The sequence below is a fragment of the Paenirhizobium selenitireducens ATCC BAA-1503 genome (genome assembly GCF_000518785.1).
In the GTDB taxonomy this organism is placed as follows: Bacteria; Pseudomonadota; Alphaproteobacteria; order Rhizobiales; family Rhizobiaceae; genus Allorhizobium; species Allorhizobium selenitireducens.
Window position 1 is genome coordinate 112,072 of sequence record NZ_JAEG01000001.1, and the last position, 227,227, is coordinate 339,298.

Here is a 227,227-nt window from a genome sequence, read left to right on the forward strand (position 1 = left end):
TCGAAGGGCCACGGCGGATTTCCGCCGTGGCCCTCATGTCATCCGGGAGGATGTGTGCGATCTGGCCTCAGGCGGCCGAATTCTTGTAGGCCTCGAGCGTTTCCTTGAGGCTCGCCTGGGCCAGGTGCTTCTGGCTTGCGGTCAGGAAGTAGAGGGCAAGCGCCGGCGGCTGGACGATGTTGACGAGCGCCCTCAGTTGGAAGTCCTCGCTGGTGGCGGCCTTCTCGGCAAGCAGGCGAGTGCTCTCCTCGACGAAGGCGTTACGCGAGGTCCGCTGTGGCGGCTTGGAGCTCTCCATTGCATAGGCGGCTGTCGTGGCCGAGACTGTGACGACCTGTGTCATTGGCTTCACCAACTGGTTTATCAATTGGGCGACACTACACCACCGGCATCTCCGCTTCTTTAAATCGAAAAGTGCAATTTAAGTAAAATCTTAATAGCGGAAATCCGTATTGTTCAAGGATGAATTATTTGCGTGCAGGGGCCCTCGGAAGGCCCTGATCCGCTTGCAATTGCGGTGCGATCTGTCATTTTCCAGCTGAATTTGCGTTCTTCGCAATTGTTCTGGCAGACAACATTTAGGCCCCCGGCGCCGGTCAGGCGAAGGGTGGGAGGAGGGGAGGAAAGCATGATTATTCTCGTGGGTTATGTGAGCATCGAGGGCCAATCCAAGAAGATCGCCGAGACGGTCGCCGCCCAGATCGAAAAGGGCGGGGACCGCGCCGTGCTGGTCAACGTCCTGACCGGTGCGGAATACGGCGTCGATCACCCGCAGGCCGTGATCCTTTGCGCGCCGATCCATGCCGGACGCTACCCGGCCCCCTTCGTCGACTTCGTCGAGCGCGAGCGCGACTGGCTGAAGTCCGTGCCGAGCGCCTTCGTTTCGGTGTCGCTGTTCATTCGCAGCGAATTCGCCGAAGAGCGCGAGGAGGCGATGCATTTCCCCGACGCCCTGATGGCGCAGACGGGCTGGACGCCGGGCATGGTTCACCACGCGGCCGGCGCGCTTCGCTACACGGAATACGACTTCTTCAAGCGTTGGATGGCCAAGCGCCTCGCCGCGCGCGAGGGTGCCCCGACCGACGTCAACCAGGTCTACGAATTCACCGACTGGGCGGCGCTCGACAGCTTCACCAAGGAATTCATCGCGGCCGCCAAGGCCTGAGCGAAACCGCCCGCCGGTCCTGATCGGCGGGTTTCTCTCTTGCCGGCTCTAGAGCCTCGGCTGCACGTGAGGTCGCATGCTCCAGATACTGCTCGTGGCCCTTGGGGGCGCCGTCGGTTCGGTTTGCCGCTATCTGGTCGGTGTCGGCGCGCTCCGGTTGATGGGGCCGTCCTTCCCCTGGGGCACGCTCGCCGTCAATGTCGCCGGCTCGTTCGCCATCGGCATTCTGGGCGAACTGATCGTCGTCCGTTTCGGCGCCTCGGCCGAGTTGCGGCTTCTGCTGATCACCGGTTTTCTCGGCGGCTTCACCACCTTCTCCGCCTTTGCGCTTGACGCCGTCACCCTGTTCGAGCGGGGCGCCTCCTTTGCCGCGGCGACCTACCTCGCGCTCAGCATCGGTGCGTCGATTGCCGCCGCGATCGCCGGCATCGGTCTGATGCGTTCGCTGCTCTGACTGGTTTTCCTGTTTCCATCTTCGGTCGAAATGCTCTAAAGCCCTGCTTAAGACGAGATCTGCGGGCTTTTCCGCAGCAGTGACCGAAAGATTGGCTATGGCAGGCATCGAACATATCACCGTGGAAGCCGACGAGGCAGGCATGCGTCTGGACCGTTGGTTCAAGGTGCATTTCCCCGGCCTCGGCTTCGGCCAGTTGCAGAAACTGCTGCGCTCCGGCCAGGTGCGTGTCGATGGCGGCCGCGTGAAGACCGACGCCCGCGTGCAGCCGGGGCAGGTGGTGCGCATCCCGCCGCTGGACGTGGACCTGAAGATCAAGGCCGGGCCGATCGGCTCGCACGACCTGAAGCATTCCGAGGATGGCGAGCTTCTGTCGCGCATGCTTTTGCATGAGGACGAGAAGGTGTTCGTGCTCAACAAGCCGGCCGGGCTTGCCGTGCAGGGTGGTTCGGGCCTGACACGCCATATCGACAAGATGCTCGAGGCCTGGACCAGCAAGAAGGGCGAGAAGCCGCGTCTCGTGCACCGGCTCGACCGCGACACCTCCGGCGTGCTGGTGGTTGCCCGCACGCGCGGTGCGGCCCAGAAGCTCACGGCCGCCTTCCGCGAACGCGATACCCACAAGACCTACTGGGCGCTGGTCAAGGGCGTGCCGCGCAAGCACGAGGACAAGATCTCCACCTGGCTGGTCAAGGACCAGACCGACGAAGGCGACCGGATGCGCGTCGCCCGGCACGGCGAGGACGGTGCCGATCACGCAGTTTCCTACTACCGCGTCATCGATACCGCCGCGCAGAACCTCGCCTGGCTGGAAATGGAACCCTATACCGGCCGTACCCACCAGTTGCGCATCCACGCGCTGCATATCGGCCATCCGATCATCGGCGATCCGAAATATTTCATCGACGACCACAACTGGGATTTCCCCGGCGGCGTCCAGAAGCGCCTGCATCTGCATGCACGTCGCATCGACATCCCGCATCCGAACGGCGGGCGCCTGAAGGTCACCGCGCCGCTGTCCCCCCATATGGTGCAGACGTGGAACCTGCTGGGCTTCGACCAGGCGGACGGCGACGGCGAGGCAGAATGAAACTCGTCCTGTTCGATTGCGACGGCACGCTCGTCGACAGCGTCGCCCTGATCCACGAGGTGATGGTGCGGACCTTCCGCCACTTCGGCAAGGCCGAGCCGACGGTCGCGGCCACCAAGGCGATCATCGGGCTCACCCTCGACATCGCGATCGCCCGCATCGACGGAAAGCCGCATGCCGACCCGGAAGCCGTGGCGATGATGGCCCACTACAAGGACATCTTCCTCGGCGTCCGCGGCGAACTCGGTTTCCATGAACCGCTTTTCCCCGGCATCGCCGAACTGATCGCCGCCCTTTCTGCCCGCGACGACGTGTTGATCGGCGCCGTCACCGGCAAGTCGCGCCGCGGTCTCGACATGGTGCTTGAAACCCACGGCTTCGCCTCCCATTTCTTCGTTTCCCGCACGGCCGACGATTGCCCGTCCAAGCCGCACCCGGCCATGGTCACGGAGTGTTGCGACCAGGCGGGCTTCGTGCCGGCCGAAACCGTCGTCATCGGCGATGCGGTCTACGACATGCAGATGGCCAAGGCCGCCGGTGCGACCGCCATCGGCGTATCCTGGGGTTATGCCAGCGTCGAGCAATTGTGGGCCGCCGGTGCCGACGCGGTGGTCGATCGCCCGGCCGACATTCTGAACTACATTCACTGAGGTTTTTCCGATGCGCGACGAGTTGAGCGTTTTCGTCCCCGAGCAGAGCGATGCCGATCCGGTGCGCCGGGCGCAGATCCAGATGAAGAAGCCGCAGGCCAAGCGGTTCTATACCGAGGTGACGGTCGTGCCGGAGGGTGAGGCCTTTGCCGTGAAGCTCGACGGGCGCCCCGTCAAGACGCCGGGCAAAAAGCTCCTGGCGCTTCCGACCCGTGCGGCTGCGGAACTGGTTGCCGCCGAATGGCGCGCCCAGGTGGAGATCATCAATCCCGAGACCATGCCGGCGACGCGGCTTGCCAATACCGCGGTCGATGCCGTGGCCGACCAAGCCGAGGCGGTGTTCGAGGACATCGTGCGCTACAGCGGCAGCGACCTCTTGTGCTACCGCGCCGACGGTCCGCAGGAACTGGTAGAGCGCCAGCGCGAGCGCTGGGACCCGGTGCTGTCCTGGCTGGCCGCAACCCATTCCGCCCGTTTCATCCTGGCCGAAGGCGTCATCCACCAGGAGCAGCCGGCCGAGGCCGTCGCCGCCTTCGCCACGGCACTTCAGGCCGAGCGCTCGCCGCTCGCCTTGTCGTGCCTGCATGTGGTCACGACCATCACCGGCTCGGCCATGCTGATGCTGGCCCTTCGCGACCGCCATCTCACGCTTGAAGAGGTCTGGGCGCTCGCGCATCTCGACGAGGACTGGACCGACGAGCACTGGGGCGTGGATGTGGAGGCGGAGGCGCGGCGCGCCAAGCGCTTTGCCGAAATTGCCGCGGCCTCGGCCATGCTCGAGGCACTGCGCGCTAAGGATTAACGGTCCGCTAACCATAAAGGTGGGACTCTCTGGCGGAATAGAATCATCCGTCCGGGGTTGCTCATGTTTGCGCGCTTCTTCAAGCTTGGCTTCGCGCTGTTGTTGTTCGGCGCACTGGCCTCCTGCAGTCTCACCAACGGCCGGCCCATTACCCGGCCGCTCAGCTATCATGTGCGCGACGTCACCGTGATCGCCGATGCGACCGTTCCGACCCGGATCATCGCCGGCGTCGATCGGCGTGTGTCCGCCGCGATCACCGCAACCCGGCCGCCGGCCGGGGCCGAACGGGTGGTCGTTCTCGTGCGGATCGAAAAGCTCGGCTACGGCTTCAACGCGCGGCGCCATTTGCAGACGGCGCGCTTTACCGTGACCGCCGCCTCGGTGGAAACGGGCGACCCGGTCGCAACGGGCAGCTTCCTGGTCAACAATCCAACCGACGATCCGATGATGGCAGAAGAGAGCCTGGCCGAAGAAATCGCCAGCCGCGTGCGCTTCGCCTTCTCGTTGGCCTCGCCGTCGCTGCGCAAGGTCGTCCGGCCGCCGCGCGCACAGTCCACCAGACTGAAGACCGCGCCGGAGTCAGGGGCGCCGGCCATTGCGGAGCCTGCGGCCGCAACGGCTGCCGAGCCCGCGGCTGAAACGCCTCCGGCCCCGGCCGCACCGCCCGCCGAGGCGATCAAGACGAATGTCGAGGAAGGCGCAAGCGGTGCGGTCAAGCTCGGCGGCACGGCACCGAACATCCCCTGCGATCCCGCCAAGGACAAGGATTGCGCCGCGCCGAAGCCCTGAGTCGTTCCTGGACCTCGATTGACTCGGATACGGCTTCCACCTATTCCAGAGACTACGGATGGTTTCCGGGCCGGCCATTTTCGGCCCGGGAAGCAAAAGGGAATGCGACGGCGGGGATCCAGACCGGGACCGCCAATCGCAGCCGACCCCGCGACTGTAGAGCGGCGAGGGTCTTCCGTCCGGCAAGGGCCTCGGTGACGGATGGCGGTTCGCAGGGTGCGGACGGTCCGAAGCAGGGTTCAGCCGGAAAAGCCACTGGAGGGCTGCGCGATCAGCCGGGGCCGGACGCCTCTATCATCTACGAATCGTCCTCCCTTTCGCGCCGCATCCACCTCCGGGAAGGCAAGGAAGATCCGCCGGTGCATCTTTGGCACCACGACCCGCGAGCCAGGAGACCTGCCAACCGTGCCGGGCATCAAGCCCACACCTTGCAAAGGGGAGGCTCCCCTTGTTGCCAGCACGGAGGTTGTCGTGGCGACACTATCGACGAACGGGATCTCCGGATTCCGTGAATGCGCACATCGTGCGATCCTGTCCCGCGAAGGCCGCTCCGCCGTGAGCGGTCGACCAGCGCCTGCGTTCCGCGGTGCGCGCTTTCGCCTGCACGGGTGCTGCGGCTTTGCCCCCGTTCTCGCCGGCGGGCGTTGAGCCATGGCCGGCCCATCCTCTTCCATTCTCGTTCTCGGCGGCGCCCGCTCGGGCAAGTCGCGCTTTGCCGAGGGTCTTGCCGTCGACTGCGCGGCTGACCGCCATTATGTCGCGACCGGTCGCGCCTTCGACGAGGAAATGCGCGACAGGATAGCCAGGCACCGCACCGATCGCGGCGATGGCTGGACGACCCATGAGGAGCCGGTCGATCTGCTCGGCCAGCTCCGGCGGATCGATGATCCGTCGCGTGTCGTGCTGGTCGACTGCCTGACGCTCTGGGTCACCAATCTGATGCTGGAAAACCATGACGTTGCGGCCCGCTCGGCTGAACTCGCCGCGTTTCTCCCGCAGCTCAAGGCGAGGGTGATCCTGGTGTCGAACGAGGTCGGGCTGGGCATCGTGCCGGAAAACCGCATGGCGCGCGAATTCCGCGACCATGCCGGCCGGCTCCATCAACTGATCGCGGCGCGTGCCGCGGAAGTCTATTTTGTCGCGGCCGGCTTGCCGCTGAAAATGAAGGGTTGACCATGCTGCAACAGAAGATCCCCGCGACCGTCATCACCGGCTTCCTCGGCGCCGGCAAGACCACCATCATCCGCAACATGCTGATGAATGCCGGCGGCAAGAAGATCGCGCTGATCATCAACGAGTTCGGTGATCTCGGCGTCGACGGCGACGTGCTGAAGGGCTGCGGCGCCGACAACTGCACCGAGGACGACATCATCGAGCTGACCAATGGCTGCATCTGCTGCACCGTCGCCGACGATTTCATCCCGACCATGCAGCGCCTGCTGGAGCGCGACGTGAAGCCCGACCACATCGTCATCGAGACCTCGGGCCTGGCGCTTCCCCAGCCGCTGGTCGCCGCCTTCAACTGGCCGGACATCCGCACCCGCGTCACCGTCGACGGTGTCATCACCGTGGTCGACAGCGCAGCGGTGGCCGCCGGCCGCTTTGCCGACGATCACGACAAGGTGGATGCGGCGCGCGTGGCTGACGAAGGCCTCGACCACGACAGCCCGCTGGAGGAACTGTTCGAGGACCAGCTGACCTGCGCCGACCTCATCATCCTCAACAAGACCGACCTGCTCGACGCCGAGAGCATCGCCCGGGTGCGGGCCGAAGTGGCCGAGCGCATCCACCGCAAGCCGACGCTGATCGAGGCGAAGAACGGCGACGTGCCGGCGCTGGTGCTGCTCGGCATCGGGGCTCGCACCGAAGACGACATCGAGAACCGCAAGTCGCACCATGAGATGGAGCACGAGGCGCTGCACGAGAGCGGCGAGGATCACGACCATCACCACGATCACGACGAATTCGAAAGCTTCGTCATGAAGCTCGGTCCGATCGCCGATCCGTCCGGCTTTGTCGATCGGCTGAAGGGCGTAATCGAAGCCCATGACGTGCTGCGTCTCAAGGGTTTCATCGACGTGCCGGGCAAGCCGATGCGCCTCGTCATCCAGGCCGTCGGTTCCCGCATCGACACCTATTTCGACCGCCCCTGGGCCTCCGGCGAAAAGCGCGAAACCCGCTTCGTCGTCATCGGCCTGCACGACTGGGATTTCGGCGCGGTAGTCGAAGCGGTCGAGAAGGCGGCTTGAGGTTTGAATGAGAGTATGAGCGCGCGGTTCACCCCCCTCTGGCCTGCCGGCCATCTCCCCCTCAAGGGGGGAGATCGGCATGCGGTATCCGCAACGACGGTGGCTGGACTTCCCGCGTTTGTCGGTTATTGGAACGCTCACTCGATGATGGAACGTTCGGCGAGGGTTGCCATCTTCCAATCTCCCCCCTTGAGGGGGAGATGCCCGGCAGGGCAGAGGGGGGTACCCGCGACGCTCCAGGGCAGCAATGAGGGGCATGTTACCCATGCCGTGCGCGCATGCATCTTCTCCTAGCCCAGAAAGGCTCGATCGCCGACGGAGACGAGGCCGTTGATCTCGGCCAGACGCCGGGCGACATCCTGTTCCTCTCGGCGGCCGATACCGAGCTGGCGGCGATTGCCGCCGCGGTCGCGGCCCGTGCCGAGGGCCCGAGCTTCCGGCTCGCCAGCCTGATGAGCCTCAAGCACCCGATGTCCGTCGACACCTATGTCGAGCGCACGGCGCGGCATGCGAAGCTGATCGTCGTCCGGGCGCTCGGCGGCGCCAGCTATTTCCACTATGTGCTCGAGGCGCTGCATGCCATGGCCCGCCGCACGGGAGCAGCGATCGCCGTGCTGCCCGGCGACGACAAGCGGGACGAGGGGCTTGCCGAATTCTCGACCCTTCCTCCGGAGGACCTGTCCGCGCTCTGGGCCTATCTGATCGAGGGCGGCGACGCCAATGCACGGGCTTTCGTCGACTATGCCTGCGCCCTGATCGGTCACGGCGAGAAGCCGGCGCCCGCCGCGCCCCTCCTGAAAGCCGGCATCTGGTGGCAGGGCAGGGGCGCGATCGGTGTCGGTGAATGGAAGCAAGCGTCGAGGATCGCCCCTCATCCGCCTGCCGGCACCTTCTCCCCGTCGAACGGGGAGAAGGGGTATTCTGGCTCTGCGTCGCCGAGTTCGGTGATACCCCCCTCTGGCCTGCCGGCCATCTCCCCCTCAAGGGGGGAGATCGGACGCGGTGACCACGCCGCGTCACCTCCAGCTTTGGTGTTTGCGGAAAGGGATTCTGAAGGCCCGACGCCGGATGAAGCTGAGGACGCTTGCCGCGAGTCGATCTCCCCCCTTGAGGGGGAGATGGCCGGCAGGCCAGAGGGGGGGGAACGCGTGCCGCCGCCGCCCGTCGCCGCCCTCTGCTTCTACCGCGCCCTCGTGCAAACCGGCGAGACCAGGCCGGTCGAGGCTATGATCGACGCCTTGAAGACGCAAGGGTTGACCGCGCTGCCGGTCTTCGTCTCCAGCCTGAAGGACGCCGTCTCGGTCGAGACGCTCCGGTCGATCTTCGCCGAGGCGCCGCCCGCCGTCGTCATCAACGCCACCGGCTTTGCCGTCTCGGCGCCGGGCGCCGAGCGGGTCTCGACCGTGCTGGACGAGGGCGGCGCGGTCGTGCTGCAGGCGCTGTTCTCATCCTCCACCCGCGAGGCCTGGGAGGCCTCGTCGCAGGGCCTCACCGCCCGCGATCTCGCGATGAGCGTGGCGCTGCCGGAGGTCGACGGCCGGGTGATGACGCGTGCCGTTTCCTTCAAGGCCGCCGCGCGTTTCGATGCCCGCGTCGAGACCAATATCGTCTCCCACGAACCCGATGCCGGTCGCGCCGCCTTCGTCGCAAGACTGGCCGCCAATTGGGCGCGGCTCAGGTTGACCCCGGCCTCCGAGCGGCGGGTGGCGCTGGTCATGGCCAACTATCCGAACCGCGACGGCCGCCTCGGCAATGGCGTCGGCCTCGACACACCGGCGGGCACCGTCGAAGTCCTGCGCGCCATGGCCGCCGAGGGCTACACGCTCGACGCGCTGCCCGCCGACGGCGATGCGCTGATGACCCATCTGATGGCCGGCCCGACCAATGCGGCGACCGACGGCCGCGAGATCCGCGAAACGCTATCGGCAAGCGATTACATTAGCTTCTTCGAAAGTCTTCCGGAAAAGGTTCAGGAAGACGTTACCGCGCGTTGGGGCGCGCCGGAGAAAGATCCGTTCTTCCTCGACGGCCGGTTTGCCCTGCCGCTGTCGCGCCTCGGCAATGTCGTCGTCGGCATCCAGCCGGCGCGGGGCTACAATATCGATCCGAAGGAAACCTACCATTCGCCCGATCTCGTGCCACCGCACGGCTATCTCGCCTTCTACGCCTATCTGCGCCGGCAGTTCGACACCCATGCGGTGATCCATATGGGCAAGCACGGCAATCTGGAATGGTTGCCGGGCAAGGCGCTGGCGCTGTCGGAAACCTGCTACCCGGAAGCCGTCTTCGGCCCGCTGCCGCATCTCTACCCCTTCATCGTCAACGACCCAGGCGAGGGCACCCAGGCCAAGCGCCGCACCTCCGCCGTCATCATCGACCACCTGACCCCGCCGCTCACCCGTGCCGAAAGCTACGGGCCGCTGAAGGACCTGGAGGCGCTGGTCGACGAATATTACGAGGCCGCGGGCGGTGATCCGCGCCGGCTGAAACTGCTCAAGAAACAGATCCTCGACCTCGTCGCCGACATCGGCCTCGACCAGGACGCCGGCATTGTCCGCGACGAGGCGGAGGAAAGCGCGCTCGAAAAGCTCGACGCCTATCTCTGCGACCTCAAGGAAATGCAGATCCGCGACGGCCTGCACATTTTTGGCCTTGCACCGGAGGGCCGGCTGCTGACCGACCTCACCGTGGCGCTGGCCCGCGTGCCCCGGGCTCTCGGCGAGGGCGGCGACCAGAGCCTGCAGCGGGCGATTGCGGGGGATGTTCTTGTGAAAGAAGACCCCTCCCCAACCCCTCCCCACAAGGGGGAGGGGCTTCCGCTCGAGCGTGACGCTGCCGTTGAACGCCAAAGCGAGCCACGGGTGTTCTCCCCCCTTGTGGGGGAGATGGCCGGCAGGCCAGAGGGGGAGTTTTCGTTCAAGGTCGACATATTCGACCCCCTCGACTGCGTCATGTCCGACCCCTGGACCGGTCCGAAACCCACCATCCTCTCCGACCTGACCGACGCCCCCTGGCGCACCAGGGGCGACACCGTCGAGCGCATCGAACTCCTCGCCGCCAAGCTCGTGGACGGGACCGCGTCCTGCCCCGAAGACTGGCTCGCCACGCGCGCCGTGCTTGAGGAAATCAAAACCCGCCTCAAGCCGTCGATCATGCGCTCCGGTCCGGCCGAGATCGAGGGTCTGCTGACCGGCCTTGCCGGCCGCTTCGTGCCGCCCGGACCCTCCGGCGCGCCGACGCGCGGCCGTCCCGATGTTCTGCCGACCGGCCGCAACTTCTATTCGGTCGACAGCCGCTCGGTTCCGACGCCGGCGGCCTATGAACTCGGCAAGAAGTCGGCAGAACTCCTGATCGCACGCTATGTCCAGGACCATGGCGAGTGGCCGACTTCTTTCGGTCTCACCGCCTGGGGCACCTCGAACATGCGCACCGGCGGCGACGACATCGCCCAGGCGCTGGCGCTGATCGGGGTGAAGCCGCTCTGGGACATGGCCTCGCGCCGCGTCACCGGCTTCGAGATCTTGGCCCAGGCGATCCTCGGCCGCCCGCGCGTCGACGTGACGCTGCGCATCTCCGGCTTCTTCCGCGATGCCTTCCCGGAACAGATCGCGCTCTACGACAAGGCGGTGCGGGCGGTGTCCGCACTTGATGAGGACGAGGGCGACAATCCGATCGCCGCCCGCGTCCGGGCCGAGACCGCGCGGCTCGTCGCCGACGGGCTGGACGAGAAGACGGCCTCACGGCGTGCCGGCTACCGCGTCTTCGGTTCCAAGCCCGGCGCCTATGGCGCAGGCCTGCAGGCGCTGATCGACGAAAAAGGTTGGGAACGCCGCGGCGATCTCGCCGAGGCCTATCTCGTCTGGGGCGGCTATGCCTATGGCGCCGGCGAAGACGGCAAGGCTGAGCGCGGCCTGTTCGAGGAACGCCTGCGGACCGTGCAGGCGGTCGTGCAGAACCAGGACAATCGCGAACACGATCTGCTCGACAGCGACGACTACTACCAGTTCGAAGGCGGAATGACCGCCGCGATCGAGCATGTCGCGGGCGCCCGTCCGACCGTCTACCACAACGACCATTCGAGGCCGGAAAAGCCGGTGATCCGCACGCTCGATGAGGAGATCGGCCGCGTCGTGCGCGCCCGCGTCGTCAACCCGAAGTGGATCGACGGCGTGATGCGCCACGGCTACAAGGGCGCCTTCGAGATCGCCGCGACGGTCGACTACATGTTCGCCTTTTCCGCCACCACCGGCGCCGTGCGCGACCACCATTTCGAGGCGGTCTACCAGGCCTTCGTTCTCGATGAACGCGTGCGCGATTTCATGGCGGAGAAGAACCCGGCGGCGCTGCGCGAAATGTCCGAACGGCTGATCGAGGCTATCGACCGCGGGTTGTGGACGCCACGCAGCAATTCGGCGATGTTCGACCTTTCGCGGCTCGTGCAAGGTCGTACCTGAAACGACAATTGGAGGATGACACGATGACAGACGAGCTTCCCGGCGCTTCACCCGAAGCCGATCTCGCCCGCCACGCGGAAAAAATGGCGAAGAAGAAGGCCGCGCGTGAGAAGATCATGGCGACCAAGACCGGCGAGAAGGGGCTGATCATCGTCCACACCGGCAAGGGCAAGGGCAAGTCCTCGGCCGCCTTCGGCATGATCTTCCGCCATATCGCCCATGGCCGGAAATGCGCGGTGGTGCAGTTCATCAAGGGCGCCATGTCGACCGGCGAGCGTGACCTGATCCTCAAGCACTTTTCCGACCTGTGCGAATTCCACACCATGGGCGAGGGCTTCACCTGGGAAACCCAGGACAAGGCGCGCGACATCGCCATGGCCAAGGCCGCCTGGGAAAAGGCCAAGGAACTGATCCGCGATCCCTCCAATTCCATGGTCCTGCTCGACGAGATCAACATCGCCATCCGCTACGACTACATCGACATCGCCGATGTGGTCGAGTTCCTGGAGAGCGAGAAGCCGGAAATGACGCATGTCGTTCTGACCGGCCGCAACGCCAAGGATGAGCTGATCGAGATCGCCGACCTGGTGACCGAGATGGAGCTGGTGAAGCACCCGTTCCGCTCCGGCATCAAGGCGCAGATCGGGGTGGAGTTCTAGGCGGCAGTATGGTCACAGACGGTGCTGAGGCAACATGCGATTGTGTAGCACCGCCATGACCTGAATGCCTTCGGCAATGTGAACATAGAAGATGACATGCTCCCCTTCGGGAAAGCAGAAGAGGCCGTCTCTGATGTCCGGTCGCGCCTTGCCGAGGCGCGGATTGTCCGCCAGCCACTCGATCCTCGATTTGAGTTGAGCGATATAGGCGCGACGCTGCTCATTGCCCCAAGTCAACGCGGTGTAGCGGTTGATTGACCGCATATCGTTTGCCGCTCTCTTGCTGAGGCGCGCACGGCGCTTCACCGCGTAGCGTCCGCGATATCTTCGTCAAGGAGCTTTTCGAGGAAATCATCCTCGGCAAATTCGCCGCGCCGCGCCTGTTCCAGGCCGATGTCGATCTCACGACGGAGTTCCGCCAGCTTGCGTTCGCGTTCTTTGAGCCCTTCGAGTGCGTCGCGTACGACGTCGTTCGCTGTCGCATAGCGACCGCTATTCACCTGGGCCTCGATGAAATCGTCCCAGTGCTTGCCAAGATTGAGGCTGGTATTGGCCATGGCCAGTCTCCTCCAAGGAGTTGTGCGCCGCCATCCAAATATAGGTTGAAACGGCGCAAAAGCAAAGTGAAGCTCAGAACCCCATCCACACCCGCACCGGATTGGTCGGGTCCATCAGCAGCTTCACGGCGAGCGCCACGCAGGTGACGATCAGCAGCGGCTTGATCAGTTTGGCGCCGTTCTTCATGGCGAGCTTCGAGCCAAGCTGGGCGCCGAGGAACTGGCCGAGCCCCATCAGGAGCCCGACCTTCCACAGGACCACGCCGCTCGCCAGGAAGACGAGGAAGGCGCCGAGATTGGAGGAGAGGTTCAGGAGCTTGGTATGCGCAGTCGCCTTCAGCATGCCGAAGCCGGCGAGCGAAACAAAGGCCAGCATGAAGAAGGATCCGGTGCCTGGTCCGAACACGCCGTCGTAGAAGCCGATCAGCGGCACGAAGCTCAGGCCGAACAGGAAGGGCGTCATGCGCTGATGGCGGTCGACGTCCGAGAGATTGGGCTTGAGCGCAAAATAGAGCGCAATCGCCACCAGCAGGAAGGGCATCAGCGCGCGCAGCACGTCGCCGGGTACGACGGTTGCCAGCAGTGCGCCGACAGCACCGCCGAATCCAGCCAGCGCCGCCATCGGCAGCTGGCTCTTAAGGTCCACATGCCCCTTGCGGGCGTAGGCGATCGTCGCCGAGGCCGCGCCGAACATCGACTGCAGCTTGTTGGTGCCCAGCGTCTGGAGCGGCGGTATGCCGGCGATCAGCATGGCCGGGATGGTGATCAGCCCGCCGCCGCCGGCGATCGAATCGATGAAGCCGGCCAGGAAGGCAGCGACGAACAGCAAAAGCAGCGTGGAGAACAGGATTTCGGGCAAGGCAAGGGTCCGCACGGAGAAAAACGGCAGGCGGATCACTTCGCCCGTCTGCCCCTATCGCACAAACCGGACGGCACAAAAAGCCCGATCGCACGTGCTTCCGTGTCCAAGGACCGAAGGGCGGGAACTCGCCCCGTTCCGGCTTTCAGGCCGACGAAAGGGGCGGACTCCTGTCAGGCTGCGATCACATGCCTCTGACGAGATTACCCAGCAGCAGGAGAACGAAGGCGGCGGTCATGATCCAGAACGACGGAATGGCCGCAAACGGCAGGATATTGAGGAAAATCAACACTGCCGCGATGGCAAGCAGAACCGCGATGACGAAAACGGCCTGGGTGGGGCGGCTCAGATACATAAGATGGTGCTCCAAATTGGACGATCCTGGGGTCAGGACGACATCGTGTAACGCCGTGGACGGGCGAAAGTTCCATGGCGCAGAAAATTCGGTCTCCTTCCTGTCCCGTGTCCATGGCGTCTGTCCGCGCGCGGATGGCCCACAGAATGGCGCAAACAGGTTTGACCTGATGGGGCCGACTGGCTAAAGCTCTTGTCATGTGCGACGGCGCCTGTTCGACAGGCTGGAAATAGTCCGGTGCGGCCGACCCAAGCAGGGGGCCAATTCCGGAGCTGTCCGTAAAGGCCATGGAGTCCTCCGTTATGTGACGGGCTCCGGCGCTTCGTACATGAGGAAAACGAAGCAGGAGGCCTATTCATGTCGGAAAAACTCGGAATCATGGTCTGCGGCCACGGCAGCCGTAACCAGAATGCGGCGCGCGAATTCGCCATCATCGCCGAGGCGCTGCGGGCCAGAAACCCCGACATGCCGGTGGAATACGGCTATCTCGAATTCTGCAATCCGGTGATCTCGGCCGGTCTCGACAAGTTGCGCGCCGAAGGCGTCACCCGCGTGCTGGCCGTGCCGGGCATGCTCTTTGCCGCCGGTCACGCCAAGAACGACATTCCTTCGGTGCTCAATACCTACCAGGCGCAGAACCCGGGCATGGTTATCAACTATGGCCGCGAACTCGGCATCGACCTGAAGATGATCCGCGCCGCCGGCGACCGCATCCAGCAGGCGGTCGACGAAGCCAACCGGACGCTCGGCGTAGTCGACAAACACGACACGCTGCTCATGGTCGTCGGCCGCGGCTCGTCCGACCCGGACGCCAATTCCAACGCCTCCAAGGTCATGCGCATGCTCTGGGAAGGCATGGGCTTCGGCTGGGGCGAGACCTGCTATTCGGGCGTCACCTTCCCGCTGGTCGAGCCGGGGCTCTCCCATGCCGCCAAGCTCGGCTACAAGCGCATCATCGTCTTTCCGTATTTCCTCTTCACCGGGGTGCTGGTGAAGCGCATCTATTCCTACACCGACGAAGTGGCGGCGCGTCACCCGGAGATCCAGTTCGTCAAGGCGAGCTATCTCAACGATCACCCGCTGGTGCTCGACGCCTTCCAGGACCGGGTGAAGGAAATCCTCGAGGGCGCGGCGGTGATGAACTGCCAGATGTGCAAGTACCGCGAACAGGTGCTGGGATTCGAGGCCGATATCGGCCAGCCGCAAGAGAGCCATCACCACCATGTCGAGGGCATCGGCGGCGGGCTGGAGAACTGTCCGTGCAAGGGCGATTGCGATGCCTCCTGTCGCGATCCCGATTTCTGCAAGGAGCACGGCTTGCCCTGGACGCCGGTTCATTCCCATGCCGAGCCGAACGACCTTGGGCCGGCCTTCGACTACGCCCCCTCGACCACCCTCGGCGGCAAGTACGGCCACCTGATGAACGCCGCCCCCGACGCCGAACTGGAGGCCGTGATGAGCGCGCCCTCGAGCGGCAAGCCGCATGTCCACGAGCACGGCCCGAACTGCGGCTGCGGCCATCACCACGGGCATGATCACGGCCACGACCACGGGCGTGACCACGATGACCACCATCATGACCATGGCCATAAGCACGACGATCACGCCCATGCGCACGGGCATAGCCACGGTGACGATCACGGTCATGACCACGGTCACAGTCACGGCCATGAGCACGGACACGATCATGCCGGCGGCCATTCCCACGATCACGGTCACCACGACCACCATCACGCCCCTTACCCCCACGCCGACCATCCGCTCGGCCCGAAGTCGATGCAGAAGAAGAAGTGATGGGGCAGGTGGCACAATCGCTGGCGGGCCTCTGCCCCTCATCCCCCTGCCGGGACCTTCTCCCCGTTCTGACGGGGAGAAGGAGGACGGGGCCCGGGCGGTGCCACACGTCCCTTCTCCCCGCGAGCGGGGAGAAGGTGGCGGCAGCCGGATGAGGGGCGGTTCATGACGATCCTCGACTACATCCGCGATCCCGCCGAGATCTACCGCCAGTCCTTCGAGACGATCCGCGCGGAAGCGGATCTGTCACGGTTTTCCGGCGGCATGGAAAAGCTGGCGATCCGCCTGGTCCACGCCTGCGGCATGACCGATCTGACCGATGACATCGCCTTTTCCGCCGGCGCCTTCGAGGCCGGAGCGGCGGCGCTGGCCCGCGGCGCGCCGGTGCTTTGCGATGTGGAAATGGTTCGCCACGGCATCATTCGCCGCCTGCTGCCGGCGGAGAACGAGGTGATCTGCCTGCTGAACGACGCACGCGTGCGCCCGAAGGCCGAGGCGATCGGTAATACCCGTTCGGCCGCCCACGTCGATCTGTGGGACGAACATCTGGCCGGCGCTGTGGTTGCCATCGGCAATGCGCCGACCGCGCTCTTCCGCCTGCTGGAGCGGCTCGACGCCGGTGCGCCGAAGCCGGCGCTGATCCTCGGCCTGCCGGTGGGTTTCGTCGGCGCCGCCGAAAGCAAGGAGGCACTGATCGCCGACAGTCGTGGCATTCCCTTCATTGCCGTTCGCGGCCGGCGAGGGGGCTCGGCCATGGCGTCCGCCGCCATCAACGCACTGGCCGGGGGGCTCGGCGCCAATGACTGACAGAACGGCCGAAATGACACCCTGGCTTACCATCATCGGCATTGGCGACAACGGGCTTGCGAGCCTGACGCCGCAGGCGCAGGCGCTGCTCTGGCAGACGGAGACGATCGTGCTCGGCGAGCGGCTGGACAGTGTGCTGGAAGGCGCGCATCTGCCGGGCCTGAAACGCATTCTCAGCTGGAGCGCCGGTTTCCGCGAGACGCTTGGCGAGGTGATGCGGCTGCGCGGCACCCCGGTCACCATCCTCGCCACCGGCGATCCCATGCATTTCGGTATCGGCGCGACGCTCAGGCGCTATGTGTCGGTCGAGGAAATGCTGATCCTGCCGTCGCCCTCGGCCTTCTCGCTCGCGGCCGCGCGTCTCGGCTGGCCGCTGCAATCGGTGGCGCAGATTTCCCTGCACGGCCGCCCGCTCACGCACCTGAACCGCCATCTGCTCCCGCGCGCCCGCATCCTGGCGCTGACCTCCGATGCCTCGACCGTCATCGCCGCCGCCGCCCTTCTGGTAAAGCGCGGCTTCGGCGCCTCGATGCTGTCCGTGCTCGAGCACATGGGCGGCGATGCCGAGCGGATCACCGTGATGACGGCGCAGCAGATGCTGGAAAACACGCCGCCGCTGTCCGACTTCAACACGCTGGCGATCGACTGTGCCTCCGAATCGCCGCTGCTCTCGCCCGTGCCGGGCCTGCCGGACGAAGCCTTTCGCCATGACGGGCAGTTGACCAAGCGCGAGATCCGCGCCGTCACCCTGTCGCAGCTCCAGCCCTTTCCCAATGCGCTGCTCTGGGACGTCGGAGCCGGCTGCGGCTCGATCGGCATCGAATGGATGCGCACAGCCATGGGCACGCGCGCCATCGCCATCGAAGGCAAGGCCGAGCGCATCGCGATGATCCGCGCCAATGCGGATGCGCTGGGCGTCCCGGATATGGAGATCGTCGAGGGTACAGCGCCGGAGGCGCTCGACGGCCTGGACGAACCGGACGTGATCTTCATCGGCGGCGGCATCAATCACGAGGGGCTGTTCGAGGCGTGCTGGGACGCCCTGGCGCCCGGCGGCCAACTGGTCGCCAATGCCGTCACGATCGAGGGTGAGGCGCGCCTCGCCGACCTGCGCGGTGCCTTCGGCGGCGAATTGATCCGCCTCTCCGTCGCCCGCGCCGCCCCGGTCGGCCGCTATTGCGGCTGGAAGTCGCTGATGCCGGTGACGATCTGGTCGGTGACGAAGGGGGAGAACGCGTGACCGTTTTCGCCTTTCAAGACCCCCTCCGGCCTGCCGGCCATCTCCCTCACAAGGGGGGAGAGACCCGTGCCGCCAACGTGCAAGGCGTCGGCCGGTCTCTCCGCGCTGACATTTCTTTCCGGGCATTGACCCATGATCTTCTGAAGGCGCGAGCGGGGCCGCGTGCCTGTCTCCCCCCTTGTGGGGGAGATGCCCGGCAGGGCAGAGGGGGTATTTTTCAGAAGAGCGAGGGGCGATCCTCATGACCGGCAAACTCTACGGCCTCGGCCTTGGCCCCGGCGACCCGGAACTGATCACGCTGAAGGCGCACCGCATTCTGAGTGCTGCCCCGGTCGTCGCCTATCCCGCTCCGGACACCGGCCCGAGCTTCGCCCGCCAGATCGCCGCGGCTTATCTCAGTTTCCACCAGGTGGAGGTGCCGATCGTCGTGCCCATGCGGGTCGAGCGGTTTCCGGCGCAGGAGATCTACGACGAAGCGGCCGAGACCCTGTCGCGCCATCTCGATGCGGGCCTCGACGTCGCCGTGCTCTGCGAGGGCGATCCCTTCTTCTACGGCTCCTTCATGTACCTGTTCGAGCGTCTGTCCGATCGCTACGAGACGGAGATCGTGCCCGGCGTGTCGTCGATGATGGCCGCCGCCGCCGCCCTCGGGCGACCGCTCGCCGCGCGCAACGACGTATTGTCCGTCGTGCCGGGGCCGCTCGACGACGAGACGCTGAGGAGCCGGATCGACCCCGCCGCGGCCGTCGCCATCATCAAGGTCGGCCGTCATTTTCACCGCATCCGCGCGCTGATCGATGACATGGGGCTGACCGCTTGCGCCGGCTATGTCGAGCGCGTCAGCCTGCCCGAACAGCGCGTCCTGCCGCTGTCCGCCGTGGCGGAAGACGTCGCGCCCTATTTCTCGATGATCCTGATCTACAAGGGCGGGGAGGGCTGGAATGCATCGCTCGCCGCCGAAAATGCCCGCCACAACGGAATGACCCCATGACTCTCGCACCAGAACCCGCCGTCGTCATCCTGTCCGAGGCGAGCCACGCGCTCGGCCGCAGGATTGCCGATGCGATCGGCGCAAAACTCCACGGCGCCCGCGCCCGCACCGCGCATGTCGATATCGCTTTCGACGAGACAAAGGCGCATCTGGCGGCGCTCTTCTCCGCCGGCCGGCCGATCATCGCGGTGATGGCATCCGGCGCGCTGATCCGCATTCTGGCGCCGCTGCTCGCCGACAAGCATACGGAACCGGCCGTGGTCGCCGTCTCGGAGGATGGCGCCTCGGTCGTTCCGCTGCTCGGCGGCCACCATGGCGCCAACGATCTTGCCCGCACCATCGCCGCAGCCCTCGATGCCCATGCCGCGGTGACCACCGCCGGCGACGTGAAATTCGGCGTCGCCCTCGACCAGCCGCCGCAGGACTATGTGCTTGCCAATCCGGCCGACGCCAAGGCGGTGATGGCGGAGCTGGTGGCAGGGGCCAAGGCGCAGCTCGTTATTTCCTCTCCCCAGCGGGGAGAGGGTGGCGCGATAGCGCCGGGTGAGGGGGCGGCACCCGGCGAGGCCGGCCCTTCGGCCCCCTCATCCGGTCCTTCGGACCACCTTCTCCCCGCCGGGGAGAAGGGAAACCCGCCGCTCGCCGCCTGGCTCGTCGCCTCCCGCATCCCCTTCGCCGCGGACAGCACGGTGACGTTGACGGTCACAGACCGCCCCAAACACGCCGGTCCGCTCGAGCTGGTCTATCATCCGAAGACGCTGGTGCTCGGCATGGGCTGCGAACGCCATGCGTCGAGCGAAGAGGCGATCGCGCTCGCCGAACAGGCTTTGGCGGATAGTGACCTCGCCTGGCAGAGCCTCGCCGCCGTCGCTTCGATCGACGTGAAAGCGGACGAAACCGCGATGCACGACGTCGCCGCCCATTTCGGTGTGCCGGCCCGCTTCTTCCCCGCCGCGCGGCTCGAAGAGGAAGCGCCCAGGCTGCAGAACCCGTCCGAGGTCGTCTTTGCCGAGGTCGGCTGCCATGGCGTCGCCGAAGGTGCGGCGCTTGCCGGCGTCGGCCCGTCCGGCGACCTCGTCTTCCCCAAGATCAAGTCGAAGGGCGTCACCGCCGCGATCGCCCATAGCGCCGCGACCGTCGATCCGGCCATGATCGGCCGGGCCCGCGGCACCCTCTATGTCGTCGGCATCGGGCCCGGCGCCGACCAGTGGCGCTCGCCGGAAGTCTCGGCCATGGTCATGGCCTCCACCGACCTCGTCGGCTATTCGCTCTATCTCGACCTGCTCGGCCCGCTCGCCGCCGGCAAGACGCGCCACGACTTCGACCTCGGCAAGGAAGAGGCGCGCGTCGTCCATGCCATGGAACTGGCGGGCGAGGGCAAGACCGTGGCGCTCGTCTGCTCGGGCGATGCCGGCATTTATGCCATGGCGACGCTGGTGTTCGAACTGTTCGACAAGGGTGGCATCTCGGACGCGGCATCCCGCATCGAGGTCCAGGTCTCGCCCGGCATTTCAGCGCTCCAGGCGGCCGCTGCCCGCATCGGCGCGCCGCTCGGCCACGACTTCTGCACCATCTCGCTCTCCGACCTCCTGACCCCCTGGGAGCATATCCAGCGCCGGGTGAAGGCCGCGGGCGAGGGCGATTTCGTCATTGCCTTCTACAATCCGGTATCGATGAAGCGCCGCACCCAGCTGGCTTACGCCCGCGACACGCTGCTCGAATACCGCCCGGCCTCCACGCCGGTCATCCTCGCCACCAATCTCGGCCGTCCGGGCGAGCATGTCCGTACCGTGCCGCTCGGCGCGCTCAATGTCGACGACGTCGACATGCTGACGGTGGTGGTCGTCGGCTCGTCGGAGAGCCGCACCGTCACGACCGGCGACGGCAAGACCTGGGTCTACACCCCGCGCGGCTATTCGGGGAAGGCGGAGAGCGGGATGAAGGCATGAGCCGTATCGCCGCGACCGTCGGGTCCTTGGTACCCCCCTCTGCCCTGCCGGGCATCTCCCCCTCAAGGGGGGAGATCACAACCCGGAGGCCGCTCGGCCCTTTCTCAGGCCGCAGACCGAGAAGGCAGTCGGGAGCAATTTCGGGGGTGGCCCGGGACATTTCGGCTGACCGCGGGTCGATCTCCCCCCTTGAGGGGGAGATGCCCGGCAGGGCAGAGGGGGGTAACCCGCGACACAACTTGAGGACAACAGCATGACCGTCTATTTCATCGGTGCCGGCCCCGGCGCCCCGGATCTCATCACCGTGCGGGGCCTGAGGCTCATCGAGCGTTGCCCGGTCTGTCTCTATGCCGGCTCGCTGGTGCCCGAAGAGATCGTGCAGGCGGCGCCGGAAGGTGCGATCGTCATGGACACCGCGCCGATGCATCTCGACGCGATCGTCGCCGAGATGGAGGCCGCCCATGCCCGCGGCGAGGATGTCGCGCGAGTGCATTCCGGCGACCCGTCGATCTATGGCGCGATCGCCGAGCAGATGCGAAGGCTCGACGCGCTGAAGATCCCTTACGATGTCGTGCCGGGCGTGCCGGCCTTCGCCGCCACTGCCGCGCGCCTGAAAACCGAGTTGACGCTGCCCGAGATCGCCCAGACGGTGATCGTCACGCGCACCGAGATGAAGGCATCGTCAATGCCGGAATTCGAGACGCTGGAGATCCTCGGCAAGTCGCGGGCGACGCTCGCCATCCATCTGTCGATCCGCAACCTCACCCATATCCGCGACACGCTGACGCCCTATTACGGCGAGGACTGCCCGGTGATCATCGCCTACCGCTCGACCTGGCCGGACGAACTCCTGATCCGCACGACGCTGAAGGACATGGCAGAGGAGGTGCGCAAGGCGAAGATCACCCGCACCGCCCTCATCATGGTCGGCAAGGTCTTCGGCCATGTCGAATTCCGCGACAGCGACCTGTATAATTCCGAGTTCTCCCACGTGCTGCGCAATGTGGGAAAGAAGAAAAAGAAGGCCGACGTGTAATCCGGGGGCAGGCGATGGAGGCTTGGGAATTCGAGGCCGATCTCTTCGAGTACAGCGGCAAGGGCTCCTGGCATTTCGTCACCGTGCCGGCGGATGTCGGCTTCGCCATCCGCTGCGCCACCGGGAGCAGCCGGTCGGGATGGGGCATGGTGGCGGTAACGGCGGAAATCGCCGACGTCGGATTCCGGACCTCGCTTTTTCCCGAAAAGGCATCGTCTAGCTATCTTCTGCCGGTCAAGGCGGCGGTCCGTAAGGCGGCACGACTGAAGGCCGGTGACCGCCTCAAGGTCAGGATCGCACTCCTGCCATGAGTTGCGACCCGATCTGGCCGTGGCGTGCCATTGTTCTTTCACGCCCGGGCGCTATCCTGCCGGCATGAAAGAGGGAGATTCCAATGACGTTCGACGGTAATGTGACGGGCGGCGGCTGCCGTTGCGGAAAGGTGCAGCTGAAGGTGAGGGGCCGGCCGGTGATGACCATGGTCTGCCATTGCACCGGCTGCCAAAAGATGACCGCGAGCGCCTTTTCGCTGAGTTCGCTCTATCCGGAAGACAATGTCGAGGTGAGCGGCCTTGAGCCCGTCATCGGCGGCCTGCATGGGGATCTGCGCCATTTCTTCTGCCCGCATTGCCTGAGCTGGATGTTCACCCGCTTCGACGCCATGGGACCTTTCGTCAATGTGCGTTCGACCATGCTGGACGATGCGGCCGGCTTCACCCCCTTCATGGAAACCTGCGCCAGCGAGAAACTGCCCTGGGTGCAGACGCCGGCGCGGCACAGCTATCCGCAGTTTCCGCCGATGGAGGACTTCCCGCGCCTGATGGGCGAATTCGCCGAAACCGGCGGCTGACAGCTTGGCCATCCGACGCCACATGCGCTAAGACAGGCGCTTCGTTTTTTCAATCCCAACAGCATTCCGGCGGTTACATGCACAAGGTCATTTTCGATACGGATCCGGGCGTCGACGACGCCATGGCGCTGCTCTTCCTCCACCATCATCACGAGATCGATCTTGTCGGGATCACCACCGTCTTCGGCAATGCGTCGATCGAGACGACGACGCGCAATGCGCTGTTCCTCAAGCGCGAGTGGAAGATCGGCGCCCCGGTGGCCCGCGGCGCCGGCGAGACCTTCATCCCGCACCGGGTCAGCCACGAGCCGCCGAAATTCATCCACGGCGACGACGGGCTGGGCAATATCGGCGTGCCGGATGTCATCGACCTGCCGCTCGATCCGCGCCCGGCCCATCGTTTCATCGTCGAGACGATCCGCGCCAATCCAGGTGAGGTGACCCTGGTTGCCGTTGGCCGGATGACCAATCTCGCCAATGCGCTGAAGGAAGATCCGGGCATCGTCGAACTGGTCAAGGAAGTCGTCATCATGGGCGGCGCTTTTGACGTCAACGGCAATGTGACGCCGGCGGCCGAGGCCAATATCCACGGCGATCCCGAAGCCGCGGACATGGTCTTCACCGCCAACTGGCCCGTGGTGATCGTCGGTCTCGATGTCACGACGCAGACGGTGATGACCCGCCAGCAGCTCGCCGACATCCGCGATGCGGCCGGCACCAGCCGCGCCCGCCTGCTGTTCGATCTGTCACAGTTCTACATCAAGTTCTACGAGAGCCGCGTGCCGGACGGCATGGTCGTGCATGACAGCTGCGCCTGCGCCTATGTCGTGGCACCGCACCTGTTCAAGACGCGCTCCGGTTCGGTCCGCGTGGTCTGCGGCGGCATTGCCGACGGCCAGACGATCCAGAAGCCGGACTATATGGGTTTTGGCCCGAGCGTCTGGGATCATCTGCCGAGCCAGAAGATCTGCACCGGCATCGATCCCGACGGCGTGTTGACGCTGATCCACGACACGATCGTTTCGGTCAAGGAAGATTGATCAGCGGCCGATGATGATGACCGGCAACCCCATCTCCCGCGCCGCGACGATCTTGCCGTAGCCCGCGGCACCTCCCGAGTTGCGGCAGACGAGATGGGTGATGCCGTGGGCGGCAAAGAGCTCGGCCTCACGCACCGGATCGGCCGACGGTTTGCCGAGGATCAGCACATGGTCGACGAACGGCAGCGGTTCGGCCGGCGCGTCGACCATGCGGATGACGAAGCGGCAGTCGCTCCGGGCGACGAACGCATCCAGATATTGCCGGCCGAGCGCCAGGAACACGGTCGCCCCCGGCGGCAGAATGCGGGCCGCCTCTTCGAGCGAGGAAACCTCCTGCCAACGGTCGCCGCGCTGGCATTCCCAGCCGGGGCGAACCATATGCTCGAGCGTGATCCCCGTCTCGGCCGCCGCCTGGATGGCGTTTTCCGAGATCCGCCGGGCAAACGGGTGGGTCGCATCGATGAGCCGGGTGATGCCCTTCTCCCGGATATAGGCGGCCAGACCCGCCGCACCGCCGAACCCGCCAATGCGCACCTCGCCGGCCGGAAGCACCGGATGGGCGGTGCGTCCGGCGAGCGATGTGACGACCACGATGTCGCCGCGGGCGACGAGTTGTTCCGCAAGGGCCGCCGCTTCGGCGGTGCCGCCGAGGATCAGCACCTTCGGCCTTGTCTCAGGCGGCACGGGCAATGATCTTCCCCTGACGATCCGTGACGATCACGTCGACCTCGACCGGCGCACCGCGCAAGGTTCCGATCGCTGTCGCGCGGGCGGCGCGGGCAACAGCAGACGCGACGTTGATTTCATTTTCATTTGCTAATTCAAGTATTTCTAAAGCAGTGTTCGCGTGAAGCATTCGCTCCCGAACGGGCCCGGTGAGCACAGCCCCGTCGATCAGCGACAGGAGTGCTTCATTGTCCACCTGGCTGCGGGAGGAATGCAGGTCGAGCGCCCCTTGCGCCAGCTTCGCCATCTTGGCGAACCCGCCGGCAATGGTCAGCCGCGGCACCGGATGCACCCGGAGATATTTGAGCAGGCCGCCGGCGAAATCGCCCATGTCGAGCAGCGCGCCGTCCGGCAGGTCGTGGAAGACCTGCGCGGCCTTCTCCGAGGTGGAGCCGGTGGCGCCCAGCACATGCTGCATGCCCTCGGCGCGGGCGACGTCGATGCCGCGATGGATCGAATGGATCCAGGCGGCGCAGGAGAAGGGGTGGACGACGCCCGTCGTGCCGAGCACGGAGAGCCCGCCGACGATGCCGAGGCGCGGGTTCCAGGTCTTTTCTGCGATCTTGTCCCCGCCCGGGATCGACACGGTGATCTCGACATCGGCGGGCAGGCCGTGCTGCGCGCAGAGTACCTCGACCTCGGCCGTCATCATCGCGCGCGGCACGGGATTGATCGCCGGCTCGCCGACGCCGATCGGCAGGCCCGGTCGCGTCACGGTGCCAACGCCGTCGCCGGCGGCAAAGCGGATACCGCTTCCGGGCGCAAGCGGACGCACCGAGGCGACTACGGTTGCCCCATGCGTCACATCCGGATCATCGCCGGCATCTTTGACGATGCCGGCCATCGCATAGCCATCGCCAAGGGCCTCGAGCGAAAGCGCGAAGGCCGGCTCCTCGCCGCGTGGCAGCCGGATCGTCACGGGATCCGGGAACTCGCCGGTGATCAATGCCGTCAGCGCCGCCTTGGTTGCCGCCGTCGCACAGGCGCCCGTCGTCCAGCCGGTCCGGAGCGGGCCTTCGGGCTTGGCGATGCGGCCTTCGTCGGCCGCGGGCGCGGCGGTTTTGTCGGGTTGGCTCATGGTCCCGTTATAGGCGAGCGCGGGGCCATTCGGAAGCGCCGTCAGCGCCCTTCGCGATTGCAATTTCGCCATGCGGAGCCTAGAGCATGTCCATGAGTTTCGATCCGTTTTCCAAGCTTGCGACGATCATGCCCGGCCATGTCTGGCTGGCGGGCGCCGGCCCGGGTGATCCCGGCCTGCTGACCCTGCTTGCCGCCAAGGCGCTGGGCGAGGCGGACGTGATCGTGCACGATGCGCTGGTCAATGACGAATGCCTGAAGCTCGCGCGGCCGGGCGCCCTTCTCGAATATGCGGGCAAGCGCGGCGGCAAGCCATCCGCCAGGCAGCGCGACATTTCGCTGCGCCTGGTCGAGCTCGCCAAGGCCGGCCACAGGGTTTTGCGTCTCAAGGGCGGCGACCCCTTCGTCTTCGGACGTGGTGGCGAGGAAGCCCTGACCCTGATCGATCACGGCGTACCCTTCCGCATCGTGCCCGGCATCACCGCCGGGATCGGCGGACTTGCCTATGCCGGCATCCCAGTCACCCACCGCGAGATCAACCACGCCGTCACCTTCCTGACCGGCCATGACAGCTCCGGCGTCGTGCCCGACCGGATCGACTGGGATGCCATCGGCCGGGGGTCGCCGGTCATCGTCATGTATATGGCGATGAAGCACATCGCCACGATCAGCGCCCATCTGATGGCCGCCGGGCGCTCGCCCGACGAGCCGGTCGCCTTCATCTGCGATGCCGCGACCGCCTCGCAGCAGGTGCTCGAAACCACGCTTGGCCGGGCGGAAGCCGACGTGCTCGCCTCCGGGCTCGAACCGCCGGCCATCGTCGTCGTCGGCGAGGTGGTAAGGCTTCGGCCCTCGCTCGATTGGCTGGGCGCGCTGTCCGGCCGCAAGCTGCTCCCCGATCCCTTCGCCTCCGGCGCCAAGAAGGACAGCGCATGAACGGCCTGCTGATCGCAGCGCCGTCCTCCGGCTCCGGCAAGACGACTGTGACCCTCGGCCTATTGCGGGCGCTGAAGAAGCGTGGCGTGGCGATCGCGCCGGCCAAGGCCGGTCCTGACTACATCGACCCCGCCTTTCATGCCGCCGCAAGCGGCGAGACCTGCCTCAATTTCGATCCCTGGGCGATGCGCGACGACCTCCTGCGCGCCAATGCCGCCGGCCACGCGGCGCAGGGCAGGGTGCTGGTGGTCGAAGCGATGATGGGCCTGTTCGATGGCGCGGCAGACGGCACAGGTTCGGCGGCCGATCTTGCAGCACTCCTCGGTCTGCCGGTCGTGCTGGTGGTCGATTGCGCCAAGGCGTCCCATTCGATTGCGGCCCTGGTCAGCGGCTTTGCCAAATTCCGCACCGATACCCGCGTGGTCGGCGTCATTCTCAATCGCGTCGGCAGCGACCGCCACGAAACCATGCTGCGAGAGGCGCTGGCCGGCATCGCCATGCCGGTCCTCGGCGTGGTGCGCACCGAGCCGACACTACATCTGCCCGAACGCCATCTCGGCCTCGTTCAGGCGGGGGAGCATGGTCAACTCGAAGCCTTCATCGAGCGCGCCGCCGCCGTCATCGAGCATGGCTGCGATCTCGACGCACTGCTGCACGCAGCGGAAGCTTCGCCCCGCGGGGCCGTCCTGCCCGCCGTTGTTCCCTTGCCGCCGCTCGGCCAGAAGATCGCCGTCGCCCGCGACATCGCCTTTGCCTTCTCTTATGCCCACATCCTGCGCTGCTGGCAGGCGGCGGGGGCGGAGATCGCCTTCTTCTCGCCGCTCGCCGACGAGGTGCCGTCTTCCGACGCCGACGCTGTCTACCTGCCGGGCGGATACCCCGAACTGCATGCCGGAACGCTGGCCGCAGCCGCGACCTTCCGCACAGGCATGCTGGAAGCCCACATGCGCGGCGCAAAGATCTTCGGCGAGTGCGGCGGCTACATGGTGCTGGGCGATGCCTTGATCGATGCCGAGGGCGTCGTTCACCCGATGTTGGGCCTGCTGCCGCTGGTCACCAGCTATGCGACGCGAAAACGCCATCTCGGCTATCGCCGTATCGCGCCGGTTGACGCAGCCTTCTTCTCCACGCCGATGACAGCGCACGAGTTCCACTATGCCTCGATCGTTTCTGAAGGCGCCGCTGACCGGCTGTTTTCCGCCGAAGACGCGCTCGGCACGTCGCTCGGAGACGTGGGCCTGCGGCGCGACAATGTCGCCGGCTCCTTCATGCACCTGATCGACATCCGGCAAGGTGCGGCATGAACGGTCGGATCGTCCATGGCGGCGGCATCGGTGCGGCCGCAGCGCTCTACGGCGGACAGCCTGACGACTGGCTCGACCTGTCCACCGGCCTCAATCCATGCCCGCCCAGGCTCCCGGGCATCCCGGATCGCGTCTGGCATCGCCTGCCGGACCAGGACCTGCTGAACGAAACGCGCAGTGCAGCCCGGGCCTTCTACGGCTCCGGTGACATCCTGCCGCTTCCCGTTCCCGGTACGCAATCGGTGATCCAGTTGCTGCCCAGGCTCGCCGACCGCGAAAAGCCCGCCGCCGTCCTTTCGCCGACCTATGGCGAATACGGTCGCGTCCTCTCGGCCAATGGCTTTGCGGTCGATGCCGTTGCGACGCTCGACGATGTCGATCCGTCGTCGGGGCTGGTCGTCGTCGTTAACCCCAACAACCCGACCGGCGGGCTGCATGCGCCTGCGGACCTTCTGTCTCTGGCCGATCGGCTGGCCGGGCAGGGCGGTTTCCTCGTCGTCGATGAAGCCTTCGGCGACTGCGCGCCGGAGACGAGCATCGCCGGCGCGGTTGCGACGCGGCCGAACCTTATCGTCTTCCGTTCCTTCGGCAAGTTCTTCGGCCTCGCCGGCCTGCGCCTCGGCTTCGTCATCGCAGCCGACGGCATTCTCGAACGCTTCGCCGATTGGCTGGGGCCTTGGGCGGTGTCAGGACCGGCGCTTTCGGTGGCCGCCGATCTCCTGTCTGCCGATCCGCAGCCGCTTCGCCGCATCATCGCCGAACGCCGGGCAGGGCTCAGCCGGGTGCTCGGGCATGCCGGCTTGAAGGTCGAAGGCGGAACGTCGCTCTTCGCCCTCGTGACCGATCCCTGCGCGGCCGACTTGCACGCGCATTTGTGCCGGGCGCATATCCTCACCCGCAAGTTCGACTACGCGCCGACCTGGCTGCGCTTCGGTCTGGCGCCTGACACGGCCTCGGATGAGCGGCTGGCGGCGGCTCTTGCCACGTGGAGCGAGCGATGACGGTCTGGATCCTCGCTGCTCTTTTTGGCGCACTCGTTCTCGACCGCATCGTCGGCGATCCGCCCGCCCTTTGGGCGCGCCTGCCGCATCCGGTCGTTCTGTTCGGCCACGGCATTGCCTTCTTCGACCGCCGGCTGAACCGCGACACGCTCGCCCCCGTGACGCGCCGCCGCAATGGTCTGGTGGCGATCGTCCTGTTGCTGGCCCTGTCCGTCGCCGTCGGCCTTTTTCTGTCCGGCCTGTTCCGGGCGTTCGGTGTCGTCGGCTTTGCGCTCGAACTGCTGGTCGTTGCCGTTTTCCTCGCCCAGAAGAGCCTGGGCGACCATGTCGCGGCCGTGGCTCTGGGGCTGCGGACAGACGGGCTCGAAGGCGGACGGCGCGCGGTCTCGCTGATCGTCGGGCGCGACCCGCAGGCGCTCGACGAGCCGGGGGTCTGCCGGGCGGCGATCGAGAGCCTGGCGGAGAATTTTGCCGATGGCGTCGTGGCACCGGCCTTCTGGTATGCGCTCGCCGGTCTGCCCGGCATCCTTGCCTACAAGATGCTGAACACCGCCGATTCGATGATCGGCCACAGAAGCGACAAGTATCGCGATTTCGGCTGGGCCTCGGCCCGCCTCGATGATCTCGCCAACTGGCCGGCCGCGCGGCTGTCCAGCCTGCTGATCGCCGCCGCGACCTGGGCTTTGCAGGGCGCCGCGGCGGCGCGCCGGTCCCTGTCGGTCACCCTGCGCGATTCCGGCCTGCACCGCTCGCCCAATTCCGGCTGGCCCGAAGCGGCGATGGCCGGCGCGCTCGACATCCAGCTGACCGGCCCACGCATCTACGGCGGCGAGCGCGTCAGCGAGCCGATGATCAACGGATCCGGCCGGCCCGTCGCATCCGCTCGCGACATCGAGACGGGGGTCGCTCTGTTCTACGCAAGCTGCTCGGCGCTGGCCGTTCTGACGCTCATCTTTCTTGCCGCACGTATCGTCGTCTAGGATCGCCGCTGCGACCTGTGGGGCGCTTTTCGTTAAAGCAATCTTATCCTTGCGGCTTAATCGCATTTATTCGAATTTATACTATAGTGCCCCTGTAAACAGCCGCCCGGGGGGCGGAAACAAAGACTGGGGGAAGATCATGCGTAAACTGCTTCTGGCCGTTTCGGCCTCCTTGTGCCTGCTGGTTCAGCCGATGGCGGCCTCGGCCAGCAATCTCGTCGCCAGCATCAGCATTTCCAACCAGACCATGACGGTCACGCAGAACGGCATCGTCAAGCATCGCTGGAAGGTCTCGACCGCCCGCAAGGGTTATGTCACGCCGCTTGGCAACTACAGCGCCAAATGGGCCTCGAAGAACCATCGTTCGCGCAAGTACGACAATGCGCCCATGCCCTATGCCATCTTCTTCCACGGCGGCTATGCCGTGCACGCCACCTTCGATCTGAAGCGCCTCGGCCGGCCGGCCTCGCACGGCTGCGTTCGGCTGCATCCCGACAATGCGGCGCAGTTCTTCTCCATGGCGACCCATAACGGGTTGAAGAACACCAAGATCATCGTCACGCGCTGACGCGGAATTTCGGGGAAGTGGGGTCGATACAGCGCGCCGGGCAGTCGGCGCGTCAGTCGTTGCCGGCTGCGTAGCGCAGGCGGCGTGGGTCGGGAACGATCACATGGCGATTGTTCTCGATGACGATGATGTTGTCCTTGCGCAGCTTCGTCATCTGCCGGCTCACCGTTTCGATCGTCAGTCCGAGGAAGTCGGCGATGTCGGCGCGCGACAGAGGCAGGTCGAAGGTCGTGGCACTGCCCTTGTCCGGATCGATATGGGTGGCGATCAGGTAGAGGAAGCTTGCAACCTTTTCCTGCGCCGTCTTGCGGCCGAGCGTCAGCATCCAGTCGCGCGCCTCGTCGAGTTCCTTCAGCGACTGCGAATGCAGCTTGCGCTCCAGGTCGGGTGCCTCGCCGACCATGCGGTCGATGATCGGGCGCGGGAAGGAACAGATTTCCGTTTCAGTCGCGGCTTCGGCGGTAATCGAACTCTCGCTGTAGAAGGGGCGACCGAGGAAATCGGGCGCGAACTGCAGCCCAACGATCTGCTGGCGACCGTCCGCCATCATCTTCGACAGTTTGACCACGCCGTTCAGGATATTGCTGTAGCTGCCTACGTGCTCGCCCTGGCCGATGACCTCATTGCCGGGATCGACCTTGCGACGGGTGGAGTGCTTGTTGAGTTCGACGAGCTGGGAAGAGCTCAAAGTCGCGCAAATGCCGCCATGTCGAGCCTCGCAGGCTTTGCAGACTGCCGGGGCTTCGCATTCGCCGGTATGTTTCTTGTGCGCGTCCATGATTTCGATCCCGTCTGACGCCAAACTGTCGCTAGGTCAAGCTCGGATTTCACTCGTCCCGAACCTTATGGGCGACGCTCGCAACGCCTGAGTGCGAGCAGTCCGACAAATCTATCAGTAAATTGATCGAAGTCAAAGGCGCGTGACGTTTGCGGCGCTACCAAGAAGTCTAAGATGGCTTTAGATTGAACGGCGCAAGACATGCAAAACTCCCTGCTGGCCAAGTATTCCGGCTCTGTTCCACGTTACACCAGCTATCCGACGGCGCCGCATTTTCATGAGGGCGTGAACTGCGGCAAATATGCGCAGTGGCTGGGCGAGCTGGGCGCCGCGCACGACCTGTCGCTCTACGTGCACATTCCCTATTGCGACCGGCTCTGCTGGTTCTGCGCCTGCCACACCAAGCACACGCTGAAATACGAGCCGATCGACAGCTATCTCGCCTCGCTCAAGAAGGAGATCGCCAAGGTCGGCAGCCTGGTCAGCCGCGATGCGAAGGTGAGCGCGCTGCATTTCGGCGGCGGTTCGCCGACCATGCTCAAGCCGGAAGACCTGATCGACCTGATGAAGGCCTTCCGCGAAGCCTTCGATTTTCGCGACGATGCCGAGATCAGCGTCGAGATGGACCCGAACGATCTGGACGAGCCGCGCTATGATGCGCTTGCGGCGATCGGCATGACGCGGGCGAGCCTCGGCGTCCAGGACTTCGATCCCAAGGTGCAAAAGACCATCAACCGCATCCAGACCTTCGAGCAGACCAAATCCGTGGTCGACGCGGTGCGGGCGCGGGGCGTCCATTCCGTCAACTGCGACATTCTCTATGGTCTGCCCTACCAGACGCTGGAAACGCTTGAGGCGACGGTCGACGACATCGTCTCGCTGTCGCCCGACCGCATCGCGCTTTTCGGCTATGCGCACGTGCCGTGGATGAAGAAGCATCAGACGATGATCCCGGAAGAGGCGCTGCCCGACGTCGAGATGCGCTTCGCCCAGATGACCCGCGCTGCCGACATGCTGGTCGCCGCAGGCTACGAGCCGATCGGCATCGACCACTTTGCAAGGCCCGACGATCGTCTGGCGGTCGCCGCGCGCGGCGGAAAGCTGCGTCGCAATTTCCAGGGTTACACGGATGACGCCGCGGAAGCCCTGATCGGCTTCGGTGCCTCCTCGATCGGCCAGTTGCCGCAAGGCTATGTGCAGAACATGCCGGCGACCGGCGAATACCAGCGCATGGCGGACACGGACGGGCTGACTGTCGTGCGTGGCATCGAACTGTCCGACGACGACCGGCTGCGCGCCCATGTGATCGAGGAGATCATGTGCCGTTTCGCCTTTTCGTTTGCCGGCGTGCGGGCCGCGTTCCCGCGCCTCGGCGAGACGGTGATTGCGGAAGCGCGGCAATATGTGGCTTCGAATCCGGATGCGATCTGTGCGATCATCGGCGACGAGTTCCGCCTGACCGAGGCGGGCAAGCCCTTTGCCCGCAGCGTCGCGGCTGTGTTCGACAGCTATCTCTCGACCGGGAAGGGCCGCCACTCGATTGCTGTTTGAGCAACACTTCGGCAGCAAATTTCGCCGGCGGCCAAACTTCCCATTGGCATTTAGAATCGTTTTCCCTATGTGGAGCAAAGATTTTCGACATATGAGGTAATTGGCGTGACCGCTACATTCGACAAAGTTGCCGACATCATTGCTGAAACCAGCGAAATCGACCGCGAGACGATTACGCCGGAAAGCCATACGATCGACGACCTCGGCATCGACAGCCTCGACTTCCTCGATATCGTTTTTGCGATCGATAAGGAATTCGGCATCAAGATCCCGCTCGAGCAGTGGACCCAGGAAGTCAACGAAGGCAAGGTTTCGACCGAGGAATACTTCGTCCTGAAGAACCTCTGCGCCAAGATCGACGAACTGCGGGCGGCCAAGGGCTGAACCGCCGATAGGGCGGAGGTCTTGTCATGCTGCTCGAATATTTTCAGATGATCGACAAGGTCGAGGCGTTAGACCTCGGCCTTGGCACGCTGAAGGCCCGCTCTGTCGTGCCTGAGAAGAGCCCGGTCTTCGAGGGGCATTTTCCTGGCATGCCGCTCGTTCCGGGCGTTTTGCTCATCGAGACCATGGCGCAAGCCTCCGGCATGCTGGTGCTTGCCGTCAAGGATTTCACGGCCATGCCGTTCCTGATGTCGGTCGACGGCGCCAAGATGCGCGCCTTCGTCGAGCCCGGCGCAGTCCTCGAGATCGAGGCCCATCTCGAACACGACGGCTCCGGTTTCGCCGTGACCAAGGCGAAGATTTCAAGCGACGGCAAGAAGATCTGCGACGCGCAGCTGAAGCTCCGCACCATGCCTTTCAGCGAAGTGCCGCTGGCCGACATCGTGCGCAAGCGCGCCGAGGAAATCGGCCTGATGGACGCCATCGCCGCCGCCCGCTAATAGTGCGGCATCGGAGCGCCCCGCTCTGATACCTTTATTCTGATGGATGCGAGCCCGGAAAGCCGAGGGCTCGATGCGCCGGCCTCGTCGCCGGCGAGAGGACAGCAAATGATCAAGAAGCCGAACGATGTGGTGATCACCGGAGTTGGCATCGTCACCTGCCATGGCACCGGCAAGGAGGCGCATGTGGCGCTCCTGTCTTCCGCCGTGGCGCCGCCGCCGGTGCTGGAGACGGAAAAATTCAAGCCCTATCCGGTCCATCGCCTGCCGGAGATCGACTGGTCGCAGCAGATCGCCAAGCGCGGCGACCAGCGCCAGATGGAGAACTGGCAGCGCCTCGGCGTCTATGCCGCCGGGCTGGCGCTCGACGACGCAGGCATGAAGGACGACCTGGAAGCCTGCGGATCGATGGATCTGATCGTCGCGGCCGGTGGCGGCGAGCGTGACATCGCGGTCGACAGCCTGATCGTCGACGAGGCTTTGAAGCGCAATGACCGCGAGCGCCTGCTGATCGAGAAGCTGACCACGGAACTGCGCCCGACACTGTTCCTTGCCCAGCTCTCCAATCTCATGGCCGGCAATATCTCCATCGTCCACAAGGTCACCGGCTCGTCGCGCACCTTCATGGGCGAGGAATCAGCGGGCATTTCGGCGATCGAGACAGCCTTTTCCCGCATCCGGGCCGGCCAGTCGACCCATACCCTGGTCGGCGGCGCCTTCATCGCGGAACGCGCCGACATCCTGCTTCTGGTCGAAGGCATTCAGGCCCATTCGACCGGCGAATGGCAGCCCTTGTGGTCACGGCAGGCGGGCGAGGGCGGCGGCATGGTCCTCGGCACGGTCGGCGCCTTCCTCATGCTGGAAAGCCGGGCCCATGCCGAAGCGCGCGACGCTCATATCTATGCGGTTCTCGAAGCCGTCGAGGGTGATCGCGGCAAGCGGGACGATGGAGGCCTTGAAAAGCGCCTCGGCCGCCTGGCCACGCTCGCCGGCGACGTAAGTGCCGCAGACACGGTGGTGTTTTCCGGTTCGAGCGGTCTGCATGATCTGGCCAAGAGAGAACAGGCCGTGCTGGCGGAAAAATTCCCCGGCATGCGGGTCCGCGGCTATGGCGGCTCGACCGGCCACGGGCTGGAAGCCCAGTTCCCGCTCGGCCTCGCGCTTGCGGCGCTCGCCATCGATTCCGGCGCCAAGGTGCCGCCCTTCGATCCGGCGCATGAAGCCGTGATGACCGCACCCGCCCGCCACGCCGTCGTGACCACGGTCGGTTATACGCGCGGCGAGGGCATCGCCCTCGTCTCGGCCGATGCGTGAGGAGTTGAGAGCATGACAGACAACCGTTTCAAGGATCATCTCGGCCGCCCGATCGTCGCCGTCACCGGCATGGGCGTCATTACCTCGCTCGGCCAGGGGCTTTCCGACAACTGGGATGCGCTGACGTCGGGCAAGTCCGGCATCCACTATATCAACCGCTTCGACACCGAGGGCATGTCGACCCGCATCGGCGGCACCGTCGACTTCATCGACATACCCGCACCGAATTCGGTCGAGCGATCCTATGCCATGGCGCGCGAAACCACGATCGAGGCGATGGCCCAGGCCGGCCTCTCCGGCGACTTCAACGGACCGCTCTTCCTCGCCGCGCCGCCGGTCGAACCGGAATGGGCCGACCGCTTCGCGCTCGCCGAGCGCTCGCCGCCGCCGAGCCATCCCGGCGACGCCTATGAGCGCTTCCTCACCGCCATGCGGCAGAAGGCCGACCCGGTCTTCCTCGAGGCCGTGCAGTTCGGCTCGATCTCGGAACGGCTCGCCGACCGCTTCGGCACGCGCGGCCTGCCGGTGACGCTGTCGACCGCCTGTGCGTCCGGCGCCACCGCCATACAGCTCGGCGTGGAAGCCATCCGCCAGGGCCGGACCGACCGGGCGCTCACCATCGCCACCGACGGTTCCGTCAGCGCCGAATCGGTCATCCGCTTCTCGCTGCTGTCGGCGCTTTCGACCCAGAACGATCCGCCGGAAAAAGCCTCCAAGCCGTTCAGCAAGGACCGCGACGGTTTCGTCATAGCCGAAGGTGCGGCCACCCTGGTGCTGGAATCGCTGGAATCGGCCATTGCCCGTGGCGCGCGCGTGCTCGGCATCGTGCAGGGCTGCGGTGAAAAGGCAGACCATTTCCACCGCACGCGCTCCTCGCCGGACGGCGGCCCGGCGATCGCCACCATACATGCTGCTCTCGACGATGCCGGACTGGCGGAAAGCGCGATCGGCTATATCAACGCCCACGGCACCTCGACCCCGGAAAACGACAAGATGGAATACGGCGCCATGCTTGCCGTCTTCGGCGACAGGCTGAAGTCGATCCCGGTCTCGTCCAACAAGTCGATGATCGGCCACACACTGACGGCAGCCGGCGCGGTCGAGGCCGTGTTCTCGATCCAGACCATGCTGACCGGCACGCTGCCGCCGACCATCAACTACACAAATCCGGATCCGGCGATGGAACTCGACGTCGTGCCGAACGTGAAGCGCTCGGCGGATGTTTCGGCCGTGCTGTCCAACTCGTTCGGCTTCGGCGGGCAGAACGCCAGCCTTGTCATGACGCGAGAACCGGCTTAAGCGACGGATCGAATTCCAGTCACCGTGAAATGAACGCCTTGAGGGCGAGGATAGACCAATGCGCGCACTGCAACTCGTCGAAGACCGCAAGCTCGAAATCGTCGACCTGCCCGAGCCGGAAGCGCCCGGTCCGGGAGAGGTGACGCTCAGGGTCAAGGCCGTGGCGCTCAACCACATCGACGTCTGGGGCTGGCGCGGCATGGCGTTTGCCAAGCGCAAGATGCCGCTCGTCATCGGTGCCGAGGCATCGGGCGTCGTCGAGGCGATCGGCCCCGGCGTCGGCAACATCCTTCCCGGCCAGCTCGCCGCCATCTACGGCGCGCGCACCTGCGGCCTGTGCAAGCCCTGCCGCGATGGCCGCGACAACCTTTGCGAAAACGTCTCTGGCGTGCACGGGTTCCACCTCGACGGTTTTGCCCAGGAAAAGATCAACCTGCCGGCCCGCCTGCTGGTGCCGGCCCCTCCGGGTGTCGATGCGGTCGCGGCCGCCTTGGCTCCGGTTACCTTCGGCACGGTCGAGCACATGCTGTTCGACAATGCCAAGCTCGAACCCGGCGAAACCATCCTCGTCCATGCCGGCGGTTCCGGCATCGGCACGGCGGCGATCCAGCTCGCCAAGAAGATCGGCTGCACCGTCATCACGACAGTGGGCTCCGACGACAAGATCGAGCCGGCCAAGGCGCTCGGCGCCGATCACGTTATCAACTACCGCACCGACCGTTTCGAGGGCGTGGTGCGCAAGCTGACCAAGAAGAAGGGCGTCGACGTAGTCTTCGAGCATGTCGGCAAGGATACCTTTGCCGCCTCGATGTTCTGCCTCAAGCGCGGCGGACGGCTCGTGACCTGCGGATCGACCTCGGGCGTCTCGACCGAAGTCAACCTGATGATGCTGTTCCAGCAGCAGTTGAAGCTGCTGGGCTCGTTCGGCTGCCGCATGGAGAACATGGCCAATGCCATGCAGAAGATGGCGCGCGGCATCGTCCATCCGGTGATCGACACCGAGGTCAGGTTCGAGGATATCGACCGGGCGCTGTCGCGGATGGAAGGACGACAGGTATTCGGCAAGATCATCCTCAGGATGGATTGAGCGTGAAGCTCTTCATCACCCGGCTTGTCCTGGCATCTCGCCGCTTCTCGCAGTGGGCCGTGGCACAGTTCGCCTTCGGCTTCCTCACGCTGCTGAAGATCTTCCCGGCCGATCCGGCGATCAATTTCGCCGACCGGCTGATGCGCTACCTCGGGCCGAAGACCAGCCGCCACCGGCTGATGCTGACCAATCTGCGCAACGCCTTTCCGGAGAAGGGTGAGGCTGAGATCGAGGCGATCGCGCTCGGCAGCTGGGGCCATATGGGGCGGCTTGCTGCGGAATATGTATTCCTCGACCGCCTGTTCGATTTCGATCCGGAAAAGCCCGGCCAGGGGCGCATCGAGGTCTCCGGCATTCCGCTCTTCCTCGACCTGCGCGACAATCCGCGCCCGTTCATCGTATTTTCCGCCCATACCGGCAATTTCGAGCTGCTGCCCGTCGCCGGTGCCGCCTTCGGGCTCTATGTGACGGTGCTGTTCCGGCCGCCGAACAATCCCTATATCGGCGAGAAGGTTTTCGAGTTCCGCGCCAAGCGCATGGGCAAGCTCGTGCCTTCCCATGCCGGCTCGTCCTTCGCGCTGGCGCGGCAGCTGGAAAACGGCGGCGGCGTCGGTGTGCTGGTCGACCAGAAGTTCAAGAAGGGCGTATCGACGAAATTCTTCGGCCGCGACGTCAAGACCAATCCGCTGCTGGCAAAGCTGGCGCGCCAGTTCGATTGCGACGTCTATCCGGCCCGTTGCATCCGCCTGCCGGGCAACCGATTCCGTCTGGAAATCGAGCCGCGGGTCGAACTGCCGCGCAATGCGGCCGGCCAGCTCGATGTGACCGCCACCGCCCAGCTCCTCAACAATAAAGTTGAAACCTGGGTCCGCGAATTTCCGGAACAATGGCTCTGGTACCACGACCGCTGGAGCATCAAGCGCGAGCTTTAGGCGGGGCAGCGTTGACTTTTATTGGTGCTTCGTCGCTGCCGGCCGCACGCGGTCACGGCAATCTGCCACCAGAGGCTTGATTGATGCCAATTTCCTCTGTTTTTCAGGGTGTTCGCACCGGTAGCGGCTATACCACCTGAAAGTTAGGCGATTGAATGTGAGAATCATTCATGTTAACAGCCGCCTCATGCATCAAACGTCGGTGCGTGTTGCGATTGCATATCTGCCGACGACGATATCTCCTCGTTCGCGTTCATCAGGGCAGTTGTCAAAGTGGCATTCGAAGTCTCTTCCCATCCCAGTTTGCTGCCGCTCTTCGAAGCGGTCTCGCTGAAGAATTCGCAGCTTCAGCAGGCGATTCGGGTTGGAGACGATCATCTGGTCAGACTGCTCGATCGGGAGCTCGATCCGCTCATCGCGGCCGTGGTCGACTATCACGCCAGCGACATTGCCGAGATCCACATGCAGCTGTGCTTCGTCGGCAGCCTCATCCGCGAGGACGCCGACGACCGCTCCTGTGTCCAGCGCCACGCAGCGGTCCTGTCGATCCTTCTGGACCGGTATTTCGGTGACGGCCGCGAGCGGGCTCGCTCTGCGTCATCGATTGCGCTCGCTGGCCTGGAAGCAAGGATGGACGGCGAGGACAATTATCTCAACGAATCGATCCTCAACAGCATGCCCGACAGGGTCGCCGTCGTGACCCTCGATTACCGGTTCCTCTACTGCAATCCGGCGCATGCCGGATGGCTCGGAGCCACCCAGCTCGATTTGGTCGGCCGCAATCTGTTCGAATTTGTCGATGATGCGCAGGTTGCCCAGGACATCCGCGGCCAGCTCGACCGGTGTTTCGCCGGCGAGCAATCGGAGGTCTGCTACTGGTGGCGCATCACCGGCAAGGGCACGGCCTTGCGAAGCCGCGCGGCTCCCTTGCGCACACCGCGGGGCGACGTGATCGGCGCCATCCTGACATTGCTGGAAGACCAGCGTCTGGCCGGGGAAATCGCTGCCTGAGAGGCGAGGGCAGGGGCTCGCGGTCCCTGTATGAAGCAAGGTCCGGCGCCTGGCGGTTGATGGCGGAGATCAGTTGCAGCCGCTGATCTTGGCATCTTCCGGCACGTACTGCAGCAGATACTCCCGCTCGAAGGCGAGGTGGCGCCGCATGCCTTCGAAGAAGCCGCGCAGCATGTAGCCGACCGCTTCCATGTTCACGGCACTGCCGGATCCCAGCTTCAATAGCGCGTCGGTCAGTTCTTCTGCGAAGCACTCGTCTTCGCAGTGCTCGAACTTCAGCCGGTCGAGGGTCTCGCGCACATGCTCGGCATCGCGGCTGCCGGTTTCAAGCCAGGGAAAGAGGATGCTCTCCTCGTAGTGGTGTACGCCTTTGATCAGGGGACCCAGCGCCTTGGCCGCGTAGATGCACTTCTGCCGGTTGATGTTGGAGGGTAGCGAGTCGGCGATCTCCTCAAGCTCGCTGCAGAGTGACAACTGCTCCTCCTGGGCTTTGCGCAGCCAGGCGAGGGAACGCTGGCATGGTTCCATGACGCCGTTGGGGGGGAGCTGATTCGCCGTTTCTTTCGGATCGTTGCTCATCGATTTCGCCTGCATTGCCGCTCCTCCCGAGCATCCGCCGCCGTCGAGACCGAAATCCGTCGGACGGGTTCGTGCCCAAAATCAGCTTCCCTCTCGGTTGCGCTGCGATGACGCATGGCGCCGAGGCTGCAAATCGCAGAATGGGAAGCTTGAATATAAGTTTCCGTAATTCAGTCACAGCTTGCATTGATTTGGATCAAGGTGGATTGTCAGTCAGAATGCGAATTCTTCAGTTGAGGCGGAAGGAATCCCCGGCGGGGTTTCCATTCGTGAATGATCAGCAAGCGTTGGGGGATACCAACAATGAATTACACGTTAGAAACAATGGTGATGGCGGTCCTCGCCTTCGCCGCGCTGCTTGGGGTTGCTTTTGCCCAAGACAGCCTGTTCGCCGTCCACATGTGGGTGGCGTTCTTCGTGCTGACCGCTGGTACGATCGTCATGCTTCGTCGCATGAAGTTCGCACCGGCAAACGTCAAGTCTGCCGAGCAGATCAAGTCCGAATACTTTGACGAAGTCGTCAAGTACGGCGTGATCGCCACGGTGTTCTGGGGCGTCGTCGGCTTCCTCGTCGGTGTCGTCGTGGCACTGCAACTGGCCTTTCCGGACCTCAACATCGAGCCGTGGTTCAACTTCGGCCGTATGCGTCCGCTGCACACGTCCGCCGTTATCTTCGCCTTTGGCGGTAACGCGCTGATCGCCACCTCCTTCTATGTCGTGCAGCGCACCTCGCGCCAGCGACTGTTCGGCGGTTCGCTCGGCTGGTTCGTGTTCTGGGGCTACCAGTTCTTCATCATCATGGCCGCCACCGGCTACCTGCTCGGCATCACCGCAGGGCGCGAATATGCCGAACCGGAATGGTATGTCGACCTTTGGCTGACCGTCGTCTGGGTTGCCTATCTGATCACCTTCCTCGGTACGCTGATGACCCGGCGCGAGTCCCACATCTATGTGGCGAACTGGTTCTACCTGTCGTTCATCGTTACCATCGCCATGCTGCACATCGTCAACAACTTGGCGGTCCCGGTCTCGTTCCTCGGCGTGAAGAGCTATTCGGCCTTCTCCGGTGTTCAGGATGCGCTGACGCAGTGGTGGTATGGCCACAACGCCGTCGGCTTCTTCCTGACCGCAGGCTTCCTCGGCATGATGTACTACTTCGTTCCGAAGCAGTCCGGCCGTCCTGTCTACTCCTATCGTCTGTCGATCATCCACTTCTGGGCTCTGATCTTCATGTACATCTGGGCCGGCCCGCACCACCTGCACTATACGGCTCTGCCGGACTGGGCTCAGACGCTCGGCATGGTCTTCTCCATCATGCTGTGGATGCCCTCCTGGGGTGGCATGATCAACGGTCTGATGACGCTTTCGGGCGCCTGGGACAAGATCCGTACCGACCCGATCATCCGCATGATGGTCATCGCGATCGCCTTCTACGGCATGTCGACCTTCGAAGGTCCGATGATGTCCATCAAGTCGGTCAACTCGCTCAGCCACTACACCGACTGGACCATCGGTCACGTTCACTCCGGCGCACTCGGCTGGGTTGGCATGATCACCTTCGGCGCCGTCTACTACCTGACGCCCAAGCTGTGGAACCGCAATCGTCTGTATTCGCTGCGCCTGGTCAACTGGCACTTCTGGCTCGCCACCCTCGGCATCGTCGTCTACGCCGCCGTTCTGTGGGTTGCCGGCATTCAGCAGGGTCTGATGTGGCGTGAATACGATGAGCAGGGCTTCCTGGTCTATTCGTTCGCCGAATCGGTCGCCGCCATGTTCCCGTACTACGTGCTGCGTGCTGTCGGTGGTGCCATGTACCTCGTCGGTGGTCTCATCATGGCCTACAACGTCCTGATGACGATCCTCGGTTACGAACGCCAGGAAGCACCGATCCCCGGCTCCGTCGTACCCGCTGCCGCCCAGCCGGCCGAATAAGAAGGAAGGCTAACAATGTCCATTCTTGATAAACACCAAATCCTCGAGAAGAACTCCAGCCTTCTGCTCCTCGGTTCCCTGCTGGTCGTGACCATCGGCGGCATCGTGGAAATCGCACCGCTCTTCTATCTCGAAAACACCATCGAGAAGGTGGAGGGGATGCGTCCCTACTCGCCGCTCGAACTGGCCGGTCGCAACATCTACCAGCGTGAAGGCTGCTATGTCTGTCACAGCCAGATGATCCGCCCGTTCAAGGACGAGGTCGAGCGCTACGGTCACTACTCGCTGGCTGCGGAGTCGATGTACGACCACCCGTTCCAGTGGGGTTCCAAGCGTACCGGTCCGGATCTGGCCCGCGTGGGCGACCGCTATTCGAACGAATGGCACGTCCAGCACCTGACCGAACCGCGCGACGTCGTTCCGGAATCGATCATGCCGAGCTACGCGTTCCTCAAGACGACGCCGCTCAAGGTTGCCAATGTCACGGCAAATCTGGAGACCAACAAGATCGTTGGCGTTCCTTACTCGGATGACATGATCGCAAACGCCGAAGCCGATCTGTCGGCCCAGGCGGATCCGAACGCGGATACGACAGCTCTGCTGGCCCGCTATCCGAAGGCCAAGGTTGGCGATTTCGACGGCAATCCTGCCGAACTGACGGAAATGGACGCACTCGTCGCCTATCTCCAGATGCTCGGCACTCTCGTCGACTTCACCACCTACGATGACGCCACTGGCTATCGCTGAGGAGAGGCACATGGAAACCTATACGGCCATGCGCCACTTCGCGGACAGCTGGGGCTTGCTCGCCATGACCCTGTTCTTTGTCGGCGTTGTCGTCTTCACCTTCCGGCCCGGCGGCAAGAAAGTTGCTGACGAAGCGGCAAGCATCCCTCTCAAGGAGGACTAAGAGATGTCTGAGAAAGAAATCGATAAAATCAGCGGCGTCGAAACCACTGGCCACGTTTGGGATGGTATCCGCGAGCTCAACAATCCGATGCCGCGTTGGTGGGTCTGGACCTTCTACCTGACCATCATCTGGGCCATCGGCTACACAGTGTTCTACCCGGCCTGGCCGCTCCTGACGACCAATACCAAGGGCCTGCTGAACACGACCAACCGCTCGGCTCTGGCCGAGGAAATGGTTGCGGCAAAGTCGGCACAGGCGGTTTATCTGGACAAGATCGCCGCGATGCCGCTCGCCGACATCGTCGCTGACAAGGACCTGGCCCAGTTCGCCGTCGCCGGTGGCGCGGCAGCCTTCAAGGTCAACTGCTCGCCGTGCCACGGCTCGGGCGCAGCCGGTGGCATGGGCTATCCGAACCTGAACGATGACGACTGGCTCTGGGGTGGCGATCTCGAATCGATCAACACCACGCTCGCCCACGGCATCCGCTACGAGAGCGATGCTGACACCCGCGTCTCCGAAATGCCGGCCTTCGCCGACGTTCTGGATGCCGAGCAGATCAAGCAGGTTGCCGCCTATGTCGTCAGCCTGACCGGAACGCCGGCCGATGCCGCCATGGTCGAGCCGGGCAAGACCGTGTTCGCCGAAAACTGCGCAGCCTGCCATGGCGAAGATGCCAAGGGCGGACGCGACTTCGGTGCCCCGAACCTGACGGACGCCATCTGGCTGAAGGTCAGCGACGAGGCCGGTATCGTCGAGCAGGTCTCGCGTCCCAAGCACGGCGTGATGCCGGCCTGGAATGCTCGCCTTGGCGAAACGACCGTCAAGCAGCTCGCCATCTACGTCCACTCGCTGGGTGGCGGCGAGTAATACGGTTGACGGATTGGGCGGGGGCGTCCGGTGACGCCGCCGCCTGCCAATTGATCAGAAACGAAACCACGCCTTCGGGCGTGGTTTTTTCTTGCGTCGGCACGGTTTTGCTTCAAAGCTTCCGTGGTGGACGGCTGACCATGCTGCTCGTGTGTGTAAGAACGGCGCATCCTGCCAAATATGGCTCTTTTTCTATCCATTGCGACGCTTCGCCGCTGCTTGATATAAGTCAAGGCAGGGTATGGTGCCAAATGGGAGAAGAAGCGCTAAACGAAGAGGTCCTGTGATGAATCTGCATGCTGACAAAGGAGCGGCGGCCGAACCCGTCGAAGTCGAACGCCATGAGGCCGAGCCGGTCATGTCGGCGAAGATCCGGCGGCCCCTCTATGAAGCACGCAAGAAGATCTTCCCGAAGAGGGCAGAGGGCCGATTCCGCCAGTTCAAGTGGCTGGTCATGCTCGTCACCCTCGGCATCTATTACCTGACGCCTTGGCTGCGCTGGGACCGTGGTGAATTCGCTCCCGACCAGGCCGTGCTGATCGACCTCGCGCACCGCCGGTTCTACTTCTTCTTCATCGAGATCTGGCCGCAGGAATTCTTCTTCGTCGCAGGCCTGCTCGTCATGGCCGGCTTCGGCCTCTTCCTCATCACCTCGGCCGTCGGGCGTGCCTGGTGCGGCTATACCTGTCCCCAGACCGTCTGGGTCGATCTCTTCCTGGTCGTCGAGCGGGCGATCGAAGGGGATCGCAACGCCCGCATGAAGCTGGAAACCGCCCCCTGGACCTTCGACAAGATCTGGAAGCGCGTGGTCAAGCATGCCATCTGGCTGGCGATCGCGGTTGCGACCGGCGGCGCCTGGATCTTCTACTTCGCCGATGCGCCGACTTTGGCGGTGGACTTCGCCACCGGCTATGCGGCGCCGGTCGCCTACATGACGGTTGCCGTTCTGACCGCGACCACCTACGTCTTCGGCGGCATCATGCGCGAACAGGTCTGCATCTACATGTGCCCCTGGCCGCGCATCCAGGCTGCGATGCTGGACGAGAATTCGCTGGTCGTCACCTACAACGACTGGCGCGGCGAGCCTCGCACGCGCGGCTCGAAGAAGGCCGCGGCGGCTGGGCTGTCCGTTGGCGATTGCGTCGACTGTAATGCCTGCGTCGCCGTCTGTCCGATGGGCATCGACATTCGTGACGGTCAACAGCTCGAATGCATCACCTGCGCGCTGTGCATCGACGCCTGCGACAGCGTCATGGACAAGGTCGGCAAGCCGCGCGGCCTGATCGCCTATGCGACGCTCGACGAGTACCAGGGCAACATGGCGCTCGCCACCGGCGACGGCGCGACGCCGATCGATCCGCGCAAGGTTCGCGATGCCGATGGCAAGTTCATCGACTCGATCCGCCATTTCGACTGGAAGATCATCTTCCGCCCGCGCACGCTGCTCTATATGGGCGTCTGGGCGGCGGTCGGTGTCGGCCTGCTCGTCGCGCTGCTCAGCCGCGACCGTCTCGAGGTCAACGTTCTGCACGACCGCAATCCGCAATTCGTGATGGAGTCCGACGGCTCGATCCGCAACGGTTACACCGTGCGCATCTTGAACATGATCCCGCAACCGCGCAATATCAGCGTGTCGCTCGATGGTCTGCCGGATGCGACGATGAAGGTGAACGGTCAGAACGAAACGGCAGTGCGCACGTTCTCCGTCGCGGCCGGTCCCGACGAGGCGACGACCCTCAAGGTCTTCGTCACCCTGCCTGCCGGTCGTCTGGAGCATCAGTCCGAAGACTTCGAATTCGTCATCAAGGATGAAGGCGGCGACGAACACGACACTTATGACGCCGTCTTCTTCGGCCCTGGAGCGAAAAAATGACCACACAGAGCGAGAAGTCGTCCTTCGTCTTTACCGGTTGGCATATGCTGGTGGCGATGCTGCTGTTCTTCGGCACCATCATCACCGTCAACTTCACCATGGCCTATTACGCGACCTCGACGTGGAGCGGGCTGGTGGTGAAGAACACCTACGTCGCCAGCCAGGAGTTCAACGGCAAGGCCGCGGGGATCCGTTCCATGCTGGCGACCGGCATCAAGGGCAAGCTGGAGGTCAAGGGCGACAATATCCGCTATGCTCTCACCTTGCCGGGCGACGAGCCGGTGATTGCCGACACCGTGACCGTCCATTTCAAGCGGCCGGTCGGCGAGAATCAGGACTTCATCACCGAACTCCAGCCTGCTGGCGCCGGGATCTACGAGGCCTCGCACGAGGTTCTCCACGGTCACTGGATCGTCGAGGTCGTGGCCGTCAAGGACGGCCAGACCATCATGCACGAGGCAAACCGCATCGCGGTGATCGGAGAGGCAAAATGAGCTGCTGCGCGGCGGGAACCGAAGGCGCGCTCGACATCGAGCGTGCGGGCCATGCTCTTCCGACGGCGGAAGAGTTGAGGCTCGCGAGCCGGGATCTGGGGGAGGGTCTGTTGCAGACCGACCTCAGCGTTCCCGCCGTGCATTGCGGCACCTGCATCAGCACGATCGAGCGGGCGCTGCGTGCCCGGCCGGAAGTGGAACGCGCCCGAGTCAACCTGTCGACCAAGCGCGTATCGGTCGTCTGGAAGGACAAGGTCGGCGATGTTGACACCGACCCGGTGGAATTCGCCCGCGCGATCGCCGCGACCGGCTATGAATCGCATCTGTTCACCGCGGCCGAGGAAGCCTCCGATTCGCTGCGCAACCAGCTGATCCGCGCCGTCGCCGTGTCCGGCTTCGCGGCGACCAACATCATGCTGCTCTCGGTTTCCATCTGGTCCGGGGCGGATGCTTCGACGCGGGACATGTTCCACTGGATTTCGGCGATGATTGCCGCCCCGGCACTGATCTATGCCGGGCGGTTCTTCTACCAGTCCGCCTGGAACGCCCTGAAACACGGCCGCAGCAACATGGACGTGCCGATCGCCATCGGCATCTCGCTCTCCTATTTCATCTCGCTGTGGGAGACGATCCACCACGGTGAGCACGCCTATTTCGACGCGACCGCGTCGCTGCTGTTCTTCCTGCTGATCGGCCGCACCCTCGACCACATCATGCGTGATCGCGCCCGCTCGGCGATCAGCGGTCTGGCGCGTCTCTCGCCGCGCGGCGCCATGGTCGTCGGCGCGGACGGTTCGCGCGAATATCGTCCGCTGGACGACGTGCGTGTCGGCGATCGCGTGGCGGTGGCCGCCGGCGACCGCATTCCGGTCGACGGCCTGATCGTCACCGGCGCCAGCGACATGGACGTATCGATCATCAACGGCGAAAGCGCCCCCCAGCAGGTCGCCGTCGGCGACGCCGTGCAGGCGGGTACGCTCAGCCTCACCGGTTCGCTGGTGATCGAGGCGACCGCGACGGCCAGGAACTCCTTCCTCGCCGAGGTCATCAACCTGATGGAAGCCGCCGAAGGCGGTCGCGCGCGTTATCGCCGCATCGCCGACCGCGCGGCGCAGTTCTACGCGCCGGCCGTGCATCTGACCGCTTTCCTCACCTTCTTCGGCTGGGGCTTCTACGACGGCGACTGGAAGCATGCGCTGCTGGTGGCGGTGGCCGTGCTGATCATCACCTGCCCCTGCGCGCTCGGCCTCGCCGTGCCGGTGGTGCAGGTCGTGGCGGCCGGCCGTCTGTTCAAGGCCGGCATCATGGTCAAGGACGGCTCCGCCATGGAACGGCTGGCCGAGATCGACTCCGTCGCCTTCGACAAGACCGGCACGCTGACGCTGGGCCGACCGCGCCTGATCGATGCCGCGGCGATCGATGCCGGGGCCTTCGCCATTGCCGCAGGCCTGGCCCGGCACTCGCGCCATCCGCTGTCGCAGGCCCTGTGGCGTGCGGCTAGCGTTGCGCCGCGCATGATCGACGCCGTGCGGGAAATCCCCGGCGCCGGCATCGAAGCCGAGAGCGCCGACGGCACCTATCGCCTCGGCAGCCGCAAGTTCGCCTGTTCTGCGGAAGCTGGAGAAACCGGCGATCATGCCTATTCCGAAGTCGTCCTGTCGCTCGACGGTCGTGAACTGCAGTCCTTCCGCTTCGAGGACACGCTGCGGCCGGGCGCCGAAAAGGCGATCGCGCTGCTCAAGGGGGAGGGCTTCTCGGTCGGCATTCTCTCGGGCGACCGCGCCGGCGTCGTTGCCGCGCTTGCCCAGCGCCTCGGCATCGCCAACTGGAAGGCCGAGCTCGCGCCCCGCGACAAGGCCGAATTCTGCGCTGCGGTCGAGGCCGAGGGCCACAAGCTTTTGATGGTCGGCGACGGCATCAACGATGCCCCCGCACTTGCCGCAGCCCATGTCTCGATCGCGCCCGCAACGGCTGCCGATGTCGGCCGCCAGGCGGCGGATTTCGTCTTCATGCGGCAGAACCTCGATTCGGTCGCCTTCGCCATTGAGGCGTCGCGCCGCGCCGGCCGGCTGATCCGTGAAAACTTCGCGCTGGCCATCGGCTACAACGTCATCGCCGTGCCGATTGCCATCCTCGGATATGCGACGCCGCTGATCGCCGCCGTCGCCATGTCGACCTCGTCGATCATCGTCGTCGTCAATGCGCTGCGCCTCAATCGGCTTTCCCTCAAGGAAGATGCCGGCTCCGGCCAGCCTGTGGCGCCCGCCCGTTTCGTCGCACCGGACGCCAGGCTCGCCTCATGAACATGCTGATCTACCTGATCCCGATCGCCCTCTTTCTCGGCGGTCTCGGGCTCTTCGCTTTCCTCTGGTCGCTAAAAAGCGGTCAGTATGACGACCTCGACGGGGCGGCATGGCGGGTGCTCTCCGACGACGACGACAAGCCGGGCGACTGAAATCCACTCAGCGAATTTTGATGGTGGTCAAGTTTTCGCGGCTTGTCGGCATCGTTTCAGAATGCCACAAAGTGCTCCTTATCCATTCGATGCGAAGAGGCACACATGGCGGAACTTGCGGAAATCGGACTGATCGGTCTCGGGGTCATGGGATCGAACCTGGCCCTCAACATCGCCGAAAAAGGCAGCCGCATCGCGGTGTTCAACCGCACGCCCTCGCGGTCCGCGGAATTCGTCGCCGAGGCCGGGGCGCTCGCCCCCGCCATCATCGGCTGCGACACCATCGAGGCCTTCGTCGCCGCCATCCGCCCGCCGCGGCCGATCATCATCATGATCAAGGCGGGAGAGGCGGTCGACCAGCAGATCGACGCCCTGAAGCCGCTGCTTTCCGGCGGTGACATCATCATCGATGCCGGCAATGCCAATTTCCGCGACACCATCGCCCGCTTCGACCGGCTGAAGGACACAGGCCTGACCTTCATCGGCATGGGCGTGTCCGGTGGGGAGGAGGGCGCCCGCCACGGCCCCTCGATCATGGTCGGCGGCACGCAGCAGTCCTACGCCCGTGTCGAGAAGGTGCTGAATTCGATCGCCGCCCGCTACGAGGGCGATCCGTGCTGCGCCTGGCTGGGCGAGGGCGGGGCAGGGCACTTCGTCAAGACCATCCATAACGGCATCGAATATGCCGACATGCAGATGATCGCCGAGATCTACGGCGTGCTGCGCGACGGCCTCGGCAAGTCATCCCGCGACATCGGCGCGATCTTCGGCCGGTGGAACCGGGGCCGGCTCAATTCCTACCTGATCGAGATCACCGAAAAGGTGCTCGCCACCGCAGACCCGGAAACGGGCAAGCCCATGGTCGACATGATTGTCGACCGCGCCGGCCAGAAGGGCACCGGCAAGTGGTCGGCGATCGAGGCGCAGCAGATGGGCGTGCCGGCAACCGCCATCGAGGCGGCGGTCGCCGCCCGCAGCCTGTCGTCGATGAAGGCCGAGCGCGAGGCGGCCGAGGCGCTGTTCGGCACGCCGGCCTACGCCTTCCCGCTCAAGGACGGCGCGCCCCTCATGAACGACCTCGAACTCGCGCTGTTTGCCGCCAAGATCGGCGCCTATGCCCAGGGTTTTGCCGTCATGGCGGAGGCTTCGCGCGAATTCGGCTGGTCGCTCCCCATGCCGACCATTGCCCGCATCTGGCGCGCCGGCTGCATCATCCGTTCGCAATTCCTCGACGAGATCACCAAGGCGTTCACAGATAAGCCGGACGTCGCCAACCTGATCGTCACGCCGGCCTTCTCCGCCATGGTGGCCGAGAGCCTGCCGTCGCTGCGCCGCATCGTTTCGGCCGCCGTCACTGCCGGCATTCCGGTTCCGGCCCTGTCCTCGGCGCTGTCCTATTTCGACGCCTACCGCCAGGCCCGCGGCACCGCCAACCTCATCCAGGCCCAGCGCGATTTCTTCGGCGCCCACGGCTTCGACCGCACCGACGGGCTTCCCCTCCACCACGGCCCGTGGGGCGCGGGCGGCTGAGCTTCGCCAATCACGGCAATGAGGCCGGGCTGGGATGCTAGCTCCAGACTGGGACTACCACCGGCAGTCCTTCGTCAGCCACGGCTGGAAGACGAGGCGCGGAGCCGAGAGGCCCTCTTCTCCCCAGCGGGGAGAAGGTGGCGCGTAGCGCCGGATGAGGGGGAGCGAAGCCACCTGATGTTGGCGCACTCGGCCCCCTCATCGCCTCACTGCGTTCGGCACTTCTCCCCGCTGGGGAGAAGCGGGAGAACGCCACGCCCGTTGTGCATGCTCTCCACGCATCGAATTTCACGCCGACGCGTCGATATTTCACGCAAGAGCCCTGCCAAGACCAGCCGCGCGCTCAATCGTCCCAGACCGGCTGGCTGATGCTTTGCAGCATGTCGGGCGCCACGCCGTCGATGCTGGCGATCACCGCCTTGGCGAGTTCGCGGCCGGCGAGGCGCACGTCTTCGGAAGCCGTGATGATCTCCGGGCGGATCCAGTTGAGGATCGGCGCCGACTGTTTCGACACCATGTCGATATCGCGCCCGACGCGTTTTCCCGCCGCCTCGATCCCGGCATTGACTGAAATGGCCGCACTTCCCGATGAGCAGATGATGCCGTCCGGGGCGTCCGGGGAGCGCATCAGCGCCTCGATCCCGTCGCGGATCTCCGCCAGCGGCGTGTCGATATTGACGGCGAGCGGCACTTCCTCGGCGCCGAACTCGCGAAGCCCCGCCAGGAAACCGGCGCGCGTATGCGTGTAATAGGTCAGCTTGCTCGGTGGCTGCAGAAGGGCGATGCGCTTGCGGCCCCGCGCCACCAGCCGCTGCACTGCCTGGCGCGCATAGGCCTCGTTGTCGAAGTCGTGATAGGGATGGACGAGCCCGGCATCGGTGCGGCCATGGGTGGCGAAGGGCATGTTCTGCTCGGTCAGCAGCCTGACCCGCGCGTCGTCCGGCTCGATGCGCGAAATGATCACGCCGTCGGCCGATCCCGTGTCGAGGATATAGCGCACCGGCTGCATCGGATCCTTGCTGTGCGAATGCGGCGTGACGACGATATGGTAGGGCGTGCCCGAAAGCACTTCCGAAATGCCGAAGACCATCTGGCTGGAAAAGCCCATGATCTCCTCGTCGATGCTGAGCACCAGGGCGATCACGTTCGTCTTGCCGGTCCTCAGGCGCACGCCGGCGCGATTCGGCTGGTAACCGAGCTGGCGCGCCACCATGCGCACCCGCTCCTTGGTTTCCGCGCCGATGTCGGGCGCGTCTTTCAGCGCGCGCGACACGGTGGTGATGCCCAGTCCCGTCATGAAGGCGATCGTCTTGAGCGTCGGTCGCTCCTTGCCTTCCTTCGCGGGACCTGATCCGTCCCGCGGCTTGTCATGTTTCATGCTGTCCCCGCCGCTTCCCTTGAGCCGCCATTATAGTTGCCCGCGCGCCGGCTGCAAACGCGGCGGGACGATCAATGCGCAACGAACAACAATTCAAATCTGTAACGATACAGTAGCTTTGTCGAGCAGGAATTTGTCATGGGCTGTATTCGTCATGCACGCATAGGGGGAATTGGCGGAAAAGGCCAGGACCGTGGGCCCTGTCTGATCGGAAAATGCCGCAATGCACGGCGAAACGTGCCGCAGCACGGCAAAATACGGAAAACATGACGATAAGACACGGTTGAGTAGTGTTTCTCACTACCCGCTTTCGGGGTGCGTCATGCTGCGCCTGCGTGCTGCCTAGGGTGGAAAGCGACGGTGTAACAAAAAATTAACATCGCGGAGGTTGCGCCCTTAAATCGATTGTAATAGGTTTTTCCGGCAACGTTTCAGTGAGGGAGGACACTCATGAATTTTCGTAGCGTCGCGGCAGCTTTGGCCGCAAGCGCAATACTACCGTTTTCTGTAAGCCAGGCTGCCGATCTCGAGGTCACCCATTGGTGGACCTCGGGCGGCGAAGCGGCCGCAGTCGCCGAACTCGCCAAGGCATTCGATGCCACCGGCAATAAATGGGTCGACGGCGCGATCGCCGGCTCCGGCGGAACGGCCCGTCCGATCATGGTCAGCCGCATCACCGGCGGCGACCCGATGGCGGCCACCCAGTTCAACCACGGCCGCCAGGCCGAGGAACTGGCGCAGTCCGGCCTGATGCGCGACCTGACAGCGGTGGCGGAAAAGGAAAAGTGGAAGGACTTCATCCGGCCGCTCAGCCTGCTGGATTCCTGCACCATCGACGGCAAGATCTATTGCGCCCCCGTCAACATCCACTCCTGGCAGTGGCTGTGGCTTTCCAACGCCGCCTTCGAGAAGGCCGGCGTGCCCGTGCCGAAGAACTGGGACGAGTTCGTCGCGGCTGCCCCGGCACTTGAAAAGGCCGGTATTCAGCCGCTCGCGGTCGGCGGTCAGCCGTGGCAGGCCAATGGCGCCTTCGGTGTTCTGATGATCGCCATCGGCGGCAAGGACACCTATCTCAAGGTGTTCCAGGACAAGGACGCGGAAGTGGCGGCCGGGCCTGAGATCGCCAAGGTGTTCAAGGCTGCCGACGATGCGCGCCGCATGTCCGCGGGCAGCAATGTCCAGGACTGGAACCAGGCGACCAATCTCGTCATCACCGGCAAGGCCGGCGGCCAGATCATGGGTGACTGGGCGCAGGGCGAATTCCAGCTGGCCGGCCAGGTCGCTGGCAAGGACTACACCTGCCTGCCGGGTCTCGGCGTCAACGAGATCATCACGACGGGCGGCGACGCCTTCTACTTCCCCGTGCTGAAGGACGAGGAAAAGTCCAAGGCCCAGGAAGTTCTGGCCTCGACGCTGGTCAATCCGGCCACCCAGGTCGCCTTCAACCTGAAGAAGGGCTCGCTGCCGATCCGCGGCGACGTCGATCTGGCGGCTGCCAATGACTGCATGAAGAAGGGCCTCGACATTCTCGCCAAGGGCAATGTCCTGATCAGCACCGACCAGATGCTTTCCGCCGACAGCCAGAAGCAGATGGAAGACCTGTTCTCCGAGTTCTTCGCCACGCCGTCGATGACGCCGGAAGACGCGCAGAAGCGCTTCACCGACATCATCGCCAGCGCCGACTGATCCCATTCCTCCCGGCCGCAGTGTGCCGGTCCTGCCTTGGGGCGGGGCCGGTCACTGCGGGGAGGGGTGTCGGGCCCGGCTGTCGAAGGCCGGGTCACGCCACCAATGCGGATCGCGAAGAAAGGGAGTGACCCATGACGGGCCAAGTGCGCGCCGGTCGGCCGAACCAATTGCTGCGCAATCTCAATGCGAAGATTGCCTCCATCCCGATGATCCTGACCGCCGTCGTGGTGTTCCTCGGCGGAACGCTCTGGACCGTCTTCTATTCCTTCACCAATTCGAAGCTGCTGCCGCGGCTTTCCTTCGTCGGTCTCGACCAGTACGAGCGCCTGTGGGCGGCTCCGCGCTGGCTGATGGCCATCGAGAACCTCGCCGTCTACGGCATCCTGTCGCTGATCTTCAGCCTGGTGATCGGTTTCCTGCTGGCCGCCCTGATGGACCAGAAGATCCGCTTCGAGAATGCCTTCCGGACGATCTTCCTCTATCCCTTCGCACTGTCCTTCATCGTCACCGGCCTAGTGTGGCAGTGGATCCTCAATCCGGAATTCGGCGTGCAGTCGATCGTGCGTTCGCTCGGCTGGGAGAGCTTCGCCTTCGACCCGCTCTACAATCCCGACATCGTCATCTACGGCATCCTGATCGCCGCGCTGTGGCAGGGCACGGGCCTGGTCATGTGCCTGATGCTGGCCGGCCTGCGGGGCATCGACGAGGACATCTGGAAGGCATCGCGGGTCGACGGCATTCCGATGTGGCGGACCTATCTCTTCATCATCATCCCGATGATGCGGCCCGTCTTCATCACCACGCTGGTCATCATCGCCAGCGGCATCGTCCGCGTCTACGACCTCGTCGTCGCCCAGACCAGCGGCGGCCCGGGCATCGCTTCCGAAGTGCCGGCGAAATACGTCTACGACTACATGTTCCAGGCGCAGAATCTCGGCCAGGGCTTTGCCGCCTCGACCATGATGCTGCTGACCGTCGCCATCATCGTCGTTCCCTGGGCCTATCTGGAATTCGGAGGAAAGAAGCGTGGCTAATCCCGCAACACTCAACGCGACGGCCGCCGGCTTCGAAGCGGTCTCCGACAGGCTCGGCTCCGGCCCGCGCGGCCGCAAGCCCCGGCGCACGCTCTCGTCGCGCAACATCATGCTCTATGGCACGCTGTTCTTCGCCGCCGTCTACTACCTGATACCGCTCTATGTGATGGTCGTGACCTCGCTCAAGGGCATGCCCGAGATCCGTCTCGGCAACATCTTCTCGCCGCCGATGGAGATCACCTTCGAACCCTGGGTCAAGGCCTGGGCGGAAGCCTGCACCGGGCTCAACTGCGACGGCCTGTCGCGCGGCTTCTGGAATTCGGTGCGCATCACCATTCCTTCCACCATCGTGTCGATCATCATCGCCTCGGTGAACGGCTATGCGCTCGCCAACTGGAAGTTCAAGGGCTCGGAGATCTTCTTCACCATCCTGATCGTCGGTGCCTTCATCCCCTATCAGGTGATGATCTATCCGATCGTCATCGTGCTGCGCGAAATGGGCATCTACGGCACGCTGACCGGTCTCGTCATCGTCCACACCATCTTCGGCATGCCGATCCTGACGCTGCTGTTCCGCAACTATTTCGTCTCGCTGCCGGAGGAATTGTTCAAGGCGGCCCGCATCGACGGGGCCGGTTTCTGGCAGATCTACGGGCGGATCATGCTGCCCATGTCGCTGCCGATCTTCGTCGTGGCGATGATCCTGCAGATCACCGGCATCTGGAACGACTTCCTGTTCGGCGTCGTGTTCACGCGGCCGGAATATTATCCGATGACCGTTCAGCTCAACAACATCGTCAACTCCGTCCAGGGCGTGAAGGAATACAACGTCAACATGGCAGCGACCCTGTTGACCGGTCTCGTCCCGCTCATCGTCTATTTCGTATCCGGCCGGCTCTTCGTCCGGGGTATCGCCGCCGGCGCAGTGAAGGGTTAAGTGCTCATGTCCAACAGTGTATCGATCAGGGATCTGTCGCTCTCGTTCGGAGCGGTCACCGTTCTCGAGGACCTGAACCTCGACATTCGCGACGGCGAATTCCTCGTCCTGCTCGGCTCGTCCGGCTGCGGAAAGTCGACGCTTCTCAACTGCATCGCCGGTCTTCTGGAGCCGACCGACGGGCAGATCTTCATCAAGGACAAAAACGTCACCTGGGAGGAGCCGAAGGACCGCGGCATCGGCATGGTCTTCCAGTCCTACGCCCTCTATCCGCAGATGACGGTGGAGAAGAACCTGTCCTTCGGCCTCCGGGTCGCCAAGGTGCCGGAGGACAAGATCCGCGAGAAGGTGGCGCGCGCCGCCGAGATCCTGCAGATCGAGCCGCTTCTGAAACGCAAACCGGCCGAACTCTCCGGCGGCCAGCGCCAGCGCGTGGCGATCGGCCGGGCGCTTGTCCGCGACGTCGACGTCTTCCTGTTCGACGAGCCGCTCTCCAACCTCGACGCCAAGCTGCGCTCGGAACTGCGCGTCGAGATCAAGCGGCTGCATCATTCGCTGAAGAACACGATGATCTACGTCACCCACGACCAGATCGAGGCGCTGACGCTCGCCGACCGCATCGCCATCATGAAGAGCGGCGTGATCCAGCAGCTCGACGATCCGATGGTCATCTACAACCGGCCGAAGAACCTGTTCGTTGCCGGCTTCATCGGCTCGCCCTCGATGAATTTTCTGCGCGGCGAACTGGTCGAGCGCGCCAACGGCCTGGTCTTCACCACCGCCGGCGTCGACTTCTTCCTCGACGGCTACGACGCGGCCGGTCCGCTCGCCGCCGGCAGCAAGGTCGTGCTCGGCATCCGCCCGGAACACGTGCTGATCGACGACGAGGTGCCGGCCGGCGCCGAGACCCACGAGGCCGTGGTCGACATCGAGGAGCCGATGGGCGCCGACAACCTGCTGTGGCTGAAACATGCCGGCCACGTCATGTCGGTCCGCACCTCCGGCACCCGCCGCTACCGCCCTGGCGCAAAGCTGCGCCTCGGCTTCGACATGTCGGTCGCCTCGCTGTTTGATGCGGTGACCGAGGAGCGGCTTTGATGGACACAGGCAGTCCGGTGTCGCCCCCCTCTGGCCTGCCGGCCATCTCCCCCACAAGGGGGGAGATCGGCAGGACGGACGCGCCTTGCCTCCCGTCTCCTGTCGGGAACGCTCCGGCCGCCGCCCGCGTTTGCCGCTCGCTTTACTGACGATCGTGAGAAGAGCGGCTCAAGCAACAACGGCGCTTCGGGAAACGAGGCGCCTACCGTATTCCGATCTCCCCCCATGTGGGGGAGATGGCCGGCAGGCCAGAGGGGGGCGCTCTTGCTCCGACATGAATGATCTGGATTGACCCATGACGAATGCTTCCGACACACCCATGACCATCGACCTCTCCGGCGAATGGCGGCTGTCCACCGCCGAGGGCGAACACGGCGCGGCGATCACGCTGCCGGGCGACGTGCATTCGGCGCTGCAGGCCGCCGGCATCATCCCCGACCCCTATTTCGGTCGCAACGAGGAAGCGGTGCAGTGGGTCGCCGAGCATGACTGGACGCTGGAACGGTCGTTCTTTCTCGATCACGCCGACGGCCAATGGTATCTCGACATCGACTATCTCGACACGGTCGCCGTCGTCTTCGTCAACGACGTGCCGGTGCTCTCCGCCGACAACTGCTTCCGCCGCTACCGGCCGGACGTCTCGGCCGCGCTGCAGCCGGGCGAGAACACCATTCGCATCCTGCTGCATTCCTCGATCTCAGCCGGGGCCGAACGCCAGGCGCGCCAGCCCTTCTACATTCCCTATTCGACCAACAATTCGCCGATCGCCAACGGCAACATGCTGCGCAAGCCGCAGTGCCATTTCGGCTGGGACTGGAACATCGCCGTTGCTCCGCTCGGCCTCTATGGCGCCATCGCGCTGAAGAAGCTCGACCCGGCCCGCATAGAGCATCTGGAGACCGAGCAGGTCCATCACGAGGACGGCAGCGTCGACCTGCATGTCAAGCTCACCCTCCATGCCTTCGAGCCGAGCGTCGTGCCGGTGCATTTCGAATTCGACGGCCTGCGCGAGCGCTTGGATTGCGGCATTCCCGCCGGCGAGACCGTGATCGCCCACGTCTTCCACATCGACAGGCCGCGCCTCTGGTGGCCGGCCGGCAGCGGCGAGCAGGCGCTCTATACGCTGTCCGCCGACATTCCGGGCGAGACGCTGACCCGCCGGATCGGCCTGCGCACCATTGCCCTGATCACCGACCCGGACGAGGCCGGCTCGCGCTTCGCCTTCAAGGTCAACGGTCGCGAAATCTTCTGCCGCGGCGCCAACTGGATCCCGGCCGACGCGCTCTTTTCCCGCACCAGCCAGGAAAAGACCGAGGACCTGCTGCAGTCGGCGGTCGCCGCCCATATGAACATGATCCGCGTCTGGGGCGGCGGCTTCTACGAGCAGGACTATTTCTACGACCTCTGCGACCGGCTTGGCCTGATGGTCTGGCAGGACTTCATGTTCGCCTGCAACCTCTATCCCTGCACCGATGACTTCCTGTCGAACGTCTCCCAGGAAGTCGACTATCAGGTCCGCCGCCTGTCTTCCCATCCGTCGATCGCGCTGTGGTGCGGCGACAACGAGCTGGTCGGCGCGCTCACCTGGTTCAAGGAGAGCCGCGACAACCGCGACCGTTACCTCGTCGCCTATGACCGGCTGAACCGGGTGATCGAGCAGGGGGTCAAGAAGGCCTATCCTCAGGGCATCTGGTGGCCGTCGAGCCCGGCCTCGGGCTATCTCGACTATGGCGACGCCTGGCATGCCGACGGCTCCGGCGACATGCACTACTGGTCGGTCTGGCACGAGAACAAGTCCTTCGACAACTACCGCTCGGTGAAGCCGCGCTTCTGCTCGGAATTCGGCTTCCAGTCCTACACCTCGATGCCGGTCATCGAGACCTTCGCCGACAGCGGCGACATGAACATCGCCTCGCCGGTGATCGAGCTGCACCAGAAGAATGCCGGCGGCAACGAGCGGATCGCCGGCACCATGTTCCGCTATTTCCGCTTCCCCAAGGATTTTGCCAATTTCGTCTATCTCAGCCAGATCCAGCAGGGCCTGGCGATCGGCACGGCGGTCGACTACTGGCGGTCGCTGAAGCCCCATTGCATGGGCACGCTCTACTGGCAGCTCAACGACACATGGCCGGTCGCCTCCTGGTCGAGCCTCGACTATGGCGGCAGCTGGAAGGCGCTGCACTACATGGCGCGGCGCTTCTTCCAGCCGGTCAATGTCGTGGCCATCCCGAGCGAGGACGGAACGAGCATCGCCTTTTCCATGGTCAACGACACCCTGGAAGAGCTGACCGTTGACATGAACCTCTTTGCCGTCACCCTCGACGGCGAGCGCCTGCCGATCCGCACCGCGACCGGCACATGCCCGCCCGACCGCGCCGCTCCGCTCCTGACCCTCGACGAGACGGAAATCCCGGTCGACGCGCTGCTCGCCTGGAGCTTCATCGCCTCAAACGGCATGAGCGGCGAGGGGCATCTGGCGCTTCAGCCCTACAAGGCCCTGGAACTCCAGCCCTCCGGCCTGGAGACGAGCGTCGCTCCGTTCGCCGACGGGCGGTTCGAGATCAGGGTCAGCGCCACCGGCCTCGCGCTCTTCGTCATGCTCGAGGCGGACTGCCCGGGCCGCTATTCCGATAACGCCTTCGATCTTCATGCCGGCATGAGCCGCCGCGTCACCTTTACCCCGACCACGCCCCTCGTGGACGGCCGGATCCCGCAGTTTCGAACCTACGATCTCCAGAGCTGCCAGCAACTCGGCTGAGGCGATCGCCAGACAAGGACAGGACGTCACGGCGGACCCGCGCCGAGCGTCCGAAAAACAGGAGGAATGACCCATGACCCAATTCGGTTTCCAGCTTTACAGCGCCCGCAATTTCCAGCCCTTCACCAATATCTATCCGCTCCTCACCGAAGCCGGATACACCCATGTCGAAGGCTATGGCGCCATGTATGCCGCCCTCGATGATGCCGGCCTCAATGCGCTGCGCGCCGATCTCGACCGCAACGGGCTGACCATGCCGACCGGCCATTTTGGTCTCGACCTTCTGGAAAGCGACCCGACCCGCGCGCTGAAGATCGCCAAGCTGCTCGGCATCGAGGCGGTCTACTGCCCCTATCTGCTGCCCGACATGCGGCCGAAGGATGCCAGCAGCTGGTTCTCCTTCGGCCAGCGCCTGCAGGAAATCGGCAAGCCGATCCGCGATGCGGGGCTGACCTTCGGCTGGCACAACCACGACTTCGAGTTCGTCACGCTTGCGGACGGCTCCACGCCGCAGGAGCAGATATTTGCCGGCGGCCCGGAACTCGCCTGGGAGGCCGATATCGCGTGGATCATCCGCGGCGCCGCCGATCCCTTCGCCTGGATCGAGAGCTACGGCAAGCGCATCACCGCGGTCCACGTCAAGGACATCGCGCCGGCCGGCACCAATACCGAGGAAGACGGCTGGGCGGATGTCGGCCAGGGCACGGTACCGTGGAAGGATCTGATGGCCGCACTCAAGGCCTATGGCGTGCGCCACTACATCCTCGAACACGACAATCCGAAGGATGTGGGCCGCCTCATCAAGCGCTCCATCGCCGCCTTCAACACTTACTGATCTCCCACGGCCTTTCACCCAATCAGGACATATTCCATGGCACGCGAACTCGGCGTCGGCATCATCGGATGCGGCAATATCTCTACCACCTACTTCTCGCTCGCACCGCTCTTCAAGGGCCTGAAGGTGCTGGCCTGCTCCGACCTCAACATGAACGCCGCCGAGCTTCGCGCCGAGGAATACGGCGTGAAGGCGCAGACGATCGATGACCTGCTCGCCAATGACGAACTGGACATCATCGTCAACCTGACCATCCCGGATGCGCATTACGCAGTGTCGAAGCGCATCCTCGAGGCCGGCAAGCACGTCTATTCGGAAAAGCCGCTGGTGCTCTCGCTCGAACAGGGCGAAGACCTGCGGCGGATCGCCAGCGGCAAGGGGCTCTCCGTCGGCTGCGCGCCGGACACCTTCCTCGGCGGCGCCCACCAGCTGGCACGCGCCTTCATCGACAAGGGCGGCATCGGCCGGATCACCTCCGGCACCTGCCACGTCATGAGCCCCGGCATGGAGATGTGGCATCCGAACCCGGACTTTTTCTTCCTGCCCGGCGGCGGCCCGATCCTCGATCTCGGCCCCTACTACATCGCCAATCTGATCAATCTCATCGGCCCGGTAAAGCGGGTTGCCGCCTTGACCTCGATGGCGAGCGAGACCCGCACCATCACCAGCCAGCCGCGCGCCGGCGAGGTGATCCCGGTGAAGACGCCGACCAACGTCCATGCGCTTCTCGAGTTCCATAATGGCGCGACCATCACGCTCTCGGCCAGCTGGGATGTCTGGTCGCACCGCCACGCCAATATGGAACTCTACGGCACCGAAGGCTCGCTCTACGTGCCCGACCCGAACTTCTTCGGCGGTCTCGTCGAGGCCTCGGGCCGGAATAAGGACATCGCGCCGCTGGAGAACTGGGACCACCCGTTCGGGGTCAACAACCAGGACCATGCCAACGGCCCGCGCGCCAACTACCGCACGGCCGGCCTTGCCGACATGGCGGTCGCCATCCTCGAAGGCCGCGACGCCCGCTGCTCGCTGGAGAGCGCCCTGCACGGCGTCGACGTTATGACGGCAATTCTCCAGTCCGGCGAAACAGGCCAGTTCGTCACCCTCTCCACCACCTGCACCCAGCCCGCCGCGCTCGGCATCGAGGAGGCACAGGCGCTGCTGAGGTAAGTGTATGCTTCGGACAACAGCCGGCACTGGATCGGGCATAAATGGTCTGGAAAAAGACTGCGGCCGTGCCCCGAACCGGCCCCTCTGCCTGCGGCCCCCTCATCCGGTCCTTCGGACCACCTTCTCCCCGATGGGGAGAAGAGGGGCCAAGACGCCAGCGGTTCTCCTCTCCCCATCGGGGAGAGGGTGGCGCGTAGCGCCGGGTGAGGGGGCGGCAGCCACGACGGTCGACAGGTGCGCCGGATGGCTGCCACGCAAGGAGACTGTCGACGAGGGCAGGGCGATGGCTGAGACAGAGCCCCGCCGCCTTGTGGGGAAGGGTTGGGGAGGGGGAGTCCTTCCTCGACAACAGCATGGGAGAGACGCATGACCTACACCCCCGCCGAAGACCGCTACGAGCGGATGACCTACAACCGCTGCGGCAGAAGCGGACTGAAGCTGCCGGCGATCTCGCTGGGTCTCTGGCACAATTTCGGCGACGACACGCCGGATGCGCTGAAGCAGTCGATCGTCCGCCGGGCCTTCGACCTCGGCATCACCCATTTCGACCTCGCCAACAATTACGGCCCGCCGGGCGGCGCATCCGAGACCGCCTTCGGCGCGATCCTCAAGACCGATCTTGCCGGCTATCGCGACGAACTGATCATCTCGTCCAAGGCCGGCTACGGCATGTGGCCCGGTCCCTACGGCGAATGGGGCAGCCGCAAATACCTGATCGCGTCGTGCGACCAGAGCCTCAAGCGTTTGGGGCTCGACTATGTCGACATCTTCTATTCCCACCGCTTCGACCCGGACACGCCGCTCGAAGAGACCTGCGGCGCGCTCGACCATATCGTCCGGTCGGGCAGGGCGCTCTATGTCGGCCTCTCCTCCTACAATTCGAAGCGCATCCGCGAGGCGGTGGAGATCCTGAAGGGCCTCGGCACGCCCTGCCTGATCCACCAGCCGAGCTATTCGATGATCAACCGCTGGATCGAGGAGGATGGGCTGATCGACACGCTGGAGGAACTGGGCATCGGCTCGATCGTCTTCTCGCCGCTTGCCCAGGGCATGCTGACCTCCAAATATCTCGGCGGCATTCCGGACGAGAGCCGGGCGGCGCAGGACAAGTCGCTGAACCGCGATTTCCTCAACGAGCGCAATGTCGAAAACATCCGCAAGCTGAACGCCATCGCCGAACGGCGCGGCCAGACGCTCGCCCAGATGGCGCTTGCCTGGGTCCTGCGCGGAGACCGCATCACCACCGCGCTGATCGGCGCGTCGAAGCCGTCCCAGGTCGAGGATTGCGTGAAGGCGCTGGAGAAACGCGACTTCACCGCGGATGAACTCGCCGAGATCGACGTGCACGCCCGCGATGCCGACATCAACCTCTGGGCCGCCTCGGCGGAACGCAAGGGGCCGGCCCGGAAGAAGAAGTAGCGCTGGAATGAGGCACCCCCCTCTGTCGGCTACGCCGACATCTCCCCCTCAAGGGGGGAGATCATCCGCTGGCATGGTGCCCCAACCGAGCCGGCGACGATGGTCAGGCAGGGGGCAGCCGTGAAGTCGATCTCCCCCCTTGAGGGGGAGATGGCCGGCAGGCCAGAGGGGGGTGCCCCCATACACCGAGGAGAGACGCAGCATGATCCACAACCCAATCCTGCCGGGCTTCAACCCGGATCCGTCGATCGTCCGGGTCGGCGAGGACTACTACATCGCCACCTCCACCTTCGAGTGGTATCCCGGCGTGCAGATCCATCACTCGCGCGACCTCGTCAACTGGACGCTGGTGCGCCGGCCGCTGGAGCGGAAGTCGCAGCTCGACATGCGCGGCAATCCCGACAGCTGCGGCGTCTGGGCGCCGTGCCTCTCCCATGCCGACGGCCAGTTCTGGCTGGTCTATACCGACGTCAAGCGCTTCGACGGCAACTTCAAGGATGCGCACAACTACATCGTCACCGCGCAGTCGATCGATGCCGAATGGTCCGATCCGGTCTATGTGAACTCCTCCGGCTTCGACCCCTCGCTGTTCCACGATGACGACGGCCGCAAATGGTTCCTCAACATGCAGTGGAACCACCGCACCGAGAGCTATGGCGGCTCGCCCAAGCATCCGGCCTTCGACGGCATCCTGCTGCAGGAATGGGACCCGGCGACCCGCAAGCTGATCGGTTCGGTGAAGAACATCTTTCCCGGCAGCCCGCTCGGCCTGGTCGAGGGACCGCATGTCTTCAAGAAGAACGGCTGGTACTATCTGACCACCGCCGAAGGCGGCACCGGCTACGGCCATGCGGTGACGCTCGCGCGCTCGCGGGCGATCGAGGGCCCTTACGAGATGCATCCGGACACGCATCTGATCACCTCCAAGGATCATCCGGAGGCAGCGCTCCAGCGTGCCGGCCATGGGCAATATGTCGAGACGCCCGAGGGCGAGGCCTATCACACCCATCTCTGCGGCCGGCCGCTGGAGCCCAAACGGCGCTGCACGCTCGGGCGCGAGACGGCACTGCAGAAGTGCATGTGGAAGGACGACGGCTGGCTCTATCTCGAAAGCGGCGCCCCGGTGCCTGCTGTCGAAGTCACGCCGCCGAAGCCGGTGGAGCGCATCGAGCGGCCCGAAACCATCCGGCGCGATTTCCACGACGCGGCCCTTCCGCCCGAGTTCCAGTGGCTGCGCACGCCGGAACCCGACCGCCTGTTCTCCCTTGCCGCCCGGCCCGGTCACCTGCGGCTCTTCGGTCGCGAAAGCCTCGGCTCCTGGTTCGAGCAGTCCCTGGTGGCGCGAAGGCAGGAGGATCATCGCTTCCGGGCCGAGACCCGTGTGGACTTCACGCCGGACACCTACCAGCAGGTCGCAGGCCTCAGCCACTACTACAATCGCCACAAGCTGCATGCGCTGGGCGTCACCCTGCACGAGAAGCTCGGCCGTGTTGTGACCATCCTCTCCTGCGCCGGCGACTATCCCGATAGCCGGCTAAGTTTCCCGGCTAGTCACGGTGTGAGTGTGCCGGATGGCCCGCTGGATCTGGCCATGGAGGTATTCGATAACGATCTCCAGTTCTTCTGGCGGCCGGCCGCCGATGGCAAGGGCGAGGGGAGCGGAGAGGGCGCCTGGCAGGCGATCGGGCCTGTCCTCGACGCCGGCGTGATCTCCGACGAAGGCGGCCGCGGCGAGCACGGCTCGTTCACCGGCGCCTTCACCGGCATGTTCGCCTTCGACACCAGCGGACGCGGCCAGCCGGCGGATTTCGACCATTTCACCTATCGGCGGCGCTGAGCCTGGCCGACGTCCTTCTTCTCCCCGGCGAGGGAGAAGAAGCGAAATCGAGGGCTTAGCGCAGCTAAACCTCAGATTTCGCAGATGAGGGGGCCGGACGCGTGTACCCTCTTCTCCCCCGGCGGGGAGAAGATGCCCGCAGGGCAGATGAGGGGGCCCCCATGCCGAGGTCTATTACACCTGAGGGTGTTGCGCGCCCCATCCGGCGCTTCGCGCCACCTTCTCCCCGGTGGGGAGAAGACGGGTTCGCGAACCTCACCCCAGCCGCTCGGCATGCCACTTCAGGTGGTCGTCCATGAAGGTCGAGATGAAGTAGTAGGAATGGTCGTAGCGCTCGTGCATCCGCAGCGTCAGCCCGATGTCGGTGCCGTGGATCGCCTCGTCGAACAGCCAAGGCTTCAGGCCGGTTTCGAGAAAGCTGTCGGCCTTGCCCTGGTCGATCAGGAATTCCGGGAAGCGGGCGCCGTCCTCGACCAGTGCGCAGGCATCGTATTGACGCCACTTGGCCCGGTCGGCGCCGAGATATTTCTCGAATGCGTCCTGCGTCCAGTCGGCGGTCATCGGATTGACGATCGGGGCGAAGGCCGAGCAGCTCTTGAAGCGCTCCGGGTTCTTCAACGCGATGGTCATCGCGCCGTGGCCGCCCATCGAATGGCCGAAAATGCCCTGCCGGTCCATGTCGACGCGGAAATGCTCGGCGACCAGCGCCGGCAGCTCTTCCGTCACGTAGGAATACATCTGGAAATGCTCTGCCCAAGGGCTTTCGGTAGCGTCGAGATACATGCCCGCACCCTTGCCCATCTTCCAGTTGGTCAGTTCGTCCGGCACGTCCGTGCCGCGCGGGCTGGTGTCGGGGCAGACGATGATCAGGCCGAGCTCGGTGGCCATGCGGCGATATTCGCCCTTCTCCATGACATTGGCGTGGGTACAGGTCAGCCCCGACAGATACCACAGCACCGGCCGGCGCTCGGCGATCGCCTGCGGCGGCACGAAGACGGCGAAGGTCATGTCGCACTTGGTCGTCTGCGATTCGTGGGAGAACACGCCCTGCATGCCGCCAAACGCGGTATTCTGGGAGAGGATCTTCATGGGGATAGTCCTTGTTGCCTAGCCGGCCAGCGACACCGCCCCGTTGACGGCGGCGGCGACGAGCACGGTATTGAAGAAATACGATACGATCGAATGGAGAAGGTTGATTTTCCGCATCGCCGTCGCGGTGATGGCGGTGTCGGAGGTCTGCGCCGTCATGCCGATGACGAATGCGAAATAGAGGAAATCGTAGCCACAGGGATCGGGCGATCCGGGAAACTCCAGTCCGCCGCGATTGTCCGGCGCCTCGGTGGTGGTGTCAGGCCGCCAGTAGAGATGGCCGTAATGGATCGCCGCCATGGTGTGGATGGTCAGCCAGCCGCCGAGCACCGAGGCGAAGGCCAGCACCAGTTCGAGCGCATTGCCGCCCGGCTCGCGGTTGAGCGCAAGGAAGAGCGAGACGATCGCCACCACCACTGCCGCCAACGTGACCAACAGGATCACCAGCGCCGGAGCGTCGGCTTCCTCGGCCCGCTCCTTCAGATAGTCGGCGGTCATCTGCGGCAGGCGAAGCCCGATCAGCACCAGATAAGTGAGGAAGAACACGACGGCGCCAGCCTCAAGCACCAGCCGCGGATTGAGCGCGGTAACGACGAGGACGGCAAACACAGACGCCATGAGCGCGGCGTAGAACGGCCCGTGCCGATGGTCGATCAGGCGGTCAAAACGGCTGGCCATGTCCGATCCTCCGGTGTGCGTCTGGCGTCGAAGGTGCTTCGACTAGCACGCCTTCGCCCGCCGGCAAAGCCGGTCGAGCGTTTCGAGGAAGGCCGAACGGTCGCGCGGCGAAAAGGCGGCGTTGTAGCCCTTGCTTTCACCGGTCTCGCGCAAATGCGCGCCGAGATCGCGCATGGCCGTTGCCATGCCGATATTGGCCTTGTCGAACACCCGGCCGGTCGGCCCGGTGACGAAGGCGCCGGCCGCGACGCAGCGTCCGGCCAGCGGCACGTCGGCCGTCACCACGATGTCGCCGGCTCCGGCGCGCTCGGCGATCCAGTCGTCGGCGGCGTCGAAGCCGTTGGAGACAATGACGTTCTTGACCATCGGATCGCGCGACGGCCTCAGGCCCGAATTGGCGACGAAGGTCACCTCGAGGCCGTGGCGTTCCGCGACTTTGAGGATTTCCGGTTTGACCGGGCAGGCATCGGCATCGACGTAGATCACTGAGGTCTTCAATCCTTCATTCCGCCGAGGCCGAATAGCCTCGCGTCAGTCTCGCGTCCAGACCTCTCCGGTCACCTTTTCCGAGCCGCCATAGGTCCAGACACCTTGCCAGGTACCGTCCGGTTGCTCGAAATACATGGCGATGCCGAAATTGTCTTTAGCCACATAACCGACCGAGATCGCTGTGTCGTCTTCGCTTGCCGGTCCCATTTCGAAGCGGCCTTCGCCGACAAACTTGGCGCCAAGCCCGGTGCCGATCGATTCCTTGCCGCCGATATTCCACACGACGATGTAGGTTTCGCCATGACGGGTAACTTCCACCGTCCCGGTATATTCCTTGCCGCTGTCCGGGTTCATCCCGACGAGCGTGTAGCTGCCGGTCGGATCGGCCGCGGCAATGGCCGGCAAAGCGAGCATGGCAATGGCAGTCAATGCGTATTTGATCGACATGTGTTCCCCCCATGGAATGATGACCGGACGATCGGTACGGCCGCAATCTAGCATATTTCGGAGCTTATGCAGGGGGAGGGAGCGTGCGGCCGCCTTGACTATTTCAGGACGGCCGCGCGCCGTGGAATCAATAGATCACCACGCCACGGATGCTTTCGCCCTTGTGCATCATGTCGAAACCCTTGTTGATGTCGTCGAGCGGCATGGTGTGGGTGATCATCGGGTCGATGAGGATCTTGCCCTGCATGTACCAGTCGACGATCTTCGGCACGTCGGTGCGGCCGCGCGCCGCCGAACGCCGTGCCCATCCAGTTGCGGCCGGTGACCAGCTGGAACGGGCGCGTCGAGATTTCCTGGCCGGCGCCGGCCACCCCGATGATGATCGACTTGCCCCAGCCGCGGTGCGAGGCCTCCAGCGCCTGACGCATGACCTTGGTATTGCCGGTGCAGTCGAAGGTGTAGTCGGCGCCGCCGATCAGGTCGCCATTGCGCTTGGTCAGGTTGACCAGATACGGCACGATGTCGTCGCCGACTTCCTTCGGATTGACGAAATGCGTCATGCCGAACTTTTCGCCCCAGGCCTTGCGGTCATTGTTGATGTCGACGCCGATGATCATGTCGGCGCCGGCGAGCCTAAGCCCCTGCAGCACGTTCAGCCCGATGCCGCCGAGCCCGAAGACGATTGCCGTTGCGCCGATCTCCACCTTGGCGGTGTTGATGACCGCACCGATGCCGGTCGTCACGCCGCAGCCGATATAGCAGATCTTGTCGAAGGGCGCGTCCGGATTGACCTTGGCAACCGCGATCTCGGGAAGGACGGTGAAGTTGGAAAAGGTCGAGCAGCCCATATAGTGGTGGATCTTGTCCTTGCCGATCGAGAACCGCGACGTGCCGTCCGGCATCAGCCCCTGGCCCTGGGTGGAGCGGATGGCGGTGCACAGATTCGTCTTGCGCCACAGGCAGGAATAGCACTCGCGGCATTCCGGCGTGTAGAGCGGAATGACATGGTCGCCCTTCTTCACCGAGGTGACGCCCGGCCCGACATCGACGACGATGCCGGCACCTTCATGGCCGAGAATGGCCGGAAACAGCCCTTCCGGATCGGCGCCCGAGAGCGTGAAATCGTCGGTATGGCAGATGCCCGTCGCCTTGACCTCGATCAGCACCTCGCCGGCCCGCGGGCCTTCGAGCTGTACCGTCATGATTTCCAGCGGTTTGCCGGCCTGCACGGCAACGGCGGCGCGAACGTCCATGGTCTCTTCTCCGATATTGGCAATTGAGCGTTACAAGTCTGGCACGGTGGACGGCATGCCCTCAAGCGGCAGGGATAGCCCCGGTTGCGTCCACCGTCAGCAAAATAGGATGGTCGCGCCGTCAGCGCGGCTCGATCAGCGGCACATGGCGGGCCGCATCGCGCCGCATCTGTCCGGTCAGCCTCGGATCGTCGGTCACCTCAACCATGAAGGCATAGGGCCGGAAGCCCGAGCGCTGGTAGAAGGAAAGCGCACCCGGATGATCGAAATGGCAGGTGTGGACCCAGAACCGCTTGATCGGCTTATCCCAGGCCGTGTCGATCGCGGCATTCATCAGCGTCCGCCCGGCACCCTGGCCGATCGCATCGGAGACGAGGCCGAAGAAGGCCAGTTCGCATTCGCCCTCGGTGCGGAAATCGAGTTCCAGCAGGCCGACGCGGCGTGCGCCGTCGGTGAGCGCATGGACCTGGACGTCCGGATGGTGGAGAATGGCGCGAAGCTCTTCGTCGGGCATGACCAGCCGCGAAAACCACATCCACTCCTCGCCGATGGCGCTAAACAGCGCGCGGTATTCACCAAGGTCGGGCTTCTCCCATCGCACCAGGGTGAGGCCGGAATCCGCCGGGCGCGCGGGCTTGGCCGGCGGCTTTTCCAGCATTTCCAGGCAGGTGACGACGTTGGCGATCTTGCCGGCGGGTACGGCCGAATAGCCGTCGGGGAGAGGAGGGTTCACGGTATCCATGGCTGTCTTTGGAACCGTTCGGGCCATCCAAGTCAAGGGGGCGGATGTCACATCGGCGCGGTGACGAACAGCCGGTCGCAGGCGTAGATGATCCCCCCGGCATGGATCGACAGGGCCGCGCAAAGACCGAACCCGGTCATCAGCCGCTGCTGCTGGTTCATCGCCTCAAGCTGGAGGCGTGGCTTGACCTTGCGCGTACGGATCAGGCTCAGGAGCGCGAAGACCGAGAGCCCGGCGATCAGCGCCTGGGACGACAGGCCGATGCGCCATCCGGTCCAGACGATCGCCGAGGCCACGGTGAAGGTCGCGAGCGTCTGCATCGTGCGCCCGGCAAACAGCTGGCGCAGCACCTGGCCGCCGTCGAAACGGTGCATCGGCAAGAGGTTGAGCAGGTTGAAGGCGGAAAGGATCAATAGCAGCACCAGCACAGGGGCCGCCATGCTCGGCGCGAACAAGCTGTCGGCGGCCGCCTCGTGGGCGCCGATCAGGATCGGCACGGCGAAGGCCGAGACCCCGGCGCCCATCAACGCGCAGGTGGCGACCTCGAACCGGCTGGCATAGGGCCGCCCGCCGATCGCGATGCCGCCCAGAAGCGGCACGAAGATCATTCGCGTGTTGAGATGACCGAAGGTGCGGAAGGCCACCATGTGGCCGAGCTCGTGAAAGACGATCACCAGCGTCAGGAAGACGGAAATCATCAGTCCGTTGCCGTTGAAGCCGAAGAACGGCCAGAGCATCAGGGTGGAGAGCGCCGCCAGCGCGGCCTGGCTCAGCGGGTGTTCGAGCCGCCCGCGACCCGCCGCCTTGGTGCCGCCGAGATGCCGCTCCAGGGCGGCCATCTCCCGGTGCAGCATCAGGTAGCGATAGAGCAGGAAGCCGAGGCCGCGATAGCTGTCGGTCTGTTCGATTGCGACCGTCGAGCCCTCCGTCGCCGGGCCGATACGGCGGACCTCGCGGTAGCCCGACCAGAAATCCATGTCGAGCGCGCTGTCGGCGACGATTCTGAGTTCGCAGGAAAACTCGCCGTCGGCGGTCACCCCGGTCCGGTCGATCGCCAGCACACGGATGATCGGCCGGCCGCTACGGTCGGGGTCGCGATAGCAAAGCTCCAGGCGGTCCGGCCTGCCTTCGATCGGCCGGACGGAGGCGACGGCCGGGTGCCAGTCGGCAAGCCCGCCGGCGGGCCGCGTCATGTCCCAGAGTTCCTCCGGTCGCCTGTCCAGCCGCCGCCGCACCGAGATCGTGCGCGTGCCAAGCGGCGCCGCCATCAAAAGCCAGATCAGGCCGAGATTGACGCCGAGCAGGAGAAAGGCGGATTGGAAGATCGTCATCGCGGCATTCCCTTCAGGAAGGCGTCGGGCGGGGACCGGTGATCATGCCACCATCTCCGCGTCGAGGAAGAACGAGTCCGGCACATGCAGCCAGCGCCGCGGCGTTTCGGTCCGCGCCTGTGTCCTGCCGCGGAGCGACAGGATGGTATCGATCAACGGTTGCCAGTCGGGATGGCGGGCATGGGTGGCGGTCTCACGGTCGATCGTCTCGAGGATCGCGATCTTGGCCGGGGAGAGAAGGGGCGCTCCCGAGCCCAGCCGGTCGCGGAGGATCCGATGCACATAGGCGATGTCGTCCGCGCCGATCCCCGCCTGCAAGGCACGCCTTCTGGCATAGGCGCCGCGTTCCTCGTCAAGCGCTATCCTGAGCTGGTCGAGCATCAGCATCCCCAGCGACGGCGGGACGTGGCGAGCGATTTCCATCATGTGAAGAATGGCCGCAAATTCGAGTTCACCCTCTATCACGCCGTCATTTGACAGCACGCACTTCACCCACTCGACGTTGATCTCATCGAGCGAGCCTATGGGATAACAGCGGTCGACGAGAAAGCCCGCCAACTGTTCAATGAAATAGTCGGCCCATTCCGGGCATTTCTCCGGACAGCAGGTGTTGAGCGCCAGGAGCGTCACGACATCGTCAGGCGTCCTGACGCCCTCCGGAAACGTATATCTCCGCAGCAGCAACAGGTCCTCGACGGACAATCTGGTCTTCCCGGCGACGACACATGCCGGAAAAGAGAGCCGAAATTCGCTCATCTTTCTATCCCTGTTTCATCATGAAACTGGGCGGATCATAGCCCGACAAACCTTGCGTTTCCGCCAAGGGAAGGGGTTAGCGATTGTTTGACCGGAAAGGTAAAATCAGCGCCTTTCGGCGGCGCGGCGCTGTTCCCGCCAGAGAATGAACAGGCCCGAGCCGACGATGATCAGGATGCCGACCCATTTCGATACAGTCGGGAAATCGTTGAACAGGGCGTACCCTAAAATGGTCGCTGCGATGATTTCGAAATACTGGAACGGCGCCAGCACCGAGAGCGGCGCCATGCGGAAGGCACGCACGACGATCAGGTGGGCATAGCCGGAAATCGAGCCGAGAATGACCAGCAGGGCCAGCGCGAGCCAGGACGCGGGCAGAGAGATCGCGAAGTCCACTTGCCCCGCCGCGTTGCCGCCGATCAGCACCGCCCCCATGAAAAGCGTGCCGCCGATTCCGGCCAGGGTCTGCATGGTGACCGGCGCGTCGGCCTCGCCGATGGCGCGGTTGAGAAACATGTAGAGCGCGTAGAGGAAGGCGCAGGCGACCGGCAGCAGCGAGGTGAGGCCGAAGACGGCATAGCTCGGCTGGATGACGATCATCGCCCCGCCGAAGCCGACCACGATCGCCAGCCAGCGCCGCCAGCCGACCTTTTCGCCAAGGAAGATGGCCGACAGCGCCGTCAGGATGAAAGGCTCGACGAAATAGATGGCGAAGACGTCGGCGAGCGGCATGTACTTGACCGCGGTGAAGAACATCAGGCTGGCCGCCCCGTGCAGCACGCCGCGCAGAAGGTTGAGGCCCGGCCGCTTGGCCGAAAGCGCGCTCCAGCCGTTCATGGCAAGCAGGAACGGCACGATGCAGACGACCTGGAAGAAGAAGCGGTAAAAATTCACCTGCCCGGGCGACATGCCCTCGACATTCGCCATGTATTTGGCGATCGCGTCCATGAACGGCAGCACCATCATGCAGCCGGCCATCAGGGCCATGCCCTTGATCGTCGTGTCGGTGCCCGAGGGGCGGTTTTCGGGCATGGCAGTCGGCCTCGTTAAAGCGCTCACCAAGCACTTGTGCGAGAGTCGTTCAAGCCCGATTGCGGCAGGCGCGGTACGCGGGAGGCCGCTAGGCTCCCGCCGGCGAGGCTTTCGTCTCGACCGGTGGCGCCTCGCGCACCGTCGGCCCGAACACCTCCTCGAAGGCCTCGCGAAGCCGGATGTCGACATCGGCCATCATCACCAGCTGGCCGAGATCGACGAGGCTGGTCACGCCATAGGCGCTGATGCCGCAGGGCACGATGCCGGAAAAATGCGACAGGTCGGGATCGACATTGATCGAAAGGCCGTGAAAGCTCACCCAGCGGCGCAGCCGGATGCCGAGCGCCGCGATCTTGTCCTCGGCCATCGAACCGTCGGCAAGCGCCGGCTTTTCCGGACGGCGCACCCACACCCCGACCCGATCCTCGCGCCGCTCGCCCTTGACGTTCATCTTCTCGAGCGTGCGGATCACCACCTCTTCGAGTGAGGCCACATAGGCCCGCACGTCCTGGCGGCGGCGCTTGAGGTCGAGCATCACATAGGCGACCCGCTGGCCGGGGCCGTGATAGGTGTATTCGCCGCCCCGGCCGGTGGAAAAGACCGGGAACCGTTCCGGTTCGATCAGGTCCTTCGAATCGGCACTCGTGCCGGCGGTATAGAGCGGCGGATGTTCGAGCAGCCAGACCAGTTCGTCCGCTTCGCCATTGGCGATCGCGGCGACCTGCCGCTCCATTTCAGCGACCGCTTCCTCATAGGGGACAAGACCGTCCGAGATGCGCCAGCGCACCGGGGGCGAGCCGGGAAGGGCGAACATTTCGGTGGAAAGGTCAGTGCGCTGCATCGGGAAAAGCCCTCTTTTTCCCTCTACTTGGCAAGAAAGCCCCGGGACTTCAAGGGCTGCGCCGCCTTGCCCGGCAAACACCCGCAACGGCCCATCCGGGAAATCTCAAAAAACTGTCATCTTGGCCTTGTGCACCCGGAGTGCTTTTGCTACATGCAGCCCCGCCGGAGCAATTCGGCGCTACCAAGATGCGGTCGTGGCGGAATTGGTAGACGCGCAGCGTTGAGGTCGCTGTGTCGCAAGACGTGGAAGTTCGAGTCTTCTCGACCGCACCATTCTTCCTCCGGGAAGAATACGAAAGCCGGCTCGCCGAAAGGCAGCCGGCTTTGTCGTTTCCGGAATTCCCTTGTTAGCTGATCAGTCCGAATCGCTCGGGATATGCGTATCGACACCCATGGTGGTGACGAAATTGCGCACGGTCGAGACGCCCTTCACGGCCACCACCCGCATCTCGATCATCCGCCGCTCCTGCGTGGTATCGACGGCGCCCCGCAGGGTGACGACATGGCCGTCGGCATGGATGTCGAGCGCGTTCAACAGCAGATCGGGCAGATCCTCCAGGGCCGCCGCGACATCGGCCTCAAGCTGGTCGCTGTTCTCGCGGTGGTCGGTCTCCGGCAGGACGGGAGAGGCGAGCGGTGCCTGTCCGCCGTCGGCGGAGACATTGGTGATGCGGTAGCCGCCATTGCGCTCGCGGTCGAAATTGGCCTCCGTCTCGCCATAGGCGCCATTGCCGACCGGTCGCGACACGGCGCCCGCGCCGTCGTCATAGGGCCAGCCGTTCTCGATGTCGCGCTGTTCGAAGTCGCGGTAGTCCTCTTCGCGGCTGAGGTCCTTCTTGATGTCCGTCCCGTCGGCGATGGCCATGATGTCTGCTCCTTCATGTCTGTGTCCGGTGGAAACGCATGAAGGGCGTCTTGGTTCGGTCCGGCCGCGCGCCGATGTCACCGGCCGCTCTTTTCCCATTTGCGGATCAGCCGGTCGCGCTTCAGCTTCGACAGGCGCTGCAGCCAGAACTCACCGTCGAGCTGATCGATCTCATGCTGCATGCAGATCGCCGGAAAGCCCTCCAGCCGCTCCTCGTGCACGACCCCGTCGAGATCGCGGTAGCGGATGTCGACGGCGCGCGGCCGCGTCACGGTCTCGGTGGCGCCCGGCATGGAGACGCTGCCCTCGGTGTGCTCCATCGTCTCCGCCGAGAACCACAGGATTTCCGGATTGGCATAGCTCCGCCGGCCGCCGATCTCGGCCAGATCGAGCACCACGAGCCGCAGCGCGACCCCTATATGGGCGGCGGTGATTCCGACGCCGGGCGCGGCCCGCATCGTGTCATAGAGATCATCGGCAAGAGCGCGTAGTTCGGTGTCGAAGGCTTCGACGGGCAGGCAGGCGCGCCTGAGGGCGGGGTCGGGAAAACGGATGATCGGACGAACGCTCACGGGGACCTCTTCGGCGGCGGACGGGTCAGGCAAAGCGGTGGCGCAATCGAGGCTGGACCCCGCTTCGCCAATAGGTTAGCAGGAAGCTTCGGCAATTGCATATCGCCCCGTTCGCTGTGCTGGGCAGTTGTTGACAATGCGTTTTCCCAAGCCATTCTCCATGGCGGCAGGAAGCTGGGCAGTGATTTGATTTGGCGAGGGCGCGAGCATGACCGAGACCGGCGAAGACATCCGCGTTCGCGTCGTCCAGGACGAAGCCCCCGAAGACATCTATGCCGAAAACGGCTCGATCCGCACCGACTTCCTGACCATGGTCGGGGCGGCAATCGCCGACCGTGACCTGCTCTTCCTGCGCCAGCGCGTCGCGCGCTTGCACGAATCGGAACTCGGCGACCTGATCGAGGCCATCCAGCCGGACCAGCGCATCGCGCTCGTGCGCCTGCTGGGCGACGACTTCGACATGACGGCGCTGACCGAGGTGGACGAGGCGATCCGCCTTCAGATCGTCCAGCACCTGCCCAACGCCCAGATCGCCGCGGCGATCGGCGAGCTGGATTCCGACGACGCGGTCTACATTCTCGAGGACCTCGACCACGAGGACCGCGAAGAGATCCTGTCGCAGCTGCCCTTCACCGAGCGGGTGCGGCTGCGGCGCGCGCTTGACTATCCGGAAAGCTCGGCCGGCCGCCGCATGCAGACCGAGTTCGTCGCGGTGCCGCCGTTCTGGACGGTCGGCCAGACGATCGACTACATGCGCGACGAGGAAGACCTGCCGGAGAGCTTTACCCAGATCTTCGTCATCGACCCGACGTTCAAGCTGCTCGGCACGATCGATCTCGACCGCATCCTGCGCACCAAGCGCCAGGAGAAGATCGAATCGATCATGCGCGAGACGAGCCACCCGATTCCCGCCGAGATGGACCAGGAAGAAGCGGCCCAGCTGTTCGAGCAGTACGACCTTCTGTCGGCGGCCGTCGTCGACGAGAACGACCGCCTGGTCGGCGTCCTGACCATCGACGACGTGGTCGACGTGATCCAGGAAGAGGCCGAGGAAGACCTGATGCGCCTCGGCGGCGTCGGCGACGAAGAACTGTCGGACAGCGTCATGGAAACCTCGCGCTCGCGCGTTCCCTGGCTTGCCGTCAATCTTTTTACCGCCTTCTGGTCGGCCTCGGTGATTTCGCTGTTCGAGGCGACCATCGAGCAGGTCGTGGCGCTCGCCATCCTGATGCCGATCGTCGCCGGCATGGGCGGCAATGCCGGCTCGCAGACCATGACCGTGACCGTGCGCGCCTTGGCAACGCGCAACCTCGACATCCACAATGCCTGGCGGGTTGCCCGCCGCGAGGCCGGCGTCGGGCTGATCAATGGCGTGCTGTTCGGCTGCCTGGTCGGCCTGGTGGCAGGCTTGTGGTTCCAGGATGTGTCGATCGGCGGGCTGATTACCACCGCCATGCTGATCAACATGTTCGCCGCCGCCATGGCCGGCATCTTGATCCCGCTTCTGCTCAACAAGGCAGGCGCCGACCCGGCCGTTTCCTCGGCAGTCTTTGTCACTGCGATCACCGATACGACAGGGTTTTTCAGCTTCCTCGGGCTCGCCACCTGGTGGTTCATGTCCGGCTGAAACGCGAAAAATTGACTTATACGTAAAAGTCAATATTATACCGTTTCCCTAATGAATCGGAACGGTTGTGAAGAAGTATTACAGTATAACTGAACTGACGCGCGAATTTGGAGTGTCGACCCGCACGCTTCGCTTCTACGAAGACGAGGGTCTGCTCCATCCGGAGCGTCGTGGCCGCACGCGCCTCTATCGTGCCGCCGACCGCCATCTGCTGCAGGAAATCCTGCGCGGCCGGCGGATCGGGTTTACCGTAGCCGAAATCCGCGAAATTATCCACGTCTACAAGGAGCCGCCGGGCGAGATCGGCCAGCTCAAGCTGATGATGAAGAAGATCGACGAGAAGCGCGACGAGCTTCGCCAGAAGCGCCGCGACATCGACGAGACGCTCGCCGAACTCGACAATGCCGAGGAAACCTGCCTGACGCGCATGGTGGAAATCGGCGTCGGAACCTGATCCGACGCCGCGTCGTCAGAGCCAGCGCCGGGTGCGCTGGCAATATTGCTCGAAATCGATCCCGAACCGCGCCAGAAGATGCATCTCCTCCTTGCGGATGGCGATGAAGGTGGTGACGATCGCCGCGCCAAGCGCCGCGACGAAGAACCAGGCGCTGCCGGTAAGGAAGCCGATCGCCAGAGTGATCAGCGTATAGCCGAGATAGATCGGGTTGCGGCTGTAGCGGAACGGGCCGCTGGTCACCAGCCTCAGCGCGCCGCGATGCGGCAGGACGGTCGTGTGGTATTCGACCAGCGTCTTGATCGCCCACAGGTCGAGAAACAGGGCGACGGCGACGAGCAGGCCGCCGATCGCGTAGAACAGATAGCCGTTGGGCATCACCGAAGGCAGAATTCCGATGAAGCGTTCGGCCAGCAGGGCGAAGAGAATGGCCAGGCCGTAGAGAACGGGCGGCCAGGGAAAGCTCAGCGGCTTCAATCTATAGGCATTCATGGTCAGGTCCTGTCATTGACTGGTGGCCGAACATTCACGCGCAAGCTCTACGATCCGCGCATCCTGGTCCGGCAAGATTGCGCCAGACTGGAGGGGTGCGAGAAGCGACTGCTGCTGCAGCCGGTCGAGCGTGCAGGCACAGAAGCGGTTGCAGATCTCCGCCGGTGAGCCTTCGGCCAGGCAAGCGTTTTCACAACTCGCCAGATAGGACTGGATAGGATCAGGTTTTTGTGGCGGCGCTATGATCGAGATCACATAGACCACGGCAATCAGCACCGGCTGGTGCAGAAGATAGACGATCAGGCTGTGGCGTCCCGCCAGCCGCAGCCATGCGGATCCCCCCGGCAGCCGCGCCAGGCCCTGCAGCCAGCCGCGCGACAGCGCCACCCGCGCCACGGCGATGCCGATCAGCAGCGCGCCTATCCAGGGCAGCAACGGCACATAGTCGTTCGAGCGCGGCAGGTGCTGCGACAGCCCGACAAACAGCAGCGCCGGCGCGTCGAAAATCTCCGAGCGATAGAGGTTGGGCAGGGCGATCGCGGCTGCGGCCGCAGCCAGCGTGACGAGCGGCGGCAGGCGCACGAAGGCAAGCCCGATCAGGCTTCCGGCGGCAATCGCATGCAGGATGCCGAAGAAGATCATGCCCTCCGGCACGGCGATTGCGGTCGCGACGGTGATGGCGAGCGCCGCAGCGACGATGACCGCCAGCCGCTTGGCGAAGGATCTGGCGCGGAGGGCCGGATAGTGCGCCAGCACCAGGCTGAATCCGGCGAGGAAAAGAAAGCTCGAGGCGATACCCCGGGCATAGATCTTCAGCCAGCCATGGGTCGCCGTGCCCGGCTCCAGATAGCCGAAGAACTCGAAATCCCAGGTGAAGTGATAGGTCGCCATGGCGATGAGGGCGAGGCCGCGCGCCGCATCGAGCGCTTCGATCCGCCGGGGTGCCGCTGCCAATGTCTCGCTCTTTTCAAGATCAGCGGTCACGCGCGTTCCTTCCGTCTTGCCGTCTCGTTCTGCGCCCCTGCCAGACCGCGCAAACGTGACCGTTTCATGGCGAGGACGGCGGCGATTCGATCAGCGCCAGGCGCGCTTCGGAGAAGAACTGCCGGCGCAGGAGGACGATGAAGACGGTGACCGAGGTCGCCATGAACAGGTAGGGGCTGGCAAACCAGCCGAGATAGCCGATCGACATGAACAGGGCGCGAAGTCCCGCATTGAAGTGGCTGGCGGCGATGATGTTCATGCGGATCGTCAGTTCGGCGGCGCGCGCCGCGGCCTCCGGATCCCGCCGCGCCTCGTCGGCCATCGGCAGCGCGCCGAACAGGATCGTACAGTAGTTGAACAGCCGGTAGGACCAGCCGAATTTGAAGAAGGAATAGCCGAAGATGGCGGTCAGCACGAAGACCTTGAGCTCGAAGGTGGTGCGCCCGCCCGGCATGACAAAAGGCAGGTCCTTGAGAACGGTGTCGACCTGTTCCGTCTGGCCGAGAAGGGCAAAGCAGCCGCCGATCGCCAGGATCGACGTCGAGGCGAAGAAGGCCGTGCCGTTCTGCAGGCCCGACAGGATCTGCGTGTCGATCATCTTCAGGTCGCGGCCGAGCGAATTCATGATCCATTGGCGCCGACGCTCGGCCATGGCCTGGGTCAGGCTGGTGCGGGCGAATATGCGGCCCTGGCCGGTGATCCAGGCAAAGGCGAACCACAGGAGGCCGAACAGGCAAAGCGCGAAATAGTCGAGAACAGTCATGGCGGCTCCGAAGCAGGGGGCTGCCTTTTTATGCGGACTTGCCCCTTTCTCCACAAGCGAATTAACCAGACTGCAAAACCTTGGTCTAAAACGGGGCAATTCGGCAGGCCGCCGGCAGGCGTGAACTCGCGGCTAAGGCATTGAAATTTCGTGTATCCATGCGTGAGGTGCATGGCTGTCGCGCGTTGAGTGCCTTTCTTTTGCCTTTTTTGCAGTTGCGAAGGGCCGCGGATTTTAATAAATCCTTTCGCACGAAAGCGGTCGGGGGACGGCTTTCTGCCAACAACGCTTAAACGGAGTCTTCATGGAAGACAGCATCCAGAAATCCTGCTGGAACGTCACTTTTCGGGCATTGGTAGGATTTGCCGGCATTTTGTGCCTGGCTTATCTTTTTGGCAGTATCTGAACCGGTTTTTTCAATTCGGTTTCGGGCAGCGCGGGTTTTTCGACCCGCGCTGTTGTCGTTTTGGGGGGGTGTCCCATGTCGCGGCGGTGAAAATGGATGTCGGTCCGTCGCCGCATTCGCCATTCATGTTATTCTAGCCTGTGGCAAGTGAGCCCGAGCAAGGCGGAGTCGGCATGTTCCTTTCGGTTTTCGATGTGTTCAAGATCGGGGTAGGCCCCTCGAGTTCCCATACGATGGGGCCGATGACGGCCGCCAATCGTTTCCTCGACCTGATAGCCTCCGACAGCTGGCCGCGGCCGCACGGCGCCCAGGTGGCGGCGCTGAAAGCCAGCCTGCACGGCTCGCTCGCCTATACCGGCATCGGCCATGGGACGGGCAGGGCGGTGATCATCGGCCTGACCGGCGAGGCGCCGGACAGGATCGACCCCGACAGGATGGACGCCATCGTCGACGAGGTCGATCGCAGCCACAAGGTCGCGCCGCCCGGCCATCCGGCCTATCATTTCAACCCGAAGGAAGACCTCGTCTTCGACAAGAAGGTGCCGCTTTCGGGCCATGCCAACGGCATGCGGCTCTCCGCCCTCGACAAGGACGGGCGTGTGCTCTTGACGACGATCTACTATTCGATCGGCGGCGGCTTCGTCGTCACCGACACCGAGCTTCTCGCCATGCAGAAGGCCAAGAAGGCGGCCTCCAGCCACAAGGTGCCCTATCCCTTTGCCTCGGCCAGGGAAATGCTCGCCATGGCGCGCCGCTCCGGCCTGACGATCGCCCAGATGAAGCGGGCCAACGAAGAAGCGGTCATGGACCGCGAGGCGCTGAATGCCGGCCTCGACCGCATCTGGGACGCCATGACCGGCTGCATCGACCGAGGCCTGAAACAGGACGGGCGCCTGCCGGGCGGCTTGAACGTGCGCCGCCGCGCCCGCTCGATTCACGACCAGCTGCAGGAGGAATGGCGCTCCAACCGGCAGAACCCGCTGCTCGCCAATGACTGGCTCTCGGTCTATGCCATGGCGGTCAACGAGGAGAATGCCGCGGGCGGCCGCGTCGTCACCGCGCCGACCAACGGCGCGGCCGGCGTCGTGCCGGCGACCATCCGCTATTACCTGCATTTCCATCCCGATGCCGACCAGGACGGCATTCGCGACTATCTACTCACGGCCGCCGCCATCGGCGGCATCATCAAGCACAACGCCTCGATCTCCGGCGCCGAAGTCGGCTGTCAGGGCGAGGTGGGCTCGGCCTCCGCCATGGCGGCGGCGGGGCTGGCAGCCGTAATGGGCGGCAGCCCGGAGCAGATCGAGAATGCCGCCGAAATCGCCCTGGAGCACCATCTCGGCATGACCTGCGACCCGGTCGCCGGCCTAGTCCAGGTGCCCTGCATCGAGCGCAATGCGCTGGGCGCCGTCAAGGCCGTGACCGCGGCTTCACTGGCGCTGAAGGGTGACGGCGAGCATTTCGTGCCGCTCGACGCCTGCATCGAGACCATGCGCCAGACCGGCAACGACATGAGCGAGAAATACAAGGAAACCTCGCTCGGCGGCCTTGCCGTCAACGTTGTGGAATGCTGAGGGCGGCTGTCGGCGAACCGCTTTGCCCTTGACGCCGGCGGTGAGCGGATTATCACCGGTGCCATGACACTGCACATGATCAAGCTCTGCGTCGGCGCCGACAGCCTCGACGATCTTCGCGAATGGGTGGCCGAGCGCGCGCTGGTCGCAGTTGCGGCGGGCCTCGAGCCGCAGTCGGGCCATGTGACGCGCATGGTGCCCAAGCGCATGGACGAGCTACTCGATGGCGGATCGCTCTACTGGGTGATCAAGGGCCAGGTCGCCGCCCGCCAGAAACTGCTCGACATCAAGACCTTCACCGGCGCCGACGGCATTTCCCGCTGCGAACTGGTGCTCGGCCCCGAAGTGATCGAAACCGCTCCCGCCCCCCGCCGCCCCTTCCAGGGCTGGCGCTACCTCGAGCCCGACTCCGCCCCCAGAGACCTCAACGCCTCGGGCGCCAATCTCGAGGACATGCCGGAAGATCTGAAGCGCGAACTGGCGGAACTCGGGCTGCTGTGAGGGGGGGGCGTCCGGTTTCGGCCAGGACGGCGACCGTTCCGCCTTGCCGCAACAACGCCCTTGGGATCAGCGACGCCGGCGCCCTGTATCCCTAATCCTCGAAGCGGCTCGTCCCATCGCGATTGTGCTCGTAGTGCCACTTGAGCGGAAAGGGCGGCAGCCAGGACTCGCGGCGGACGGTCCAGAGTTCGTAGGTCGGCACCAGCTGGTCCGGCGCATCCAGCGATCCGAGGTTCACCTCGATTTCGTCGCCGCTGCGGCCGAAGACGGGCGAACCGCAGCGCGGGCAGAAGAATCGCCCGGCATAGTCGCGCGTCTCGCCCTCGACCGTCACCGCATCCTCGGGAAAGATCGCCGAGGCGTGGAACAGCGCGCCGTGATGCTTGCGACAGTCGAGGCAGTGGCAGAGGCCGACCCGGTAGGGCCGCCCCGTTGCGACTAGGCGGACATTGCCGCACAGGCAGCCACCGCGATAGGTTTCCATGATCAGTCTCCTTGAAGCTTGGTCGGACTCTAGGATCAACGACGCAGGGCCTGCAATGGTTGCTGAAGGCGCGCCTTCCTTATTCACGCGGGGCGTCGGCCCCAGTAAGCTCCTGTGGCCGACCATTCCGCTTGGTCGGCGCTTTGCGGGCCGGCAGCATTGGCGGTCTGAGCTTAACCGATATGAAAGAGAGTTCTGCAATGCTGCCGCCGCGAAAAGGGGTGTGCCTTTGGCATTGGCGAGCGAAAACCGACTGGAGCATGAGCCCGCGCCGCCGGCGGATGCGCTGCGGTTCGAGGCGCTGCTCGTTGATCTGGCCACCAAAGTGCTGCGCAAGCAGGTCGGCCCGCAGACGCAGCTCATCGACGCCTTCAACATCAATCGCGCACTGCGCTTCATCGATGCGGTCTGGCAGGCGACGGGCATCGAACTCGACGTCAATAGCTTCTATCTCTGGCCGACGGTTCCGGCGCTTGCCGGCGCCATGGCGGACGGGTCGTTCCGCGCGATTCCGAAACTGATCGAAATCAAGGGCGGCACAGGGGCCGGGAGCCTCGTGGTCTTTGCCGGCGGCGTCAGCTGCTTTCTCGAAATGAAGGATTTCGTCAACGCCCTGTCCTTCGAGGGTGCAGTCTACGGCATGGCGCTCAGTGCCTTCGACCGGCCGGCCGCGCAGCCCGCCGAAGTGGCCGACGAGGTTGCCGCCTGTCTTTCCGCCCTGCGGGCCTCCGGTCTTGTCCCGTCATACCGGCTGGTCGGCTATTCCTTCGGCGGCATCGTTGCGCTTGAGCTTGCCCGGGCGCTCGATGCCTGCGGCGTGGCCTGCGATTTTCTCGGGCTGATCGACAGTCCGCAGAGCGAGCATGCCTGGCCGCTGCGGGCCTGGCTGTCCTTTGTTGCCGGACGCTTCGTTTCGGGGCGGCGGGCAAAGGCGCCGCGGAGCGCCGAGGCAGCCTGCGGCGAGCCCGACGAGCCGGGGCCGGGACCACGACCCGGCGGCTGGCGCCAGAGGCTGCGCCGATTGTCCTTCCGCTTTCGCGATCCGCGCGGTGAGGATTACCCGACGCTGGTGCCGCAATGGGTGGGCGGCTATCCGCCGGCCTATGGCCGGGCCGCGTGCCAGCTCCTGCGCATGAAGGGCCTCTATCGCCCGGAGCGCTTCCGAGCGCCGCTGGTATTCTACCGCACCGAAGGCGGCTCGCCGGTCGATTGCGACCCAAAACGCATTTGGGACCGGATCCTGCCGGATGCGGAGTGGGTGGATGTTCCCGGTAATCATCAGTCGATCATGGTCGGGCGTCATGCAAGGGCGCTGGCGGCCGATCTCAGTCGCCGGCTGTCGCAGCTGGCTTCGACCCGAGCCTGATCCGCCACCGCTTTGCCGGAGGTCGGACGACCTCTGCTCCTCATGACGCGATCCCGTCCGATGCGGGGCTGCCGCATGTCCGGTCTGGCTCTGGTTTGGCTCAGCGTGCGCGCCGCTGCTTTCTTGCACACTGCCGCGGCCGGCCTGCCCGGTGGTCCCCCGGGCAGCATTGTGCAGCAAGCATTTGTATTCTTCGCCCGCCTCGGCTATTTCCCCGCGAGGTGCAAGCCTATGTGGGTTTGCAGAAGCAGCGACGCGGGCGCCCGGATGCCCGTCTTTCCTCTCAGGCACGGAGATCGGCTTGGTCAGCATGGCAGGCGAATATGCGGCGCGGCACAAGATCTTCGCCGTTGCCCCGATGATCGACTGGACGGACCGGCATTGCCGGTTCTTCCACCGGCGCCTGAGCACCCGCGCGCTGCTCTATACCGAGATGGTGGTGGCCGACGCGATCCTGCACGGCAACCGCGACCGGCTGCTCGCTTTTTCGCCGCAGGAGCATCCGGTGGCGCTGCAGCTTGGCGGGTCGGACCCGGCAAAGCTTGCCGAGGCGGTGCGGATCGCGGCGGATTTCGGCTATGACGAGATCAACCTCAATGTCGGCTGCCCATCCGACCGGGTGCAGTCGGGAACCTTCGGCGCTTGCCTGATGCGCGAGCCGGAGACAGTGGCGGCCTGTGTCGCGGCGATGAAAAAGGTCGCGACCGTGCCGGTGACGGTCAAGTGCCGGATCGGCGTGGACGACCAGGCGCCGGAGGCGGTGCTGCCGGATTTCCTCGCCCGCATGGTGGCCGCCGGCGCCGATGCGATCTGGATCCATGCGCGCAAGGCCTGGCTGCAGGGCCTGTCGCCGAAGGAAAACCGCGACATCCCGCCGCTCGACTACGAGCTCGTTTACCGGATGAAGCGGGAGAACCCGAAGGTCTTCCTCGGCATCAACGGCGGCATCGACACGCTCGACAAGGCGCTCGGCCATCTGGCCGTGATGGACGGGGTCATGTTCGGCCGGGCCAGCTATCACAATGCCACGCTTTTGACCGAGGTGGACGAAAGGATCTATGGCGAGCCGGCCCGCGCACCGGACTGGGACGGGGTGCGCGACGCGATGATCGCCTATGCCGACCGCGTCATCGCGTCCGGCGGGCGGCTCAACCATGTCACCCGCCACATGATCGGCCTGTTCCAGGGCTTTGCCGGGGCCAGGCGCTACCGGCAGATCCTGTCGGACGCGACCAAGCCCTCGGCCGGGCCGGAGCTCATCGCCGAGGCCTTTGCCGCCGTCGACATTGCCGGCGGGCCGAAGGTTTCACCCGAGACCCGGCAGGCGGCGGCGGTCTGAGGCGCCACCGGGGGCTGCAGCCCGCAGGGGCAGGGCGTTGAGCTCCGAGGATCTGGCCCTCAGAAACACAGCTGAGGGGCCGACGTCCGACGCCGAAACCAAAACCCCGGCCATCCGCGACGAAGCCATTCTCTCCCGCCTTCGCCCCGCGGGGACATTTTTTCTACGCAACCTTGTCGCCTGCACGGCCTTTCCCGGCGTCGCGCCTCCCCATGGGGCAGGCAATTCCCCGTGAGTCAGCCCGTCCGCCGGCGGCGCAACGAAAAACGGCGCCCCGAGGGACGCCGTTCGATAAGATCATCGCCTTTGGGCGAACAGGCTCAGAAAGCCTGGATGTTGACGGCCTTCGGGCCCTTGCCCATGCGGTCCGGCTCGGTGTCGAACGAAACCTGCTGGCCGTCCTTCAGGGTCTGGATGCCCGAAGCCTGGAGAGCGGAGATGTGAACGAAAACGTCCTTCGCGCCGCCTTCCGGGGTGATGAAGCCGAAGCCCTTGTCCTGGTTGAAGAATTTTACGGTGCCTTTGGTGGCCATGGGAGAGTTCCTTGTCCCTTGTGTCGTTGGTTTCCCCACGCCCGGCAGGCCGGAAGAGGGGGCGATATTGCCCTTCGGTGTGACGGGCTAGTCGGAAGTCGCGATAACGGGGAAAGAACGTCTACCAGCGGGAGGAAGCCCCCAGGACCGCTCCGGGCGGTCATACAGTCGGTCCAGTCTCCGGGATCATTAGTGCCCGAACGACGCCATTGCTAAGGCCTTTTTCGGTAAAAGGCAAGAGGCTAACATCGGCGACATCGTAGCGGTAAATTGGCAACCAGCTGAATCCATTAAGATTTGAGGGGTGCGGCGCGGGACGGCGCGGGTGCGCCGCGGCACGACGACCCGCACCCGGCCGCCTTTGCCTATCCCGCGTGCGATGGCCGGCCTTCGTCATTCTTTGGACAAGCCGGCTTGCGACTTGAAGCGGGACCCGCGAGGCTTTAGGAACCTTGCGGGGGCCAATGATGACATGCCGAGGACAGGTGCCGCCGTGATCGATCCCTACCAACTGCTCGGACTGGAGCGCGACGCCGACGAGGCGGCGGTCAAGGCCGCCTATCGCAAGGTGGCCAAGAGCGCCCACCCGGACGCCGGCGGCGATCTCGACCGTTTCGCCGCGCTCACCGCTTCTTACGAGCTGCTGAAGGACCCGGTGCGCCGCAAGGTCTATGACGACACCGGCTACGACCCGCAGCTCGCCGACGCCACCGACCTGAAAGGTCTGATGATGCTCGAAACGCTGGTCAACGAGATGATCCTCGACGAGCGCGAGCCCGGCAGCTTCGATCCCGTGGCGGGCCTGCGCCGCAAGCTGACCGACGACCTTTTGAAGGCCCGCTTCCACATTCTCGAGCTGGAGCGCCACCGGACCAGGGTGCGCCAGCATGCCGACCGCATCGGCCGCCGGCCGGAGGCCGATGTGCTGGGTTCCATGCTGCGCGCCCGCACCCAGTCGATCACCGACGCCATCCGCGCCGCCGAAACCCAGATCGCCGCGATCGAGCGGGCCTATGCCATGCTCGAAGGCTATTCCTACGAGCTGGAGGCGGTCGCGCCGCGAAAGGCCGAGGCCGAAGCGGCGGAATAGAGGCGGGCCGGGGCGGCGCATCGTTCTGGCCACGCGCCCTTAGAGCATCCAGGGCAGTCCCTTGAGTTTCTCGCGCGGCACGCTGTCGACCGCGGCGCGATAGGCATCGAGCGCGTCGCCCTCCAGCAGCGCCGGCAGTCTGTCGCGCCGGCGCCGGATCCACCGGCGCACCACCGGCCGGTTGGCCGGATGATCGCACAGCACCGTGGCGGCGATCTCCAGGGCGGCATCCTGCAGCTCGCGTGTCTCCGGATCGGGCGAGGGCAGGGGCTCGGCCTCCAGCAGCAGGATGAAGAAGGCCGCCCGCACCCGCACATCGAGCGCGTCGAAGCCGGCCCGCTCGGCATCGGTCAACTGGTGCAGGCACAAGGGACGGCTGGGGGACGTGTCGTCGACGTAGAGACAGGCGCCGCTGCGCCAGCAGGCCCGGACCGAACAGGCGCGCACCGGCACGCCGAGCAGCTCCGCCGTGCGTGCCATCAGCGACTCCCGGATGTCATCGTCGATGTCAGGTATTTCGGGGTCTGGCAGTTCGACGGCTTCGTTCATGGGCTCTCTCCTTTGCCGGGCCCTGCCGGCTCTCGCTGCGCGGCCGGCTCCTCGTTGTGCGCCCGCAACGGCGGGCACGGGTTTTCCCCGGCCGGACCTCTCGCCCTCCGGTTCCTCGGGCCTTCTTCATTCTCCCGGCAAGCCGGGACGGACGGGGCGCTGCAAGCTGCCTCGTAAGATTAGTTTATGTGGCACCTTTCAGCGCCCCGTTCGGCGGTTTTTGCCCGCGACTTCGGCCTCTCTGCGGCGCCGGCCCTTGTCGCGGATTTTTTAAGGCGGGGCCCGGCTTTTCACCGGCGGACGCCCGCACACCCTCGACAACCCGGTCTTACCACCATGCCACGCCACACAGGCGCTCCCGGCGCGCTGTCAGGGCCGGCAAGGTCTTGGGCCGTCCAAAGCCCAAAAACCTTGCCCCCACGTCGCCAGGGGGGGACCATTTTCCGCGGACCCCGAAGGACCGGGCCTGCGATCGCCCGAACCCCTCAGCGCCGATCCCACCTCGCCGGGCACGCACACCCGGTGTATCCGAGGGCGGGACGGGGAGAGTGTAAGCGCGGGCGGAGAGGGCGGGGAAATGGCGGGGGGAGGGGTGTTGATTTTGTTGGGGGAATTTTGACAGCAATCCCCACTTTTGGCGCGGTTCGAGAGGTACGATCCAGTCCAACGACCATTTCAAGCGACTTGCAATAAATGGCGTATCCAGTTTCGACGAATCTTGTTACGCCACTCCGCTGGGTTGTATTAGGTAATTCGAGTGCGGTGAGGGGGGATTCATGCGCATCATAGATTCTGTGGAAATCAACTATTTCCGCTCCATATATCAAGTGAAGTTGAAGTCAGTAAAAGATTACAACGTACTAGTTGGGTCAAACGACAGCGGCAAAAGTAACATCCTAAGGGCTTTGAATCTCTTTTTTAACAATGAAATCTCAGACTTCGAGAGCTTCTCTTTTTTGGATGATGTGACATATCTTAGGCAGGACGAGGCCCGTGACGCGAAGGGGCGTTTAACAATTTGGATAAAGATCACCTTTCTAAACTACGAAGAATGGAAAACGCTTCCGGAAAAGTTTTTCGTTAAGAAGGTGTGGAATAGATATGCTGAATATCCTGAATTGACATCAGACGTAGAAAACCAATCATCTTTAACAAAGTTCCTCAACAAAATTCGCTTTCATTATGTCCCCGCAGTGAAAACGCAGGACATTTATTCTTATTATCTTCGACAACTTTATGAGATTTTGTCTGCAAAAGAAGATCTTGACCTTGTTGCTCCAGCCCAATTTTTGTCACAGACTATAAATGGTGCTGTCGGTAGTATGTCTAATCGAATACGTTCCGCCACTGGTGTAGATAGTAGAATTAACATCCCGACAAATTTTCTCGACATATTTGAGCGCTTGAGCTTTTCGACACAAGTCGGAGAATATTTTGTTCCGCTGAACAGACGAGGCGACGGGATACAGGCGCGGCATATTCCTCACATAATTGAGTATATCTCGGAGAATAACGGTAAGAGCAATATTTGGGCCTACGAGGAACCGGAAAATTCATTAGAGCTGTCCAACGCTTTTGAGTTGGCAGAGCAATTTGTCAACGAATTTTCTGAGAAAAATCAGATATTTATCACTAGTCATTCTCCAGCATTTTACGGGACCGATAGTGAGGATTCCCAGAAATATTTCGTTGAGAAGGTTGACGATAATGGGAAGTTTATATCGTCGGTCTCCAAGTTAGAGGATATGGAGAAGGCCGATGGTACCTTGGGGGTCGCGCGTCTTATTGCAAAAAAGAGCGAAATTTTGTTCGAGGAACTTAGAATTTTAAAGGAAAACAATGACCGCCTATCGCGCTTGGATCGACCCGTTATTGTTACAGAGGGTATAACAGACGTTGCAATACTAAAAGAGGCGCAAAAACGTATACTGGGCGATGAAGAATTTTATGATGTGTTTTGTTGCGAAAGTAGTGATGGTGGTGGTGGAGGGCATACAAGCTTAAAATCTCTCATTGAAAATATACCGGCGAGAGAGAAATTTAAGAGGGTCGCGCTGTTCGATCGTGATAGGGGTGGCGCCCAGTCCTTTGATGCATTGAAAGGGTTCAGGCAGTTCGAAGGATATCTGGACGCAAAAAGAAAAATTGGCGGGAATGTTTTCGCGGTTATTCTTCCTGAGCTAGAGTGGGATGATCCCTACTTCGAACTGGCGGGAAGACCAGTGGCTATAGAACAGATGTTTGAGCCAGACGTCATTGGTCGCGACATAATTAAATACAAGTTTTCGAGTTCCACCGGTACCTTACCTCAGAAGAAAGTGGACCAACTGGTGAAGGTAGTCGGCCTCGTAGACGCCGCCCACTTGGTAAAAGTGCATATCGAGATTACAGACAAGAAACTGGCAGTTGCCAGAATTAAGAGGGCGAAGGATGCGGAATTTGCTCTATTTGAGCCTTTGTTCGAGATGATTGGCAAAGCGGTACTGTAACCTGACGTAGCCGCCAACTCGAGGCGGTGGTCGCCCCTTCTCTGATGCAATCAATATTTTTCGCGGAGGGGGTGTGTTGGGGTAGCCGCACCCCCTCACCAAGTTCGCCCAGCCAATCGGCTTCGCCTCTTGGGGCTCCATCGCCCTCGCGCGGCGCCGCGCTCGGGCGTCCGTACGCTGAAATCGACCTTGTCGATTTCTGGCCTTCGGCCACCGCTTCGGAGCCCACAAGGGGAAAGGAGGACGTCGCGGTTGTGGCTTTCCCCTCCCCAACCCTCCCCACAAGGGGGAGGGAGCCCGTCGTGCCCACCGGCAACCTCCACCTCTCCCCTTGTGGGAGAGGTTACAAAATCAACAGCTTAGCTGAAGGCTAAGTGTTAGATTTTGTTGGTGAGGGGGTGGTTCTGGTAGCCATGGAAAAGACCCCCTCACCAAGTTCGCCTCGCCAATCGGCTTCGCCTCTTGGGGCGAACTATCCTCTCCCACAAGGGGAGAGGAGGGTGTCGCGTTTGTGGCCAGGCCTACTTGACCGGCTTCAGCGAGTTGATGATCGCCACCAGGTCGGTGGCGTGCTTTTCCTGTTCGCCCTTGGTGCCCCAGTAGGTGATGACCAGCAGCTTTTCCGGGTTGGGCGAGACGATCGACATGCCGATCGAGACCGGGCCGTCCTTGTCGGTGCCGTCCCAGTCGAGATTGACCATGTCCATGCCGTTCAGCTTGTCGGTCGACTGCTTGAGGCTGGCCGGGTCGACGGTGACGCCGTTTTCGGTGAGGAAGTCGGCGGCGTCGTCGATCACCGCGTCGGTGGTCTTGGCGTCGGCCACGTCGATGAAGAAGTAGATCGCCTCATCCGGCGAGGTGACCTCGGCGCCGGTGTCGGTTTCGTCCAGCGTCCAGCTGTCCGGCACGGTGATCGAGGCGATCGGCGCGTCGGACGGGAAGGACAGTTCGCCGGCCTGGGCGGCGGTGGTCATGAGAAGGGCGGCGAAGGCCGCGGTGGCGAGGGTTTTCATGGGCGTGCTCCTTGGGCGGGCCGGATGTTGCGGGCGCCAGCATAGCCGATCAGCGTGAACGGCGCGTGGCCCGGGGCGGGCGAAGCGGCGGGATTTTGGCGCTTGGACCGAAAAAGGTCCGGCTTGGGCAGGGAAATTGGGGGCAGGGCCGTGTGGCCGGAGGGTACGGGGTGGTGCGTCGCGAAGCGGAGCCGGCCGGGAGCACGAGCGAGCTGCGGCGACGACCGGTCAGGGCGTGAGCGTCAGGGTGATCCACCAGCCGGCAAGGACGAGGGCAAAACCGGCGGCGGCCCCGGCCAGCGCGCCGCGCCGGCGGCGGTCGCGGCACAGGAGGGCGCCGCCGAGCGCGCCCAGCACCAGGCCGGGCGCCCCGGCGATCAGCACGATCAGCGCAAGGTCGAGCGGGGAGAAGATTCCGCCGATGTCGGACATCAGCGGCCGGGCCGGCCGGTCTTGCCCTTGGTGCGGGTCTTGCGTTTCTGGTCGCCCGGATCCTCGTAGGCGCCGGCGCCCGGTTTGGCGCGGAGGATGAGTTGGAGCCCGACAGTTGGGCGGCGGTGGGTCCTCGGGTCAAGCCCGAGGATGACGGCAGGGCGGGCGCTGGAAGGGAGAGGGCTCATGGCGAAGGCGCGGGCCGGTTGGGCAGAAGTCCGACATAGATGGCACCCCAGAGGGCGCCGACGGCAAAGCCGATGGCGGCGTAGAGCGGCTCAAGGCCGGGTGGGGAAAAGTAGGTGTCTGCGATCGCCACAAAGGTCAGGAAACCGCCGCTGGTAAGGCCGCCGACGAGGATTTCCAGGATATGCAGGCCGCGTCTGGTCAGTCGTCTGGCCAGCAGGGCATGGGCGATCAGGCCGGCGATGAGGGCTGGAGCGAGCAGGATCGGAAAGACGATGCCAAGCATGAGCCACCAGTCATCATCGAACCCAAGGCCGCGACCATGGCTGATCGAAACGATGTTCATGTAGATTTCCGCAAACCCGTAGAGCAGCAGGTCCGCCAAGGCCAGCGCGAGGATTGCATTGACGACATTCGGTCTGGGGGCGGCCAAGCTCATTGCCCCGGCCGGCCGGTCTTGCCCTTGGTGCGGGTCTTGCGTTTCTGGTCGCCCGGATCCTCGTAGGAGCCGGCGCCGGCCTTGCCGCGCACCAGCGGACGGACGTCTTCGGGCGGCTTTTCCGGCACCTTGCCCGTAACCGGCTTCTCCGTGCGGCCCACCGTCATTTCGTCGAGGCTGTTCTGGCGGAACAGGCTCCTGGATGCCGGCGTCGGCATGTCGGTGCCCGGGCCCATGTCGTCGAGCGTCGGCTTGGCGAAGTAGGAGGGCGCTGCGCCGTCACCCTCCCCTTGAGAGGGAGGGTCGGACCGCAGGTCCGGGGTGGGGTGAGCGGCGGTGGAAGGATCACCCCCACCCGCGCGTTCCGCGCGACCTCCCCCCTCAAGGGGGAGGTGGGTATCCCGCGGCCGGCCGGTCTTGGAGCGGCCGGAGAGCGAGATGCGGGGTTCGCCACCGCGTTCCAGTTGCCGTGCCTCGTCCTTGGCCATCGGGTCGTCCATGGCGGCCAGTTCTACGGCCTTGAGGCGCTTGATCTCGTCGCGCACGCGGGCGGCGGCCTCGAAGTCGAGGTCGGCGGCGGCGTCGCGCATCTGCTTTTCCAGCGCGTTCAGGTGGGCCTGGAGATTGCCGCCGACCAGATGGCCGCCATCGGCAAAGCCCTTGCCGGCGACGCCGGAAATGTCGGCGCGCACATGGTCGCGCTCGTAGACCGAATCGAGGATGTCGGAAATATGCGCCTTGACCGATTCCGGCGTGATGCCGTGCTCGATATTGTAGGCGGTCTGCTTCTCGCGGCGGCGCGACGTCTCGTCCATGGCGCGCTGCATCGAGCCGGTGACCTGGTCGGCATAGAGGATGACCTTGCCGTCGACATTGCGCGCCGCGCGACCGATGGTCTGGATGAGCGACGTCTCCGAGCGCAAAAAGCCTTCCTTGTCGGCGTCGAGGATGGCGACGAAGGCGCATTCGGGAATGTCGAGGCCCTCGCGCAAGAGGTTGATGCCGACCAGCACGTCGAAGGCGCCGAGCCTGAGGTCGCGGATGATCTCGATGCGCTCCAGCGTGTCGATGTCCGAGTGCATATAGCGCACGCGAATACCCTGCTCGTGCAGGTATTCGGTGAGGTCTTCCGCCATGCGCTTGGTGAGCACGGTGACCAGCGTGCGGTAGCCCTTCAGCGCCGTCTCGCGGATTTCGCCGAGCACGTCGTCGACCTGGCTCTTGGCCGGGCGGATCTCGACCGGCGGGTCGATCAGGCCGGTCGGGCGGATGACCTGTTCGGCGAACACGCCGCCGGCCTGTTCCATCTCCCAGTTGCCGGGCGTCGCCGAAACCGCCACCGTCTGCGGCCGCATGGCATCCCATTCCTCGAAGCGCAGCGGGCGGTTGTCGAGGCAGGAGGGCAGGCGGAAGCCGTATTCGGCCAGCGTCGCCTTGCGGCGGAAGTCGCCCCGGTACATGCCGCCGATCTGGGAGACGGAGACGTGGCTCTCGTCGATGAACAGCAGGGCATTGTCGGGAATGTATTCGAACAGCGTCGGCGGCGGCTCGCCGGGGCGCCGGCCGGTGAGGTAGCGCGAATAGTTCTCGATGCCGGCGCAGGAGCCGGTGGCCTCCAGCATCTCGACGTCGTAGCGGGTGCGCTGTTCGAGGCGCTGGGCTTCGAGCAGGCGGCCGCCCTTTTCCAGCTCGGCGAGGCGGACCTTCAACTCCTCCTTGATCGACTTGATGGCGCCGTTCAGCGTCGGCCGCGGTGTGACATAGTGCGAATTGGCGTAGATCTTCACCGACTTCATCTCGCCGGTCTTGTGGCCGGTCAGGGGATCGAATTCGGTGATCGCGTCGATCTCGTCGCCGAACATCGAGATGCGCCAGGCGGCATCCTCAAGGTGGGCGGGGAAGATCTCGATGGTGTCGCCGCGGACACGGAAGGAGCCGCGGACGAAGTTGATGTCCTGCCGCTTGTACTGCTGGGCGACGAGGTCGGCGAGCAGCTGGCGCTGGTCGAGCCGGTCGCCGACCGTCATCTGGAAGGTCATGGCGGTATAGGTCTCGACCGAGCCGATACCGTAGATGCACGAGACGGAGGCGACGATGATGCAGTCGTCGCGCTCGAGGATGGCGCGGGTGGCAGCGTGGCGCATGCGGTCGATCTGTTCGTTGATCGACGATTCCTTCTCGATGAAGGTGTCGGAGCGCGGCACATAGGCTTCCGGCTGGTAGTAGTCGTAATAGGAGACGAAATATTCCACCGCATTGTCGGGGAAGAAGTTCTTGAACTCCGAATAGAGCTGGGCGGCCAGCGTCTTGTTCGGCGCGAGGATGACGGCCGGGCGCTGGGTGGCCTCGATCACCTTGGCCATGGTGAAGGTCTTGCCGGAGCCGGTGACGCCGAGCAGCACCTGGGTGCGGTCGTCATTGGCCAGACCCTCGACCAGGTCCTTGATCGCCGTCGGCTGGTCGCCGGCCGGCTGGTAGTCGGAGACCATGCGGATCGGAATGCCGCCCTCGGACTTGTCCGGCCGGGCCGGGCGGTGCGGTGTCCAGATCTTGCCGTCCTTGAACAGCGGATTGCCGCTCTCGATCAGCGAGGACAGCGCCTCGACGGTGGCGGTGACGGCACCGGGCGCCAGCGTGTCGGCGTCCTCCAGCGACACGTCCATGCCGGCGACGGGATTGAGGCCGGCGGCCGCACGGGTCTTGGGATCGGAGGAGCCGCCCATCGAGGTGCCGCGCGAACTGCGGCTGGCGCTCGGGCCGACCGCCTTTCCGCTCTCCGCTGTCTTGGACCCGGTCTTGGCGACCGTCCTGGCAAGTGCAACCTGCTCGGAATGCTTGCGCGCCTCGATCTCGATCTTCTTGCGGTGCTTGCCGGCCTTGGAGGCGAGCTCGCGCTGGCTCTCGACGGTCGACGCCTCGGCCTCCGCCTCGAGCTGTTTCACCCAGTCGGAGACGGAGCCGGACAATTCGCTCGCCGGGACTCGCCGATCCTTCTCGCTTCTCTCGAAGGGCGTCCCGGACAGGGGCGCGCCTTCGAACGATGCCTGGGGAGCCTCCTCGAAACCTGAGGGGGCGGCGGGATTTTTCGGTGTCTTGGCCATGCGGCGAATATGGCGAGAGTCAGTGCGAAAGGAAAGGGGCGCCAACCGAAAACGAGAACAAAAAAGCAACTGCTGTCGTCCTGCTGACGGAAACTGTCAGGGGGACGAACGGGAGGTGCGCGGGGCTTGCGCCGTGCCCACAACGGCCGCGCTGCTACCGGGCGCCTTCGTTGCGTCGGGCGCCTTGCCGCAGGCACGGTCGATGCTAGGATGCATGGCCGGCATATGGCAGCAGGATGGAGGCCGGCGGAGCGGGAGGCTTGCATGGCGGAAACCGCGTTGGACAGGCTGATGCCCGGACCCGACGCGCTGGCGCGCATCAGGGCCGAGATCGACGGCTACAATGCGGAACGGCCGCGGGTGGCGCGTCAGGCGCAGATGCGGCTGGCGGCCTATTTCGCCGGATGGGCGCTGGTCTCCGCCGCGATCTGCTGGCCGCTCGTTGTCGGAGGCTACGGCCGGATGTTCGGCCTTGCCTGCGTCGCCATCCTGTTCAGCGGCTACTTCCTCTACGATCGGGCGATCGCCGCGCGCGACGGCTTTCGCCAGACCTTGCGCGACCGACTTCTGCCGTCGCTCTTCGGCTTCGTCGACGATCTCCGCTACAGCAGTAACGGCTCCTCGCGTTTTCTGGAGAGGATGCCCGGCAACGAATTCCTGCGCCGGACCGACAGCCGTCATCGCGACCTGCTGTCGGGCACCCATGAAGGATTCGCGTTCACCCTGTGCGAGACGGAGCTTTCGGTCGGCAGCGGCAGCAAGCGCGAAGTGACCTTCGACGGCGTGATCGTCGCCTTCCAGCAGGAGAACGGCTTTCCCGGCACGCTGCTGGCGGCAAGGAGACCGGGGCGATTGGCCAAGGCGATCCGCGGCCTGTTCGACGACGGGCGTCTGACCGAGATCAAGAGTGGCGACGATGGCATCGATGCGAGCCATGAGTTCCGCTCAGACGATCCGCAGTCCGCCATGCCGCGCGTCGCGGCGATGGCAAAGGCCCTCGACTATCTGTCCGATGTCTGGCCAGAAGGCGTGGTCCGCATTGCCGTTCGCCATAAGGACGGCTTCCTGCTGGTGCCGACAAAAAAGGACTTCTTCGAGCTGCCGCCGATCGGCGTGCCGCTCGACTTCGAGCGCCATGTGCAGCCGATGATAGCGGATCTGATGACGTTGCTGGCGACCGCGCGACTGGTCAGCCGGATATAACGGGAAAGCGGCTCAGGCGACGGCCCTGCGGTTGTCCTTGGCCTCGCCGCGGCGTGCGATCCAGGCGACCAGGCTCTCGACCGGCATCGGCCGGGCGAAATGGTAGCCCTGGGCGATTCGGCAGCCGAGGGACTCGAGCACGGCGGCGTCCTGTTCGGTCTCGACGCCCTCGACGACGATGTCGAGCTTGAGAGCGTTGCCGAGGCCGACGAGGGCGGCGATCAGGTCCTGGTTGGCGCGCGAATCCGCCACGCCCTTGGCGAAGCTGCGGTCGATTTTCAGCCGGTCGACCTTCAGGCTGATCAGATAGGCGAGCGACGAGTGGCCCATGCCGAAATCGTCGACGGCCAGCTTGTAGCCGGCATTCTCCAGCCGCTTCAACTGATAGCCCGCGCCCTCGGTGTCGAGGATCGCCTCTTCGGTGATCTCGATCTCCAGCCGGGCCGGATTGATTCCGTGCTGCGAGGTCACGAGTTCCAGCATGTCGGCGACGGAATAGAGGGCAAATTCGCGCGGCGAGACGTTGAGCGCGACGGTGACCTCCGCCAGGTCGAGCGCGGGAAGGCGGCTGAGCAGGCGGCAAACGGCGGCGGCGACATGGGCGGTCAATGACTCGGCCAGATGCAGCGATTGCGCGGCGGCGACGATCTCGGGCGGAGACACGAAACCGAGTTGCGGGTGGTGCCAGCGTACGAGCGCCTCGAAGCCGGCAATGGCTCCGGATTCGAGATCGACCTGCGGCTGGAACCATGTCTCGACGGCGCCGCCGTGAATGGCGGCTTCGAGATCCTGCTCGACCAGACGCTGCCGATCGGCGAGCGCCTTGAGGCCCGGATCGAATTCGCGGATCTGCCGGCGGCCCTTGCCCTTGGCATCGTAGAGCGCCATGTCGGCCGATGCGAGCAGTTCGTCGGCGCTTGTGGCATGGTCGGGAAAGGTCGCCAGACCCATGCTGAGCGCGATGACCGACTGGCTGCCACCGAAGGCGATGGGCGCGAGGCTTGCTTGCAACAGCGACTCCGCATGATCGCGGCAACGCCATCTGGCGTTCGGGCCGGACACGATGACGGCGAATTCGTCTCCACCCAGGCGGGCGATCAGACCGTCGTCGCGGACCGTTGCGCTGAGACGCTCTCCCACCGCGCGCAGCAGCGCATCGCCGGCGCTGTGGCCGAGCGTGTCGTTGATCTGCTTGAAGCGGTCCAGGTCGATCAGCAGCAGCGCGACTTCGCCGCCGATGGTTTTCGCCTTCGCGATGTCGCCAAGAAGACGACCGTTGAAATGCATGCGGTTGGCAAGCCCGGTGATCGTGTCACGATTGGCCAGGACCTCGAGCCGGGAGTTTTTCTGCTGGATGTCCTCATTGGCGATTTCAAGGGATTCCGCGAGCGTGGTCGCTTCCAGCTTGGCGATCTCGTTGCTGACGAACACGCGCTCGGCGGTGAGATTGCTCTGCACCATCACGACCATCAGGCCCAGAACGTCGAGCGCCATGATCACGGCCGAGGAGCCGCCCAGATAGGACAGCCAGACGACGATCGACAGGAGGATCGGCAGGGCAAAGGCCATCGACATTTGCGAGTAGCCGATGCCACGAATCATGGAACCGGCGGAGATTCCGACCATGATCAGGCTGATGGTGGCATCCTTGCCCGCAGCGTTGAAATCCGGAATGCAGAACGGGAGCGAGGCCCAGATCAGACCGGACAGCAGCGCGCCGCCCGACATGAAGCGCAGCGCATAGTCGGGGTCGGTCTCCAGATAGTTGAAACGCACCAGCCGGTGGACCGACAGGGCGCGATAGACCGCTGAGAGTACGGTTGCCGACAGCCACACGGCGATGGGCAGCGACAGACCGTTGCCGAGCAAGACAATCAGGGCGGCAGACAACGAGATGGCAATGTTGAAGGACAGCGTGGAGCGTAACCCGCTGACGATGTGGGTCGCCTGTGCCCGTCTCGTGGCGGACAGCAATTCGGTGGCTGGGGGAATTGCTTGCTGAATCAATTGCAATATCCGATTGAAAATCGCTTTTTCGGAAAAACGGATGTGATCCCTAGTCTGCATGCTCGCATGATTCTGATAAAATTCATTTAACGCCATCGGGGCGGGCGAACGCGCCTTCCTTTTGGTGGCCAATCTTGCGCACTTTGGGTTGCATTGTCCCTGCGTCGCAGGGGTGTCGCGATGCAGGCCAATTGGACGCGACTCGGCTCTTGCGGCATGATTTGACGATCGGCAGCGGATTCGCTATCGACGCCGCCCGATCGTCCATCGCCGCGCAGGGCCGACGTCCCCATCATCAATGCCAAGGAATGCTCATGCCGACCTTCAGTCCCGCCGCCGTCTGGCCGATCATAATGCTGGCGCTTTCCAACGTGTTCATGACCTTCGCCTGGTACGGTCACCTCAAGTTCAAGGGTTCGGCGATCTTCGTGGCAATTCTGGTCAGTTGGGGGATCGCCTTCTTCGAATATTGCCTGGCGGTGCCCGCCAACCGGATCGGTTCGCAGGCCTACTCGGCGGCCCAGCTGAAGACGATCCAGGAGGTCATCACACTGCTGGTATTTTCCGGGTTCTCGGTCTTCTGGCTGAAGGAATCGCTGACGATCAACCATTTCCTCGGTTTTGCGCTGATCGCCGGCGGCGCGGCGCTGATCTTTCGCGCCTGATCGGGGGCGCGCTCGACGGCGGGTCGCTGCCTATTCCGCCGGAACCGGCGTCGGCTTTCCCTCGTGGTCGAGTGCCACCATGACGAAGGTTGCCGCGGTCACCTTTTCCATGGTGTGGGTGAGGTAGCGCTGCGCCCAGACCTCGACGGCAAGCGTCATCGAGGTGCGTCCGACCCTGGTGATGTCGGTATAGACGCAGAGCGTGTCGCCGATCTTGACCGGCATGGCGAAGGCCATTTCCTGCACGGCGGCTGTCACGACGCGACCGCGGGCGCGTTCGGCGGCGCGGATGCCGCAGGCGAGGTCCATCTGCGCCATGACCCAGCCGCCGAAAATGTCGCCGGCGGCATTGGCGTCGCCCGGCATGGCAAGCGTCCTCAAGGTGAGTTCGCCGGTCGTTGCTGCTGCGCTGCGCATCGTCATTCCAATCTGCGGTCATGGGACACCGCGATCCCCGGACAGGAATCGTTCGGCTGGTCCGTTGACGTTATGAAATCGTTGGGCCGCGGGCAACATGCCGCTGTCCGACGTGGAGCTTAAGCACCCCCACCAAATTTAGGGTATCGTCGTTTATCGATTTCGTAAGTTTCGTATGGGATCATTTCCAATGAAAAGTGAGGGGAGTCACAACCGTGAAGAACTTTAGCATCTCGACGAGGCTGTATCTGTTGGTGGTATTGGCGCTTTGCGTGCTGGTAGCGACGCTGACCTTCAGCCTGTTCTATTCCTACAACTCCCTGTCGAATGAACGTCGCGCCGGCCTCGCTTCGATCGACCAGACGGCGCTCGCGGTCTTCTCCAGGTATCACAAGATGGAGCAGGACGGAGCGCTGACGCGGGAAGAGGCGCAGGCCAAATCTCTCGAGGTCATCGGCGCCATGCGCTACGGCAAGGACGGTTATCTCTGGGTCAACGACATGGTGGCCCATATGATCATGCATCCGATCAAGCCGGAATTGAACGGCAAGGATCTGTCCGACCTGAAGGATCCCAATGGCAAGCATATCTTCCTGGAATTCGTAAAGACCGTTAAGGCGAGCAAGGAAGGCTTCGTTGACTACTACTGGCCGAAGCCGGGCTTCGAAGCTCCCGTGCTGAAGTTCTCCCACGTCGTCGGCTTCGAGCCCTGGGGCTGGATCGTCGGCACTGGCGTCTATGCCGATGACCTTGCAGTCATGTTTTACAGCGCCGCCATGTGGTTCGGCGCCATCATCGCCGCCAGCGTCATCATCATTATCGCCTGCGCCTATGCCGTGGTTCGCAGCGTCGTTGGTCCGGTCGGCCGCCTGAAGAATGCCATGGGCCGGATCGCCGAGGAAAAGGTCGATACCGAGATCGTCGATGCCGGTCGCCGGGACGAGATCGGTGGCATGGCCGACGCGTTGATCGTCCTGCGCGACTCGGTGCGCGACCGCATCACCATGCGCGGCCGGGAAGCCGAACAGCAGCAGCGGCTCGATGCGGAGCGGCACAACAACGAGACGGTCCTGCGCACGTCGTCCGAGCGGCAGAACTATGCCATCCATCAGATCGGCGATGCGCTGGAGCTGCTGGCTCAGGGCGATCTGACGGTCAATGTCGGCGAGATCGGCGCCGAGTATGACAAGCTGCGTCGTGACTTCAACGCCGCCGTGACCGCGCTCAGCAGCGTCATGGGCTCGATCAACCAGACCAGCAATGTGGTGAGCGACAGCGCCGGCGACATCAGCGAGGCGACCAACAACCTGTCACGCCGCACCGAGCAGCAGGCCGCAGCCCTCGAGGAGACCGCCGCCGCGCTCGATGAAATCACCGTCGCGGTGCGCACCGCCTCGGACCGCGCCAATGAAGCCCGCGACATGGTGGCCGAAACCAAGAAGAGCGCCAACCGCTCCGGCGAGATCGTCCGCAACGCGGTCGACGCCATGGGCCGCATCGAGAGCTCTTCGAGCCGCATCAACCAGATCATCTCGGTGATCGACGAGATCGCCTTCCAGACCAACCTGCTGGCGCTTAATGCCGGGGTCGAGGCGGCGCGTGCCGGTGAGGCGGGCCGCGGCTTTGCCGTCGTCGCCCAGGAAGTGCGCGAACTCGCCCAGCGCTCGGCCAATGCGGCCAAGGAGATCAAGACGCTGATCAGCGACTCGGCTGCCGAAGTCGGCAACGGGGTGGCGCTGGTGCGCTCGACGGGCGAAGCCCTGGTGGAGATCGAGAAGCTGGTCAACCAGGTCAACGATCACGTCAACAGCATCGCCACCGCTTCGCGCGAACAGGCGACCGGCCTGCAGGAGATCAACACCTCGGTCAACCACATGGACCAGATGACCCAGCAGAACGCCGCCATGGTCGAGGAAACCTCGGCCGCCGGCCAGACGCTGGCGGAAGAGAGCCGCCACCTGCGCGAACTGCTGTCGCGCCTCAGGCTCGATCCGAGCGCCTCGGTGCAGTCGAGCCGGCGCCGCGCCGCCTGAACAATGCCATGAACGGAAAAGCGCCGGCGGGGTCCTCCCGCCGGCGCTTTCGTTTGTTCGGTCGTGTGGTCAGCGAGCGCCGCAGGTGGAACCGAGCCGGCCGAGCGCGGCTGACGAGCCCTTCAGCGTGAAACGCCGCGCCTTGAAAGCCTTCTCGTCCGGGGTCAGCGTGATTTCGCTGCCGCCGCTGAGCAGGGTGGTCAGCGGACCGGAAAAGGCGGCGGGCGCGTAGAGCACGCCGTCCATCGCCTCGTACGTCATCGTCACGTCCAGTTTCGTCTTGTCGTCGGAGAAGACCACGCGGCCGCTCCATTCCGGATTGCCGTCCGGCGGATCGCCCCGGCCGCCGTCGTCGAAGCGCAGCGCAAACGCGCCTTCCTCGCCGCATTGCAGGTAGAGCATGGGTTCGCGGTCGTCGCCGGTCGCCGGCGCGCAGATATGGGCGGTCAGCGCCTTGCCGCCCTCGACCTCCCAGACTTCGGCCTTCCAGGCGTCGCAATCGGCGGCGAGTGCGGGCGGGGCGGAGGTGAGGGTGAGGAGCGGCAGCAGGCCTGCTGCGAGGCGGGAGGTCAGGCGCATTTCGGGTTCCCGGTTGCAAGAGCGGTTGATTTCGATCCAATCTAGGTCCGGGCGGCCATGCTAGACAAGGGAAGAAAGCGCTCCTTGTTTCTGAGGGGCCGGATCAACACGGGAGACCGCCATGAGCCGCATCCTGATCATCCAGGGCCATCCGGACGTAAGCGAACCGCATCTCTGCCATGCGCTCGCCGACGCCTATGCCGCCGGTGCTGCCAAGGCCGGCCATTCGGTCGTGCGGCTGGAGCTGTCCGCGATCGAGTTTCCGCTGCTTCATTCGCAAAAGGAGCAGGAGGGCGGTCCGGTCCCGGCCGCCATCGCTGCGGCACAGGCCGAGATCAAGGCAGCCGACCATCTCGTGCTGGTCTTTCCATTGTGGCTCGGCGGGATGCCGGCGCTGGTCAAGGCCTTCTTCGAGCAGGCGTTCAGGCCCGGCTTGGCCTATGCCAGCGAGCTTGGACCGTTCAAGGGAGCGCTGCTCAAGGGCCGGTCGCTGCGGATCGTCATCACCATGGGCATGCCGGCCTGGTTCTACCGGCTGGTCTACGGTGCGCACAGCCTCAAGGCGATGAAGGTCGGCATCTTCGGTTTCGTCGGCTTCAAGCCGATCCGGGCAAGCCTGGTCGGCAATGCCGCCGGTACGGACGAACGCGGGCGGGAGAAATGGCTCGGGCGCATGCAGGCGCTCGGCGCCGCCGGCGCGTAACGGGCCGGGCGCGGCCCTAACCAAGGCTTAACGGCCTGGTGCTAGCCTTCATCTGGCAGAATTCCGGCTTCCGGCTGCGGCAGAGTGGGTTTCAGTATGGCGTCCTCGACTTTCCTGCAACGTTCCGCGCTGGTCATCCTGCCGGCCGCGAGCCTTGTGTCCTGTATCGGCGACGGCATGGCGCCGCCGGCCGAGGTCGGTGCAGCGCCACCGGCGCTCTCGTCCGGCGCGCGGCCCGAGGGACGCGTAGCCGACAGGGAACTGCTCGGTCCCGTCGGCGGGCCCGTCGCCTATGCGCCGGAACCCGTCAGCTCCAACGGAGCCTCCGAGGCGATCGACTATCTCGACACGCCGAACCTTGCCGGGGTGAACAGACAGGCGGACGAGGATCCGCTCGGCGTCAACGATCCCCGGGGCAGCCTGGCGGTGACCGCGCCGGACGAGCCGATGCCCGCGAACGACGAGCAGCCGTCCTTGCGTGAACAGGCTCTGCAGCAACCCATGCCGCAGGCCGCCGCCTATGACATTCCGGCGGAAGGGGTGAATATCGATGCCGAACTCGGCGTCGGCGGCGAAAACCTGCTCGGCGTCGGCGAGACCGCGCCCCAGGCGCCGGCAACACCCGTGGCCGCCCAGATCATGGTACCGCAGGGACCGATGGCGATCGCCGAGGGTCAGACCAGCCAGCCGGTGGTCGACGGCATCGGCACCGACAATCCGACGCCCCTGCTTGCGCCGCCGGCCCAGATGGCCGAACCCTCGCTCTAACGGCGACAGCGCATCCCGGGCTGGTCGCCATAATAAAAGCCGGCGCGAACGCCGGCTTTTGACCGTCTGGCAATGGGGCGGGGGCATTGCCGCCGGTCGCAAAGGGATGAGTGAAAAGCGCTGTCTGAAATCACATCGTCAAAAGGGGCAGGGCTTTGGTGCCGTCCAAGCCTGGATCGTCTGTAGGGCGTACCGCTTTGCGGTCACCGGACCTTGCCTGAAGTCGACGTTAGGCTAGAAGCATCACGGATTGATGACAGGCGCGGCGACCTTGCGGGATCGTGCCGGGAAAGGACCTGATGTGATGCCGCCCCTATCGGAACTGCTGATGTTTGCCGGCCTTCTGGTGGTTGCCGGCGGTGTCGCCGGCCTTCTGGCCGGCGTCTTCGGCATCGGCGGCGGCGCGGTGCTGGTTCCGGTGTTCTATCAGGTGTTCGGCGTGGCCGGCGTCGATCCGGCCGTCATCATGCATCTGGCGGTGGGCACGTCGACGGCAATCATCGTGCCGACGTCGATCCGCTCGTTTGCCGCCCACAGGGCGCGCGGAGCGGTGGACATGGACCTGCTGAAAGGATGGATCATCGCGGTGCCGCTCGGCGCGGTGCTCGCCGCCGTGGTCGCCTCCCATGCGTCGAGCGAAATGCTGCGGCTGATCTTCGCCGTGACCGGGCTTCTGCTCGCCGCCCGCATGGCTTTCCTCAGCGGCCGCCTGCACCTCGGCACGGAGCTGCCGGGCGAGCCCGCCCGCTTCGCGGTCGGCACGGTCTTCGGGCTGATCTCGGGCCTGATGGGGATCGGCGGCGGCGTGCTCAACAACACCTTCATGACGCTCTACGGCCGACCGATCCACCAGGCGGTGGCGACCTCGGCCGGCGTCGGCGTGTTGATCTCGATCCCGGGCCTGTTCGGCTATATCTGGGCGGGCTGGGGCGACAAGGGCCTGCCGCCCGCCTCGACGGGCTTCGTCAACTGGATCGCCGTCGCCCTGATCATCCCGATCGCCATGGTGGTGACGCCGCACGGTGCCAGACTGGCGCATGCGATGAGCAAGCGCCAGCTCGAGGTCGGCTTCTCGCTCTTCCTGGTCTTCGTCTCGGCGCGCTTCTTCTACAGCCTCTACGGCTGAGCGGCCGGCACGGCGTTCTTCAGGCGACGACGCCGGTGCGGCTCGCCGACATGGTCAGCTTGCGTTCGGCACGCTCCTGCTGGGGCGAGCGGTTGTAGAGTTCGCGATAACACTTGGAGAAGTGCGAGGCCGACACGAAGCCGCAGGCGACCGCCACCTCGACCACCGGCATGGACGACTGGACCAGCAGGTGGCGGGCGCGGTCGAGACGGATCTCCAGATAGTAGCGGGCCGGCGAGCGGCCCATTTCCTGGCGGAACAGGCGTTCGATCTGGCGCCGCGACAGGTCTGCATCGTCGGCGATCTCCAGCAGCGTCAGCGGCTCGGCGAGATTGCTCTCCATCAGTTCGATGATCGACAGCACCTTGGAGTTCTGCACGCCGAGGCGGGCCCGGAGCGGCAGGCGCTGCCGGTCGGTCGGGCTGCGCACCCGGTCGGTCAGGTGCTGCTCGCAGACCCGGTTGACCAGGCCCTCGCCAAAATCCTGGCCGATCAGGTTGAGCATCATGTCGAGCGAGGCGGTGCCGCCGGCGCAGGTGTAGAGATTGCTGTCGACCTCGTAGAGGTCGGCATAGACCTCCGCCTGCGGGAAGGCTTCGGAGAAGCCCGGCAGGTTTTCCCAGTGGATGGCGCAGCGCTTGCCGTTCAGCAAGCCGGCCTGCGCCAGCACATGGGCGCCGGTACAGAGGCTGCCGACGGCGGCACCCCGGTTATAGGCCTCGCGCAGCCAGGCATTGACCGACTTGTTGTGGAACTCCTCGACATAGACGCCGGAACAGACGATCACCATGCTCGGCCGGTTTTCGCCGGAGAGAAAGCGGCGTTCGTCGGCAAGTGAGGAGTTGACCTCCATGCCGATGCCGCTCGAGGAATGGACCTTCTGCCCGTCGGTTGAGGCGAGGCGCCATTCATAGGCCGAATAGCCCAGCATGCGATTTGCGATACGCAACGTCTCGATCGCGCCTGCAAAGGGCAGGAGCGTGAAATGGGGGACGAGAAAGAAGACCAGCGAACGTTTCTTGGTTGGCGCCTTGTTCATGTGTGTGATGCCCAGTGTTCCCGCGTTTTTCCGCTATTCCTTGCGTGGCAGGCGTCATGGAGATGTTCCGAATGCGACGCATGTCTCTAGGAACACGGCAGAATAGCGCGTCGGGGGCAAAAATGCGACATGCACACGCACTTTTCTCATTGCGACCCGGTTTGTCGCGGCGCATTTCGGGCACTTGGGGCATCAATTTGAAAGACCGACGGAATTTCGGGCGCGAGCCGGGAGATTGGGGAAACCCGGCTCGGCCCGATTGCGACTCGGCGGGGCGGGCCGTGTCGCAAATGCCGTCAAAGGGGGCGCGCCGGCCGGTCGTTGGCCGGCCAGCCGAGATCCTTGCGCAGGTCGAAGGGCAGGGCCTCCAGCGCCCGGGCATTGGCCCGGCGTTCCTGCCACTGCCACACGGCACGGCCGGCGGTCATGAGAATTGCGAGGGGGTGCGCGACCGTCGGCAAGCGGCGGCTCTGCAGGGTGATCCGGCTATCAAATGCAACGAGGGTCATCGTCATCTTCCTTTTCGGTTGCCTTGGGGGCCTTTGCGTTTTGCGCCTGTATCATTCATCATTCAAACGAATGTTTATGATGACAGTGATCTATTCTTGTTATGTGTTTGGCGCGACGGCAGAGCCGGGTATTCCTCCGGTGGCCAGCCGATATCGCGCTGCAGTTCGGGCGGCAGGGCGGCCAGTTCGCGCCGCGCCTTGAGATTTTCGCGTGCCGCCGGGTTCAGCGGCAGGCTGTCCTGCCAGCGGCGCATCATGTGGAGCATGGTTGCAATCAGCATTGTCGCCTCCTTCCGTTCTCTTGATGGTTGCATCATGCGCGCTGATTGACATTCAATCAAACGCGATGATATCGTTCTTAAGATCAGTTTTATTGAAGGATGCGCACCGATGACCCTGATGATCCGCCAACCGCTGCCGCTGCTCGACAACGACATCCTGCGCACCTTCGTTGCCATCGCCGAGACCGGCAGCTTCACATCGGCGGCCGACCGGGTGTTCCGTACGCCGTCGGCGGTTTCCATGCAGATCAAGAAGCTGGAAGAGCAGTTGAGCGCAACGCTGTTCCTGCGCGACGCGCGTTCGGTCACACTGACCGAGAGCGGCGAGACGCTTCTGCCCTATGCTCGGCGCATGCTGGCGCTATCCAACGAGGCGGTCGGGCGGTTCCGCATGCCGGAGATGAAGGGCGTGGTGCGTCTCGGCGCGCCGGACGACATCGGCGAGCGTTTCATGCCGACCATCCTGCGCCGCTTCGCCGAAGTCTATCCGGCGATCATGGTCGACCTGACGGTCGACACGTCCGGACAATTGCGCCGCCGCCTGCAGGAGCAGCGCCTCGACCTCACCCTGGTTAATTGCGCGCCGGGCATGGTGAGCCATGACGGCGAGGTGATTCATACAGAGCAGCTCGTCTGGGCCGGCGCCAAGTGCGGCACCGCCCATCTGCGCGATCCGTTGCCGGTGTCGATCTGGGAGGACGGCTGCTGCTGGCGGGCCGACGCACTGTCGCGCCTCGACCGTGACAAGCGGCCCTATCGCATCGCCTATCTGTCCGCCCACACCATGGCGCAGCGCGCCGCGGTCATTGCCGACCTCGCCGTCGCGCCGCTGCCGCGCAGCTACCTGACCGACGACATGACGGCGCTCGGCTCGAAGCAGGGCCTGCCGGATCTCGGTTCGTTCGAAGTGCGCCTGCTGACCGGGCCGGAGACCAGCGAAACCATCCGCGCGGTGGCGGACAGCGTGCGCTTCGCCTTCTCGGAAATGATCGGCATCGCCGCCTGATCAATCGGCTGCGGGGATCGGCGCGCCTTTCCCCGCTACCGCGTTATTCGGCCCCGTTCTCGTACAACGCCTGAGCTTCGCGCAGAACCTCGTCGAGCCGGCGGCCCGACCGGTAGGGCGCGAGGTGCTCCGGCATCGCCACGCCGGCCGGCACATGCGGGCTGATCTCGGCCTTGCCGACCACCGTCTCGACCGGAATGACGCCGGCCCAGACCGGCAGGCCATAATCCTCCTCGTCGTCGCCGACGCCGGCGGCGCGGTGTTTTACCGAGGCATCCTCGATCTGCATGCCGATCACCTTCGTCGCCTTCAGTTCCTGGGGACTGTCGGCACGCATTTCTGCGCTGCGGCCCGGATAGAAGCGGTCGACAATGGCCTTGAGCGCGCGCGCTTTCTCCTCCGGCTCGTCGATGATGCCGGCCGTGCCGAAGCACATGGCGGAGCGGTAGTTGGCGGAATGGTGGAAACCCGAGCGGGCGAGCACCAGGCCGTCGAGATGGGATACGGTCAGGCAGACCGGCGTGCCCTTTTCCAGCTGGCGCAGCATGCGGCTCGCCGAGGAGCCGTGCCAGTAGAGCCAGTCGCCCTCGCGCCAGTGGATCGTCGGCGTACAGAAGGGCTGGCCGTCGATCACATAGGCGACATGACAGAGAAAGGCGCTGTCGAGCACGGCATAGACCGCGTCGCGGTCATAAGTGCCGCGTTCGTGCAGGCGCTTGATGCGGTTGCGCGGCGTGGCGGGGAAGGATTTTTCTGAGGTCTGGATCGTCATGCTTGCCTCCTTGGCTGGCTTGAGGCAGAGCTACGCCGTTCAATTGGTTTCCATAAGGTCCAATGTCATGAAGAAAAGTCGGACCAATTCACCCGATTGGTCGGCCTCGGTGCCGGTGCTGCCGAAGGCGGGACCGCGACGGCTGGCGCTCTATCGCGAGCTGCGTCGGCTGATCGAGGGCGGAACGCTGCCGCCGGGGGCCAAACTGCCGACCACGCGCGATCTCGCCACACGCTTCGGTCTGTCGCGCGGTGCGGCCGTCGCCGCCTACGAGATGCTGGTGGCGGACGGTTTTGCCGAGGCGCGGGTGGGGGCGGGAACCTATGTGGCGGCCGCCGTGCCGACGCGCGCCGCGCCGCAGCCGCCGGTGCTGCGCAATTCGCGGGAGGAAACCGGTCCGCTTCCGGGCGCGCTCGGCTGCTCGGCTGCAGACGCGCGCACCATCCAGGTCTTTCGCACGCTGCTGAACCGCCATTTGATGCAGCCGTCGCCCCGTCATTTTCACTATGCCGAACCGGCCGGCTCGCTGGAACTGCGCGAGGAAGTCGCCGCCTACCTCAGAGCCGCGCGCGGGGTGAACTGCACCGCCGAGCAGGTGGTGCTGACCTCGGGCACGCAGCAGGCGCTGGACCTCGTCATCCGCACGGTGCTCAAACCCGGCGATCCGGTCTGGGTCGAGGACCCCTGCTATCCGATGGCGCGGGTCGCCCTTGCCGCCGCCGGCATGCGCATTACCGGCGTGCCGGTCGACGCGGAGGGGATCGATCCGGAGGAGGGCATGGCCCGCGCGCCGCATGCCCGCGCCGTCTATGTCTCGCCCTCGCACCAGTTTCCGCTCGGCGTGACGCTCTCCATGCGCCGGCGCCTGGCGCTGATCGACTGGGCGGTGCGCAATGACGCCTTCATCATCGAGGACGACTATGACAGCGAGTATCGCTTTGCCGGCCCGCCGCTCTCGTCGATGCAGGGGATCGATGCGCAGGGCCGGGTGATCTATGTCGGCACCTTTTCCAAGGTGCTGATGCCGGGCTTGCGGATCGGCTACCTCGTCCTGCCTCCGGCGCTGTGCGCGGCCTTGCTTGACGTGCGCGCCCGCACCGACCGTTTTCCCTCGACGCTGGCCGAAGGGGCGCTGGCCGAATTCCTCCGCGAAGGCCATTTCGCCGCCCATGTGAAACGGGCGCGGCGGCGGGTCAGGCAGGCGCGCGACAGCCTGGTCGCGGCGCTCGACGGTTCGGGGCTGGAGGTGACCAGACCCGAGCAGGGCCTGCATCTGGTGGCCGGCCTGCCGGACGGCGTGCGCGACCTCGACATCAGCACGGCGGCCGCGCGGCACGGCTTTGCCGTGCGGGCGCTTTCGCCGATGTATGTCGATGCCGCGCCGCGCCAGGGACTGGTGATCGGCTTTTCCGGTTTCCCCGCCGACGTGCTGGGCGAGACGGCGCGCCGCTGGGCGGCGTCGCTCCGGTTCTGACCGGGAGCGCGGCTGGCTACTCCCGGTTTCTCCGCCGCCTGCGACCGCCGCCTTCGCCATCGCCGTCCGACAGGATCTTGCGTTCCGGCAGCGTCACCGCCGCGGCGAGCCTGGGGAAGGGGTCGACCTTGTTCGGCAGTGCCATGGCGTCGATGAAGAGCTGCTGGAAATGCGGCTCCAGCGCCGTCTCGATCTTCTCGATGCGGGTGACGGTGTCCTCGATCTCGCGACGGTGGCCGCGGTTCAAAAGCGCCATCAGGGCGCCGGTGCCGGCCGCATTGCCGACCGCCTTGACCTCGGAAAACTCGCAATCGGGGATGAGCCCGAGCACCATGGCGTATTTGGGGTCGATGAAGGAACCGAAGGCGCCGGCAAACCGGATCGTGTCGACGGTTTCGACCTCGAGCTTTTCCATTAGCAGCTTGATGCCGGCATAAAGGGCTGCCTTGGCGAGCTGGATGGCGCGCACGTCGTTCTGCGTGACGGTGATCGTCTGGGCGCCGTCATGCAGCAGGTAGGAGAAGGTGCGGCCGGTCGCCAGGATGCGCGGGCTTTTCGCCGCCATCGCGCCGTCGACCACGCCGTCGGCGGATATGACGCCGGAGAGATACATCTCGGCGACGACCTCGATGATCGCCGAGCCGCAAATGCCGGTGATACCGGTGCTTGCCGCAGCCTCGGCAAAGCCGGGCTCGTCCGACCACTGCTCGACGCCGATCACCTTGAAGCGGGGTTCCAGTGTCGCCGGATCGATGCGCACGCGTTCGATGGCGCCGGGGGCAGCGCGCTGGCCGCAGGAGATTTCCGCGCCCTCGAAGGCAGGACCCGTCGGTGATGAGGCGGCGACGGTGCGTGTCCGGTTACCCAGCACGATCTCGGCATTGGTACCGACATCGACCAGCAGCATCATGCGGTCCTGGCGGTGTGGCCCTTCGGCGAGCGTCGCGCCGGCCGCATCCGCGCCGACATGGCCGGCGATGCAGGGCAGGAGATAGGTGCGGGCGCCGGGATTGAGGACAAGCTCGATGTCGCTCGCGGGGCACGAGATTGCGCCGGAGACGGCAAGCGCGAAGGGCGCCTGGCCAAGCTCGGTCGGGTCGATGCCGAGGAACAGGTGGTGCATGATCGGATTGGCGACGAACACCGAATCGAGGATGTCGGTGCGGGCGACGCCGCCCGACGTGCAGACCTGGTCGACGAGTTCGGAGACCGCCTGGCGCACGGCCTTGGTCATGGCTTCCCGGCCGTCCGGGTTCATCATGACGTAGGAAACGCGGCTCATCAGATCCTCGCCGAAGCGGATCTGCGGGTTGGACGTGCCCGACGAGGCCACCACGCGGCCGGACAAGAGCGAAACGAGATGCATGGCGATCGTCGTCGAGCCGATGTCGCAGGCCAGGCCATAGGCCTCGTTGTGCAGGCCGGGCCAGAGCGCAATGATGGTCGCACGCTGGGTTTCGCTGTCGCGGTGGATGGCGGCGGTCACCGTCCAGTTGCCCTTGCGCAGGATCTTCTGCACCTGCGGCAGAAGATGGGGTTCGACCTGGAGATCGGTATAGCCCCAGTCCTTCTCCAGCATGACCTTCATGCGATCGAGATCGCCGAGCGGCTTGTGCATGTCGGGCTCATCGACCTCGACATAGCAGAGATGGACGGCGGGATTGCGCTCGATCACGCGGTCGCTGGCGGCCTTGCGCACCACCTGGGCATTGACCACGGCATCCTGCGGCACGTCGACGACGAGATCGCCCTCGATCGTCGCGGAGCAGGAAAGCCGCCTACCTTCGGGCAGGGTGCGCACCTCGGCATAGCGCTTTTCCTTCGGCCCGGGCGGCGAGATGTGGTCGTTGGACGAGACGATGCCGTGCTTGGCGAAATTGCCCTCCTGCACCTCGATCTGGCACCGCCCGCAGGTGGCACGCCCCCCGCACACGCTCTCGACATAGACGCCGAGCTGGCGGGCGGCATCGAGAACCGGCGTGCCGACCGGGAACCGGCCGCGCTTGCCGGACGGCATGAAGAGGACGAGGGGATCTGTCTGGCGCGATTCGGTCATGGTGCGGGCACTGCGGAAAGTTTCACGTAAAGGACTGCAATCGCAAGGATTGCGGCGAAGAGAACGGCGCTAATCCAGAACCACAGGTTTGCCAGTCGCTCAACTTTGGCAGCGCTGAAACCCGCCTGCCGAGCGTAGACCATATGCGCCACCGCCACGCCGCCCGTCACCAGGAGGACGGGCACCACATAGGCCTGGAGCAATTCGCCGAAACGCAGGAACTCGCCCTTTTCGGGAAGGACGACGAAGTACAGAAGAAGCGCCAGCGGGGCCGCGACGAGAAGTTCGGTCTTGTATGTTTTCAATACGTCTACTCCTCGACGCGACCGCGTCGCTGTCGGTTCCTTCACTCCGTCGCAGCACCCGCACCGGCTCTCGCAGCACGGCCGCCGCGGCGGCCGGAGGAGGCGCCGGGGGCGGTGGTGGAGGGGGCGGCGCCGGGTTCTGCCGGCTTGTGGTCGCGATAGGTCATGATCCAGTTGCCGCAATTGGGGTCCGTGCCGTTCAAAACGTTGGCGGCGCGCACGGCTTCCATTTCCTGCGGGCGGCAGGGGTTCATGATGGCGGACGTCATGCCGGCGCCGATCACCATGGGGATGAAGCCGGCATTGATGCCGTGGCGATGCGGCAGGCCGAACGAGATGTTGGAGAGGCCGCAGGTGGTGTTGACCTTCAGTTCGTTGCGCAGGCGATAGAGCAGGGCAAAAACCTGGCGGCCGGCATCGCCGAGCGCGCCGATCGGCATGACCAGCGGGTCGACGACGATGTCGCAGGGCTTGATACCGTAGTCCATGGCGCGTTCGACGATCTTCTTGGCGACGGCGAAGCGCACATCCGGGTCCATGGAAATGCCGGTCTCGTCGTTGGAGATGGCGACGACCGGCACGTCGTACTTCTTGCAGAGCGGCAGGATGGCTTCGAGCTTTTCCTCCTCGCCGGTCACCGAATTGACCAGCGGACGGCCCTTGGCGACCTTCAGCGCGGCCTCGATGGCGGCCGTCACGGATGAGTCGATCGACAGCGGCACGTCGACCAGGCCCTGGACGATCTCCATGGTCTTGACCAGCAGGCCCGGCTCGGTCTCGTTCGGGTTCACCGAGGTGACGCCGGCATTGACGTCGAGCATGGTGGCGCCGGCGGCGACCTGTTCCAGCGCGTCCTTGATGACGGTGTCGAAATTGCCCTCGATCATCTCGGCGGCGAGCTTCTTGCGGCCGGTCGGATTGATGCGTTCGCCGATGACGCAGAAGGGTTGGTCAAAGCCGATGATGATTTCGCGTGTGGCGGATGCGACGATGGTACGGGTCATTCTGGTTCTCCGGTCAGGGCGCGTCGACGAGGTCTAACGTGCCGGCATGAGGGTTACAAGGGCAGCGGAGGGCGCTCCGTCCGGCTCACTTCAATGGGGGTTCTTCGGCAGGTGCTGGGCGGCGAGACCGGCGAGCTGCTGCTGGTCCTCGACCCTGTCCCCGCGGATGGATTCGAGCCGATCGGCGACCATGGCGTCGGTCGGGTTGGCCTCGCGCGTCCACGGCTTGCGACCTTTCAGCACGCCCGATTCATGGACGATCTCGGCGACATATTCCTCCTGCCGGTAGGCCATGACATGCATGCCGGAAATGCCCTCGATCTCCTTCACCTCGTTGATGATGTCGATGCAGAGCTGCTTGCCTTCCTTCTTCTGGTCCTGCGCCCCTTCAAGGCGCTTGATGACCGAGTCGGGGATATGGATGCCCGGCACGTTGGAGCGGATCCACTTGGCGGTCTTCGCCGAGGCCAGCGGTCCGACGCCGACCAGGATGAAGCACTTTTCGTGCAGGCCGAGATCGCGCACCTTCTTCATGTATTCGCGGAACATCGGCACGTCGAAGCAGTACTGGCTTTGGACGAACTGCGCGCCGGCCTCGATCTTCTTGGCGAGCCGGTAGGGGCGAAAGTCGTAAGGCGGGGCGAACGGATTGATGGCTGCGCCGAGGAAGACGTGCGGCGGGGTCGAAAGCTTGCGGCCCGAGAGGAATTTCGATTCGTCGCGCATGGTGCGCACGGTTTCCAGGAGCGACATACAGTCGAGGTCGAAGACCGGCTTGGCGCCCGGCTGGTCGCCGGCCTGCACGCCGTCGCCGGTCAGGCACATGATGTTCTGCACGCCCATGGCGGACGCGCCGAGAACGTCGCCCTGGATGGCGATGCGGTTCTTGTCGCGGCAGGCGATCTGCATGATCGGTGCATAGCCCATGCGAGTCAGAAGGGCGCAAATGCCGACGGAAGACATATGGCAGTTGGCGCCGGAGGCATCCACGGCATTGATGCCGTCGACCCAGCCGTCGAACACCGAGGCGCGCTCGTAGACGTCCTGCGGGTCGGCGCTGTCCGGCGGGTTGAGCTCGGCGGTGACGGCGAATTCGCCGCGCCTGAGCACCCGTTCCAGCCGGCCGCGCGAGGAATGGCCGGGCAGGGGATCGAGGGGGGCTCCGGGATCGTGCGGATTGATGTCTGGGCTCATGATTTCCGCTCCGAAGTGGACGTTTCGCTGGGCGCGGCGGCCTCTGCCGTGACGCGCAGCCAGGACGAGGTTTCGCGCAGCGACTGGTTCACCGGCTTCTGCACCTTGAGGATCGCGTCGCCATTGGCCATGTTGCGCGAGCCGGCCCAGGCCTGCACCCAGACGCAGGGCATGTCCGGCTCGACCTCGCAATTGCCGTTGGCGCGAACGCCGCCGCAGGGGCCGTTGCGCAGCTGTTTCGGACAGTTCATCGGGCAGGACATGCCGGTCGAGGACAGCACGCACTGGCCGCACATGCGACAGTCGAACAGCAGGCCCTTGACGTTGCGCTCGACGAAGGTCACCGGCCGCTCGACCCGGGCATAGCCGAGCTTGTTCCACAGTGGGTGAAGCAGAAGGAAGGCATTGGCGAAACGGCCGTAGAACCATTCGAGGAAACGCGAGTGGCGAACCGACCACAGCCGGATCGTGTAGGAACGCCGGGCGCGGCGGTTGGGCGAGACGCTGCCGGGCGTATAGGCGCCGGTCGCAGCCTTCTTGGCGGGGGCGGCATTGCCGGGTGCGGGCTTTCCGTCAACCATTGTCGCGGCCTCCGGCATGAACGAGGGAAACCAGGCGGGCCTTGTCATAGGCCGCTTCGAGTTCGGCGGCGGCCTTGTCGGCTTCGGCCTCCAGGTCGTCGCCGACCGGCAGCGGATCGCCCTTGCGCCATTCGGCGAGATAGTCGTCGGTTTCGGCGGCGCCGGTGCGCATGGCGGCCATGTCGATCGCCTCGGTGAAGCGCAGCGACAGCTCGCGCTTGGCGGTCTTCCTGCCCTGCTTGACGATCACCTGGGCGGGAATGTCGCGCCAGTAGACGATGATCCGGTCGGCCATGTCCTCACTCTCCCTTTTCCGTCACAATGCACAGGCCGAAAGCGACGGACTGCGCTTGCGACGACGTCGCACAGAGCAAAAAGCGACGTGGCCAAGATTTACCAGATTCGCCGCCGGATTCCGTTGGCAAGCCAGGTCCAGATCGGCGGCGGAAAGCGCAGCGTCGACGGACCCTCCGGCTCATAGGGCGCAAGACGGCCGTCGACGGCATCCTGAACCGACTGGAGGGTGATGTCGATCGCCGCGACCGTCAGCAGCAGCGGGTAGGTGGCGATGAAGTCGCCCCGGTCGGGCAGGGTGCGCACCTCGTACAGCGTGCCTCCCGTATCCGTGCCCTGATCGACCAGATGCAGGGTGGCGCCGAAATTGCCGGCATCCTCCTCGACCAGCGACCAGTAGCCGCCCATCTGGCCGCGATATTGCGGGTTGATGCCGGCATGCAGGTTGATGACCGGGCAGGGCATGGCGGCGAGGGCCGCAGAACTCATCAGCCGGGTGCTGACGAGCAGGATGGCGGAGGGTTTGAACTGCGTGACCAGTGCGCGGGTCTCGTCGTCGTTGATCGAGGCGACCTGATGGACCGGAACGTGTGGCGGGATGACGGGCGATACGCCGGCCGAGGCGAGAATGGACGCGATCCGCCGCCTGGCGAGAGGTCGCAGCAGCCGTGCGGCGATCATGGTGGCCAGTTGGCCGAGCGCCTGGATCCAGCCGAGCCGGGCGGCCCGGCGCTGGGTGATCGTCCATTTCGGTTCCGGCTGTTCGACGACGACGCGAAGATTGGGGAAGCGTTTGGCGAGCGCGTTGATGACGAGCGCCGGGTTGGCGCCGCCAGCCGTCATCACCATGACGGTCGGGGATTGGGGGTGGTCGGGCTGCTGCGCACTCATTCCCATCGGCCCCCTCGATCAGACGACCAGGAACAGCACGGCGCCGGCCGTGTAGACGACGAAGGACGCGACGAGCAGGGAAACCGCGCCGACCGCGGTGCCGATCAGCACGCCGAAGCCGTCGCATTGGGAGTGGGCAAAGCCGATGATGGCGAGCGCCAGCGCCGGCAGCCAGTTGCCGAGCGGGATCGGCAGGAAAACGACGACCGCGAGCACCAGGGCGAAGAAGCCGATCAGGCGTTCGGACAGGCGGCTATCGAGGAACCAGAAGCGCGGCTTGACGCAGGTCTCCGCCCGTCTCAGCCAGGGAGAGAGGCGATTGACGACGAGCTCGAAGGTCGCGGTGGTCACCCCATAGTCGCCGATCCGGCGGGGAAGGTAGATGCGGCCCTCGGCCGAGGCGAACATCTGCCAGGCGATGAACATCAGCGGCAGTCCGAGAAACAGCGTGGCGCCCGGAGGCATGGGGACCAGATTGGGCAGCGCGAAGACGAGGAGGAAGGCGCCGAACGAACGGTCCTGGAGGGCAATCGCGATGTCGCGAATGGTGATCGTCGGCTTGTCGTGGCGCGACAGGCGGACGAGAACCGCCGAGAGAGGCTCCGGCGTCGCCTTCTCCTGCGCGGCCGTGAAATCATAAGCTAAAGTTCCCACCCCGTCGGTCATGCTTTTCCAGCCTTTTCGTTGTTGCTTCGACCTGGTCCCATACTCCTATAGGTGGATTGCCGAGGCATTAAGGCGCAACTTATTTAGAGAGGCATGCTGAAAGTTGAGTTAAAAGCGATCTATCGCCGCACCTCCCACGGGATGCTCCGCAAGGCCAGCTTTGCATATCCGTGCAATCGGCGCCCGCTTTTTTCCGTTGCCATGTTTTTGGCCAAAGCCGGTGCCATGGACGCGAGATACGCACTGAAATTTTCGGGGGACGATATGTCTGCAAAACGCATTTCGACGGCCGTGGCACTCGGCCTGGCGCTCCTTGCGCTGACCGCTTGCGGCAACACGATCCGGGGCCTTGGCCGGGACATGGGCAATGCGGTGGATGCCACCCAGGATGCCGGCCGCAGCGTCGCCAATTCGGTGAAGTGAGCCGTAAGGCGGGTCCGGTTGGCCCGTCCGTCCGGTCCTAGCCCAGGGCGCGCAGCGCCGGGTCCAGGTCGCCATAGCCGGTAAAGCGGTATTCATAGTCCAGGCCGAGATAGTCGGCCGCCCATTTCGCCTTCGCCTGCAGGGCGGGATCGTCCGTCTGCGCCAGATAGACGATCTTGGTGTAATTGCCGAACACCATGTCGCGAAGCTCCGGATGCTTGTCGAGTTTCAGCGGCTCGATGACGAAGGCCTCGAACTGGCGGGTGATAAGATCCGTCAGGTAGAAGGCGGTGAATTCGTGCTCGCATTCGGCCAGGAACTTCTCCGTGCCGGAGAAGAAGGCGTAGCAGTGCGGTCCGACGATGCGCTCGATGCCTTCCTCGGCACAGATCTTGTCGATCTGGCCCTGGGTGCCGCATTCGGCATAGCCGATGAAGATGCGTCCGTAGCCGGCGGCCTTCGCCGCGGCGATCTTTTCGCGTAGCGCCGGCGCGATCTTCTCCGGATAGACGTGCCAGATCGCCGGCAGGCATTCGAGGTCGATATGATCGAGGCCGTTGGCGTCGCGGATCGCCAGGATTTCGCGCGCGATCGCGCCGCAGGCGATGATCTGAACCTTTTCGGCGTTCGCGCGTTTCATGGTCGTATTCTCGACATTTTTTCGAAGATGCCCACCCAACATGGAGCTCCCTATCATGAACACCCGGAAACTCACCCTGGTCGCCGTCCTCATGGCATCCGCTTTCGGCCTCGCTTCGTGCGGGAATACCATTCGCGGCATGGGCAAGGATACCGCCAACACCGTCAATGCGACGCAGCAGGCCGGGCAGGACGTCGGCAACGCCGCGAACTGACAATCCATCGGCAGGTCAAACCGGGTGGCGGGCATAGGCACGGCCGGTCGCCCAAATGATCCAGACAGCGAGGAGATCGGATCATGACGCTCGACACCGTGGCCAAGTTCAGCGCCGCCTACATCCTGACCATCATCGTATCCGCCGGCGGCTATATGCTGTGGGAGGAACGCCATCCCAGGACAAGCGGCGCCCCGGCCGAATTCATGATGGCCGACCGCTGACCGCGGTCGGCTTTGTCGTGTCAGGCCTCAGGCCTGGGCCGCCAGGCTGTTGTGCTTGCGGGCGATGAATTCCTTCGCCGTTTCGACGGCGACGGCCGCATCGCGACAATAGGCATCGGCGCCAACCGCCTTGCCGAATTCCTCGTTGAGCGGCGCGCCGCCGACGAGCACGATATAGTCGTCGCGCATGCCCTTTTCCTTGAGCGTGTCGATGACGACCTTCATATAGGGCATGGTCGTGGTCAGAAGCGCCGACATGCCGAGAATGTCCGGCTTTTCCCGCTCGATCGCTTCGAGATAGTTTTCGACCGGATTGTTGATGCCGAGGTCGATGACGTCGAAGCCGGCCCCTTCCATCATCATGCCGACCAGGTTCTTGCCGATGTCGTGAATGTCGCCCTTGACGGTGCCGATCACCATCTTGCCCTGCTTCGGGGCGCCGGTGGCGGCGAGAAGCGGCCGCAAGATGGTCATGCCGGCCTTCATCGCATTGGCGGACAGGAGAACTTCCGGAACGAACAGGATGCCATCGCGGAAATCGATGCCGACGATGCGCATGCCCTCGACCAGGGCCTGGGTCAGCACATCATAGGGTGTCCAGCCGCGATCGAGCAGGATGCGCGTTCCCTGCTCGATTTCCTCTTTCATGCCGTCGTAGAGGTCGTCGTGCATCTGCTGCACAAGCTCTTCGTCGGACAGATCTTCGAGAATGATTTCGTCGTCTGACATGGGGCGCATCCCGATTGGTGTTTAGCGATTCAGATCGCAGTCGGCTAAAAGACTGCCTCATTGGCAGTTAAACCTCAAGTTCGCTAAAATCTCTTTTCGAAAGCGACGTCGCAGCCGTGAAAAGCGACGGGGGCGAATCCGGGCTCTGTCGCGGCCAATGTCTGTCTGGCGCAAGTGGTTGGCGCATTAAGGAATGTTTCCCACGCGAATTCGAATAGCATATTGAAAAGGAAGCAGCGCGAAGCGCGACAACGAGGAAGCCCAAGATGGACGAGATCACAGCAGAGACCGGCGCGGGCCGCCGCACCCGAAGCGAAGGTCGCGGCGCAGCCGCCAGGCGCGCATCGCGCACCGGTGGCGGTGCCGGGCCGTCGATGCCCTATATCCAGCGCAAGATCCCCGTCTATGAAGTGCTCGACGAGGAAGGCCTTCAGATCATCGAGCGCAATGCCGACATCATTCTCGAGGAGATCGGCATCGAGTTTCGCGACGACGCCGAAGCGCTCGACATGTGGCGCGCCGCCGGCGCCGAGGTGAAGGGCGAGCGGGTGCATTTCCCCAAGGGCCTGTGCCGTGAGCTGCTGAAGACCGCGCCTTCCGAATTCACCTGGCATGCCCGCAATCCGGCGCGCAGCGTGCAGATCGGCGGCAAGGCCACCGTGTTCGCGCCGGTCTACGGTTCGCCCTTCGTGCGCGACCTCGACGGCAACCGCCGCTATGCGACGCTCGAGGACTTCCGCAATTTCGTCAAGCTCGCCTATATGGCGCCGTCGATCCATTCGTCCGGCGGTACGGTGTGCGAGCCGGTCGACATCCCGGTGAACAAGCGTCACCTCGACATGGTCTACAGCCACATCAAATATTCCGACAAGCCGTTCATGGGCTCGGTCACGGCCCCGGAGCGCGCCGAGGACTCGGTCGCCATGGCCAAGCTGGTCTTCGGTGACGAGTTCGTCGAGAACAATTGCGTCATGCTGAACCTCATCAACGCCAATTCGCCGATGGTGTTCGACGAGACCATGCTGGGCGCCGCCAAGGTCTATGCCCGCCACAACCAGGCCTGTGTGCTCTCGCCCTTCATCCTGTCGGGTGCCATGAGCCCGGTCACGGTGGCCGGCACGCTCAGCCAGATCCTCGCCGAAGTGCTGGCGGGTGCGGCCTTCACCCAGCTGGTGCGTCCCGGCGCGCCGGTGCTGTTCGGCACTTTTGCCGCCTCGATCTCGATGCAGTCGGGCGCCCCGACCTTCGGCACGCCGGAGCCGGCGCTGGTGTCCTACGGCGCCGCCCAGCTGGCGCGTCGCCTCGGCCTGCCGTTCCGCACCGGCGGCTCGCTCTGTGCCTCCAAGGTCCCGGACGCCCAGGCCGCGCATGAAAGCGCCAACACGCTCAACATGACGCTGCTCGCCGGCACCAATTTCGTGCTGCATGCCGCCGGCTGGCTCGAGGGCGGCCTGTCGGCCTGCTACGAGAAGTTCATGATCGACCAGGACCAGCTCGGCATGATGCAGAAGATGGCGATGGGCGTCGATCTGTCGGAAGATGGCCAGGCGATGGACGCGATCCGTGAAGTCGGTCCCGGCGCGCACTATCTCGGCTGCGCCCATACCCAGGCCAATTTCCAGACCGCATTCTACCGCTCGGCGCTGGCCGACAACAATTCCTTCGAACAGTGGGAAATCGAGGGCAGGAAGCGCGTCGAGGATCGCGCCAATGCGCTCTGCCGTTCGTGGCTCGACAGCTACGAGGCCCCGCCGCTCGACCCGGCCATCGACGAGGCGCTGACCGCCTACATCGCCGGCCGCAAGGATTCGATGCCCGACGCCTTCAGCTGAATCAATCCCGACACCGCCAGGGAGCAAGGCGGAGCGGCGAAGGTCGCGGACATGATCCAGGAATCGGTCTGGCGACCGCATTACAAATACGAGGGGCCGCGATGAGCGGCCTTTCGGTTTTCTTCTCCCCGCTGGGGAGAAGTGGGTCTCCATGATCGCGCGTCGACAGTGTTGACGAAAACACCGTCGGCTGATCCCGTGGGGTCAACTCGGCAGTAAGGGAGGTGCGATGAGCGGCCTTTCACCATTTCAAGATAGCATCGCAGCGCGCCTCGCGCCGCATGGGCTGCACCTGCGCGGCGCCGCGCGCTTTCCGCAAGGCGAGGGCGGGCCGCGGCTGGATGGCGGGCAAACGGCGCGGTCGGTGCTGCTGATCGGCAATGTCGGCGGCTCGATGTGGCCAGCGTTCTGCGTCTGGCGGGCGGCACAGCCGGACCGGGGCGGGGATCATCCGCTCGATCGCTGGTCGAAGGCGGTGATCGGCGCCATTGCCGAGGAGACCGGTGCGACCGCCTACTATCCATCGGACCCGCCTTACCAACCATTCCAGCGCTGGGCCGTGATGGCCGAAGGCCTGCGGGCATCGCCGCTCGGCATTCTCATTCATCCGCGATACGGCCTCTGGCACGGCTATCGCGGGGCGCTGGGATTTTCCGAGGAATTGGACGAGGGGGAGGGCCGTTTGTCCGCGGCCCATCCGTGCGACAACTGCCGGGACAAGCCGTGCCTGACGCGTTGCCCGGTGGGGGCGGTTGCGGCCGGCCGCTTCGATGTCGCGGCCTGCCGGCGTTTCCTCGCCACCGACCTGGGCGGTGCACACTGCATGGACAAGGGTTGCCTTGCCCGTGGCGCCTGTCCGGTCGGCCCGGAATTTCGCTATTCGGAAGGGCAGTTGCGCTTCCACATGGAAGCGCTCGGCCTGCCTCCCGGCTAGAGGATCAGGCCGCCCTGGCGACCGGGACCTTGCGTGCGGCAGCCGGACGGGCGGCCTTCTGCGGCATCATGGCGAGGACCGCGTCGGCGAGGCGCGCGGCGTTTTCCAGCGCCTTCGGCAGGTTGGAGACGTCGTCCGGGTTCATCGCCTGCAGCATGCCGCCCTTGTCGAAGACGTCGCGATAGGCGGCGCGCTCGGCAATCGCCGCAGACAGGGTGGAGATACCGCGCGCGGCGAGGAAATCCTTGGCGGCCTGCAGCGCGCGGGTGGTCACCGCGGCGTTGACGCGGGTCAGCACGACGGAATGCGGAATGCGCACGTCGCAGCTTTCGTCGAGTTCTTTCAGCAGTTCCAGCACCTCGGCGCCGCCCTGGGCATCCATGGCGCAGCCCTGGACCGGGATCAGCACGTGATCGGCAAGGCCGACGGCCTTGGCAAGCAGCGCGTCCTGGCTGGACGGCAGGTCGATGAGGATATAGCCGCCGCGCTTCTTCGCCCTGGCGGTCGCGGCTTCGATCGTTTCTTCGTTAACGGGGGCAACCGAAATCAGGCTGCTTGCGCCGGCAATCGCATGCCAGCGGCTGATCCAGCCGCGCGGGTCGGCATCGAGGATGGTCACGCGGTTGCCGCGTCCGGCGAGTTCGCTGGCGAGAATGAGGACTGCCGTGGTCTTGCCGGCGCCGCCCTTGGTATTGGCAAATGTCAGTACTGGCATATCATTTCCTTCATAAAAAAAGGGTCCGAGCCAAGTCATCGCTCCAATTTGCAGCGTGGGGCATGCTGCCTGACGGACATCTTTGGCGGCGATGGTTAATGGAACGTAAATGCCTGGAATGTTTCGTTAGTAATCGTTCGGGCCGATCTCCGGCTGGCGGCGCGCCGGATAAGGCGGTAAAGCTGTCGCCGGACTTTAAGGCGGGGCGTCATGCGGTTGATTTTCATCACCTTGCTTTTGCTGCTTGCAGCGCTGCAGGCGACGGTTGCAAAGGCGCAAGATGCCTGTTCGACGCTCCAGAATGGCGGGGTTTCCTACACCGTCTGCACCGTCGATCCGGCCCGTTCCCTGATGCGAATCTATCACCGCGACCCGCAGGGCCAGCCTTTCGGCAGTTTTGATTCCCTCGCTCGCCAGCTCTGGAAGGAGCGGCACTACCCGATCATCGCGATGAATGGCGGCATGTATCACGACGACCTGTCGGCGGTCGGGCTGTTCGTCGAACATGGATTCGAGCGGCAGGCGATCAGCACCAAGGCCGGCTGGGGCAATTTTCACCTGCTGCCGAACGGCGTCTTCTGGCTGAAGGACGGCCGGGCAGGGGTGACGGAAACCGCGCGCTACATCAAGGATCAGATCGCGTCCGACTATGCCACCCAGTCCGGGCCGATGCTGGTGATCGACGGACAGATCCACCCGCGTTTCCTGCCTGACAGCGACAGCCTGAAGATCCGCAATGGCATCGGTGTCGATCAGGCGGGCAGGGTGCATATGGTGATTTCGGAGACGCCGGTGCGATTCTACGATTTCGCCCTGCTGTTCCGCGACGCGCTCGGCTGCCGCAATGCGCTCTACCTCGACGGCACGATTTCGAGCCTCTACGACGCGGGAACGGGGCGGCGCGACCGGCTGTTTCCACTGGGGCCGATCATCGCGGTGATTGGTACCGTGCCACAATAAAGCGACGAACCGCGCCTCAGACCGCAGCCTTCGGATAGGCGCGCTCCAGGCCGCCGGAGCGGACAAGACCGTTGCGCAAAGCGAGATAGGCGGGATGCTGGCTCGAGCGAGCGGCCTCCATCAGCCGGATCTGCAGACGGGCGGGCGCGGCATTGCCGAGCCATTCGCCGCAGCGCTCCAGCTTCAGCGAGTTGAGAAACTTCGCCTCGCTTTCGCGGTCGATATAGAGCGCAAGGCCGTCGAACAGGACGTCGTCGTGTTCCGGGTTCTCAAAGACGAGCTGGAGAAAGGCCTTGTCGGTCTCGACCAGGCTGCGCAGCTTGTCGGCGACCGTGGCGCTGTCGAGAGTGGATGTCTGGGTTTGCGGCATTGACGCCTCCTTCTTCCATGCATGTTTGGCTGTCGTGATAGTCTGGGATTGGCCGGATAATCAAGGTCGCCCGGCGGAAAACGCGCCATCCGTCGAGGGTAGTTCCGGCACGTCGAAATGGTCGGGTTCGAGCCCCTGCCGCGCGCGCTCGACCATCATCTCATAGGCCCGCTCGAGATGCCGTGTGAAGCGGAGGGTGTCGAAAAGCGGCGCGACGAAGCGGTTTGCCGCGATCCGTCCGCGGATCTCGGCGAGGCGGTCGGGATCCTTCGCCAGCGCGACGCAGAGCTCGACCATGCCGTCCTCGTTCTCGGCCACAAGATCCGGCAGGCCAAGCGCGGTCAGCAGGCTTTGCGAGACGCGCGAGGTAAAGTTGCGTCCCTTGCAGGTGATCACCGGCAGGCCCGCCCAGAGCTTGTCGGAGGTCGTGGTGTGGCCGTTGGTCGGAAAGGTGTCGAGGGCGATGTCGGCGGCCTGGAGGCGCGCGACATGCTCGGGATAGTCCGCGCGCCGGGCAAAATGGATGCGTCCGGCGTCGATGCCGAGCGTGGCCATGAAGGCGCAGAAATTCGCCTGGGCGTCCGGGTCGTCGCACATCATCCAGAGAATGCTCTCCGGAATGGCCGAAAGCACGCGGGCCCAGAGCCTTGCGGTGCGCGGCGAAATCTTTCTGACCGCATTGAACGAGGCGATGACGAAGGCGTCGACCGGCAGGCCGAGACTGTCGCGCGAGGCCGCCGGGGGCAGCGCGCGGTGGGCGCCGTCATTGGCCTGGTAGCTGTGCGGCAGGCGGCAGAACTTCTCGTGATAATAGGGCTTCGACGCATCCGGCGTGACGATCCTGTCGGACACAATGTAGTCGCAGTCGATCCCGGTTCCGCAGCCGGGAAAGCCGAGATAGGCGACCTGGATCGGCGCCAGCCCACGGTTGACGAGGCTGACGCGCGCCCCGCGCGTATGGCCCTTGAGGTCGACGAGGATGTCGATGCCGTGCGAGCGGATCAGCGCCGCGGCCGCCTCGTCGTCCAGCGCGCGGATCGGCACGATCGGCCCGTACTGCGCCCGCATGCCCTGGTCTGCCGACAGCACGTCGTCGTCAGTGTAGCAGAAGAGGGTGACGTCGAAACGCTCGCGGTCGTGGGCCATGAGCACGCCCTGGAACAGGCGCATGGTGGCATGCTGGTCGCAGACGTCGTTCGACAGATAGCCGATACGGATCCGCTCGGCGAAGGTATGCGGCACGGCCCGGCGCGCGGCCCGCGACTGCGGCGTGAAGGCAGTGCCGCCATGCATCCGGGTGATGCGGGCATTGAGGCTCTCGTCGTCGCACCACATGATGTGGTCGTGCGGATCGTCGACGCCGAAGGCGGCGGCCTCTCCGGCTTTCATCCGCTCCAGCAGGCGGGCATCCTCGGCCTCGCATTCCTCGAGGCACAATTGCTCGCGCAGCAGGCTGCGATAGGTGTTTTCCGCCTCGATGTCGAAGGGACCGCCGCGCGCCGCCTGGCGGGCCAGCACGAGGGCCGGCGCCCGACGCCGTGCCCGCTTGAAGCTTCGGGCGGCCAGAAGGCGCAGCATGCGGGCGTTCTGCGGGTCGAGTTCGGCGGCCTTCGCATAGAACTGGGCCGCCTGTTCCGTATTGCCGAGCTTGGCATGGCTCTGGGCCGCCATCAGCACCAGCCTGGCATCGCTCGCGGTCCGGGCGAGCAGGGGCGTCAGCAGTGCGACGCAGTCCTGGTAGCGGCCGGCCCGGTAGGCGTTGATCGCGTCCGGCAGTCCTTTTGCCGGCAGTCCTTTGGGCGGTGGCATTCTCGGCGGTGTTTCCCTGAAATCGACAGTTCGGCAGCACGCTAGGGGCCGAGGCTTATCCAAGGCTGGTGCGAGCCCTGCCGCCGGCATGGCGTTTGGTTGACAGGCAAGGCGCGAATGGAAAGGCTGTCGCGACGATTGGCCGTCGATTCGCGCCAAGACAACCATGACGTCGCGTGCCGCGACGGGCGCCTTCCAGGTCGGAGCCTACACAATGCCAGAATTGTCCATCTGCATGCCGAGCAATCGCAATCTCGCGCAGTCGCGCGCGGCGATCGACAGCGCGATCGCCTATTGCGAGGCACGCGACGCGGTGCTGATCGTGTCCGACAATTCCGGCGATCCGGAGAAGCGGGCCCATTTTCACAACCGCTCGCCGCGCCTCACATGGATCGATGCCGGCAACGCCTCGCCCTTCGCCAACATGCGGCTGGCGCTGGACGCGGCGACGACGCCCTTCGTCATGCCGATGGGCGACGACGACGAGATCCATGCCGTCGAAGGCCAGCCGACCTTCGATCTCGCCGGCCTTCCCTACGACTACATGGGCGTGCTGCCGGTGAGCGTCGTCTTTGCCGAAAAGCACGGCACGATGCATTCCAAGGCTTTTGCGCTCACAGACGAGGATCCGGGCGAACGCATGGGCCAGTATATCGGCGGCGCCAAGGGCAATAACAGCCTCTACTACAGCATGTTTCGCCGCGACGTCTTCTCGGCGCTGTTGCACGACTTCGTCGAGCACCATCCGACCAAGGGCATGTATTGCGACTGGGCGCTGCTGTTGGCGCTCATCTGTTACGGCAAGATGGCGCACGACCCGGGCACGGTGTTCCGCTACAACATGGGCAACTGGGATTCGGCGGAAAAGATCGGCGACATGTATGTCGATCTCTATCGCAATGCCGGCCTGCCGGCCGAGGCGATCAAGTTCGACAGCCTGCTGATGTATCTCGACACCTTCGTGTTCGCCATGCGGCAGGGAAGCCCGGTGCCGCCGGACCAGCGCCAGCGCCTCGGTCGGATCGTCACCAACCGTCTGCTCGGCTCCTTCATCCAGAAGGTCGCCAACGCGCCGGAAGCCTATGACGGAACGGTCCGGCATCTGGCGACCATGGCGCTCGAGGAGCCGGACAGCTTCGTCGAGTTCCAGATCGCCATGATGATGGTCGACCGGCTGCAGCCGGGCCTGAAGGATCGCTATGTGACCTTCGTCAGGACCCTGATGGCGCCGGCCGGAACCGGCGCCTGAGGAGAGCTCAGCCGCGGCGGCGCGTGCGCCGACCGCTTTCCTGGGCGCCCGATTCGGTCGCGGTCTTGTTGCGCAGCGGGCCGATCTTCTCGACGATGGTCTCGATGGTCGGGCGCGGACCCGGCGTATAGCCGTCGATCGCGGCGCGCATGGCGGCCAGATGGCCGCAGGACGTGCCGCAGCAGCCGCCGATGATCTTCGCGCCGGCATCGCGCGCCAGCCTCGCATATTCGGCCATCAGCGGCGGCGTGCCGGAATAGTGGATCTCCGTACCGCGGAATTCCGGAATGCCGCAATTGCCCTTGACGATCACGGTCGCGGCCGGATCGGCGGCCGTCATGTCGAGCAGGCTCGCCAGAATGTCCGAAGCGCCGACGCCGCAATTGGCGCCGACGGCGAGCGGTCCCGGACCGATGTCCTTGGCGACGCCGTGGATGTCCTTCGGGTCGAGCCCCATCATCGTCTTGCCGGCGGTGTCGAACGAGCCGGTATAGGTATACGGCAGCCCGACCTTGACGGCGGCTTCGGCCGCAGCCCGGATCTCGTCGGCCGAGGACATGGTCTCGATCCAGGCGACGTCGGCGCCGCCGGCCTTCAGGCCCTCCATCTGCTCGACAAAGGCGGCCACCGCCTCGTCATAGGTCATGGCGCCGAGCGGCTGCAGCAGTTCGCCGGTCGGGCCGACGGAACCGCCGACGATGACCTTGCGCGGCGCCTTGTCGGCAACGGCGCGGGCGATCTCGGCCGCCTTCTTGTTGAGCGCATGGACGCGATCCTGCGCATGATGCAGCTTGAGGCGATGGCGCGTGCCGCCGAAGGAATTGGTGAGGATGATGTCGGCGCCGGCATCGACGAAGTCCTGATGCAGCTTGGTGATCTTTTCCGGCTGGCTCTCGTTCCACAGCTCCGGCGCTTCGCCGGCTTCGAGCCCCATGGCGAAGAGATTGGTGCCGGTCGCGCCATCGGCGAGCAGCACGCCCTTCTCGGCCAGGAGTTCGGAAAGCGGATTGGGTGCGGTCGCCATGTTCTCGGTCCTCATGAAATCTGTGCTGCAGGATTTAATGCCTATTGCCCGGGGCTGCAACGGACAAACGGAAGGGCAGGGGCGGGAGGCAGCGTTTATTGCGCCGCGTCGAAGCGATGGGGATGGCCGGCCGGCGTCACCATGGCGGCCATGGTGGCGGTCATATCGATCGAGCCGACGACCTGTCCCGCGGCGTCGATGACGGCAGCTGCGGTCGCGCCGGCCTCCAGCATGGTCCGGGCGGCGATTTCGAGGACCGCGTCGACGGGCACGGTCGGACCACCGTGCGGCGCGGGCTTGGGCGTCATGATCGCGCCGGCCTGGATCACCCGTGTCCGATTCACCTCGCGCACGAAGGCGGAGATATAGTCGTCGGCCGGCTGCAGCACGATCTGCTGGCCGCTGCCCTGCTGGACCACCTCGCCGTCGCGCAACACGGCGATACGGTCGCCGAGCCTCAGCGCCTCGTCGAGATCATGGGTAATGAAGACCACCGTCTTTTTCAGTTCCCGCTGGAGATCGAGCAGCATGGTCTGCATGTCGACGCGGATCAGCGGGTCAAGCGCGGAAAACGCCTCGTCCATCAGCAGGATGTCGGCATCGGTCGCAAGCGCCCGGGCAAGGCCAACGCGTTGCTGCATGCCGCCCGACAGCTGATTGGGGTAGTGACTCTCGAAGCCTGAAAGACCGACGCGCTCGATCCAGCGCCGCGCCCTGGTCAGGCTGTCCGAGCGGTCGATCCCCTGGATGTCGAGGCCATAGACGGTGTTTTCCAGGACGGTGCGATGCGGCAGGAGGGCGAATTTTTGAAACACCATCGCAGTGCGGCCGCGGCGGAACGCCCGAAGCTCCGTCGGCGACATGCGGCAGACGTCGACGCCGTCGACCAGGACCTCGCCGACCGTCGGCTCGATCAGCCGGTTGATGTGGCGGATCAGCGTCGACTTGCCGGAGCCGGACAGGCCCATCACCACCGTGATGCAGCCGGCCGGCATGGCGATGTCGATGTCCTTGAGGGCGAGCACATGGCTTGAGCGCTCGTTGAGTTCGGCCTTGCCGATGCCGCCCTTCACCGCCGCGACGAAATCGCCGCCACGCGGCCCGAAGATCTTGTAGAGTCCGCGGATCTCGATGCTGCTAGCCATGGACGACCTCGGTATAGCGCTGGATCCGCTTGCCGAAAGCCTGGCTTGTGCGGTCGAAGATGATGGCGATGACGACCAGCGCGAAGCCGTTGAGGAAGCCGACGGTGAAGAACTGGTTGGCGATCGCCTGAAGCACGTTCCGGCCCAGCCCGCCGACGCCGATCATCGAGGCGACGACGACCATGGCGAGCGCCATCATGATGGTCTGGTTGATGCCGGCCATGATGGTCGGCAGCGCCAGCGGGATCTGCACGTCGAACAGCTTCTGCCGCGGCGAGGATCCGAAGGCATCGGCCGCTTCGAGCACCTCGCGGTCGACCAGCCGGATGCCGAGATTGGTGAGCCTGATCATCGGCGGAACGGCATAGACCACCACGGCGATCAGGCCGGGCACCTTGCCGATGCCAAAAATCATCACGACGGGGATCAGGTAGACGAAGCTCGGCAGGGTCTGCATGACGTCGAGCACCGGGTTGACGGTCGATTGCAGCCGGTCGGAACGGGCCATGAGGATGCCGATCGGCAGGCCGATGACGATCGAGATCAGCGTGCAGACGGTGACCATGGCAAGCGTCACCATCGTGTCCTGCCAAAGCCCGACCAGGCCGATCGCGGTCATGGAGAGGAGCGTGCCGAGCGTGATCCGCAGACTGCGGCTGGCGAGGTAGACGATTGCCGCCAGGATCGCCAGGAAGACAATCCACGGCGCGCCGACGAACAGGTTTTCCAGCCAGTTGAGGAACCATTGCAGCGGCTGAAGCGCGCTGTCGAGCGTGTCGCCATAGGCGCGCACGAAGGCCTTGAAGCCGGCGTCGACGGACTTGCGCATCTCGCGCAGCAGGTTTTCGTCGAGCGCCGGAAACTCGCAGAGCCTTTGCGGCAGATAATCGCAAAGCATGTCCTACCTCCTCCAGTCTCTTCGGCCGCGTCGGGCGTTGCCCTCGCCCAAGTCAATCCTCCCAGGCAAACGCGCGCGAATGCGGCGGGTCAGGGATCGCGGCGTGAGCCGCCAACCAGTCGCTGCGATCAGCAAAGGATCAAAGGCCGGCCTTGACCTTCTCGGCGACGTCGGCTGCAAGCCAGGTGGTCCAGACCTCCGGATAGGTTTCGAGAAAATGCTTTGCCGCCTCCTCATTGGTCGCCTGGTTCTCGTCCATCCAGGCGAGCACCTTTCCGACGGTGTGGTTGTCCCACTTGCGCGTCTTCAGATAGTCGATCGCCACCGCATTCTTCTCGGCGAATTTCTGAGTGACGATGGTGTAGACGTCCGAGACCGGATAGGAATTGACCTTCGGCGCTGCGCAATCGGCGACCGCGGTGCAGGCATCCCATTCCGCCTTGTCGTGCCCGACGCCGAAGGACAGCTTCACCATCTCATACTTGCCGAGGATGGCGGTCGGCGCCCAGTAATAGCCGAGCCAGCCGGTCTTCTGCTCGAAGGCGCTGGCGATCGATCCGTCGAGGCCCGCGGCGGAGCCGGTGTCGATCAGCTCGAAGCCCTTCTCCTTGGCGCCGAGCGCCTTGTAGAGATTGGCGGTCGAAATCTGACAGCTCCAGCCGGCGGGGCAATTGATCAAGGCGGCCTTGGACGGATCCTCGGGCGCGGGGAAGAGTTCCGGGTGTTCGAGCGCCTGCTGCACGGTCTTGATCTCGGGATTGGCGTCGGCGATGAATTTCGGGATCCACCAGCCCTCGACCCCGCCGTCGCTCAAGATTGGCGCAAGCTGCAGGAGGCGACCCTCGGCGACGGCCTTTTCCAGCACTTCGCGGGCGGAGTTCACCCACATTTCCGGGGCGATGTCGGGCTCGCCCTTCTCGTTCATCGAGGTGAAGGTCGGCATGGTGTCGCCGGTCACCAGCGTCGCCTTGCAGCCATAGCCGCCTTCCAGGATCATCCTGTCGACATGGGCGGCGACGCCGGCCGAAGCCCAGTTCATCTCGGCGATCGTCACCTCGCCGCATTCGGCCGCCTGGACCGCACCCGGCAAAGCATAGAGGCCGGCGGCAAGGATGGTGGATGCGATGAGCTTATTCATGGGTTTAAGACCTCCCAGTCTCGATCTTTGGCGACGCATCGGCGGCGGCGCGAGGGACATGGTGCTGATCCTTGGCACCTAGGGCGAAACCGGCCGGAAACAAGCCATGCCCGTATTGGTGTCGAACGGTCGGTGCCGGCGGATCGATCGGGCCATGCCGGGCAGCCTACGGGTTCCGGCGCAGAAATCAATCTCGGATGGTCGACTGGTATCCTCTGACGTGATCCGCTGACGGGACGGAACCACGCTGGAGGCCGAACGTGATCGGAGAAAAAAATCCAAAATTCGTCAATCGATAACGGCGAGCTAACCATCCGGTAAGAAATGCCGCGCTACAAAGCTCCCAACGGCGCGTAACTGCCGTCAGCGCCTCCGGAGTTGGTATTGCGTCCCGGAGCGCTGCAGTTCTTTCGGCGAAAGGGCCCTGTCGTGGCCCGCCGCTTCCTCCCTCGACATCGAAGAATCGCACGGTGCACGCCATCGACGCACGGTGCACGCCGTCGACGGTCAGCCTATTGTGATTTCAGGCGAACTGGCGCAAGGGGGAAGCATCGCGCAGCGCCGCGGGCGGTCTCGCCACGATTGCGTGCGGCGTGGACGCGGTGCGCCATGGCGCGGCCGGGCGGGTGTCTTTGCCCTCGGTCGGGCATATCTGGCTTCGCGTGAGACGATGACCGTTGGGGATGTGCGATGGCAAAGGCTGTGATGCTGCAGGGTACCGGATCGGACGTCGGCAAGACGGTTCTCGTCGCCGGGCTCTGCCGGCTTGCCGCCAATCGCGGCCTGAAGGTCAGGCCGTTCAAGCCGCAGAACATGTCCAACAATGCCGCCGTCGCCGACGATGGCGGCGAGATCGGCCGGGCGCAATGGCTTCAGGCGCTGGCGTGCCGGGTGCCGTCCTCGGTGCACATGAACCCCGTGCTGCTGAAACCCCAGTCCGAAACCGGCAGCCAGATCATCCTGCAGGGAAAGGTCTTCGGTCAGGCCAGGGGGCGCGATTACCAGAAGCTGAAGCCGCAGCTGCTCTCCGCCGTGCTGGAGAGCTTCGAGACGATCAAGGACGGCGCGGACCTGGTCGTCGTCGAAGGGGCGGGCTCGCCCGCCGAAATCAACCTGCGGGCCGGCGACATCGCCAATATGGGCTTTGCCACCCGTGCCGGCGTGCCCGTGGTGCTGGTCGGCGACATCGACAGGGGCGGGGTGATCGCCTCGCTGGTCGGCACGCACACGATCCTGCCGGACGAGGACCGCCGCCAGATCGTCGGCTACATCATCAACAAGTTCCGCGGCGACGTCAGCCTGTTCGACGACGGCATCGAGGCGATCGGCCGCTTCACCGGCTGGCCCTGCTTTGGCGTCGTGCCCTGGCTGAAGGCCGCCGGGCGGCTGCCGGCCGAGGATTCGGTGGTGCTGGAGCGGTTAGCCAGTGGCCGGACGGGCGCGCTGAAGATCGCCGTGCCGGTGCTTTCGCGCATTGCCAATTTCGACGATTTCGATCCGCTGGCCGCGGAGCCTGAGGTGGACCTCGTCTATGTGCGGGCCGGCGAACGCTTGCCTTCCGACGCAGGCCTGGTCATCCTGCCAGGGTCGAAATCGACGATCGGCGATCTCGAGGATCTGCGGGTCAACGGCTGGGACGCCGATCTCGCCGCTCATGTCCGGCGGGGTGGCCGCGTGATCGGGATTTGTGGCGGTTACCAGATGCTCGGGCGAACCGTCGCCGATCCGCTTGGGCTGGAGGGAGAGAGCCGAACGGTTGACGGTCTCGCTCTGCTGGACGTGGATACCGTGATGGCGCCGGAAAAGACGGTGCGCAACAGCCGCGCCCGCTCGCTCGAATTCGACGCGGATCTTTCGGGCTACGAGATACATCTCGGGGTGACGCAAGGCCCGGATTGCGCGCGGGCGGCAGTGATGATCGAAGGGCGGCCCGATGGCGCGCGCTCAAGGGATGGACGTGTGATGGGCAGCTATCTGCACGGCCTGTTCACGAGCGACTCCTACCGGGCCAGACTGCTGGAAAGCTTTGGCATCAGCGGCGGGGGAGGCGACTACCGCCAGGGCGTCGAAACGGCGCTGGACGAATTGGCCGAAGAACTTGAGGCGCGCCTGGCGCCCGAGTGGCTGCGGCAATGGCTGGGTTAGCGAAAGTCACGGCCGGTCAAGCCGTAGCATCGCGCCCGACAACGCTATTCCGCGGCGACGTCGACCGGCGAGGCCATCAACTGGTTCTGGCCCATCGAGTTGTCATTGTACTTGAAGGCCAGGATGCTGAGCACCGAGGCGATGATCACTAAGAATATGGCGCGCATGTATTTGCTCCTGATACTCGCTCCTACAACCACATTGCGGCAAAACTGGTTCCGTTCGGCCTAAACCCATCGGTAAAATCCGAACGGTCGGCGTTTTTATTTCAGTCCAGAAATATGGTGGGCATGGCGGGCCGCGCCCGACGATGATGGGCACTAGATGTACGCTATAGCCCTCTAACGCCGCACAACTTTAATGATCGGCAGAACTCGAATGCGCGCTGTCCAACGCTTTCTGACCGGTCAAGCGTAACGCTGCCTGCGCTACGAGGCGGGCGATGCGGTCCGACAATTCCCGGTCCGATACGGCTCGGGCAAGTGTAACGCCTCCGCTCAGCATGGCGAGCAGTACGATCGCCTGATCTTTTTGCGAACCGACTGGAGTGTCTGGGGCATCATTGTCCGGCAAACCTGCGGCGACCTCGTCGACGAGGCGCATCAACTCCGCCGTATAAGCAGCGCGCGTATCGTCATCGGCGCGCATCACATCGGTGGACAGGCTCGGCAAGGCACAGCTTTCGCCGAGATCGCAGGTCCGTTTGTAACCAAGATAGAAACCCACGAAGGTCGTCAGCCAGTTCGTCTGGTCGCTGCCTTTGAGCGCTGCAATTCCTTGCCGCAACTCTTCCAAGCCCGACAGCACGGCGACGCGGAAGGCTTCGCTCTTGGATTTAAAGTGCCCATAGAAGGCGCCGTTGGTGACGCCTGCGGCCTTGGTCAATGCCTCGATGCCCCCGCCACCATAGCCTTCCTCCCGGAAAACCCGGCCCGCTGCGGCTACGATCTTGGATTTGGTCTCCTGTTTATGCTCCGGGCTGTAACGCATGATCGTCCTTATTAAGAGTGATCGCTCTTTATCTGTTGCGTAGAGAGCGATCCACGTTTATGGATAGAGAGTACTCGGTATATATCAAATGCCGTTCCCATTCAAACAAGGAGATTTCCATGCCTATTACGCTTACCGTGCCCGAGGGGCTGCTATCAGCACAAGCGCAGGCCGATGCCTTTTCCAGCCTGACCGACGCGCTTCTTGAAGTCTCGGGTCTGACGGGGAATACCTTCATGGCGGCCAACATCGTTGGCTCGATCAACGTGTTGCCCAGCGAAAATATACGTGCCGGCGGCAAGGTGGCGGCGGCAGCTTTTGTCGAACTCAAGCTCCCCGAGATCGCGCTGGCGACGCCTGAGGCGAAGCGCGCCTTTATTGAGAAAGCAACGGATATCGTCGAGAAGGCCGCCGGAGGACGGCTGAAGCGTGAACATATCTGGTCGAACATCGTCTACGCTCCCGAAGGAGCTTGGGGCATTGCCGGCCGCAGCTACGATAATGCTAGCTTGGTCGAGGCCATAGTGGGCGCCGGTGTCGCCCTGTAGCGTTTCGCATCGCTAAATTACTCAAGGCCAGAGCATCGTGCGGAAAAGTGGAAAACGGTTTTTGCAGGAACGATGCGACAACAAAGAACTAGAGCAACGCTCGTCAGAACGCGTTGCTCTAGACTGCGAGACGCGAAGATTTCGCGGTCTGGTAGCATATTGGAGGTCATGCCATGCAGCTTGCCAACTATCTCTTTTTCACGACCCAGTGTGAAGCAGCGCTCGACTTCTATACCAAATGTGGCCTTGGTCGGGTCACGGCGCTCATGCGTCATGGCGACCACGGAGTGCCGCTCGCCAGCGAAGGCATGCGCGGCAAAGTCATGCACGCCCGCTTCGAGGGACCCGGTCTTCTGTTCTTCGCCTCGGACAATCACGATGCCGAGCCGATGCGAGGCTCCGCTCACATTCTCATCATGGACGACCGCGCCTCTACAGACAGATTATTCACGGCGCTTGCCGATGGCGGCAAGATCACCACACATCTCGCAGTGCAGCCGTGGGGGAGCTATTACGGTAAACTCACTGATCGGTTCGGTGTCCAGTGGATGCTGGACTGTCTATCGTAGACTGCCGTGTGATGGCCATGCGGTGATCGGAGTGTCATCGTGCTGCCGCGCAGAATATCGTGCTGTAGCGTGCAATCGTCGGGATGGCGGAGGAGGTGGGATTCGAACCCACGGTACGGTTTCCCGCACGCCGGTTTTCAAGACCGGTTCCTTAAACCGCTCGGACACTCCTCCGGTAAACCGCCTTATGCGCAATGACAGGGCGCTTGGCAAGACGGTTTTGAGTGCGGCGAGGAATCGGCCGAGGCCCTGCATCGCGACGGCAATCCGGGTTCGTCTCCGCAACTACCGTCTATTCCGCACATAGTATGTCGTTACTGTTGTTGTCTATCTGTTAACCATGCTGGCATTTGTTCTGGACAGTTTGAGCCAATTGTTCGCAATTCTGCCATGTTGTGGCCGATTTACTGCATCGTATCAGGACGGTTGGCCGGTTGCCTCAGGGCAGATCGGCGGCGGCAGGGGGCCGTGACCGGGAATTCGGCAAGTGGGACAGATGAAAGACATCGGCGGCGCAACTCTGATCAGCGGAGCGAAATGGCTCGCATTGACCGTGCTCTGCGCCAGTCTTGCCTCCTGCGCCACGACCGGTGGCAAGAGTCAGAACAAGAACAAGCGCTCCAAGGAATACTTTGCCGAATCGGAGTATGGCGTGAAGGCCAGCCCGCGCATGGTGAAGAACGGACCGGTGCCGAAGGGCGGCGGACGCTACATGGTCGGCAAGCCCTATACCGTGAAGGGCAAGGTCTACGTCCCCAAGGACAATCCGGCCTATGACAAGACCGGCATCGCCTCGTGGTACGGCTCGGCCTTCCATGGCCGGCAGACCGCCAATGGCGAGCTTTACGACCAGCATTACCTGTCCGCTGCCCATCCGACGCTGCCGCTGCCGAGCTATGCGCGCGTCACCAACATGACCAATGGCAGCTCCGTCGTCGTCCGCATCAATGACCGCGGCCCATTCCATTCCGACCGCATCATCGACCTGTCCAACAAGACCGCGGACATGCTGGACATGGCACACAGCGGCACCGGCAAGGTTCGCGTGCAATATGTCGGTCCGGCGCGCATGGACGGCCATGACATGCCCTATCTGATGGCTTCGTACATCAAGAAGGGCGACCGCTCGCCGACCGTCAACCCGCAAGGGCAGATCGCCAGCGGCGTGATGGTCGCCTCGGCGGACAATTCGGTCATGCCGATGAGCCCGTCCTATGCCGCACCGACGATGACCAGCCTTGCCGGCCCGACGCCGTCCGCGCCGTATCCGGCCGGCGGCATGGCGGCGTCCTCGACCGGCGCCTTCGACCAGTTCGTCATGTTGCCCGAGTTCGGGCCCATGCCGACCGAACGCCCGCTCGACGGCCAATATCTCAGGCTCCCCGCCTCAAGCGCCGCATCGGCCTATGCCGCGGAAGCGGCCACAGCGCCCTCCGCGCTTGCCTTCGAGGCGATAATGGTGCGCAATGACGACCTGACGGAGGCGTCGATTCTGTCCTCGGTCGCGCGCGGCGCCACCAAGCTGTCCGCGCGTCGTTAGACACCAGGCCGGTCGATGCGCCGCAAACCGGGGCGTGCGGCCCCAGCGGCGATGAACAGAAGTAGACCATGCGACACAGCCTTGCCCTTGCCCTCCTGTTCGTCGCCTCCCTCCTTTCCTTTCCCGTTCTGGCCCAGCAGGCTGCCCCGCGCCTGTTCGAGACCAAGGCCACCCAGGTCTTCATGATCGAGGCGTCGACCGGCACCGTGCTGCTCGCCAAGGGTGAGGACAAGCCGCTGCCGCCGGCATCGCTCGCCAAGCTGATGACGCTGGAGGTCGTGTTCGACGCGATCCGGCGCCGAGAGATCGGGCTCGACACGGTCTACAAGGTCTCCGAACACGCCTGGCGCACCGGCGGCGCGCCATCGCGCACCGCCACCATGTTTGCGGCGCTGAAATCCGAGCTGCGCGTCGAGGATCTGCTGAAGGGCGCAGCCGTGCAGATGGCCAACGACGCCTGCATCATCCTGGCGGAAGGCATGGACGGCAGCGAAGAAAAATTCGCCGGCCGCATGAACGGGCGCGCCAAGGCCCTTGGGCTCACCGCCAGCGCCTTCGTCAATCCGACAGGCCTGCCGGCACCGGGCAACCGCACGACGCTGCGCGACATGGTCGCGCTGGCCCGGCACCTGCAGGCGACCTATCCTGATTTCTACCGGCTGTTTGCCCAGCCCGAATTCGAGTGGAACAAGATCCTGCAGCGCAACCGCAATCCGCTGATCGGCCGCAGCGCCGGGGTGGACGGACTGGCCTCGGGCTTTGCCGAGGAGAGCGGCTATGCGCTGGTGGCCTCGGCCGAGCGCAACGGGCGCCGGCTGTTCCTGGCGATCAGCGGGCTGCCAAGCGACAAGGAGCGGACGGAAGAAGCCGTGCGGCTGTTCGACTGGGCCTTCGGCGCCTTCGAGATGCGTCATCTCTTCAAGCCGGGTCAGACCATCGGCGCGGCCAGCGTCTATGGCGGCGCCGCAGGCGAGGTCGATCTCGTCGCGGCCGGACCGGTCGACGTCTTCGTTCCGATCGACGATCCGGAGCGGCTGCAGGCACGCATCGTCTACCGCTGGCCGCTGCGGGCGCCGCTTGCCGCCGGCGCGCAAGTCGGTGTTCTTCAGCTGTCGTCGGGCGAGCGGCTGCTGCGCGAGGTCAAGCTGCAGAGCGCCGCCGCGGTTGGCGAGGGAACGCTGCGCCAGAAGGCCGGCGACGCCCTGTTCGAACTGCTGTTCTTCTGGCTCTAGGTGTTCCGATTGCGGTTTCGCGTGTTTAAGTTATGCGCTAAACAGGGCGAAACGGTCCGCGTGGCCGCAAAAGCAGGGCGAAGATAGTGTCGACGGGTGCCGGATTATTCGTAAGTTTCGAGGGAGGCGAGGGGGCCGGCAAGTCGACCCAGATTCGCCGTCTGGCCGATCACTTGCGCCGCACCGGCCTCGACGTCATCACCACGCGCGAGCCGGGCGGTTCCGCCGGCGCCGAGGCGCTGCGCCACGTGCTTCTGTCCGGCGCGGCCGAGCCCTTCGGCATCCGCATGGAGGCGCTGCTGTTTGCCGCCGCCCGCAACGACCACGTCGAGACGGTGATTCGCCCGGCGCTCGCCAAGGGTTTCGTCGTCTTGTGCGACCGCTTCATGGATTCCTCGCGCGTCTACCAGGGCGTCACCGGCAATCTCGAAGTGGAATTCATCGACGCGCTGGAGCGCATTGCGGTGAACGGCGTGGTGCCGGACCTGACGCTGGTTCTCGACCTTCCGGCTGCCGCAGGCCTTGAGCGCGCCCGCGGCCGTCTGGCCGCGGAGGCGAGCGGCGAGGCGGCGCCGGACCGCTTCGAGCGCGAAGAACTCGACACGCATGAAAAGCGCCGCCAGGCCTTCCTCGACATCGCCGCCGCCGACCCGAAGCGGTGCCGCGTGATCGATGCCGACCGCACGGTCGGTGAGATCGCCGAGAGCATAGCCGAGGCGGTCCAGCCGCTGCTTGCCCGCCGCAAGCCGGTGAGCCAGCCGGAATCGGTCGGCGCCGAATGAGTGAGGAACGCCACGGGGTGCTCGACGGGGCGATTGCGCCCGCCGTCAACACGCGGCTCTTCGGCCACGAGGCCGCGGAAGAGTTCCTGGCGCGCACCTATCGCTCGGGCAAAGGCCACCACGCCATCCTGATCGAGGGGCCGCAGGGGATTGGCAAGGCGACGCTCGCCTTCCGCTTCGCCAACCATGTCCTGTCGCATCCGGACCCGCAGAGCGCGCCGGAGCGGATCGCCGACCCGGATCCGGCCTCGGGCGTCAGCCGCCAGATAGCCTCCGGTGCCAGCCACAACCTGCTCTATCTGACCAGACCGGTCGACGAGAAGACCGGCAAGGTGAAGACCGCGATCACCATTGACGAGGTGCGCCGCGCCGGTCACTTCTTCTCGCAGACCTCGGGCACCGGCAACTGGCGCATCGTCATCATCGATCCGGCCGACGACCTGAACCGCAACGCGGCGAACGCCATCCTGAAAATTCTCGAGGAGCCGCCCAAGCGGGCCATGTTCCTGGTGCTCTCCCACGCGCCGGGCAAGCTCCTGCCGACCATCCGTTCGCGCTGCCTGCCGCTGAAGCTGTCGGCGCTCTCCGACGAGGCGATGCGCCAGGCGCTCGGCCAGCTCGGCCTGTCGATCTCCGAGCCGCAGGCCGGGCCGATCCTGGCGCTCTCCAAGGGCAGCGTGGCGCGGGCGCTGAAGCTGGCGAACTACGGCGGCGCCGACATCATCGAAGCCTTCGAAAAGCTGCTCGGCGAGCAGGGGCCGGCAGCGCGGCGCACCATGTACAAGCTTGCCGACGCGTTGAGCGCCAAGGACGGCGATGTCGCCTTCGGCTTCTTCACCGAGCATCTCGGCGAATTCCTGATGGAACAGGCGCGCGCCGCCGCGATCGCCGGCGAGCTCGGCCGCGCCGACCACTATGCGCGGCTTTCCGCCTCGATCACCGAGCAACTGACCATCGCCGGCGCCTATAATCTCGAGCGCAAGCAGACGATCCTCGACATCCTCGCCGCCGTCGCCGCCTAACCGCAAGCAGGTGCCCGAGCGGCAGCGCCATCACGTCCGCGCAACGCAGCCGTTCGATAAAACTGCTGTTTCTAAAGCCGCAAGAATGCTCTAAGAACCGGCGATACTCCCACAGGCGCAATCGACGCGGATCACAAAGACCGACCATGAACGACACCTACTTCATCACCACAGCCATCGCCTATCCGAACGGCAAGCCGCATATCGGCCATGCCTACGAGCTGATCGCCACCGACGCCATGGCGCGGTTCCAGCGGCTCGACGGAAAGGACGTCTTCTTCCTCACCGGAACGGACGAGCATGGCCAGAAGATGCAGCAGACGGCGCGGGCCGAAGGCATAGCGGTCGAGGATCTCGCCAAGCGCAATTCCGACGAGTTCCGCGCCATGGGCAAGATGCTGAATTCGTCAAATGACGACTTCATCCGCACCACCGAACAGCGCCATCACGTCACGGTCCAGGAAGTCTGGCGCCGGATGGAGAAGAACGGCGACATCTACAAGGACAGCTATGCCGGCTGGTATTCCGTCCGCGACGAAGCCTATTACCAGGAAGAGGAGACGGAGCTGCGCGCCGACGGCGTGCGCTACGGACCGCAGGGCACGCCCGTCGAATGGGTCGAGGAGGAGAGCTACTTCTTCCGTCTCTCGGCCTATGAGGACAAGCTCTTGAAGCTCTACGAGGACCAGCCCGATTTCATCGGTCCGAACGAGCGCCGCAACGAAGTGATGTCGTTTGTGAAATCCGGTCTGAAGGACCTGTCGATTTCCCGCACCACCTTCGACTGGGGCATCAAGGTTCCGAACGATCCCAAGCACGTCATGTATGTCTGGGTCGATGCGCTGACCAACTACATCACCGCGACCGGCTATGTCGAAGACGAAAACGGTCCGCGCGCCAAGTACTGGCCGTGCGACGTGCACATCATCGGCAAGGACATCATCCGCTTTCACGCCGTCTACTGGCCGGCCTTCCTGATGTCGGCGGGCCTGCCGCTGCCCAAGCGCGTCTTCGCCCACGGCTTCCTGCTCAACAAGGGCGAGAAGATGTCGAAGTCGCTCGGCAACGTCGTCGACCCGGTCGACCTGGTCAACCATTTCGGCCTCGACCAGGTGCGCTACTTCTTCATGCGTGAAGTGTCGTTCGGTCATGATGGCAGCTACAGCGCCGAGGCGATCGCCACCCGCATCAATGCCGACCTCGCCAACGGTATCGGCAATCTCGCCAGCCGTTCGCTGTCGATGATCGCCAAGAACTGCGACGGCAAGATCCCGGCGCCCGGTCCGCTCACCGACGCCGACAAGGCCATGCTTGCGACCGCCGACGCCATGCTCGCCACATGCCGCGCCGAAATGGCCGAGCAGGCGATCCACAAGGCCGTCGCCACCATCATCGGCACGGTCAACGAGGCCGACCGCTATTTCGCCGCGCAGGAACCCTGGGTGCTGCGCAAGACCGACGTGCCGCGCATGGAAACCGTGCTCTACGTCACGGCCGAAGTGGTGCGCCAGATCGCCATCCTGTTCCAGCCGATCATGCCGGCCTCGGCTGAGAAGCTGCTGGATCTGGTCGCCGCGCCCGCCGACAAGCGCAACTTTGCCGCCCTTGGCGAAGCCGGGCGTCTGGTTCCCGGAACCGAGCTTCAGGCGCCGGCGCCGGTCTTCCCGCGCTATGTCGCGGCGGAAGCGGATGCGAAGGCTTGAAGAACCGATGCTGATCGATACCCATTGCCATCTGGACTTTGCTGACTTCGACGCGGAACGCGACGAACTGGTCGCCCGCGCCAAAGAGGCTGGCGTCGCCCAGATGGTGACGATCTCCACCCGGGTCAAAAAGCTCGACACGCTGCTGGCCCTGACGGAACGTTATCCGGGCGTCTTCTGCTCGGTCGGCACCCATCCGAACAATGCCGACGAGGAGCTGGACGTCACGGCCGACGATTTCGTCCGCCTGGCGATGAGCCACGACAAGATCGTCGCCATCGGCGAATGCGGGCTCGACTATTTCTACGACACGCAGAAGCCGGAAGACCAGAAGACCGGCTTCCTGCGCCAGATCGAGGCCTCGCGCCGCACACAGCTGCCGCTGGTCATCCATAGCCGCAGCGCCGACGAGGACATGGCGGCGATCCTGACCGAGGAAATGGGGAAGGGGGCCTTCCCTTTCATCCTGCACTGCTTCTCGTCCGGTGAAGCGCTGGCCAAGACCGGCATCGAGCTCGGCGGCTATGTGTCCTTCTCCGGCATCCTGACTTTTCCGAAGTCGACCGAACTGCGCGACATTGCCAAGGGCCTGCCGCTGGACCGGCTGCTGGTCGAAACCGACGCGCCTTATCTCGCGCCGAAGCGCTGGCGGGGCAAACGCAACGAGCCGTCCTATGTGGTCAACACGGCCGAAGTCCTGGCCGAAACCATGGGTGTGAGCTTCGACGAGATGGCGCGAATCACCACCGACAACGCGTTTCGCCTCTTTTCCAAGATGCCGAGGCTCTGAGCATGATCTATCGCCGCCGCTTCACCATCCTCGGATGCGCGTCGTCACCGGGCGTGCCGCGCATCAACGGCGACTGGGGCGCCTGCGATCCGAACAATCCGCGCAACCGGCGCACGCGCGCCTCCTTCATGGTGCAGCAGATCGCGCCCGACGGCGGCATGACGACGGTGATCGTCGATACCGGACCGGACTTTCGCGAGCAGATGATCGCGGCCAAGGTGCAGCACGTCGACGCGGCGATCTACACGCATGCCCATGCCGACCATCTGCACGGCATTGACGACCTGCGCGGCTATTTCGTCATGCAGAAGCATCGCATCCCGATCTATGCCGAGGCCGACACCATGGCGCGCATCCGCCAGGGCTTTGGCTATTGCCTGGAAACGCCGGCCGGCAGCAACTATCCGCCGATCGTCCTGCCGATCGTCATCGAGGATCTTTCGCAGCCGCTGGAGATCACGGGGAAGGGCGGCACGATCCGCTTCCAGCCGCTGGTCCAGCAGCATGGCGACATTGCCTCGCTGGGTCTGAGAATCGGCGATGTCGCCTATTGCTGCGACGTCAGCGATTTCCCCGACGAGACGGTCGCCAGGATGGACGGCCTCGATGTGCTGATCATCGATGCGCTGCAATACCGGCATCATCCGAGCCATCTGTCGCTCGAACAGGCGCTGGGCTGGATCGAACGGCTGAAGCCGCGCCGCGCAATTCTCACACACATGCACATTCCGCTCGACTACGAGACCGTGATGGCGGAGACGCCGGCGCATGTCGAGCCGGCCTATGACCAGATGGTCTTTGAGGTCGACGTCGAGGTTGCGGCCTGAAATGCTCGCTCCGAACCTGAGAAGTGTTCGGCAAGCTGTTGAATTCGTGAATGTTCAGCGAGGAGATCTACGATGAACTGCATTTTCATCCAGGTGCGCTGCCGGCCCGGCAAGACCTATGAGGTGGCGGATCGCATCTACGAGAAGGAAGTCGTGTCCGAACTCTATTCGACCAGCGGCGAATATGACCTCTTGGCCAAGATCTATGTTCCCGATGGCCAGGACGTGGGCAAATACGTCAATGCGATCTTCGTCGACATTCCCGACGTCGACCGCACGCTGACGACGCTGACATTCCACGCATTCTGACTTCGACGGGGCTTGGTCTCAAGCCGAGTTAGGCTGTGGCTGCCATGGTCAAATGCTGCGGAACATCCCGTTCCCAGTATCTGGTTAGGTTCCATAATCTATCTTATGCGATCTTTGGGTGGGGCTTTGGCCAACCCCGGTGCTGCGCCTTCCGCCCGTTATCAGCAGCTCCCCGCCATCAGATGAACGGCCGGTCCGCCAGCAATTCCTCCGCTTCCTCGCGATCCATCGCCATCACCCTCCGACCGATCTCGAAGCCGAAGCCGTTGCGGGCGAAGGCGGAGAACTCTCGTGCCTGGCGCTTGTCGTCGAATTCGACGTCAGGCCGGCGATATGGGCCGAAGGCCCGCTTGCGGGCAAAGACCAGAGCCGAGAGGAAATCGTCGGTCTCCTCAAGCGCCTGCTGGACGATCTCGCGATCGACGCCCTTCTCGATCAGCTTGCGGCCGATGGCGCGCTTCGACTTGCCGCTGCGTGCCGAAGAGCGCGCCCGGATTTCGGCATAGGCCGTATCGTCGAGCGCCAGCATGGTACGGCCGAACGCGACCGCTGCGGTTGAAAGAGCCTTCACCTGCGCTTCGGTGATGTCTTCAAACTTCTGCTTCGCCTTGCGGGCGATGGCGTCGGACAGCTCGCGCTCGGTCATCATCCGGCGTGACAGACGGTAGAGCGCCGAATTGCGCGACCAGGCCAGCATGCGCGGCGTCGGTGTGTCGGCCGCCGGCTGCTCCTTGTTATCGTCGTCACTCACGGTCTTGTCATTCTCGCCGATGTCGTATCCGCCTTCTGGCTCGTCCGGCGGGATTATCATATTCGCGAACGCTTGCGCCATCCCGGATCGAGGCGACTGCACCGCTTCTGCCAGGCACCGGAATCGACCGGCACGGACGCCAGCAAGAAAGGCCGACGCCAGGCCATAGGAATCGGCGACCTGCATTCCTCCATTGTTCGTGATCCGGCAACGGTTTGTCGCGCGCCTCCGGCATATCGCCGACCGCCTGAGCCGTCTATGGATGGACTTCAGGAAACGCGGGAGACACACCAAACATGCTCGTCAACGGAAAATGGACGGCCGACTGGCAGCCGGTGCAGGCGACCGACGCCAAGGGCGGCTTCGTGCGCCAGACCTCTGGCTTCCGCAACTGGGTGACCGTCGACGGGCAAGCCGGACCGACCGGCACCGGCGGCTTCAAGGCCGAGGCCGGACGCTATCACCTCTATGTGGCGCTGATCTGCCCCTGGGCCTCGCGCACCCTGATCGGCCGCAAGCTGAAGGGCCTGGAAGAGGTGATCTCAGTATCCGTGGTGGAACCTGCCCTGACCGACTTCGGCTGGCGTTTCGGCGATTTCCCCGGGGCCGATCGCGACACCGTCAATGGCGCCACCTATCTGCACGAGATCTACACCAGGGCCGATCCCACCTATACCGGCCGTGCCACCGTGCCGGTGCTCTGGGACAGGAAGACCGGCACGATCGTCAACAACGAATCGGCCGATATCCTGCGCATGATGAATACGGGTTTCGGGACCTTGGCAAAGAACGCCATCGACCTCTATCCGGAGCCGCTGCGCGACGAGATCGAGGCGCTGAATGCGGAGATCTATCCGAAGCTCAACAACGGCGTCTACCGCGCCGGTTTTGCCACGACGCAGGTCGCCTATGAGGAAGCCTTCGCCGATGTCTTCGAAATGCTCGACGCGCTGGAAGCGCGGCTGTCCGACGGCCGGCCCTACCTGAGCGGCGATCAGGTGACCGAGGCGGATATCCGCCTGTTCGTCACGCTGGTGCGTTTCGATGCCGCCTATCATGGCCTGTTCAAATGCAATTTGCGCCGGCTTGCCGACTATGCGGCGCTCAGCGCCTACATGCTGCGTATCCTCGCCCTGCCCGGCGTGCGCGAGACGGTCAGCATTCCCCATATCAAGCACGGCTATTACTCGATCAAGGCGCTCAATCCGAACCTGATCGTGCCGGTCGGCCCGGACCTGCCCGGCCTCGATCCCGTTACCGTATCGAGGGCCTGACCCATGTCGGACGCAACCCGCCTCGTCATCTTCCTCCATGGCGTCGGCAGCCGGGGCGAAGACCTCCTGCCCCTCGCCGGCCCCTTGCGCCACGCCCTGCCCGGCACGGCCTTTGCCGCACCCGATGCGCCCTTCCCCTTCCCCTATGGCATGGGCCATCAGTGGTTCAGCATTGCTGGCGTGACCGAGGACAACCGGGCCGGCCGCATCGAGGCCGCGCGGGCCGATTTCGATCGCGTCATTCGGGAGACTATCGAGACATACGGATTTGCTGAAAAGCTCGACCGCGTCGCCTTCGTCGGCTTCTCGCAGGGCACGATCATGGCGCTCGACGCACTGGTTTCCGGACGCTGGCCGGTCGGGGCGATCGTCGGATTCTCCGGCCGTCTCGCCTCGCCGTTGCCGCTGGCGCCGGACAAGGCAACGCCGGTTTTGCTCGTCCATGGCGCTGCGGATTCGGTGATCCCGGCTGCCGAGACGGTCAAGGCGGCTGCCATATTGCAGGAACTGGGCGTTGACGTTCAAAGCCGGATCGTTCCCGGCCTCGATCACACGATCTCGGCGGAAGGCGTTGAATTGGCGGGCGAATTTTTCGCCGACCGGCTTGGTGATTGAGGCAGTTTCGCCCAACCTCTAGCCTTCGGCCGGCAAGAGATTGCAGACCACTTCGCAAAAGACCCCCTCTGGCCTGCCGGCGTTTGTCACTGCAATCGATTCACAGGATCGATTGCTCCGCTGCGCGGACCGTTTCGCACCCCCCACAAGGGGGGGAGAAGACGAGCGGTGCGCTCCTCGGTTCGACCGAAACGACGACGGTAGCCCCTCCCCCTTGTGGGGAGGGGTTGGGGAGGGGAATTCCGGGTCGAATGCGGCGGAAGGCTAACAAGCGCCCTCGGTTCCCCCGCCGCCCCTTCAAACCGGATCGATGTCGCCCCGTGCCCACATCTCCTGCGTCTCGGCCTTGAAGTCCTCGAAGCGGCCTTCCTCGATCGACTTGCGGATGCCCTGCATCAGTTCCTGGTAGTAGGACAGGTTGTTCCACGACAGAAGCATGCCGCCGAGCGCCTCGTTCGAGCGGACCAGGTGATGCAGATAGGCGCGGGAATAGTCGCGGGCAGCCGGGCAGTTCGACTGGTCGTCGAGCGGCCGCATGTCCTCGGCATGGCGGGCATTGCGGATATTGACCTTGCCGCGGCGGGTGAACGCCAGGCCGTGGCGGCCGGAGCGGGTCGGCATGACGCAGTCGAACATGTCGATGCCTTCGGCCACCGATTTGAGGATATCGTCGGGTGTGCCGACGCCCATCAGGTAACGCGGCTTTTCCACCGGCAGGACCGGCAGCGTGATGCCGAGCATTTCCAGCATGACATGCTGCGGTTCGCCGACCGCAAGGCCGCCGACCGCATAGCCCTTGAGGTCGAGCTGCTTGAGCCCCTCGGCCGAGCGCACCCGCAGGTCCGGGATGTCGCCGCCCTGGACGATGCCGAACATGGCCTTGCCCGGCTGTTCGCCAAACGCGACGCGGCAGCGCTCGGCCCAGCGCAGCGACATTTCCATCGCCCGCTCGATCTCCTTAGGCTCGGCCGGCAGCGCCACGCACTCGTCGAGCTGCATCTGAATGTCGCTGTCGAGCATGCCCTGGATCTCGATCGAGCGCTCCGGCGACATGTGGTGGGTCGAGCCGTCGACATGGCTCTTGAAGGTCACGCCCTGCTCGTCGAGTTTCCGAAGGCCCGAGAGCGACATGACCTGGAAGCCGCCCGAATCGGTGAGGATCGGCCCCGGCCAGCGGATCAGTTCGTGCAGGCCGCCGAGGCGGGCGACGCGCTCCGGGCCGGGGCGCAGCATCAGGTGGTAGGTATTGCCGAGAATGATGTCGGCACCCCCTTCCCGCACCTGGTCGAGATACATGGCCTTGACCGTGCCGACCGTGCCGACCGGCATGAAGGCCGGGGTGCGGATGACGCCACGCGGCATGGAGATCTCGCCGAGGCGGGCCTTGCCCGAGGTGGCTTTCAGGGTGAACTGGAACGTGTCGTGCATCGGTTCAGGTGTCTTTCCGGAAGAGCAGGCTGGCATCGCCATAAGAATAGAAGCGGTAGCCGTCCGCGATCGCGTGGGCGTAAGCGTCCCGCATGGTGTCGAGGCCGGCAAAGGCCGAGACCAGCATGAACAGCGTGGATTTCGGCAGATGGAAATTGGTCATCAGCACGTCGACCGCGCGGAAGCGGTAGCCCGGCGTGATGAAAATGTCGGTCGCGCCCGACCAGGGCTGGATTTCGCCCGCCTCGGAGGTGGCGCTCTCGAGCAGGCGCAGCGAGGTCGTGCCGACGGAAACGATCCGCCCGCCCCGCGCCCTGACCGCATTGAGCGCCGAGGCGGTAGCGCGCGACACCTGGCCGATCTCGTGGTGCATCTTGTGGTCGGCGGTGTCTTCCGCCTTCACCGGCAGAAACGTGCCGGCGCCGACATGCAGCGTGACGAAATGGCGTTCGATCCCGGCGGCGTCCAGCCGGGCAAAAAGGTCGGGGGTGAAATGCAGGCCGGCGGTCGGGGCGGCGACCGCCCCCTCCTCCCGCGCATACATCGTCTGGTAGTCGGTCCGGTCCTTCTCGTCCTCGTCGCGCTTGGAGGCGATATAGGGTGGCAGCGGAATGTGGCCGACGGTGGCGATCGCCTCGTCCAGCGCCGAACCGGAGAAGTCGAAGCGCAGGGTCACCTCGCCCGCCTCGCCCTTTTCCTCGACGACGGCGCCGAGTGTGCCGAGCAGGCAGGCATTGCCCGAATGGCCGAATTCGATGCGGTCGCCAAGCTTGATGCGCTTGCCCGGCCGGGCAAAGGCCTTCCAGCGGCTGGCATCGACCCGCATGTGCAGGGTGGCGGAGACCGGCGTGCGCTCGGCCCCGTCGCGCAGCCGCACGCCTTCGAGTTGGGCCGGGATGACCTTGGTGTCGTTGAACACCAGCGCATCGCCGGGTTTCAGGAACGACGGCAGGTCGCAGACGCGGGCGTCCTCCAGCACCGGTGTACCGTCCGGCCGGACGACGAGCAGCCGCGCCTGGTCGCGCGGGCTCACGGGCCTCAGCGCAATGTTCTCGTCGGGAAGGTCGAAATCGAACTGGTCTACGCGCATGATGTCACAGCACCCGGATCATGACGGCGCCGGAGATCAGCAACACCGCCCCGGCGATGCGCCCCAGGCTCAGTTCGCGAACGGCGACGCCGAGAAAACCGACCCGGTCGATCAGGAGCCCCGCCATCAACTGGCCGGTAACGGCAAAGGCCATCACGGCGGCGGCGCCGATTCTAGGGGTAAGCAGGATAGCCGTGGTCACGTAAAGCGTGCCGAGCGCGCCGCCGGCCACATAGAGCCAAGGAGCGGGCGCGCCGAAATCCGGCATCTTGCCCTGGGCGCGCGCCATGACGATCGACACAACGCCGAGGATCACCGCGCCGGCAAGGAACGAGACACAGGCCGCCGCCACCGGCAGGCCGAGGCCTCGGGCAAGCAGCGTATTGATCGGCGCCTGGATGGCGATCGCCGCGCCGGCCGCGATGCCGAGCAGCGCCCACAGAAGAGAAGCCATGGTCCTGTCCCTCAGAAAGGCCAAAAACGGAAAAAGCCGCCAGCCCTGATGGCAGGGCCGGCGGCGTGGTGACTGCGACGACGATCAGGCGTCGGCGGCAACCTTCATCGAGACGATTGAGTCGGGATCGCTGACGGGCTCGCCCTTCTTGATCTGGTCGATGACGTCCATGCCGTCGATGACCTGACCCCAGACGGAATACTGCTTGTTGAGCCACGGCGCATCGGTGAAGCAGACGAAGAACTGCGAGTTGGCCGAGTTCGGGCTCTGCGAGCGGGCCATGGAGCAGGTGCCGCGCACATGCGGGGTGGCGGAGAATTCAGCCTGCAGGTCCGGCTTGTCCGAGCCACCCATGCCGGCCCGGCCCGGGTTGAAGCTCTCGCCGCCCTTCTTGCCGAACTTCACGTCGCCCGTCTGGGCCATGAAGTCGGGAATGACGCGGTGGAAGACGACGCCGTCATAGGCGCCTTCGCGCGACAGTTCCTTGATGCGGGCCACATGGCCGGGGGCCAGATCCGGGAAGAGCGCGATCACGACCTTGCCCTTGGTGGTTTCCATGATGACGGTGTTTTCCGGATCCTTGATCTCGGCCATGATATTTCTCCTCTTTGGGGCGTATGCCCGATTGTTACTTCTTGCCGACGGTGACCTTGATCATGCGGTCGGGATCGGAAACTTCGCCATTGCCGCCGTCGCCGCGCTTGATCTTGTCGACCAACTCCATGCCGGAGACGACCTTGCCGACGACGGTATATTCGCCGTTCAGCGGCGGATAGTCGGCGAACATGATGAAGAACTGCGAATTTGCAGAGTTCGGATCCTGCGAGCGGGCCATGCCGAGCACGCCGCGCTCGAAGGGAACCTTGGAGAATTCGGCCGGAAGGTCGGGCAGCTTGGAGCCGCCGGTGCCGGCGCGGCCGGCATTGAAGCCGTCTTCCATGTCGCCGAATTCGACGTCGCCGGTCTGGGCCATGAAGCCCTCGATGACGCGGTGGAAGGCGACGTTGTCATATTCGCCCTTGGAGGCCAGTTCCTTGATCTGCGCGACATGCTTCGGCGCGACGTCGGGCATCAGCTCGACGACGACCGGGCCATCCTTCAGCTGGATGGTCAGGATATTGTCGTCCGAGGCGGCATTCGCCGGACCGAAGGCGGCGACGGCGAGGAAAAGGGCAGCGGCAATTTGAAAGAGTTTCATGATCACTCCAATGACTTCAACGATGATCAGCGCGAGAGTTTGGACTTCAGCGCCTGGAAGACGACGGGCGGCACGAAGGCACTGACGTCGCCGCCCATGGAGGCGATCTGACGCACCAATGTGGCCGTAATGGGCCGCGAGGCCGTGCCGGCCGGCAGGAAGATGGTCTGCAGATCCGGTGCCATCTGGTAATTCATGCCGGCCATCTGCATTTCGTAGTCGAGGTCGGTGCCGTCGCGCAGGCCGCGAATGAGCAGCTTTGCGCCGTTCTGGCGGGCTGCATCGACGGCCAGCCGATCGAAGGAGACGACGGAGACGTCCTCGGCGCGATCCGGAAGGCTTTCGGCGATGGCAGCGGCGATCAGGCCGGCCCGCTCGTCATAGCTGAACAGAGGTGTCTTGCCTGGATGAACGCCGATCGCGACGATCACCTTCGACACCACGTTCAGCGATTGCACGAGCACATCGAGATGGCCGTTGGTCATTGGATCGAATGAGCCGGGATAGAAAGCGATCGTCATGGCAGCCCGATGGTTGTTTCGACGCCTTTTGTCACGGAAGCGCGCCAGCCGCAAGTGATTTGGACCCCGCCCGACCCTGCCCCGCGGATGAACGAATGCTGAATACGGCGTTCAACACGGCTTCAGGGGCCAGGGTTCATAACGCTGTCAGACCGGGCAGGCAAACATGCCGCCCACGATATGCCAGGGAACCACGATGCTCGCTTTGCTCGCCATTTTCGCCGTTCTTGCCGCCCTTTTCACCGAGTTCGGCCTGCTTCTGCTTCGCGCCTATCTCGAGGCCGGCGGCACGGTGTTCGGTCTCATCTGCCGCGAAGATGAACGCCAGATGAACGGAACGTTAAGGCGCGTTTCAGCTCGGCTCGAATAAAACCGATTTAATGGCATGGAACGTTTGTTCCCGCCGCGCATTTTCACGGCAGTCCAGGCCGTATTCCGAAAGGACGACTTCGATGCACGACAAGGTTACGATGATCAATCTCGTATGGGTGGCCATGATGACGGCGATGCTCGCCACGTCCGCGACCTTCTACATGAACGAACGGGTCGAGGCGAACAACTACGGTCCGCAGCTCGCCCGCTACTATCCAATCGGGCGCTAGTCGCCCCGCTTAACCCATCGAATTGCCGGAACGCGTACCGCCAGACAAGAAAGGAAGGACGAGCATGTTCACCACCCTGACGATTCTCGCCGCCCTGATCTGCGGCATGTTCCTCGCGTCGGTCGCCTCGACGATCAACGCGCTTCGCCGTGAAAGCGACGAATTCCGCGCCATGGCCGAACGCCACCGGGCCTTCTGATACCGACTCCCCGTCGCTGCGGTAAGACCCGCCCGGATCCACCCGGCCAGGCCAGTTCCGCAGGCAGACGCTTAATTGCCGACACAAGCCGCATGACCTCCAATGAAAAAGGCCGGAACATCCTGTCGGATGCTCCGGCCTTCCATTGTCGAGCCCGCCGTTTCCGGCGGGCTTTTGTCATTCCTGGGTGTCCTCAGGCGCCGTTGCGTCGTCCGCCGCCGGTGCAGCACCGGCATCCTGCGTGGTCTCGTCCCCGGATGCGGCAGCGGCTTCGAGATCGCCCTCCTCATCGCCTTCCGGCTCGTTGATGCGCTCGACCGACACGACCTTCTCGTCCTTGGCGGTCGAGAAGATGGTGACGCCCTTCGTCGCGCGGCTGGCGAAACGGATGCCGTCGACCGGTACGCGGATCAGCTGGCCGCCGTCGGAGACAAGCATAAGCTGGTCCTTGTCCTCGACCGGGAAGGCAGCGACCAGTTCGCCGATTTCCGCGGTCTTCGACGTGTCGGTGGCACGGATGCCCTTGCCGCCGCGGCCCGAGATGCGGAAGTCGTAGGAGGACGACCGCTTGCCGTAGCCCTTCTGCGACACGGTCAGGACGAACTGCTCGCGAGCCTTCATCATCTGGTAGTCGCTTTCCTGGAGATCGCCTTCCTCGACGACCTCCTCGCCGACCAGCGCAATATCCTCCTCCTCGACGCCCATCGCGCGACGTTCAGCCGCCGAACGCTTGAGATAGGCGGCGCGCTGCCAGGGCTCGACATCAACATGGCCGAGAATGGTCATGGAGATGATCCGGTCGCCATCGGCGAGCGAGATGCCACGCACGCCGATCGAATTGCGGCCGGCAAAGACGCGCACGTCGTCGACCGGGAAGCGGATCGCCTGGCCGAGCGCGGTCGTCATGAGCACGTCGTCGCGATCGGTGCAGGTCTCGACCGAGAGGATTTCGTCACCCTCGTCCTCGAGCTTCATGGCGATCTTGCCGTTGCGGTTGACCTGGACAAAGTCGCTGAGCTTGTTGCGGCGAACCGTGCCGCGGGTCGTCGCGAACATGACGTCGAGATTGTCCCAGCTCTTTTCGTCCTCCGGCAGCGGCATGATCGTCGTGATGCGTTCGCCGGGTTCCAGCGGCAGCATGTTGATCAGCGCCTTGCCGCGCGAGGTCGGCGTGCCGATCGGCAGGCGCCAGACCTTTTCCTTGTAGACGATGCCGCGCGAGGAGAAGAACAGCACCGGCGTGTGAGTGTTGGCGACGAACAGGCGAGTGGCGAAATCCTCGTCCTTCATCGCCATGCCGGAGCGGCCCTTGCCGCCGCGGCGCTGGGCGCGGTAGGTGGCGAGCGGCACGCGCTTGATGTAGCCGGCATGGGACACGGTCACGACCATGTCCTCGCGGGCGATCAGGTCCTCGTCGTCCATGTCCGGACCGCCTTCGATGATCACCGTGCGGCGCGGCGTGCCGAATTCGTCGCGAACGGCCGTCAGCTCGTCCTTGACGATGGTCTGGATGCGGACGCGCGACGACAGGATGTCGAGATAGTCACTGATCTCGCCACCGATCTTGTTCAGTTCCTCGTCGATTTCGTCGCGTCCCAGTGCCGTCAGGCGGGCGAGGCGCAGTTCGAGAATGGCCCGCGCCTGCTCTTCAGACAGATTGTAGGTCATGTCCTCGTTGATGCGGTGGCGCGGATCGTCGATGAGCATGATCAGGCTCTCGACATCGGACGCCGGCCAGCGGCGTTCCATCAGTTGCTCGCGCGCCGTCTGCGGATCGGGCGCCTGGCGGATGACGCGGATCACCTCGTCGATGTTGGCCACCGCGATGCCGAGGCCGACCAGCACATGGGCGCGGTCGCGCGACTTGCGCAGCAGGTACTTGGTGCGGCGGCTGACGACGTCCTCGCGGAAGGTGACGAAAGCGCGCAGCATGTCGAGCAGGCTAAGCTGCTCCGGCTTGCCGCCGTTGAGCGCCACCATGTTGCAGCCGAACGAGGTCTGCAGCGGGGTGTAGCGGTACAGCTGGTTGAGGATGACGTCGGCATTGGCGTCGCGCTTCAGTTCGATCACGACGCGATAGCCGTCGCGGTCGGACTCGTCGCGCAGGTCGGAAATGCCCTCGATGCGCTTCTCGCGCACCAGTTCGGCCATCTTCTCGATCATCGTCGCCTTGTTCACCTGATAGGGAATTTCGGAGATGATGATGTGCTCGCGGTCGCCGCGCATCGGCTCGATGCGGGCGACGCCGCGCATGATGACCGAGCCGCGGCCCGTCTCGTAGGCCGAACGGATGCCGGAGCGGCCGAGGATCATCGCGCCGGTCGGGAAGTCGGGACCCGGAATGATCTGCATCAGGTCCGACAGCTCGATCGCCGGATCGTTGATGAGCGCGATACAGCCGTCGATCACTTCGGTGAGGTTGTGCGGCGGGATATTGGTCGCCATGCCGACGGCGATACCGCCGGCGCCGTTGACCAGCAGGTTCGGGAACCGGGCCGGAACGACCGAAGGCTCGCTCATCGTGCCGTCATAGTTGTCGCGGAAGTCGACGGTTTCCTTGTCGAGGTCGTCGAGCAGCGAATGCGCGACCTTCTGCAGGCGGCATTCCGTGTAACGCTGGGCGGCCGGCGGATCGCCGTCGACCGAGCCGAAATTGCCCTGGCCGTCGATCAGCGGCAGCCGGAGCGACCAGTCCTGCGCCATGCGCGCCAGCGCGTCGTAGATCGCGGCATCGCCGTGCGGATGGTACTTACCCATCACGTCACCGGTGACGCGGGCCGATTTCACGTATTTCTTGTTCCAGTCGATCCCCATCTCGCTCATCGAGAAGAGAATGCGGCGATGCACCGGCTTCAGACCGTCGCGGACGTCTGGAAGCGCGCGGCTCACGATCACGCTCATCGCGTAATCGAGATACGACCGCTGCATTTCCTCCATGATGGAAATAGGCTCGATGCCTTGCGGGTACTTGCCGCCGCCGGGAGTGTTTTGCTCAGTCAAATCAGGTCACGATCTCTGTTCGGAATCACTGCGAAGTTTATAGCCGAAAGGGCTGGAAAGCGCCAATTTTGCCCGGCCGCACGGGGTGGTTATAAACAGTCTTTTGGCGCGTGGGAAAGCCAAGCCGATCAAGAACTTGCCAAGACTGCCCGGCTGGCATTTAAATGCTCCGGCAAAGCGGGGGAATATCCATGGTCGGTACGGATTCGATGATCAACGCCTTCACGACGTTGCTGGTCACGGTCGACCCGCCGGGACTGGCGCCGCTGTTCCTCGGCCTGACGGTGGGCATGAACCGCGGCGAGCGCCGCCAGGTCGCCGTGCGCGGCTCGCTGATCGCCTTTGCCGTGCTGGCGGTCTTTGCCCTGTTCGGCGCCAGCATCCTCGGCGCGCTCGGCATCTCCATGGGCGCCTTCCGCATCGCCGGCGGGCTGCTGCTGTTTGCCATTTCCTTCGAGATGATTTTCGAGAAGCGCAACGAGCGCAAGGAAAAGACGTCGGATGCGGCGATCACCAAGGATCACATCCACAATCTCGCGGTCTTCCCGCTGGCCATCCCGCTGATCGCCGGGCCCGGGGCGATCTCGGCCACCGTGCTGATCGCCGGCACGATGGACGGCGTCGCCGGCAAGATCCAGCTGATCGCCGTCATCGCCGTCTGCCTGGCGCTGGTCTTTGCCGCGCTGATCCTCGCCGAACGGCTGAACCGCTTCCTCGGCGTCACCGGCCGGGCGCTGCTCACCCGCCTGCTCGGCGTGCTGCTCTCGGCGCTCTCGGTGCAGTTCGTCGTCGACGGCGTGAAATCCGCCTTCGGTGCCTGACACGGGGGCCCTCAGAGGGGCCGGTGCGCCGGTAGCCCTAACCGGCGCTTCTCAGCCGCTGCGCCGCCAACCTATCGCTGCGCCTTCAGGATGCGCTTCCAGATCGTGCCGCCGAGGAAGCGGTTGAACACGATGAAGTAGGCGATGACCAGCGCAAACAGGATGAGCGCCGGCAGCCCGTTCAGCTGGAACCCCTCCTCCGTTCGCCCGCCCGCCACCGATGCGACGGCAAAGCCGAGCACGAAGAAGGCGGTGAAGAAGTCGAGCAGAAAGGCCAGGATGATGCGCCATGAGGCCGGCCCGGCCTTCGGTTTTGTCTCGTCCATAGTGATACCCCCTAGTATCCGTCAAAAATCATGTATTTCAGACCGGGCTTCCCGCCGAAGGCCCGCGGCAACAAAAAAGCGGCGCCGAAGCGCCGCCATGCATCAAAACGGGATGTCGTCGTCGAGATCGCGGGAGAAGCCGCCCGACGGGGGAGCGCTGGCGCCGCCCCGCTGCTGGCCGCCGCCGCCGCGCTGGGGTGCCGGCGCGCCGTAATCGTCGCCGCCGCCGCTATAGCCGCCGCCGAAGTCGCTGCCGCCGCGCGAGGCGCCGGCACCGTCGCCCCGGCCGCCGAGCATGGTCAGGTTGCCGTTGAAGCCCTGCAGCACGACTTCCGTCGAGTAGCGATCCTGACCGCTCTGGTCCTGCCATTTGCGGGTCTGCAGTGCGCCTTCGACATAAACCGTCGAGCCCTTCTTCAGATACTGCTCGGCGACCTTGCAGAGACCTTCATTGAAGATCACCACGGTGTGCCACTCGGTCTTTTCCTTGCGCTCGCCGGTGTTCTTGTCGCGCCAGCTTTCCGACGTGGCGATACGCAGATTGGCGATCGGACGGCCGTCCTGGGTCCGGCGGATTTCCGGGTCGGCACCAAGATTGCCGATCAAAATTACCTTGTTGACGCTGCCAGCCATAACACTCACCTTGCTGCCGCCATCATGCGGCTCCGAAACAGAGAAATCCGCCCACCTTAAACCAAACCGTCCAACGGTTGGGCGGTGATCGGGGTTAATCCACAACGAAAATGTTCTTTATTTGTTCTAGTAATGCACTAGGATGCTGTCAATAGAATCATTTTACCGCCCTTTAATCCACTCCCGCCGCTCGACAGGGGCGCGGGCGTCACTAAATAAGGAGAGCTCTCCTCCCGAGTGCCCTCCCTGCAGAGCTTTGTCCAGTCGAGACCAGTCCACATGAGCGATTTGAAGCATATCTCCATCCGCGGCGCGCGCGAGCACAATCTCAAGGGCATCGATCTCGATCTGCCGCGCAACAGCCTGATCGTCATGACCGGCCTGTCCGGCTCGGGCAAGTCCTCGCTCGCCTTCGACACCATCTATGCGGAGGGCCAGCGCCGCTATGTCGAGAGCCTGTCGGCCTATGCCCGGCAGTTCCTCGAAATGATGCAGAAGCCGGACGTCGACCAGATCGACGGCCTGTCGCCGGCGATCTCGATCGAGCAGAAGACGACCTCGCGCAATCCGCGCTCGACGGTCGGCACGGTCACCGAGATCTACGACTACATGCGCCTGCTGTTTGCCCGCGTCGGCGTGCCCTATTCGCCGGCGACCGGCCTGCCGATCGAGAGCCAGACGGTTTCCCAGATGGTCGACCGCATCCTCGCCTTCGAGGAAGGCACCCGCCTCTACATCCTGGCGCCGATCGCGCGCGGCCGGAAGGGCGAGTACAAGAAGGAGCTGGCGGACCTGATGAAGAAGGGTTTCCAGCGCGTCAAGATCGACGGCCAGTTCTACGAGATCGCCGAGGCGCCGGTGCTGGACAAGAAGTTCAAGCACGACATCGACGTGGTCGTCGACCGCATCGTCGTCAGGCCCGACATCGCAAGCCGGCTGGCCGACAGTCTAGAGACCTGCCTTCACGTTTTGTCCGACGGCCTGGCGATCGCCGAATTCGCCGACAAGCCGCTGCCGCCCGAAGAGACGGCGGCCGGCGGCAGCGCCAACAAGTCGCTCAACGACACGCACGAGCATGTGCTGTTTTCGGAAAAGTTCGCCTGCCCGGTTTCCGGCTTCACCATTCCGGAGATCGAGCCGCGGCTGTTCTCCTTCAACAACCCCTTCGGTGCCTGCCCGACCTGCGACGGCCTCGGCTTCCAGCAAAAGATCGACACCGCGCTGATCGTGCCGGAAAGCCAGCGCCGGCTGAACGACGGGGCGATCGCCCCCTGGGCGAAATCCTCCTCGCCCTATTACGACCAGACGCTCGAAGCGCTCGGTAAGGCCTTCGGCTTCAAGCTTTCGAGCAAGTGGTCCGATCTCAAGGAAGCCGCGCAGAAGGCGATCCTCTTCGGCACCGAGGAGAAGATCGACTTCCACTATGCCGACGGCGCGCGCTCCTACACCACGACCAAGACCTTCGAGGGCATCGTGCCGAACCTCGAGCGCCGCTGGAAGGAGACCGACAGCGCCTGGGCCCGCGAGGAGATCGAGCGCTACATGTCGGCAGCCCCCTGCCCGTCCTGCAAAGGCTTCCGCCTCAAGCCCGAGGCGCTGGCGGTCAAGGTCAACGGCCTGCATATCGGCCAGGTGACCGAGATGTCGATCCGAGTCGCCGGCGGCTGGTTCGCGACGCTGACGGAAAAGCTGACGCCCAAGCAGAACGAGATCGCGGTTCGGATCCTGAAAGAGATCCGCGAGCGCCTCGCCTTCCTCAACGACGTTGGCCTCGACTATCTGAGCCTGTCGCGCAATTCCGGCACGCTGTCGGGCGGCGAAAGCCAGCGCATCCGGCTCGCCTCGCAGATCGGCTCAGGGCTTACCGGCGTGCTCTACGTGCTCGACGAACCGTCGATCGGCCTGCACCAGCGCGACAATGCCCGCCTGCTCGACACGCTGAAACACCTGCGCGACATCGGCAATACGGTGATCGTCGTCGAGCATGACGAGGATGCGATCCTGACCGCCGACTACGTCGTCGACATCGGTCCGGCGGCCGGCATCCATGGCGGCGAGGTGATCGCCCAGGGCTCGCCGCAGGACATCATGGCCCACCCGAAATCGCTGACCGGCAAATATCTGACCGGCGAGCTCGGCGTGGCCGTACCCTCCGAACGCCGCAAGCCGAAGAAGGGCCAGCAGGTCAAGGTCGTCGGCGCACGCGGCAACAATCTGAAGAATGTCACTGCGGCCATCCCGCTCGGCGTGTTCACCGCGGTCACCGGCGTTTCGGGCGGCGGCAAGTCGACCTTCCTCATCGAGACGCTTTACAAGGCCGCCGCGCGGCGCGTCATGGGCGCCCGCGAAAACCCGGCCGAGCACGACCGGATCGACGGCTTCGAGTTCATCGACAAGGTCATCGACATCGACCAGTCGCCGATCGGCCGCACGCCGCGATCCAACCCGGCGACCTATACCGGCGCCTTTACCCCGATCCGCGACTGGTTCGCCGGCCTGCCGGAAGCCAAGGCCCGCGGCTACCAGCCCGGCCGTTTCTCGTTCAACGTCAAGGGCGGCCGCTGCGAGGCCTGCCAGGGCGACGGCGTGATCAAGATCGAGATGCACTTCCTGCCCGACGTCTACGTCACCTGCGACGTCTGCCACGGCAAGCGCTACAACCGCGAGACGCTCGACGTCACCTTCAAGGGCAAGTCGATCGCCGACGTGCTGGACATGACGGTCGAGGAAGGCGTCGACTTCTTCTCCGCCGTGCCGGCGGTGCGCGACAAGCTGCAGGCGCTGTTCGACGTGGGGCTCGGCTATATCAAGGTCGGCCAGCAGGCCAACACGCTGTCGGGCGGCGAGGCGCAGCGCGTCAAGCTGGCCAAGGAACTGTCGAAGAAATCGACCGGCCGCACGCTCTACATCCTCGACGAGCCAACCACCGGCCTGCATTTCCACGATGTCGCCAAGCTTCTCGAAATGCTGCAGGAACTGGTCAACCAGGGCAATTCCGTTGTCGTCATCGAGCACAATCTCGAAGTCATCAAGACCGCCGACTGGGTGATCGACTTCGGCCCCGAGGGCGGCGACGGCGGCGGCACGATCGTCGCCGAGGGCACGCCGGAGGATATCGTCAAGGTCGAGGCCTCCTATACGGGCCAGTTCCTCAAGGAGCTGCTGGAACGGCGGCCGCTGAAGAAGCGCCAGGCGGCGGAGTAAGTGGTCTCAAATGGGGATTTAGTTCTGTGGCGGCGTCAAGAACTATAACGAAAGACAATCACTACGTATCAAGGGGATACCTAAAGCAATGGCAATCCTCGCCGGGCAAGATATTCGTCTATCGGTTGTTGGTTTCCAACGCGAACGTTCCGCTTTGGAAAGAGACTAGTATCGCTAGCGTTGGGTTTCAGGAGCATCTTTACACGCGCCATATTGCGGGGGCTGACAACGATGAGATGGAACGCTGGTTCTCGCGTGATTTTGAGACTCCGGCAGACGGTCCGCTTCAACGAGCCGTAAATGATGAGCCCTTAACATCTGACGATTGGCGAACTCTCGTTCGATATCTCGCAATGCACGATATGAGACCACCTGCACGCCTAATTGAGCATCTCAATAGCGCCAGTGCTAATTTGTCGAACGCACTCTCAAGTGTCCTTGCAGAACTACCCGACCGCCTCCACGCTGGAGGCATTTCGACTGGCGAAGACTGCCCCGCAGAAATAATTGCTCCCTTCCCACTGCGGCTTAGTGTTGAACGGCAGGATAGTGAAGAGGCAACCATGTTAAAGGTGGAAACAGCAGTCTGCCGGGCTTCTTGGCTTTGGTCGTTGAATCACCTTCTGAATAAGACAATTCGCATCCTCCATTCTCACAAGTGGACCATCATGCGACCCTCTGCTGGCATGAGTTGGTTTACCTCCGATAAGCCTGTGATGAGGTTGAACTACTATGATGGCGGGTCATACGACTTTAGGGGAGGCTGGGGCAGATCGGGTGGCGAGATACTTTTTCCAATAAGTCCCCAACACATGATGTACACGCGAATTGGGCACAAACCACCTGTTCGGGGCTCGCGTTTCTCCAGGGAACAAACTCAGTTGCTTCGACGTCTCATCGCAGAGCACGCACATAGATATGTTTTCGGGAGTAATCAGGATCCGGAAGTTTCCATTTTCCGAGTTCGGAATGAGGACCACGACGCCTATAAGGCGGAACGGAATACATGGAAGAACTGGCATTACCAACAGGTTGAAACGGAAAAGCGACTACTCCGGGGGGACTCCGATAGCTTCCTTGGGTCACCAAGAGTATAGTATAGATAGAGAGAGGGGCCCATGACCAAATCCGGCACAATCCGCACCGGCATCGGCGGCTGGACCTTCGACCCCTGGGAAGGCACCTTCTATCCCGAGACGCTGGCCAAGAAGCGGCAACTCGAATTCGCCAGCCGCGAGTTGACGGCGATCGAGGTCAACGGCACCTATTATTCGAGCCAGAAGCCGGCGACCTTCGCCAAATGGGCGGCGGAAGTGCCGGAGAATTTCGTCTTCTCGCTGAAAGCCAGCCGCTTCTGCACCAACCGCAAGGTGCTGGCCGAGGCCGGGCCGTCGGTGGAAAAGTTCCTCACCCAGGGCATCACCGAACTTGGCGCCCATCTCGGTCCGATCCTCTGGCAGTTCATGGGCACGAAGAAGTTCGAGCCGGACGATTTCGAAGCCTTCCTCGCGCTCTTGCCGAAGAGCCAGGACGGGATCGCCCTTCGCCACGTGGTCGAGCCGCGCCATGAATCCTTCCAGGTGCCGGAATTCGTCAGCCTGCTGGCGAAATACGGCGTGGCGGCGGTCTGTGCCGATCATCACGACTATCCGATGTTCGCCGACCCGACGACCGATTTCGTCTATGCCCGGCTACAGAAGGGCGGGGACGACATTCCGTCCTGCTATCCGCCGAAGGACATCGACGCCTGGGCCGGCAGGCTGAAGACTTACGCCCGCGGCGGCATGCCGGACGACCTGCCGGCGATCGCCCCGGACAGGGCCGTCGACAAGGCGCCGCGCGACGTCTTCGCCTTCTTCATCACCGGCGGCAAGGTCAATGCGCCGAACGGCGCGCGCGCCCTGCAGAAGGCGGTCGCCTAGGGGCTTTGGCTCCCCTCGACACCGGCATGCGCAGCAAGTTGTGACAATGGCGATTCTGGACTAGCGTCTGTCGCTTGGCCGGGCGCGTTCAATGCTGTTTAGGCCAACGCTCACCAGCTTTGCCGGGGCATGTCGTCGCATGCGATTCGGCCCATTTGCTCCGGGAATGCCGCATGTCAGGGATCGTCGTCTTCATCAATCTGGCCGGAGCCGTCGCTCTGCTGCTCTGGGCCACCCGCATGGTGCGCACCGGCATCGAGCGCGCCTATGGCAATCTGCTGAAGGAGCGGCTCAGGCTCGCGATCAGCAATCGCGTCTCGGCCGCGCTCGGCGGCTTCTTCTTCGCCATCGTGCTGCAGAGCGCCACCGCGGTCGCCCTGATCGTCTCGTCCTTCGTCGCTGGCGGGTACGTCTCCTCCGGCATCGGCGTCGCCACCCTGCTCGGCGCCGATGTCGGCTCGGCCTTCGTCGTGCGCATCCTGCGCTATGACCTGTCGCTGCTGATCCCGGTCCTGCTGCTGATGGGCACCATCGCCTTTCGCGCCTCGGAGCAACGCAACTGGCGCCAGGCCGGCCGTATCCTGTTCGGCCTCGGCCTGCTCTTGCTATCGCTGCGGCTGATCGGCGAGGCGTCGGATCCGCTGCGCTCGAGCGAGATCCTGCCTTTGGTGTTCAACTACCTGTCGCGCGACTGGATCACCGCCTTCCTGCTGTCCGCCCTGCTCGCCTGGGCCTTCCATTCGAGTGTCGCGACCATTCTTCTGTTCGCCTCGCTCGCCGACCGTCACCTCCTGCCGCCGGCCCTGATCATTCCGCTCGTGCTCGGCGCCAATTTCGGCGCGGCCGTGATCGGCGCGATCCTCACCAAGAATGCCGAGGCCGGCGCCCGCATCGTGCCGCTCGGCAATGTCGTCATCCGCGGCCTCGGCACGGTGGCGGCCCTCGCCTTGCAGTTCGCCATCGGCCTCGATCCCCTGCTCTTTGCCGCCCAGCCGGGCGATGCCGTGGTGATGATCCATCTGGCGATCAATTGCGCGGTGCTGGTCTTCGGCCTGCCGTTCAGCGGCATCGTCGCGCGGGCATTGGAGGCGGTCCTGGCCGGGCCTGCGCCGGACACGGCCGCGCCGGTTCGCCTCTCCGTGCTCAATCCCGCCGACCTCGCCAATCCGCGCCAGGCGATCAGCAATGCGACGCGCGAGGTCCTCACGGTCTGCGAGAAGACCGAGGTCATGCTCAACTGGATCTTCGAGCTCTACGAGACCTGGGATGCGAAGAAGATGCAGCGCATCGAGGCGCTCGACGACGAGATCGACGCGATCCACCGCGACATCAAGTTCTATCTGGCCCGCATATCGGAAAGCGCCCTCGACGAGGCGTCGGCCGCGCAGTGCCAGGCACTGCTCGGCACGACCATCAAGATCGAGCAGGCTGCCGACATCATCTCGCAGAACATGCTGAACCGGGCCCGCAAGAAGCATGACCGCAACGCCGCCTTCTCGCCCGAGGGCTGGGCGGAACTCACGGCCATGCACAACGAGGTGGTGAAGAATGCGCGCCTCGCCTTCAACCTGCTGGTCAATCGCGACGTCGAGCACGCCCGCCAGCTGGTGGCGCGCAAGGAGGCGGTGCGCAATCTGGTGCGGGTGAGCGAGGAGCAACATATGCAGCGCCTGCGCAACGGCAATGCCGCAAGCTTCGAGTCGAGCTCGCTGCATATCGACACGATGCGCGACCTGAAGGAGATCAACTCGCTCTTCGCCTCGATCGGCTATCCGCTGCTCGAGGACGAGGGCATGCTGCGCCGCAGCCGGCTCTTGTAGGTCGAACCGTCAGGCGGTGGCCGGCTTGCGGCCGAGCCATTGCGGGTTGAACACGTTCATCACCAGGCCGACGACGATCAGCACGGCCGCGACGATCCGCAAGGGGCCAAAGGCCTCGCCGAGCAAAAGCGCCGCCGACGACATGCCGAACACCGGCACGAGCAGGGAGAACGGCGCGACGGTCGAAACCCCGTAGCGACTGATCATCGCGCCCCAGATGGCGAAGCCGAAGATGGTCGCGACATAGGCGACGAACAGCACCGCGCCGGCGCCCGCCAAGTTGATGTTGGCGATGGCGGCGAGATCGCGGTCCCAGCCCTCGAACAGCGCTGAAATGACCAGCAGCGGGATCGGTGGAATGAGGCTGACCCAGACCATCAGGTTGAGCATCTGCACATTGCCCGCCTTCTTCATCAGCATGTTCGAGCAGGCCCAGGCGATCGCCGCGGCAAGGACGAGCGAAAGGCCGGTGACGGTGAAGTCGCCGTCAATGGAGGAGGCAATGAGAGCGATGCCGGTAAAGGCGACCGCCATGCCGGCCAGCTGCAGCGGCCTCGGCTTCGCGCCGAAGATCAGGAAAGCGAGAAGCACGGTGAAGAAGGCCTGCGACTGCAGGAGCAGCGAGGCAAGGCCGGGCGGCACGCCGACATCCATGCCGATGAACAGGAAGGAGAACTTCACCACGCCCAGCATGATGCCGATGCCGATGATGATCCGCCACGGCACGTCGGGCCTGGGAATGAAGAAGACAAGCGGCACCGCGGCGAAGAAGAAGCGCAGGGCCGAGAACAGCAAGGGCGGGAAATTGTCCAGCCCGAGCTTGATGACGACGAAGTTGAAGCCCCAGAGTGCCGCGACCAGCACCAGCAGCAGAACATGAACGGGTTTCACGCGATTCTCCCTGAGGTTTACCGCAGCGATACTATGCCGGGCGGCGCCGAAGGAAGCGAATAGTCGTTATCTCACAGTTCAATAAGATTGATGAGTTCTTCGGCGGTCAGCCCCCTGCCCGCTCTGTTGCCGGCCTCACCATGGTGCCAGACGCCGGCCGCCGCCGCCTCGAAGGCCGGCACGCCCTGGGCCAGCAGCCCGCCGATCATGCCGGCAAGCACGTCGCCGGAGCCGGCGGTGGCGAGCGACGGCGGTGCATTGGTGTTGACCAGCGCCCGACCGTTCGGCGCGGCGATCACGGTGTCGGGTCCCTTGTAGACGATGACCGCATGGGATCGCGCGGCGGCGGCAAGCGCCATGTCGACCTTGCTGAGAGATTTGTCGCCTGCGATATCCGGGAAGAGCCGGGCGAACTCGCCCTCGTGCGGCGTCAGCACCAGCCGCGTCTCTCCCGTCGAGAAAGCCTCGAACAACACAGACGGATCGTCGCGGAACGACGTGATGCCGTCCGCATCGAGCACGAGCCGGCGATCATTGAGCGCCAGGGCGAAATCGCGCGCCTTTGAGCCGACGCCGAAGCCGGGTCCGAGCACGAAGGCCTTGTGGCGCGGATCTTCGAGATAGGCGCAAAGCGCGGCGGGATACTCCATCGCCTTCAGCATCACGGCAGTCAGTTGCGCGGCATTGGCCTCCAGCGCATTCGTCGGCGAGGCGATGGTGACGAGGCCGGCCCCTGCCTTCAGACCCGCCGCGGCGGAGAGCCGGGCGGCACCGGTTGTCGTCGCAGGCCCCGAAAAGACCGTCAGATGGCCGCGGCGAAACTTGTGGGCCTCTGGCTCGGCCTTCGGCAAAAGCGCGGCCCAGGCGGCTGGCGTGTTCAGCCCGGCAGGCCCGGCCTCGGCCGCGACGATCCGCTGCGGAATGCCGATGTCGTAGACCTCGACGGGGCCGCAGAGACGCCGCCCCGGCATCAGGACGTGGCCGGGTTTGCGGGACATGAAGGTGACCGTGTGGCATGCCTCGAAGGCCGCTCCGAGCACCCTGCCCGTTCGTCCGTCCAGCCCCGATGGCAGGTCGACCGCGATGACCGGCAGTCCTTGCGCCCCGACCTTGTCGACGACCGCTGCCACGGTCTCCGGAACCGGACGGTCGAGCCCGGCGCCAAAAATCGCGTCGATGATCGCGTCGCCCGGACGCGGCTCGTAGCGGTCGAGCGCTTCTCCGGCGATGGCGCAGCGGGCAAAGGCCTTAGCCGCATCGCCCCTGAGGCGCCCCGGATCGCCGAGGCGGAACACTGCAACTTCGGCGCCGGCATCGGCCAGCGCCCGTGCCGCGACATAGCCGTCACCGCCATTGTTGCCGGGTCCGCAGAGCACGACGAAACGCAGCGCTCCGGGCAGGAGCCTGAGCGCTGCGGCTGCCACCGCCTGCCCCGCCTTCTCCATCAGGCCGAAAGAATTGATGCCGGACCGGGCCGCGGCCTGGTCGGCGCGCCCCATCGCGGCAGGTGTCAGAAGCCAGGTTTCATGATCGCTTTTCATGCAGGCATCAAAGCAGATTCCGAGGCCCCGGGGAACGGAAAGCATGCCTGAACGGCAAATGATTACCGAATAGGCAATTGCATAAATAGTGGCCTTTTAAATGTGCTGAATTGCGCGCCACCCGGAAAATCGTCGAAATGCCTGCGACGAAAGAACCGCGCGAAATTTTAGTTTTCTGGCAAAACACACTGGTGTTTTGCCCAGTCTTGCGCGAGATTTGCCTCGGGAACGCGAATTTTTCCCGTTTTCGATCGCAGTTTGTGCCATAACTGGCACGTTACATGCATCGAGTTGGCCGAGCGGGACTTTCCGCCATGTTGAGGGAAGCGGAGATATATTTTCTCATGAAAAAGATCGAAGCGATCATTAAGCCTTTCAAGCTGGACGAAGTGAAGGAAGCCCTTCAGGAAGTCGGCCTGCAGGGTATTACGGTCACGGAAGCCAAGGGCTTCGGCCGGCAGAAGGGCCACACCGAATTGTACCGCGGTGCGGAATATGTGGTGGATTTCCTGCCCAAGGTGAAGGTCGAGGTCGTCCTCGCCGACGAAAACGTCGAAGCTGTCATCGACGCGATCCGCAATGCCGCCCAGACGGGCCGGATCGGCGACGGCAAGATTTTCGTTTCGAACGTCGAGGAAGTCGTTCGCATCCGTACCGGTGAAACGGGCGTCGATGCCATCTAGTCGGTCTGTCCCGCCCTGCGGGACCGGACTTCATTATCGTCATCACACTCAAGGAATTCGAAAATGACGACCGCACAAGATATTCTGAAGCAGATCAAGGACAACGACGTCAAGTTCGTCGACCTGCGCTTTACCGACCCGAAGGGCAAGCTGCAGCACGTCACGATGGACGTCGTCTGCGTCGACGAAGACATGTTCGCCGACGGCGTCATGTTCGACGGTTCCTCGATCGGCGGCTGGAAGGCGATCAACGAGTCCGACATGGTTCTGATGCCCGACCTGGATACGGTCCACATGGATCCGTTCTTCGCCCAGTCGACCATGGTCATCATCTGCGACATTCTTGATCCGGTTTCGGGCGAAGCCTATAACCGCGACCCGCGCGGCACCGCCAAGAAGGCCGAAGCCTACCTCAAGGCATCGGGCATCGGCGACACCGCCTTTGTTGGTCCGGAAGCCGAATTCTTCGTCTTCGACGACGTGAAGTACAAGGCCGACCCGTACAATACCGGCTTCAAGCTCGACTCGACCGAACTGCCGTCGAACGACGACACCGACTATGAAACCGGCAACCTCGGCCACCGTCCGCGCGTCAAGGGCGGCTATTTCCCGGTTCCGCCGATCGACAGCCTGCAGGACATGCGTTCCGAAATGCTGACCGTGCTCGCCGAAATGGGCGTCGTGGTCGAAAAGCACCACCACGAAGTGGCCGCTGCCCAGCACGAACTCGGCATCAAGTTCGACGCGCTGGTGCGCAACGCCGACAAGATGCAGATCTACAAGTATGTCGTGCATCAGGTCGCCAACGCCTATGGCAAGACGGCCACCTTCATGCCGAAGCCGATCTTCGGCGACAACGGCTCGGGCATGCACGTCCACCTGTCGATCTGGAAGGACGGCAAGCCGACCTTCGCCGGCGACGAATATGCCGGCCTGTCGGAATCGTGCCTCTACTTCATCGGCGGCATCATCAAGCATGCCAAGGCGCTGAACGCCTTCACCAACCCGTCGACCAACTCCTACAAGCGCCTGGTCCCGGGCTATGAAGCACCGGTGCTGCTGGCCTATTCGGCCCGCAACCGTTCGGCTTCGTGCCGTATTCCGTTCGGCTCGAACCCGAAGGCCAAGCGCGTCGAAGTCCGCTTCCCGGACCCGACCGCCAACCCCTATCTCGCCTTTGCCGCCATGCTGATGGCCGGCCTCGACGGCATCAAGAACAAGATCCATCCCGGCAAGGCCATGGACAAGGATCTCTACGATCTGCCGCCGAAGGAACTGAAGAAGATCCCGACCGTCTGCGGTTCGCTGCGCGAAGCGCTGGAAAGCGTCGACAAGGATCGCAAGTTCCTGACCGCCGGCGGCGTCTTCGACGACGACCAGATCGACTCGTTCATCGAGCTGAAGATGGCCGAAGTCATGCGCTTCGAAATGACCCCGCATCCGGTCGAATTCGACATGTACTACTCGGCCTAACGGCCCCGGCCGGATCGCCTCCGGGCGGGCCGGTCACGAAAAACAGGAAAACCGGCGCGGTCTGCTCGACCGCGCCGGTTTTTTTCACGTCAGGATAAATTAGGAATAACTTACAGAGCAATTCCCGCGCGTTACGGCTGCTTCTTCAGCCGCTGCTTGAGCAGATTGAGATATTCCTCGTTGGCGTCCGGGGCCGGCTCCGGCTGCGTTGCAGGCGCTGTGCAGGCCGGCTTGTAGTCGAGCGCCATGCCCGCCTTGACGCAGGTTCCCACCTGCCAGCCGGGCGGCAGGGCCGTCAGGTCGACGGATTTCCACTTCGGGTGGCCCTTGGCCTCGAGCGCCGGCATGCCGTTGAGGATCAGGCTGGAGAAATCCGAGACCGAGCGGCAGCTCTCGCGGTGGTAGGCGTTCTTCTTCGGATCGTAGTCATAGGTCATCAGCACGGCCTTGACGGCGACGAGGTCGACGGGCTCCTGCTGGAAGGAATAGGTTGCGGCCGGAACCGTCGCGGCCGTGTAGGTGGCAAGCAGCGGCGCATCCTTGATCGGCAGCAGATGGAACTTCGTGCCGTCGATCTGGGCATTGGCAAAGAGCGGGGCCGGCGCGCCCGCCACGTAGAAGAAGGCGTCGATCTCGCCCGACAACAGCTTCGGCAGCGCCTCGTCCGGATTGATCGTCAGCCGTTCCGCCGCCTTGATCTGCAATATGTCGAGCATCAGCGTGGCGGTGAGGTATGTGCCGCTGTCCGCCTTGCCGATGGCGATCTTCTGGCCCGCGAGCCCCTTGAGATCGGCGACGCCGCTCCGCGCCAGGACATGCACCTCCTCATTGTAGAGCGGGAACATGATGCGCACGCCGCGCACCGCCTGCTGCACTTCCGGGTCGTTGGCCTCGAAGGTCTTCAGATATTCGAGCACGTCGCTCTGGACGATGCCGAACTGCGTGTTGCGTCGATTGCGCACGCCGACGAAGTTTTCCAGCGAACCGGCGCTCTCCACGACGTTAAGGCCGAGGCCGCATTCGGCGCCGAGCGCGGCTATGTCGCGGCCGATGCGGATATAGGTACCGCTCGGCCCGCCGGTCATGATGTTGCGCTCGAAGCTGTCGGCTACCGCTGTCGTGGCGACGAGGGCGAGCCCCAGGGCCGAGAGGAATGTGACGAGTTTCGTTGGCATGGCGAGGGTCCTTTCGCTCAGCAGCCGCTTTTCAGGTCGCGCATCAGGTTGCGGAGCGTCACGACCGGCACGGAGCGGAACACCGACTGAAGGCCGGTCGTCACGCACTCACCGGACACCAGCAGGCTCCGCAGGCGCTGGTAGTCTTCCGCCGACAGCCGATCGAGGCCCGGCGTCCTGGCGAGCACGGCATCGACGGCTGCGGGGTCGCGCGGCGCATTGGCGATGAGCGGCAGGTCTTCCGCGGTCTCCGGCGGTGCCGAAGGCGGACTGTCGGGCGCTGCATCTTCGCCTGGCGCGCTGTCCGCCCTTGCCGCGTCCAGTTCGGCCTGCAGTCCGGCACTGCGCTCGCGCTCGCGGGCGAGCATGTCCTCGGCGTTCTTCAGGACATCCCGGCTGCGGGCCAGTTGGGCCCCAAGGGCGTCGCGCTCGGCCGAGATCTTGGTCCCGTCCGCCTCGGCCTTGGCCAGTTTGTCGGCAAGCGCGGCGATCTGCGCCTCGAGACGCGGGATCTCCTCGGTCTTCAGCTGCGCCAGGGACTGCCCCGCTTCGCCTTCGGACGCTTCCAGCCTTTGCCTCAGGTCGGCAAGGGCGGCGTCGGCAGATGCTTTGGCGCTCGTCGCTTCCTGCCTCGCGTTCTCGATCGCCTTGTCCTGGGCGAGGCTCTGCTGGCGCGCTTCCGCCAGGGCCTTCGCGAGACGGGCGTTCTCCTCCTTTTCCGACAGCAGTTCGCGGCTCGTTGCCTCGAGCGTGTCGGCCATGCTGTCGAGTTCGCCGCGCTGGCTGTCGAGCGTCTGCCTGAGCGCGGCCGTCGCCGGATCGCCGGCATCAAGGGCCGTCTCTGCCCGCTTGCGCCCCTCAACCGCTTCGGCGAGACGCCGGTTGCTGTCGTTCAGCTGGGCGGAGAGGTCGGCGATCTGCTGATCGACCGTGGCCAGGCGATCGGCATCCTGCGGGCCAAGATAGCGCATGGCGCCATATCCGGCGGCCCCCCCGAGCACCAGGCTCACCAGGATCGCGATCAGCAGCCCGAACGGTGATCCGCCGCGCGCTTGGCTCACCTGCGTATCCCTGCCCCATTGATTGCTCACGGCATCTCCGCTTCGGCCTGTGTCCGTTGCCGTCTGGGTAGCGTGAATCCCCTGCCCGTGCAAGTTTTCGCCCGGGCGTACCGGGGCAAGGTTTCGCGGCTTTCCATCCCGGCATCGCCCTTGTAGTCTCCGCTTCGCCGCCGTGGGCCGCGACGTTCCCTGCCCTGCCCCTTGTCTTACCCGTGTCCGAAAGCCAGATCGCCTCCATGCCCCAGACCAAAACCTCGGCTGCTCCGAGACCGCTCGACTGGCTGCTCTATTTCCTCGCGCCGGTGTTCTTCTCCAGCAACCTGATCTTCGGTCGCGGGATCACCGGTGAAATCGCACCCTTCACCACGGCCTTCCTGCGCTGGGCGGGTTCGGCCCTCATCATCTTTCCGTTCGTCTATGCCGAACGCCGGGTCTGCCTCGCCTTCGTGCGGTCGCACACCGGCATCTGGCTGACGCTCGGCATCCTCGGCATGGGCATCTGCGGCGGCTTCGTCTATTGGGCGCTGACGCTGACGACGGCCTCGAACGCGACGCTGATCTACACCACCTCCTCGCTGTTCATCATCCTGGCGCAATGGCTGTTCCAGGGGCGCCGCATCTCTGCGGTCGAACTGGTGGGCATGGTCGTCGCCTTTGCCGGCGTCGCGGTCATCGTGCTCAAGGGAGACTGGACGGCGCTCTTCCACCTGCGCTTCAACATCGGCGATTTCGGCATCCTCGCCGCAGCGATCGCCTTTGCGCTCTATTCCCTGCTGCTGCGTCACCCGGCGGTGCAGGCCATGCCGCCCATGCCGCTGTTCGGCCTGCTGTCGCTGTCCGGCACGCTGGTCCTCATTCCGCCGGCGCTCTACGAGGTGCTGACCGGCGGCCTTCTGCCGGACACGACGAGTGACTGGACCAAGCTGCTCGGCATCATCCTCTTCGCCTCGCTGGCGGCCTTCTACTGCTTCCAGCATGCGGTCCGGGTCTTTGGCGCGGCGATGGCCGGCATCACGCTCTATCTCATGCCGCCGATGTCGATCGTCATGGCCGTGATCTTTCTCGGCGAGCAGTTCCAGTTCTATCACGCGGTCGGCATCGTGCTGGTCATGGGCGGGCTGGTGCTCGCGACCGCGCCCGGGCGACGCGGCGCCAGACCAGCAGCCTGAGCGCGAAAGCATAGCCGGGTCTTGATGTTTTGCCCTTTCCTCCCCAAATTCATGGGGAAAGGAAGTGAAGCCCATGAAACAGCGCAACGCAAAATTTGGCATCGGGGAAGTTGTTCGCCACAAGGTCTTTCCGTTCCGTGGCGTCGTGTTCGACGTGGATCCGGAATTCGCCAACAGTGAGGAATGGTGGAACGCCATTCCGGCCGAAGTGCGCCCGTCCAAGGACCAGCCCTTCTACCATCTGCTCGCCGAAAATTCGGAGACCGAATACGTCGCCTATGTTTCGGAGCAGAATCTGGAGAAGGATCTCAGCGAGGAACCGCTGCGCAATCCGCAGGTTCAACAGATCTTCGTGCGGGAGCAGGCCGGACACTACAAGCCCAAGGCAAGCTTCGCCCACTGACGCGCCAGCGTCTCCACGACCAACGAAACAAACGAAAAAGGCCCGCGCGAGCGGGCCTTTCTGCATCTGCTGGCAAAAGAGAGATCAGTTGCCCTGCTTGGCAGCGTCCTGGGCGTCGTTGATCGCCTTGTTGCGCTCTTCCTGCTTCTTCTGCATGGCTTCCTGCAGAAGGCGCTGGCGCTCCTCGGCCTGCGACTGCGACATGGCCTCGCCATCATAGGCGCCGGTGAAGCCTTCGAGCGGGATCTTGATCGGGTTCGGAGCACGACGGAAATTGACCGAAGTGAACACGACCTCATTGCCCTTCTTCAGGCTGGCGATGAGCGCGTCGGTCAGCGGCATTTCGGCCGTGCAGCGGTCCGGAAGGCAGACGGTGTAGTCGAGCTTGACGCCCTTGGCGCCGTCGATCTGCATCATGATGCCCGGCGGGATCAGGCGCGCCGAGGGAACGGTGACCTGAATGAGCTTGCGGTTGATCTTGCCTTCGATGGAGATCAGGCCGACAGCCGTGATCAACTGGCCGTTCTGGGCGAGCTGCTGGTTCTGAACGACGCAGACGTCGGCTTCTTCCTGCTTGGTGCAGGTCTTGAACCACTTGGCCGGGCCGGCGGCCGCGGGAGCTGCTGCGTCCTGGGCGCTGGCAACCATCGGGGCAGATGCCGCGCCGAGGGTCAGAACGAGAGCAGACAGTGCGGTCCGCGTAGCTTTGGTTGCATTAAACATCATAACCTAATCCGTCTCCTGAAAACCGATATCGGGCACTTGTAAGGCCGCGACACTCGCCGGTCGTGCTGCCTGTCAACTGTCGTCCAAATGAGGCAAATACATGACCTTGGCACCCGGCTCCCCTGTTACATCGCGAAGTCTGGAATATCCAGTCTTTCTTTGGGCGTATAAGGGAGCAACGCGGCTTTTTGCACGGCGATGTGTTTGTTTTATGGTGTTCATGCTAGCTTTGCCGAGATTCTCGGACATGGCGGAAAGGATACTTCGTGCGCCGTATAGCTCTCAGCCTGTTTTTCATCGCCCAATGCAGCCTCGCGAATGCCGAGCCGGTTCATGGGATCGCCATGCACGGCGAACCGGCGCTCGGCGCGGACTACAAGCATTTCCCATACGTCAATCCGGAGGTGAAGAAGGGCGGAAGGATCAACTACGGCGTCGTCGGCACCTTCGACAGCCTGAACTCCTTCGTCCTCAAGGGCATGCGCACCACCGCGCGCGGCGTCTGGGACCCGGAATACGGCAACCTGTTCTACGAATCGCTGATGAGCCGCTCGAGCGACGAGCCCTTCTCGCTCTACGGCCTGCTCGCTGAAACGGTCGAATGGGACGAGGATCGCACCTTCATCCAGTTCAACCTCAATCCCAAGGCCCGCTGGCACGACGGCAAGCCGGTGACCGCTGAAGACGTGATCTTCTCGTTCAACCTGCTGCAGGAAAAGGGACGCCCGCCCTATAACAAGCGTCTGGCCGTGGTCGAGAAGATGGAGAAGGTCGGCGACAACAGCGTGCGATTCACCTTCAACGACAAGGCCAATCGCGAGACCCCGCTGATCCTCGCCATGTCCCCGATCCTGCCGAAGCACGCGGTCGATCCGGCGAAGTTCGACCAGACGTCGCTGGAAATACCGGTCGGTTCCGGACCCTACAAGATCAAGTCGATCAAGCCCGGCGAGAAGATCGTCTACGCGCGCGATCCGGACTATTGGGGCAAGGACATTCCCGCGAAGGTCGGCTTCGACAACTACGACGAAATTTCCGTCACCTATTTCCTCCAGGACTCGACCCTGTTCGAAGCCTTCAAGAAGGGCGACGTCGACGTCTATCCGGAAGGCGATTCCGGGCACTGGGAGCGCGGCTACGACTTCCCCGCCGTGAAGAACGGCGATGTCGTCCGGGAGGTCTTCCAGCCCGGCCTGCCCTCCGGCATGCTCGGCTTCGTCTTCAACACCCGCCGGCAGATCTTCGCCGACGCCAAGGTGCGCGAAGCCCTGTCGCTGGCCTTCGATTTCGAATGGGTGAACAAGAACCTCTACGGCGGCGCCTTCAAGCGCAGCCAGAGCTTCTGGCAGAATTCAACGCTCGGCGCCTTCGGCAACGCAGCTGACGCGCGCGAACTGGCGCTGCTCGGCTCAGCCAAGGACCGCATCGCCCCGGAAATCCTCGCCGGGACCTACGCCATGCCGGTCTCCGACGGTTCCGGCGCTGATCGCAAGATCCTGCGCCAGGCCGTGTCGCTGCTCGCCGAGGCGGGATATGCGATCAAGGGCGGCAAGATGCTCGACAAGACCGGCAAGCCGCTCACCTTCGAGGTGATGACCCAGAACGAGGGCCAGGAAAAGATGGCGATCGCCTACCAGCGCGCGCTGGCGCTGATCGGCATCCAGGTGACGATACGCACCGTGGATGATGCCCAGTATCAGGCTCGCTCCAACAGCTTCGACTACGACATGATCGTCAAGGCCTATACCTCGTCCCTGTCCCCGGGTGCCGAGCAGTTCAATCGCTGGGATTCGTCCTCCCGCGATGCCCAGGGCAGCTTCAACTATGCCGGCGTCGCCGATCCCGACATCGACCGCATGATCGAAGCGCTGGCCAATGCCCGCAGCATGGAGGATTTCCGTGCCGCCGTGCGCGCCTATGACCGCCTGCTGGTTGCCGGTCACTATGTCGTTCCGCTCTACCATATCGGCGAGCAGTGGGTCGCCCGCTGGAAGCATGTCGGTCGGCCGGACAAGACGCCGCTCTACGGCTACCAGCTTCCGGTCTGGTGGGACACCCGGGCGCAGTAGCGCCCGGAATCGAGCCTTTGTTGTCGGCGGTTACGCCAAGGTAACCGGTTGAAATGTGTCGCGATTGCCCTTACGTGGCAGCGATCGGTCATTTCGACCCTTAGCCGCGCGGAAAGGAAAGCATCATGGAACGCATCACCATCGACATCGTCTCGGACGTCGTCTGCCCCTGGTGCTATCTCGGCAAGGCGCGTCTCGACCTCGCCATCGCCGAGGTGCAGGGCGAGATCGGCGTCGACGTCAACTGGCGGCCCTACCAGCTCAATCCCGACTATCCGCCGGAAGGCGTCGACCACCAGAAGGCGCTGGCCGAAAAGCTCGGCGGCAAGGACAATATGGACCGCGCCCACGCGCAATTGCGCGAACTCGGTTCGGCGGTCGGTGTCGCCTTCGATTTCGACGCGATCAAGGTCGGACCGAACACGCTCGACGCGCACCGGCTGATGTACTGGGCGGGCGTCGAGGACCGCGAGATTCAGGATCGGGTCGTCGCGGCGCTGTTCAAGGCGAACTTCGAAGAAGGCCGTAATGTCGGCGATCCGGCAGTGCTGCTCGACATTGCCGAGGCCGCCGGTCTCGACCGTGCCCTCGTCGATGCGCTGCTGACCGGCGATGCCGACAAGGCCGAGGTGCAGGGCGAGATCGAAGCCGCCCGGCAGATGGGCGTGAACGGCGTGCCCTTCCTGATCTTCGACCAGCAATATGCAGTAAGCGGCGCGCAGACGCCGGACGTGATCGCCGGTGCGCTGCGCGACATCGCCCGGATGAAAGCCGAAGCGCTTGCAAAACTCAATTGACGCGCTGCGGGAACGTCCTTAAGCACGGCTAACATCCTTCCTCCCGGGATTCCCCACCGTGCGCTCCGACGTCATTCTCAAGGGCATTCTGCTCGCCTTCGCGGCGTTTTTCGCCTATTCGATCAGCGACGCCTCGGTCAAGCTGATCGAAGGGCGCATCAGCCCCTACGAATCCGGGTTCTTCGGGGCGGTCTTCGGCCTCGTCGCCCTGCCCTTCCTGTTGAAGCGCAACGACCGCTGGTACGATGTGTTCACCACGACCAGCCGCCCGCTCTGGATCCTGCGGTTCTTTTCCTCCGGCATCGGCACGATCGGCAGCGTGACGGCCTTCACGCACCTGTCGATGGCCGAAGCCTTCTGCCTGATCTTTCTCCTGCCCTCCTTCGTCACCGTCATGTCGGTGGTGTTCCTCAAGGAGCCCGTCGGCATCCGCCGCTGGGGCGCCGTCATCCTCGGTTTCATCGGCGTGCTGGTGGTCCTGCGGCCGGGCTTTCGCGAATTGTCGATCGGCCATGTCGGGGCGGTCCTCGCCGGCCTGTCCGGGGCGCTGTCGATCATCATCTACCGGGCGATCGGCCCCTCGGAGAAGAATATCTCGCTCTATGGCGCGGGTCTCATGGGCGCACTGGTCATCTGCGGCTTCGCCATGCTCCAGGATTTTTCCGCGCCCGACGCGACGGAATGGGCCCTGCTCGCCGGTTACGGCCTGCTCGGGGCGCTTGGCAACGTGCTCTTGATGTACGCCGCCTTCTATGCCCCGGCCGCCGTCGTCGGGCCGACCCAATACAGCCAGATGCTGTGGGGCATCCTGTTCGGTTACCTGATCTTCGGCGACCGCGTCGATCTTCCCATGGTGGCCGGCATCGTCCTGATCGTCGGCTCCGGCCTGTTGACCCTGTCGCGCGAACGCACCAAAGGCGTGGCGCTACCGCCTGCCGTCGCCGGCAAGGAAGATGCGGCACTGGCGATCAAGCCGGAAGACGAGACCGCCTCGTCCTGACGGCGCGACGGCCTGCCGCTCAGCTCTTCGCCAGTTCCGCCAACTGAGTCATCACAACGGCCGCACCGGACAACCGTTTCTCCGGCGTCGGCAGATCGCGGGTCAGGAACACGCTGTGGTCGGGGCGGATCTTCGCCATCGATCCCTGCTTGGCGATATAGCCGACCAAGGCTGCCGGATTGGGGAACTGCTTGTTGCGGAACTGCACCACGACACCCTTCGGCCCCGCTTCGAGTTTCTCGACATTGGCCTTGCGGCACAGCGCCTTGATGTAGACGACCTTCAGGAGGTGCTGGACCTCGATCGGCAGCGGTCCGAAGCGGTCGATCATCTCGGCGCCGAAACCGTCGATCTCGTTCAGTTCGGTGATCTCGCCAAGCCTCCGGTAGAGACCGAGGCGCAGATGCAGGTCCGGCACGTATTCGTCGGGGATCATCACCGAGGTTCCGACCGAGATCTGCGGCGACCAGCCGCTGTCGGTCACCTCGTCGTCGCCCTTCACCTCGGCGACTGCTTCCTCCAGCATGTGCTGGTAAAGCTCGAAGCCGACTTCCTTGATGTGGCCGGACTGCTCTTCGCCGAGCAGATTGCCGGCGCCGCGAATGTCGAGGTCGTGGCTCGCGAGCTGGAAGCCGGCGCCGAGCGTGTCGAGCGACTGCAGCACCTTCAGGCGGCGTTCCGCCGTCGTGGTCAGCACCTTGTTGACCGGCAGCGTCAGCAGCGCAAAGGCGCGGACCTTGGAGCGGCCGACGCGGCCGCGCAGCTGGTAGAGCTGGGCCAGGCCGAACATGTCGGCGCGGTGCACGATCAGCGTATTGGCGGTCGGCACATCGAGACCGGATTCGACGATGGTGGTCGACAGCAGCACGTCATAGCGGCCGTCATAGAAGGCATTCATGATGTCTTCCAGTTCGCCCGCCGCCATCTGGCCATGGGCAACCGCGACCTTCAGTTCCGGCACGTCGGAGGCGAGAAACGCCTGAATGTCGGCAAGGTCGGCCAGACGCGGGCAGACGTAAAAACTCTGGCCGCCGCGATAGTGCTCGCGCATCAGCGTCTCGCGGATCACCAGCGGGTCGAAGGGCGAGATGAAGGTTCTGACCGCCATGCGGTCGACCGGCGGCGTGGTAATCAGCGACAGTTCGCGAACCCCGGTCATGGCGAGCTGCAGGGTGCGCGGGATCGGTGTCGCCGAAAGGGTGAGCACATGCACGTCGGTCTTGAGGTCCTTCAGGCGTTCCTTGTGCTTGACGCCGAAATGCTGTTCCTCGTCGATGATCAGGAGGCCGAGATTGGCGAAGTTGACGCCCGTGCCGAGCAGCGCGTGTGTGCCGACGACGATGTCGGTCTTGCCTTCCGCCACTTCCTTCTTGACGAGGTTCAACTCCTTGGTGCCGACCAGCCGCGAGGCCTGCTGGATGCGGATCGGCAGACCGCGGAAGCGCTCGGTAAAGGTCTTGAAATGCTGCCGCGCCAGAAGCGTCGTCGGCACGACGACGGCCACCTGGATGCCGTTCATCGCCGCGATGAAGGCGGCGCGCAGCGCCACTTCCGTCTTGCCGAAGCCGACGTCGCCGCAGATCAGCCGGTCCATCGGCCGTCCCGCGCCGAGATCGCCGCGCACCGCCTCGATGGCGTTCAGCTGGTCCTCGGTCTCGTCATAGGGGAAGCGGGCGGCAAACTCGTCGTAGAGGCCTTCCTGGGTGGTCAGCACAGGCGCCATGCGCATCATGCGCTCGGCGGCGACGCGGATGAGCGCGCCCGCCATGTCGAGCAGCCGCTTCTTGAGCTTCGCCTTGCGCATCTGCCAGGCGCCGCCGCCCAGCTTGTCGAGCTGTGCATCGCTCGACTCCGAGCCGTAGCGCGACAGCAGATCGATGTTCTCGACCGGCAGAAAAAGCTTGGCGTCGTCGGCATAACGCAGCTCGAGGCAGGCATGCGGCGCGCCGGCCGCCTCGATGGTGCGAAGACCGACGAACCGGCCGATGCCGTGCTCGGCATGGACGACGATCGAGCCCTCGTCGAGACCGGCCACTTCCGAGATGAAGTCGGCGGCGCGCTTGCGGCGCTTGGAGCGGCGCACCATGCGGTCGCCGAGAATGTCCTGCTCGCCGACGATGACGAGGTCGCCGGCCTCGAAGCCACCCTCGAGGCTGAGCACGGCGGTCGCCGCCTCGCCCTTCTTCAGTCCGTCGAGTTCCTTGAGCGCGGTGACCGACTTGAGATTGGCAAGGCCGTGCTCGTCGAGCACCTGCAGCAGCCGGTCGAGCGAGCCTTCGGACCAGCCGGCGATCAGCACCTTGGAGCCTGCCGCGCGCTTCTCGGCGATGTATTTCACCGCCTGGTCGAAGACGTTGGTGCGGGTATTGCCCTCGCCTGTCTCGATCGCCGTCTTCGCCCAGCGCGGGCCGGGACGTGCGGCGATCTCGATCACCTTGCGCGCCTCGCCGTCATGCTCGGCAAACGGGGTGAGCCTCAGCGGCGAATGCGCGTCGAGTGCCCGGCCGAATTCGGCGGCACCGAGATAGAGCCGTTCGGGCGGGACCGGCTTGTAGGGCGTACCCTGGGACAGATGGCCCTTGCCGGGCGTCGCGGAATTCAGCCGCGCCTCGTAATAGTCGCGGATCAGCTTGGCCCGCTCCTCGGCCGCCTCACGCACGGTATGGTCGGTGACGATACGGAAGCCCTGGAGGTAGTCGAACACCGTGTCGAGATGGTCGTGGAACAGCGGCAGCCAGTGTTCCATGCCGGCATAGCGCCGCCCCTCGGACACGGCCGCATAAAGCGCGTCGTCGCGGGTCGCGGCGCCGAACAGCGAGAGATAGTTCTTGCGGAAGCGGCTGATCGAATCCGGGGTGAGCGTCACCTCGCTCATCGGATGGAGGTCGAGCGAACGGGCCTGGCCGATGGTGCGCTGGCTGGCCGGATCGAAGGTGCGGATGCTCTCCAGCGTATCGCCGAAGAAGTCGAGGCGCACCGGCTCTTCCGAGCCCGGCACGAAGACGTCGAGAATGCCGCCGCGCACGGCGAATTCGCCGACCTCGCGCACCGTCGCCACGCGCTCGAAGCCGTTGCGCTCCAGCCGGGCGGCGATGTCGTCCATCTTGATCTGGTTGCCGGGGCGGGCCGAGAAGCCGAGGCTGTCGATCACCTCGGCCGGCGCCACCTTCTGCAGCATGGCATTGACCGTGACGAGCACGATCGCCGCATGCGGCTTCTTGCCATGGGCGACCAGGCCGGACAGGGCCGTCAGGCGACGCGCCGATGTATCGGCTGAAGGCGATACACGATCGTAAGGCAGGCAGTCCCAGGCCGGCAGCGTCAGCACCGGGATTTCGGGCGCCGCAAACGACAGATTCTGCTCGATGTCGGCCATGCGCTGACCGTCCGACAGGATATAGGCGACCGGTTGGCCGAGGCGGGCGAGTTCCGCCAAGACGAAGGCGTCCATGCCGTCCGGCACGTGCGAAACGGTGAGCGCGGACTTCGCTGCCGCAATCGTCCTGGTATCGAGAAGCGAGATCATTCCGAGCGTCCGAGCCCTTCCAGCGTGACCGGCGAGAAATCGGGGCGACAGGCGGCGATGCGCTCGAACAGCGGGGTTTGCAGATGTGCCGGCACAGGCGAAGCGCCGGTGATGTACTTCACCAGGTCCTGGTCCTCCTCGCTCATGATGCGCTCCAGCTCGTCGAGCGTGGCATCGTCCATGGTGGCGATCTCGGCTTCGGCGAACTGGCCGAGGATCAGGTCCATTTCGCGGATGCCGCGGTGCCAACAGCGGAACAGAATGCGCCGGCGGCGCGGATCGAGTTCTGCACTGCTGAGGATCAAACCGGTCATATGCAAACACCTTCCTGTTGATGCGCCTCTATAGCGCCGTCACAACCGCTTGTCAGCCTTGCCAAGCCGGTAATTCTCGGCGCATTTTGCCAGCCATCATGCGGCCAACGCTTCTCGATCCCCTGTTTGCCTCCGTCGCTTCGCTGTCCGGCGTCGGGCCGAAGCTTGCGCAATTGCTGGCGAGCCTGCTGGGCCGCGAGGATGCGGAGGACGCGCGCGTCGTCGACCTTCTGTTCCTCGCCCCCTTCCGCCTGATCGACCGGCGCAACCAGCCGGGCATTGCGCTGGCCCAACAGGGTGCGATCGTGACGATCACCGGCAGGGTCGACCGCCACCAGCCGCCGCCGCCCGGCAAGTCCAGCCTGCCCTACCGCGTCTTCCTGCACGACGAAACCGGAGAGCTGGCGCTCACCTTCTTCCGCGTCAAGGGCAACTGGCTGGAAAAGGCCCTGCCCGTCGACGAGACGATCATCGTTTCCGGCAAGGTCGACTGGTTCAACGGCCGGCCCTCCATGGTGCATCCGGACCTGATGGTGAAGGCGAGCGAAGCGGAGAACATGCCGCTGGTCGAGCCGGTCTATCCGCTGACCGCCGGGCTTTCGCCCAAGGTGCTCCGCAAGCAGATCGAGCACGCGGTGGAGCGGGTTCCCGAATTGCCCGAATGGGTCGATCCGGCGCTCGTCACCCGTCAGGGTTTTCCCAGCATCCGCCAGAGTTTTGTCGACCTGCACCATCCACGCGACGAAAAGGACGTCGATCCGCAGGCCCCGGCGCGGCGGCGCCTCGCCTATGACGAATTCCTCGCCGGCCAGGTGTCGCTCGCGCTGGTGCGGCAGAAACTGCGCAAGGTGCCGGGCACGCCGGTCAAGGCAACCGGCGAGATCTCGGACAGGATCCTCGCCGCCCTGCCCTTTTCGCCGACCGGAAGCCAGACGCTTGCGATCGCCGACATCCTGAAGGACATGTCCTCCGACACCCGTATGCTGCGGCTGCTGCAGGGCGATGTCGGGGCGGGCAAGACGCTGGTGGCCCTGCTCGCCATGGCGGCCGCGGTCGAGAGCGGTGGCCAGGCCGTGCTGATGGCGCCGACCGAGATCCTGGCGCGCCAGCACTACGCGACGATCTCGAAATTTGCCGCGAGCGCGGGCCTCAAGGTCGAGGTGCTGACGGGTCGCACCAAGGGCAAGGAGCGCGAGGCGATCACCGAGCGGATCGCATCCGGCGAGGCGCAGATCATCATCGGCACCCATGCGCTCTTCCAGGACACGGTGAACTACAAGAACCTGATGCTGGCCGTGGTCGACGAGCAGCACCGTTTCGGCGTGCATCAGCGCCTCCGCCTGACCGCCAAGGGTATCTCCCCGCACATGCTGGTGATGACGGCGACGCCGATCCCGCGCACGTTGGTGCTTGCCGCCTTCGGCGACATGGACGTCTCCAAGCTCACCGAAAAGCCGGCCGGGCGAAAGCCGATCCAGACGGTGACCGTGCCGAGCGAGCGCACCGGCGAGATCGTCGAGCGGCTGCGCGCCGCCGTCGCGGACGGCAACAAGGCCTACTGGATCTGCCCGCTGGTCGAGGAATCCGACGTATCCGAGTTGATGTCGGCCGAAGAACGCTTTGCCGTGTTGGAAAAGGCGATCGGCGCGCCGATCGGCCTCGTGCACGGCCGGATGAGCGGGCCGGAAAAGGATGCGGCCATGCTCGCCTTCAAGAGCGGCGAGACGCGGTTGTTGGTCGCCACCACAGTCGTCGAGGTCGGCGTCGACGTGCCGGATGCGACGATCATGGTGATCGAGCATGCCGAGCGCTTCGGGCTCGCCCAGTTGCACCAGCTGCGCGGCCGGGTCGGGCGCGGCGACGAGGCGTCGAGCTGCATCCTGCTCTACAAGGGACCGCTCGGCGAAACCGGCAAGGCGCGCCTGTCGATCCTGCGCGACAGCGAAGACGGCTTCCTGATCGCCGAGGAGGACCTGAAGCTGCGCGGCGAAGGCGAACTGCTCGGCACGCGCCAGTCCGGTACGCCGGGTTTCCGCATCGCCAGCCTCGAGGCCCATGCCGATCTCCTGGAAATCGCCCGCAAGGACGCATCCTACCTGCTGGACCGCGATCCGGACCTGATGAGCCCGCGCGGCGAGGCCGTGCGGACCCTGCTCTACCTGCATCGCCGCGACGAGGCGATCCGCTTCCTCCGGGCGGGGTGATGCCGCGGAAACGGGCGACAGGCGGCGTCTCTGTCCGCTGAAACAAGGTGATGAGCGACGCGCTGAGTCAGGCGGTGGCGTCGGGCAGCACGGGCGGCTTGTAGTCGGGCATGACGAGGCCGCCGGAGACCAGCAGCTTGGCCGCCTCCTCGGGGCTCATGTCGAGCACCTTCAGCTTGTCGCGTGGCACGAAGAGCAGGAAGCCGGCCGTCGGAACGGGCGTCGGCGGCAGAAAGACCGCGACCATCTCGACGCCGTCCTCGTTGAGCTTTGCGGCGATCTCGCCCTTCGCCTCCGTGGCGATGAACACCAGCGCCCAGATACCGGGCGACGGAAATTCCATCAGCCCGACCTTCTTGAAGGACGAGGACTGGTCTTTCAGCACCGATTCGAAGATCTGCTTCAGGCTCTTGTAAAGTGTGCGCACCAGCGGCGTGCGATGGAAGATGCGCTCGCCGAAATCGACGATAGAGCGGCCGATCAGGTTCTTGCCGAGAAAACCGATCAGCGTGATCGTCGTGACCGCGATCAGCAGGCCGAAGCCGGGAATGGCGAACTGGAGATAGCTCTCGGGATTGTAGCGGCTGGGAATGTAGGGTTTCACCCAGCTGTCGGCCCAGTCGATAAAGGACCAGGTCAGCCAGATGGTGATGGCCACCGGCGCGCAGATGATCAGTCCCGTGAGGAAGTTGTTGCGGATGCGCGTCGCCAGCGAAATTCGCTCGGGGCTGTCGTTCATCGTCTCGCCGTTATGCTGCATCGCCGAAGAAAGCCGGATGGAACGCGACCATGCCCGACGGGACTTCACCGTGCAAGGGCAGGACGAGGAAATATTCGGGCGGAACACCCGTCGTCGTGAGCTCCGGCCGGGCGGTGAAACCGAACCGGTTGTAGTAGTCCGGTTCCCCGACCAGGGCGAAGCCCGAAGCGCCTTGCGCCTCCAGTCTTGCCAGGCCCTCGCGCATGAGCGCCGAGCCGATCCCGCTTCTCTGCCGGCCGGGCGCCACCGAAATCGGCCCGACACCGTACCAGCCGCCCTCACCGCCCGACAGCGTCACCGGCGAGAAGGCGACATGGCCGACGATCTGGCCCTCGTCCTCGGCGACCAGCGAAAGCGTGAGTTTGCCGAGCCGTCGCAGCCGCTCGATGATCAGCGGCTCCGACCCGTCGCTGTAGGGATGGCCGGTGAAGGCAGCCGCGGTGAGCGCGCCGATGGCGGCTTCGTCCCCGGGCGCTTCCGGCCTGATCCTCATTCGACGGTCACCGACTTTGCCAGATTGCGCGGCTGGTCGACGTCGGTGCCCATGAACACGGCGGTGTGATAGGCGAGCAACTGGATCGGCAGCGAGAAGACCATCGGCGAGATGACTTCCGCGACATTCGGCAGGATGATGGTCGCCATGGTCTCGAGCTTGGAGGCGGCGGCCCCCTTGTCGTCGGTGATGAAGATGATCCGGCCGCCACGGGCCGCCACTTCCTGCATGTTCGAAACGGTCTTTTCGAAGAAGCGGTCGTGCGGAGCAATGACGATGACCGGCATGTTCTCGTCGATCAGCGCGATCGGGCCGTGCTTCAGTTCGCCGGCGGCATAGCCTTCGGCGTGAATGTAGGAGATTTCCTTGAGCTTCAGCGCGCCTTCCATGGCCAGCGGATAGCTGGTGCCGCGGCCGAGATAGAGCACGTCCTTGTATTTCGACAAGTCGCGCGCCAGCGCTTCCATCTGCGGCTGGATGGCATTCAGCACCTGGCTCATGATACGCGGCATTTCCGCCAGGCTCTTTACCAGCTGCTTCTCCTCGTCCGCCGAAATCGTCCCGCGCGCCTTGCCGGCAGCGATCGCCAGCGAAGCGAGAACGGCGAGCTGGCAGGTGAAGGCCTTGGTCGAGGCAACGCCGATCTCCGGCCCGGCGAGAATCGGGAAGATGGCATCGGCCTCGCGGGCGATGGTCGATTCCTTGACGTTGACGATGGCGCCGATCTTCAGGCCTTCGTCATGGCAGTAGCGCAGCGACGCCAGCGTGTCGGCGGTCTCGCCCGACTGCGAGATGAACAGTGCCGCCTGGTCCTTGGACAGCGGCATTTCGCGGTAGCGGAACTCGGACGCGACGTCGATTTCGACCGGCAGCCGTGCATAGCGCTCGAACCAGTACTTGCCGACCAGGCCGGCGAGATAGGCCGTGCCGCAGGCGGAGATGGCAAGGCCGCGCAGGTTCTTGAAGTCGATCGCCTCGTCGATCGGCTTGACCGAGTGGCTGTGGAAATCGACATAGTGCGACAGCGCGTGCGAGATGACCTCCGGCTGCTCGTAGATTTCCTTTTCCATGAAATGGCGGTGATTGCCCTTGTCGACCACGAAGGCGGTCGCCTGGGAAATCTGGTGCGCGCGCTCGACCGGATTGCCGGAGAAATCGATGATCTCCGCGCCATTGCGGTGAATGATGGCGCAGTCGCCGTCGACCAGATAGGCGATCTCGTTGGTGAACGGGGCGAGCGCGATCGCGTCCGAGCCGAGGAACATCTCGCCCTTGCCGAAACCGACGGCGAGCGGAGGCCCGAAGCGGGCCGCCATGATGGTGTCCGGATCGTCGGCGAACATCACGACGAGCGCATAGGCGCCCTTGACGTGGTTGAGCATGGCGAGCATCGCGGCGCGATTGTCGAGGCCCTTGCGGCGGTACTTGGCGATCAGCTGGGCGACGATCTCGGTATCGGTCTGGGTGGTGAAGACAGCACCTTCGGCCGTCAGCTCGTCGCGCAGCTCGGAGAAGTTCTCGATGATGCCGTTATGGACGACGGCGACGCCGTCGACGAAATGCGGATGGGCATTGGTCTCGTTCGGCACGCCGTGGGTCGCCCAGCGAGTATGGGCGATGCCGATCGTGCCGGACAGCGGCTCGGAATCGAGCTTCTTCTCGAGGTTGAACAGCTTGCCCTCGGCGCGGCGGCGATCCATCACGCCATTGTCGATGGTGGCGACGCCGGCGGAATCATAGCCGCGATATTCGAGCCGCTTCAGCGCGTCGACGAGACGCCCAGCAACCTGTTGATTACCGACAATACCGACAATGCCGCACATACACTTCTCCGTCTGGCTTCATCCTGGGCGCCAGTCCTAATGGTTTTGCCGATTTGCGCAATCCGCGCAGCGGTCACATTCGATTTCGCAACGTTACGCAGTCGCAGCAATCAGGACTTCGCGCTGCGGGAGGCCTTGAGCGCGTCGTTGCGGGCGCGGATCGCCTTGGCCCGTTCCGGCTTGATTTCCTGGCGGGCGCGGCCGAGCGCCAGAGCGTCGGCGGGCACATCCTCGGTGATCACGCTGCCGGAGGCGACAAAGGCGCCGGCGCCGACCGAGACTGGCGCGACCAGCGCGCTGTTGGAACCGATGAAGGCCCCATCCCCGATCCGCGTCTCGTGCTTGTTCACCCCGTCATAATTGCAGGTGATGGTGCCCGCGCCGATATTGGCATTGGCGCCGATGACGGCGTCGCCGATATAGCTCAGGTGGTTGACCTTGGCGCCCTTGCCGATCTCGGCCTTCTTCACCTCGCAGAAATTGCCGACCTTGGCGCCTTCGGCGAGATTGGCGCCGGGGCGCAGCCGGGCAAACGGCCCGACGGTCGCGCCTGCTGCCACATGCGCGCCCTCCAGATGCGAAAATGCGTGAATGACAGCGCCACCCTCGACGGTGACGCCGGGACCGAACACCACGTTCGGCTCGATCAGCGCATCCTGGCCGATCTCCGTGTCATGGCTGAGGAAGACGGTTTCCGGTGCGATCATCGACACGCCCGAAACCATCAGTTCGTGGCGGCGGCGTTCCTGCCACAGTCGCTCGATCACCGCGAGTTCGGCGCGGTTGTTGCAGCCCGTCAGCTGGTCTTCCGGCGCATCGACGGCAACCGTGCGGCCGCCGAGCGAGCGGGCGATCTCGACGAGGTCCGTCAGATAGTATTCGCCCTTGGCGTTGGAATTGCCGATGCGGGTGAGGAATTCGAGCGCCTTGCGGCCGTTGATCGCCATCAGGCCGCTATTGCACCAGGTGACCGTGCGTTCGGCGTCCGAAGCGTCCTTCTCCTCGCGAATGGCGATCAGTTCGCCGTCCTTGACGAGCAGGCGGCCGTAGCCGGTGGGGTGGGCGGTGTGGAAGCCGATGACGGCCACGTCATTGCCCTCAGCCAGCGCGGCCCGCGCCGCCAGGAGCGGTTCGGCGGTGATCAGCGGCACGTCGCCATAGGCGACGAGAATATCGTCATAGCCGCGGGCGATGGCGTCGCGCGCGGCGAGCACGGCATGTCCCGTGCCCAGCCGCTCGGTCTGGATGAAGGGCGTGACGTTGACGCCGCCGATGCTGCCGGCCTTCGCAACCTTCTCCGTATCGCGCCCGACCACCAGCGCCACGTCGCTGATGCCGGACGATGCGATGCTCTTCATCACATGCGCGATCATCGGCAGGCCGGCGACGGGGTGAAGCACCTTCGACATGGACGATTTCATGCGGGTGCTTTCGCCTGCGGCGAGGATGACGGCGAGACAGCTGCGGCTCATGATTACTCCCAGCGGGTAGGACAGGATTCGAAAAGATCAAGCGATGGCAGTCTCATAGCAGCAACCGTTAGACGGAACCAACAGCAAAAGGGGCGCCGCAAAGCAGCGCCCCTTTCAAAAATCATTGCAGCCGGAATTATTGCGGCAGCTTGTCGTCGACGCCGGCGATGTAGAAGTTCATGCCGAGCAGCGCGCCGTCCTCGGCCTTTTCGCCGTCCTTCAGCCAGTCCGAACCGTCCTGCTTCTTGATCGGACCGGTGAAGGGATGCAGTTCGCCGGACTTGATCTTGGCTTCGATGTCCTGCGCCATGGCCTTCACGTCGTCGGGCATGTTGGTGTAGGGCGCCATGGTCAGGATGCCGTCCTTCAGGCCGTCCCAGATCTGTTCCGACTTCCAGGTACCGTCGAGGAGCGCCTGGGTGCGCTTGATGTAGTAGGCGCCCCAGGTGTCGACGATCGCCGTCATCTGGGTTTCCGGACCGGCCTTGATCATGTCGGATGCCTGGCCGAAGGCCTTGATGCCGCGTTCGGCGGCAACCTGCATGGGCGCGGTGGTGTCGGTGTGCTGGGTCAGGATGTCCACGCCCTGGTCGATCAGGGCCTTGGCGGCGTCGGCTTCCTTGCCCGGGTCGAACCAGGTGTTGGCCCATACGACCTTGACCTTGAACTCCGGATTGACCGACTGGGCGCCGTGCATGAAGGAATTGATGCCCATGACGACTTCCGGGATCGGGAAGGAGGCGATGTAGCCGGCGACGCCCTTCTGCGACATCTTGGCGGCGATCACGCCCTGAATGTAGCGGCCTTCATAGAAGCGCGAATTGTAGGTCGCGACATTGTCGGCGGCCTTGAAGCCGGTGGCGTGCTCGAACTTCACATCGGGGAACTTGGCGGCAACCTTGACGGTGGCGTCCATGAAGCCGAACGAGGTGGTGAAGATCAGCTTGCAGTCGGAGCGGGCGAGGCGCTCGATGGCGCGCTCTGCATCGGGGCCTTCCGGAACGCTTTCGAGGAACGGCGTTTCGATCTTGTCGCCGAAATGCGCCTGCAGCTGCTGGCGGCCGATGTCGTGGGCCTGGGTCCAGCCGCCGTCGGTCGTCGTGCCGACATAGATGAAGCAGACCTTGGTCTTGTCTTCGGCCTGGGCAGAGGCCGCGAAACTGCCGAGAACGGCAGCGCTCGTGGCGAGTGCGATAAGCATCTTTTTCATGGGGAACCCCTTCTGGTTGTTGACAAAGGCTTGTGTTTTTACCGGTCAGGCACGAACGGCTTGCCGAGCGAGGCCGGAGTGTTGATCAGCGTGGTGCGCCGATTTTGCGAGATAATCACGAGGACCACAATGGTCGCCGCATAGGGCAGCGCGGAAAGAAGCTGCGAGGGTAAACCGATGCCGAAGGCCTGGGCGTGCAGCTGGCCGATGGTGACGGCGCCGAACAGGTAGCCGCCGGCCAGCACCCGCCACGGCCGCCACGAGGCGAAGACGACCAGCGCCAGCGCGATCCAGCCGCGGCCGGCGGCCATGTTCTCGACCCATTGCGGCGTGTAGACGAGCGACAGCTGGGCGCCGGCGAGCCCGGCACAGGCGCCGCCGAACAGCACCGCGAGATAGCGGGTGCGGATCACATGGATGCCGAGTGTGTGGGCGGAACCGTGATTGTCGCCGATCGCTCGGAGCGTCAGGCCGGACCGCGTGCGGAACAGGAACCAGTTCACCCCGACCACCAGCAGGATGGACAGGTAGAAGATGAGGTCCTGCCTGAACAGCAGCGGGCCGAGGAACGGGATGTCGGCCAAAAGCGGAATGGCGATCGGCTGGAGCTTGACGCCGGGTACGCCGACGAAGCTCTCGCCCAGCATGCCCGACACGCCGAGACCGAGAATGGTGAGCGCCAGACCGGTCGCCACCTGATTGGCGACCAGCGTCAGCGTGAGGAAGGCAAACAGCAGCGAGAAGACGGCGCCAGCAAGGATACCGGCACCCACCCCGATCAACGGCGAGCCGCTCAGCTGCGCGACGGCGAAGGCGCAGACCGCGCCGATGATCATCATGCCCTCGACGCCGAGATTGAGCACGCCCGAGCGTTCGGTCACGAGTTCGCCCATGGCGGCGATGACGAGCGGCGTGGAGGCCGTGATGACGGTGAGCAGGATGGCTTCGAAGATCATCATCGGCCGGCCCCCGCGATGAGCGCGCGGCCTTTGCCGAGCACGATCTTGATGCGGTAGTGGATCAGTGTGTCGCAGGACAGCACGAAGAACAGCAGAAGCCCCTGGAAGACCCGGGTCACCTTGTCGGAGACCCCGATCGACAACTGCGCACCCTCCCCGCCGAGATAGGTCAGCGCCAGCACCAGACCCGAGGCGATGATGCCGAGCGGGTTGAGGCGGCCGAGGAAGGCGACGATGATCGCGGTGAAGCCGTAGCCGGGGGAGATCGACGGCTGGAGGTGGCCGATCGATCCCGAGACCTCGGAGATGCCGGCAAGCCCCGCCAGCGCCCCGGAAAACAGCATGGAGAACCAAATCATGCCGCGCGAGGAGAAGCCGGCGAACCGCCCTGCCCGCTCCGACTGGCCGAGCACCACAACCTGGAAGCCCTTCAGCATGTAGCGCATCATGAACCAGACGCCGACGGCGGCGATGATGGCGAAGGCGAAGCCCCAGTGCGCCCGGCCCGACGACAGCATTTCCGGCAGCACGCCCTCGGTGACGAAGGATCGGCTCTGCGGGAAGTTGTAGCCCGCCGGATCGCGCCAGAGGCCGCGCACCAGCCAGTCGAGGAAGAGCTGGGCGATATAGACCAGCATCAGGCTGGTGAGGATTTCATTGGTGTTGAACCGCGCCTTGAGCAGCGCCGGGATCGCCGCATAGAGCGCGCCGCCGACCATGCCGAGGATCAGCATCAGCGGCAGGAGCAGCGGCGAATGCCATTCGTAGAACACCACCGGCAGGAACGAGCCGGTGATCGCGCCGATGGTGAACTGGCCCTCGGCGCCGATATTCCAATTGTTCGAGCGGTAGGCGACCGACAGGCCGACGGCGATCAGGATCAGCGGCGCCGCCTTGATGGCGAGTTCATGCAGCGACCAGACCTCGAGCAGCGGCTCGATGAAGAAGCTGAACAGCGCGTCGACCGGGTCCTTGCCGAGCAGGGCGAACATCAGTCCGCCGAAGATCACGGTGAGCGCCAGCGCGACGAGCGGCGACACGATCGCGAAGAAACCGGACATGCCGGGTCGGCGTTCGAGTTCAATGCGCATTCGCCGTCTCCAAACCGTGCATGCCGCCCATCAGGAGGCCGATCTTCTCGCGCGTCATCGTCGCTGCCGGATAACTCTGCGACAGCCGGCCCTCGGAAATGGCTGCGATCGTGGTCGCCACCTCGAAGATCTCGTCGAGGTCCTGGCTGATGACCACGACCGCCGATCCGGCGCGCGCCAGGTTGATCAGCGCCTGACGGATGCGGCTGGCCGCCCCTGCATCGACCCCCCAGGTGGGCTGGTTGACGATCAGCACGGCCGGCTGCCGGTCAAGCTCGCGACCGACGATGAATTTCTGCAGGTTTCCGCCGGACAAGGAGCCTGCGGCCGGATCGGCGCCGCTCTTGCGCACGTCCATCGCCTCGCAGATGCGCTGCGTCGCGCCCTTCACCGCCTCGTGGCGGATCAGTTTCAGGATCCCGCCCGAGAGGAAGGATCGCGCGTCCGACCGGTTGCGGGCGAGTAGCAGGTTGTCCGACAGGGGAAGCGCCGAGACGGCGCCGTGGCCGTTGCGTTCCTCGGGCACGAAACCGGCGCCGAGCAGGCGGCGGCCGTTGATGCCGGTCCGCCCGACAGCGCGGCCGCGAATGCGAACGGCGTCGTTGTCCTCGGTCGTGTATTCGCCGGAGAGCGCATCGAACAGCTCACCCTGACCGTTGCCCGCCACGCCGGCGATCGCCAGCACCTCGCCGGCGCGGACGCTCAGCGACAGGTTCTTGAGTTCCATGGCAAAGGGCGTGCGCGGGCGAAGTGTCAGGTTACGGACTTCCAGCTGCACGTCGCCGGCCGTCACCGCGTCGTCCCGCATCACGGTCGCGACTTCGCCGCCGACCATCATACGGGCAAGGGTGGCCGGCGTCTCGCCGCGCGGATCGCAGGCGCCGGTGACCTTGCCGTGGCGCAACACGGTGGCACGGTCGCAGATGCGCTGCACCTCTTCCAGGCGGTGGCTGATGTAGAGAACCGAGCGGCCTTCGGCCTTCAGCTTGAACAGCGTCTCGAACAGCTTGTCGGCTTCCTGCGGGGTAAGGACCGAGGTCGGCTCGTCGAGGATGATGAGTTTCGGGTTCTGCAGCAGTGCCCTGACGATCTCGATCCGCTGCCGTTCGCCGACCGAAAGGTCGGCGACATGGGCGGCCGGATCGAGCGGCAGGCCGTAGGCCTTGGAAAGCTCGGCGGCCTTCTGCGAGATTTCGTCGATCGACACGTTTTCGTCGAGCGCCAGCGCGATGTTCTCCGCGACGGTCAGGGCCTCGAACAGTGAGAAATGCTGGAAGACCATGCCGATGCCGAGGCGCCGTGCGGCGGCGGGCGAGACGATGTCCTCCGGCTTGCCCTTCCAGCAGACGCGGCCGGATGTCGGGGCAAGAATGCCGAACAGCATCTTGACCAGGGTCGATTTGCCGGCGCCGTTTTCGCCGAGCAGCGCGTGGATCTCGCCATGGCCGATCTCAAGGTCGATACCGTCGCAGGCAGCGAAGCTGCCGAACAGCTTGGTCAGCCCCTCGACGGCCAAAAGTGGCTCGGTGTTCGTCATGTCACCCTTCGGCACAGTTCCCTCTTGCGCTCGCACCGCAGCCCCCAAGCGTGCCGATCAAAGCGAAAAACGATATTGATACGCGCTTTGCGCCATCCGGCAACCGACCCGTCGCAACTTTTTTTGCACATGCACATTGAAGCCGGCGGTTCAGGACTTCGACCTGCCGAGGGAGGGAAACCATTGCAGCACCGCGCCGATGCCATAGAGGTAGATGCCGGTGATGATGAAGCCGAGAGTCACCCAGTCGGGGGTGTGGAAATGCTTCAGAAGCGCATAGCCGCCGAAGCCGCACCACAGGAAGAAGACCGCCAGATTGAGGGACCTCAGCCGCTGGACGCGCACCGGATGGAGGAAATGGATCGGCAGGAAGGTCAGGACGACGGAGGCGATGACCACCACCAGCGCGGTCGTCGCATCGGCGTCGATGACGAACAGCGTGAACACGATCATGTTCCACACCACCGGAAAGCCGGAGAAGAAATATTCGTCGGTCTTCATGCCCATGTCGGCATAGTAGATGGCGCTCGACACCACGATCATGCCGGCGGCAACGAAGGACCAGGGCTCGCCGATCATGCCGCTCTGGTAGAGCGCAAAGGCCGGAAGAAGCACATAGGTGACGTAGTCGATGATGTTGTCGAGCGTATCGCCCGACCAGTTCGGCAGCACTTCCTTGACCCGCACCTTGCGGGCGATCGGCCCGTCGATGCCGTCGACCAGAAGCGCCAGGCCCAGCCACCAGAACATGTCGACGAAGCGACGCTCGGCGGCCGCGACGACACCCAGGAAAGCGAGGAACGAACCGGAGGCGGTCAGAATGTGGACAGAGAAAGCACGCATTTCCGCGTAAGGCACCCGCCGATAATTGAAGATCTTCATATCCGGTTTCTGCCCCGCTCTTCGCCCTGCGATTTCGTATCGACCGAAACCGCATTTTTTGCAACCGCGTTGGCGAAAGATGAACACATTTAGCGGGCTCTGCTGCCGCAGGCAGGATGGAGGCCTGCGCCAATTCGGCTTATGGATTTCTGCGTGCAGGCGCTCTAGATAGAGTGAAACTCAAGAGGTGGCCAAGATGAAAGAGTTCGATATCGCTGTGGTCGGCGGCGGCCTTGCCGGCTCCATCGCCGCGGTGGCCCTTGCCCGGGGCGGACGTCGCATTGCCTTTGTCGCCCCGCCGACCGGTGGCGACCGGCGCACCACCGCGCTGATGGATCAGTCGGTCCGGATGATGGAGCGGCTCGGCCTTTGGGACGCGGTCAGTCCTTCGGCGGCTGCGCTGTCGACCATGCAGATCGTCGACGGTACCAACCGTTTGCTGCGCGCACCCGTCGTCGCCTTTCGCAGCGCCGAGATCGGGCTGGACGCCTTCGGCTACAACATGCCCAACAGCGCCCTGCTAAAGGTTCTGGGCGACGCAGTCGCGGCCGAGCCCAACATCACGCTCCTCCCCTCAGCCGCCGAAGACATCGCCTTTGGCCCGGACAAGGTTGTGATACAGCTTGCCGGCGGCGAGAGCCTGGAAGCGGCTTTCGTCGTCGGCGCCGACGGTCGCAAGTCGAAGGTCCGCGAAAGTGCAGGCGTCGGCGTGCGCACCTGGTCCTATCCGCAGACGGCCGTCGTGCTGAACTTCGCCCACACCGTGCCGCACCGCAACGTGTCGACCGAGTTCCACGGCGAAAGTGGCCCCTTCACCCAGGTGCCCCTGCCCGGCCAGCGCTCCAGCCTCGTCTGGGTGGTCGATCCGAAGGAAGCCGAGCGCCTGCTCGCGCTCACGAATGAAGACCTGTCGCGGGCGGTGGAAACCCGCATGCAGTCGATGCTGGGCAAGGTTTCGGTCGAGGACGGGGTTGAGGCCTGGCCGCTTTCCGGCATGACCGCCAATCGCTACGGCGCGGGCCGCGCCGCCTTCATCGGCGAGGCCGGTCACGCCTTCCCGCCGATCGGCGCGCAGGGGCTGAACCTCAGCCTGCGCGACATCGCGGCACTCGAAGACATCCTGTGCGATCGCACCGGCCAGCCGATCCCCGCCGATGCCGGAGATCGCTTCGACGCCAAGCGCCGCGTCGATGTGATCAGCCGCACGGCGAGCGTCGACCTGCTCAACCGCTCGCTCCTTTCGAGCCTCCTGCCGGTGCAGATGCTGCGGGCGGCGGGGTTGCAGGTGCTCTCCAGCGTCGCGCCGCTTCGCCATCTGGTGATGCAGGAAGGCGTTTCCCCCGGCCGCGCGCTGCGTTCGTTCCCGAGCTTCTTACGGGAAAAGATCCGGCGGTAGGATCCCGTTGGTGATGGCGTAGAGCAGGCCTGAGACCGACAGCACCGAAAGCACGGTGGTGATCAGGATGGTGGCCGAGGCGCGCTCCTGCCAGACGCCGTATTGCTGACCGATGACGAAGACATTGGTCGCCGTCGGCAAAGAGGCGAGCAGGACTGCGGTGAAGATCCACAGCGGATCGAAATTGCCGGCCAGCCCGAGCACGACATAGACCAGCAGCGGATGCAAAAGCAGCTTGATCGGCACGATATAGCCGATCTCGGCGGGAATGCGCTTCAGCGGGCGCAGCGCCAGCGTCACGCCCATGGCAAACAGGGCGCACGGGGCGGCCGCCTGCGCCAGATAGTCGATCAGCCGCTGCAGGGCGAGCGGCGGCTCAAAATTCAGCCCGGCGGCGAGGAAACCGATCGCGGTGGCGATGATGAACGGGTGGTAGGCGATCTTCTTGGCGACATCGAGCGCCACCCGGCTGCGCAGCCGCTCGTCGCCGCCGGCAAAGGCCATCAGTGCCGGCGCGGCGATGAAATGGGCGGCATTCTCGAAGCAGAAGATCAGCGCCACCGGAACGGCGGCGGCTTCGCCGAAGGCCAGCAGCGCCAGCCCCGGTCCCATGTAGCCGATATTGCCATAGGCCCCGGCCAGCGCCTGGATGGTGCAGTCGGGTATCGTATTGCCGCGCACGAACCGTCCGATCAGGAAGACGAGAACGAAGATCGCATAGGTGGCGGCGAGCGAGGCGGCGATGAAGTCGACGCGGGTCAGTTCCTCGATCGGCGTGCGCGACACCAGCTTGAAGAACAGCGACGGCAGCGCGATGTAGATCACGAAGAAGTTGAGCCAGCCGAGCGCCTCGGCGGGCTGGCGCGTCAGCCGGCCGGAAACATAGCCGATCAGGATCAGCCCGAAGAACGGCAGGACCAGTGCGATAATGTCTGCCAAGCCACCGCTCCTCGCATTCCGGGGCCGGACGTATGCGACCCTTCGTCTTCGGCCTTAGCCGATTTGCGACAGGATTGGAAAGGTCTGCTGGAACCAAATCGCCATGTCGGCGACGAATCCGAAGATAAAGGCAAGCCCGGTGAGAACGAGCAACCCGCCCATGATCTTCTCGACCAGGCCGAGATGCCTGCGGAAGCGAGTGAGGAAGCGCATGAAGGCGCCGGAAAAGGCAGCCGCGATCCAGAAGGGCACGGCGAGACCAAGCGAGTAGACGGCGAGCAGCATGGCGCCCTCGCCGACCGTGTCACGCGCGGCGGCCACGCCGAGGATCGCGCCGAGCACCGGACCGATACAGGGCGTCCAGCCGAAGGCAAAGGCCAGGCCCATGACATAGGCGCCCGACAGCGTCGCCGGCTTGCCGCCGCCGGAGATTCGCATCTCGCGCGACAACAGCCCGATGCGGAAGACGCCGAGGAAGTTGAGGCCCATGATGATGATGATGACGCCGCCGATCTTGGCCAAGAGGTCGAGATGCTGGCGCAGCAGCGTGCCGATGGTCGAGGCGCCGGCGCCGAGCGCGACGAACACGGTGGCAAAGCCGAGGGTGAAGGCGAGCGCCGAAAACATCACCGCGCGCCGCGCCTGGCGGTCCTCAGTCGCCACCCCGCCGCCGCGGAACTGGTCGACGGAGATGCCGGCCATGTAGCAGAGATAGGGCGGGACAAGCGGCAGGACGCAGGGCGACAGGAAGGACAGCGCCCCGGCGAACAGCGCGCTGAGCAGCGAAATCTCGGCAATCGACACGAAGCAAACTCCCTTTGCGGCCCGGTGCCGCCTTCCTAGCGCCGTCGTCCCCTGCTTGCCAATCACCTTTCCGTTCGCTGCGACAATTGCGCGCCATCTTCTCCGCCGTGCCGAAAATTTCGGTTGACCGGCAAGGGGCACCTGCCTATGTAACGCACACTTCCGCGGGGACGCCACGTCCCCCTTGGGAGAGCGTAGCTCAGCCGGTAGAGCAACTGACTTTTAATCAGTAGGTCCAGGGTTCGAATCCCTGCGCTCTCACCATTTCTTCCCTTGTCCATACCGAAGACATAGGTAACAGTTCGTCCCCCAGACATGGGCGACAACCGCGGCCGGCCGATGCGCAATCTCGGCGATCCTGGGCAAACCGGTCACAACTGCGATTCGAGCGGGAGCAGTCCGGTAACAGTCGCGACGAAGCGACGCCAGTAGCTGGCGCCCGGTTCATCGTGCTCGGGCGGGCTGTCGGGTTCGCCGTTCCATTGCAGGGCGCCGTCCTCGATACTCAGCCGGTAGGCATGGGTCGGCCCGCTATGGGTGAGGAACTCGCGCCGCACTTCGGCCGCCAGATCCGCATGACGAAACAGCACGCCCATTTCGGTATTGAGCGCGATCGACCGCGGGTCGTAGTTGAACGAGCCGATGAAGCCGGTCCGGTCGTTGACGGTGAAGGCCTTGGTGTGCAGGCTGGCATTGCTGGAGCCGAACAGCGAGATCCGCCCCGGCCGGCTTTCCGCCTTCAGCTCGAACAGATCTATCCCGCTTTCGAGCAAGCCTTCCCGGTAGCGGGCATAGGCGCCGTGGACGGCGGCGACGTCGGTCGCTGCGAGCGAATTGGTCAGCACCTTGACCTTGGCCCCGCGCTCGACCAGGCGGCGCAGGCTGCTTGCGCCCTCGTCGCCGGGGATGAAATAGGGCGATGTGATCTCCAGGCTGGTGGTCGCAGAAGCAATGACCGGATCGATCGTCTCGTTGAGCCAGCTCTGCTGCCCGACATCGAGAACCTTTTCCGGCGGATCGGAAACCACCTCCGCCGAGGCCGTCCAGTGCGTGGCACCTCCGGTCACCAGCGCCTTGGCCGCCCCCTCTCCTTGCCTCAAGCGGGACAGGTAGAGCTTTGCCGGCTCGCTCGAGGCCGCCTGCTCCAGCCGCGCCCGCAGTCGCGTGAGCTCCCGGTGTTCCGGATCCGACAGGCTGCGGATCGGCAAAACGACCGGGCTGTTCCAGAAGCGGTCGAAGATGGTCGCGGTCTGGTCGACCGCCGGGCCGACCATGGAAACGTCGAGATCGCGGAAATTCGCGGTGTCGGACGCGCCGAAATAGGCGTCGCCGATATTGCGCCCGCCGACGATTGCCAGCCTGCCGTCGGCGATCCAGGCCTTGTTGTGCATGCGTCGCATGACCGTCAGGATGCGCAGCGCCATGTCCATGCCGCGCGCGAGCGTGCTGTCACGGCTGAGCGCCGGATTGAACAGCCGGACCTCGATATTGGGATGGCTGTCATAGGCGAGATAGACGTCGTCACCGCCGCGCGCATTGATGTCGTCGAGCAGGATGCGCACCCTCACCCCGCGATCGGCCGCGGCCAGCACCTCCCGGCCGAGAAGCCCGCCGGTGAAATCGTCGCGCCAGTAGTAATATTGCAGGTCGAGGCTGCGGCCGGCAGCGCGCGCCGCATGGGCCCGGACCGCGAAGGCGTCGACATCGTCGGAGATCAGCCGAAGCCCGCTCTCGTCCGGGTGGTCCACCGTCAGCGGACCGATCTCCCGGTCGAGCGGGGTCTCGCTTTCGGCGACCGGCAGCGCAAAGGACGCCGGCCCGCGTGCCTGCGCGGCGAACCGCCCGTAGAGATAGACGGCAAGCCAGGAGGCAACGGCAAGAGCGACGACGCCGATCAACACGATTTTCGCAATGCGCAAGTCTGACCTCCGGAACCCCGCTGCAGCGCTCTGATAACGCGCGGGCATCGGAACGGTTCGATGCGGACTGCAATTATGGGCAGGAAAGTCAGCGAATGCCGCGGAGCGCCGATGACGGCGTGGCGCGCGTCACACGCCAGGCCGGATAGAGCGCGGCGAGCGGCCCGACCAGCACGACCCAGAACAGCGCCTCGGCGACGATGCCCAGGCTCAGATAGGGTTCGAGCAGGCCCGCCGAAATGCGCAGCCACGACACCAGATGCATGCCGGCAATCCCGAGACCGACCCCGATGAAACTGCCGATCAGGCACATTATCAGCCCCTCGACCACCACCAGCATGCGGATGCGCGCCGGCGTCCAGCCGATCGCCGCGAGGATGCCGAATTCCTGGACGCGCTCGGAGACCGACATCAGCAGCGTATTGGCCACCAGGATCGACGAGGCGAGAATCATGATCAGCGAGACCGCCGAGGTGACCGCATCGACCGTCTTGACGAAGTCCATGTTCTCGGCGAACTCCGCGCTGTCGCTCACCTCGATCGTCGGCGACACCTTGGCGAGCGCCGCCTTGACGGTCGCCGCCCTGTCCGGTTCCACCGGACGCGCCAGGCGGATCTGCACCAGCGAGACGCTGGCCGGGCGGCCGAGAAGTTCCTGGAGCCCCTTCAGACGGGCCACGGCGACGTTCTGGTTGAACACCGAGTCCGGCACCGAGATGCCGGTGATGCGGAAGGGCTCGTACTGGATCTGGATCTCGTCGCCCACCGTCTTGCCGAGCGCCTCGGCGACGGTGCGGCCGAGCACCACTTCGCGGTCGCCGGTGGGGATCACGCCTTGTTCGAGCGCCAGCGAGCGCCACAGGAAGCTGTCGTCCGGCCAGCCGGTGACGAAGATATTGGCCTCGTCGTCGACCTCGGCGATCGTCAGAACGATGCCCGCCGCCTCCTCGACGCCGGGCACGGCATCGAGCCTCTCGACCAGTTCGGCGGAAATCGAACTGCTGACCAGGCTGTAGGTGCCGCGCTGGCTGACGACATAGTCGCCGCCGACATCGCCGACGCCCTGGGCATAGCTGTCCTGCAGGCCGCGCGTCAGGCCGGTGAGCGCGACGAAACTGCCGACGGCCACTGCGATGCCGAGCACGGTGAGCGTGGAGCGAAGTTTCTGCGACAGGAGGTTTCGGGCAGGCAAGGTCAGGAGATTCATGCGGAGACCTCGGAAGTCGCGGCGAGCCGCGGAACACGCTGGTCGGAAACGATCCGTCCGTCGACCAGTTCGACGCGCCGGTCGCAGCGTTCGGCGATCGCCCGGTCATGGGTGACGATGACGACCGTGATCGCATTGTTGCGCTGCAGATCCTCGAGCAGGTCGATGATGTCGGCGCTCGACCGGCTGTCGAGACTGCCCGTCGGTTCGTCGGCGACGATCAGTTCGGGGCGGTTGGCAAGCGCCCGGGCGATCGCCACCCGCTGCCGCTCGCCGCCGGACAGTTGCAGCGGATGCTGGCGACCGCGCTGACCGAGGCCAAGACGCTCCAGCAGTTCCGCCACCCGCTCGCGCCGGTCACGCGCCGAAATCCCCTGCCACAGCATGGCGAGTTCGATGTTCTCCGCCACCGTCAGCGACGGGATCAGATAGAAGGACTGGAAGACGAAGCCGATCCGCTCGGAGCGGATGCGCGCCCAGTCCGTCCTGCCCCGCACGATCTCTCCATCGAACAGCACCTCGCCTGCGCTCGGTTCTTCAAGGCCGCACAGCACGTCGAGCAGCGTCGACTTGCCGCTGCCGCTCGGGCCGGTGATGGCGATGAAATCGCCGCGCGCCACCGAGAAGGAAACATCGTCCAGGGCAATGATGCGGCCGTTGTCATAGTCACGGCGGCAATTGCGGAGTTCGACCAGTTGGGACATGCAGAGGCTCTCAGTTCCGGCCGTCGAGTTCGGCGCGCAGGCTCCTGGTCAGCGCGGCGAGCGAACCGCCGAGCGCCTTGATCCGCGGCGCGTAGTCGTCGCGGCGGGCGACGGTCAGCGAGGCACCATTGCCGACGATATCGATCAAACAGAAGGAACCGCCGCAGGGCCGCATCTTCCAGTCGAGCCTGCGCGCGCTGCCGTCGCGACGGATCTGCGAGGTCAGCACCACGACATCCCGCGAACCCAGCGGCTTTGCATCGTTGACCCGCAGGCGATCGTCCGGACGGATGCGGCGATCGAGTTCCACGGCCATGACGTCGCGCAGCACCAGCCGGAAGTCGCGACGCTCCGCCTCGCCGGCCGCATCCCAGGCCTTGCCGGCGACCTTGCGGGCGATCTCGTCAAGGTCGAGATAGCGCTCAAGCAAGGGGGCGAGCTTGGAGGCTGGACCGCTGGCCGATGCGACCGTCAGGGAATGGATCCTCTCGACCGCGGCGATGGCACCGTCGATATTGGCAGCCGATGCGGGAAACGTTGGGCCTGCCAAGGAAACCAGGCATACCAAAACTGTGAGCAAACCGCGCATGCAGTCTTGCGCACGGCCAGAACGTCCAGACTTCAACCAAAAGTACATGCCAACCCCAGAAAGTACCCCGCAAGATGAAGGCGGCTGGACTTTCCCTTTTCCAATGCGCGAATCGTCCCCACGACTACTCAAGCGCGCGCTTGACATCATAAGTGCGACGTCCCTAATGCGCAAAGGAAAAGGCCTCTCGGCAAATTAGCAATTGGCCGCAGGAAGGCGAGTGCTTCGTTCAGGTCTTCTTGGCCTGGGGTTCGACGGAATCGGTGATGACAAGCGACTGGAGTGTGCCGATTACGGGTGCCTATTGCGAACGGACGGCGCCGGGATTCTGGGGCGAACCGCTGAATGCCAGTTCCAGCCTGCTCGTCGTCGTCGTCAGCCTCCTTGCCCTCGTGCATGTGCTCCGCACCCGTTCCCTCTCTCCCGGCCTGATCGCTATGATGGCGCTTGCCTTGGCGATCGGCATCGGCTCCTTCCTCTGGCACACCTTTGCGACGCGCTGGGCCGAGCTTGCCGACGTACTGCCGATCTGGGCCTTTGTCGCGCTCTACGGCGCAGCCGTGCTGAAGGACTCGGTCAGGCCTCCGATCGGCCTGCCCGTCGCCGTCGCCTTCGGTGCTGTCGTGTTCGTTGCAGGGCTCGCGCTGTCGATGCGGGACACGCATATGCTGGGAGATACCGTCAGCGGTTCCACCCAGTACCTGCCGGCGCTGTTCGTCGTCCTCGCCACCGGTCGCATGGTGTGGAAGGAGCGTCATCCATCGTTTCGCCTGACCGTGGTAGCGGTCGCACTGTTCCTCCTCTCCTTCGTCTTTCGCAGCCTCGACATGCCGCTCTGCTCCGTCGTCCCGTTCGGCACGCATTTCCTCTGGCACGTCACCAATTGCCTAGCCTTCGGCGTGCTGCTGGCGGCTCTCATCCGATTTGCCCCCGGCAACGGCCGAGCTACGGACAAGTGACGCCGAAGCAAGCTATGCGGCATGGGCCGGTCAATGCGACCATTACGAAGATTTAACTTCGCATCAGCCGAGGGCTGTGACACACCAGCCATGGACGATACCTGCGGTGGGGCGGATATCGTTTTACACCGCAATGAGCCGGACTTGATACGGGTCAATAGCTGACCGCTGCTTTCCGGTCATAGATTGATGGATGATCGAAAAAGATGGACGCGACATGACGAGCGATTCCGACACCACCCCACCCCCCGCCACCAATGACGATGCCAAGGAACTGGCTGCGCTGCTCGGCAGCTCGCGCAAACGCGGAGGCCGGTCGCGCTGGACATGGCGCCTGCTGGCGGCCGGCGTGTTCATTGTCGCAGCCTACGGCTACTGGTCGTACAGCACTCAGGCCACGGCCTATACCTACACCACGATAGCCGCCAAGAAAGGCGACCTCACCGTTCTCGTCACGGCAACCGGTTCGGTCGAGCCGACCGTGCAGGTGGACGTGTCGAGCGAGCAGTCGGGCACCATTCGCGACGTGCTGGTCGACTACAACAGCGCGGTCAAGAAGGGCGAGGTCGTCGCGCGTCTCGACACCGCCAAGCTCGAGGCCAATGTCAAGAGCGCGCAGGCAAGCCTGCTATCGGCCAAGGCGAGCGTCGCCAAGGCGGATGCCGACATGAAGTCGGCCAAGGCAACCTTCGATCGGCTCAAATCCCTGGTCAACAGCCGGGTCTCCAGTCAGCAGGAAATGGACGCGGCTGGTTTCACCTTCGAGGCGGCAGAGGCCACCAAGGCGAGCGCCGAGGCCAACGTACTCTCCGCCGAAGCCGAGCTCGAACAGGCCCAACTCAATCTCTCCAAGGCGACGATCGTCTCGCCGATCGACGGCATCGTGCTGTCGCGCGACGTCGATCCGGGCGCGACCGTCGCCGCCTCGCTCGAGGCGCCGACGCTGTTCACCATCGCCGGCGACCTCAGGCAGATGGAATTGCAGGTCGATATCGATGAGGCCGACGTCGGCCAGGTGGCGGTCGGGCAGACCGCGACCTTCACCGTCGATGCCTTTTCCGACAAGCGCTTCCCCGCCGAGATCACCGACGTGCGCTACGCGTCCGAGACCGTCAACGACGTCGTGACCTATATGGGCATTCTGCGGGTCGACAACGACCAGATGCTGCTGAGGCCCGGCATGACCGCGACCGCCGACATCGTCGTCCAGTCGATCGCGGGCGCGCTGCTCATCCCCAACGCCGCACTCCGCTATGCACCGCCGGAAAGCCTGACGCAGACGAGTTCGAGCGGCGGCGGGATGTTCAGCCTGTTTCGCCCGCCGCGCACAGGGTCGATCAGCGCGCCGGAACCGGAGGGCAGCGAACGCACCGTCTGGCTGATGAAGAACGACGTGCCGACGGCCGTCAACATCGAGATCGGCGCAAGCGATGGGCAAAATACCGTCGTTACCAAGGGGGCCATCGCCGAGGGCGACCTGCTGATTACCGATGCTGCGGAAAAGAACGGCTGAGGGCGCGACATGGCCAGCCCTCCGCTCATCGAATTTCGCCAGGTCTCGAAGATCTACGGCCGCGGCGAGGCGACGATCCGCGCCCTCGACAACGTCGATCTCGTAATCGAGAAGAACGAGTTCGTCGCGATCATGGGGCCGTCCGGCTCCGGCAAGTCGACCGCGATGAACATCCTCGGCTGCCTCGACGTACCGAGTTCCGGCGAGTACCTGTTCCAGGGCATCCAGATATCGGGGCTCGACCGCGGCCAGCATACGCTGCTGCGCCGGCACATGCTCGGTTTCGTGTTCCAGGGCTTCAACCTGCTTGCCCGCACATCGGCGGTCGAGAATGTCGAATTGCCTCTTGTCTATCGCGGCATGGAGGCCGGCGAGCGCCGCCGTCTGGCCAACATCGCCCTCGCGCAGGTGGGTCTCACCGGCCGCGAGCACCACACGACGCAGGAGCTGTCGGGCGGCCAGCAGCAGCGCGTCGCGATCGCGCGCGCGATCGTCACCAGCCCGAAGGTGCTGCTTGCCGACGAACCGACCGGCAACCTCGACACCAAGACCAGCAAGGAAATCATGGAACTGATGGTGGGCTTGAACGAGGAGCACGGCATCACGGTCATCATGGTCACGCACGAGGAAGACATCGCCGCCTACGCCAAGCGCCATTTGCGCTTCCTCGATGGCCGCCTGCATTCCGACAGCCAGAACGGAAAGGTCGCCGCAGATGTTCTTTGAGACTGTGAAACTCGCGCTTCGGGCCATCAGCCGCAACATGCTGCGCTCTTTCCTGACAGTCCTCGGCGTCGTCATCGGCGTTGCCGCCGTCATTGCCATGGTGACGATCGGCAACGGCACGACCGCGCAGGTGACCGCAGAAATCTCCAAGCTCGGCACCAATCTTCTCTTCGTCCGCCCCGGCCAGTTCGGCCCGGGTCGTGCCAGCTCCGATGCCAAGAAGTTCACCGAGCGCGACGTCCAGGCCGTCAGCGACCAGATCAGTGGGCTACGCGCCGTGGCGGGCGTCAACCAGTCGAGCCAGACGGTCATCTACGGTGGCGAAAACCACTCGACAACCGTCACAGGCACAACCAGCGGCTATTTCATCGCCCAGGACTGGACGATTGCCAGCGGCCGGACCTTCCTCGTTTCGGAAGAACGCGGCGGTCAGGCCGTTTGCGTCATCGGCGAGACCGTGCGCAGCGAACTGTTTGGCTCCACGCCGGCGCTTGAGCAAAGCATCCGCGTCGGCGGCATCTCCTGCGAAGTCATCGGCACGCTGGGCAAGAAGGGCCAGAGCGGCATGGGCAGCGACCAGGACGACATCGTGGTGATGCCGCTCAAGGTGTTCCAGCGGCGGATCGGCGGCTCAACCGAAGTGTCGAGCATGATCCTCTCCGCCGAGAACGGCGTGTCCACCTCGAAGATCCAGGCCAATGTCGAGCGATTGCTGCGCGAGCGGCGCAAGATCATCGCCGGGCGCGAGGACGACTTTTCGGTCAACGACATGACCCAGATGGCCTCGACGCTGACCGGTACGACGACACTGATGACCGGCCTGCTCGGCGCGGTGGCCGCCGTCAGCCTCTTGGTCGGCGGCATCGGCATCATGAACATCATGCTGGTCTCCGTCACCGAACGCACCCGCGAAATCGGCATCCGCCTTGCGATCGGCGCTCTGGAGCAGCAGGTACTGATGCAGTTTCTCGTCGAGGCGGTGACCCTGTCGCTCGCGGGGGGGATCATCGGTATCCTGCTGGGTCTTGGTCTGGCTTACAGCGCCGTGAGCTACATGCACGTCCCGTTCGTCAGCAGCCCGTCCGTGATCGCCCTGGCCTTCGGCTTCTCTGCCGCGATCGGCATGGTATTCGGCTATTTCCCGGCGCGCCGCGCAGCACAGCTCAACCCGATCGAAGCGCTGAGGCACGAATAGGCAGGCGGCCCCATCGCCCCCGGGCCTTGGCACCTGGCAGATCCGCCGCGCCCTCCAGCCGCGCGGCGGCCTGCCCGGCACCGGGCAAATGCGGATCGTCATGCGGGGGGCGGCCACACCGACGGCGCCTCCACAGCATCGTCGCACGCGCCTTGATATATCAGCCCGCCTTGCCATTCCGAATGCGACATGACAATCTGAAATATATCACTGGAGGGGCGCATGACTGGAATTACCGGCTCTCAGAGCCACCTCGCCTACCTGGCGCTCGAACAGCAGATCGTCACACTGAAGCTGAAGCCCGGCGCACTGGTGAATGAACGGCAGTTGATCGAACTGTCGGGCTATGGCCGAACGCCGGTGCGCGAAGCGATCCAGAAGCTCGAATGGCAAGGGCTCGTGCTGGTCCGCCCGCGCGTCGGCCTGCAGATCGCTGAAATCCAGCCGACCGATCACAAGGCCATCATGGCGATCCGCCTGAAACTTGAGCCGCTGCTGGCCAGGCTCGCAGCCGAGAACGTCGATGAAGCTCAGCGCATGGCCCTGCTCGAGTGCGCCCAGGCGATGACCTCGGCCGCCACCGCCGGAAGCTTCGACGCCTTCCTCAGCGCCGACAAGGAATTTGACGAGATCATCGAGGAGGCCTGCCCCAATCCGTTCCTGATCTCCGCCCTCGCGCCGCTTCAGTCCCATTCGCGGCGCATGTGGTATGCGCGCGCCACGGTGGGAAAGATGGACCGCTCGGTCTCGCTGCATGTCGCCGTCATCCGCGCGATCCAACAGGGCAAGGGCGACGCAGCCGAGAGCGCCATGGAAGCGCTGATCGCCTATCTGAGCGAAGGCTGAGCGCACCCGCTCAGACCAGAAGCCTGGCTCAAGAAAACAAAACGCCCGGCCAATGGCCGGGCGCTGCATTTTGGAACACGGAGCGGATCGCGTCAGCCGACGAAGGCGCGCTCGATGACGAATTCTGCCGGCTTGTTGTTGGCGCCTTCGGTCAGGCCCGCCTTTTCAAGCAGGGCCTTGGTGTCCTTCAGCATCGCCGTCGAACCGCAGATCATGCCGCGGTCGATTGCCGGATCAAGCGGCGGCACACCCAGATCGGTATAGAGCTTGCCGCTCTCCATCAGGTCGGTGATGCGGCCCTGGAACGGATAGTCCTCGCGAGTGACCGTCGCATAGTGCTTGAGCTTGTCGCCGACGATCTCGCTCAGCATCTCGTCCGCCTTGATCTCGTTGATGAGATCGAAACCGTACTGCAGCTCGGCCACTTCGCGGCAGGTGTGGGTGAGGATGACCTCCTCGAACTTTTCATAGGTTTCCGGATCGCGGATCAAGCTGGCGAAAGGCGCAATCCCGGTGCCGGTCGAGAACATGTAGAGCCGCTTGCCGGGCGTCAGCGCATCGAGCACCAGTGTGCCCGTCGGCTTCTTGCGCATCAGCACGCGGTCGCCGGGCTTGATCGCCTGCAGGTGCTGGGTCAGCGGACCGTCGGGAACCTTGATCGAGAAGAATTCGAGCTCTTCGTCCCAGGACGGGCTTGCGATCGAATAGGCGCGATAAAGCGGCTTGCCGTCGACCATCAGGCCGATCATGGCGAACTCGCCGGAGCGGAAACGGAAGCCGGGCGGCCGCGTCATGCGGAAGCGGAACAGCCGGTCCGTGTAGTGAGTCACGCTGAGCACGGTCTCGGCATAGACGCCTTCCGGGACGATCAGTTCGGCATTCTCGGTCTTGACGGGAGCATTCATGCGTCTTTGGTTCCTATGGTCGCCTGACTGACTTTCGCTGGCAGCCCTATACCGCAAGTCTCGCAGCGGAAAAAGCCGGCATTTGGCCGCGTCCAGCGTTTCGTCGCCTCTATCGGATGCCTCAGTCGAGAATGGCTTTCCTTGACCTCTGTCAATTCAGTCCAAATACATCTCGACATTCTTATGTTTTATGCCCCGCGACTGCCGATCCGGCGCCAACTGAAGCCACCGGCCGCGGTCGAAGGCGAAACACTCGGCTGGTAGCGTTCGGCGATCCCCGGCAGCCGGTTTTCCGCCAGACGCGCCAGCGCCACCGGATTGGAGACGGCAAAACTGCTGAACCCGGTCCGGAGCATCAGCGGCACCTGGTCGATCAGCACGTCGCCGACCGCCCGGACCTCGCCGGCAAAGCCAAGCCGCTGGCGCAGCAGCGTCGCATGGCTGAACCCGCGGCCGTCGCTGAAGGCCGGAAAGCTGATCGCGACCAGCGCGATTCGGTCGAGATGCGGCGCGAGCCTTGCGACGTCGTCGGACGGCTTCAAGAGCACGCCGAAGCCGTTCTCGTTGCTGTGTTCCACGGCGTCGAGGAAGACGTCGAGGCCGACGATGGCGCGCTCGCCCTCGCCCGCCTTGATCTCGTCCGTCTCGATCACCCAGGTGTCGTTGTCGAGGAAACCCGACTGGTTCCAGATCTTGGTCATCTTGTCCATTTCTCAGGCCGCCTCGGCCGTCTGGCCGTAAAGGGCTTCCTTGAAGGGTTTCGGACCGACCCGGCGATAGGCGTCGATGAAGGTTTCCTTCGGTTCGAGGCGCAGGCCGAGATAGGTGTCGACGATGGTCTCGATCGCATCGGTCACGCGCTCCGGCTCGAAACCCCGGCCGATGATCTCGCCGATCGAGGTGTTCTCGTCGCCGGAGCCGCCGAGCGTGATCTGGTAGAGCTCCGCGCCCTTCTTCTCGACGCCGAGCAGGCCGATATGGCCGACATGGTGATGACCGCAGGCATTGATGCAGCCGGAGATCTTGATCTTCAGCTCGCCGATCTCGGCCTGGCGCTCCGGCGATCCGAAGCGCGTCGAGATTTCCTGCGCGACCGGGATCGAGCGCGCATTTGCGAGCGCGCAGTAGTCGAGCCCCGGGCAGGCGATGATATCGGTGATCAGCCCGGCATTGGCCGTGGCAAGGCCGGATGCCTCCAGTGCCTGGTAGACGGCATAGAGATCGCCGAGCGCCACATGCGGCAGGATCAGGTTCTGCTCGTGGCTGACGCGGATCTCGTCGAAGGCCAGCCGCTCGGCGACATCGGCGACCACGTCCATCTGCACGTCGCTGGCATCGCCCGGCGTGCCGCCGATGGGTTTCAGCGAGATCGTCACCATGCCGTAGTCCGGATGACGATGCGGCTGGACGTTCTGGGCCGCCCAGGCGGCAAAGGCGCCATCGGCCTTCTTGGCGCGGGCAAGAGCCTCCCAGCCATCCGCACGGTCGGGCAGAGCAGGCGGGGCGAAATAGGTCTCGATCGCGCGGATGTCGCCTTCCGGCAGCTTCAGTTCGCTCTCACGGATCTGCTCGAACTCGGCCTCCACCTGACGCGTCACTTCCTCGACGCCGGTCTCGTGCACGAGGATCTTGATGCGGGCCTTGTACTTGTTGTCGCGCCGGCCGTGCAGGTTGTATACGCGCACGATCGCCGTCACATAGGTCAGCAGGTCCTCTTCCGGCAGGAAGTCGCGGATCAGCTTGGCGACCAGCGGCGTGCGCCCCTGCCCGCCGCCGACATAAACCGCAAAGCCCAGCTCGCCGGCTTCGTTCTTCTTCAGATGCAGGCCGATGTCGTGCACCTGGATCGCGGCCCGGTCGCGCGGCGCGCCGGTCACGGCGATCTTGAACTTGCGCGGCAGGAAGGAGAATTCCGGATGGACGGAAGACCACTGGCGCAGGATTTCCGCATAGGGACGCGGATCGGCGACCTCGTCGGCGGCAGCACCGGCGAAATGGTCGGCCGTAACGTTGCGGATGCAGTTGCCCGAGGTCTGGATCGCGTGCATCTCGACGCTCGCCAGTTCGGCAAGAATGTCCGGCGTGTCGGAGAGCTTCGGCCAGTTGTATTGGATGTTCTGGCGGGTGGTAAAATGGCCATAGCCCCGGTCGTAGCGTCGGGCGATATGAGCGAGCATGCGCATCTGCTTCGAATTCAGCGTGCCATAGGGAATGGCGACCCGCAGCATGTAGGCGTGCAGCTGCAGGTAGACGCCGTTCATCAGGCGCAGCGGGCGAAACGCGTCCTCGGCGATCTCGCCCGAGAGACGGCGGGTCACCTGGTCGCGGAACTGCTCGACGCGGGCCGAAACGAAGGCGTGGTCGAATTCATCATAGCGGTACATGGAAATCCTCAGGCGGCAATGAAGGCGGGATCGGCGAAACCGTGGCCGTCCGCATAGGCGATGGTCGGACCCTCGGCACGGATGCGCTCGCGAAGACGCAAGGGCCGCAGCAGGCCGCCCTTTTCCTCGACCTCGATGACGTTGACGTCGAGAACCAGGTTGCTGGCAAAGGCCTTGCGGCCGGCCTCCTCGATCGCCGCGACCGCTTCGGCATGGCGCGCCACAAACGCGTCCTGCAGCTTTTCGGTCCACCGGCCGTTGGCGTCGAGCCAGACGGCAATGCCGTCGCCCAGGCGATTGGCGGTCAGTACTTTGTCTGCCATGTCATGTCCTCTCGAAAGGGGCAAGGCTGGCGATCGTGCCGCGCAGCGGTTCGGAACGGGTAAAATTGCCGCCGGCGACGGCATCGCCGATGATCACCATCACCGGACCTTTGAGTTCGTCGCGCGCTTCGAGCGCCGGCAGCTCGGCCAGCGTGCCGTGCATGAGGCGGCTGTCGCGGCGCCCGGCATTCTCGACGACGGCGACGGTCGTGTCTTCGGAAAGCCCCGACGCCATCAGGCGGCCGGCGACGGAAGCGGCATTGCTGCGGCCCATATAGACGGCGACCGTGGCGCCCGACAGCGCAAGCCGCGCCCAGTCCGGCAGGGTCTCGCCATGGAGGTCGTGGCCGGTGGTGAAGACCAGCGAGGACGCAACACCGCGCAGCGTCAGCGGCAGCTCGAAATCGGCGGCGGCGGCAAGCGCCGAAGTGATGCCCGGCACGACCTCGTAGGCGACGCCCGCCTCGCGCAGCGCCGCCATTTCTTCGCCAGCACGGCCGAAGACCAGCGGGTCGCCGGATTTCAGCCGCACCACGCGCTTGCCTTCGCGGCCGAGTTCGACCAGCAGGTCGTTGATCTCGTCCTGGGTCTTCGAGTGGCAGCCCTTGCGCTTGCCTACGGGAATGCGGGTGGCATCGCGGCGCCCCATGTCGATGACGGCCTGAGGCACCAGCGCGTCATGCACGATGACGTCGCATTCCATCAGCAGCCGGTGGGCACGCAGGGTCAAAAGGTCTTCCGCACCCGGTCCGGCGCCAACCAGGAAGATCCGGCCTTCGGTCTTCTCGTTCACCGCGTCCTTGAGCAGACGGGTTGCGCGGCGGCGGGCATCGTGGACGTCGCCGGAGGCGACGGCATCGGCAACCTGGCCCTTGAAGAAGGAGCGCCAGAACATCCGACGAGGCAGGCCGCGCGGCAGCAGACGGTCGACCGCGGCGCGATAGCTGTTGGCCAGCTGCGCCAGATGACCAAGCGTCCGCGGCAGCAGGCGGTCGATGTCGGCGCGGATCATCTGGGCAAGCACCGGCCCCGCCCCCTCCGTACCGATGGCAACGGCGATCGGCGCCCGGTTGACCAGAGCCGGCGTATAGAAATCGCAGAAGTCCGGCTGGTCGACGGCATTGGCCGGGATGCGGCGGGCGCGGGCAGCCCGCACGATGGCGCGGTCGAGCTCCGCATTACCGGTCGCGGCGAACACCAGAACCGCGTCCTCGACCTGGGAGGGGGCAAAGCTGCGAGCCACTGTTTCGATGTCGTGCTCGGTCAGATAGGCGGCATAATCGGCGTCGGGCGCTTCGGCATAAACGACAATGCGCGCCTGGGTGTTGCGCAGCAGGCGGGTCTTGGCAAAGGCCTCCGGCCCGTTGCCAAACACCACGGCAACGGCGTTCGCGACCTTGAAAAAGGCCGGAAATACCGAAAGTCGCTGTTCGCTCACGCCCATGCCCGATTCCGCGTTCTGGAAGACTGCCCATTTATCCATGTATTCGACAAGGGATTGAAGAAACAGAAATCCGTCGGGCTTCGGTGATGGATATTTCTTTGCTAGGCTTTGCGCGGAAGTGAGCAAATCTCACCGAGCCGCACCGACGCGACGCGGCAGCGCAGCAAAACGCACGGGATAACGGCGCCGCGAACGAAGATTGCGCCTTTCACCAGCCATGGCCCGCCGATAGGATCGGCCTCACCCAGCCAGGAGAACCGCCTTGACCGCCGCCGACATCACCCGCCGCCTGCTCGACGTCATCGAAGACGATATCCTGCCGCTCACGGAAAAGGGCGTGGCGGCCGGCAACAAGGTGTTCGGCGCGGCGATCCTGAGAAAATCCGACCTCTCGCTGGTATTGGCCGAAACCAACAACGAGCTGGAAAACCCGCTCTGGCACGGCGAGGTCCACACGCTGAAACGCTTCTACGAACTGGGCGAACGGCCGGCGACCAAGGACCTGATCTTCCTGTCGACCCATGAGCCCTGCACCATGTGCATGTCGGCGATCACCTGGGCCGGCTTCGACAATTTCTACTATTTCTTCAGCCATGAAGACAGCCGCGACGCCTTCGCCATCCCGCACGACCTGAAGATCCTGAAAGAGGTTTTTGGCCTGGAGCCGGGTGGCTATCGCAAGGCCAACGCCTTCTGGAACTCCTATGCCATCGCCGACCTCGTCGCGGTGAACGACGATTCCGAGATGCTTGTGACCCAATCGAAGCGCATCCGCGCCGTCTACGACCGGCTGTCGCAAGAGTATCAGTCCGGCAAATCCGACAACGACATTCCGCTCAACTGAGCGCCCAGCACAGAGACCCGCATGGAACCCTCCAAGGACATTTCCCGCCTGCTTGACATCATGGCGGCGCTGCGCGAGCCCGAGACCGGCTGCCCCTGGGACGTGGTGCAGACCTTCGAGACCATCAAGCCCTATACGATCGAGGAGGCCTATGAGGTGGCCGACGCGATCGAGCGCAACGATCCGGACGATCTGTGCGACGAACTCGGCGACCTGCTGCTGCAGGTGGTGTTCCACGCCCGCATCGCCGAGGAGGCCGGGCTGTTTGCCTTCGGCGACGTGGTCGAGGCCATCACCAGGAAGATGATCCGCCGCCACCCGCACGTCTTCGCCGTCTCGGACGCTTCGACGCCGGACGCCGTCAAGCTGCAATGGGACGAGATCAAGCGGCAGGAAAAACAGGAACGCGCCGAACGTCACGCCGCCCGCGCCAAGGCGTCCGGCAAGCCCATGCCCGATGATCCGAAGGCCGGCTTCCTCGGCTCGGTCCAGCGCAGCTTCCCGGCGCTGACCGAAGCCCTGAAACTCCAGGAACAGGCCGCCAGGGTCGGCTTCGACTGGTCGGAGGCCGAACCGATCCTTGACAAGATCGAGGAAGAGATCGGCGAACTGCGCCAGGCGCTGAGAGCCGGTGAGCCGGACAAGATCGCCGACGAACTCGGCGACCTGATCTTCGCGCTCGCCAATATCGGCCGCCATGTGAAGGCCGATCCGGAACAGGCCCTGCGCGGAACGAATACGAAATTTCGCAGGCGTTTCGGCTACATAGAGCGGACTCTTGAAGCGAATAGTGAAACGCTCCAGGCCGCAACGCTGGAGCGGATGGAAGAGCTTTGGCAGGAGGCGAAGGCCGGCGAGCGACAGCTCGACTGAGCGAAATCTTTAACGCCCGGCGGGTGACGACTTGACGAAATCGATGAAGGCGCGCAGCGGCGCAGGCACCAGGCGCCGGCCGGGATAGTAGAGGAACGGCCCCGAGAAGCTCGGCCACCAGGGTTCGAGAACCGGCTCGAGCGCGCCGCTGTCGAAATACGGGCGAAGCCAGTCTTCGAAGAGTGCGACGATCCCGGTGCCGGCGATCGCGGCGTTGACGGCCAGATCGCTGCCGCCGCCGGCCGTGACCAGCAGCGGACCGGCCGGCTCGACGACCACCGTTTCGCCCTCGCGCTCGAACTCCCACACCGTCTCGACGCCGCTGGAGAAACGCGACCTCAGGCACGCATGGGCCAGCAGGTCGCGCGGATGGTCGGGCCGCCCGCGCCGGTCGAGATAGGCGGCAGACGCGCCGAGGGCAAAACGCTGGATGCGCGGGCCGATCGGCACGGCGATCATGTCGGGGCTCAGCCGCTCGTCATAGCGGATGCCGGCGTCGCAGCCGGCGGCGATCACATCGACGAAGCTCTCTTCCGTGATGACTTCCAGCTGGATGTCCGGATAGGCTTCCAGAAAGGCCGGAACGATCTGCGGCAGCACCAGACGTGCGGCGCTGACGGGCACATTGAGACGCAGCGTTCCGGCCGGCCGTTCGCGAAAGCCGTTAACGACGTCGAGCGCCGCTTCCATTTCCGATAGCGCCGGCATCAGACGTTCCAATAAGCCTCTGCCGGCTTCCGTCGGGACCACGCTCCGGGTCGTGCGGTTGAGCAGCCTCACGCCGAGCTGCGCCTCCAGGCGGCGCACCGCATCGCTCAGGCCCGATGCGCTGGAGCCGCTGAGGCGGGCGCCCTCGCGAAAACCGCCGGCCCGCGCCACGGCCACGAAAGCAGAAAGATCGCCAAGCTCCACATTCATTGTCCGCCTCACCGTACAGCCCGTGCAATTCCTATCCGGTTATCGCGAAGCCCGGCAAGCGCTAACTCATGGTCATCGGAACAAGGAGATCGACATGAACACCGTCAACACCATGAACAAGGCCGGGACATTTGCACTGGGGGACCGCAAGGTGACGAGAATGGGTTACGGCGCCATGCAACTCGCCGGGCCGGGCGTCTTCGGACCGCCCAAGGATCGGGGCGCCGCGGTCGCCGTGCTGCGCGCCGCCGTCGAGGCCGGGATCGACCATATCGATACCAGCGACTTCTACGGACCGCATGTGACCAACCAGATCATCCGCGAAGCGCTGCACCCCTACCCCGACGGTCTGACCATCGTCACCAAGATCGGCGCGAAACGCGGCCCCGACGGATCGTGGGACCTGGCCTTTACGGCCGCCGAACTGACCCAAGCGGTGCATGACAATCTGCGCAATCTCGGCCTGGAGACCATGGACGTGGTCAACCTCCGCCTGATGTTCGATGTCTATGGGCCTGCCGAAGGGCCGATCGAGGAGGCGGTGACGACGCTGGCCGAGCTTCAGCGCCAGGGGCTGGTCCGGCATATCGGGCTCAGCAACGCCACCGCCAGACAGGTGTCCGATGCCCGCAAGATCTGCGACATCGTCTGTGTGCAGAACATGTACAACGTCGCGCATCGCCATGACGACGCGCTGATCGACGATCTCGCCCGCGACGGCATCGCCTATGTGCCCTTCTTTCCGCTCGGCGGCTTTGCCCCGCTGCAATCGACGACCCTCTCCGGCGTCGCGGCACGCCTCGGGGCCACGCCCATGCAGGTGGCCCTGTCCTGGCTTCTGCAACGCGCCCCGAACATCCTGCTCATCCCGGGCACGTCGTCGGTCGCGCATCTGAAGGAAAACCTCGCGGCGGTGGATCTCGTTCTGCCGGAAGACGCGATCCACGACCTCGACTCGATCTGAGGAATGTCGGCGGCGCACGGCTGAGGGCCGATGGGGCGGCCGGCATCGACCGGGATGGGTCGGATCGAGCCGCTCCATGGGTAGATCGACGAAGCGACCAGCGAACCACTGGAGGCGCTAACCGCGACGAACAGGACAAGGTCGCCGACGAGATCGGCGACCCGGATTTCGCGCACGCCAATGTCGGTCGCCATGGCGAGGAACGATGTGGACATCATACCCAGATCAGGTAGCGTGTCTCAATTATTTCAACTCCATAGGATGCGTTTTTGAAATAGCAAGTTAGGAGTGAGAAGGAGCGGTGCTGGGCCGGATCAAGGCGCTTTGGCAAACGGCGAAGCTTCCTCCGCCCAAGGTCGGCAGACGCGGATCAGACCAGCGCGAGACGCAAATGCGGCGGCCACTGCCCTAACGGTCGTGCATACCCTTCCTTGCCAGAATCCTGTCCCGCATCTTCCGGATACGCCCTTCGCGTGTCGCTGCCTGCTTGGGTTGCCCGAAAAACAAAGCATAGCCGCGCCGGCGTCCCGGCGTCAGCTTTTCGAAGGCCTCCTGCAACGGCGGGTCCGCCTCCATGGCCGCGATCAGTTCCTCGGGATAGACGAAGTCGTTCTTCGCAAGATCGACCGTAGCGCCGGCCTTCTCAAGTTCCATGGCCTCCAGCGCATAGCTACGGATTACCGGCTCCATTTTGCCGATCTGGTCAAGGTCGGTAAACTTCAGGACCCGTGACGAACGGGAATTCTCGCCCGGCGCCATAAGCAGGTTTTGCTCGTCCTTCAAAAGCACGCCCTTGAAGAAGCCAAGCGTGGCATTGTCCTTGAATCCCCAGAGGATGGCGACGTTGCCGCCGTCATATGTGTAGCACGGCCCGCGCCACTTGAATTCTTCCGTGAGCCCACAGTCGAGCAGGATTTCCCTCAGCGCCCGCAGTTCTTCCGGCCACACCTTGGCCTCGGAGAAGAAAGAGTCCAGCTTCTGCCGTTGGTCGCTCATCACATCCTCCTGGGAACAGCTCCGATCCATTAGGCGGCTCTACCAAGTAGTGTCACCTGTCCATGACGTCGAATCATAATCCGCTGGCTCCTCCGGCACAGGATTCCCGAACGTGTGGAAATGACATCGGAGACTATCACGTAGAGAGAGCGCCTTACGGTCACTGAGAAATCCAAGGTCAAGCACGATCGGTTTTGTCTGCACCATAAGCTCTTCCGTTTGAGGCATCGGAGGACCTGCCGGGGCGGCCGGCGCCGGCAGTAGTCGGTCGGCAACAAGACTATAGGTCGGCAGCCTTCCGTAGCTGCCGGTTCTTCTGAGGTGAACGGACTGCAGCTCACGCCAGTCGAACCTCAGATTGACCGGCGCCCCGAGAACCAGCCCTTCGGTGGATACCGAGACAAGCAGAGCATTTTCAGGGCGGTAGATTGGTGACTGATTGACGACGCGGACGGCAAGAACGATGCCGCTCACAACAGCCGCTGCAGCCAACAGGAACTCGATTGCTGGCGCAAGACCAAGAACGGACGACACTCACTGACTGCATGCCAATCCCGCGAACGCAAAAAACAACGAAAGCGACAGGTAGGGACGGTCCTCACGCAGCAGCTCCACAACCTCGCATGGATCGCCTGCGGGATCTGTATCGCACACTTGCGGGTTTGGAATTCCATTTGTCACGACCGTCCTCGGAAATCTGTACCCTACGTGCACCAGATCATTCGTGACCGCTCACAGCCGTTGCGTCGACAGTCGCGGACAAAGAAGCGCTATGTCGGGCATCCACTGCCCGGCGGCCTCACCGCTCCCAGTCTTCCTTTTCCGCCTTCTGGCCGCTGCCGAGCTTGCGCTCCAGCTCGTCGGCCTGGCGGGCGGTGAGACGCAGGTCGAGGCTGACGGAGCCGTCCTCGTGGTCCTCGCGGCCGTCGACCACGGCATTCTCGTAGGCCCAGGAGATCAGCGCCTGCTTATCGGCGGGGATGACGATCGTCGCTTCGGTCAGCACGCCGGACAGCCGCTGCGAAATCACGTCGAGCAGATGGTCGACGCCTTCGCCGGTGATCGCCGAGACGGTCATGACATTTTCGCGGGTCGCTGCCTTCTGCAGCAGCGCATCATGCATTTCCGGCTCCAGCCGGTCGATCTTGTTCCAGATCTCGATGATGCGCTCCGACTTCTCCTTGTCGTCGATGCCGAGGTCGGAGAGGATGCGCAGCACATCGCCCGCCTGCGCGCCATTGTCCGGATCGGACATGTCGCGCACATGCAGGATGAGATCGGCCTCCAGCACTTCTTCCAGCGTGGCGCGAAACGCTGCGACCAGATGCGTCGGCAGGTCGGAGATGAAACCGACGGTGTCGGAGAGGATGACGGTTCGGCCATGCGGCAGCTTCATCCGCCGCAGCGTCGGGTCGAGGGTGGCGAACAGCATGTCCTCGGCCAGCACCCCTGCCCCGGTGATCCGGTTGAACAGCGTCGACTTGCCGGCATTGGTATAGCCGACCAGCGCCACGATCGGATGTGGCACCTTGCGGCGCTTGGCGCGATGCAGCTGGCGGGTGCGGACCACCTGCTCGAGCTCGCGCTCCAGCTTGATGATCTTGTCCTGCAGCATGCGGCGGTCGGCCTCGATCTGGGTTTCGCCCGGGCCGCCCATGAAGCCCGCGCCACCGCGCTGGCGTTCAAGGTGGGTCCAGGACCGCACGAGACGGCCCTTCTGGTAGTTGAGATGGGCCAGCTCGACCTGCAGCGTGCCTTCCTTGGTGGAGGCGCGGCGGCCGAAGATTTCGAGGATCAGGCCCGTCCGGTCGATGACCTTGGCGTTCCATTCCTTCTCGAGATTGCGCTGCTGCACCGGCGTCAGCGGATGGTCGACGATCACCAGGCCGGCATTGTGCTCATCCAGCTTTTCGCCGATCTCGGCGATCTTGCCGCTGCCGAGCAGGGTCGCCGGGCGCGGCTGGTTGACCGGCACGATCAGGCCCTCGCCGATCGTCAGCTCGATCGCGCGGGCAAGGCCCATCGCCTCTTCCAGCCGGGCTTCGTTCGATCGGCTCGGTGCGACCACGCTATTGTCGGAGCCGGCGGCGGGCGCCGCATTGCGGCCCTGCTTCAGGACCGGAACAATGACGACGGCACGCATGTCATCCCGGGGCTTTTCGTCCTCCGGGATGATCGACTCGTTTTTCGTGTCTCGGGTGGTTATGGCTTCAATCCTGTGACGAAGAGGTCTCTTCGCTTTCGAACATCTGCATCGGCTGGCCCGGCATGATGGTCGAGATGGCGTGCTTGTAGACAAGCTGCGAATGGCCGTCGCGGCGCAGCAGGACGCAGAAGTTGTCGAAGGACGTGACCACGCCCGTGAGCTTCACGCCGTTGATCAGGAAGATCGTCAGCGAAATCTTCTGCTTGCGAACGGTGTTGAGAAATAGATCTTGCAGGTTCTGAGAACGTTCCGCCATGGCGCCGCTTCTTTCTTTTTTGCCGGCCTTTGCGCCGGTGTAATTATTGTTCAAGCTTGTCAGAAAGGTAGGGTTTGTCCCCTGCAAGCCCTTTATCTGGAAGTTGGTATCAAATCGCCGTCTTTTCCGCAATGTCGAAAAAGGCGGAGCGGATCTTCTCCGAAAATGTGCCCGGATGACCGTTGCCGATGGTCTTTCCGTCGATTTCGACGATCGGAAAACAGATGCTGGTCGCCGCCGTGATGAACACTTCGCGGGCGGCGAGCATCTCGTCGCGGGAGAACTCCCGTTCGACCACCGGCATGGAGAGGCTTTGTGCCACATCCTTCAGCGTCGTGCGGGTGATGCCGCGCAGGATGCCGTGTTCGGCCGGGCGGGTGACGAGATTGCCTTCGCCGTCGACGATCCACACATTGGTCGCCGCCCCTTCGGTGACCATGCCACGCTGATCGATATAGATCGCCTCTTGGGCGCCCGCCTCCTTCGCCGCCTGCCGGGCGAGAACATTGGGCAAAAGCCCGACCGTCTTGATGTCGACGCGGTCCCAGCGATTTTCGGCAACCGTGATCGCCCTGAGGCCGTTCGCCTTCTTCGCCGCAATGACCTTCGGATCGGTGCTCTTGGCGGTGATGACGAGCGACGGCGCCGTGTCGGGAGCCGGAAACACATGGTCGCGCCGCGCTTCGCCGCGCGTCACCTGCAGGTAGAACAGCCCGTTCTTCACCCGATTGCGCCGCGCCACTTCCCGGATGACCCCGACGAGCGCCGCGCGCGACATCGGCGACGGAATGCGGATTTCGGAGAGCGAGCGGTCGAGCCGGTCGAGATGGCGCGAAAGATCGACGATCATCCCGTGACGGATCTCGCAGACCTCGTAGACCCCGTCGGCGAACTGGTAGCCGCGATCCTCGATATGCACGCCCGCATCGCGGTGCGGCAGGTAACGGCCATTCACGTAGGCAATTCTCGGCATCTTGGTCCCGTCCGATCGGTTTCTAGAAATACTGGATCGACACGCGGAACATCTGCTCGACGTCCCTGACGGCCGCGGCGGCGGCAAACAGCACCACCCGGTCCTTCGCCTTGATCTTCAGGTCGCCGTTCGGCCGCAGCACCGCGCCGTCGCGATAGATCGCGCCGATGCGGATACCCGGCGGCAGGTGCAGGTCGCGGAAGGCGACGCCGACCAGCGGCGAGGTTTCCAGCGCCTCGGCCTCGATCACTTCGGCCATGCCCTTCTGCACCGCATAGACGGAGCGGATGCGGCCCTTGCGGACGTGCTGGAGGACACGCGAGATCGTCACGGCGCGCGGATTGATGTAGTGGTCGATGCCGATCGCGTGGGTGAGATCCTGAAAGCTCGGATTGTTGATGAGCACCATGCCTGCCTTGCAGCCCATGCGCTTGGCCATGGCGGCGCTGAGGATATTGGTCTGGTCGCTGTTGGTCAGCGTCACCATCAGGTCGGCATCCTGGATTTCCGCCTGCTGCAGGATGTTCTGGTCCAGTGCCGAGCCGTGCAGAACGATCGAATTGCTCAGCTTGTCCGACACCATGACGGCCCGCTGCGCATCGCTCTCGATGATCTTGACCTTGGTCTTCGGCTGCAGATCCTCGATGGCGCGCGCCACGTAGTAGCCGATATTGCCGCCGCCGGCGATCACCAGCCGGCCCGCCTCCTGCTCCTCGTGCCCGAACAAGCCGAGCGTACGGCGGGTATGGTCGCGCTGACAGATGACATAGGCAAGGTCGCCGACCAGCAGCTGGTCGGTCGAACGGGCCACCTGCAGGCGGCCGTTGCGATAGATCGCCGTCACCGTGGCCATCAGGTCGGGAAAGAGCTGACTCAGCTGCTGCAGCGGCGTGTTGAGGACCGGGCAGTCCTCCATGCACTCGATCGCCACCATGGTGATGTGATCGTCGGCAAAGCGCACGATGTCCGTGGCGCCGGGAAAGGAAATGCGCCGCAGCACCATCTTGCCGACCTCGATCTCCGGCGAGATCGTCACGTCGATCGACATGTTCTGCCGGCTGAACAGGTCGGCATATTCCGGCTTGAGATAGTTCTGCGCGCGAATGCGGGCGATCTTGGTGGGCACGGAAAACAGCGCATGCGCCACCTCGCAGGCGACGATGTTGACTTCGTCGTAGAGCGTGACGGCAATGATCATGTCGGCCTGGTCGGCGCCGGCCTGGGCCAGCATGTCCGGATGCGCGCCGTGACCGACATAGCCGCGCACGTCCAGGGTCTCGGTGATGTGGTTGACGAGCGAGGCGGAGGTGTCGATCACCGACACGTCATTGTCCTCCTGGGACAGGCGCTCCGCGATGCCGTAGCCGACCTGTCCCGCCCCGCAGATGATGACTTTCATGATGGCTCTTTCAGAGAATGATCCGAATGCGGGGCCGCCCGGCCAGCGGCCCGACGCCCGTTATACGCCAAGCGATTTGAGTTTGCGATGGAGCGCCGAGCGTTCCATGCCGACAAATTCCGCCGTGCGGGAAATGTTGCCACCGAAGCGGTTGATCTGCGCAATCAGGTAGTCGCGCTCGAACATTTCGCGCGCCTCGCGCAGTGGCAGGGTCATAATGTGGGTGTCGTTGCGCGCCGAAATCTTCGGCAGCATGTCGGACAGGTCCTGCGGCAGCATTTCGGCGGTGATGTGCGTCTCCGCATTGTCGCTCTGCGCGAGAATCATCAGCCGCTCGATATTGTTGCGCAGCTGCCGGATGTTGCCCGGCCAGTCATTGGCCTGCAGCACCGCCATCGCGTCCTCGCCGATCTTGCGGGCGCGAATGCCGGCCTGCTCGGAAATCTGCCGCATGAACATGTCGACGAGGAAGGGTATGTCCTCGCGCCGCTCGGCCAGCGCCGGAACCTTGACCGGCACCACGGCGAGACGGTGGAACAGGTCTTCGCGGAACCGGCCCTCGGCGATCAGGCTTTCGAGATTGTAGGCGGACGACGAGATGATTCGCACGTCGACCTTGACACGCTTGGAACCGCCGACCCGCTCGAACTGCTGCTCGACCAGCACCCGCAGGATCTTGTTCTGCGTCTCGCGCGGCATTTCGCCGATCTCGTCGAGATAGAGAATGCCGCGATGCGCCTCTTCCAGCGCGCCGATGCGGCGCGGCTGGCCGGGTGTGCCCTCGGTGCCGAACAGCGCGATCTCCATGCGTTCCGGCGTGATCGTCGCTGCATTGAGCGCCACGAACGGGCCGCCCACCCGGGCCGAGCGCTTGTGGATCATCCGCGCGACGAGTTCCTTGCCGGAACCGGACGGCCCGAAGATCATGATCCGGCTATTGGTCGGAGCGATCTTCTCGATGGTCTGGCGAAGCTGGGATACCGCGACGGACGTGCCGATCAGTTCGGCCGCATCGCCCGTGCGCTTCTTAAGCTCCGTGACTTCGCGCTTCAGCTTCGAGTTTTCCAGCGCCCGTTCGGCAATCAGGATCAGGCGATCCGCCTTGAACGGCTTTTCGATGAAGTCGAAGGCGCCGCGCTTGATGGCCGAGACCGCGGTCTCGACATTGCCGTGACCGGAGATCATCACCACCGGAAGGTCCGGATGCCGGCTCTTGATCTCGTCGAGCAGCGACAGGCCGTCGAGCCGGCTGCCCTGCATCCAGATGTCGAGGAAGACGAGGCGCGGTGCGCGGTCGGAGATCGCCGCAAGCGCGCTGTCCGCGTCATGGGCGGTGCGCGTTTCGTGTCCCTCGTCGCTGAGAATACCCGAGACGATCTCGCGGATATCCTCCTCGTCGTCGACTACCAGAATATCAGAGGCCATGGACCATTTCCCTGTTGCTTTCGGCGTCCATGGCGGCCGGCGTCTCGATCCGCGGCAGGACGATGCGGATCATCGCTCCCCTGCCCCGGTCGAATTCCGCCGGTGCATCGTGCAGCTCGAGCTGGCCACCATGTTCTTCGATAATTTTCTTTACGATCGCGAGACCAAGGCCGGTGCCCTTGTCCCGCATCGTCATATACGGTTCGAGAATGCGGTGTCGGTTTTCCACCGGCAGACCCCGCCCGTTGTCGATCACATCGACCACGAAGCGATCCTGCTCGTGATCGAATGCCGAGCGAACCAGCACCTTGCCGCCGTCGCCCAATTCCTCGAGCGGTACCGCCTCAATCGCCTCGACCGCGTTCTTGATCAGATTGCCGACCGCCTGGCCCACCATGCGCGCATCGAAGCTGCCCTCGAGCGGTTCGTCGCCGAATTCGCGCGTGAACGTGATGTCGTGATTGCCCATCTCGCGCAGGAACACCGCATCGCGCAGGATGTGGCGCAGGTCGGACCGCTGCTTGGCGGGCTTGGGCATGCGGGCGAAGGCGGAGAATTCGTCGACCATGCGGCCGATATCCTCGACCTGACGTACGATGGTATCCGTGCACTGGTCGAAGACCGCCCGGTCGTCCTCGGCAATCTGCTTGCCGTAGCGGCGCTTCAGCCGCTCGGCGGAGAGCTGGATCGGCGTCAGCGGGTTCTTGATCTCGTGGGCGATTCGGCGCGCGACGTCGGCCCAGGCCGTCGACCGCTGGGCAATCACCAGATCGGTGATGTCATCGAGCGTGATGACGTAGGAATCGGCCGAGCCGCGCGTTTCCTCGCGCGTCACCTGGACATTGAGGGTGCGTTCCTTGCCGCCGCGAATGAGGTTGATCTGCTCGCGATATTCGCCGCGGTGACGCACTGCGGCTTCCGCAAGCACGCGGTCGACTTCCGGTGCGACCAGATTCAGTTTCTTGCCGATCAACTCGTCCGTCGGCAGCGCCAGGAAATACTCGGCCGACGGGTTGACGATCGTGATGACGCCGTCGTCCTCGACGCCGATCACCGCAGCCGTGACACCCGACAACACGGCCTCGATGAAGCGGCGCCGATCATCGACCTCGTCCTTCGCCTCGAGGATTTCGTCGCGCTGGGTGCGGATCTGCGAGATCATCTTGTTGAAGGTGCGCGACAGGCTGCCGACGTCGCCGTCGGCGACGCGCACCGGCACGATGACGTTCCAGTTGCCCGAGGCGATGCTGTCGGCCGCCCCGATCAGCAGGCGGATCGGCCGCACGATCCGGTCGGCGACGGCGATCGCGGTCCAGATGGCGGCGAGCAGGACGATCAGGGCAAAACCGAGATAGAGAACGGCGAATGCGATCTGCAGCGTCGTCCGGCCGGCCTCCATCGCCTTGTATTCGGCCGTGTTCTCCTCCATCAGCCGCATGGCGGACATGACCTTCGGATCGACCGCGCGGATCGTGTAGAGAAAGGTACCCGAAATCGAATCGAGCTTGATGATGGCACCGACGAGATTGGTGACCCCCGGCGGGATCAGGGTCGGCTGGCCGGCGGCAGCACTTTCGAGCGCGTCCTTAGGGATCGCCGGCAAGGGCTTGTCGGTGGAAATTTCCGCCTGGGTGATGGCCGAACCGTCCTGACGCACGAGGAAGGCGCCCAGCAGGCCGCGGCCCTTGGCCTGGCGGGTCAGCAATTGCACGAAGCCGGTCCGGTCGAGATAGTAGAGGGACCGGTTGCGCTCCAGGTCGTTCGCCATCGACACGGTCTGGCCCTGGAGATAACTGGCGTTCTCCATCATGTAGGCCTGGGCGATGTTCATCGAGGAGGACACGATGGACTGGGTACGGATCGAAAACCACCGGTCAAGGCCGACATTGAGCGTGATACTGGCAAAGATCGCGACAAGGATCGCCGGCGTGATCGCGACGATCGAGAACAGCACGACGATTCGCACATGCAGCCTGGCCGCCGCCCGGCCCTTGGTCCGAGCGCGCACCAGCCGCGTGACCTCGCGGCCGATCAGGAACATCAGGCCGACGATGAACAGCGAATTGATGATGGCCGAGGCGATCAGCACGTTCGAGGTCGGTTCGATCGACGTCAGGCCAAGCAGCACGGGAAGCGTGAAGACCGCGCAGGCCAGCGCACCGCCGGCAAGCGCCAGGCCCGGCAGGGCGAACGATGCCCGGCGATCCTGCGCCAAAGCGGGATCGCTGTCCGCAACGGATTCGGCCATTTGCCTGATCATCAACAAGAACTCCCGCGCTCTGCGCATGACGAGCTATTCCCCGAATTGGCGCAGACGACGACAGTCGTGGATACCACGACCTCGTGTCCTTTGAGCAACGCATTGTGGCGAAAATGCAACGGGCCTCGTTGGCTTGTCAAGCCGAACGGGAGCTGCGGTAGACCGACACGCCCAATTCGCGGATTTTCTTGCGAAGCGTATTGCGGTTGAGACCGAGCAGATCGGCGGCCTTGATCTGGTTGCCGCGGGTCGCCGTCAGCGCCGCGAGAATCAGCGGATACTCGACTTCCGTCAGCACCCGTTCATAGAGGCCGGACGGTGGCAGGGCGTCGCCGAAGCCGGAGAAATAGGTTCGCATGTTCTCCTCCACCGCCTGGGCGATCGTCATTGGACCGGACGGAACGCCGGCCTTGGCGATCGGGCTGTCGGATATGTCAGAGCGCAATTCCTGATCGACGATTTCGCGCGAAATGATGTCCTGCGGATAGAGCGCCATCAGGCGCCGCACGACGTTTTCCAGTTCGCGCACGTTGCCCGGCCAGGAATAGGACTTCAGCACTTCCAGCGCCTCCTGGTCGAAACGCTTCGGATCAAGGCCTTCCTTCTCGCCCTGCTGGGTGAAATGCCGCACCAGATCCGGAATGTCCTCGGCCCGGTCGCGCAGCGGCGGCAGCCGGAGCGGCACGACATTCAGGCGATAATAAAGGTCTTCGCGGAACAGGCCCTGATTGATCGACTGCTTGAGATCCTTGTTGGTCGCAGCAACGATTCGCACGTCGGTACGGATCGGCGTGCGGCCGCCGACAGTCGTATATTCGCCCTGCTGCAGCACGCGCAGCAGCCGGGTCTGGGCATCCATCGGCATGTCGCCGATCTCGTCGAGGAAGAGCGTGCCGCCCTCCGCCTGTTCGAAGCGCCCGGTGGAGCGGGTTTGCGCCCCGGTAAAGGCGCCCTTCTCGTGGCCGAACAGCTCGGACTCGATCAGGTCGCGCGGGATCGCCGCCATGTTGATCGCCACGAACGGGCCGTTGCGGCGCTTGCCGTAGTCGTGCAGCGCGCGGGCCACCAGTTCCTTGCCGGTGCCCGATTCGCCGGTGATCATCAGCGTCAGGTCGGTCTGCATCAGGCGCGCCAGCACGCGGTAGATTTCCTGCATGGCGGCGGAGCGGCCGACCAAGGGCATGCCGTCCTGTGTGTCGTCGTCGAGCCGCGCCGGCTTCTTCTTCGGCTCAGCGAGCGCGCGTCCGATGATGGCGATCAGTTCGGTGAGGTCGAACGGCTTCGGCAGGTAGTCGTAGGCCCCCTTCTCCGACGCCTTGATCGCGGTCATGAAGGTGTTCTGCGCACTCATCACCAGGACCGGCAGGTCGGGCCGCGCCTTCTTGATGCGCGGCAGCAGGTCGAAGGCGTTTTCGTCGGGCATGATGACGTCGGTCACCACAAGATCGCCCTCTCCAGCCGATATCCACCGCCACAACGTCGCCGCGTTGGAGGTGATGCGGACATCGTAGCCCGCCCGCGTCAGCGCCTGGTTGAGCACGGTGCGGATGGCGGCGTCGTCGTCAGCGACAAGAATCGTGGCAGTCATCGGGTGCTTCCTGTGGATTTCGCCGGAAAGGAGTCGTCGAGCGCGATGTCCTTGGAGACGGGCATCAGCACGCGGAACGTGGTTCGGTTGGCCTGGCTTTCGCATTCGACGATGCCGCCATGGCCGTCGATGATCTTGGCCACCAGCGCCAGCCCCAGGCCGGAGCCGTTGGTCTTGGTGGTGATGAACGGATCGAACAGGTGCGGCAGCAGGTCGGACGGAACGCCCGGACCGTTGTCATGCACGCAGAATTCGAGCGGCAACGAGATCTTTTCGCGCGTGCCCGCAACCGAAAGGCGGATGCCTGGACGATAGGCGGTCGTCAGCTGGATTTCGCCGTCCGGGCGGTCCCCGACCGCTTCCGCCGCATTCTTGATGAGGTTGAGGAAGACCTGCACCAACTGGTCGCGGTTCGCATAGACCGACGGCAGTGATGGGTCATAGTTTTCAGTGATCTTGATATGCCGGGCGAATCCGGCCTTGGCGATCGCCTTCACATGGTCGAGCACCGAATGGATGTTGAGGGCGATGCGATCGACCGGACGTTCGTCGGAGAAGACCTCCATGCGGTCGACGAGCGAGACGATGCGATCGGTCTCGTCGCAGATCAGCCGGGTCAGCGGCCGGTCCTCGTCCGGAACCGAGGTTTCGAGAAGCTGGGCGGCACCCCGGATGCCCGACAGCGGGTTCTTGATCTCATGCGCCAGCATCGAGGCAAGGCCGGTCACAGAACGGGCGGCGGTGCGGTGGGTCAGCTGCCGGTCGATCTTGTCGGCCATCGAGCGCTCCTGCAGCACCACGACGACGCTGCCCGGCTGGCTGAGCACCGGTGCGACATAGAGATCGACCAGCTTTTCCTGGCCGAGACGCGGCGAACTCAGGTCGACACGGTATTCGTTGACCGGGGCGCGGCGCTCGCGCACCTGCTCGATCAGCGCCAGCAACGGGCTGCCGAAGGGAATGAAGGTCGAGATGCGGTAGCGCCGCAGATGGCTGGCGCTCGCCCCGAAGAAGGCCTCGGCCTCCCAGTTGGCAAAGACGATGTGACCATCGGAATCGACCATGACGACCGGATGCTGGATGGCATTCAGCACCGCCATGGCCACGCTGTTGCTCAGGTTTTCCTCGGTCATGCAGCCTCCCGCCGGCGATCCGTATCCATTGCCGCATCCGCGAGGCATCGCCCCAGCGCCTTCGAGACGAAGGCCGGATCCCTGGACGTCATGATTTCCGCCTTTTGCCCGGCCGGGACATCCGGCGCGAACCGTTCCAGATACCAGCCGACATGTTTTCGCGCATGCCTGACCCCGACATCGGCGCCGTAGTGGCCGAGCATCGCCTCATAGTGCCCGGCGGCAAGGTCGGGGATCTCGCAGCGATCCGGTCCCACATGGCCGGCGACCCAGCCGGCATGCCACGGCCGTCCCTGGCAGGCGCGGCCGACCATGACGGCATCGGCACCCGAACGACGAAGGATTTCCTCGGCATCCTCGCGGGTCTCGACATCGCCATTGGCCACGAGCGGCACGGAGATCACATCGCGCACGGCGGCGATCGCGTCCCAGTCGGCCCGTCCCTCGTAGAACTGCATGCGGGTGCGGCCATGCACGATGATCATCTGCACACCGGCCGCTTGCGCACGCGTCGCGATCTCCGGAGCGTTCAGCGAATTTTCGTCCCAGCCCAGACGCATCTTCAGGGTCACCGGAACCTTGACCGCACGAACCGTCGCCTCAATGAGCGACAGGGCGTGATCGGGATCACGCATCAGCGCCGAGCCGGAATAGCCGCCGATCACCTTTTTCGCCGGGCACCCCATGTTGATGTCGATGATGTCGGCGCCATTGGCCTCGGCGATCCGCGCCGCCTCCGCCATCCAGTGCGCCTCCCGGCCGGCAAGCTGGACCATGTGCGGCGTCAGCCCCGCACCCTTCAGGCGCGACCAGGATTCGGCGGCATTGTGCACCAACTCCTTGCTGGCCACCATCTCGGTCACGACCAGGCCGGCGCCAAAACGCCAGGCGAGCTGCCGGAACGGCAAATCGCTCACACCGGACATCGGCGCCAGGATCACGCGATTGCGGATCGCGATCGGACCGATCTCGAACGGTGACTGCAGTGCGCTTGAACTCAATTGATTATCTTTCAGGCATTCGAGGTATATGCACGATTTTTAGCCATTAAATCTCGCCTTGCCAAGGGCTTTCCTCGAGCCTGCAACTAAATTCGAACGGATGCTGGAAAATCGATCTGGCAGCCGGTAGACCACACCGACGAGTTTTCTATGTCAAGGCCGGACACTGCAATGCAGCAATGCACGAAAACAGCCATCGGCATCATTGTCGTCGCCGCGGGACGCGGCGAGCGTGCCGGCTCATCTGTCGAGGGACCCAAACAATACAGGCGAATCGGCGGAAAGCCGGTAATCGTCCATACGCTGGAGAGATTTATTGCCTGGCCGAAGACGGCAAGGATCGTCGCGGTCATCCATGCTGATGATACCGCACTTTTCGAGGATGCCCGCAACGGTCTGTCCGGCGGGGTAGCCATCGATGTGTGTCTCGGCGGCAGGACGCGCCAGCAATCGGTGCTGGCGGGCCTGAGGGCGCTCTCCGGCTCCGGCATCACCCATGTGATGATCCACGACGCCGTGCGCCCCTTCTTCGACGAAGATCTGCTCGAGCGGATTGCCGCGGGGATCGAGGCCGGCGAAACCTGCCTTCTGCCCGCCATGCCGGTCACCGACACGCTGAAGCGCGGCGACGCGGCCGGCCTCGTCGTCGAGACCGTCCCGCGTGCCGGCCTGTTCGGCGCCCAGACCCCGCAGACCTTCGCCTACCCTGCGATCCTTGCGGCCCACGAGGCGGCAGCGACATCCGGGTTGGACGAATTTACCGACGACGCCTCGATCGCCGAATGGGCGGGCCTGCCGGTCCGCCTGGTCGAGGGGTCGCCCGACAATGTGAAACTGACGCTGCAAAGAGATATCGCCATGGCCGATGCCAAGCTCACCCCCCACGGCCTGCCGGATGTGCGCACCGGAAACGGTTACGACGTGCACCAGCTGGTGCCGGGCGACGGGGTCACGCTCTGCGGCATCTTCATCCCGCACGATCAGGCGCTGAAGGGCCATTCCGATGCGGATGTCGCCCTGCATGCGCTGACCGATGCGCTGCTCGCCACCTGCGGCGCCGGCGACATCGGCGACCATTTCCCGCCCTCGGATCCGCAGTGGAAGGGCGCGCCATCGCGCATCTTCCTCGAACATG

The 227,227-nt window shown here is 64.4% G+C and carries 218 protein-coding genes, 3 tRNA genes, 1 pseudogene and 1 riboswitch (1 of these 223 cut by a window edge); of the genes and pseudogenes, 114 read left to right on the forward strand and 108 right to left on the reverse strand.

The features are described from left to right. Positions 1–67 precede the first annotated feature (67 nt). Entirely contained in the window at positions 68–343 is a 276-nt protein-coding gene (locus L867_RS0100595; protein WP_028735078.1) for a hypothetical protein, read from the reverse strand. 285 nt (positions 344–628) lie between these two features. Between L867_RS0100595 and L867_RS0100600 the strand changes: the two genes are divergently transcribed. From L867_RS0100600 to cobO, 10 genes are all read left to right on the forward strand, one after another. Continuing rightward, on the forward strand, positions 629–1,165 hold the full coding sequence (locus tag L867_RS0100600) for a flavodoxin domain-containing protein (RefSeq protein WP_028735079.1): 537 nt from the start codon (positions 629–631) through the stop codon (positions 1,163–1,165). A gap of 76 nt (positions 1,166–1,241) precedes the next feature. Then, a complete protein-coding gene (gene crcB / locus L867_RS0100605) occupies positions 1,242–1,619 on the forward strand; it encodes a fluoride efflux transporter CrcB (protein ID WP_028735080.1) in 378 nt (125 codons plus the stop codon). A 97-nt stretch (positions 1,620–1,716) separates the two neighbouring features. Next, complete coding sequence (locus L867_RS0100610) at positions 1,717–2,709, forward strand: RluA family pseudouridine synthase (protein ID WP_028735081.1); 993 nt, start codon at positions 1,717–1,719, stop codon at positions 2,707–2,709. Beyond that, positions 2,706–3,359, forward strand: coding sequence for an HAD-IA family hydrolase (locus tag L867_RS0100615; protein WP_028735082.1), 654 nt, complete (start codon positions 2,706–2,708; stop codon positions 3,357–3,359). The genes L867_RS0100610 and L867_RS0100615 overlap by 4 nt, the downstream gene beginning before the upstream one ends. Before the next feature lie 10 nt (positions 3,360–3,369). Continuing rightward, a complete protein-coding gene (locus L867_RS0100620; protein ID WP_028735083.1) occupies positions 3,370–4,161 on the forward strand; it encodes an ATP12 family chaperone protein in 792 nt (263 codons plus the stop codon). Positions 4,162–4,224: 63 nt separating this feature from the next. Then, the gene (locus L867_RS26275; RefSeq protein WP_028735084.1) at positions 4,225–4,950 is read left to right on the forward strand and encodes a hypothetical protein; all 726 of its coding nucleotides are present in this window, start codon (positions 4,225–4,227) and stop codon (positions 4,948–4,950) included. Between the two features lie 42 nt (positions 4,951–4,992). Further along, a riboswitch (cobalamin riboswitch) is annotated at positions 4,993–5,368 on the forward strand. Between the two features lie 233 nt (positions 5,369–5,601). Further along, a complete protein-coding gene (gene cobU, locus L867_RS0100630; RefSeq protein ID WP_028735085.1) occupies positions 5,602–6,123 on the forward strand; it encodes a bifunctional adenosylcobinamide kinase/adenosylcobinamide-phosphate guanylyltransferase in 522 nt (173 codons plus the stop codon). Positions 6,124–6,125: 2 nt separating this feature from the next. After that, on the forward strand, positions 6,126–7,199 hold the full coding sequence (gene cobW, locus L867_RS0100635; protein WP_028735086.1) for a cobalamin biosynthesis protein CobW: 1,074 nt from the start codon (positions 6,126–6,128) through the stop codon (positions 7,197–7,199). Positions 7,200–7,477: 278 nt separating this feature from the next. Then, the gene (gene cobN / locus L867_RS0100640; protein WP_028735087.1) at positions 7,478–11,653 is read left to right on the forward strand and encodes a cobaltochelatase subunit CobN; all 4,176 of its coding nucleotides are present in this window, start codon (positions 7,478–7,480) and stop codon (positions 11,651–11,653) included. A gap of 23 nt (positions 11,654–11,676) precedes the next feature. Further along, positions 11,677–12,312 (forward strand): cob(I)yrinic acid a,c-diamide adenosyltransferase, encoded by a 636-nt coding sequence (cobO, locus tag L867_RS0100645; RefSeq protein ID WP_028735088.1) that lies wholly within the window; start codon positions 11,677–11,679, stop codon positions 12,310–12,312. 12 nt (positions 12,313–12,324) lie between these two features. Here the strand turns inward: cobO and L867_RS0100650 are convergent, their stop codons facing one another. The 4 genes from L867_RS0100650 to L867_RS27235 form a co-directional block, all read right to left on the reverse strand. Continuing rightward, entirely contained in the window at positions 12,325–12,618 is a 294-nt protein-coding gene (locus L867_RS0100650; protein ID WP_028735089.1) for a type II toxin-antitoxin system RelE/ParE family toxin, read from the reverse strand. Beyond that, on the reverse strand, positions 12,615–12,869 hold the full coding sequence (locus L867_RS0100655; RefSeq protein WP_028735090.1) for a type II toxin-antitoxin system ParD family antitoxin: 255 nt from the start codon (positions 12,867–12,869) through the stop codon (positions 12,615–12,617). Before L867_RS0100655 ends, L867_RS0100650 begins: the two co-directional genes overlap by 4 nt. Positions 12,870–12,942: 73 nt before the next feature. Next, complete coding sequence (locus L867_RS0100660; protein WP_028735091.1) at positions 12,943–13,728, reverse strand: TSUP family transporter; 786 nt, start codon at positions 13,726–13,728, stop codon at positions 12,943–12,945. 184 nt (positions 13,729–13,912) lie between these two features. Then, the gene (locus L867_RS27235; RefSeq protein ID WP_156951546.1) at positions 13,913–14,083 is read right to left on the reverse strand and encodes a hypothetical protein; all 171 of its coding nucleotides are present in this window, start codon (positions 14,081–14,083) and stop codon (positions 13,913–13,915) included. Between the two features lie 357 nt (positions 14,084–14,440). Between L867_RS27235 and L867_RS0100670 the strand changes: the two genes are divergently transcribed. The 9 genes from L867_RS0100670 (at position 14,441) to L867_RS0100710 (ending at position 23,790) form a co-directional block, all read left to right on the forward strand. After that, positions 14,441–15,877: a sirohydrochlorin chelatase gene (locus tag L867_RS0100670; RefSeq protein ID WP_028735092.1), complete on the forward strand. Its 1,437-nt coding sequence runs from the start codon at positions 14,441–14,443 to the stop codon at positions 15,875–15,877. A gap of 171 nt (positions 15,878–16,048) precedes the next feature. Beyond that, on the forward strand, positions 16,049–16,684 hold the full coding sequence (locus L867_RS0100675; protein WP_028735093.1) for a precorrin-8X methylmutase: 636 nt from the start codon (positions 16,049–16,051) through the stop codon (positions 16,682–16,684). A 13-nt stretch (positions 16,685–16,697) separates the two neighbouring features. Beyond that, positions 16,698–17,924 (forward strand): bifunctional cobalt-precorrin-7 (C(5))-methyltransferase/cobalt-precorrin-6B (C(15))-methyltransferase, encoded by a 1,227-nt coding sequence (locus L867_RS0100680; protein WP_028735094.1) that lies wholly within the window; start codon positions 16,698–16,700, stop codon positions 17,922–17,924. A 241-nt stretch (positions 17,925–18,165) separates the two neighbouring features. Next, positions 18,166–18,915, forward strand: coding sequence for a precorrin-2 C(20)-methyltransferase (gene cobI / locus L867_RS24250; protein WP_037172274.1), 750 nt, complete (start codon positions 18,166–18,168; stop codon positions 18,913–18,915). Continuing rightward, complete coding sequence (cobJ, locus tag L867_RS0100690; protein ID WP_028735095.1) at positions 18,912–20,864, forward strand: precorrin-3B C(17)-methyltransferase; 1,953 nt, start codon at positions 18,912–18,914, stop codon at positions 20,862–20,864. Before cobI ends, cobJ begins: the two co-directional genes overlap by 4 nt. A 253-nt stretch (positions 20,865–21,117) precedes the next feature. Then, positions 21,118–21,900: a precorrin-4 C(11)-methyltransferase gene (gene cobM, locus L867_RS0100695; protein ID WP_028735096.1), complete on the forward strand. Its 783-nt coding sequence runs from the start codon at positions 21,118–21,120 to the stop codon at positions 21,898–21,900. 14 nt (positions 21,901–21,914) lie between these two features. Further along, positions 21,915–22,211 carry a DUF1905 domain-containing protein gene (locus L867_RS0100700; protein ID WP_028735097.1) on the forward strand — a complete coding sequence of 99 codons (297 nt, stop codon included), beginning with the start codon at positions 21,915–21,917 and terminating at the stop codon, positions 22,209–22,211. A gap of 83 nt (positions 22,212–22,294) precedes the next feature. After that, complete coding sequence (locus L867_RS0100705) at positions 22,295–22,750, forward strand: GFA family protein (protein WP_028735098.1); 456 nt, start codon at positions 22,295–22,297, stop codon at positions 22,748–22,750. Between the two features lie 77 nt (positions 22,751–22,827). Beyond that, positions 22,828–23,790 (forward strand): nucleoside hydrolase, encoded by a 963-nt coding sequence (locus tag L867_RS0100710; RefSeq protein WP_028735099.1) that lies wholly within the window; start codon positions 22,828–22,830, stop codon positions 23,788–23,790. Here L867_RS0100710 and L867_RS0100715 read toward each other — a convergent pair whose 3' ends face one another. After that, on the reverse strand, positions 23,791–24,474 hold the full coding sequence (locus tag L867_RS0100715) for a cobalt-precorrin-6A reductase (protein WP_037172428.1): 684 nt from the start codon (positions 24,472–24,474) through the stop codon (positions 23,791–23,793). It lies immediately after the preceding gene. Further along, entirely contained in the window at positions 24,464–25,594 is a 1,131-nt protein-coding gene (locus L867_RS0100720; protein ID WP_084638445.1) for a cobalt-precorrin-5B (C(1))-methyltransferase, read from the reverse strand. The genes L867_RS0100715 and L867_RS0100720 overlap by 11 nt, the downstream gene beginning before the upstream one ends. Before the next feature lie 92 nt (positions 25,595–25,686). On the opposite strand from L867_RS0100720, the gene cobA reads away from it, so the two are divergent. The 5 genes from cobA (at position 25,687) to L867_RS0100745 (ending at position 30,382) form a co-directional block, all read left to right on the forward strand. Beyond that, positions 25,687–26,529, forward strand: coding sequence for a uroporphyrinogen-III C-methyltransferase (cobA, locus tag L867_RS0100725; RefSeq protein ID WP_028735102.1), 843 nt, complete (start codon positions 25,687–25,689; stop codon positions 26,527–26,529). After that, the gene (locus tag L867_RS0100730) at positions 26,526–27,833 is read left to right on the forward strand and encodes a cobyrinate a,c-diamide synthase (RefSeq protein WP_028735103.1); all 1,308 of its coding nucleotides are present in this window, start codon (positions 26,526–26,528) and stop codon (positions 27,831–27,833) included. Before cobA ends, L867_RS0100730 begins: the two co-directional genes overlap by 4 nt. After that, a complete protein-coding gene (gene cobD / locus L867_RS0100735) occupies positions 27,830–28,834 on the forward strand; it encodes a threonine-phosphate decarboxylase CobD (RefSeq protein WP_028735104.1) in 1,005 nt (334 codons plus the stop codon). The genes L867_RS0100730 and cobD overlap by 4 nt, the downstream gene beginning before the upstream one ends. Next, complete coding sequence (cbiB, locus tag L867_RS0100740) at positions 28,831–29,814, forward strand: adenosylcobinamide-phosphate synthase CbiB (protein WP_028735105.1); 984 nt, start codon at positions 28,831–28,833, stop codon at positions 29,812–29,814. Before cobD ends, cbiB begins: the two co-directional genes overlap by 4 nt. A 139-nt stretch (positions 29,815–29,953) precedes the next feature. Beyond that, positions 29,954–30,382, forward strand: coding sequence for a L,D-transpeptidase (locus L867_RS0100745; protein ID WP_028735106.1), 429 nt, complete (start codon positions 29,954–29,956; stop codon positions 30,380–30,382). A gap of 52 nt (positions 30,383–30,434) precedes the next feature. On the opposite strand, the gene L867_RS0100750 is transcribed toward L867_RS0100745, so the two are convergent. Beyond that, the gene (locus L867_RS0100750; protein WP_028735107.1) at positions 30,435–31,160 is read right to left on the reverse strand and encodes a Crp/Fnr family transcriptional regulator; all 726 of its coding nucleotides are present in this window, start codon (positions 31,158–31,160) and stop codon (positions 30,435–30,437) included. Positions 31,161–31,361: 201 nt separating this feature from the next. On the opposite strand from L867_RS0100750, the gene hemN reads away from it, so the two are divergent. The 8 genes from hemN to L867_RS0100790 all read left to right on the forward strand — a co-directional run bounded on the left by hemN (position 31,362) and on the right by L867_RS0100790 (position 39,238). Then, positions 31,362–32,711, forward strand: a complete 1,350-nt coding sequence (gene hemN / locus L867_RS0100755) for an oxygen-independent coproporphyrinogen III oxidase (protein WP_028735108.1) — start codon at positions 31,362–31,364, stop codon at positions 32,709–32,711. A gap of 105 nt (positions 32,712–32,816) precedes the next feature. Next, a complete protein-coding gene (locus L867_RS0100760) occupies positions 32,817–33,095 on the forward strand; it encodes an acyl carrier protein (protein WP_003502893.1) in 279 nt (92 codons plus the stop codon). Between the two features lie 26 nt (positions 33,096–33,121). Beyond that, positions 33,122–33,595: a 3-hydroxyacyl-ACP dehydratase FabZ family protein gene (locus tag L867_RS0100765; RefSeq protein ID WP_028735109.1), complete on the forward strand. Its 474-nt coding sequence runs from the start codon at positions 33,122–33,124 to the stop codon at positions 33,593–33,595. A gap of 108 nt (positions 33,596–33,703) precedes the next feature. Then, on the forward strand, positions 33,704–34,909 hold the full coding sequence (locus tag L867_RS0100770) for a beta-ketoacyl-ACP synthase (RefSeq protein ID WP_028735110.1): 1,206 nt from the start codon (positions 33,704–33,706) through the stop codon (positions 34,907–34,909). 12 nt (positions 34,910–34,921) lie between these two features. After that, positions 34,922–36,208, forward strand: coding sequence for a beta-ketoacyl-ACP synthase (locus L867_RS0100775; protein ID WP_028735111.1), 1,287 nt, complete (start codon positions 34,922–34,924; stop codon positions 36,206–36,208). A 58-nt stretch (positions 36,209–36,266) separates the two neighbouring features. Next, positions 36,267–37,295, forward strand: coding sequence for a zinc-binding dehydrogenase (locus tag L867_RS0100780; protein WP_028735112.1), 1,029 nt, complete (start codon positions 36,267–36,269; stop codon positions 37,293–37,295). Between the two features lie 2 nt (positions 37,296–37,297). Then, positions 37,298–38,227: a lipid A biosynthesis lauroyl acyltransferase gene (locus tag L867_RS0100785; RefSeq protein ID WP_028735113.1), complete on the forward strand. Its 930-nt coding sequence runs from the start codon at positions 37,298–37,300 to the stop codon at positions 38,225–38,227. A gap of 273 nt (positions 38,228–38,500) precedes the next feature. Further along, complete coding sequence (locus L867_RS0100790; RefSeq protein ID WP_051438749.1) at positions 38,501–39,238, forward strand: PAS domain-containing protein; 738 nt, start codon at positions 38,501–38,503, stop codon at positions 39,236–39,238. Between the two features lie 69 nt (positions 39,239–39,307). On the opposite strand, the gene L867_RS24255 is transcribed toward L867_RS0100790, so the two are convergent. Continuing rightward, positions 39,308–39,832 (reverse strand): hemerythrin domain-containing protein, encoded by a 525-nt coding sequence (locus tag L867_RS24255; protein WP_232363854.1) that lies wholly within the window; start codon positions 39,830–39,832, stop codon positions 39,308–39,310. Positions 39,833–40,120: 288 nt separating this feature from the next. On the opposite strand from L867_RS24255, the gene ccoN reads away from it, so the two are divergent. The 9 genes from ccoN to gndA all read left to right on the forward strand — a co-directional run bounded on the left by ccoN (position 40,121) and on the right by gndA (position 49,878). Next, the gene (ccoN, locus tag L867_RS0100800) at positions 40,121–41,749 is read left to right on the forward strand and encodes a cytochrome-c oxidase, cbb3-type subunit I (protein WP_028735115.1); all 1,629 of its coding nucleotides are present in this window, start codon (positions 40,121–40,123) and stop codon (positions 41,747–41,749) included. 15 nt (positions 41,750–41,764) lie between these two features. Further along, positions 41,765–42,496, forward strand: a complete 732-nt coding sequence (gene ccoO / locus L867_RS0100805; RefSeq protein WP_028735116.1) for a cytochrome-c oxidase, cbb3-type subunit II — start codon at positions 41,765–41,767, stop codon at positions 42,494–42,496. A gap of 10 nt (positions 42,497–42,506) precedes the next feature. Next, positions 42,507–42,659, forward strand: a complete 153-nt coding sequence (locus L867_RS0100810; protein WP_028735117.1) for a CcoQ/FixQ family Cbb3-type cytochrome c oxidase assembly chaperone — start codon at positions 42,507–42,509, stop codon at positions 42,657–42,659. Positions 42,660–42,662: 3 nt separating this feature from the next. Beyond that, positions 42,663–43,526 carry a cytochrome-c oxidase, cbb3-type subunit III gene (gene ccoP / locus L867_RS0100815; protein WP_028735118.1) on the forward strand — a complete coding sequence of 288 codons (864 nt, stop codon included), beginning with the start codon at positions 42,663–42,665 and terminating at the stop codon, positions 43,524–43,526. 286 nt (positions 43,527–43,812) lie between these two features. Beyond that, positions 43,813–45,399 carry a cytochrome c oxidase accessory protein CcoG gene (gene ccoG, locus L867_RS0100820; protein WP_028735119.1) on the forward strand — a complete coding sequence of 529 codons (1,587 nt, stop codon included), beginning with the start codon at positions 43,813–43,815 and terminating at the stop codon, positions 45,397–45,399. Further along, on the forward strand, positions 45,396–45,893 hold the full coding sequence (locus L867_RS0100825; RefSeq protein WP_028735120.1) for a FixH family protein: 498 nt from the start codon (positions 45,396–45,398) through the stop codon (positions 45,891–45,893). Before ccoG ends, L867_RS0100825 begins: the two co-directional genes overlap by 4 nt. Continuing rightward, positions 45,890–48,196 carry a cation-translocating P-type ATPase gene (locus tag L867_RS0100830; RefSeq protein ID WP_028735121.1) on the forward strand — a complete coding sequence of 769 codons (2,307 nt, stop codon included), beginning with the start codon at positions 45,890–45,892 and terminating at the stop codon, positions 48,194–48,196. The genes L867_RS0100825 and L867_RS0100830 overlap by 4 nt, the downstream gene beginning before the upstream one ends. Next, positions 48,193–48,348 (forward strand): cbb3-type cytochrome oxidase assembly protein CcoS, encoded by a 156-nt coding sequence (gene ccoS / locus L867_RS26665; RefSeq protein WP_084638408.1) that lies wholly within the window; start codon positions 48,193–48,195, stop codon positions 48,346–48,348. Before L867_RS0100830 ends, ccoS begins: the two co-directional genes overlap by 4 nt. Positions 48,349–48,453: 105 nt before the next feature. Further along, positions 48,454–49,878 (forward strand): NADP-dependent phosphogluconate dehydrogenase, encoded by a 1,425-nt coding sequence (gene gndA / locus L867_RS0100840; protein WP_037172275.1) that lies wholly within the window; start codon positions 48,454–48,456, stop codon positions 49,876–49,878. A 343-nt stretch (positions 49,879–50,221) separates the two neighbouring features. On the opposite strand, the gene L867_RS0100845 is transcribed toward gndA, so the two are convergent. Then, positions 50,222–51,256 carry a LacI family transcriptional regulator gene (locus L867_RS0100845; RefSeq protein WP_028735123.1) on the reverse strand — a complete coding sequence of 345 codons (1,035 nt, stop codon included), beginning with the start codon at positions 51,254–51,256 and terminating at the stop codon, positions 50,222–50,224. Positions 51,257–51,706: 450 nt separating this feature from the next. Between L867_RS0100845 and L867_RS0100850 the strand changes: the two genes are divergently transcribed. The 9 genes from L867_RS0100850 (at position 51,707) to L867_RS0100890 (ending at position 64,033) form a co-directional block, all read left to right on the forward strand. Continuing rightward, entirely contained in the window at positions 51,707–52,942 is a 1,236-nt protein-coding gene (locus L867_RS0100850) for an ABC transporter substrate-binding protein (protein ID WP_028735124.1), read from the forward strand. Between the two features lie 134 nt (positions 52,943–53,076). Beyond that, the gene (locus L867_RS0100855) at positions 53,077–53,979 is read left to right on the forward strand and encodes a carbohydrate ABC transporter permease (protein ID WP_028735125.1); all 903 of its coding nucleotides are present in this window, start codon (positions 53,077–53,079) and stop codon (positions 53,977–53,979) included. Further along, positions 53,972–54,916, forward strand: coding sequence for a carbohydrate ABC transporter permease (locus tag L867_RS0100860; protein WP_028735126.1), 945 nt, complete (start codon positions 53,972–53,974; stop codon positions 54,914–54,916). The genes L867_RS0100855 and L867_RS0100860 overlap by 8 nt, the downstream gene beginning before the upstream one ends. A 6-nt stretch (positions 54,917–54,922) precedes the next feature. Continuing rightward, positions 54,923–56,014 carry an ABC transporter ATP-binding protein gene (locus L867_RS0100865; RefSeq protein WP_028735127.1) on the forward strand — a complete coding sequence of 364 codons (1,092 nt, stop codon included), beginning with the start codon at positions 54,923–54,925 and terminating at the stop codon, positions 56,012–56,014. A 295-nt stretch (positions 56,015–56,309) separates the two neighbouring features. Beyond that, positions 56,310–58,772, forward strand: coding sequence for a beta-mannosidase (locus tag L867_RS0100870; RefSeq protein WP_028735128.1), 2,463 nt, complete (start codon positions 56,310–56,312; stop codon positions 58,770–58,772). Positions 58,773–58,845: 73 nt separating this feature from the next. Continuing rightward, entirely contained in the window at positions 58,846–59,607 is a 762-nt protein-coding gene (locus L867_RS0100875) for a sugar phosphate isomerase/epimerase family protein (protein ID WP_028735129.1), read from the forward strand. Between the two features lie 36 nt (positions 59,608–59,643). Beyond that, entirely contained in the window at positions 59,644–60,777 is a 1,134-nt protein-coding gene (locus tag L867_RS0100880) for a Gfo/Idh/MocA family protein (protein WP_028735130.1), read from the forward strand. Between the two features lie 366 nt (positions 60,778–61,143). Next, positions 61,144–62,196 (forward strand): L-glyceraldehyde 3-phosphate reductase, encoded by a 1,053-nt coding sequence (gene mgrA / locus L867_RS0100885; RefSeq protein ID WP_028735131.1) that lies wholly within the window; start codon positions 61,144–61,146, stop codon positions 62,194–62,196. Positions 62,197–62,398: 202 nt separating this feature from the next. Beyond that, positions 62,399–64,033 (forward strand): glycoside hydrolase family 43 protein, encoded by a 1,635-nt coding sequence (locus L867_RS0100890; protein ID WP_028735132.1) that lies wholly within the window; start codon positions 62,399–62,401, stop codon positions 64,031–64,033. 255 nt (positions 64,034–64,288) lie between these two features. Here L867_RS0100890 and fghA read toward each other — a convergent pair whose 3' ends face one another. From fghA to lipB, 10 genes and pseudogenes are all read right to left on the reverse strand, one after another. Next, a complete protein-coding gene (fghA, locus tag L867_RS0100895) occupies positions 64,289–65,122 on the reverse strand; it encodes an S-formylglutathione hydrolase (protein WP_028735133.1) in 834 nt (277 codons plus the stop codon). An 18-nt stretch (positions 65,123–65,140) separates the two neighbouring features. Continuing rightward, positions 65,141–65,800 carry a DUF1345 domain-containing protein gene (locus L867_RS0100900; RefSeq protein ID WP_028735134.1) on the reverse strand — a complete coding sequence of 220 codons (660 nt, stop codon included), beginning with the start codon at positions 65,798–65,800 and terminating at the stop codon, positions 65,141–65,143. A gap of 42 nt (positions 65,801–65,842) precedes the next feature. Next, positions 65,843–66,286, reverse strand: coding sequence for a YaiI/YqxD family protein (locus tag L867_RS0100905; protein WP_028735135.1), 444 nt, complete (start codon positions 66,284–66,286; stop codon positions 65,843–65,845). A gap of 45 nt (positions 66,287–66,331) precedes the next feature. Next, positions 66,332–66,736 (reverse strand): hypothetical protein, encoded by a 405-nt coding sequence (locus tag L867_RS0100910; RefSeq protein WP_028735136.1) that lies wholly within the window; start codon positions 66,734–66,736, stop codon positions 66,332–66,334. 127 nt (positions 66,737–66,863) lie between these two features. Beyond that, a pseudogene (locus L867_RS24260) lies at positions 66,864–67,989 on the reverse strand (S-(hydroxymethyl)glutathione dehydrogenase/class III alcohol dehydrogenase). Between the two features lie 121 nt (positions 67,990–68,110). Further along, positions 68,111–68,731: a GNAT family N-acetyltransferase gene (locus L867_RS0100920; RefSeq protein ID WP_028735137.1), complete on the reverse strand. Its 621-nt coding sequence runs from the start codon at positions 68,729–68,731 to the stop codon at positions 68,111–68,113. 47 nt (positions 68,732–68,778) lie between these two features. Then, positions 68,779–70,062, reverse strand: coding sequence for a hypothetical protein (locus L867_RS0100925; protein ID WP_028735138.1), 1,284 nt, complete (start codon positions 70,060–70,062; stop codon positions 68,779–68,781). A 42-nt stretch (positions 70,063–70,104) separates the two neighbouring features. After that, the gene (locus L867_RS0100930; protein WP_028735139.1) at positions 70,105–70,818 is read right to left on the reverse strand and encodes a hypothetical protein; all 714 of its coding nucleotides are present in this window, start codon (positions 70,816–70,818) and stop codon (positions 70,105–70,107) included. Positions 70,819–70,923: 105 nt separating this feature from the next. Further along, the gene (locus L867_RS0100935; protein ID WP_028735140.1) at positions 70,924–71,850 is read right to left on the reverse strand and encodes a DMT family transporter; all 927 of its coding nucleotides are present in this window, start codon (positions 71,848–71,850) and stop codon (positions 70,924–70,926) included. A gap of 88 nt (positions 71,851–71,938) precedes the next feature. Beyond that, a complete protein-coding gene (gene lipB / locus L867_RS0100940) occupies positions 71,939–72,691 on the reverse strand; it encodes a lipoyl(octanoyl) transferase LipB (protein ID WP_028735141.1) in 753 nt (250 codons plus the stop codon). Between the two features lie 190 nt (positions 72,692–72,881). Between lipB and L867_RS0100945 the strand changes: the two genes are divergently transcribed. Then, positions 72,882–72,966, forward strand: a tRNA-Leu gene (locus L867_RS0100945). A gap of 82 nt (positions 72,967–73,048) precedes the next feature. Here L867_RS0100945 and L867_RS0100950 read toward each other — a convergent pair. Both L867_RS0100950 and L867_RS0100955 read right to left on the reverse strand, forming a co-directional pair. After that, on the reverse strand, positions 73,049–73,558 hold the full coding sequence (locus L867_RS0100950; protein ID WP_028735142.1) for a BON domain-containing protein: 510 nt from the start codon (positions 73,556–73,558) through the stop codon (positions 73,049–73,051). 77 nt (positions 73,559–73,635) lie between these two features. After that, positions 73,636–74,130, reverse strand: coding sequence for a peptide deformylase (locus L867_RS0100955; RefSeq protein WP_028735143.1), 495 nt, complete (start codon positions 74,128–74,130; stop codon positions 73,636–73,638). Positions 74,131–74,338: 208 nt separating this feature from the next. Between L867_RS0100955 and mgtE the strand changes: the two genes are divergently transcribed. Beyond that, positions 74,339–75,757 (forward strand): magnesium transporter, encoded by a 1,419-nt coding sequence (mgtE, locus tag L867_RS0100960; RefSeq protein ID WP_028735144.1) that lies wholly within the window; start codon positions 74,339–74,341, stop codon positions 75,755–75,757. Positions 75,758–75,824: 67 nt separating this feature from the next. Next, positions 75,825–76,211 (forward strand): MerR family transcriptional regulator, encoded by a 387-nt coding sequence (locus tag L867_RS0100965; RefSeq protein ID WP_028735145.1) that lies wholly within the window; start codon positions 75,825–75,827, stop codon positions 76,209–76,211. 15 nt (positions 76,212–76,226) lie between these two features. On the opposite strand, the gene L867_RS0100970 is transcribed toward L867_RS0100965, so the two are convergent. The 3 genes from L867_RS0100970 to L867_RS0100980 form a co-directional block, all read right to left on the reverse strand. After that, positions 76,227–76,703, reverse strand: coding sequence for a methyltransferase family protein (locus L867_RS0100970; protein WP_028735146.1), 477 nt, complete (start codon positions 76,701–76,703; stop codon positions 76,227–76,229). A 12-nt stretch (positions 76,704–76,715) separates the two neighbouring features. After that, entirely contained in the window at positions 76,716–77,687 is a 972-nt protein-coding gene (locus tag L867_RS0100975; protein WP_051438750.1) for a DUF1624 domain-containing protein, read from the reverse strand. 64 nt (positions 77,688–77,751) lie between these two features. Continuing rightward, positions 77,752–78,450, reverse strand: coding sequence for a DUF599 domain-containing protein (locus L867_RS0100980; RefSeq protein ID WP_028735148.1), 699 nt, complete (start codon positions 78,448–78,450; stop codon positions 77,752–77,754). 579 nt (positions 78,451–79,029) lie between these two features. Here L867_RS0100980 and L867_RS0100985 point away from each other — a divergent pair. Both L867_RS0100985 and L867_RS0100990 read left to right on the forward strand, forming a co-directional pair. Continuing rightward, entirely contained in the window at positions 79,030–80,430 is a 1,401-nt protein-coding gene (locus L867_RS0100985; RefSeq protein WP_028735149.1) for an L-serine ammonia-lyase, read from the forward strand. A 63-nt stretch (positions 80,431–80,493) separates the two neighbouring features. Beyond that, on the forward strand, positions 80,494–80,931 hold the full coding sequence (locus L867_RS0100990) for a DUF1489 family protein (RefSeq protein ID WP_028735150.1): 438 nt from the start codon (positions 80,494–80,496) through the stop codon (positions 80,929–80,931). A 91-nt stretch (positions 80,932–81,022) separates the two neighbouring features. Here the strand turns inward: L867_RS0100990 and L867_RS0100995 are convergent, their stop codons facing one another. After that, entirely contained in the window at positions 81,023–81,415 is a 393-nt protein-coding gene (locus tag L867_RS0100995) for a GFA family protein (RefSeq protein WP_028735151.1), read from the reverse strand. Positions 81,416–81,644: 229 nt separating this feature from the next. On the opposite strand from L867_RS0100995, the gene L867_RS0101000 reads away from it, so the two are divergent. Both L867_RS0101000 and dusA read left to right on the forward strand, forming a co-directional pair. Next, positions 81,645–82,781 (forward strand): thioesterase domain-containing protein, encoded by a 1,137-nt coding sequence (locus tag L867_RS0101000; protein ID WP_169734054.1) that lies wholly within the window; start codon positions 81,645–81,647, stop codon positions 82,779–82,781. 310 nt (positions 82,782–83,091) lie between these two features. Then, positions 83,092–84,120: a tRNA dihydrouridine(20/20a) synthase DusA gene (dusA, locus tag L867_RS0101005; RefSeq protein WP_028735153.1), complete on the forward strand. Its 1,029-nt coding sequence runs from the start codon at positions 83,092–83,094 to the stop codon at positions 84,118–84,120. A 320-nt stretch (positions 84,121–84,440) separates the two neighbouring features. Here dusA and L867_RS0101010 read toward each other — a convergent pair whose 3' ends face one another. Then, positions 84,441–84,653: a cold-shock protein gene (locus L867_RS0101010; RefSeq protein WP_028735154.1), complete on the reverse strand. Its 213-nt coding sequence runs from the start codon at positions 84,651–84,653 to the stop codon at positions 84,441–84,443. A gap of 472 nt (positions 84,654–85,125) precedes the next feature. On the opposite strand from L867_RS0101010, the gene L867_RS0101015 reads away from it, so the two are divergent. Next, positions 85,126–85,743 (forward strand): DnaJ domain-containing protein, encoded by a 618-nt coding sequence (locus tag L867_RS0101015; protein WP_104368023.1) that lies wholly within the window; start codon positions 85,126–85,128, stop codon positions 85,741–85,743. Between the two features lie 39 nt (positions 85,744–85,782). On the opposite strand, the gene L867_RS0101020 is transcribed toward L867_RS0101015, so the two are convergent. Beyond that, the gene (locus L867_RS0101020) at positions 85,783–86,292 is read right to left on the reverse strand and encodes a hypothetical protein (protein WP_028735156.1); all 510 of its coding nucleotides are present in this window, start codon (positions 86,290–86,292) and stop codon (positions 85,783–85,785) included. A gap of 776 nt (positions 86,293–87,068) precedes the next feature. Between L867_RS0101020 and L867_RS24265 the strand changes: the two genes are divergently transcribed. Then, a complete protein-coding gene (locus tag L867_RS24265; RefSeq protein ID WP_051438751.1) occupies positions 87,069–88,781 on the forward strand; it encodes an ATP-dependent nuclease in 1,713 nt (570 codons plus the stop codon). Between the two features lie 521 nt (positions 88,782–89,302). Here the strand turns inward: L867_RS24265 and L867_RS0101030 are convergent. The 5 genes from L867_RS0101030 to uvrB all read right to left on the reverse strand — a co-directional run bounded on the left by L867_RS0101030 (position 89,303) and on the right by uvrB (position 93,952). After that, a complete protein-coding gene (locus L867_RS0101030) occupies positions 89,303–89,794 on the reverse strand; it encodes a hypothetical protein (RefSeq protein WP_028735157.1) in 492 nt (163 codons plus the stop codon). Positions 89,795–90,022: 228 nt separating this feature from the next. Further along, positions 90,023–90,226 (reverse strand): hypothetical protein, encoded by a 204-nt coding sequence (locus tag L867_RS0101035; protein WP_028735158.1) that lies wholly within the window; start codon positions 90,224–90,226, stop codon positions 90,023–90,025. Beyond that, positions 90,226–90,414: a hypothetical protein gene (locus L867_RS27240; RefSeq protein WP_104368024.1), complete on the reverse strand. Its 189-nt coding sequence runs from the start codon at positions 90,412–90,414 to the stop codon at positions 90,226–90,228. The genes L867_RS0101035 and L867_RS27240 overlap by 1 nt, the downstream gene beginning before the upstream one ends. Beyond that, positions 90,411–90,845: a hypothetical protein gene (locus L867_RS0101040; protein ID WP_037172279.1), complete on the reverse strand. Its 435-nt coding sequence runs from the start codon at positions 90,843–90,845 to the stop codon at positions 90,411–90,413. Before L867_RS0101040 ends, L867_RS27240 begins: the two co-directional genes overlap by 4 nt. Positions 90,846–90,847: 2 nt before the next feature. Continuing rightward, positions 90,848–93,952, reverse strand: a complete 3,105-nt coding sequence (uvrB, locus tag L867_RS0101045; protein WP_028735160.1) for an excinuclease ABC subunit UvrB — start codon at positions 93,950–93,952, stop codon at positions 90,848–90,850. 291 nt (positions 93,953–94,243) lie between these two features. Between uvrB and L867_RS0101050 the strand changes: the two genes are divergently transcribed. Further along, positions 94,244–95,155, forward strand: coding sequence for a hypothetical protein (locus L867_RS0101050; protein ID WP_156951547.1), 912 nt, complete (start codon positions 94,244–94,246; stop codon positions 95,153–95,155). 12 nt (positions 95,156–95,167) lie between these two features. Here the strand turns inward: L867_RS0101050 and L867_RS24270 are convergent, their stop codons facing one another. Next, positions 95,168–97,162, reverse strand: coding sequence for a putative bifunctional diguanylate cyclase/phosphodiesterase (locus tag L867_RS24270; protein WP_169734055.1), 1,995 nt, complete (start codon positions 97,160–97,162; stop codon positions 95,168–95,170). A 314-nt stretch (positions 97,163–97,476) separates the two neighbouring features. Between L867_RS24270 and L867_RS0101060 the strand changes: the two genes are divergently transcribed. Next, positions 97,477–97,827, forward strand: a complete 351-nt coding sequence (locus L867_RS0101060; protein ID WP_028735162.1) for a DMT family protein — start codon at positions 97,477–97,479, stop codon at positions 97,825–97,827. A gap of 30 nt (positions 97,828–97,857) precedes the next feature. On the opposite strand, the gene L867_RS0101065 is transcribed toward L867_RS0101060, so the two are convergent. Then, positions 97,858–98,244, reverse strand: coding sequence for an acyl-CoA thioesterase (locus L867_RS0101065; RefSeq protein WP_028735163.1), 387 nt, complete (start codon positions 98,242–98,244; stop codon positions 97,858–97,860). 215 nt (positions 98,245–98,459) lie between these two features. Between L867_RS0101065 and L867_RS0101070 the strand changes: the two genes are divergently transcribed. Further along, on the forward strand, positions 98,460–100,277 hold the full coding sequence (locus tag L867_RS0101070; protein ID WP_028735164.1) for a methyl-accepting chemotaxis protein: 1,818 nt from the start codon (positions 98,460–98,462) through the stop codon (positions 100,275–100,277). Positions 100,278–100,346: 69 nt separating this feature from the next. Here the strand turns inward: L867_RS0101070 and L867_RS0101075 are convergent, their stop codons facing one another. Further along, complete coding sequence (locus tag L867_RS0101075; RefSeq protein ID WP_028735165.1) at positions 100,347–100,856, reverse strand: hypothetical protein; 510 nt, start codon at positions 100,854–100,856, stop codon at positions 100,347–100,349. Positions 100,857–100,977: 121 nt separating this feature from the next. Between L867_RS0101075 and L867_RS0101080 the strand changes: the two genes are divergently transcribed. The 3 genes from L867_RS0101080 (at position 100,978) to L867_RS0101090 (ending at position 103,453) form a co-directional block, all read left to right on the forward strand. Continuing rightward, positions 100,978–101,559: an NAD(P)H-dependent oxidoreductase gene (locus L867_RS0101080; RefSeq protein WP_028735166.1), complete on the forward strand. Its 582-nt coding sequence runs from the start codon at positions 100,978–100,980 to the stop codon at positions 101,557–101,559. A gap of 96 nt (positions 101,560–101,655) precedes the next feature. Continuing rightward, positions 101,656–102,327 (forward strand): hypothetical protein, encoded by a 672-nt coding sequence (locus tag L867_RS0101085; RefSeq protein WP_028735167.1) that lies wholly within the window; start codon positions 101,656–101,658, stop codon positions 102,325–102,327. A gap of 304 nt (positions 102,328–102,631) precedes the next feature. Beyond that, positions 102,632–103,453 carry a sulfite exporter TauE/SafE family protein gene (locus L867_RS0101090; protein ID WP_028735168.1) on the forward strand — a complete coding sequence of 274 codons (822 nt, stop codon included), beginning with the start codon at positions 102,632–102,634 and terminating at the stop codon, positions 103,451–103,453. Between the two features lie 19 nt (positions 103,454–103,472). On the opposite strand, the gene L867_RS0101095 is transcribed toward L867_RS0101090, so the two are convergent. The 3 genes from L867_RS0101095 to L867_RS24280 all read right to left on the reverse strand — a co-directional run bounded on the left by L867_RS0101095 (position 103,473) and on the right by L867_RS24280 (position 105,282). Then, a complete protein-coding gene (locus tag L867_RS0101095; protein WP_028735169.1) occupies positions 103,473–104,492 on the reverse strand; it encodes a GlxA family transcriptional regulator in 1,020 nt (339 codons plus the stop codon). Positions 104,493–104,788: 296 nt separating this feature from the next. Continuing rightward, complete coding sequence (locus tag L867_RS24275) at positions 104,789–105,001, reverse strand: hypothetical protein (RefSeq protein WP_037172281.1); 213 nt, start codon at positions 104,999–105,001, stop codon at positions 104,789–104,791. Between the two features lie 74 nt (positions 105,002–105,075). Beyond that, complete coding sequence (locus L867_RS24280; RefSeq protein WP_037172283.1) at positions 105,076–105,282, reverse strand: hypothetical protein; 207 nt, start codon at positions 105,280–105,282, stop codon at positions 105,076–105,078. 109 nt (positions 105,283–105,391) lie between these two features. Here L867_RS24280 and L867_RS0101110 point away from each other — a divergent pair, with 109 nt between their 5' ends. After that, the gene (locus L867_RS0101110; RefSeq protein ID WP_028735170.1) at positions 105,392–106,288 is read left to right on the forward strand and encodes a LysR family transcriptional regulator; all 897 of its coding nucleotides are present in this window, start codon (positions 105,392–105,394) and stop codon (positions 106,286–106,288) included. A 43-nt stretch (positions 106,289–106,331) separates the two neighbouring features. Here the strand turns inward: L867_RS0101110 and L867_RS0101115 are convergent, their stop codons facing one another. Continuing rightward, positions 106,332–107,060, reverse strand: coding sequence for a pyridoxamine 5'-phosphate oxidase family protein (locus tag L867_RS0101115; RefSeq protein WP_028735171.1), 729 nt, complete (start codon positions 107,058–107,060; stop codon positions 106,332–106,334). A 67-nt stretch (positions 107,061–107,127) separates the two neighbouring features. On the opposite strand from L867_RS0101115, the gene pdxR reads away from it, so the two are divergent. Further along, positions 107,128–108,534, forward strand: coding sequence for a MocR-like pyridoxine biosynthesis transcription factor PdxR (pdxR, locus tag L867_RS24285; protein WP_037172285.1), 1,407 nt, complete (start codon positions 107,128–107,130; stop codon positions 108,532–108,534). 16 nt (positions 108,535–108,550) lie between these two features. On the opposite strand, the gene L867_RS0101125 is transcribed toward pdxR, so the two are convergent. From L867_RS0101125 to L867_RS0101160, 8 genes are all read right to left on the reverse strand, one after another. Further along, on the reverse strand, positions 108,551–110,590 hold the full coding sequence (locus tag L867_RS0101125; RefSeq protein ID WP_028735172.1) for an ASKHA domain-containing protein: 2,040 nt from the start codon (positions 110,588–110,590) through the stop codon (positions 108,551–108,553). Next, positions 110,587–110,895 (reverse strand): hypothetical protein, encoded by a 309-nt coding sequence (locus tag L867_RS0101130; protein WP_028735173.1) that lies wholly within the window; start codon positions 110,893–110,895, stop codon positions 110,587–110,589. Before L867_RS0101130 ends, L867_RS0101125 begins: the two co-directional genes overlap by 4 nt. Positions 110,896–110,936: 41 nt before the next feature. Then, positions 110,937–111,899, reverse strand: coding sequence for a methyltetrahydrofolate cobalamin methyltransferase (locus L867_RS0101135; protein ID WP_028735174.1), 963 nt, complete (start codon positions 111,897–111,899; stop codon positions 110,937–110,939). A 90-nt stretch (positions 111,900–111,989) separates the two neighbouring features. Then, positions 111,990–113,093, reverse strand: a complete 1,104-nt coding sequence (locus L867_RS0101140; protein WP_028735175.1) for a methylenetetrahydrofolate reductase — start codon at positions 113,091–113,093, stop codon at positions 111,990–111,992. Next, positions 113,090–113,674 carry a methylenetetrahydrofolate reductase C-terminal domain-containing protein gene (locus L867_RS0101145; RefSeq protein WP_028735176.1) on the reverse strand — a complete coding sequence of 195 codons (585 nt, stop codon included), beginning with the start codon at positions 113,672–113,674 and terminating at the stop codon, positions 113,090–113,092. Before L867_RS0101145 ends, L867_RS0101140 begins: the two co-directional genes overlap by 4 nt. Beyond that, positions 113,667–113,969 (reverse strand): virulence factor, encoded by a 303-nt coding sequence (locus L867_RS0101150; protein WP_028735177.1) that lies wholly within the window; start codon positions 113,967–113,969, stop codon positions 113,667–113,669. The genes L867_RS0101145 and L867_RS0101150 overlap by 8 nt, the downstream gene beginning before the upstream one ends. A gap of 98 nt (positions 113,970–114,067) precedes the next feature. Beyond that, a complete protein-coding gene (locus L867_RS0101155; protein WP_051438810.1) occupies positions 114,068–114,859 on the reverse strand; it encodes a formyl transferase in 792 nt (263 codons plus the stop codon). Positions 114,860–114,877: 18 nt separating this feature from the next. Beyond that, a complete protein-coding gene (locus L867_RS0101160; RefSeq protein ID WP_028735179.1) occupies positions 114,878–115,525 on the reverse strand; it encodes an exopolysaccharide biosynthesis protein in 648 nt (215 codons plus the stop codon). Between the two features lie 264 nt (positions 115,526–115,789). Here L867_RS0101160 and L867_RS27245 point away from each other — a divergent pair, with 264 nt between their 5' ends. Next, positions 115,790–115,948 (forward strand): entericidin domain-containing protein, encoded by a 159-nt coding sequence (locus L867_RS27245; protein ID WP_104368096.1) that lies wholly within the window; start codon positions 115,790–115,792, stop codon positions 115,946–115,948. Positions 115,949–115,985: 37 nt separating this feature from the next. Here L867_RS27245 and L867_RS0101170 read toward each other — a convergent pair whose 3' ends face one another. Next, positions 115,986–116,588, reverse strand: coding sequence for a DUF1638 domain-containing protein (locus L867_RS0101170; protein WP_028735180.1), 603 nt, complete (start codon positions 116,586–116,588; stop codon positions 115,986–115,988). 91 nt (positions 116,589–116,679) lie between these two features. Between L867_RS0101170 and L867_RS0101175 the strand changes: the two genes are divergently transcribed. Both L867_RS0101175 and L867_RS27250 read left to right on the forward strand, forming a co-directional pair. Then, on the forward strand, positions 116,680–116,802 hold the full coding sequence (locus tag L867_RS0101175; protein ID WP_232363877.1) for an entericidin domain-containing protein: 123 nt from the start codon (positions 116,680–116,682) through the stop codon (positions 116,800–116,802). Between the two features lie 83 nt (positions 116,803–116,885). Then, a complete protein-coding gene (locus L867_RS27250; RefSeq protein ID WP_156951548.1) occupies positions 116,886–117,026 on the forward strand; it encodes a hypothetical protein in 141 nt (46 codons plus the stop codon). A 27-nt stretch (positions 117,027–117,053) separates the two neighbouring features. Here L867_RS27250 and L867_RS0101185 read toward each other — a convergent pair whose 3' ends face one another. Then, positions 117,054–117,755, reverse strand: coding sequence for a corrinoid protein (locus tag L867_RS0101185; RefSeq protein ID WP_028735182.1), 702 nt, complete (start codon positions 117,753–117,755; stop codon positions 117,054–117,056). Between the two features lie 266 nt (positions 117,756–118,021). Here L867_RS0101185 and L867_RS0101190 point away from each other — a divergent pair, with 266 nt between their 5' ends. Further along, complete coding sequence (locus L867_RS0101190; RefSeq protein WP_028735183.1) at positions 118,022–119,587, forward strand: trimethylamine methyltransferase family protein; 1,566 nt, start codon at positions 118,022–118,024, stop codon at positions 119,585–119,587. A gap of 229 nt (positions 119,588–119,816) precedes the next feature. Continuing rightward, entirely contained in the window at positions 119,817–120,521 is a 705-nt protein-coding gene (locus tag L867_RS0101195; RefSeq protein WP_028735184.1) for a 4Fe-4S dicluster domain-containing protein, read from the forward strand. 4 nt (positions 120,522–120,525) lie between these two features. Here L867_RS0101195 and L867_RS0101200 read toward each other — a convergent pair whose 3' ends face one another. Further along, positions 120,526–121,236: a ParA family protein gene (locus L867_RS0101200; RefSeq protein ID WP_028735185.1), complete on the reverse strand. Its 711-nt coding sequence runs from the start codon at positions 121,234–121,236 to the stop codon at positions 120,526–120,528. A 210-nt stretch (positions 121,237–121,446) separates the two neighbouring features. On the opposite strand from L867_RS0101200, the gene L867_RS0101205 reads away from it, so the two are divergent. Further along, positions 121,447–122,196: a phosphodiester glycosidase family protein gene (locus L867_RS0101205; protein ID WP_028735186.1), complete on the forward strand. Its 750-nt coding sequence runs from the start codon at positions 121,447–121,449 to the stop codon at positions 122,194–122,196. A gap of 16 nt (positions 122,197–122,212) precedes the next feature. Here the strand turns inward: L867_RS0101205 and L867_RS0101210 are convergent, their stop codons facing one another. Continuing rightward, a complete protein-coding gene (locus tag L867_RS0101210; protein ID WP_028735187.1) occupies positions 122,213–122,566 on the reverse strand; it encodes a hypothetical protein in 354 nt (117 codons plus the stop codon). 60 nt (positions 122,567–122,626) lie between these two features. Next, complete coding sequence (locus L867_RS24295; RefSeq protein WP_051438754.1) at positions 122,627–124,375, reverse strand: O-linked N-acetylglucosamine transferase, SPINDLY family protein; 1,749 nt, start codon at positions 124,373–124,375, stop codon at positions 122,627–122,629. Positions 124,376–124,589: 214 nt separating this feature from the next. Between L867_RS24295 and L867_RS0101220 the strand changes: the two genes are divergently transcribed. Next, a complete protein-coding gene (locus tag L867_RS0101220) occupies positions 124,590–125,624 on the forward strand; it encodes a glycosyltransferase family 2 protein (RefSeq protein WP_146086579.1) in 1,035 nt (344 codons plus the stop codon). A 7-nt stretch (positions 125,625–125,631) separates the two neighbouring features. On the opposite strand, the gene bmt is transcribed toward L867_RS0101220, so the two are convergent. From bmt to L867_RS0101240, 4 genes are all read right to left on the reverse strand, one after another. Next, positions 125,632–126,648, reverse strand: coding sequence for a betaine--homocysteine S-methyltransferase (gene bmt, locus L867_RS0101225; protein ID WP_028735189.1), 1,017 nt, complete (start codon positions 126,646–126,648; stop codon positions 125,632–125,634). Between the two features lie 95 nt (positions 126,649–126,743). Next, complete coding sequence (locus tag L867_RS0101230; protein ID WP_028735190.1) at positions 126,744–127,793, reverse strand: quaternary amine ABC transporter ATP-binding protein; 1,050 nt, start codon at positions 127,791–127,793, stop codon at positions 126,744–126,746. Beyond that, positions 127,786–128,691, reverse strand: coding sequence for an ABC transporter permease (locus L867_RS0101235; protein ID WP_037172293.1), 906 nt, complete (start codon positions 128,689–128,691; stop codon positions 127,786–127,788). Before L867_RS0101235 ends, L867_RS0101230 begins: the two co-directional genes overlap by 8 nt. A 139-nt stretch (positions 128,692–128,830) precedes the next feature. Continuing rightward, positions 128,831–129,829: an ABC transporter substrate-binding protein gene (locus L867_RS0101240; protein ID WP_028735192.1), complete on the reverse strand. Its 999-nt coding sequence runs from the start codon at positions 129,827–129,829 to the stop codon at positions 128,831–128,833. A 690-nt stretch (positions 129,830–130,519) separates the two neighbouring features. Here L867_RS0101240 and L867_RS0101245 point away from each other — a divergent pair. Continuing rightward, complete coding sequence (locus L867_RS0101245) at positions 130,520–131,974, forward strand: cobyric acid synthase (RefSeq protein WP_028735193.1); 1,455 nt, start codon at positions 130,520–130,522, stop codon at positions 131,972–131,974. A 44-nt stretch (positions 131,975–132,018) separates the two neighbouring features. Here the strand turns inward: L867_RS0101245 and L867_RS28110 are convergent, their stop codons facing one another. Beyond that, entirely contained in the window at positions 132,019–132,141 is a 123-nt protein-coding gene (locus tag L867_RS28110; protein WP_269748251.1) for a hypothetical protein, read from the reverse strand. Between the two features lie 190 nt (positions 132,142–132,331). Further along, on the reverse strand, positions 132,332–132,964 hold the full coding sequence (locus tag L867_RS0101255) for a TetR/AcrR family transcriptional regulator (protein WP_028735194.1): 633 nt from the start codon (positions 132,962–132,964) through the stop codon (positions 132,332–132,334). 119 nt (positions 132,965–133,083) lie between these two features. Here L867_RS0101255 and L867_RS0101260 point away from each other — a divergent pair, with 119 nt between their 5' ends. Both L867_RS0101260 and L867_RS0101265 read left to right on the forward strand, forming a co-directional pair. Next, on the forward strand, positions 133,084–133,512 hold the full coding sequence (locus tag L867_RS0101260) for a tautomerase family protein (RefSeq protein WP_028735195.1): 429 nt from the start codon (positions 133,084–133,086) through the stop codon (positions 133,510–133,512). Positions 133,513–133,685: 173 nt separating this feature from the next. After that, positions 133,686–134,081 (forward strand): VOC family protein, encoded by a 396-nt coding sequence (locus tag L867_RS0101265; protein WP_028735196.1) that lies wholly within the window; start codon positions 133,686–133,688, stop codon positions 134,079–134,081. A gap of 84 nt (positions 134,082–134,165) precedes the next feature. On the opposite strand, the gene L867_RS0101270 is transcribed toward L867_RS0101265, so the two are convergent. After that, a tRNA-Ser gene (locus L867_RS0101270) sits at positions 134,166–134,255 on the reverse strand. A 322-nt stretch (positions 134,256–134,577) separates the two neighbouring features. Between L867_RS0101270 and L867_RS0101275 the strand changes: the two genes are divergently transcribed. The 8 genes from L867_RS0101275 (at position 134,578) to L867_RS0101310 (ending at position 142,286) form a co-directional block, all read left to right on the forward strand. Continuing rightward, a complete protein-coding gene (locus L867_RS0101275) occupies positions 134,578–135,621 on the forward strand; it encodes a septal ring lytic transglycosylase RlpA family protein (protein ID WP_028735197.1) in 1,044 nt (347 codons plus the stop codon). 68 nt (positions 135,622–135,689) lie between these two features. After that, positions 135,690–136,853, forward strand: coding sequence for a D-alanyl-D-alanine carboxypeptidase family protein (locus tag L867_RS0101280; protein WP_028735198.1), 1,164 nt, complete (start codon positions 135,690–135,692; stop codon positions 136,851–136,853). An 86-nt stretch (positions 136,854–136,939) separates the two neighbouring features. Next, positions 136,940–137,635, forward strand: a complete 696-nt coding sequence (gene tmk, locus L867_RS24300; RefSeq protein WP_051438755.1) for a dTMP kinase — start codon at positions 136,940–136,942, stop codon at positions 137,633–137,635. Beyond that, the gene (locus L867_RS0101290; protein ID WP_028735199.1) at positions 137,632–138,657 is read left to right on the forward strand and encodes a DNA polymerase III subunit delta'; all 1,026 of its coding nucleotides are present in this window, start codon (positions 137,632–137,634) and stop codon (positions 138,655–138,657) included. Before tmk ends, L867_RS0101290 begins: the two co-directional genes overlap by 4 nt. Positions 138,658–138,803: 146 nt before the next feature. Beyond that, a complete protein-coding gene (gene metG / locus L867_RS0101295; RefSeq protein WP_028735200.1) occupies positions 138,804–140,360 on the forward strand; it encodes a methionine--tRNA ligase in 1,557 nt (518 codons plus the stop codon). 7 nt (positions 140,361–140,367) lie between these two features. Then, positions 140,368–141,150: a TatD family hydrolase gene (locus L867_RS0101300; protein ID WP_028735201.1), complete on the forward strand. Its 783-nt coding sequence runs from the start codon at positions 140,368–140,370 to the stop codon at positions 141,148–141,150. A gap of 2 nt (positions 141,151–141,152) precedes the next feature. After that, positions 141,153–141,977 carry an MBL fold metallo-hydrolase gene (locus tag L867_RS0101305; RefSeq protein ID WP_028735202.1) on the forward strand — a complete coding sequence of 275 codons (825 nt, stop codon included), beginning with the start codon at positions 141,153–141,155 and terminating at the stop codon, positions 141,975–141,977. 72 nt (positions 141,978–142,049) lie between these two features. Then, positions 142,050–142,286, forward strand: a complete 237-nt coding sequence (locus L867_RS0101310; protein ID WP_028735203.1) for an Lrp/AsnC family transcriptional regulator — start codon at positions 142,050–142,052, stop codon at positions 142,284–142,286. Between the two features lie 178 nt (positions 142,287–142,464). On the opposite strand, the gene recX is transcribed toward L867_RS0101310, so the two are convergent. Next, positions 142,465–143,037 (reverse strand): recombination regulator RecX, encoded by a 573-nt coding sequence (gene recX, locus L867_RS0101315; protein WP_028735204.1) that lies wholly within the window; start codon positions 143,035–143,037, stop codon positions 142,465–142,467. Between the two features lie 296 nt (positions 143,038–143,333). Here recX and L867_RS0101320 point away from each other — a divergent pair, with 296 nt between their 5' ends. Both L867_RS0101320 and L867_RS0101325 read left to right on the forward strand, forming a co-directional pair. Continuing rightward, positions 143,334–144,311 carry a glutathione S-transferase family protein gene (locus L867_RS0101320; protein ID WP_028735205.1) on the forward strand — a complete coding sequence of 326 codons (978 nt, stop codon included), beginning with the start codon at positions 143,334–143,336 and terminating at the stop codon, positions 144,309–144,311. Positions 144,312–144,314: 3 nt separating this feature from the next. Further along, complete coding sequence (locus tag L867_RS0101325; RefSeq protein WP_028735206.1) at positions 144,315–144,926, forward strand: alpha/beta hydrolase; 612 nt, start codon at positions 144,315–144,317, stop codon at positions 144,924–144,926. A 297-nt stretch (positions 144,927–145,223) separates the two neighbouring features. Here the strand turns inward: L867_RS0101325 and tgt are convergent, their stop codons facing one another. From tgt to coaD, 6 genes are all read right to left on the reverse strand, one after another. Continuing rightward, entirely contained in the window at positions 145,224–146,354 is a 1,131-nt protein-coding gene (gene tgt, locus L867_RS0101330) for a tRNA guanosine(34) transglycosylase Tgt (RefSeq protein WP_028735207.1), read from the reverse strand. A 4-nt stretch (positions 146,355–146,358) separates the two neighbouring features. Further along, positions 146,359–147,444, reverse strand: a complete 1,086-nt coding sequence (queA, locus tag L867_RS0101335; RefSeq protein ID WP_028735208.1) for a tRNA preQ1(34) S-adenosylmethionine ribosyltransferase-isomerase QueA — start codon at positions 147,442–147,444, stop codon at positions 146,359–146,361. A 4-nt stretch (positions 147,445–147,448) separates the two neighbouring features. Further along, positions 147,449–147,898, reverse strand: coding sequence for a DMT family transporter (locus L867_RS0101340; protein ID WP_028735209.1), 450 nt, complete (start codon positions 147,896–147,898; stop codon positions 147,449–147,451). Positions 147,899–147,982: 84 nt separating this feature from the next. Next, the gene (locus L867_RS0101345; RefSeq protein ID WP_028735210.1) at positions 147,983–148,492 is read right to left on the reverse strand and encodes a peptidylprolyl isomerase; all 510 of its coding nucleotides are present in this window, start codon (positions 148,490–148,492) and stop codon (positions 147,983–147,985) included. Between the two features lie 34 nt (positions 148,493–148,526). Next, the gene (locus L867_RS0101350; RefSeq protein ID WP_028735211.1) at positions 148,527–149,096 is read right to left on the reverse strand and encodes a peptidylprolyl isomerase; all 570 of its coding nucleotides are present in this window, start codon (positions 149,094–149,096) and stop codon (positions 148,527–148,529) included. A 26-nt stretch (positions 149,097–149,122) separates the two neighbouring features. After that, on the reverse strand, positions 149,123–149,617 hold the full coding sequence (gene coaD, locus L867_RS0101355; RefSeq protein WP_028735212.1) for a pantetheine-phosphate adenylyltransferase: 495 nt from the start codon (positions 149,615–149,617) through the stop codon (positions 149,123–149,125). A 196-nt stretch (positions 149,618–149,813) separates the two neighbouring features. Between coaD and L867_RS27255 the strand changes: the two genes are divergently transcribed. The 3 genes from L867_RS27255 (at position 149,814) to L867_RS28115 (ending at position 150,418) form a co-directional block, all read left to right on the forward strand. After that, positions 149,814–149,987 (forward strand): hypothetical protein, encoded by a 174-nt coding sequence (locus L867_RS27255; protein WP_156951549.1) that lies wholly within the window; start codon positions 149,814–149,816, stop codon positions 149,985–149,987. 82 nt (positions 149,988–150,069) lie between these two features. Continuing rightward, positions 150,070–150,219 carry a hypothetical protein gene (locus tag L867_RS27650; protein ID WP_169734056.1) on the forward strand — a complete coding sequence of 50 codons (150 nt, stop codon included), beginning with the start codon at positions 150,070–150,072 and terminating at the stop codon, positions 150,217–150,219. A 64-nt stretch (positions 150,220–150,283) separates the two neighbouring features. Continuing rightward, positions 150,284–150,418 carry a hypothetical protein gene (locus L867_RS28115; protein WP_269748253.1) on the forward strand — a complete coding sequence of 45 codons (135 nt, stop codon included), beginning with the start codon at positions 150,284–150,286 and terminating at the stop codon, positions 150,416–150,418. Between the two features lie 177 nt (positions 150,419–150,595). On the opposite strand, the gene gyrA is transcribed toward L867_RS28115, so the two are convergent. Next, positions 150,596–153,418, reverse strand: a complete 2,823-nt coding sequence (gyrA, locus tag L867_RS0101375) for a DNA gyrase subunit A (protein WP_028735213.1) — start codon at positions 153,416–153,418, stop codon at positions 150,596–150,598. 191 nt (positions 153,419–153,609) lie between these two features. Here gyrA and L867_RS0101380 point away from each other — a divergent pair, with 191 nt between their 5' ends. Continuing rightward, entirely contained in the window at positions 153,610–154,239 is a 630-nt protein-coding gene (locus L867_RS0101380) for a MarC family protein (protein ID WP_028735214.1), read from the forward strand. A gap of 71 nt (positions 154,240–154,310) precedes the next feature. On the opposite strand, the gene L867_RS0101385 is transcribed toward L867_RS0101380, so the two are convergent. Together L867_RS0101385 and L867_RS0101390 are read right to left on the reverse strand one after the other, a co-directional pair. Next, complete coding sequence (locus tag L867_RS0101385) at positions 154,311–154,565, reverse strand: RDD family protein (protein ID WP_028735215.1); 255 nt, start codon at positions 154,563–154,565, stop codon at positions 154,311–154,313. Between the two features lie 102 nt (positions 154,566–154,667). Further along, positions 154,668–155,198, reverse strand: coding sequence for a single-stranded DNA-binding protein (locus L867_RS0101390; RefSeq protein ID WP_028735216.1), 531 nt, complete (start codon positions 155,196–155,198; stop codon positions 154,668–154,670). Between the two features lie 279 nt (positions 155,199–155,477). Here L867_RS0101390 and uvrA point away from each other — a divergent pair, with 279 nt between their 5' ends. The 4 genes from uvrA to L867_RS0101405 all read left to right on the forward strand — a co-directional run bounded on the left by uvrA (position 155,478) and on the right by L867_RS0101405 (position 162,144). Continuing rightward, positions 155,478–158,402 carry an excinuclease ABC subunit UvrA gene (gene uvrA / locus L867_RS0101395; protein ID WP_028735217.1) on the forward strand — a complete coding sequence of 975 codons (2,925 nt, stop codon included), beginning with the start codon at positions 155,478–155,480 and terminating at the stop codon, positions 158,400–158,402. Positions 158,403–158,428: 26 nt separating this feature from the next. Beyond that, positions 158,429–159,499 (forward strand): DUF4238 domain-containing protein, encoded by a 1,071-nt coding sequence (locus tag L867_RS28185; protein ID WP_084638412.1) that lies wholly within the window; start codon positions 158,429–158,431, stop codon positions 159,497–159,499. A gap of 21 nt (positions 159,500–159,520) precedes the next feature. Further along, positions 159,521–160,324 (forward strand): DUF72 domain-containing protein, encoded by an 804-nt coding sequence (locus L867_RS0101400; RefSeq protein ID WP_028735218.1) that lies wholly within the window; start codon positions 159,521–159,523, stop codon positions 160,322–160,324. A 173-nt stretch (positions 160,325–160,497) separates the two neighbouring features. After that, the gene (locus tag L867_RS0101405) at positions 160,498–162,144 is read left to right on the forward strand and encodes a Na/Pi cotransporter family protein (protein ID WP_028735219.1); all 1,647 of its coding nucleotides are present in this window, start codon (positions 160,498–160,500) and stop codon (positions 162,142–162,144) included. A gap of 9 nt (positions 162,145–162,153) precedes the next feature. On the opposite strand, the gene L867_RS0101410 is transcribed toward L867_RS0101405, so the two are convergent. After that, complete coding sequence (locus L867_RS0101410; RefSeq protein WP_028735220.1) at positions 162,154–163,035, reverse strand: EamA family transporter; 882 nt, start codon at positions 163,033–163,035, stop codon at positions 162,154–162,156. A 71-nt stretch (positions 163,036–163,106) separates the two neighbouring features. Then, the gene (locus tag L867_RS0101415) at positions 163,107–164,576 is read right to left on the reverse strand and encodes a bifunctional ADP-dependent NAD(P)H-hydrate dehydratase/NAD(P)H-hydrate epimerase (protein WP_028735221.1); all 1,470 of its coding nucleotides are present in this window, start codon (positions 164,574–164,576) and stop codon (positions 163,107–163,109) included. 344 nt (positions 164,577–164,920) lie between these two features. On the opposite strand from L867_RS0101415, the gene L867_RS0101420 reads away from it, so the two are divergent. Then, entirely contained in the window at positions 164,921–165,259 is a 339-nt protein-coding gene (locus tag L867_RS0101420) for a P-II family nitrogen regulator (RefSeq protein ID WP_015916113.1), read from the forward strand. A gap of 63 nt (positions 165,260–165,322) precedes the next feature. After that, entirely contained in the window at positions 165,323–166,732 is a 1,410-nt protein-coding gene (gene glnA, locus L867_RS0101425; protein ID WP_028735222.1) for a type I glutamate--ammonia ligase, read from the forward strand. Between the two features lie 131 nt (positions 166,733–166,863). On the opposite strand, the gene L867_RS0101430 is transcribed toward glnA, so the two are convergent. After that, positions 166,864–167,907 (reverse strand): TAXI family TRAP transporter solute-binding subunit, encoded by a 1,044-nt coding sequence (locus L867_RS0101430; RefSeq protein ID WP_028735223.1) that lies wholly within the window; start codon positions 167,905–167,907, stop codon positions 166,864–166,866. Between the two features lie 17 nt (positions 167,908–167,924). Continuing rightward, a complete protein-coding gene (locus L867_RS0101435) occupies positions 167,925–168,968 on the reverse strand; it encodes a coiled-coil domain-containing protein (protein WP_028735224.1) in 1,044 nt (347 codons plus the stop codon). 236 nt (positions 168,969–169,204) lie between these two features. On the opposite strand from L867_RS0101435, the gene L867_RS0101440 reads away from it, so the two are divergent. After that, positions 169,205–170,137 carry a DMT family transporter gene (locus tag L867_RS0101440; protein ID WP_037172448.1) on the forward strand — a complete coding sequence of 311 codons (933 nt, stop codon included), beginning with the start codon at positions 169,205–169,207 and terminating at the stop codon, positions 170,135–170,137. Between the two features lie 73 nt (positions 170,138–170,210). Continuing rightward, complete coding sequence (gene hspQ, locus L867_RS0101445) at positions 170,211–170,540, forward strand: heat shock protein HspQ (RefSeq protein WP_028735226.1); 330 nt, start codon at positions 170,211–170,213, stop codon at positions 170,538–170,540. Positions 170,541–170,624: 84 nt separating this feature from the next. Here hspQ and L867_RS0101450 read toward each other — a convergent pair whose 3' ends face one another. Further along, entirely contained in the window at positions 170,625–171,266 is a 642-nt protein-coding gene (locus L867_RS0101450) for an invasion associated locus B family protein (RefSeq protein ID WP_028735227.1), read from the reverse strand. A gap of 266 nt (positions 171,267–171,532) precedes the next feature. Here L867_RS0101450 and L867_RS0101455 point away from each other — a divergent pair, with 266 nt between their 5' ends. The 3 genes from L867_RS0101455 (at position 171,533) to L867_RS0101465 (ending at position 175,132) form a co-directional block, all read left to right on the forward strand. After that, positions 171,533–173,335 (forward strand): extracellular solute-binding protein, encoded by a 1,803-nt coding sequence (locus tag L867_RS0101455; protein WP_051438756.1) that lies wholly within the window; start codon positions 171,533–171,535, stop codon positions 173,333–173,335. Positions 173,336–173,460: 125 nt separating this feature from the next. Further along, positions 173,461–174,132 (forward strand): DsbA family oxidoreductase, encoded by a 672-nt coding sequence (locus tag L867_RS0101460; protein ID WP_028735229.1) that lies wholly within the window; start codon positions 173,461–173,463, stop codon positions 174,130–174,132. 58 nt (positions 174,133–174,190) lie between these two features. Beyond that, the gene (locus L867_RS0101465) at positions 174,191–175,132 is read left to right on the forward strand and encodes a DMT family transporter (RefSeq protein ID WP_028735230.1); all 942 of its coding nucleotides are present in this window, start codon (positions 174,191–174,193) and stop codon (positions 175,130–175,132) included. A 19-nt stretch (positions 175,133–175,151) separates the two neighbouring features. Here the strand turns inward: L867_RS0101465 and mfd are convergent, their stop codons facing one another. Continuing rightward, positions 175,152–178,658 (reverse strand): transcription-repair coupling factor, encoded by a 3,507-nt coding sequence (gene mfd / locus L867_RS0101470; RefSeq protein ID WP_028735231.1) that lies wholly within the window; start codon positions 178,656–178,658, stop codon positions 175,152–175,154. Beyond that, the gene (locus tag L867_RS0101475; RefSeq protein WP_028735232.1) at positions 178,655–178,972 is read right to left on the reverse strand and encodes a succinate dehydrogenase assembly factor 2; all 318 of its coding nucleotides are present in this window, start codon (positions 178,970–178,972) and stop codon (positions 178,655–178,657) included. The genes mfd and L867_RS0101475 overlap by 4 nt, the downstream gene beginning before the upstream one ends. A gap of 98 nt (positions 178,973–179,070) precedes the next feature. Here L867_RS0101475 and recG point away from each other — a divergent pair, with 98 nt between their 5' ends. Further along, positions 179,071–181,176, forward strand: coding sequence for an ATP-dependent DNA helicase RecG (gene recG, locus L867_RS0101480; RefSeq protein ID WP_028735233.1), 2,106 nt, complete (start codon positions 179,071–179,073; stop codon positions 181,174–181,176). 67 nt (positions 181,177–181,243) lie between these two features. Here recG and L867_RS0101485 read toward each other — a convergent pair whose 3' ends face one another. The 9 genes from L867_RS0101485 to pcsA all read right to left on the reverse strand — a co-directional run bounded on the left by L867_RS0101485 (position 181,244) and on the right by pcsA (position 191,403). Next, complete coding sequence (locus L867_RS0101485) at positions 181,244–181,915, reverse strand: DUF502 domain-containing protein (RefSeq protein ID WP_028735234.1); 672 nt, start codon at positions 181,913–181,915, stop codon at positions 181,244–181,246. 10 nt (positions 181,916–181,925) lie between these two features. Further along, a complete protein-coding gene (locus L867_RS0101490; RefSeq protein ID WP_028735235.1) occupies positions 181,926–182,429 on the reverse strand; it encodes a GNAT family N-acetyltransferase in 504 nt (167 codons plus the stop codon). Continuing rightward, entirely contained in the window at positions 182,426–184,252 is a 1,827-nt protein-coding gene (glmS, locus tag L867_RS0101495) for a glutamine--fructose-6-phosphate transaminase (isomerizing) (protein ID WP_028735236.1), read from the reverse strand. The genes L867_RS0101490 and glmS overlap by 4 nt, the downstream gene beginning before the upstream one ends. 110 nt (positions 184,253–184,362) lie before the next feature. Then, complete coding sequence (gene glmU / locus L867_RS0101500; RefSeq protein WP_028735237.1) at positions 184,363–185,724, reverse strand: bifunctional UDP-N-acetylglucosamine diphosphorylase/glucosamine-1-phosphate N-acetyltransferase GlmU; 1,362 nt, start codon at positions 185,722–185,724, stop codon at positions 184,363–184,365. 136 nt (positions 185,725–185,860) lie between these two features. Further along, positions 185,861–186,934 carry a BMP family ABC transporter substrate-binding protein gene (locus tag L867_RS0101505; protein WP_028735238.1) on the reverse strand — a complete coding sequence of 358 codons (1,074 nt, stop codon included), beginning with the start codon at positions 186,932–186,934 and terminating at the stop codon, positions 185,861–185,863. Between the two features lie 38 nt (positions 186,935–186,972). Further along, positions 186,973–187,893: an ABC transporter permease gene (locus L867_RS0101510; protein ID WP_028735239.1), complete on the reverse strand. Its 921-nt coding sequence runs from the start codon at positions 187,891–187,893 to the stop codon at positions 186,973–186,975. Further along, positions 187,890–188,984, reverse strand: a complete 1,095-nt coding sequence (locus L867_RS0101515; RefSeq protein ID WP_028735240.1) for an ABC transporter permease — start codon at positions 188,982–188,984, stop codon at positions 187,890–187,892. Before L867_RS0101515 ends, L867_RS0101510 begins: the two co-directional genes overlap by 4 nt. Beyond that, on the reverse strand, positions 188,974–190,521 hold the full coding sequence (locus tag L867_RS0101520; RefSeq protein ID WP_037172298.1) for an ABC transporter ATP-binding protein: 1,548 nt from the start codon (positions 190,519–190,521) through the stop codon (positions 188,974–188,976). The genes L867_RS0101515 and L867_RS0101520 overlap by 11 nt, the downstream gene beginning before the upstream one ends. 150 nt (positions 190,522–190,671) lie before the next feature. Continuing rightward, positions 190,672–191,403: a phosphatidylcholine synthase gene (pcsA, locus tag L867_RS0101525; RefSeq protein WP_028735242.1), complete on the reverse strand. Its 732-nt coding sequence runs from the start codon at positions 191,401–191,403 to the stop codon at positions 190,672–190,674. Positions 191,404–191,599: 196 nt separating this feature from the next. On the opposite strand from pcsA, the gene L867_RS0101530 reads away from it, so the two are divergent. Next, the gene (locus L867_RS0101530; RefSeq protein ID WP_028735243.1) at positions 191,600–192,799 is read left to right on the forward strand and encodes a UbiH/UbiF family hydroxylase; all 1,200 of its coding nucleotides are present in this window, start codon (positions 191,600–191,602) and stop codon (positions 192,797–192,799) included. Here L867_RS0101530 and L867_RS0101535 read toward each other — a convergent pair. Then, positions 192,776–193,738: an AEC family transporter gene (locus L867_RS0101535; protein ID WP_028735244.1), complete on the reverse strand. Its 963-nt coding sequence runs from the start codon at positions 193,736–193,738 to the stop codon at positions 192,776–192,778. The genes L867_RS0101530 and L867_RS0101535 overlap by 24 nt on opposite strands. Positions 193,739–193,792: 54 nt before the next feature. Then, entirely contained in the window at positions 193,793–194,542 is a 750-nt protein-coding gene (locus tag L867_RS0101540; protein WP_028735245.1) for a cytochrome c biogenesis CcdA family protein, read from the reverse strand. A gap of 188 nt (positions 194,543–194,730) precedes the next feature. Between L867_RS0101540 and L867_RS0101545 the strand changes: the two genes are divergently transcribed. After that, positions 194,731–194,806 (forward strand) — tRNA-Lys (locus L867_RS0101545). 107 nt (positions 194,807–194,913) lie between these two features. On the opposite strand, the gene L867_RS0101550 is transcribed toward L867_RS0101545, so the two are convergent. The 4 genes from L867_RS0101550 to L867_RS0101565 all read right to left on the reverse strand — a co-directional run bounded on the left by L867_RS0101550 (position 194,914) and on the right by L867_RS0101565 (position 198,922). Further along, positions 194,914–196,461 (reverse strand): phospholipase D family protein, encoded by a 1,548-nt coding sequence (locus tag L867_RS0101550; protein WP_028735246.1) that lies wholly within the window; start codon positions 196,459–196,461, stop codon positions 194,914–194,916. An 88-nt stretch (positions 196,462–196,549) separates the two neighbouring features. After that, positions 196,550–197,668, reverse strand: coding sequence for an ABC transporter permease (locus L867_RS0101555; RefSeq protein ID WP_028735247.1), 1,119 nt, complete (start codon positions 197,666–197,668; stop codon positions 196,550–196,552). Next, the gene (locus L867_RS0101560; protein ID WP_028735248.1) at positions 197,665–198,372 is read right to left on the reverse strand and encodes an ABC transporter ATP-binding protein; all 708 of its coding nucleotides are present in this window, start codon (positions 198,370–198,372) and stop codon (positions 197,665–197,667) included. Before L867_RS0101560 ends, L867_RS0101555 begins: the two co-directional genes overlap by 4 nt. Positions 198,373–198,382: 10 nt before the next feature. After that, complete coding sequence (locus tag L867_RS0101565; protein ID WP_169734057.1) at positions 198,383–198,922, reverse strand: Tgt2/MlaC family protein; 540 nt, start codon at positions 198,920–198,922, stop codon at positions 198,383–198,385. 305 nt (positions 198,923–199,227) lie between these two features. Here L867_RS0101565 and L867_RS24305 point away from each other — a divergent pair, with 305 nt between their 5' ends. The 5 genes from L867_RS24305 to L867_RS0101590 all read left to right on the forward strand — a co-directional run bounded on the left by L867_RS24305 (position 199,228) and on the right by L867_RS0101590 (position 204,200). Further along, positions 199,228–199,920, forward strand: a complete 693-nt coding sequence (locus L867_RS24305) for a ceramidase domain-containing protein (protein WP_037172452.1) — start codon at positions 199,228–199,230, stop codon at positions 199,918–199,920. 217 nt (positions 199,921–200,137) lie between these two features. After that, a complete protein-coding gene (locus L867_RS24310) occupies positions 200,138–201,433 on the forward strand; it encodes an efflux RND transporter periplasmic adaptor subunit (protein ID WP_037172455.1) in 1,296 nt (431 codons plus the stop codon). Between the two features lie 9 nt (positions 201,434–201,442). Then, complete coding sequence (locus L867_RS0101580) at positions 201,443–202,159, forward strand: ABC transporter ATP-binding protein (RefSeq protein WP_028735250.1); 717 nt, start codon at positions 201,443–201,445, stop codon at positions 202,157–202,159. After that, complete coding sequence (locus L867_RS0101585) at positions 202,149–203,354, forward strand: ABC transporter permease (RefSeq protein WP_028735251.1); 1,206 nt, start codon at positions 202,149–202,151, stop codon at positions 203,352–203,354. Before L867_RS0101580 ends, L867_RS0101585 begins: the two co-directional genes overlap by 11 nt. 222 nt (positions 203,355–203,576) lie before the next feature. Next, entirely contained in the window at positions 203,577–204,200 is a 624-nt protein-coding gene (locus tag L867_RS0101590) for a GntR family transcriptional regulator (RefSeq protein ID WP_028735252.1), read from the forward strand. Positions 204,201–204,292: 92 nt separating this feature from the next. On the opposite strand, the gene L867_RS0101595 is transcribed toward L867_RS0101590, so the two are convergent. The 5 genes from L867_RS0101595 to cysG all read right to left on the reverse strand — a co-directional run bounded on the left by L867_RS0101595 (position 204,293) and on the right by cysG (position 209,256). Next, positions 204,293–205,105 (reverse strand): ferredoxin--NADP reductase, encoded by an 813-nt coding sequence (locus L867_RS0101595; protein ID WP_028735253.1) that lies wholly within the window; start codon positions 205,103–205,105, stop codon positions 204,293–204,295. Between the two features lie 188 nt (positions 205,106–205,293). Then, positions 205,294–205,806, reverse strand: a complete 513-nt coding sequence (locus L867_RS0101600; RefSeq protein ID WP_028735254.1) for a DUF934 domain-containing protein — start codon at positions 205,804–205,806, stop codon at positions 205,294–205,296. Between the two features lie 12 nt (positions 205,807–205,818). Further along, positions 205,819–207,489 (reverse strand): nitrite/sulfite reductase, encoded by a 1,671-nt coding sequence (locus tag L867_RS0101605; protein WP_028735255.1) that lies wholly within the window; start codon positions 207,487–207,489, stop codon positions 205,819–205,821. Positions 207,490–207,497: 8 nt separating this feature from the next. Beyond that, positions 207,498–207,812: a DUF2849 domain-containing protein gene (locus L867_RS0101610; protein WP_028735256.1), complete on the reverse strand. Its 315-nt coding sequence runs from the start codon at positions 207,810–207,812 to the stop codon at positions 207,498–207,500. Between the two features lies 1 nt (position 207,813). After that, on the reverse strand, positions 207,814–209,256 hold the full coding sequence (cysG, locus tag L867_RS0101615) for a siroheme synthase CysG (RefSeq protein WP_028735257.1): 1,443 nt from the start codon (positions 209,254–209,256) through the stop codon (positions 207,814–207,816). A gap of 262 nt (positions 209,257–209,518) precedes the next feature. Here cysG and L867_RS0101620 point away from each other — a divergent pair, with 262 nt between their 5' ends. After that, entirely contained in the window at positions 209,519–210,100 is a 582-nt protein-coding gene (locus tag L867_RS0101620) for a deaminase (protein WP_028735258.1), read from the forward strand. Positions 210,101–210,121: 21 nt separating this feature from the next. Next, positions 210,122–210,973: a nucleoside triphosphate pyrophosphohydrolase gene (gene mazG, locus L867_RS0101625; protein WP_028735259.1), complete on the forward strand. Its 852-nt coding sequence runs from the start codon at positions 210,122–210,124 to the stop codon at positions 210,971–210,973. Positions 210,974–210,982: 9 nt separating this feature from the next. On the opposite strand, the gene L867_RS0101630 is transcribed toward mazG, so the two are convergent. Then, the gene (locus L867_RS0101630) at positions 210,983–211,891 is read right to left on the reverse strand and encodes a LysR family transcriptional regulator (protein WP_028735260.1); all 909 of its coding nucleotides are present in this window, start codon (positions 211,889–211,891) and stop codon (positions 210,983–210,985) included. 94 nt (positions 211,892–211,985) lie between these two features. Here L867_RS0101630 and L867_RS0101635 point away from each other — a divergent pair, with 94 nt between their 5' ends. After that, complete coding sequence (locus L867_RS0101635) at positions 211,986–212,855, forward strand: aldo/keto reductase family oxidoreductase (protein WP_037172303.1); 870 nt, start codon at positions 211,986–211,988, stop codon at positions 212,853–212,855. Positions 212,856–213,263: 408 nt separating this feature from the next. On the opposite strand, the gene L867_RS0101640 is transcribed toward L867_RS0101635, so the two are convergent. The 10 genes from L867_RS0101640 to dusB all read right to left on the reverse strand — a co-directional run bounded on the left by L867_RS0101640 (position 213,264) and on the right by dusB (position 226,092). Then, entirely contained in the window at positions 213,264–213,851 is a 588-nt protein-coding gene (locus tag L867_RS0101640; protein WP_028735262.1) for a YdeI/OmpD-associated family protein, read from the reverse strand. Positions 213,852–214,650: 799 nt separating this feature from the next. After that, complete coding sequence (hflX, locus tag L867_RS0101645; RefSeq protein WP_104368098.1) at positions 214,651–216,066, reverse strand: GTPase HflX; 1,416 nt, start codon at positions 216,064–216,066, stop codon at positions 214,651–214,653. Next, on the reverse strand, positions 216,062–216,313 hold the full coding sequence (gene hfq / locus L867_RS0101650) for an RNA chaperone Hfq (RefSeq protein ID WP_028735264.1): 252 nt from the start codon (positions 216,311–216,313) through the stop codon (positions 216,062–216,064). Before hfq ends, hflX begins: the two co-directional genes overlap by 5 nt. A gap of 109 nt (positions 216,314–216,422) precedes the next feature. Next, positions 216,423–217,286, reverse strand: a complete 864-nt coding sequence (locus L867_RS0101655; protein WP_028735265.1) for a D-amino-acid transaminase — start codon at positions 217,284–217,286, stop codon at positions 216,423–216,425. Positions 217,287–217,308: 22 nt separating this feature from the next. Beyond that, on the reverse strand, positions 217,309–218,685 hold the full coding sequence (trkA, locus tag L867_RS0101660; protein WP_028735266.1) for a Trk system potassium transporter TrkA: 1,377 nt from the start codon (positions 218,683–218,685) through the stop codon (positions 217,309–217,311). Positions 218,686–218,745: 60 nt separating this feature from the next. Then, positions 218,746–220,110 carry a nitrogen assimilation response regulator NtrX gene (gene ntrX / locus L867_RS0101665; protein WP_028735267.1) on the reverse strand — a complete coding sequence of 455 codons (1,365 nt, stop codon included), beginning with the start codon at positions 220,108–220,110 and terminating at the stop codon, positions 218,746–218,748. Then, the gene (locus tag L867_RS0101670; RefSeq protein ID WP_269748254.1) at positions 220,100–222,358 is read right to left on the reverse strand and encodes a sensor histidine kinase NtrY-like; all 2,259 of its coding nucleotides are present in this window, start codon (positions 222,356–222,358) and stop codon (positions 220,100–220,102) included. The genes ntrX and L867_RS0101670 overlap by 11 nt, the downstream gene beginning before the upstream one ends. A 148-nt stretch (positions 222,359–222,506) precedes the next feature. Continuing rightward, the gene (ntrC, locus tag L867_RS0101675) at positions 222,507–223,958 is read right to left on the reverse strand and encodes a nitrogen regulation protein NR(I) (RefSeq protein WP_028735269.1); all 1,452 of its coding nucleotides are present in this window, start codon (positions 223,956–223,958) and stop codon (positions 222,507–222,509) included. Continuing rightward, a complete protein-coding gene (locus L867_RS0101680; RefSeq protein WP_028735270.1) occupies positions 223,955–225,091 on the reverse strand; it encodes a two-component system sensor histidine kinase NtrB in 1,137 nt (378 codons plus the stop codon). Before L867_RS0101680 ends, ntrC begins: the two co-directional genes overlap by 4 nt. Continuing rightward, positions 225,088–226,092, reverse strand: a complete 1,005-nt coding sequence (gene dusB / locus L867_RS0101685) for a tRNA dihydrouridine synthase DusB (protein ID WP_028735271.1) — start codon at positions 226,090–226,092, stop codon at positions 225,088–225,090. The genes L867_RS0101680 and dusB overlap by 4 nt, the downstream gene beginning before the upstream one ends. A gap of 171 nt (positions 226,093–226,263) precedes the next feature. Here dusB and L867_RS0101690 point away from each other — a divergent pair, with 171 nt between their 5' ends. Next, positions 226,264–227,227 carry the 5' portion of a bifunctional 2-C-methyl-D-erythritol 4-phosphate cytidylyltransferase/2-C-methyl-D-erythritol 2,4-cyclodiphosphate synthase gene (locus tag L867_RS0101690; protein ID WP_028735272.1) on the forward strand. It continues 248 nt past the right edge of the window, so the window shows 964 of its 1,212 coding nt (coding positions 1–964); the start codon lies at positions 226,264–226,266; its stop codon lies off the right edge, out of view.

Bases quoted from the DNA above. Each gene is read 5' to 3' on its own strand.
- L867_RS24265 (WP_051438751.1), top strand. From the start codon at position 87,069: ATGCGCATCATAGATTCTGTGGAAATCAACTATTTCCGCTCCATATAT.
- recG (WP_028735233.1), top strand. From the start codon at position 179,071: ATGCGGCCAACGCTTCTCGATCCCCTGTTTGCCTCCGTCGCTTCGCTG.
- mazG (WP_028735259.1), top strand. From the start codon at position 210,122: ATGGAACCCTCCAAGGACATTTCCCGCCTGCTTGACATCATGGCGGCG.
- L867_RS0101520 (WP_037172298.1), bottom strand. From the start codon at position 190,521: ATGACGAACACCGAGCCACTTTTGGCCGTCGAGGGGCTGACCAAGCTG.
- L867_RS0100855 (WP_028735125.1), top strand. From the start codon at position 53,077: ATGACGGGCCAAGTGCGCGCCGGTCGGCCGAACCAATTGCTGCGCAAT.
- L867_RS24275 (WP_037172281.1), bottom strand. From the start codon at position 105,001: ATGACCCTCGTTGCATTTGATAGCCGGATCACCCTGCAGAGCCGCCGC.
- L867_RS0101095 (WP_028735169.1), bottom strand. From the start codon at position 104,492: ATGAACAAGGCGCCAACCAAGAAACGTTCGCTGGTCTTCTTTCTCGTC.
- L867_RS0101385 (WP_028735215.1), bottom strand. From the start codon at position 154,565: ATGGACGAGACAAAACCGAAGGCCGGGCCGGCCTCATGGCGCATCATC.
- L867_RS27255 (WP_156951549.1), top strand. From the start codon at position 149,814: ATGCTCGCTTTGCTCGCCATTTTCGCCGTTCTTGCCGCCCTTTTCACC.
- L867_RS0100750 (WP_028735107.1), bottom strand. From the start codon at position 31,160: ATGGACGCGCACAAGAAACATACCGGCGAATGCGAAGCCCCGGCAGTC.
- L867_RS0101260 (WP_028735195.1), top strand. From the start codon at position 133,084: ATGCCTATTACGCTTACCGTGCCCGAGGGGCTGCTATCAGCACAAGCG.
- L867_RS0101655 (WP_028735265.1), bottom strand. From the start codon at position 217,286: ATGCCGAGAATTGCCTACGTGAATGGCCGTTACCTGCCGCACCGCGAT.
- fghA (WP_028735133.1), bottom strand. From the start codon at position 65,122: ATGAAGATCCTCTCCCAGAATACCGCGTTTGGCGGCATGCAGGGCGTG.
- L867_RS0100995 (WP_028735151.1), bottom strand. From the start codon at position 81,415: ATGGAAACCTATCGCGGTGGCTGCCTGTGCGGCAATGTCCGCCTAGTC.
- L867_RS0101305 (WP_028735202.1), top strand. From the start codon at position 141,153: ATGATCTATCGCCGCCGCTTCACCATCCTCGGATGCGCGTCGTCACCG.
- trkA (WP_028735266.1), bottom strand. From the start codon at position 218,685: ATGAAAGTCATCATCTGCGGGGCGGGACAGGTCGGCTACGGCATCGCG.
- L867_RS0101065 (WP_028735163.1), bottom strand. From the start codon at position 98,244: ATGCGCAGCGCAGCAGCAACGACCGGCGAACTCACCTTGAGGACGCTT.
- L867_RS0100900 (WP_028735134.1), bottom strand. From the start codon at position 65,800: ATGGCCAGCCGTTTTGACCGCCTGATCGACCATCGGCACGGGCCGTTC.
- cysG (WP_028735257.1), bottom strand. From the start codon at position 209,256: ATGGGCGTGAGCGAACAGCGACTTTCGGTATTTCCGGCCTTTTTCAAG.
- L867_RS0101415 (WP_028735221.1), bottom strand. From the start codon at position 164,576: ATGAAAAGCGATCATGAAACCTGGCTTCTGACACCTGCCGCGATGGGG.
- L867_RS0100775 (WP_028735111.1), top strand. From the start codon at position 34,922: ATGACAGACAACCGTTTCAAGGATCATCTCGGCCGCCCGATCGTCGCC.
- L867_RS0101280 (WP_028735198.1), top strand. From the start codon at position 135,690: ATGCGACACAGCCTTGCCCTTGCCCTCCTGTTCGTCGCCTCCCTCCTT.
- L867_RS0101345 (WP_028735210.1), bottom strand. From the start codon at position 148,492: ATGGCCGAGATCAAGGATCCGGAAAACACCGTCATCATGGAAACCACC.
- uvrA (WP_028735217.1), top strand. From the start codon at position 155,478: ATGAGCGATTTGAAGCATATCTCCATCCGCGGCGCGCGCGAGCACAAT.
- L867_RS0101405 (WP_028735219.1), top strand. From the start codon at position 160,498: ATGTCAGGGATCGTCGTCTTCATCAATCTGGCCGGAGCCGTCGCTCTG.
- L867_RS0101190 (WP_028735183.1), top strand. From the start codon at position 118,022: ATGGACGAGATCACAGCAGAGACCGGCGCGGGCCGCCGCACCCGAAGC.
- L867_RS0101155 (WP_051438810.1), bottom strand. From the start codon at position 114,859: ATGAGTGCGCAGCAGCCCGACCACCCCCAATCCCCGACCGTCATGGTG.
- cobM (WP_028735096.1), top strand. From the start codon at position 21,118: ATGACCGTCTATTTCATCGGTGCCGGCCCCGGCGCCCCGGATCTCATC.
- L867_RS0101175 (WP_232363877.1), top strand. From the start codon at position 116,680: ATGGCATCCGCTTTCGGCCTCGCTTCGTGCGGGAATACCATTCGCGGC.
- L867_RS0101440 (WP_037172448.1), top strand. From the start codon at position 169,205: ATGCCCCAGACCAAAACCTCGGCTGCTCCGAGACCGCTCGACTGGCTG.
- L867_RS0101185 (WP_028735182.1), bottom strand. From the start codon at position 117,755: ATGTCAGACGACGAAATCATTCTCGAAGATCTGTCCGACGAAGAGCTT.
- L867_RS0101450 (WP_028735227.1), bottom strand. From the start codon at position 171,266: ATGATGTTTAATGCAACCAAAGCTACGCGGACCGCACTGTCTGCTCTC.
- L867_RS0101320 (WP_028735205.1), top strand. From the start codon at position 143,334: ATGCTCGTCAACGGAAAATGGACGGCCGACTGGCAGCCGGTGCAGGCG.
- cobU (WP_028735085.1), top strand. From the start codon at position 5,602: ATGGCCGGCCCATCCTCTTCCATTCTCGTTCTCGGCGGCGCCCGCTCG.
- ccoP (WP_028735118.1), top strand. From the start codon at position 42,663: ATGTCTGAGAAAGAAATCGATAAAATCAGCGGCGTCGAAACCACTGGC.
- L867_RS26275 (WP_028735084.1), top strand. From the start codon at position 4,225: ATGTTTGCGCGCTTCTTCAAGCTTGGCTTCGCGCTGTTGTTGTTCGGC.
- ccoN (WP_028735115.1), top strand. From the start codon at position 40,121: ATGAATTACACGTTAGAAACAATGGTGATGGCGGTCCTCGCCTTCGCC.
- L867_RS0100865 (WP_028735127.1), top strand. From the start codon at position 54,923: ATGTCCAACAGTGTATCGATCAGGGATCTGTCGCTCTCGTTCGGAGCG.
- L867_RS0101290 (WP_028735199.1), top strand. From the start codon at position 137,632: ATGAGTGAGGAACGCCACGGGGTGCTCGACGGGGCGATTGCGCCCGCC.
- L867_RS0101050 (WP_156951547.1), top strand. From the start codon at position 94,244: ATGCCCGGACCCGACGCGCTGGCGCGCATCAGGGCCGAGATCGACGGC.
- L867_RS0100845 (WP_028735123.1), bottom strand. From the start codon at position 51,256: ATGAAACATGACAAGCCGCGGGACGGATCAGGTCCCGCGAAGGAAGGC.
- lipB (WP_028735141.1), bottom strand. From the start codon at position 72,691: ATGCAGCGCACTGACCTTTCCACCGAAATGTTCGCCCTTCCCGGCTCG.
- L867_RS0100980 (WP_028735148.1), bottom strand. From the start codon at position 78,450: ATGACTGTTCTCGACTATTTCGCGCTTTGCCTGTTCGGCCTCCTGTGG.
- L867_RS0101325 (WP_028735206.1), top strand. From the start codon at position 144,315: ATGTCGGACGCAACCCGCCTCGTCATCTTCCTCCATGGCGTCGGCAGC.
- L867_RS0100925 (WP_028735138.1), bottom strand. From the start codon at position 70,062: ATGACGATCTTCCAATCCGCCTTTCTCCTGCTCGGCGTCAATCTCGGC.
- L867_RS0101220 (WP_146086579.1), top strand. From the start codon at position 124,590: ATGCCAGAATTGTCCATCTGCATGCCGAGCAATCGCAATCTCGCGCAG.
- L867_RS0101080 (WP_028735166.1), top strand. From the start codon at position 100,978: ATGAGCCGCATCCTGATCATCCAGGGCCATCCGGACGTAAGCGAACCG.
- L867_RS0100935 (WP_028735140.1), bottom strand. From the start codon at position 71,850: ATGCCCGAAAACCGCCCCTCGGGCACCGACACGACGATCAAGGGCATG.
- cobA (WP_028735102.1), top strand. From the start codon at position 25,687: ATGAGTTTCGATCCGTTTTCCAAGCTTGCGACGATCATGCCCGGCCAT.
- cobN (WP_028735087.1), top strand. From the start codon at position 7,478: ATGCATCTTCTCCTAGCCCAGAAAGGCTCGATCGCCGACGGAGACGAG.
- L867_RS0101255 (WP_028735194.1), bottom strand. From the start codon at position 132,964: ATGCGTTACAGCCCGGAGCATAAACAGGAGACCAAATCCAAGATCGTA.
- L867_RS0101195 (WP_028735184.1), top strand. From the start codon at position 119,817: ATGAGCGGCCTTTCACCATTTCAAGATAGCATCGCAGCGCGCCTCGCG.
- ntrX (WP_028735267.1), bottom strand. From the start codon at position 220,110: ATGGCCTCTGATATTCTGGTAGTCGACGACGAGGAGGATATCCGCGAG.
- L867_RS0100810 (WP_028735117.1), top strand. From the start codon at position 42,507: ATGGAAACCTATACGGCCATGCGCCACTTCGCGGACAGCTGGGGCTTG.
- hspQ (WP_028735226.1), top strand. From the start codon at position 170,211: ATGAAACAGCGCAACGCAAAATTTGGCATCGGGGAAGTTGTTCGCCAC.
- hfq (WP_028735264.1), bottom strand. From the start codon at position 216,313: ATGGCGGAACGTTCTCAGAACCTGCAAGATCTATTTCTCAACACCGTT.
- L867_RS0100705 (WP_028735098.1), top strand. From the start codon at position 22,295: ATGACGTTCGACGGTAATGTGACGGGCGGCGGCTGCCGTTGCGGAAAG.
- L867_RS0101670 (WP_269748254.1), bottom strand. From the start codon at position 222,358: ATGGCCGAATCCGTTGCGGACAGCGATCCCGCTTTGGCGCAGGATCGC.
- L867_RS0101140 (WP_028735175.1), bottom strand. From the start codon at position 113,093: ATGAGCCCAGACATCAATCCGCACGATCCCGGAGCCCCCCTCGATCCC.
- tgt (WP_028735207.1), bottom strand. From the start codon at position 146,354: ATGCACGACACGTTCCAGTTCACCCTGAAAGCCACCTCGGGCAAGGCC.
- L867_RS27245 (WP_104368096.1), top strand. From the start codon at position 115,790: ATGTCTGCAAAACGCATTTCGACGGCCGTGGCACTCGGCCTGGCGCTC.
- glmU (WP_028735237.1), bottom strand. From the start codon at position 185,724: ATGAGCCGCAGCTGTCTCGCCGTCATCCTCGCCGCAGGCGAAAGCACC.
- coaD (WP_028735212.1), bottom strand. From the start codon at position 149,617: ATGACGATCGCTTTCTATCCCGGCTCATTCGATCCAATGACCAACGGC.
- cobW (WP_028735086.1), top strand. From the start codon at position 6,126: ATGCTGCAACAGAAGATCCCCGCGACCGTCATCACCGGCTTCCTCGGC.
- cobI (WP_037172274.1), top strand. From the start codon at position 18,166: ATGACCGGCAAACTCTACGGCCTCGGCCTTGGCCCCGGCGACCCGGAA.
- L867_RS0101150 (WP_028735177.1), bottom strand. From the start codon at position 113,969: ATGGCCGACCGGATCATCGTCTACTGGCGCGACATTCCCGCCCAGGTG.
- gndA (WP_037172275.1), top strand. From the start codon at position 48,454: ATGGCGGAACTTGCGGAAATCGGACTGATCGGTCTCGGGGTCATGGGA.
- L867_RS27650 (WP_169734056.1), top strand. From the start codon at position 150,070: ATGCACGACAAGGTTACGATGATCAATCTCGTATGGGTGGCCATGATG.
- L867_RS27240 (WP_104368024.1), bottom strand. From the start codon at position 90,414: ATGAGCCCTCTCCCTTCCAGCGCCCGCCCTGCCGTCATCCTCGGGCTT.
- L867_RS0100615 (WP_028735082.1), top strand. From the start codon at position 2,706: ATGAAACTCGTCCTGTTCGATTGCGACGGCACGCTCGTCGACAGCGTC.
- cobO (WP_028735088.1), top strand. From the start codon at position 11,677: ATGACAGACGAGCTTCCCGGCGCTTCACCCGAAGCCGATCTCGCCCGC.
- ccoG (WP_028735119.1), top strand. From the start codon at position 43,813: ATGAATCTGCATGCTGACAAAGGAGCGGCGGCCGAACCCGTCGAAGTC.
- L867_RS0100610 (WP_028735081.1), top strand. From the start codon at position 1,717: ATGGCAGGCATCGAACATATCACCGTGGAAGCCGACGAGGCAGGCATG.
- pcsA (WP_028735242.1), bottom strand. From the start codon at position 191,403: ATGAAGATCTTCAATTATCGGCGGGTGCCTTACGCGGAAATGCGTGCT.
- L867_RS0101530 (WP_028735243.1), top strand. From the start codon at position 191,600: ATGAAAGAGTTCGATATCGCTGTGGTCGGCGGCGGCCTTGCCGGCTCC.
- L867_RS0100970 (WP_028735146.1), bottom strand. From the start codon at position 76,703: ATGAATGCCTATAGATTGAAGCCGCTGAGCTTTCCCTGGCCGCCCGTT.
- L867_RS0100655 (WP_028735090.1), bottom strand. From the start codon at position 12,869: ATGGCCAATACCAGCCTCAATCTTGGCAAGCACTGGGACGATTTCATC.
- L867_RS0101145 (WP_028735176.1), bottom strand. From the start codon at position 113,674: ATGGTTGACGGAAAGCCCGCACCCGGCAATGCCGCCCCCGCCAAGAAG.
- L867_RS0101210 (WP_028735187.1), bottom strand. From the start codon at position 122,566: ATGCCGCAAACCCAGACATCCACTCTCGACAGCGCCACGGTCGCCGAC.
- L867_RS0101560 (WP_028735248.1), bottom strand. From the start codon at position 198,372: ATGTCCCAACTGGTCGAACTCCGCAATTGCCGCCGTGACTATGACAAC.
- L867_RS0101265 (WP_028735196.1), top strand. From the start codon at position 133,686: ATGCAGCTTGCCAACTATCTCTTTTTCACGACCCAGTGTGAAGCAGCG.
- L867_RS0101580 (WP_028735250.1), top strand. From the start codon at position 201,443: ATGGCCAGCCCTCCGCTCATCGAATTTCGCCAGGTCTCGAAGATCTAC.
- L867_RS0101170 (WP_028735180.1), bottom strand. From the start codon at position 116,588: ATGAAACGCGCGAACGCCGAAAAGGTTCAGATCATCGCCTGCGGCGCG.
- L867_RS0101135 (WP_028735174.1), bottom strand. From the start codon at position 111,899: ATGACCCGTACCATCGTCGCATCCGCCACACGCGAAATCATCATCGGC.
- L867_RS0100990 (WP_028735150.1), top strand. From the start codon at position 80,494: ATGACACTGCACATGATCAAGCTCTGCGTCGGCGCCGACAGCCTCGAC.
- L867_RS0101035 (WP_028735158.1), bottom strand. From the start codon at position 90,226: ATGTCCGACATCGGCGGAATCTTCTCCCCGCTCGACCTTGCGCTGATC.
- L867_RS0101400 (WP_028735218.1), top strand. From the start codon at position 159,521: ATGACCAAATCCGGCACAATCCGCACCGGCATCGGCGGCTGGACCTTC.
- mfd (WP_028735231.1), bottom strand. From the start codon at position 178,658: ATGATCTCGCTTCTCGATACCAGGACGATTGCGGCAGCGAAGTCCGCG.
- L867_RS0101015 (WP_104368023.1), top strand. From the start codon at position 85,126: ATGCCGAGGACAGGTGCCGCCGTGATCGATCCCTACCAACTGCTCGGA.
- bmt (WP_028735189.1), bottom strand. From the start codon at position 126,648: ATGGCGACCGCACCCAATCCGCTTTCCGAACTCCTGGCCGAGAAGGGC.
- L867_RS28115 (WP_269748253.1), top strand. From the start codon at position 150,284: ATGTTCACCACCCTGACGATTCTCGCCGCCCTGATCTGCGGCATGTTC.
- ntrC (WP_028735269.1), bottom strand. From the start codon at position 223,958: ATGACTGCCACGATTCTTGTCGCTGACGACGACGCCGCCATCCGCACC.
- crcB (WP_028735080.1), top strand. From the start codon at position 1,242: ATGCTCCAGATACTGCTCGTGGCCCTTGGGGGCGCCGTCGGTTCGGTT.
- cobD (WP_028735104.1), top strand. From the start codon at position 27,830: ATGAACGGTCGGATCGTCCATGGCGGCGGCATCGGTGCGGCCGCAGCG.
- L867_RS0101240 (WP_028735192.1), bottom strand. From the start codon at position 129,829: ATGAATAAGCTCATCGCATCCACCATCCTTGCCGCCGGCCTCTATGCT.
- metG (WP_028735200.1), top strand. From the start codon at position 138,804: ATGAACGACACCTACTTCATCACCACAGCCATCGCCTATCCGAACGGC.
- L867_RS0100830 (WP_028735121.1), top strand. From the start codon at position 45,890: ATGAGCTGCTGCGCGGCGGGAACCGAAGGCGCGCTCGACATCGAGCGT.
- L867_RS0101310 (WP_028735203.1), top strand. From the start codon at position 142,050: ATGAACTGCATTTTCATCCAGGTGCGCTGCCGGCCCGGCAAGACCTAT.
- L867_RS0101205 (WP_028735186.1), top strand. From the start codon at position 121,447: ATGCGGTTGATTTTCATCACCTTGCTTTTGCTGCTTGCAGCGCTGCAG.
- L867_RS0101300 (WP_028735201.1), top strand. From the start codon at position 140,368: ATGCTGATCGATACCCATTGCCATCTGGACTTTGCTGACTTCGACGCG.
- L867_RS0101340 (WP_028735209.1), bottom strand. From the start codon at position 147,898: ATGGCTTCTCTTCTGTGGGCGCTGCTCGGCATCGCGGCCGGCGCGGCG.
- L867_RS0101635 (WP_037172303.1), top strand. From the start codon at position 211,986: ATGAACACCGTCAACACCATGAACAAGGCCGGGACATTTGCACTGGGG.
- cobJ (WP_028735095.1), top strand. From the start codon at position 18,912: ATGACTCTCGCACCAGAACCCGCCGTCGTCATCCTGTCCGAGGCGAGC.
- L867_RS0100880 (WP_028735130.1), top strand. From the start codon at position 59,644: ATGGCACGCGAACTCGGCGTCGGCATCATCGGATGCGGCAATATCTCT.
- L867_RS0101010 (WP_028735154.1), bottom strand. From the start codon at position 84,653: ATGGCCACCAAAGGCACCGTAAAATTCTTCAACCAGGACAAGGGCTTC.
- L867_RS0100720 (WP_084638445.1), bottom strand. From the start codon at position 25,594: ATGAGCCAACCCGACAAAACCGCCGCGCCCGCGGCCGACGAAGGCCGC.
- L867_RS0100745 (WP_028735106.1), top strand. From the start codon at position 29,954: ATGCGTAAACTGCTTCTGGCCGTTTCGGCCTCCTTGTGCCTGCTGGTT.
- L867_RS0101485 (WP_028735234.1), bottom strand. From the start codon at position 181,915: ATGAACGACAGCCCCGAGCGAATTTCGCTGGCGACGCGCATCCGCAAC.
- L867_RS0101600 (WP_028735254.1), bottom strand. From the start codon at position 205,806: ATGACCAAGATCTGGAACCAGTCGGGTTTCCTCGACAACGACACCTGG.
- L867_RS0100680 (WP_028735094.1), top strand. From the start codon at position 16,698: ATGACACCCTGGCTTACCATCATCGGCATTGGCGACAACGGGCTTGCG.
- L867_RS0101630 (WP_028735260.1), bottom strand. From the start codon at position 211,891: ATGAATGTGGAGCTTGGCGATCTTTCTGCTTTCGTGGCCGTGGCGCGG.
- L867_RS0101390 (WP_028735216.1), bottom strand. From the start codon at position 155,198: ATGGCTGGCAGCGTCAACAAGGTAATTTTGATCGGCAATCTTGGTGCC.
- L867_RS0100930 (WP_028735139.1), bottom strand. From the start codon at position 70,818: ATGAGCGAATTTCGGCTCTCTTTTCCGGCATGTGTCGTCGCCGGGAAG.
- L867_RS28110 (WP_269748251.1), bottom strand. From the start codon at position 132,141: ATGCGCGCCATATTCTTAGTGATCATCGCCTCGGTGCTCAGCATCCTG.
- L867_RS0101555 (WP_028735247.1), bottom strand. From the start codon at position 197,668: ATGAATCTCCTGACCTTGCCTGCCCGAAACCTCCTGTCGCAGAAACTT.
- L867_RS0100875 (WP_028735129.1), top strand. From the start codon at position 58,846: ATGACCCAATTCGGTTTCCAGCTTTACAGCGCCCGCAATTTCCAGCCC.
- L867_RS0100770 (WP_028735110.1), top strand. From the start codon at position 33,704: ATGATCAAGAAGCCGAACGATGTGGTGATCACCGGAGTTGGCATCGTC.
- L867_RS0101230 (WP_028735190.1), bottom strand. From the start codon at position 127,793: ATGGCTAGCAGCATCGAGATCCGCGGACTCTACAAGATCTTCGGGCCG.
- L867_RS0100985 (WP_028735149.1), top strand. From the start codon at position 79,030: ATGTTCCTTTCGGTTTTCGATGTGTTCAAGATCGGGGTAGGCCCCTCG.
- glmS (WP_028735236.1), bottom strand. From the start codon at position 184,252: ATGTGCGGCATTGTCGGTATTGTCGGTAATCAACAGGTTGCTGGGCGT.
- L867_RS0100670 (WP_028735092.1), top strand. From the start codon at position 14,441: ATGTCGGAAAAACTCGGAATCATGGTCTGCGGCCACGGCAGCCGTAAC.
- L867_RS27235 (WP_156951546.1), bottom strand. From the start codon at position 14,083: ATGTATCTGAGCCGCCCCACCCAGGCCGTTTTCGTCATCGCGGTTCTG.
- L867_RS0100850 (WP_028735124.1), top strand. From the start codon at position 51,707: ATGAATTTTCGTAGCGTCGCGGCAGCTTTGGCCGCAAGCGCAATACTA.
- L867_RS0101490 (WP_028735235.1), bottom strand. From the start codon at position 182,429: ATGAGGATCAGGCCGGAAGCGCCCGGGGACGAAGCCGCCATCGGCGCG.
- L867_RS0101020 (WP_028735156.1), bottom strand. From the start codon at position 86,292: ATGAACGAAGCCGTCGAACTGCCAGACCCCGAAATACCTGACATCGAC.
- L867_RS0101640 (WP_028735262.1), bottom strand. From the start codon at position 213,851: ATGAGCGACCAACGGCAGAAGCTGGACTCTTTCTTCTCCGAGGCCAAG.
- L867_RS0100620 (WP_028735083.1), top strand. From the start codon at position 3,370: ATGCGCGACGAGTTGAGCGTTTTCGTCCCCGAGCAGAGCGATGCCGAT.
- L867_RS27250 (WP_156951548.1), top strand. From the start codon at position 116,886: ATGACGCTCGACACCGTGGCCAAGTTCAGCGCCGCCTACATCCTGACC.
- uvrB (WP_028735160.1), bottom strand. From the start codon at position 93,952: ATGGCCAAGACACCGAAAAATCCCGCCGCCCCCTCAGGTTTCGAGGAG.
- L867_RS0101125 (WP_028735172.1), bottom strand. From the start codon at position 110,590: ATGACCGAATCGCGCCAGACAGATCCCCTCGTCCTCTTCATGCCGTCC.
- L867_RS0101060 (WP_028735162.1), top strand. From the start codon at position 97,477: ATGCCGACCTTCAGTCCCGCCGCCGTCTGGCCGATCATAATGCTGGCG.
- L867_RS0101595 (WP_028735253.1), bottom strand. From the start codon at position 205,105: ATGAATGCTCCCGTCAAGACCGAGAATGCCGAACTGATCGTCCCGGAA.
- L867_RS0101090 (WP_028735168.1), top strand. From the start codon at position 102,632: ATGCCGCCCCTATCGGAACTGCTGATGTTTGCCGGCCTTCTGGTGGTT.
- L867_RS0100950 (WP_028735142.1), bottom strand. From the start codon at position 73,558: ATGGCCATCGCCGACGGGACGGACATCAAGAAGGACCTCAGCCGCGAA.
- L867_RS0101590 (WP_028735252.1), top strand. From the start codon at position 203,577: ATGACTGGAATTACCGGCTCTCAGAGCCACCTCGCCTACCTGGCGCTC.
- L867_RS0101380 (WP_028735214.1), top strand. From the start codon at position 153,610: ATGGTCGGTACGGATTCGATGATCAACGCCTTCACGACGTTGCTGGTC.
- L867_RS24255 (WP_232363854.1), bottom strand. From the start codon at position 39,832: ATGCAGGCGAAATCGATGAGCAACGATCCGAAAGAAACGGCGAATCAG.
- L867_RS24305 (WP_037172452.1), top strand. From the start codon at position 199,228: ATGACAAGCGACTGGAGTGTGCCGATTACGGGTGCCTATTGCGAACGG.
- L867_RS0101605 (WP_028735255.1), bottom strand. From the start codon at position 207,489: ATGTACCGCTATGATGAATTCGACCACGCCTTCGTTTCGGCCCGCGTC.
- L867_RS0100890 (WP_028735132.1), top strand. From the start codon at position 62,399: ATGATCCACAACCCAATCCTGCCGGGCTTCAACCCGGATCCGTCGATC.
- mgrA (WP_028735131.1), top strand. From the start codon at position 61,144: ATGACCTACACCCCCGCCGAAGACCGCTACGAGCGGATGACCTACAAC.
- L867_RS0101235 (WP_037172293.1), bottom strand. From the start codon at position 128,691: ATGCTTTGCGATTATCTGCCGCAAAGGCTCTGCGAGTTTCCGGCGCTC.
- L867_RS0101585 (WP_028735251.1), top strand. From the start codon at position 202,149: ATGTTCTTTGAGACTGTGAAACTCGCGCTTCGGGCCATCAGCCGCAAC.
- L867_RS24280 (WP_037172283.1), bottom strand. From the start codon at position 105,282: ATGCTGATTGCAACCATGCTCCACATGATGCGCCGCTGGCAGGACAGC.
- L867_RS0101680 (WP_028735270.1), bottom strand. From the start codon at position 225,091: ATGACCGAGGAAAACCTGAGCAACAGCGTGGCCATGGCGGTGCTGAAT.
- L867_RS0100870 (WP_028735128.1), top strand. From the start codon at position 56,310: ATGACGAATGCTTCCGACACACCCATGACCATCGACCTCTCCGGCGAA.
- L867_RS0101275 (WP_028735197.1), top strand. From the start codon at position 134,578: ATGAAAGACATCGGCGGCGCAACTCTGATCAGCGGAGCGAAATGGCTC.
- L867_RS0101245 (WP_028735193.1), top strand. From the start codon at position 130,520: ATGGCAAAGGCTGTGATGCTGCAGGGTACCGGATCGGACGTCGGCAAG.
- L867_RS0101420 (WP_015916113.1), top strand. From the start codon at position 164,921: ATGAAAAAGATCGAAGCGATCATTAAGCCTTTCAAGCTGGACGAAGTG.
- ccoO (WP_028735116.1), top strand. From the start codon at position 41,765: ATGTCCATTCTTGATAAACACCAAATCCTCGAGAAGAACTCCAGCCTT.
- L867_RS0101610 (WP_028735256.1), bottom strand. From the start codon at position 207,812: ATGGCAGACAAAGTACTGACCGCCAATCGCCTGGGCGACGGCATTGCC.
- ccoS (WP_084638408.1), top strand. From the start codon at position 48,193: ATGAACATGCTGATCTACCTGATCCCGATCGCCCTCTTTCTCGGCGGT.
- L867_RS0100595 (WP_028735078.1), bottom strand. From the start codon at position 343: ATGACACAGGTCGTCACAGTCTCGGCCACGACAGCCGCCTATGCAATG.
- L867_RS0100825 (WP_028735120.1), top strand. From the start codon at position 45,396: ATGACCACACAGAGCGAGAAGTCGTCCTTCGTCTTTACCGGTTGGCAT.
- L867_RS0101515 (WP_028735240.1), bottom strand. From the start codon at position 188,984: ATGCGCATTGAACTCGAACGCCGACCCGGCATGTCCGGTTTCTTCGCG.
- L867_RS0101475 (WP_028735232.1), bottom strand. From the start codon at position 178,972: ATGACCGGTTTGATCCTCAGCAGTGCAGAACTCGATCCGCGCCGCCGG.
- L867_RS0100700 (WP_028735097.1), top strand. From the start codon at position 21,915: ATGGAGGCTTGGGAATTCGAGGCCGATCTCTTCGAGTACAGCGGCAAG.
- L867_RS0100910 (WP_028735136.1), bottom strand. From the start codon at position 66,736: ATGTCGATCAAATACGCATTGACTGCCATTGCCATGCTCGCTTTGCCG.
- L867_RS0100765 (WP_028735109.1), top strand. From the start codon at position 33,122: ATGCTGCTCGAATATTTTCAGATGATCGACAAGGTCGAGGCGTTAGAC.
- glnA (WP_028735222.1), top strand. From the start codon at position 165,323: ATGACGACCGCACAAGATATTCTGAAGCAGATCAAGGACAACGACGTC.
- cbiB (WP_028735105.1), top strand. From the start codon at position 28,831: ATGACGGTCTGGATCCTCGCTGCTCTTTTTGGCGCACTCGTTCTCGAC.
- L867_RS0100710 (WP_028735099.1), top strand. From the start codon at position 22,828: ATGCACAAGGTCATTTTCGATACGGATCCGGGCGTCGACGACGCCATG.
- L867_RS0101200 (WP_028735185.1), bottom strand. From the start codon at position 121,236: ATGCCAGTACTGACATTTGCCAATACCAAGGGCGGCGCCGGCAAGACC.
- L867_RS24310 (WP_037172455.1), top strand. From the start codon at position 200,138: ATGACGAGCGATTCCGACACCACCCCACCCCCCGCCACCAATGACGAT.
- mgtE (WP_028735144.1), top strand. From the start codon at position 74,339: ATGACCGAGACCGGCGAAGACATCCGCGTTCGCGTCGTCCAGGACGAA.
- L867_RS0101505 (WP_028735238.1), bottom strand. From the start codon at position 186,934: ATGAAAAAGATGCTTATCGCACTCGCCACGAGCGCTGCCGTTCTCGGC.
- L867_RS0100780 (WP_028735112.1), top strand. From the start codon at position 36,267: ATGCGCGCACTGCAACTCGTCGAAGACCGCAAGCTCGAAATCGTCGAC.
- pdxR (WP_037172285.1), top strand. From the start codon at position 107,128: ATGAAGAAAAGTCGGACCAATTCACCCGATTGGTCGGCCTCGGTGCCG.
- L867_RS0101430 (WP_028735223.1), bottom strand. From the start codon at position 167,907: ATGCCAACGAAACTCGTCACATTCCTCTCGGCCCTGGGGCTCGCCCTC.
- L867_RS0100920 (WP_028735137.1), bottom strand. From the start codon at position 68,731: ATGGATACCGTGAACCCTCCTCTCCCCGACGGCTATTCGGCCGTACCC.
- L867_RS0101110 (WP_028735170.1), top strand. From the start codon at position 105,392: ATGACCCTGATGATCCGCCAACCGCTGCCGCTGCTCGACAACGACATC.
- L867_RS0101160 (WP_028735179.1), bottom strand. From the start codon at position 115,525: ATGACCGACGGGGTGGGAACTTTAGCTTATGATTTCACGGCCGCGCAG.
- L867_RS0101115 (WP_028735171.1), bottom strand. From the start codon at position 107,060: ATGACGATCCAGACCTCAGAAAAATCCTTCCCCGCCACGCCGCGCAAC.
- queA (WP_028735208.1), bottom strand. From the start codon at position 147,444: ATGCGCGTAGACCAGTTCGATTTCGACCTTCCCGACGAGAACATTGCG.
- L867_RS24295 (WP_051438754.1), bottom strand. From the start codon at position 124,375: ATGCCACCGCCCAAAGGACTGCCGGCAAAAGGACTGCCGGACGCGATC.
- dusA (WP_028735153.1), top strand. From the start codon at position 83,092: ATGGCAGGCGAATATGCGGCGCGGCACAAGATCTTCGCCGTTGCCCCG.
- L867_RS0100600 (WP_028735079.1), top strand. From the start codon at position 629: ATGATTATTCTCGTGGGTTATGTGAGCATCGAGGGCCAATCCAAGAAG.
- hemN (WP_028735108.1), top strand. From the start codon at position 31,362: ATGCAAAACTCCCTGCTGGCCAAGTATTCCGGCTCTGTTCCACGTTAC.
- L867_RS0101460 (WP_028735229.1), top strand. From the start codon at position 173,461: ATGGAACGCATCACCATCGACATCGTCTCGGACGTCGTCTGCCCCTGG.
- L867_RS0100730 (WP_028735103.1), top strand. From the start codon at position 26,526: ATGAACGGCCTGCTGATCGCAGCGCCGTCCTCCGGCTCCGGCAAGACG.
- L867_RS0101030 (WP_028735157.1), bottom strand. From the start codon at position 89,794: ATGAAAACCCTCGCCACCGCGGCCTTCGCCGCCCTTCTCATGACCACC.
- L867_RS0101350 (WP_028735211.1), bottom strand. From the start codon at position 149,096: ATGAAACTCTTTCAAATTGCCGCTGCCCTTTTCCTCGCCGTCGCCGCC.
- L867_RS0101075 (WP_028735165.1), bottom strand. From the start codon at position 100,856: ATGCGCCTGACCTCCCGCCTCGCAGCAGGCCTGCTGCCGCTCCTCACC.
- L867_RS0101085 (WP_028735167.1), top strand. From the start codon at position 101,656: ATGGCGTCCTCGACTTTCCTGCAACGTTCCGCGCTGGTCATCCTGCCG.
- L867_RS0101510 (WP_028735239.1), bottom strand. From the start codon at position 187,893: ATGATGATCTTCGAAGCCATCCTGCTCACCGTCATCACGGCCTCCACG.